A 227,095-nucleotide genomic window follows, 5' to 3' on the forward strand; every position below is an offset into this window, starting at 1 on the left:
GACGGGGCGGCCGCTGCTGGACGCCGTTCTGAAGGCGTTGCTGACCTAGACCGCGCCGCGCCGGACTGGCAGGGTCCGGCCGATGTCCGACGCCCCGCTTTTCCCGCCGACCGCCCCGCCCGCGCGCCCCGTTTCGCCGGGCCTCTATCTGGTGGCGACGCCGATCGGCAATCTGCGCGATATGACGCTGCGGGCGCTGGACGTGCTGGCGGCGGCCGATCTGGTTCTGGCCGAGGACACGCGGGTGACGGCCAAGCTGCTGACCGCCTATGGGTTGAAGGCGAAGCTGGAGCGCTGCGACGACCACGCCTCGGCCCGCGCGGCCGAGATCGCCGTCGAGCGGTTGAAGGCGGGCGAGGTGGTGGCCCTGGTGTCGGACGCCGGCACGCCCCTGGTGTCCGACCCCGGTTATGTGGTGGCGCGCGCGGCGGTGGCGGAGGGCCTGCCGGTCCATCCCGTGCCGGGGCCGTCCAGCCTGCTGGCGGCGCTGTGCATCGCCGGGCTTCCCGCCGACCGGATCCTATTCGCGGGCTTCCTGCCGCCCAAGTCGGGCGCGCGCCGCACGGCGCTGGAGGAGCTGCGGACGGGGCGTCAGACGCTGGTCTTCTTTGAAAGCGGGCCGCGCTTGCGCGACAGCCTGACCGATATGGCGCAGGTGCTGGGGCCGCGCCCCGCCGCCGTCGCCCGCGAACTGACCAAGCTTTATGAGGAATGCGTGCGCGGCGATCTGGCCGAACTGGCCGCCGATCCGCGTCTGGACGCGCCCAAGGGCGAGATCGTGGTGGTGGTCGGCCCCGGCGAGGTTGAGGTCGCCAGCGCCGCCGACGCCGACGCGGCCCTGGCCGAGGCCCTGACGCGCCTGCCGCCCGGCGAAGCGGCGGCCGAGGTGTCCAAGGCGCTGAACTTGCCGCGCAAGCCGCTCTACAAGCGGGCGCTGGAGCTGAAGGCGCGGTGAGCCCGGCCCCGCCCTCTCGCCTGTCGCGCCCGCAGCCGCCGCCCAAGCGGGCCAAGACGGGCTGGCGCAGGGCGCTCGGCGGGCGGTCGCATCGTCAGGGCCATGACGCCGAATGGATCGCCGCCCTGTGGCTGATGCTCAAGGGCTATCAGGTGCTGGCCTTTCGCCTGAAGGGGCGAGGCGGGGAGATCGACATCCTCGCCCGGCGCGGGCGGGTTCTGGCCGCCGTCGAGGTCAAGCGCCGCGCCACGCTGGAGGCGGCGACGCTGGCCCTGGGGCCGGATCAACACCAGCGCCTGATCCGCGCGGCCGAGGCGGCGGCGCGCGGGCGACCGGCCCTCGCGGGGCTGGACTTAAGAATCGACATGGTGACGCTGGCTCCGGGACGCTTTCCGCGTCATCTTCGCGGCGTGATCTCCGGGGGAGCGGATCGGCTGTGACGCGCGAGGAAGCAGAGGCGGTGCTGGCGCAGGCCGGCCAGGGGCCGGACGAGGCCTTTCCCCTGCTGGATTGCGCCATCGCCTGCGCCATCCACGACTATCCGTTCCGCGACGCCGACGGCGTGCGCATCCTGGCCGACCACGCCGCCCAGCGGCTCAAGGAGCGGGCGGCCAATGAAAGCCCCGACGACGCCCTGACCGAGGCCCTGGCGGGCGACCTGCGGCTGAACGGCGACCTGCTGAACTACGACCATCCGGCCAATACCGACGTCATCGACGTGGCCGAGCGGCGCCGCGGCCTGTCGGCGGTGCTGGTGATCTTCTATCTGGACGCCGCGCGGCGAGCCGGATTGAGCGCGGCGCCGGTGGACTTTCCCGGCCACGTCCTGTTGCGGGTGGAGACGCCCGAGGGGCCGGTGGCGCTGGATCCGTTCAGCCAGGGACGACTGGTGCTGCCGTCGGAGCTGACGCGTCGCGCCCTTCTGGCGGGGCTGACGCCGCATGTGGCCGACCGGCTGGACCTGCTGATGGCGCCGGTCAGCGAGCGCCACACCCTGATCCGCCTGCAAAACATCCTGTTCACCCGCGCGCTTCAGGCCCGCGACTACGAAGGGGCCGAGCGCTCGGCCCTGCGCCGCGCCCTGCTCGATCCCGAGGATCACCGCCCCTGGCTGGACGTCGCCGCCGCGCGCGAGAAGCAGGGCGCCCTGACCGGCGCCATGCAGGCCCTGTCGCGCGCCCGCACCCTGGGTGAGCCGCTCGCCGCCTGTGACGCGCGGCTGGACCGGATGCGGTTGCAGCTGAACTGAAGCGCGGCCTTGCAGCCGAGCTGTCGCGGCCTCAAGTAACGCTCAGCGGCGTCCTTGTTCGGGCGCTCATTTAGCGAGCGCCCGCGGCGCGAACGTTAGGCCACTAAAAATCAGCTCAAGCAGCGAGCGCCCGCGGCGCGAGCGATAGCGCCCCACCAAAAAGGACACCCCATGCTTAAGGTCGCCATCCAGATGGATCCGCTCGAGGCGGTCAACGTCGAGTCGGACACCACCTTCCTGATGGCCCTGACCGGGCAGGCGCGCGGCCACAAGCTGTGGGTCTACGATTTCCGCACCCTGGCGCTTGAGGACGGCCGCCTGTTCTGCCGCGCCCGTCCGGTGACGGTGCAGCGCAAGCAGGGCGATCACGCGGATTTCGGCCCCGAGCAGCGGCTGGATCTGGCTGAGGATGTGGATGTCATCCTGATGCGCCAGGACCCGCCGTTCGACATGGCCTATGTCACCGCCACCTATCTGCTGGAGCGGGTGCATCCCAAGACCTTGGTGGTCAATGACCCGGCCGAGGTGCGCTCGGCGCCCGAGAAGCTGATCGCCACCCTCTTCCCCGGCCTGCAGCCGCCGACGCTGGTGTCGTCCGACCCGGAAGCCTTGGTCGACTTCCACCGCCGGCATGGCGACGTGGTGCTGAAGCCTCTGCATGGCGCGGCCGGTTCGGGCGTGGTGCGGCTGAAGGCGGACGATCCGAACCTGGAGGCCCTGATCGAGATTCACGCGACAGGGTCGCGCGATCCGCTGGTGATCCAGAAATTCATCCCGGCCGTCGCGGCGGGCGACAAGCGCATCATCCTGATCGACGGCGAGCCGGTCGGCGCCATCAACCGCATTCCGGCCAAGGATCAGGTGCGCTCCAACCTGCGCGTCGGCGGCACGGCGGCGCCGGTCGAGCTGACGCCGCGCGATCTGGAGATCTGCGCCGCCATTGGCCCGTACCTGAAGGAGCGCGGCCTGATCTTCGTCGGCATCGACGTGATCGGCGACTATCTGACCGAGATCAATGTGACCTCGCCCACCGGCGCCCAGCAGCTGCTCAACTTCGCCGGGATCGACGCCACCGAGCGCATGTGGGCGGTCATCGAGCAGCGGAAGGCGGCGGCGGCCTGACGCCGCGCTGCCGGGGAGGGGAGACCATGACTGCAATCATCAAGACCGGCGCGCTGGTCGCTCTCGCGCTGGCCTGGGCCAGTGCGGCGGCGGCTCAGGAGGCGTCGCCAGACGCCGCGCCGAAACGTCCGTCGCTGGAGGTGCTGGAGCGGATCATCGAGACCCGCACGCCGCAGACGCGGATCGAGACGCCGGACCATGAGCGCATCACCGCCCGGCGTATCGACATCGTCGACGCCGACGGGACGATCCGCATGACCCTGTCGGGGGCGACTCCGCCGCCGATCATCGACGGCGTACAGTACAAGCGCGCCTTCAACGTCGCGGGTCTGATCCTTTACGACGACAAGGGCAGCGAGCGCGGCGGCTTCGGCACCGCCGATATCGAGGGCGGCATGGCCGTTCTGGCGCTGGATCATCCGGCGATGGATGCGGTCGGCTGGCGGGTGTCGCCGGACGGCTCGATCAGCTTCGTCTTCAACCAGGCGCCGCCGCTGGTCCGCGAGCCCGGGCTGGACGGGGCGCTGGTTCCCGGCGTTGAGACGCCGACGCGGATGCGTCTGTCGCTGGCCGCCGACGGCGCACCTGCGGTGGAGCTGTCGGACCGGAACGATCAGCCGCGCCTGCGCCTGACGGTGACCGAAGAAGGCTTCGGCGCCATCCAGTTCCTGAACGCCCAGGGCCAGGTCATCCATACCCTGGCGCCCGAGGCCGACCTGCAGCCCTGACCGAACGGCGCTCTTGCAGTTATCTTGAGTTCGTGATTTGTTCTCTTCGCTGGAGGAGGGAACACGATGGTCGCTCGGGTGGTGACGGTGGCGTTCGACGGCGTCGATGCGCGCCGGGTCGACGTCGAGGTGCAGCAGGTCGGCTCGCCCGCCGGAGCCTTCGCCATCGTCGGCCTGCCGGACAAGGCCGTGGCCGAAAGCCGCGAACGGGTGCGCGGCGCTTTCGCCGGCATCGGCCTGGCTCTGCCCGCCAAGAAGGTGATCGCCAATCTGGCTCCTGCCGACCTGCCCAAGGAGGGCAGCCATTTCGACCTGCCCATCGCCCTGGCCGTTCTGGCCTCGATGGGGGTGATCGGGCCGGACGCGCTGGACGGCTGGGCGGCGGTCGGCGAACTAGGGCTGGACGGCCAGATCGCAGGCGTGGGCGGAACCCTGCCTGCCGCGATGGCGGTCAACGCCATGGGGCTGGGCCTGATCTGTCCCGAGACGAACGGGCCCGAGGCGGCCTGGGCGGGGGACGTGCGGCTGCTGGCGCCGCGCTCCCTGATCGGCCTGATCAATCATTTTCGCGGGACCCAGGTGCTGCGCCCGCCCCAGCCGGGACCGGTGGTGGAGGGAGGCGCCGTTCCCGACCTGCGCGAGGTCAAGGGACAGGAGGGCGCCAAGCGGGCGCTGGAGATCGCCGCCGCCGGCGGCCACAATCTGCTGTTCGTCGGCCCGCCGGGCTCGGGCAAGTCGATGATGGCGGCGCGCCTGCCGGGCCTGTTGCCGCCGCTGACGCCGCTGGAGCGGCTGGAGACCTCGATGGTCTGGTCGGTGGCGGGGCTGATCGAGCGCGGCGCCCTGACGCGCGAACGACCTTTCCGCGCGCCGCATCACTCGGCCTCAATGGCCGCCCTGACGGGGGGAGGCCATAAGGCCAAGCCCGGCGAGGCGTCGCTGGCGCACAACGGCGTGCTGTTTCTCGATGAGCTGCCGGAATATTCAGCCCAGGCGCTGGACAGCCTGCGCCAGCCGCTGGAGACCGGCGAGATCGTGGTGGCGCGGGCCAACGCCCATGTGCGCTATCCGGCGCGCTTCCAGCTGGTGGCGGCGATGAACCCTTGCCGCTGCGGCGTGGGCGGGCCGGGCCGGGGCGCTTGCGGCAAGGCTCCGCGCTGTCAGAAGGACTATCAGAACCGCATCTCGGGCCCGATGTTCGACCGCATCGACCTGACGGTCGAGACGCCGCCGGTCACGGCCGCCGACATGATCTTGCCGCCTCCGGCCGAGGGCACGGCCGAAGCTGCCGCCCGGGTCTTCGCCGCCATGCAGATGCAGGAGGCCCGTCAGGCCGAGGCCGGGCTGACGGGGATGCAGGCCCTCAACGCCCGGGCTTCGGGCGAGGCGCTGGAGCGCTTCGCCGCCCCGGATCAGGCCGGTCGCGCCCTGCTGATGAAGGCGGGCGAGGCGGGCGGGCTGACGGCGCGAGGCTGGACCCGCACCCTGCGTCTGGCCCGCACCATCGCCGATCTGGACGGCGCGGACGGGGTGCTGCGTCGCCATGTCGCCGAGGCCTTGATGTACCGACGCAGCACCGCGGGGGCCCATGAGGACTTTGATCGCCAGGTCAGCCGACGCGCGTTGTTTCCCGTGAAAGAAGACGAGACCGGGGTTCGGCCATTCGTCTGGAGTTAACTCCCTGAGGCCTAGCGTGGCCTTATGGGACAGACCCGCTGCAAACCGTCGAACGACACGCTGTTTTCCGCCATGTCCGGCGGACCAGACCCGTCGAACGAGGCGCCAGCAGACGGCGCCTCGCCGGAACAGCAGTTCTTGCGGCTGATGAGCCATGAAATGCGCACGCCTCTGAACGGCGTGATCGGCATGCTCGGCCTGTTGTCGCGCACCCGGCTGGACGGGGCGCAGCGCGCCTATGCCGAGGCGGCGCAGAAGTCGGCCGAACATCTGCTGGGGCTGGTCAACGACCTGCTGGACTACGCCCGACTGGAGGCCGAGGCGCTGGAGTTCGATCCGGCGCCGGTTGACCTGGAAGGCCTGGTTCGCGGCGTCGCCGAGCTGTTGAGCCCGCGCGCCCACGACAAGGGGCTGGAGATCGCCTGGTCGGTGGCCGCCGCCGCCCCCGACATCGTCGCCGACGAGGGCCGGTTGCGCCAGATCCTGTTCAACCTGGCCGGAAACGCCGTGAAGTTCACCGACCGCGGCGGGGTGCGCCTGGCGGTCGAGGCGGTCGGCGAACCGGACGGCGCGCTGGCGCGGCTGGTCTTCATCGTCGACGATACGGGGCCGGGCGTGCCTGAAGCGGCGCGCAGCCGCATCTTCGACGAGTTCGGCCACGCCGACGCCTCCGACGCCGCGCGCTTCGACGGCGCGGGTCTGGGCCTGGCGGTGGTGCGGCGACTGGCTCGCGCCATGGACGGAACCGTCGTGGTCGAGGACCGGCCGGAAGGCGCCGGCGCCCGATTCCGTTTCGAAGCCGCCTTCCCGGTCGCGCCCGACGCCCCGGCGCGCGCGCGGCCGCTGGCCAGGCTGGCGGTGGCGATCCGCACGCCCGATCCCTTCGTGCGACGCGCGGCGGCCGACCAGATCGAGGCCTCCGGCGGCCGGGTGGCGCGTCAGGCGGGGGTGACCCTGGTTGATCATGCCGGCGCCGACGACGGTGCGCTGGCGGCCAAGCCGGTTCAGGGCCAATCCATCATTCTGCTGCGCCCGAACGAGCGGGATCTGATCAGCCGCTACCGAGCAGCGGGCTTCTGCGGCTACCTGATCAAACCCTTGCGCCGGGCTTCGCTGTCGGAGCAGGTGCTGGGGGCGGTGGCGCCGCGCCGCGGCGTCGCGGCGCCGCCCGTTCGATCCGGCGACGACGACCGGGTCGCCCATGTCGCCTTCAAGGGCGTGCGGGTTCTGCTGGTCGAAGACAATCCGGTCGGCGCCCTTCTGGCCATGACCCTGCTGCGCCGCGAGGGCTGCGTGGTCCAGACCGCCGCCGACGGTCAGGAGGCGCTGGATGCGATGAAGGCGGCGCGTTTCGACCTGGTCTTCATGGACATGCGCATGCCGCGCCTGGATGGACCGGCCGCTGCGCGGGCCCTGCGCGCGCGGGGAGATCAGACGCCGATCGTCGCCCTGACCGCCAACGCCTTCACCGAGGACCGCGCCGCCTGTATGGAAGCGGGCATGGACGACCACCTGTCCAAGCCGCTGGAAGCCGACGCCCTGCGCCTCGCCTTGGCCCGCTGGACGAACGTCGCCAACCGCGCCAAGGTCGCGGCTTCCTGATCTGCCAGTAGTTCGTCGTCCGTATCGCCCGGCGGCGCCCGCCGGAGCCACGTATGATTGATTCCAAGACGCCCAACGCGCCTGCCGGACGCTTCGGGGGGCTGGCCGTCTATGGCGAGCGGCGGCCGATGGCCATGCTGCTGCTGGGGTTTGCGGCGGGCCTGCCGAACCTGCTGATCTACGACACCCTGTCGGCCTGGCTGCGCGACGCGGGCGTGACGCTGGAGATGATCGGCTTCTTCGCGCTGGCCACCCTGACCTATGCGTTGAAGTTCGTCTGGGCGCCGCTGCTGGACCGCACCAACATTCCGGGCCTGACGCGCTGGCTGGGGCATCGCCGCTCGTGGATGCTCGCGACCCAGGTGGTGATCATCGCCGGCCTGTGGCTGATCTCGGGCTCTAATCCGCAGACGTCCTTGGGCGCCGTGGCGGCCTTCGCCGTGATGGTGGGCTTCTTCGGCGCGACGCAGGACATCGCCATCGACGCCTGGCGCATCGAGGCGGTGGACGACAGCCGTCAGGGCGCGATGGCGGCGGCCTACCAGCTCGGCTATCGCGTCGCTCAGATCGTCGCCGGTTTCGTGCCTCTGGCGCTGGCGCAGTTCTACAACTGGAACCTGTCCTACGCGATCATGGCCGCCCTGATGGGCGTCGGGGTGATGGGCGTTCTGCTGGCGCCGCGTGAGAAGCAGCACGTCGTGCGCGCCATTCCCGTCTCCGACATCCCGTCGCGCCCCGTGGCCGAGAAGATCGAATGGGTCGTGCGCATCGGCCTGATTTTCGTCGCGGCGGTTTTGATCGGCACAGGGCTGACCGACAAGATCGACGCCTTCGCCTGGGCCTTCGGCGCGGTCCTGCCTGAAGCGGTTCTCGGCGCCTTGAGCGCCGGCTTGGCTGAAAGCGGGGGCGGCGGCGTATTGATCCAGTTTGCCTGGATCGTGCTGGGCTTCGGTCTGCTGTTTTTCGCCTGCGCGCCCGTGCCAGGCTGGCGCACCCGTCCCGGCGCCTATCTGGCCGGTTCGTTCGGTGCGCCGTTGAAGGATTTCTTTGTCCGCTTCGGCAAGCTGGCCGGGCCGATCCTGGCGCTGATCTGCCTCTATCGCCTGGCGGATTTCGTGCTGAACATCATGAACCCCTTCTATATCGACCTGGGGTTCAGCCTGATCGAGATCGGCGAGGTGCGAAAGCTGTTCGGCGTCGTCGCCATGTCTTTGGGCGTCTTCATCGGCGGCTGGTCCGTCGCCCGCTTCGGCTTGATCCGGACCATGGTGGTCGGGGCCTTCATGAGCCCGGTGTCGAACCTGGTCTTCGCCTGGCTGGCGACCCAGGGGCATGATCTGACCGCCCTGTTCGTCTCCATCGGCGTGGATAACCTCGCCACCGGCTACGCCGGGACGGCGCTGATCGCCTATATGTCCAGCCTGACGTCGATCGGCTTCACCGCGACCCAGTACGCCCTGTTCAGCTCGCTGTACGCCCTGCCGGGCAAGCTGATCGCGTCCCAGTCCGGCAAGATCGTCGAGGCCTCGGCGCGGGCGGCCGACGCCGGGGGGCCGTTGGGGGCGCTGAAGGGCCTGTTTCACGCCCTACCGCCGGAATCTCTGGTCGCAGGCGCGGCCAAGAGCGGGGTGTCCCCGGCTGGCCTGGGGGCGGGCTACGTCACCTTCTTCCTGTATTCGACGGTCATCGGCGTGTTCGCCATTTTGCTGGCCTTCTACGTCGCGCCGCGTCATGCGCGCCTGATCGCCGAGCAGAAGAAGGCGGCCGCCCCGGAACAAGCGCCCGGCGCCTGAAACGCAAAGAGGCGGCCCGAAGGCCGCCTCTGAACGGTGTCGCGATGGCGAGGGGGTCAGTCCTCGATCTCCACCCCTTCGGCGTAGGCGGCGAAGGTGGCGGCGGTCATGATCTCGCCGACCGAGGCGCCCAGGGGCACGATCTGCACTGACTTCTCCAGACCCACCAGCAGCGGGCCGATCACCGTGGCGCCGCCCAGGGCCTGAACCAGGCGGGTCGAGATGGCGGCCGAGTGGATAGCCGGCATGACCAGGACGTTGGCGTCGCCGGTCAGGCGCATGAAGGGATAGTTGGCCCGCGCCTCGGAGTTCAGCGCCAGGGCCGGCGGCATTTCGCCTTCATATTCGAAATCGACATCCATCCCGTCCAGGATGCGGATCGCCTCGCGCACCTTCTCGCCGCGGTTGCCCGGGGGGTCGCCGAAGGTCGAATAGCTGAGGAAGGCGACGCGCGGCTTGCGGCCCAGGGTCTTGACCGTGGCGGCGGCCTTGACCGCGATCTCGGCCAGTTCGGCGGCGTCGGGCAGTTCGTGGATCGAGGTGTCGGCCACGAACAGGGTGCGCCCCTTGGCCAGCAGGATCGACAGGCCGATCATCCGGTCCTTGACGTCCAGGACGCGGCGGACCTCTTTCAGGGCCATGTTGAAGTTGCGGGTCACGCCGGTGACCATGCAGTCCGCCTCGCCGCGCGCGACCATGGCGGCGGCGAAATAGTTGCGGTCCTGATTGATCATGCGCTGGACGTCGCGGCGCAGATAGCCGCGGCGTTGCAGGCGGGCGTAGAGCCAGTCGACGTAGTCGGTGTTCCGCTCGGAAATCCGGGCGTTCATGATCTCAATGCCCAACTCATCGAAGCTCAGACCGGCCTCGGCGGCGTTCTGACGGATCAGCTCCTCGCGGCCGACCAGGATGGGCGTGCCCAGTTCGGCCTGTTTGAAGGCCCAGGCGGCGCGGATGACGGACTGCTCCTCGCCCTCGGCGAAGACGACGCGCTGCTTCGGACCCGAGCGCACGCTGGCCTGGATCTTCTGCATCAGGGCGGCGGACGGATCGACCCGCTGGCGCAGGCTGATGCGATAGGCGTCCATGTCCTCGATCGGCTTGCGCGCCACGCCGGTGTCCATCGCCGTCTGGGCGATGAAGGGCGGGATGTACCAGATCAGGCGCGGATCGAACGGCGTCGGGATGATGTATTCCGGACCGAACTTCAGCTTGCGGCCGCGATAGGCGGCGGCGACCTCGTCCGGCACGTCTTCGCGCGCCAGCGCCGCCAGGGCGTGGGCGCAGGCGATCTTCATCTCGTGGTTGATCTGCCGCGCGCGCACGTCCAGCGCGCCCCGGAACAGATAGGGGAAGGCCAGGACGTTGTTGATCTGGTTGACGTAGTCCGAACGGCCCGTCGCCATGATGGCGTCCGAACGCACGGACTTGACGTCTTCGGGCGTGATTTCGGGGTCGGGGTTGGCCATGGCGAAGATGATCGGATTGGGCGCCATGGAGGCGACCATCTCCTTGGTGATCGCGCCCTTGGCCGACAGGCCCAGCACCACGTCGGCGCCGACCATGGCCTCGGCCAGGGTGCGGTGCGGCGTGTCGGTGGCGTGCGCCGCCTGCCATTGGGAGACGTTGTCCCGGCCCTTGTAGATCACGCCCTGACGATCGCAGATGACGGTGTTCTCAGCCTTGACCCCGGCGGCCTTCATCAGGGCGATGGAGGACAGGCCCGCTGCGCCGGCGCCGGACAGGACGACTTTCACGTCTTCCAGCTTCTTGCCGACGATGTGGCAGGCGTTGATCAGGCCGGCGGTCGAGATGATGGCGGTGCCGTGCTGGTCGTCGTGGAAGACGGGGATGTCCAGCAGGTCCTGCAGCTGGGCTTCGATCTCAAAGCACTCGGGGGACTTGATGTCCTCCAGGTTGATGCCGCCCCAGGTGTCGCCGATGTTCTTGACCACGGTGACGAACTCGTCCGGGTCGGTGGTCTTCACCTCGACGTCGAAGCTGTCGACGTCGGCGAAGCGCTTGAACAGGACCGACTTGCCTTCCATCACCGGCTTGGAGGCCATGTGGCCCAGGTTGCCCAGGCCCAGGATGGCGGTGCCGTTCGAGATGACCGCGACCAGATTGCCCTTGGCGGTATAGTCGTAGGCCTTGTCCGCATCGGCGGCGATGGCTAGGACCGGCACGGCCACGCCCGGCGAATAGGCCAGCGACAGGTCGCGCTGGGTCGCCATCGGCTTGGTCGGGGCCATGGAGATCTTGCCCGGGATCGGATCGCTGTGGAACTCCAGAGCGTCGTCGTCTGAGAAGGTCTGTTTGTCGGTCAATTCGGGCATTTTAATCTCGGCAAGGGCAGGCGCGTCTCGTTCCTAGAGGGTGGGGCCGTCGCCGACAACCGCTGACGCTGGGTCAAGACGCAATGGTCAGGCTTCGGGCAGGAAACCGGCGCCTTCGACCTGGACCGGACCGGTCATGAAGACGTGGTTCGTAGCCTGGTCCCATTCGATGGTCAGCTGGCCGCCATCGACCGTCACCACGGCCTTTCGCCCGGTCAGGCCGCGCCGCGCGGCGGCCACCAGGGCGGCGCAGGCGCCGGTGCCGCAGGCCAGGGTCAGGCCCGCCCCGCGCTCCCAGACCCGCAACCGAATGTGATCGGGCGACAGCACATGGGCGAAGCCGACATTGACCCCCTCAGGGAACAGCGGGTGGCGCTCGACCAGCGAGCCCGAGCCGCGCACGAAGGCGTCGTCCTGGCGATCGGTGAAGAAGACGACGTGGGGATTGCCCATCGAAACGGCGCCGGGGGTGTGCAGTACGGGCGCGTCGATCGGTCCGAGCTGAAGCTCGATGCCGCGCGTGTCCATCTCTTCGGACAGGGGCACCTGATCCCACTCCAGACGCGGCGCGCCCATATCCACCGTGACTTGATGCTGGGCCGCGGTCGTCGACCCTGCGGGATCTCCCGACCCGACGCGGCTTTTTTCTTGGGCCGTGATCGTCAGCCCTGCGGGACTTCCCGACCCGACGCGGCCTGATGGGAAAGAAGCGCGGCGCGCGGTGGTCGGGCCGCTCAGGGTGTCGATGACCACCTCTTCCTTGTCGGTCGCCTCCAGCATCAGCCAGCCGACGCAGCGCAGGGCGTTGCCGCAGGTCGGGACCATCGAGCCGTCGGCGTTCCATACCCGCATGAAGACGTCGGCTGTCTCGGACGGTTCGACGCCGATCAGCTGGTCGAAGCCGCCCAGACCCGCCGCCGGGGCGGCCAGGGCGCGCACCTGGTCCGCCGTCGGGTGGAAGGGTTGCTCGAAGGCCTGGACGACGATGAAGGCGTTTCCGGCGCCGTTCATGCGGATGTAGGGGCGGGCGGGTTCACTCATGATGCTCTTCATATAGGATTTTGCGCCGGTTCATGTATCGCTGGCGACGATGACTTCCGATCAGAGCCAAACCGCCAGACCCGACGGCCTGAGACTGAGGGCGCGCCTGCGTTACCTCTATCACGGCGCCCAGCCGGCGGCGGTGAAGTTCCGCCTTATGGTCATTCTGGTCGATCTGATCATCATCGGCTTCTTTCTGGCGGCGCCGATCCTGAAGGAGGCGGGCTGGGTCTTCTATGTCGCCGACTATTTCATCGCCGCCATCCTGGGGCTGGACCTGGCGGCGCGGGCCTATGCCTATTCCGATGTCCGCGACTGGTTGAAGAAGCCGATCGTCTGGGTCGATCTGTTCGTCCTGGCGACCCTGCTGTTTCCGGCCTGGCTGGCCAACTTCGGCTTCCTGCGGCTGCTGCGGTTCTGGAGTCTGCTGAACAGCGACCTGTTCTGGCGCACCATCGGCCGCCGGTTCGACGACACCCGGGTCGAGGAGATCACCCGCGCCCTGGCCGCCCTGATCACCTTCGTCTTCGTGACGACCGGCTTCGTCTACGCCTATTTCCGGGGCAAGGCCGAGCATATCAACGGCTATCTGGACGCGCTCTACTTCACCGTCGCCACCCTGACGACGACGGGGTTTGGCGACATCACCCTGCCGGGCAACTGGGGCCGGGTCATCTCCATCGTCGTCATGCTGGTGGGCATCACCCTGTTCATCCGCCTGGCCCAGACCCTGATCCGGCCGCACAAGGTGAAGTTTCCCTGTCCCACCTGCGGCCTGCAGAAGCATGATCCGGACGCCGTCCACTGCAAGGCCTGCGGCCAGATCCTGTGCATCCCCGACGACGGCGACTGAGCGCGATCCGGCGGCCGAAGATTACGCGCCGGTAATATGACTGACGCTTGCCCCTCGCCGTCGGCGTCGCCAAGGTGCCCGGCGAAACATTCGTCCGTTGGGGGACACCCATGATCATCCGCACCCTGGCGTCTGTCGCCGTCCTTTCCCTTGCCGCCGGAGCCGCACCTGTCGCCATGGCCCAAGCTTCCGTTTCCACCAGCGTCGCCTCTACCGCGCCTGGCTTCGCGACCAGCGACGCGACCGACCCCTATCTGTGGCTGGAGGAGGTCGAGGGCGAGCGCGCCATGGACTGGGTCAAGGCGCACAACGAGACCTCCCTGGGCGTGCTGCAGGGCGACCCGCGCTATGACGCTCTGCATCAGCAGGCGCTGGAGCTGGTGCAGTCGCGCGACCGGATCCCCTCGCCGGGCTTTACCCACGACGGCCATATCGACAACTTCTGGCAGGACGCCGAACACGTGCGCGGGATCTGGCGCCGCACGACGCTGGACAGCTATCGCACGGACGCGCCGCAGTGGGAGACGATCCTGGACTTCGACGCCCTGTCGGCGGCCGAGGGCGCCAACTGGGTCTATAAGGGCGCGACCTGCCTGTCGCCTGAAGAGCGCTACTGCCTGATCTCCCTGTCGAACGGCGGCAAGGATGCGGTCACCCTGCGCGAGTTCGACAGCGTGACGCGCACCTTCGTGGAGGGCGGCTTCAGCCTGCCGGAATCCAAGGGCGGCGCCAGCTGGATCGACAAGGACACCCTGCTGATCTCGCGCGACTTCGGCGAGGGCTCGCTGACGGACTCCGGCTATCCGCGCACCGTACGTCTGATGAAGCGCGGTCAGACGATCGATCAGGCGGTTGAGGTCTTCGCCGGCCAGAAGACCGACGTCTCGGTGTCCGGCTACACTCTGCGCGACGCCGACGGCGTGGTGCAGGCGGTGCTGCTGAACCGGGGGATCAACTTCTATGAGAGCGAGACCTGGCGCCTGAACGCCGACGGCTCGACGACGAAGCTGGAGTTGCCGCTCAAGTCCAACATCAACGCCCTGGTCGCCGGACAGCTGGTGGCGACGACGGATCAGGACTGGACCGCGCCGTCGGGCCAGCAGTTCAAGACCGGCGACGTCATCGCCTGGGACCTGCAGGCGTGGCTGGCCGATCCGAAGGCCCCCGCCCGTCTGGTGCTGCGTCCCGGCGAGCGCGAAGCGGTCGAGGGGATCAACGCCACCCGCAACAAGCTGGTCGTGGCCCTTTATGAGAACGTGCGCGGCTCGGTCTATGTCTACGATCCGGCCGACTGGAGCCGCACGCGCCTGGACCTGCCGCAGAACGTCTCGGTCGGGGTCGGCTCGGCCTCGGAGCAGGACGACAAGATCTTCGTCAGCGTCACCGGCTATCTGAACCCGTCCAGCCTCTATCTGGCCGACGCGGCGACCGGGGCCGTCGACCTCACCAAGGCCCTGCCGGACAAGTTCGACGCCAGCGGCATGCGCGTGGATCAGTTCGAGGCCCGTTCGACCGACGGGACGATGATCCCCTATTTCGTCGTCCATAAGGACGCGATGGCGCTGGACGGGTCGAACCCGACGCTGCTGTACGGCTACGGCGGCTTCCAGTCGTCGCTGCTGCCCGGCTATTCGCCGACGGTGGGCAAGCTGTGGCTGGAGCGGGGCGGCGTCTACGTCATCGCCAATACGCGCGGCGGCGGCGAGTTCGGCCCCAAATGGCACCAGGCGGCCCAGCAAGAAAATCGCCAGCGCGCGCATGAGGACTTCCAGGCGGTGGCTCAGGACCTGATCACGCGCGGGATCACCAGCCAGCCGCACCTGGGCGTCATGGGCGGCTCGCAGGGCGGGCTGTTCATGGGCGCCATGCTGACCCAGCGCCCAGACCTGATCAATGCGGCGGTCATCCAGGTGCCTCTGTTCGACATGCTGCGCTTCCACAAGCTGTTGGCCGGCGCCAGCTGGATCGGCGAATACGGCGACCCGGACATCCCCGAGCAGCGCGCCTGGATCGAGCAGTATTCGCCCTATCAGAAGCTGGCGGCGGGTCAGCCCTATCCGGAAGTCTTCATCCACACCTCGACCAAGGACGACCGCGTCCACCCCGGCCACGCCCGCAAGGCGGCGGCGCGGATGGAGGCGCTGGGCTATCCGGTGCTCTTCTATGAAAACACCGACGGCGGCCACGCGGCCGGCGCCAACCTGCGCGAGACGGCTCGCCGCATCGCGCTGGAATACACCTATCTGACCCGGCGGCTGATGGATCAGCCGGCGCAGCGATAAGACCATGCCCGCTCACCCTCGCGGAGGCGGGGGCCCAGGCTTGAGCCCCGCGCTCGGCCTGGGCGCGGGCGAGAACTCTGAAGGCGGCTGATTGAGCCAAAGCACTGGGTCCCCGCCTCCGCGGGGATGAACGGAGAAGATTGTGAAAACCCTGTTCCTGTCCGTCGCCTTGCCGGCCTTGATGTTGGCCGCCGCCCCCGCCCTGGCCGAGGGCGCGCCTATCGACCCCACGGCCGCCTCGGCCGCGACCCCGCCGCCCCACTTCCCGCGCGATTTGTCGCCCGAGGGGGTCAAGGCCGCCGACGACCACCTGGCGCTGGAAGAGGTGGACGGCGCCGAGGCCCGCGCCTTCGTCGCCGCCTCAAACGAAAAGGCCCTGGCCGCCCTGACCGGCGACCGCCGCTATGAGCCGTTCCGCCAGCAGGCCGAAGCCATCCTGACGGCCACCGACCGCATCCCCGGCGTCAGCTTCCTCGGCGAGGGCCTCGGCAACTTCTGGCAGGACGCCGCCAATCCGAAGGGCGTCTGGCGCCGCACGACGCTGGCGTCCTATCGCACCGCCCAGCCGCAGTGGGAGACCCTGCTGGACATCGACGCCTTGGCCAAGGCGGAAGGCAAGGACTGGGTGTTCAAGGGCGCCAACTGCCTGGCGCCGGACGATACGCGCTGCCTGGTCAATCTGTCGAACGGCGGCATGGACGCCGTGACGGTGCGTGAGTTCGACCTGACCACCAAGACCTTCGTGGACGGCGGTTTCGTCATCCCCGAAGGCAAGCACCGCATCTCCTGGCTGGACCGCGACACCCTGCTGATCGCCACCGACTTCGGCCCCGGCAGCCTGACGGAGTCGGGCTATCCCTTCATCATCAAGTCGCTGAAGCGCGGTCATCCGCTGGAACACGCGACCGAGGTCTATCGCGGCCAGCAGGGCGACGGCGGCTATGGCGTCAGCCCGCGCGTCTTCCGCGACAAGGCGGGCGCCGTCGAGGCGGTGCTGTTCAGCCGTCCGCTGGACACCTTCCGTTCGGAAACCTGGATGCTGGGCTCGGACGGCAAGCCGCACCAACTCGGTCTGCCCGAGCGCGTCGGCGTTCAGGGGATGCTGGACGGCAAGCTGGTCTTCTCGCCGGAGCAGGCCTGGAGCTTCGACGGCCACGATTACGCCTCCGGCTCGCTTCTGGCGCTGCCGCTGGGCGTGCTGGGCCAGCCGCGTCAGGACGTGCGCATCGACGCCAAGGCCGCGACCATCTTCGCGCCCGGCCCGCGCCAGTCGCTGCAGAACGTCAGCGTGTTCGAGAACAGCCTCGTCGCCGTGATCGCCGACAACGTCGTCGGCACGCTGAAGCGTTTCACCCCGACCGCCGACGGCTGGACCGCGACCGACATCGCCGTTCCCGCCAACAGCGCCGTGGGCCTGGGCGACAGCTCCAAGGCCAAGGGCGAGGTCTTCGTCTCGACGCAAGGCTTCCTGACGCCGCCGACGCTGAGTCTGGCCGATGTCTCGACCGGCGCCTTGACCGAGCTGAAATCGGCCCCGGCCAAGTTCGACGCCTCGACCCATGTGGTCGAGCAGTATGAGGCGACCTCGACCGACGGGACCAAGATTCCCTACTTCGTCACCCGGCCGAAGAACCTGGCGATGGACGGGACCGGTCCGACCATCCTGTTCGGCTACGGCGGCTTCCAGGCCAGCTTCCCGCCCGCCTACAAGCCCGAGATGGGCAAGCTGTGGCTGGAGAACGGCGGCGTCTTCGTTCAGGCCAACATCCGCGGCGGCGGCGAGTTCGGGCCTGCCTGGCACCAGGCCGCCCTGCGCGAAAATCGTCAGCGCGCCTTCGACGACTTCGCCGCTGTCGCGCGCGATCTGGAGCAGCGCAAGATCACCAGCCCGCGCCACCTGGGCATCTACGGCCGCTCGAACGGCGGGGTGCTGACCAGCGTGTCCATCACCCAGCACCCGCAACTGTTCAACGCGGCGGTGATCGAGAGCCCGCTGATCGACATGCTGCGCTATCAGGAGCTGCCGGCGGGCGCGTCGTGGATGGGCGAGTATGGCGATCCGCGCATTCCGGGCGACGCCGAATTCATCGCCCGCTATTCGGCCTATCAGCAGCTGCGGCCCGAGGTGAAATACCCGCGCGTCTACATCACCACGAACACGCGCGACGACCGGGTCCACCCCGGCCACGCCCGCAAGTTCGCGGCGCGTCTGGGCGATCAGGGCCACGACCATCTCTATTTCGAGGACACGGCGGGCGGCCACTCCAACGACGCCGATCCGGTCGCCAACGCCCGCCGCTGGGCGCGCCACTATGTCTATCTGGCCCAGCAGCTGATGGATTAAAGGGCGTTTTTTAGTGCGCTAACGGCCTTCGGCCTGCTTGAGCGCGCAAGCGGGCTGAAGACGTATGACGTCGCTCACGCATTTATGAGCGGCGGTATCGGGCCGAAGGGATAGGATCGCCGCCATGATGGCACGGGGCCTGTTCAGGTACGGGATGACGGCGGCGGTCGCAGGCGCAAGTCTGCTAACCGTCGCCGCCGCGCCGTCGCGCGAGCGCGATGCGCCGATTCAGCCGGTGGTGGTTGAGCTGTTCACCGCCCAGGGTTGCGCCGGTTGCCCGGACGCCAATCGCACAGTCGAGACGGTGGCGGGCGATCCGGGCGTGATCGTCCTGACCTACGGCGTGGATTACTGGGACTATCTGGGCTGGTCCGACACCTTCGCCCGTCCCGAGTTCGCGCAGCGCCAGCGCGCCTATCGCCAGGCGCTGAAGCTGCGAAACGTCTCGACACCGCAGGTGGTGATCGACGGGCGCCGGCATGTCTCGGGCGCCCGCTCGCCGGAGCTGAAGGCCGCCGTCGAGGCCGAGGCCCGCGACCGCGGCTGGCCGCCCGAGATCGAGTTCCGCGAGACCGGCGACCGCGTCGGCGTCGGCTCTGGCCGGGCGCCGCAGGGCGGGGCCGAGGTCGTCGCCGTGGTCTATCGGCCGGGGCAGCAGACGGTCGAGGTCAAGGGCGGCGACAACCGGGGTCGCGCGGTCACCCACGTCAATGTCGTGCGCGAGGTGCGGCTCCTGGGCGACTGGAACGGGCGGCCGGTGCTGTTTCCTCTCCCCGCCGAGACGGAAGCCGATGAAGGGGTAGTGGTGCTGCTTCAGGCCAAGGACGACCGCCGCATCCTGTCCTCGGCTGCCCGGCCGGAACCGGCGCGCGATTGAACCGCTGACGGAAAGGGTCTAAAGGCCCGCCGCTCTTGATGGGCACGCCTCCTCGCGCGACCCGGAGAACATTTGCATGGTCGGGGACACGCCCCGCGGCGACGCCGCGCCAATCGCCAACGCCTCGTCCGCTGCAAACGCCCAGCCTCCTCCCCCGGGGGGAACGCCGGGACATGGCGCAAAGAGCGGCCGTCGCGCCCTGCTGCTAGGCGCCATCGGCGTTGTGTTCGGCGACATCGGCACCAGCCCCATCTACGCCCTGCGCGAAGCCATCGGCCACGCTCAGAAGGGCGTCGACGGCGAGCTCGCCGTCATCGGCGTGGTGTCGCTGGCCTTCTGGGCGCTGATGATCATCGTCACGTTTAAATACGTCATGTTCCTGATGCGGGCCGACAACAAGGGCGAGGGCGGCACCCTGTCCCTGATGGCCCTGGCCCAGCACGCCATCGGTCGACGCAGCGCCTGGCTGTTCATTCTGGGCGTTTGCGGCGCGGCCCTGTTCTACAGCGACGGCGTCATCACCCCTGCCATCTCCGTGCTGTCGGCCATCGAGGGGCTGCAGGAGGCGCCGGGCCTGAACGGCCGCCTCGATCCCTTCATCGTGCCGTTGGCGGCGGGCATTCTGGTGGCGCTGTTCATGGTGCAGTCGCGCGGCACGGCCGGACTGGCCAAGTTCTTCGGCCCCATCACCCTGGTGTGGTTTCTGTCGCTGGGCCTGATGGGCGTGGCCCATATCTTCGACGACCTGTCGATCCTGAAGGCCCTGTCGCCCTATTACGGCATCAAGCTGCTGGTCGCCGACGGCTTCCTCGGTTTCGTCATCCTCGGCAGCGTCTTCCTGGCCGTCACCGGCGCCGAGGCGCTGTATGCCGACATGGGCCATTTCGGCAAGTCGCCGATCCGCCAGGGCTGGCTGTTCATCGTCCTGCCGTGCCTGACGCTGAACTATCTGGGGCAGGGCGCCTTCCTGCTGTCGCACCCCGGCGCGGCGAACAACCCCTTCTGGAACATGGTGCCGCAGCTGGTCTACTGGCCCATGCTGTTGCTTGCGACGGCGGCTACGGTGATCGCCAGCCAGGCGGTCATCACCGGCGCCTTCTCGGTGACGCAGCAGGCGGTCCAGCTGGGCCTGCTGCCGCGCCTGGACATCCGCAACACCTCCGAAACCCAGGCCGGCCAGATCTATGTGCCGGCGATCAACAGCCTGCTGATGGTCGGCGTGCTGTTCGTGCTGGTGACCTTCCAGTCGTCGCACAATCTGACGGCGGCCTATGGGGTGGCGGTGACCGGAACGATGATGGTCAACACCCTGATGTCCTTCACCGTCGTGCGGCATAAGTGGAAATGGCCGATGTGGGCCGTGCTGCTGACCCTGATCCCGTTCGGCTTCATCGACGCGGTCTTCCTGACGTCGAACCTGCTGAAGATCCCGGCCGGGGCGTGGATGCCGCTGGTGCTGGGCGGCGGACTGGTGGTGCTGATGTGGACCTGGGTGCGCGGCAGTCAGATCCTGACCAACAAGACCCGAAAGGACAGCCTGCCGCTGACCGACCTGATCGAGATGCTGCGCGCGCGCCCGCCGCACCGCGCGCCGGGGACGGCGATCTTCCTGACCTCGGACGCCGAGGTCGCGCCGGTGGCCCTGATGCACAACCTCAAGCACAACAAGGTGCTGCATGAGAAGAACATCATCCTGACGGTGCATACCTCGGACCGGCCGCGCGTGCCGGACCTGCAAAGGGTGGCGGTTGAGCCGATCAGTGACGATTTCAAGCGCCTGACGCTGACCTTCGGCTATATGGAGACGCCGAACGTGCCGCGCGCGCTCGGACTGTGCCGCAAACAGGGGCTGAAGTTCGACATCATGTCGACCAGCTTCTTCCTGGGGCGCCGCTCTGTGGTTCCATCCGCCCGCCAGGGCATGCCCATGTGGCAGGACAAGCTGTTTATCTTCCTGATGCGTAACGCCGCCAACCCGACCGACTTCTTCCGCATTCCGCCCGGCCGCGTGGTCGAGCTCGGCACCCAGGTGTCGGTGTGAGCGGGGACGCGCCCAAGGGGCGCAGCTCCGCCGCGCGCGGCCGTCGCATCGCCGAAAAGGCGCGCGGCCCGCGTCGTGAGCCTGCGCCGCAGCAGGTCGCGGCCGATCCGCACGCCGATATCGGGGTCGAGGCGCGACTGGTCGCGGGCCTGCTGCTGAACGCGGCGCTGGAGAAGCGCACGGGGCTGGACGAGGCTCTGTCGCAGTCGCCAGCGCGCGATCTGCCGCCGCAGGACCGCGCCTTCGCCCGCGCCGTGGCGATGGCGGCCCTGCGCCGTCTGGGCGAGATCGACCAGATCCTTGAGCGCCGCCTGCAGAAGGCGCCGCCGCTGGCGGTCATGACCATCCTGCGCATCGCCCTGGCCCAGACCCTGGTGCTGGAGACGCCCGCCTTCGCCGCCGTGTCGACGGCGGTGAAGCTGGCCGAACGCGATCCCAAGACGCGGCCCTACAAGAACCTGGTCAACGCCGTGCTGCGCGGCGTCGGTCGCGACGGGCCGGGCCTGACGACGGCGGAGGCCAACCTGCCCGATTGGCTGGCGCAGCGCTGGAAGGCGACCTATGGCGAGGCGGCCCTGATCGGCCTGGCCCTGGCCACGCGCGAGGAGCCTGCGACCGACCTGACGGCCAAGCCGGGCGTCGATCCGGGCGAACTGGCGGCTTCGGTAGAGGGCGAGGCCCTGCCCGGCGGCACGGTCCGCACCGGCAAGCGCGGCGACGTCGCCTCCTGGCCCGGCTTCGAGGCCGGCGACTGGTGGGTGCAGGATGCGGCCGCCGCCGTCCCGGCGCGCCTGCTGGCGGTCAAGGCGGGCGAGACGGCGCTGGACCTGTGCGCCGCGCCGGGCGGCAAGACGCTGCAACTGGCCGCGGCCGGGGCGCAGGTCGTGGCGCTGGACCGTTCCGAGGCGCGGCTGAAGCGCCTGCGCCAGAATTTCGAGCGCATGAACCTCACGGCCGAGGTCGTCGCCGTCCCGGCCGAGGACTGGGAGGACGACCGCGTCTTCGACGCCGTCCTGCTGGACGCCCCCTGTACGGCGACCGGCACCTATCGCCGTAACCCCGAGGTCCTGCGCGCCACCCGCCCCGCCGACGTGGCCAAGCTGGCCGATGTGCAGCACCGCCTCCTGGACGTTGCCGCCGCGAAGGTGAAGCCGGGCGGCCGCCTGGTCTATTGCGTCTGTTCGCTGGAGCGCGAAGAGGGCGAGACCCAGATCATCGCCTTCCTGCGCCGCAACCCGGCCTTCCGCACCGTCGCCGCCGTGCCCGCCGAGGTGGGCGCTCCGGACGAGGCCTTGACCCCTGAAGGCTGGCTGCGCCTGCTGCCGTCGCAATGGGCCGAGAAGGGCGGGCTGGACGGCTTCTTCGCGGCCAAGCTGGAGCGCATCGCCGACTGACGGCGCCTAGTCGGCGTCGTCCTCGATGGCGTGGATCTGATCGTCGTCCAGCCCCAGGTGGTGGCCGATCTCGTGGATCAGGACGTGGGCGATGATCTCGGCCAGGCCGACGTCGCCGCGTTCGCACCACTCATCCAGGATCGGGCGGCGATACAGGAAGACGCGCGACGGCTCCGGCGCCGGCCCCATGCTGTCCCGCTCGCCGATATGGACGCCGGAATACAGGCCGGTCAGCTCGAACGGGTCCTCGATCTCAAGGTCGCGCAGGGTCTCCTCGTCGGCGAAGTCGTCGATGCGGATGACCACGTCCCCGGCCGCCTGACGGAACAGGTCGGGCAGGGCGGCGAAGGCCTCTTCGGCCAGGCGGGCGAAGTCGTCGAGGGAGGGGGCGGTCTGATCGGTCCAGGTCTGGCTCATGCTGAAGGATATCGCCCGGCGCGGCCGGTCCCGCAATCGGCGGCGACGCCGCATCGCAAATCGCGCAATCAGGTTATGGTAAACGCGAATCGGTCGGCGCGCTGACGCTCGGCGGCCGCAGCGACGCATCATCCGGGGACCTATGGCCGAGGCCGACATCGCTTATGCAGCCACCGCAGGGGCGGCCGGTCTGGCGCTGGCGATCAGCGCCTGGACCTGGCGGCTGCGTGCGCGGCTGGGCGCGCGGGAGGTCGAAATCGAGCGCTGGCTGGGCGGGGCCCAGGCCTCGGCCGCGGCCAGCGAGGGGGCGCTGACCGCGTTCGACGACGTGCGGGTGGCCCTGAACCCGCAGGGCGAGGCCCAGGCCGTGTTCGGCTCGGCCGAGGCCCTGTCGGCGCTGGCGTCCGGGCTTGAGGGACTGGCGGCGGCGCAAGCCGTGGTCGATGTCCTGACCGGGCTGCACACCGGGCGCATGGAGGCCCTGGTTCAGGCGGGGGAGGCGTTCGAGACGCTGATGGAGACGCCTGAAGGCGCCTGGGCGGTCGAGGGACGGCCGCACGGGGGATCGGCCTGGCTGCGGTTGTCGCGCCTGACCGGGGTCGGCGGCGAGGGTGCGCTGGACGGCGGCGCGGGCGCAGGGGTTCTGGCCGAACAGTCTCCGGCGCCGACCTGGGTCGTGGACGGGGCGGGGCGGCTGGTCTGGGCCAACAGCGCCTGGCTGGCCGAGACGGGGGCGGAGACCCTGGCCGAAGCGCGCGAACGGGGACTCAGTTTCGACCGGGGCGCCGACGGGGTGGTGGCCGAGGCCCTGCGTCTGAATGCGCGTCAGGACGGCTTCCGCTGGACCACGGCCGGCGGACGGCGCCGGGCGTGGAAGATCCTGGCCGAACCGCTGGCGGGCGGGCGCGGCGCGGTCATCGCCTTCGCCATAGAGATGACCGAGGCCGAAGAGACGCGCGACACCCTGCGTCGTCACGTCGAGGCCCACGACGAGACGCTGAACCACCTGGCCGACGCCGTGGCCATCTTCGGCCCGTCCAAGCGGCTGGCCTTCCACAACACCGCCTTCCAGTCGCTGTTCGGGGTCGATCCGGCCTGGCTTGACGAGCGCCCGACCCACGCCGAGCTGCTGGACCGGTTGCGCCAGAAGCGGCTGCTGCCCGAGGTCGTCGACTATGCCCGCTGGAAGGCGGATGAACTGGACTTCTACGGCGCCGCTCAGGCCTCGCCGGACGACAGCTGGTCCCTGCCGGACGGGCGGACGCTGCGGGTGGTGCGCCAGCCGCACCCGCTGGGCGGCATCCTGCTGATCTTCTCGGACATCACCGGCGAGCTGCAGCTGCGCAGCCGCTACAACGCCCAGATCCAGGTCCAGCGCGCGACGCTGGACAAGCTGAACGACGCCGTGGCCGTGTTCGGTTCGGACGGGCGGCTGCGGCTGCACAACGAAGCGTTCGAGACCTTCTGGGGGGTGGCGGGCGAACGGCTGAACGAAGCGGGCGACTTCGACGCCGTGGCCGCCCTGTGCCGCCCGGTCCTGCCCGACGCGGCCCTGTGGCTGGGCCTGAAGGCGCGGGTGGCCGACCCGGACCCCGAAAGCCGGGTGCCGATCGCCGGCGAGGGGCGCACCGAGGACGGCCGTAGCGCCGCCTGGCAGACCCGGCCCCTGCCGGACGGCGCGACGCTGGTCGCCTTCTCGGACGTGACGGCCCGGCGCGGGTTGGAGCAGGCGCTGGCGGCCAAGGAAGCCGCCTTGGCCGAGAGCCAGGCGCTGAAACGCGAGTTCGTGGGCAGCGTCTCCTATGAGCTGCGCACCCCGCTGACGACCATCGTCGGCTATTCCGAACTGCTGGAGGCGATGGGCGACCTGCCCGAGCGCAGCCGCCAGCACGCCGGGGCCATCCGCGTGGCGGCCAGCCATCTGGCCCGCTCCATCGACGACGTGCTGGACATGGCCCAGATCGATGCCGGCGAGATGGAGCTGACGCTGGGCGACGTGCGCGTCTGCGACCTGCTGGAAGAGGCGGCCGAGCGCATCCGGCCCAAGGTCGAGGGGCGCGGGGCGACGCTGAACCTGAGTTGCCCGGCGGGGCTGCCGCCGTTCCGCGCCGACGCCCGCCGCATCGCCCAGGCGGTCGACCAGTTGCTGGAGCACGCCTGCCGCGCCGTGTCTGAAGGCGGCGCCGTCAGCCTGAGCGCCGCAGCGGGGCCGAACGAGGTGCGCATCCGCGTCGAGGACACCGGCCGGGGCATCCCCTATCACCTGCAGGCCCACGTCTTCGACCGCTTCGTGCGGCGCGAGCGGGGCGGGCCGGGCGTGGCCCTGGCTCTGGTCAAGGCCCTGGTCGAGCTGCATGGCGGCTGGGCCGAGGTCCAGTCCGAACCGGGCAAGGGCGCGGCCTTCATCCTGCACCTGCCGATCGAGGCTGAGGCGCCGACGGCGGCGCCGGAGCTGCTGCTGGGCTGATATGGCCGTCCAGCCGTGCTAGAGGGCGTGTCCAAGCCTTCCAGGACGCTTTCATGGCCGATACGCCCCGCCCCCTGCTCAAGACCGCCATCATCTATGATTTCGACGGGACGCTGGCCCGCGGGAACATGCAGGAGGTCAGCTTCATCCCCTCGATCGGGATGACGCCGGCCCAGTTCTGGAACGAGACCGTCCGTCCCCGGACCATCGCCGCCGATGGCGACGGCATCCTGATGTATATGCAGATGATGCTGCAGACGGCGCGCGAACAGGGCACGCCGGTGACGCGCCAGGCCCTGCGAGACCATGGCCGGGACGTGGCGCTGTTTGAAGGGCTGCGCGACCGCAGCTGGTTCGACCGGATGAACGCCTTCGGCGCCCAATATGGTCTGGAGATCGAGCACTACATCATCTCGGCGGGCCTGACCGAGATGATCGAGGGCTGTCCCATCGCCGAGGCCTTTACCCACGTCTTCGCTTCGAAATACGCCTATGACGCGGACGATGTGGCGGTGTGGCCCGCCGTGGGCGTCAACTACACGACTAAGACCCAGTATCTGTTCCGCATCAACAAGGGGGTGCACAACCACTGGGAGGATGAGCGCATCAACCGCTTCATCCCGGATGAGGAGCGGCCCATCCCGTTCGACCGGATGATCTTCCTGGGCGACGGCGACACCGATGTGCCGACCATGAAGATGATGCACACCAAGGGCGGCTTCTCCATCGCCGTCTACGACCCCGACAGCACGCCGCGCGACCACGACAAGATCCATCGTCTGATCTCGGAGGATCGGGTCAACTTCGTCGCGGCGGGGGACTATCGCGAAGGCTCGCCCGTCGACCTGATCGTCAAGGGCCTGATCGGCCGCATGGCGGTCAACTACGGCCGGATGCCGGCGGACTGAGACGCCGGTCGGCGTCCAGCTGAACCACCAGATCGGCGCGCACCCCGCCAGTCAGCATGTGGCGGGTGATGCGTTCGAAATGCTGGATGAAGAAGGCCAGTTCGGCGCGTCTGGTGAAGGGTAGGTCGGCGGGGGGCAGGCCCATCAGACCCGCCTCCTGTTCGCAGCGCCAGTCCAGCACCGCGTCGAACGAAGGCGCCTTCAGGAACAGCATGGCGTCGAAGCGGGCGAAGGTCTCAGCGTAGGGGCTGGTCAGGGCGGCGTTGACGTCGCGCCGCCATCGGCCCTGGACATCCTGCTCGGCCTCCAGGGCGTTGACCGGAAGGGTCAGATCCGCTTCGGTCTGCGGCGTAGCCCCCAGACACCAGCCATCGATCAGCACCGCCGACGGACGGCCCGTAAACACAGGCCACGAGGCTTTCGGCGCCCGGTCGTCCGTTAGCTTGTCGAAGGCGGGCAGGGGCGTTCGGCTGTCCGGCCCGGCGGCGCGCAGGGCGGCGACCGTGGCCTCCAGCAGGGCCAGATCGTGCGTTCCGGGGGGACCGCGCACGGCGAAAAGAGGATGGACCTGGCGGGCGAGGGTCCGGCGCTCGGCCCTGGTCAGATAGACGTCGTCCAGCGACAGATGCGCCGCGCTGAACCGTTCAGCGGCAGCGCGCGCCAGTGTGGTTTTGCCCGAGCCCTGCGCCCCGGCGATGCCGATCAGGGGGATGTGGTCCGGCCGCGCATGGGCCGCGACCAGAGACCCGACCGCGTCCAGCAGCCGGGCGTCGATCATGTCAGTGCTGGCTTTGCGGCAGGCGGACGATCAGGCCGTCCAGATCGTCGGTGACGCGGATCTGGCAGGACAGGCGGCTGTTCGGTTCGACGTTCTCGGCGAAGTCCAGCATGGACTCCTCCATAGCCGAGGGGCGGCCCGTCTCGGCGGCGAAATCCGGGTCGACATAGACGTGGCAGGTGGCGCAGGCGCAGGCGCCGCCGCAGTCGGCGTCGATGCCCGGCACATTGTTGCGGATCGCGCCCTCCATCACGGACAGGCCCTTCTTGACCTCGACCGTGTGCTCGGTCCCGTCGTGCTCGATGTAGGTGATCTTGGGCATGGAAGCGGTCTTAACTCCGGATGCGGGGTTGGCAAGCCTTGCTACGCGGCGGCCAAGGAAAACCCCCGGAACCAGGCGGCGCCGGGGGCTTTTCTTTTCGTTCGGACCGCCTGGATCAGGCGGCGGTCTTCTTGCGCGACGGCGAGACCATCAGCTTCTTGGTCTCGGCGATCGCCTTGGCCGGGTTCAGCCCCTTGGGGCAGACCTGGGCGCAGTTCATGATCGTGTGGCAGCGATACAGCTTGAAGGGGTCCTCGAGGTCGTCGAGGCGCTTCTGGGTGGCGTCGTCGCGGCTGTCGGCGATCCAGCGATAGGACTGCAGCAGGGCCGCCGGGCCGAGGTACTCTTCCTGGTTCCACCAGTAGCTCGGGCACGAGGTCGAGCAGCAGGCGCACAGGATGCACTCGTAAAGGCCGTCCAGCTTTTCGCGGTCTTCCGGCGTCTGCAGGCGCTCCTTCTCCGGGTCCGGCAGGTCGGACTGGAGGTAGGGCTGGATGGAGTCGTACTGGGCGTAGAACAGCGACAGGTCGGTCACCAGGTCCTTCACCACCGGCTGGTGGGGCAGGGGGGCGATGGTGATGTTGTGCGACGAGCACTCGGCCCAGCCCTTGGTGCAGGCCAGGGCGTTGCGGCCGTCGACGTTCATCGAGCACGAGCCGCAGATGCCTTCACGGCACGACCGGCGGAACGACAGGGTGGGGTCGATCTCGTTCTTGATGTGGATCAGGGCGTCCAGAAGCATCGGGCCGTGATCGTCGGCCGAGACCTCATAGACGTCCCAGCGCGGATCGGCGTCCGTTTCCGGGTCGTAGCGATAGACCTTGTAGGTCTTGACGTTCTGGGCGCCGGCCGGAGCCTTGTGGACCTTGCCGGTCGTGGGCTTGGAGCCCCGCGGGAGGTTGAGCTGAACCATCTGCAATCCTCCTTAGTACACCCGAGCCCGGGGCTCGATGTAAGAGACCTCGTCGGTCATCGTGTATTTGTGCACCGGGCGATAATCGATCTGGACGCCCTCGCCCGGACGCTTCCACGCCAGGGTGTGCTTCATCCAGTTCTCGTCGTCGCGCTCGGGGAAATCCTCGCGGGCGTGGGCGCCGCGCGATTCCGTGCGGTTCAGCGCGCCTTCGATGGTCACCAGGGCCTGCGAGATCAGGTTGTCGTATTCCAGCGTCTCGACCAGGTCGGTGTTCCAGATCAGACCGCGATCGGTGGTCTTGATGTCGGCGCCGGCGGCCTCGATCGAGCGCAGCTTCTGCACGCCTTCTTCCAGGGTCTTGCCGGTGCGGAACACCGCCGCGTCGGCCTGCATGGCGCGCTGCATGTCCAGACGCAGGTGCGACGTCGGGGTCGAGCCCGAGGCGTTGCGGAAGCGGTCCAGGCGCGCGATGTGCTGGTCGGTCTGGGCCTTGGAGGCCGAGGGCACGGCCGAGTTCTTGTCCACGACCTCGCCGCAGCGCAGGCCGACGGCGCGGCCGAACACCACCAGGTCGGTCAGGGAGTTGGAGCCCAGGCGGTTGGCGCCGTGCACCGAGACGCAGCCCGCCTCGCCCACGGCCATCAGGCCCGGCACCACGCTGTCGGGGTTGCCGTCGCGCAGCGTCAGCACCTCGCCGTGATAGTTCGTCGGGATGCCGCCCATGTTGTAGTGGACGGTCGGGATGACCGGGATCGGCTCCTTGGTCACATCGACGCCGGCGAAGATCTTGGCCGATTCCGAGATGCCCGGCAGGCGCGCGTGCAGCACGGCCGGATCAAGGTGGTCCAGGTGCAGGAAGATGTGGTCCTTGTTCGGACCCACGCCGCGGCCTTCGCGGATTTCGATGGTCATGGAGCGGCTGACCATGTCGCGCGGGGCCAGGTCCTTCACGGTCGGCGCATAGCGCTCCATGAAGCGTTCGCCTTCGGAGTTGGTCAGGTAACCGCCTTCACCACGCGCGCCTTCGGTGATCAGGCAGCCGGCGCCGTAGATGCCGGTCGGGTGGAACTGCACGAACTCCATGTCCTGCAGCGGCAGGCCGGCGCGCAGCACCATGGCGTTGCCGTCGCCGGTGCAGGTGTGGGCCGAGGTGGCCGAGAAATAGGCGCGGCCGTAGCCGCCGGTCGCCAGCACCACCATCTTGGCGCGGAACTGGTGCAGCTGGCCGGTGTCGAGCTGAAGCGCGGTGACGCCAGTGCAGGCGCCGTCCTGCATGATCAGGTCCAGGGCGAAGTATTCGACGAAGAACTTCACCTCCCGACGCACCGACTGGCCGTACAGGGTGTGCAGGATGGCGTGGCCGGTGCGGTCGGCGGCGGCGCAGGTGCGCTGCACCGGGCCTTCGCCGAAGTTGCGGGTCATGCCGCCGAAGGCGCGCTGGTAGATCTTGCCTTCGTCGGTGCGGCTGAAGGGCACGCCCCAGTGTTCCAGCTCATAGACGGCCTGGGGCGCGTTGCGCACCAGGTATTCGATGGCGTCCTGGTCGCCCAGCCAGTCCGACCCCTTGACGGTGTCGTACATGTGCCACTGCCAGGAATCCTCGCCCATGTTGCCCAGCGAGGCGGAGATGCCGCCTTGCGCCGCGACGGTGTGGCTCCGTGTGGGGAAAACCTTGGTGACGCAGGCGACCTTCAGGCCCTGCTGGGCGGCGCCGAGGGCGGCGCGCAGGCCCGAGCCGCCGGCGCCGACGACGACGACGTCGTATTCGTGATCAATAAGCTCGTAAGCAGCCATGGCGGATCAGACTCCGGCCGGCAGCGGGGCCGAGCCCAGCGCCAGACGCACGATGAAGAAGATGCTGGCGGCCGCCAGCACGAGGAAGACCAGGTTCGAGACCAGGATCAGGCCGGAACGCGAACCGGCGGGGACGTAGTCCTCGATGATCACCTTCCAGGCCAGGCTGGCGAACAGGCAGAAGACCACCGCCGTCACGGCCGCGAGCCCGGCGTTCAGCGTGCTGCCGAACCAGGCGACGACCGCGCCGTAATCGGCGCCCGCCAGGGTGAGGCCCGAAGACAGGACCCAAAGGCCCAGCGGCATCAGGGCCAGCAGCGCCAGCTTTTCGACTTTCCATTCCGAGGCGCCGTGACGCTCGGAGATTTTCACATTGTTCTTGAACTTGGGCGCGGCGCTCACAGCGAAACCTTTCCAGCAGCGAACAGCACGACCCAGAACAGGACGGCCAGGACGATCGGGCCCCAGACGGCGATCTGGGCCAGCAGGTTGGCCGACTTGAGGGTCAGGCCGCGACCCGCATCGTTGATCAGGTGGCGTGCGCCGTTCAGCAGGAAGGAGAACAGCACCCAGGTCAGGCCGAACCAGATGAACAGGCCGAACGGCGAGCGCGAGAAGGCGGCGACCGAGGCGAAGGCGTCCGGGCCGGAAGCCGTGGCGGCGACCCAGCCCAGCAGCAGGATCGCGCCCACGCTGGCCGCGCCGATGGTGACGCGGAACAGGATCGACGCGACCATGGTCATGTGCCAGCGCCAGATATCGGTGAAGGGCGACATCGGAGCGACGTGCCCGTTGGGGTGACGGACGTAGCGGCCCGTCCGGTCGCCAGTTTCGCCCGCAGCCGTGGGAGTGTTCGACATGCGAATGATTCTCAAAAAACCCGAGGAATTTCAGGCCGGATTGCAGTGCAACAGGCTTTAGTGACGCGGACGGGGCGGTGTCAACGAAGCGAACCGATTCCCGTCAAGTTCTACCTGCGAGCGGCGATCAAAAGGCTGCGATATGCGACAGCGCCCTCGCGCGCGCGGCGGCCGCGCAAGGAACCGCCCCGGGCCGCCCCCAGACCGGATCGGGCCATAAGGGATCGTCGCGCCGGCGTCCGACCACGTGAATGTGAAGTTGGGCGGTGACATTGCCGAGCGCCGCCACGTTCAGCTTGTCGACCGGCTGTTCGCGCAGGGCGCCCAGTTCGCGCACCAGAGAGCCGGCCCGCACGATCTCTTCGGTCAGCACGGCGCGCTGTTCGGGCGACAGGTCCTCCAGTTCGACTGCGCCGGGCAGGCGCGGCAGCAGGATCAGCCACGCAAAGCGCGCGTCGTCCTGAAGCCGGACCTGACACAGCGGCCAGTCGGCGGCGAATACGGAAGCCGCCTCGAAAGCGGGATCGGCGCGGAAGTCTGAAGGCGAGGGCATGGCGGACCGTGACAGCCGTCAGGCAGGGGCGCAATGATCAAAGCGGTGGAGGCGGACGCTTGCCGCGACCGGCTGACAGGTCTAGACCGCCGGTCCATCGACTAGCATTTCGCACTCGCAATATCGACTGGAGAGACCTGAATGGCTCGCGCGAAGATCGCCCTTATCGGCGCCGGCATGATCGGCGGAACCCTGGCCCACGTGGCCGCGCGCGAGGCGCTGGGCGACGTCATCCTGTTCGACATCGCCGAAGGCACCCCCCAGGGCAAGGCTCTGGACATCGCCGAAGCCTCGGCCGTCTTCGGTCAGGACGTGGCCCTGAAGGGCGCCAACGACTACGCCGACATCGCCGGCGCCGACGTCTGCATCGTCACCGCCGGCGTGCCGCGCAAGCCGGGCATGAGCCGCGACGACCTGATCGGCATCAATCTGAAAGTGATGAAGGCCGTCGGCGAGGGAATCAAGCAGCACGCCCCCAACACCTTCGTCATCTGCATCACCAACCCGCTCGACGCCATGGTCTGGGCCCTGCAGAAGTTCTCAGGCCTGCCCAAGGAGAAGGTCATCGGCATGGCCGGCGTGCTGGACTCGGCCCGCTTCGCCTATTTCCTGGCTGAAAAGACGGGCGTGTCGGTGCAGGACATCCACGCCTGGACCCTGGGCGGTCACGGCGACGACATGGTGCCGATGGTGCGCCACTCGACCGTGGGCGGCCTGCCGCTGCCGGACGCCGTCGCCGCAGGCTTCCTGAGCCAGGCTGATCTGGACGCCATCGTCGAGCGCACCCGCAAGGGCGGCGGCGAGATCGTCGCCCTGCTGAAGACCGGCTCGGCCTTCTACGCCCCGGCTGAATCCGCCATCGCCATGGCCAAGTCCTACCTGCTGGACCAGAAGCGCGTCCTGCCGTGCGCCGTGTGGCTGTCGGGCGAATACGGCCTGTCGGACCTCTACGTCGGCGTTCCGGCGATGATCGGCGCGAACGGCGTCGAGAAGATCGTCGAGTTCACCACCAACGACGACGAAAAGGCGATGTTCGCCAAGTCAGTCGCGTCGGTCCAGGGCCTGATCCAGGCCTGTAAGGATATCGAGCCTTCCTTGGCTTGAGGGCGCTAACGCGAGCCGCGCGGCTCGCTGCTTGAGCGCTTAGGCGTCTAAATTGGAAAGGGCCGCATTTTCGAGTGCGGCCCTTTTTCGTGCGTGACCCCTAGAAACCGCTCATCCCGGCGGACGCCGGGATCCAGTACGAACCCCAAGCACCGCATTTAGTGAACCTCTCAGCCAATCTCGCATTGGCGGCCAAAGCACTGGATCCCGGCGTCCGCCGGGATGAGCGGAAGGGGGGCTCAGGCCGCCTCAGCCTCTTCGCGCTGTTCCAGCCAGTCCTCGCTCTGCATCTCGTTGAAGCGCGAGACGGTGCGTTCGAACTCGAAGGCGCCGACGCCTTCGACATAGAGGGCCTCCGGCGCGGCCTGGGCCAGAACCACAAGCCGGGTCTTGGCCTCGTAAAGCGCGTCCACCAGCGTTACCAGACGGCGCGCCTCGTGGTGGTTGGCCGGGCTGAGCAGGGGCACGTCAGCCAGGAACAGGGTGTGGAAGCGCCGGGCGACGGCCAGATAGTCCTGCGGCCCCAGCGGTCGGCCGCATAGCTCGTCAAAGGTCGCGCGCGCCATGGCGCCGACCGTGCGCTCCAGCTTCACCTCGCGGCCCAGCACCGGCAGGGCGATGGGCTCCTCCGTCTCGCCGCCCTTCAGGTCCGACCACAGGGTCTCGAAGCCCTGCCGGGCCTCGGCGTCCAGCGGCGAGAACCAGACCTTGGCCCCGGCCATGCGGTCCAGGCGGAAGTCGCGGGCGCCGGCCGTCTCGACCACGTCGCAGCGCTGGCGGAGGATGTCGATGAAGGGCAGGAAGAGCTGGCGGTTGATGCCGTTCTTGTAGAGGTCTTCGGGCGCGCGGTTCGAGGTGACGGCCAGCACCACCTTCTTCTCGAACAGGGCCTCGAACAGACGGCCCAGGATCATGGCGTCGGCGATGTCCGTGACCTGAAGTTCGTCGAAGCACAGCAGCCGCGCCTCCGAGGCGATCAGGGCGGCGATCGGCGGAATGGGGTCGTCGCCTCGGCTGGTCCCGAAGACCTCCTTGCGGCTGCGCGCCGTGCCGTCGCGCCACTGTTTCACTAGGTCGTGGATGCGCGCCATGAAGGCGTGGAAGTGGGCCCGCACCTTCTTCTGCTCGGGCGTCGAGGAATAGAAGAGGTCCATCAGCATGGACTTGCCGCGTCCGGGCGGGCCCCAGATGTAGATGCCGCGCACGGTCGGCTGGGCGCCGAACAGGCCCTTCTTCGACAGGTCGGTCTCCAGCCGTTCAAGCGCGCCGATCAGGGCGGCCTGGGCCGGCTCGGGCGTGATCACGCCTTCTTCCACGCGGATGTCGTAGGCGTTGCGGATGCGGGAGGTCATGCCCAGCAGATAGCCCCCCGACAGGGCCGGGGAAAGGCGGTCGCCGTTTCCGGCGTCGATTTGGAGGATTCCGGTTGCTTCACGGCTGCGAAGGACCCAAATGCAGAAGCGTTTCTCCCAAACGCCCCCGTACAAAGGATGATTTCATCATGGGCTATCGCGTCGCCGTCGTAGGCGCCACCGGCAATGTCGGCCGGGAAATTCTGGCCATTCTCGAAGAAGTGAACTTTCCCGTCGAGAAAATGCACGCGATCGCCTCCCGAAAATCCAAGGGCGTCGAGGTCTCCTTCGGCGATCGCACCATCAAGTGCGAGGACATCGAACAGTTCGACTTCTCCAGCGTTGACCTGGTGCTGATGAGCGCCGGCGGCGCGGTGTCGCGCGAGTGGTCCGAGAAGATCGGCAAGGCCGGCCCCATCGTCATCGACAACTCCTCGGCCTTCCGACAGGACCCGGACGTGCCGCTGATCGTGCCCGAGGTGAACCCCGACGCGGTCAAGCTGGCGCGCAAGAAGAACATCGTCGCCAACCCCAACTGCTCGACCGCCCAACTGGTGGTGGCGCTGAAGCCGCTGCATGACGCGGCCAAGATCAAGCGCGTCGTCGTCTCGACCTACCAGTCCGTGTCGGGCGCCGGGAAGGAAGGCATGGACGAGCTGTGGAACCAGACCAAGGCCATCTACGGCCTGGGCGACGCCACGCCCAAGAAGTTCCCCAAGCAGATCGCCTTCAACGTCATCCCCTACATCGGTTCGTTCCGCGACGACGGCTATACCGACGAAGAGGCCAAGATGTGGGAGGAGACGCACAAGATGCTCGATCCCTCGATCAAGCTGACCGTCACCTGCGTGCGCGTGCCGGTCTTCGTCGGCCACTCCGAAGCGGTGACGGTCGAGTTCGACCGTCCGATCGCGCCGGACGAAGCGCGCGAAATCCTGCGCGAGGCGCCGGGCGTTCAGGTCATCGATAAGCAGGAACACGACGGCTACATCACCCCGGTCGACGCGGCGGGCGAGCACGCGGTCTATGTGTCGCGCATCCGCAAGGACCCGACCGTCGAGCACGGCCTGTCGTTCTGGGTGGTGTCCGACAACCTGCGCAAGGGCGCGGCTCTGAACGCCGTGCAGATCGCCCAGCTGCTGGACGAGACCGGCGTCATCACGCCCAAGAGCGGCTACCGCACTCTGACGGTCTAAGAAGCCCTAAGGCCTCGCGCGCGGCGCGAGGCTGCCTGAGGGCGGTTTGAGCACTCCATGACCCCGCCGCGTCGGCGATGCGGCGGGGATCGAAAGGTTTCCAGCGTGAGCGCGTCGTCTGCTCCTCCTGCGTCCGAAGCCCGCGCCGCCCTGGGGGCGGGGGTGCTCTGCTACTTGCTGTGGGGTTTCATTCCCCTGGTGTTCCAGCAGATGGCGCATCAGGGCGCCGACGCCTGGGAGATCATGGGCCACCGGGCCGTCTGGGCCGTGCTCTGGTCCCTGGCCCTGGTCCTGCTGTCGCGCCAGTGGACGCAGGTCGTCGCCGTCTTTCGCCAGCCCAAGGTGCTGGGCTGGCTGGCGCTGTCGGCGGTGCTGATCGCGACCAATTGGACCACCTACGTCATGGCGGTGAACAACGGGCGCACGCTGGACGCCTCGCTCGGCTACTACCTCAACCCCTTGCTGAACATGGCGGCGGGGGCCTGGCTGTTCCGTGAACGGATCGATCGCTTCGGCGCGGCCGCCATCGTGCTGGCGGCGCTCGGAGTGATCCTGCAGGCGGTGGCGCTGGGTCATGCGCCCTGGGTGTCCCTGCTGCTGGCCTTCAGCTTTGCGGGGTACGGCATCATCCGCAAGCGGGTCTCGGTCGACGCCCAGACCGGCCTGTTCATGGAGTGCCTTCTGCTGGCCCTGCCGGGTCTGGCCTGGGTGGTCTTCATCGAAACCACTGGCCAGGGGCATTTCACCGCCTCGCCCGCCGCGACGCTGTGGCTGCTGATCGCCGGACCGGCGACTGTCATTCCGCTGGCCCTGTTCGCCTGGGCGGCGCGGCGGATGCCTCTGTCCAGCATGGGTTTCCTGCAGTTCCTTGCGCCGACCATCGTCTTCGTCATCGGCGCCCTGCAGGGCGAGGCCCTGGGCGCCCTGCGCATCGCCTCCTTCGCCTTTATCTGGGGCGGCGCCGCCGTCTTCGCCCTCGGCGCCGTGCTGAAGGTGCGCCGCGCCTCGGCCACCGCAGAGACGATCGTGGCGCCCGAGCCGGGGCTTCTGGACGATCCGGCCGAGGACCGCATGGACGCCATCGGCGAGAATCCGCCGCCTGCGCGTTGAGGTCTGGCGTCGTCCCGTCCTAAAGAGAGGGGGATGATGATCCGCTCCCGCCTGCTTTCCGCCCTCGCCGTATCCGTGCTGATCGCCGGGGGGACCTCCGCCTGCGCTCAAAGCAGCGGCGCCCTTGGCGGAGGCGGCGACGTCATCCGCACCGCCCGCGCGGGGGTCGCTCGCGAGGCCGCAACCTCCGCCGCCGCCGGCGCCCCCGCGGCCGTCGCCGCGCCGCCGACTACGGCCGAGACCTTCGACGCCGTCAGCGACGCCCTGGACGCGGCGGCCGCCGCCTGGACCTCGGGCGAGGTTGACGCGGTCATGGCCACCTATGTCCACGACGAGCCGCTGCTGGTGTTTCTGGGCGACACGCCGCTGAAGGGACCCGACAGCGTGCGCGCGGCCCTGGACGCCCGGGCCGCCGAGCCCGGCGGGCTGGGCGCCTTGTCCTATGAGTGGTTCGAGACCCTGCAGTTCGACGTCAATACGGCGGTGGTTTCAGGTCGGGCCGTGATGACGCGCGACGGCAAGACCCATCGCGGCCTGTTCACCCGCATCCTGCGCCGTACGGTCGACGGCTGGCTGATTGTGCACGACCAGCTGGCCTGGGGGCCGGCGGCCTAAAGGGCGCCGTAGAGCGCCTCGATCAGCCTCAGCGCGCGCGGGTCGCCGATCAGGTGCGGCGACTGACGCGTCATGACATAGGCGGCCGACACCCCTGCCGCCTGATCCGCAAACGCCATCGACCCGCCCCAGCCGCAGTGGCCGACCGCTTCGGGGTTGGGGCCGAAGATGTTCAGGCCCTGATTGCGGGTGAAGCCCGCCGCCCAGCTCATGTCGAAGGGCAGCACCTTGTCGGGCCCGTGGATGCGCTCGCGCGTGGCCTGGGCCAGGGTCTCTTCCGACAGCACCGCCAGATGGTCGAGCGCGCCGCCGGTGGCGACGATGGACATCATGCGCGCCAGATCGCGCGCCGTGGCGTGCAGGTTAGCGGAGGGAATCTCCGCCGTCCGCCACTCGGTCGAGCCGCGTCCGCCGGGGGCCGAGCCGCGATCCAGGAAGGCGGCCTTCTTGATGGCGTCGATGGGGCCGAGGTCCGGCGCGGCGGCGGGCTTGCGCAGCTGGGCGACGCGGCCGTGCTCGGCCTCGGGCAGGCCGATCCACAGGTCCAGATCGAACGGCTGGGCGAAGTCTTCGCGCAGGGCGGTCCCCATCGTCCGGCCGTCGACGATGCGGAACAGCTCGCCCGCCAGATAGCCGATGGTGATCGGGTGATAGCCGGACGCCGTGCCCGGCGCCCACAGCGGCGCCTGGGCCGCCAGCTTGTCCAGCACGGCCTGACGGTCGAACCAGATGGCCGGTTCGACCCCGTCGGAAAAGCCCGGCAGGCCGGACTGATGGCTCATCAGTTGGCCGACGGTCAGCTGGTCCTTGCCGGCCGCCCCGAAGGCCGGCCAGTGGTCGGCGACCCGGTCTTCGTAGGACAACAGCCCCTTGTCGACGCAGCGCGCGATCATCAGCGCCATCACCGCCTTGCCGGTCGAGAAGACCGGGACCAGCGTGTCCTCGGCGAAGGGCTTGGTCCCCGCCAGATCAGCCGACCCGGCCCACAGGTCGACCGCGACCTCGCCGTCGATGGTCACGCTGAAGCGCGCGGCCAGTTCGTTCAGCCCCTCGGGGGCGTCGGTGAAGTTGGCGGCGAAGGCGTCCTTCACTGCATTGAAGCGCGGCGGGCAGACGCCGTGGAGGTCGGGAAGGCTGGTCATGTGCGCGGTTTAGCGCTTTGGCGGCTGCGGGTCACTTCCGAGACGAAGCCGAGGCGTTGCGGGCGCCCTCGAACTCGTCACCCGGCTTCCACGCGGGCCAGTCGCGCGAGTTGGCCAGATCGCGGCCGACTTCGTACAGCAGCTGAACATCGGCGGCGGCGGCGTCCATCTTCCAGTCCGGTGTCCATTCATCCGTCGGCTGATGATAGCGGTTGGCGACGTAATCGCGGCTCGCTTCATTATGCCCGGTGAAGCCGGCGGCGGCGAACAGGGCGGGCACGCCCTTGCGCGCCAGCGGGAAGTGATCCGAGCGATAGAAGGCCCCCGCCTGCGGCGCAGGATCGGGGATCAGGCGGCGACCCTCGCGCGCGGCCAGCACCGCCAGACGGTCGTCGAGGTCGTTTTTGCCCGCGCCGATGACGACGATGTTCGGGTCGATCTCGGTCCCCGGCAGCAGGCTGTCCATGTTGATGTTGGCGACCGTGGTCTCCAGCGGCCACACCGGGTTGGCGGCGTAGTATTCGGCGCCCAGCAGGCCGGTCTCCTCGGCCGCCCAGCCGACGAAGACGGTCGAGCGTTCGGGGCGCGGCCCCTCGGCGAACAGGCGGGCGATCTCCATCACGGCGGCGACGCCGGTCGCGTTGTCGACAGCGCCGTTATAGATGTCGTCGCCGTTCTTGGGCGTGGCGCGGCCATAGGCGTCCCAGTGGGCGCCGAACATCACCGTCTCGTCCGGGTATGTCGTGCCGGGCAGGCGGCCGATGACGTTGCGCGTCTCGACCCGGTCGGCCTTCTGACCGAAGTCGATGGACATGGTCACGCCGTCCAGCGCCACGGGCTGGAAGCCGGGCGTGCGCGCCTGATCCTTCAGGGCGGCGAAGTCCAGCCCGGCGTCCTTGAACAGCTGTTCGGCGACGGCGCCCTGAATCCAGCCTTGCGCCGCCACGCGCTCCTTGTCGGGATCGGCGCGGACGATGTCGAACTTGGGCGCAGTCGAGGAGTTCTCCAGCGTCGACCAGGGATAGCCCGCGCCCGGCGTGTCGTGGATGACCAGGACGCCCGCCGCCCCGTGCGCCGCCGCCACCTGGAACTTGTAGGACCAGCGGCCGTAGAAGGTCATGGCCTGACCGTCGAACTTGCCCGCGACCGGATGGCCTTCGGGCGCGCCGAAGTCGGGGTCGTTGACCAGAACCAGCATGATCTTGCCGGTCAGATCGACGCCCTTGTAGTCGTCCCAGCCGCGCTCGGGCGCATCGACGCCATAGCCGACGAAGACCACGGGCGCGTCGGTCAGGGTGATGTGGTCGACCGGCCGGTCCGAGGAGACGATGACGTCCTTGGCCCGCTGCAATTCGGTCGTGCGACCGTTGGCGGAGACGCTGATGGCGGCGGGGCCGTCCTGGCTGGTGCGGCTGACCTGGGCGACCTGCACCCACGAGCCGTTCGGGCCGCCGGGCTCGAGACCGAGCGCCTGGAACTGCTGGCTCAGCCATTCGATGGTGCGATCCTCGCCGGGGGTGACCGGGGCGCGGCCCTCGAACGCGTCGGAGGCCAGCACGCGGGTCGCTTCGTTCAGCCGGGCCGGGTCGATGCGGCCGGGCTGGGCGCCGGCTTGAGCCAGCGCAGAGGTCGAACACATCAGGGCGGCGATCAGGCCGATGGCGGCGGAGCGGGCGAGGGTCATGGGCGGGCTCGACATCTGGGAGGGTCGCGCCACGCTGCCCCCTGAGGGCGCCGCTGTCGACCCCCGAAGGGCTTCAGCGCGCGTCCAGCCACGCGCGCACGCCGTCGGCCGCGACCACGCCCGAGGCGAAGGACGCCTGCAGCAGATAGCCGCCGGTCGGCGCCTCCCAGTCCAGCATTTCCCCCGCCAGGAAGACGCCGGGCCGCGCCTTCAGCATGAGCCGGTCGTCCACGGCGTCCAGGGCCACGCCGCCGGCTGAGGAGATGGCGCGGGTCAATCCCTGAACCCCTTTCAGAGTGAGGGAGAGGCCCTTGATCCGGGCGGCCAGTTCGGACGATTCTACGGGCATGGGGCCGCGCTCGCGCAGCAGGGCGACGGCCGTTGCATCCAGCCTTGCCGCCTTGCGCAGCCAGTTCGACAGACTGTCCTTGCCGCGCGGTTTCGACAGGCGCTGGGTCAGGGCTTCGACACTCAGATCGGGCCGTAGATCGAGCATCAGCACGGTCGATCCGTCGCGTTCCACCGCCTCGCGCAGACCGGCGGACAGGGCGTAGACGCCGCCGCCCTCGATGCCATAGGCGGCGATCATGGCCTCGCCGCGCACGGTCCGGCCTTCGTACGTCAAGGCGACGCCTTTGAGCGGCGTTCCGGCGAAACGCTGGCGGAACAGCGCCGACCACGCGATGTCGAAGCCGACATTGGCGGGCCGGAAGGGGCGTACCTCGGCGCCCGCCTGTTCCAGCGCGGGAACCCATGCCGCGTCCGACCCCAGCTTGGCCCAGCTGGCGCCGCCCAGCGCCAGGATCACGGCGTCCGCGCGTTCGATCCTCTCGCCCTCGGGCGTGTCAAAGGTCAGGGCGTCGCCCTGCCAGCCGGTCCAGCGCGAGCGGGTGCGGATCTCGACGCCGAGCTCCTCCAGCCGCGTCAGCCAGGCGCGCAGCAGGGGGGACGCCTTCATCGCCTTGGGAAACACCCGGCCGGACGACCCGACGAATGTCGGCTGGCCCAGTCCTTCGACCCATTCGATCAGGTCGGCGGGCGCAAAGGCGTCCAGCCAGTCCTTGATGCGGGCCTGCGCGGCGGCGTCGTAGCGGTTCAGGAAGGGCGCGAGCGGCTCCGAATGGGTCAGGTTCAACCCGCCACGCCCGGCCATCAGGAATTTGCGCGCGACCGAGGGCATGCGCTCATGCACGACCACGCGCAGGCCGGTCTGGGCCAGGCGTTCGGCGGCCATCAGCCCGGCGGGACCGGCGCCGATCACGGCGACTGTGGGAGGGGAGGGCGTCATCGCCGCCTTCCTAGCGGGAATGGGCGCCGGGGCCTATGTTGATGGTCATGAGCGTCGCCTTTACCCGAGAAGAAGATCTGGAAGCCACGGCGGCGGACCTGCCGGACCGGCCGATCTCGCCCCACCCGAACCTCGTCACGCCGCAAGGGCTGGCTCAGATAGAGGCCGAGCTGGCGGCTGCGCGGGCGGCCTATACGGCGGCGCAGGCGGCGGGCTCCATCGAGGCCGACCGCACCGCCATGGCGCGCGCGACGCGCGACCTGCGCTACTGGTCGGCGCGACGCTCGACGGCCCAGCTGGTCGAGGCGCCGCCGGACGGCCAGGTCCGCTTCGGCGACACGGTGACGATCGAGCGCGAGGACGGCCGCACCCAGACCTGGCGCATCGTCGGCGAGGACGAGGCCGATCCGGCCAAGGGCAGTGTCAGCCACGTCTCGCCCCTGGCCCGCGCCCTGATGGGCAAGCGCGAGGGGGAGGAGGCGACGGTCGCGGGCCAGTCGGTCGAGATCGTCGCCATCCAGGAAGGTTGAGGCTGAAGGCGGCTTAGTAGCCGCCCGCGCCCTTCTCCTTGGCCACCGGCTGGAAGTCGCGCACGAAGCGCTCCAGCAGGCGGACGCTATAGCCCGCCGAACCGGCCGGCTTGACGTCGTTGGCGGCGCCGAAGGCCATGTTGGCGATGTCCAGGTGGGCCCACGGCGTCTCGGGTCGGGCGAAATAGCCGATGAAGTGAGCGCCGGTGCCTGCGCCCGCGCCGCCGTCGCCCGAATTCTTGATGTCGGCGATGGCCGAAGAGGTGGCGCGAACATAGGAGGGGTGCAGCGGCAGGCGCCACAGGGTCTCGCCGGTGGCGTCGCCGGCCGTCTTCAGCTGATCGGCCAGCGCGTCGTGACGGCTGAACAGGCCGGCGTAGTCATTGCCCAGGGCGCCGCCGACCGAGCCGGTCAGGGTGGCCACGTCGACGATGGCGGCGGGGTTCAAGGTGGTGTCGGCCCAGACCACGGCGTCGGCCAGCACCAGGCGGCCTTCCGCGTCGGTCGAGATGATCTCGATGGTCTTGCCGTTCATGGCCGTCAGGACGTCGGCGGGGCGGATGCCGCCGCCGTCAGGCATGTTTTCGGCCAGGGCCGCGACGGCGACCACGTCCACCGGCGCGCCAGCCTTGGCCAGGGCCAGGACGGCGCCGACCACGCTGGCGGCGCCGGACATGTCCATCTTCATATTGCCCATGCCCGAACCGGGCTTCAGCGACAGGCCGCCGGAATCGAAGGTGATGCCCTTGCCCAGCAGGGCGATCGGCCCGTCGGCCGAGGCCTGGCCGCGATAACGCACGGCCAGCAGGCGCGGCGGGCGGCTGGAGCCCTGGCCGACGCCCAGCAGGGCGCCCATGCCCAGCTGTTGCATGGCGGGCACGTCCAGTTCGGTGATCTCGACGCCCGGCACGCCGGCGAAGGCGGCGCGGGCGCGGGCGACGAAGCTTTCCGGGTAGACGATATTGGCCGGCTCGTTCGACACGTCGCGGGTCCAGGCCATGGCTTCGACCAGGGCGGCCCCGCGGCGATAGGCGCTTTCAGCGGCCCCCGCGTCGTCGGCGACGAGCGTCAGTGGGCCGGGCGCCGGGCGGTCGCGGCCGGTGGTGACGTAGAGGTCCGAGCGATAGTGGCCGATGCCCAGGCCGGTGGCCAGCTCAGACGCCATGTCGGCGGACAGGCCGGAGGTCAGGGCCGTCAGGGCGCCCGGCTGGCTGTTCAGGGCGCGGCCGGCGATGATGCCGGCGGTCTGAACATCGGCGGCGCTGGGCGTCTGACCCAGGCCGACCACCAGGATACGGTCCCAGCCGCCCACGCCGTGCAGGTTGAGGGTCTGGCGCGCCTTGTAGTCGAAGCGGGCGGACTGGATCGCCGAGGCGATCGCCTGGCGCGTCCCGGCGTCCAGAGCGGCGCCGCGCGTGGCGAGATCTGCTTCTGAACCCAGCGGCAGCACCAGGGCGCCGGACGGCGCAGCGGCGGCGGCGAAGGTCACGGCGCGCGCCTGGGCCGGGGCGGCGCGGGCGGGCCAGTCCGAACGCTCGGCGGCGGGCGCCGCCCGGCGGCCTTGCGCCTCGGCCGGAACGGCGACGCTCAGGCCGGCGGCGGCGATCAGCGCGGCTGCGGCGAAGGATGAAATACGGGTGGTGCGGCGCATCGAACAGGCCCCCTCTGCGATGGTGAGGGCGCCTTTATGGGCGGGGGCGCTGTGCCGGGGCAACCGCTCCGCTGACGGAAGGCCTCCGGGCGCGACGCCTTGTCGCGCCCGGGGCGGCGATGGCCCTCAGCAGGCTGCCCGGCGCGGGGGTGTCGGGCAGGGTTTCGCCGCCCTGCGACCATCGCCCGTCGGAGCGGCGGAGCGCGGGTGAGAAGGGAGGCGGGGAGCGAACAGGCCGCCGAGCCAGCCCCACGCGGGTTCCTTATGAGTGCGATGAGTGTCTTCCATGCTCTTGATCCTTTGTCTGGACCTGAAAATGGCGCATGGTGCGCGATGAGACAAACGAGATGACCGCGTTCATTGATAAGGTTGGCTTATGTCTGATCCTCTAGCGCGGATCCCGGTCGACGCCCTGCGCGTGTTCGAGGCGGCCGCGCGCCTGCTCAGTTTCACCCGAGCGGCGGAAGCCCTGGGCATGACCCAGGCGGCGGTCAGTTGGCGCATCCGCGATCTGGAGGAAAAGCTGGAGCGCCCTCTGTTCACGCGCGGAGCGCGACAGGTAGGGCTGACCCTTGAGGGCGAGCGTCTGTCCACGGCGGCGACCGAAGCCATGACCCTGCTGCGGCGCGCTGTGGCCGAGGTGGTTGAGGCCGACCAGGGCGTGCTGGCGATCACCACCTTGCAGACGCTGGCGACCCAATGGCTGGCGCCGCGGCTGGGAGCGTTCCAGTTGGCCAACCCCGACCTGGCCGTGCGGGTCGACACCAGCGCAGCCCTGTCGAGTCTGGGAGCGGACGGGCTGGACGTGGGGCTGCGGTTCGGCGCGGGCCGGTGGCCGGGGGTGGAGAGCCGTTTTCTGATGCCTGCGATCTTCACCCCTGTGTGCAGTCCAGCGATGCGCGATCGTCTGGATTTGCAAACGCCGGCCGATTTGAAGCGGGCGCGTCTGGTGGGCCATCCGGGCGAATGGGCCGCGTGGTTCGCCGCCGCCGGCGTGGCGCCCGCCGATGCGGCGGCGCCGCCCCGGCTGACCGCCGACAACCAGGCGCTGGAGGTGGCGGCGGCCCTGGGCGATCAGGGCGTGGCCCTGGGCTCGCCCATCCTCTACGGTCGCGAGCTGGAGCGGGGCCTGCTGGTGCGGCCGTTTGCAGCGACGGTGGCCCTGGCCGAGGGCTATTGGCTCTGCTACCCGCCCGGCCGCCGCCTGGCTCCCAAGATCGCCCGCTTCCGCGACTGGGTGCTGGACACGGCGCGCGCCGATCCGGCGGTGGTCGAAGGCGCGCGGCTGGCCGGGCGCCAGGTGGGCGAGGCGGGCAACTAGCGCGCGGGTTCTCCCTCCATGGGAGGGTGGTCGACGCGAAGCGGAGATCGGGTGGGGAGGGCCGGGCGATCCTGGCCTCGGCGCCTGCATCGCCTTGCCGCCCCCACCCGGCTTCGACCTGTCGGCTTCAGCCACCCTCCCCATGAAGGGGAGGGAGAAGCCTTGCGCAAAAAGAAAGGGCGGGACCTTTCGATCCCGCCCTTCGATCAGCTGAGGCTGTTAGGCTTCCTTAGAAGTCCATGCCGCCCATGCCGCCCATGCCGCCCATGTCGGGGGCGCCGCCGGCGCCGCCCTTCTTGGGCGCGTCAGCGATGGCGGCTTCGGTCGTGATCATGATGCCCGCGACCGAGCCGGCCGAGGCCAGAGCCGAGCGGACGACCTTGGCCGGGTCGATGACGCCCATTTCCACCAGGTCGCCGTACTCTTCGGTCTGGGCGTTGAAGCCGAACTCGGGCTTGTCCGACTCCAGCACCTTGCCGACCACGATCGAGCCTTCGACGCCCGAGTTTTCCGAGATCTGACGGATCGGAGCCTGCAGGGCGCGGCGGACGATGTTGACGCCGGCGTTCTGATCGGCGTTGTCGCCCTTCAGCACGTCCAGCACCTTGGAGGCCTTCAGCAGGGCCACGCCGCCGCCCGGGACGATGCCTTCATCGGCAGCGGCGCGGGTCGCGTTCAGGGCGTCGTCGACGCGGTCCTTCTTTTCCTTCACTTCGACTTCGGTCGAGCCGCCGACGCGCAGGACGGCGACGCCGCCGGCCAGCTTGGCCAGACGCTCTTGCAGCTTTTCCTTGTCGTAGTCCGAGGTGGTGTCCTCGATCTGACGCTTGATCTGGCCCACGCGGGCCTCGATGCCGTCCTTCTCGCCCGAACCTTCGACGATGGTGGTGTCGTCCTTGGTGATCTGGACCTTCTTGGCCTTGCCCAGCATGTCGAGCGTGACGGTCTCAAGCTTGATGCCGAGGTCTTCCGAGATGACCTGGCCGCCCGTCAGGATGGCGATGTCTTCCAGCATGGCCTTGCGGCGGTCGCCGAAGCCCGGAGCCTTGACGGCGGCGACGCGCAGGCCGCCGCGCAGCTTGTTGACCACCAGGGTGGCCAGGGCTTCGCCTTCGATGTCTTCGGCGATGATCAGCAGGGGACGGCCCGACTGAACCACGGCTTCCAGCACCGGCAGCATCGGCTGCAGCGAGGTCAGCTTCTTCTCGTGGAGCAGGATGAGCGGCTCTTCGAGGGAGACCTCCATCTTGTCCGGGTTGGTGATGAAGTAGGGCGACAGGTAACCGCGGTCGAACTGCATGCCCTCGACGATGTCGACGGTGGTTTCGGCGGTCTTGGCTTCTTCGACGGTGATGACGCCTTCGTTGCCGACCTTGGCCATGGCCTGAGCGATCAGGTCGCCGATTTCAGCGTCGCCGTTGGCCGAGATGGTGCCGACCTGGGCGATTTCCGAGTTGTTGGAGACCGGCTTGGAGTTCGACTTGATCTCTTCCAGCACCGCTTCGACAGCCTTGTCGATGCCGCGCTTCAGGTCCATCGGGTTCATGCCGGCGGCCACGGCCTTCAGGCCTTCCTGGACGATGGCCTGGGCCAGAACGGTGGCGGTGGTGGTGCCGTCGCCCGCCTTGTCGTTCGCCTTGGAGGCGACTTCGCGGATCATCTGGGCGCCCATGTTCTCGAAGGCGTCTTCCAGCTCGATTTCCTTGGCCACCGAGACGCCGTCCTTGGTCGAGCGCGGGGCGCCGAAGGACTTCTGGATCACGACGTTGCGGCCCTTCGGACCCAGGGTCACCTTGACGGCGTCAGCCAGGACGTTGACGCCCTTCAGCATCTTGTCGCGGGCGTCGGTGTTGAACTTTACGATTTTAGCGGCCATGCGGGCTGCTCCTATCTAGATGTTTTTACGTTAGAATTCCGGAAACCAGGACGCGTCTTACGACAGCACGCCCAGGACGTCGGATTCCTTCATGATGATCAGGTCGTCGCCGTCGATCTTGACCTCGGTGCCCGACCACTTGCCGAACAGGATGCGGTCGCCGGCCTTCAGTTCCAGGGCGACGTGCTTGCCGTCTTCGTCGCGGACGCCAGGGCCCACGGCGACGACTTCGCCTTCCTGGGGCTTTTCCTTGGCCGTGTCGGGGATGATGATCCCGCCCTTGGTCTTGGATTCTTCTTCAACGCGCTTGACCAGCACGCGGTCGCCGAGCGGACGAAACGCCATCTGAGTAACTCCCGTTAGGATGTAGGTTCCAGCCCTCGGAGCCCGCGACTTTGGCAGTCGCCCTCCCCGAGTGCTAACGACCGGGGAGTTAGGCAGGGGGGCGGGGGGCGTCAAGGGCGGGCGCGGGCGAAATTGGGCGCCTGGATGAAGCGAAAATGAACAGACGCCCCTGGGGTCGTTCAGACAGGCTTCGCTAAAAGGGGGACAACGGATCAACCGGCTTTCGAAAGGAGCCCGCCATGAAGTCCCTGTTCAAGATCGGCGCCGGCGCTATCGCCCCTGCTCTGGTTGTGACGATGCTGGCCACGACCCCGGCCGCAGCTCAGAACTATCGCGACCGCGATCGCGACAACACCGGCCGTGACGCCGTGCTTGGCGCCGTCGTCGGCGGCGTCGCCGGCGCGCTGATCGGTCAAGGCGACGGACGCTATGTCGCGGGGGGCGCGCTAGCCGGCGCGGCCCTGGGCGCGGCTTCTTCCTCGTCGAGCAACGACAACTGCGACTACTACCGCGGCGGCCGCTGCTATCGGAACCAGGGCCACTGGGAACGCGATCACGGCATCAATAGCCGCGACGGCTATTACAACGGCCGCAATGATCGGAACAACGGCCGCTACTATCGCGACGGCCGCTACTGGAAGAACCACGGCGAGTGGCGCAGCCATCAGAACCGCCGCGACCGCGACTATCGCTACGATCGCCGTTGGTAATCGAACGGCGAACTAAGGAAAGGCCCGGTCTCGCGACCGGGCCTTTTTCGCGAGTATAGTCAGTTCGATAGCCTTCGAGGGGCGAACGTCACGCCGTCAGCCGCCGCAGCAGATCGGCCGTCGACGGGTCCAGCTCAGGCGACGGTTCGCCCTTGGCCGCGTCTTTCAGCAGAGCCTTGGCCAGAACCTTGCCCAGCTCCACGCCCCATTGATCGAAGCTGTTGATGTCCCAGATCACGCCCTCGACGAAGGTCTTGTGCTCATAGAGGGCGATCAGGGCGCCCAGGGTCTGCGGCGTCAGCCGTTTCATCAGCACTGTGGTCGAAGGACGGTCGCCGGAGAAGGTCTTGTGCGGCACCAGCCGGCCCGCCTCCGCTTCGGACGCGCCAGAGGCCATCAGCTCTGCGTGGGCCTGGGCCTCGTTCTTGCCGACCATCAGCGCCTGGGCCTGAGCCAGGGCATTGGCCCAAAGATAGGTCGAGGGCGTCTTATCGCAGGTGCGGCCGACTATGATGAAATCGACCGGAACAACCTGCGACCCCTGGTGCAGTTGCTGGAAGAAGGCGTGCTGGCCGTTGGCGCCCGGTTCGCCGAAGACCACCGGACAGGTCTGTCGACCGACAGGCGAGCCGTCTTGGCGCACCTGCTTGCCGTTCGATTCCATTTCCAGCTGCTGGAGGAAGGCGGGCAGGCGGCGCAGGGCATGGGCGTAGGGCGCGACGCTGCGCGCGCCGCGAAGCAGTCCGTCGACGTTGTAAATCTCCGCCAGCGCCAGCAGCACCGGCGCATTCTTCTCCAGCGGGGCTTCGAGGAAGTGGCGGTCCATGTCGGCGGCGCCGTCGAGAAACGCCTGAAACGGCTCCCATCCCAGGGCGATGACACAGGACAGGCTGACCGCAGACCACAGGGAATAGCGCCCGCCGACCCAGTCCCTGAAGGCGAAGGTGCGGCCGCAGCCGAAGGCCTGCGCCTTTTCCGGCGCGGCGGTGACGCCGATGAAGTGTTTGGCCAGGCCCTCCGCCGGCAGGGCGTCGGCCAGCCAGGCCTTGGCGGCCTGCGCGTTCAGCAGGGTCTCCTGGGTGGTGAAGCTCTTGGAGACGACGATGGCCAGGGTCGTTTCCGGATCGAGCCCGGCCAGGGCCTCGGCCATGTCCCGCGGGTCGATGTTGGCGACGAAGCGGAGGTCGACGTCCGGGTCGAGCGGACGCAGGGCGTCCCAGATCAGGCGCGGACCCAGGTCTGAGCCGCCGATGCCGATATGAAGCACCGTCTCGAACCGGCGCCCTGTGGCGCCTGTCTCATTTCCATACCGCAAAGCTTGGGCGTAGGCCTTCATCTCGGCGCGCACCGCCTCGACCTCAGCCGACACCGGCTCGCCCAAGGCGCGGAACTGTGCGCCGTCCGGTGCGCGCAGGGCTGGGTGCAGGACGGCGCGGCCTTCGGTCAGGTTCACGGCCTCGCCCGCGAACAGAGCGGCGCGGCGGCCCTCGACGTCGCAGGCCCGCGCCAGCGCCAGGGCGGCCTCGAACCCGGCCCGTGACCAGCTCTGCTTGGACAGGTCCAGATGCAGCCCCGCCGCGTCCAGCGTCATCCGCGACAGCCGGTCGGGGTCGGCGGTGAACTGATCCTGGATGCGGGAGAGCGCATCTCGGCGAGCGGCGGCCTCCAGTTCAGTCCAGGCGACATGCGGCATCTTGGTCTCCCATAAGGGGGCCGTGTTCGGAGGCGATCCGCTCTGGCCCGGGGTTTGCAGGCTCTGGTTTACGGCTCAGGCCGAGAAGAGTTCAATCCAAGATCGGGTCAAGCGGGATTTCCAGCGGAAAGCCGATTGTCCCCCGCTCCTTTGTGAAAGGCACGCCATGTCCTGCGCCATCGCCCTCGCCGTCGCCCTGATGCTGGCCGATCCCGCCGTCGCCGCAGCCGCCGCCCTGCCGCCCGTCGCCCCGTCGGCCCCGGTGTCGGTGGCGCAGGAGCCTCTGTTCGCCGATCTGGTCGCGCGTTCAGGCGCGCTGAAGTCGATCGTCGACGGCTGGATGGCCTCGGGCGAGGCGGATCGCTCGGGTTTCTTCACCGGCGCGGCCTGGGCGACGTTCAAGGGGCAGGCGACGGAACTGGCCCAGCGCGACATGCAGGGCCATCTGATCCTGAAGGAACGCGGCACCGACAACGACCTGAAATGCATCCTGCGCGGCATCTCGGAGGACATTCCGCTGAAGGTCGCCGCGCTGGAAGACGCCGCCGACGCCCCGGCCCGCAAGCTGGCGCTCGACGAGCTGTCCTATCTGCTGAACGACAACGTCGAGGTCATCACCTCGCCGCCTCAGCCGGCGGCGTAGCCGCCAACTGAGGCTTGATGCTTGGGCCTATCGCGCTTCGCGCTACTTGAGGCCCATTTTGTAGCCTATCGCGCTTTTGCGCTGCTTGAGGCCTGGTTGGGGGTGGCGATCAGCCCTCGACCGTTTCCGGGTATTTGATGGCGCAACCGTAGGGCGCGGCGTAGGCGGTCTGGACCGGGCGCCCGGCCTTGGCGTCGACCAGGGCGGCGCGGACGAAGTTGTTGGCGCCGTTCAGGTCCTCGACCTTGTTGGTCGGCCGGTCGTCTATGCCGCCGACGTAGATCAGCCGCCCTTCCGGATCGATGATGCGCATGTCGGGCGTGGTCTTGGCGTCATAGCGCTTGCCGACCTCGCCGGTCGGATCCAGCAAAAGGTGGGTGAAGGCGGCCTTGTGCTTGGCCTTCCAGGCTTGCGCCTCCTCGCCTTCCACGAAACCCTGCGTGCCCGGCGCCGAGGAGATGATGGTCAGCCAGACCACGCCGTCGGCGGTCGCCTCGCGCTGCAGGGCCTGCATGGCGCCGGTGTAGTGCTTCTTCACGAAGGGACAGCCTTCGTTGGTCCATTCCAGCACGACCGTCTTGCCGCGGAAATCGGCCAGAGAGCGCTGCTGCCCCTCGGCGTCGACGATGGTGAAGGCGGGAGCCATTTCGCCGGGACCCGGCGCCTCGGTCGCTTCGGGCGCGACGGCGGCGTTTTCGGAACGCTCGGGCGTTGCCGCCGGCTGTTGTTGGCAGGCGGCGAGAAGCAGAACAGAGGCGGAAGCGGCGGTCAGCAGACGGAACATGGCGGTCTCCCCAGAGATGAAATCAGTCGATGGCGTCCTTCAGCGCGTCGATGACGACGCCTTCGGTCAAGAGTTGCGGCAGGATGCGCGGCTCAGGCCGGCCCGGCGCATAGACCAGATACAGCGGCACGCCCGAGCGGCCGTGGCGCTGCAGTTCGGCGGTGATGGCGTCGTCGCGCCGCGTCCAGTCGCCGACCAGATAGAGGGCGTTGGCCTGATCCAGCGCCTGCGATGTGCGCGCCGAGGACAGCGCCGTGCTTTCGTTCACCTTGCAGGTCACGCACCAGTCGGCGGTGAAGTTGACCAGAACCGGCCGCCCCTCGGCGAGCGCGGCCTTCACCGCCTGCTCGGACCAGGGTTGAGACGATAGACGGGAAGAGGGGGCGCCGCTCTCAGACGAAGCGGCGGGGGCCTTGCCCGCCAGCACGCCCAGGCCCAGCGCCGCGATCAGGGCCAGCAGGGCGCCGACGCCGGCCGCCCGGCCCTTGCCCGATGCGGCCTGCGCCCGACCATAGAGCCACAGCGCCAGCGCCAGCATCAGGCCCGCCCCGAACAACAGGGCCAGCGCGTCGGCGGTCTGGCGGCCGTAGACCCAGGCCAGCCACAGGGCGGCGCCGTACATGGGGAAGGCCAGCAGGTTGCGCAGGGTCTCCATCCACGGTCCCGGCTTGGGCAGGCGCGCCAGCAGGCGCGGATTGAGGCTGATCAGCACATAGGGCAGGGCCAGTCCCAGCCCCAGCATCAGGAAGACCGCCAGCGCCATCGGCCAGGGCATGAACAGGGCCGCGCCCAGCGCGAAGGCCATGAAGGGGGCGGTGCAGGGGGCGGCGACGACCACGGCCAGCACGCCGGTGAAGAAGGCGCCCGCGACGCCGGGCAGGCGCGACAGCGGGCCGTGCCCCGCGCCCTGCAAACCGGCGCCGATGTGGAAGACGCCCGACAGGTTCAGCGCCACCGCCAGCATCAGCAGGGCCAGCGCCGCCACCACGCCCGGCGACTGCAGTTGAAAGCCCCAGCCCAGCGCCTGACCGCCCGCCCGCAGGGCCAGCAGGGCGCCCGCCAGCACCAGGAAGGTCGCCAGCACCCCGGCCAGGAAGGCCAGGCCGTCGCGGCGCGCCTCGGCCGGCTGATGCGCGGCGCGGCTCAGCGAGGCCGCCTTCATCGCCAGGATCGGGAAGACGCAGGGCATCAGATTCAGGATCAGCCCGCCCAGCAGGGCGAACAGGGCCGCCTTGGCGAAGTCGGGCAGGGCGGTGGCGGCGGGGGCTGTCTGCGCGCCCTCGCCGTCGCCGATCGCGCCGTCGCCCGTGACGCCGGTCAGGGCGGCGCCCGGCTCGGCCGTGATCTCCCAGGCGCCCAGATCGGTGGACAGAACGCCGCTGATCGGCCCTTTCAACCCATTGGACGTCAGGCCGCGTCCGGCGGCGACGGTCACAGTCAGGCCCTGCGGCCCGCGCTCACCCGACTGGGCGGCGGCGTGGTCGATCACTCCGCCCTCGAAGGGATGGAAATAGGCCCATCGGGGCGCCGCGCCCGCCAGCGGGCCGCCGCTGGCCGTCAGGACCAGTCGTCCGTCAGCCAGAGCGACGCGCGCCTCGATCCCGGCCGGGCGGGGAGCGGCGGCGACGACGTCCTGGATCGCCTGGCCGAAGCGGGGGTCCAGCGGCGCCGCGCCCTGGCGCACCGGCAGGTCCAGCGCCAGGTCGAGGTCTTCGGGCACGCACATTTCGTCGCTGCAGACGTAGAAGTGGGCGGTGACGCCCAAGGGGAGGCTGCGGCCGGGCGGGGCGTCGGCCGGAATCTCGATCGGGACGGGCAGGAGGACGGCGCCGGAATAGCCGTAGTTCATCAGGCTCTGCAGCCGCTGACGCTCGGGCAGGGGCCACAGGATGTCGCCCGGCGCGACGCCCGCAGGCAAGGACCAAGTCAGGGTCGTTGGGCCGCCGGAATCTCCCTGATTGCGCCAATAGGTATGCCAGCCGGGCTTGATCTCCTGGCGGATGGCGACGACGGCGGTCGAGCCGGGGGCGGCCCAGGCGCTCATCGGGACCAGTTCCGCCTCGATCCGTTCTGTGCGCTGCGGGCCCGGCGCAGCGGAAGCCCTGGCGACCGGCGCGGCGCCGGCCGCCAGGGCGTCGCGCAGGGCGGCCTCGGACGCCGGCGTGCTCGCCGCCGCAGGAACGGCGAGAGCAAGCCAGGTCAGGAGTAGAAACAGAATGCGCAAGGGCGAGGCCGGGAACAGAAGAGAACCGAAGGCGTCGAGCTTAGACTCTCAAGCCCCGCCTAGCCACGGCCCGCGACGGCGGGCCGCAGCCGACCGTCCGTGCCTCAGCGCGGGCCGACGACTTCGATCAGCACCTCGGTGCGGCGGCGCAAGGGGTCGTTGACCCCGCCGACCAGAGCCCCGTCGGCCCCGGCAGCCTCGATATCGAAGGCGGGGGCGGGCAGACCTGCGCCGGCCAGCGCTTCGGCGACCGTGCGCGCGCGCCGCTCGGAAATGGTCTGGTTGGCGGCGGCGGTTCCGCTGCGCGCGTCGGCCAGGCCGGTCACCTTGACGTGCTTGATCTGGCAGCCCTGCAGCTGGGTGGCGGTCATGCCGATGGCCATGCGGGCGGCGTCGGTCAGGGTGGCGCGGTCGGGGACGAAATAGACTTCGAAGCGCTTGTCGGCGCAGGCCGACGGGTCGCTGACCAGATCGCTGCGCTGCTTATAGCCGCTGGTGGCGGCGCAACCGGCTGCGGACAGGCCGAGGGCCAACAGAACGACCGTGGAAACAAGCTTCATGTCATCCCCCTTGCGCGTGTCCTGCGGCGCGCGCTCCTTCATCAAAAAGGGCGACCCACGGCGCGCGGATCGCCCTTTCAGACTGTCCCGAAAACGTTTCGGGCGCCAGAGGCTAGACGGCGGTATCAGTAACGGCGCTGACCGTTCTCCCAGTAGCACTCGCTCTGACGGTTATCGTAGCAGTAGTAGTAGCGGCCTTGGTTGTCGCGGTAGCGTTGCTGGTTGTTGCGGTCCTGGTTGGAGCCGCGGATTGCGCCCGCAGCGCCGCCCGCCAGCGCGCCGATGGCCGCGCCCGTCGCCGCGTTGCCGCCGCCGACGTTGTTGCCGATGATGGCGCCGGCTACAGCACCCAGTCCGGCGCCGACCGCGCCTTGGCGCACGGCTTCGTCCGAGCCGTAGCCGCCGCCGTAATACGGATCGCTGGCGCAGGCGGTCACCAGAAGTCCGGCGCCGGCAATGGCGATGATCGCCTTGTTCATGGTTCTGTCCTTCATCCCTTAGGGGCACCCCTGAAGCTTCGATAACGCAGGGCGAACGAGGCGGTTCCGAGGCGAAACGCTGCAAGCTTCACTTAAGAATCTTCTGCCGGTGCGCCGAGGGGAACCGGGCCTGCACGCAGACGTTCGCCGCCTATGAACACTGAAGCTGAGAACGCCGCTGCGCGAGAGCCGAACGCCGGGAGCGACGCGCCGGCGTCGCCGGACCAGGCGGGGGCGCGCGCCCTCACTGAGGAAGCTCGGCTGGAGCGGATCATCATTCTGGTCAATCCGCTGTCGGGCGGAGTGGGTCCGCAGGCGGCCGAGGAGGCTGGCGCCATCCTGGCCGATTATCCCCTGGAGGCCGCGGTGGTGGTGCTGGAAGGCCCGCGGATACCCGATCAGATAGCCGAGGCGCTGGAGGCCCGGCCCGACGTGCTGTTCATTCTGGCGGGCGACGGGACCGCGCGCTCGGTCGCGGCGCGCGCCGGCGCTCAGGGACCGCTGATCGCGCCCCTGCCGGGCGGTACGATGAACATGCTGCCCAAGGCCCTGTACGGGACAGGGGACTGGAAGAAGGCCCTTCGCCTGGCGCTGGAGGAAGGGACGCCCCTGCCTGTGGCGGGCGGCGAGGTCGAGGGCGAGGCCTTCTACTGCGCGGCGATCCTGGGCTCGCCCGCTCTGTGGGCCCCCGCGCGCGAAGCGATCCGCGAGGGCAAGCTGAAGATGGCTTGGGCCTATGGACGGCGGGCGCTGAAGAAGGCCTTCTCCGGTCGGGTCCGCTATGCGCTGGACGGCGGCCCGAAAGAGAAGGCCGAAGCCCTGGTGCTGATCAGCCCCCTCATTTCCAAGGCGATGCAGAAGAACGACGGCCTGGAGGCGGCGGCCATGAACACGTCGGATGCGGCTCAGGCCTTCCGTCTGGCCGCGCATGCCCTGTTCGACGACTGGCGGCAGGACCCCAATGTCACCACGCGCCCAGCGCGCCGGATCGCGGTCGACGCCCGCTCACGCGTTCCGGCGGTGATCGACGGAGAGCCGATGCTGCTGGGCCGCGAGACGGCGGTGCGTTTCGTGCCGCGCGCCTTCATGGCCTTGGCGCCCAAGCCTGCCGCCGGCGAGGACAGCGTCTAGTGGGGCTGGTTCTGCAGTTTTCGGATGTTCATTTCGGGTGCGAGCATAAACATGCGGTGGCCGCAGCGGCGGATTACGCGCGCGCCGCGTCGGCCGATCTGATCCTGATCACGGGCGACATCACGCAAAAGGGCTATCCGGCGGAGTTCGGGGCGGCTGGGGAATGGATCCGCGCCCTGCCCGAGCCGGTCTTCGTCACTGTCGGCAACCACGACGTGCCCTATTGGGACGTGATGGCGCGGCTGTTCTGGCCCTGGCGCGCGTTTGAGCAGGCGACGGGCCACCCGGCGCACGACCATGAGTTTCGCTCAGACTCGTTGATGGTGCGCGGCGTGACCACGGCCCGCGGCTGGCAGGCCCGGCTGAACTGGTCCAAGGGCGTGATCGACCTGGACCAGACGCGCCGCGCGGCGGACGCCCTGCGCCAGGCGCCGAAAGGCGCGCTGCGCGTGCTGGCCTGTCACCACCCGCTGATCGAGATGATCGGGGCGCCGATGACGGGCGAGGTGAAGCGCGGCGACCGGGCCGCGCGCATCTTCGCCGACGCCGGGGTCGACCTGATCGTGACCGGTCATGTGCATGTGCCGTTCGCCCTGCCGGTCGACGTGGGCGACAACTGCTCCTACGCGGTCGGTTGCGGGACCTTGTCGCATCGCGAGCGCGGAGCGCCGCCGAGCTTCAATCGCATCGAATGGGATGCGACGACCGTGACGGTTTCGGCCGTGGCCTGGGACGGGCATCGGTTCGCCGATCATCAGACCTGGCGCCTGCCGCGCCGCCGGGCCTGACGGCCAGACATGAAAAAGGGCCGCGACGCCATGGTCGCGGCCCTGATTTTCACGAACAGCCAGCGCGCTAGATGCGTGGCCCGCCGCGGCCCCTGATGCCGCCCACCACGAGCGAGACGACGAACAGGATCACCGCGATGATGGCGATGAATTTGGCGATCTCGAACGACATGCCCGAGATGCCGCCGAAGCCGAGAACGGCTGCGACCAAGGCGATGATAAAGAAAATAATAGCCCAGCGAAGCATAGGCGGTACCCTCCGTAAGGTGTTGACGGGAGCGAGCTTTCGACCCCTCCCGTCGACAGCACCGCTTGCCTGAAACAACGCGCCGGAGACTTGGCCGTTCCTATCTCCGCCGGCGGACTTTACTTTTTTCGGTGAAAGCCGCCGCCACCATCGTCGCCAGCGCCGGATTGCGCAGGAAGATGAAGCCCCCGGCCAGCGCCGCCGCCGCGCCCAGGATCGGACGTTGCTGGAACAGGTGCAGGGCGCGCGCGCCCAAGCCTTCCGGTTCCTCGTCTTCCTCCTCGTCGTCGTCGCCGCGCGCGCGTCGTACGAAGACCAGGGCGACGACGGTCGCGATCAGCGCGAACAGCAGCGCCGTCAGGGCGGCCGCTATCACCGGCGTCACGACCAGAAGCAGCAGGTAATAGACCGTGGCCCCCAGGGCGACCATGGCGACGAAGGCCGCGCCGGCGGCGACGAAGGTCGCCACCGCGCGGTTGATGAGCCCCCGACCGATCATCAGCGGCGACGCCCGGCCAGCAGCAGGCCCAGAACGACGCCGACGCCGAGCGCGATGGCGGTCGACTGGATCGGGCGCTCCTGCACCCGCTCGACCACATAGCGTTGGGCCTCGTCGAACTTCTCGGCGGCGTCATCGTAGTACTCGCGACCGCGCACCTTGGCGTCGTCGTAGTAGCCGCGCGCCTTTTCACGCAGTTCCTCGCCCTGCTCGCGCAGGCGGGTTTCAGCCTCGGAGGCCTTTTCCTTCAGACGCTGGGTTTCCTCGCGGGCGCCGGCCTTGAGGTCCTCCTTCAGGGTCTTGAGGTCGTTCTTGATGTCTTCACGAGCCTTGGACGTGGCCATGATGCGCGCTCCGCTCCTTGTGTAAGCTTGACGATTAAATAGAGAAGCCCTGCCCGGAACGCCACACCGACGATCAAGGTTCCTGCAGTGCGGCGCGCCCGTCCCATCTGGCGCGCGGCGCGCCACGCTTCTAGAACAGCGCCATGACCCAATGGTTGTTCCCGCCCGCCCCGACGCCGTCCCTGCCGATTGAGGGCGATGCGCGTCGCCTGCCCGTGCGGCGCATCCTGTGCGTCGGCCAGAACTACGCGGCTCATGCCCGCGAGATGGGCGCCGATCCGGACAAGCCCGCGCCCTTCTTCTTCGCCAAGCCCAGCGACGCCCTGGTTTCGGACGGCGCCGATCCGACCTATCCGCCGGCGACGCAGAACCTGCATTACGAAGTCGAGCTGGTCGTGGCCTTGGGCGAGGATGCCCGTCCGGTCGGCTGGGCCGTGGGCGTCGATCTGACGCGGCGCGACCTTCAGGCCGAGGCCAAGGCCAAGGGCCGCCCGTGGGAGGCGGGCAAGGCGTTTGACCAGTCCGCCCCGTGCGGCGCGCTGAGCCTGACGCCGCCCGCGCCGGATGCGGCCATCGACCTGAAGGTCAACGGCGCGGTGCGTCAGTCCAGCCGCCTGTCCGACATGATCTGGGATGTGGACGGCGTTCTGTCCAAGGCGGCCGAACTGTGGGCGCTCCGGCCCGGCGACCTGATCTTTACCGGCACGCCTGAAGGGGTCGGCCCGCTGAATCCCGGCGATCAAGTTGAGGCGGTCATCGCCGGCCTGCCGCCGCTCAGCTTCACGGTGCGATCATGATCCTGCACGGCTACTGGCGCTCGGGCACCAGCTATCGCACCCGCATCGCCCTCAATCTGAAAGGGCTGGAGTATCAGCAGGAGGCGCTGGACCTGCGCACCGGCGCGCAGAAATCCGACGCCTATCTCAGGCTCAATCCGCAAGGCCTGGTCCCGGCGCTGGAGACGGACGACGGCCTGGTGCTGACCCAGAGCCCGGCCATTCTGGAGTGGCTGGAGGAAACCCATCCCGAGCCGCCGCTGCTGCCGTCGGACGCGGCGGGCCGGGCGCAGGTGCGGGCGATGGCGGCGGTGATCGGCTGCGACATCCATCCGCTGAACAATTTGCGGGTGCTGAAGGCGGTGCGAGGCCTGAACCCCGATCAGATGGGCGCCGATCAGGCGGGCGTGGACGCCTGGGCCGGCCGGTGGATCATCGACGGCTTCACCGCCCTGGAGACCCTGGTCGCACGCCACAGCGAGGGCTGGTGCTTCGGCGCGGTGCCGACGCTGGCGGACTGCTATCTGATTCCGCAGCTCTATTCCGCCCGACGGTTCCACGTTGATCTGGCCGCCTTTCCCCGTCTGCTGGAGATTGAATCGCGGGCCGAAGCTCACCCCGCCTTCATCGCCGCCCTGCCGGAAAACCAGCCGGACGCGGATTAAGCGTCTTCGTTCACCAACGGCGTTGATTTCGGTCAATCTCCCTTAAGCTTTGGCGGCGAAAGTGACGGCGTGAGATTCGCCGTTCCGCCCTCTCCGGCCGACAAACTCGCCATCGCCCTGGTGGTTGAGCCTGATCGGTCCCGCCCGCTGCCGCCCGGCCAGCGGGAAGAGGCGACGCGCCACCTGCTCCATACCGCCGGAGATTCCGGCATCGGCCTGGTCGCCACTCGGCCCGAGGGCGATGTCGAGCGCATGCTGGGCCAAGCCTGGCCCTTCCCCTCACCGTTCCGCGTCACCGTGCGCACCGTGCCCCTGGCCGACGGTCTGGACCGGGTCGAGGCGCGCGCCCGACGCTCGCTGGAGCGCATGGGCCTGCCGCGCGGCGACGCCGTCCTGGTGCAGAACGCCGCCGATCTGGCGGGCGCCGAGGGCCGCGCCCTGTGGGATCGCCTGCAGGCGCTGAAGGATCGCGGCGTCTTCCGCAAGGTCGGCTTCATCGCCACGGTCGAGGATGGCCCGGCCCTGCTGGCCCGCCGCTTCCAGCCCGACGTGGTGCAACTGACCTGCAACATCCTGGATCAGCGCGCGGCGCGTTCCGGCGTCATCGCCGATCTGGCCTCTCAGGGCATCGAGGTGCATCTGGCCTCGGTCTTCGCCCAGGGGCTGCTGTTCGCCAACCGCGAGAGCCTGCCGCCGGAACTGGCCGACCACGGCATGGCCCTGTCGCGCACCCGTCGCCGTCTGGCCGAGGCGCGGGTCGATCCGATGCAGGCGGCGCTGGCCTACGCCCTGACCCTGCCGGGCGTGGCGTCGGTCATCGCCAGCGTGGCCTCGTCGGCTGAACTGCGCGCCATCATCGCCGCCTCCCACGCTCCGCGTCCCGACATCGACTGGGACGCCCTGGCGCTGGATGAGGCGCCCGCCGCCCTGGCCTCGCGCCCGCGTCTGCGGCTGGTGAGCGCGGCCTGATCCACAGAGCTGTCCACAGGCGGCCCTTCGTCTGGGCATGAGGGACGCCGCCCGCGCTTGAGGCCGCCGTCCCGATCCGCCACCCTGCGGCCCAGATGAACGCGCCGCTTTCCCATCCCCCCAAGACCTTGGCCAAAACCGACCTCAAGCCCGACGCTGGCACGACGCCGGTCATGGCCCAGTATCTGTCGGTCAAGGCCACCCAGCCCGAAGCCATGCTGTTCTTCCGCATGGGCGACTTCTACGAGCTGTTCTTCGAGGACGCGCAGAAGGCGGCCGCCGCGCTGGGCATCGCCCTGACCAAACGCGGCAAGCATCAGGGCGAGGACATCCCCATGGCGGGGGTGCCGGTCCACGCCATGGATGGCTATCTGGCGCGGCTGATCCGCCAGGGCTTCAAGGTCGCCGTCTGCGAACAGCTGGAAGACCCGGCCGAGGCCAAGAAGCGCGGCTCCAAGGCCGTGGTCCACCGCGATATCGTGCGGGTGGTGACGCCCGGCACCTTGACCGAGGACACGCTGCTGGACGCGCGCGGGGCCAACCGGCTGGCGGCCGTGGCGATCCGCAAGGGCAGGGCCGCCGTGGCGGTGGTCGAACTGTCGGCGGGCGTCGTGGATTCGGTCGCCTGCGACCTGTCCGACCTGGGCGCAGCGCTGGCGGCGTTCCGCCCGTCGGAGGTGCTGGTCCCCGACCGCCTGTTCTCGGACGAGACGATGAAGGGGGCGTTGGACGGCTCCGGCGGGGTGGTTCAGGCCATGCCTCAGGCCCTGGCCGAGCCGGTCGGGGCCAGGGACCGGGTGCAGCGGCTCTACGGCGTCTCGGCGCTGGACGGCTTCGGCGCCTTTGAAGAGGCGGAAGTTTCGGCGCTGGGCCTGATCGCCGCCTATCTGGAGACGACGCAGGCGGGGAAGATCCCCGCCCTGACCCCGCCGCGCCGCTCGGGCGAGACCGGCTTCCTGGCCATCGATCCGGCGACCCGCCTCAGCCTCGAGATCGACCGCACCCAGCGCGGCGAGCGCGACGGCTCCCTGCTGCACGCCATCGACCGCACCGTGACCTCGGGCGGGGCGCGGGCGCTGGCCGAGCGCATCTCGCGGCCCCTGCGCGATCCGGCGGCGATCAACGCCGGATTGGACGCGGTCGAGTGGCTGCTGGAGCGGCGCGACCTGCGACGGAACCTGCGCGACTCCTTGCGCGCCTCGGCCGATGTGGCGCGGGCGACCTCGCGGCTGGCGCTGGGGCGCGGCGGGCCGCGCGATCTGGCGGCGATCCGTTCGGGGTTGAAGACGGCTGAAGGACTCAGCGCCCTGTTCGCCGCCTCGGCCAATGATCCGCTGGCCGGGCCGCCGGCGCGGGTGACGGCCTGCCTCGACCGGCTGGCGCTTGAGGGCGACCTGTCGCACCTGCTGGCCGAACTGACCGACGGCCTGATGGACGAGCCCCCCCACCTGGCGCGCGACGGCGGCTATGTGAACCCCGGCCACCGGCCCGAACTGGACGCCGCCCGCACCCTGCGCGACGACAGCCGCAAGATCATCGCTGAACTGGAAGCCAAGGCGGTCGCCGACAGCGGCGTCGCCTTCAAGGTCCGCCACAACGCGGTCCTCGGCTACTTCCTTGAAGCCAGCGCCAAGGCGGCCGAACCCTTGTTGCGCGCGGGACCGGACAGCCCCTTCATCCACCGCCAGACTCTGGCCAATCAGGTGCGGTTCACCACCGTCGAACTGTCTGAGCTGGACGCCAAGATCAGCCAGGCCGGGCACCGCGCCCTGGCCATCGAGGCCGAGACCTTCGAGGGCTGGCGGCGTGAAGTGGCGCGGCTGGCCGGACCGCTGCAGGGGGTGGCCGAGGCCCTGGCCGAACTGGACGCCCACGCCGCCCTGGCCGAATGGGCCGAAGAAGTCGGGGCCGTACGCCCCAGCGTCGATGACAGCCTGTGTTTCGCCGTCGAGGCGGGCCGCCACCCGGTGGTCGAGGCGGCGGTGAAGGCGCAGGGCCTGCCCTATACCCCCAACAACTGCGCGCTGGCGGGCGACGGCGTCGGGGCCTCGCGCCTGTCCATCGTCACCGGCCCGAACATGGCGGGCAAGTCGACCTTCCTGCGCCAGAACGCGCTTCTGGTGGTGCTGGCCCAGGCCGGCGCCTTCGTGCCGGCGCGGTCGATGAAGCTGGGCGTGGTCGACCGTCTGTTCAGCCGCGTCGGCGCGGGCGACGATCTGGCGCGCGGGCGCTCCACCTTCATGATGGAGATGGTCGAGACGGCCGCCATCCTGACCCAGGCGACGGGGCGCAGCTTCGTCGTGCTGGACGAGATCGGGCGCGGCACCGCTACCTACGACGGCCTGGCCATCGCCTGGGCCACGGCCGAGGCCCTGCATGAGACCAACCGCGCCCGGACCCTGTTCGCCACCCACTATCACGAGCTGGCCCAGCTCGAGGAAAGGCTCGACCACGTCTGCAACCTGTCGATGAAGGCCAGGGAGTGGAACGGCGAACTGGTCTTCCTGCACGAGGCGGCGCCCGGCGCGGCGGACCGCTCCTACGGCGTGCAGGTGGCGCGTCTGGCCGGGGTGCCGACGGCGGTGGTCGGCCGCGCCCGCGAGGTGCTGGAGCGGCTGGAGAATGAGAAGGCGGCGACCGCCCGTCTGGACGACCTGCCGCTGTTCGCGGCCGCCGAGCCGCCTCCGCCGCCGATGACGTCCATGCTGGACGAGGCCGTCGCCGCCATCGACCCCGACGAGCTGACCCCGCGCGAGGCGCTGGAGGCGCTCTATCGGTTGAAGGGCTTGGCGAAGGGCTGAATCCTGGCGTCCGCCGGGATGAGCGGTAGATAGGGAGCATGCTATGGTCGTCGCCGTGACCGCACCGCCTCCGCTCCCGTCCGCCGTTCTCGAAGCCGCTTCCGCGCCGGACCCGCGCGCCGCCGTCACCGCGCTCTTGCGTGAAAGTTTCGACGCCGACCGCGTCCGCGCCGCGCGCCGGGCCGAGAGCGCCACCGACGGCGCCGAAGCGGCGCGCCTCTACGCCGAGGCCGCTGACGCCCTGCTGGCCACCCTGTGGCGCTTTACGACCGAACAGGTCCATCCGGCGCCGGACGAGCGGCTGAGCCTGCTGGCGGTCGGCGGCTATGGGCGCGGGGTGCTGGCGCCCTTTTCGGACCTCGACCTGCTGTTCCTGCGGCCCGGCCAGGCGATCAGCCCGCGCGCCCAGGCGGTGGTCGAGTTCGTCCACTACGTCCTGTGGGACCTGGGACTGAAGGTCGGTTCGGCCTTTCGCTCCATTGGCGAGACCCTGGCGCTGGCGCGCGACGACATGACGGTGCGCACCACCCTGCTGGAGGCGCGGGTGCTGGCGGGGGATGCCGGCCTGGGCGAGAGCCTTCTCAAGCGGTTCCGCAGCGAGGTCGCCCGCGCTGATCCGCGCCCCTTCATCGCCGCGAAGATGTCCGAGCGCGACGTGCGCCTGCAGAAGACCGGCGCCGTCCGCTACCGCGTCGAGCCGAACGTCAAGGACGGCAAGGGCGGGCTGCGCGACCTCAACACCCTGTTCTGGATCGCCCGGTCGCTGGCCCCGGACAGCGAGCGGGGGCAGGCGGCGCTGGAGGGCCTGCTGACCGCGCGGGAGCTGCGCAGCTTCCGCGAGGCGATCGGCTTCCTGTGGCGGGTGCGCATCCTGCTGCACCTGGTCGCCGGGAGGCCGGAGGAGAAGCTGACCTTCGACGTCCAGCCCGAGATCGCCCGACGCATGGGCTGGCGCGGGCGCGGCGACGAACTGGCGGTCGAGCGCTTCATGCGCCGTTATTTCCAGGTCGCGCGCGAGGTCGGCGCCCTGACCCGCGCCGTCTCGGCCCAGCTGGAGGCGCGCCAGCAGAAGAAGGCCGAAGGTCTGGCGCGCGGCCTGTCGCGCCTGATCCGGCGCCGACGGGTCAAGCTGGCCTTCGACGGGCTGGCGGTGGAGGAGGGGCGGCTGACCGTGACGGGCGCCAATGTCTTCGCCCGCGATCCGGCGCGGCTGCTGCTGCTGTTTGTCGAGGCGGACCGGCTGGATCTGGACCTGCACCCCGACGCCTTCGCCGCCGTGATCCGCTCGCTGACGCTGGTGACGCCCGCCCTGCGCCGCGACCCGCGCGCGGCCGAGGCCTTCCTGACGGTGCTGGCGCATGGCCAGCGCCCTTACCGCGTCCTGTCGATCATGAACGAGACGGGCCTGCTGGGCCGCTTCCTGCCCGAGTGGGGGCGGATCGTCGGCCAGACCCAGTTCAACATGTATCACGCCTATACGGTGGACGAGCACACCCTGCAGGCGGTCGGCGTCATCAACGACATCGGCCGCGGCAAGCTGAAGGCGGACCACCCGGCCTCGACCGTCATCGTCCCTCGCATCGCCGACATCGAGGCCCTGATGCTGGCCATGCTGTTGCACGATGTGGGCAAGGGCGGCGACCGGGGCCAGTTGGAGGACGGGGCCATCGCCGCGCGCCGGGCCTGCGAGCGGCTGGGCGTCGATCCGCGGCGGATCGAGCTGGTCGTCTGGCTGGTGCGCCATCACCTGCTGATGAGCGACTACGCCCAGAAGCGCGACGTGTCCGATCCCTCGACCGTGCGCGCCTTCGCCGAGGCGGTGGGCGATCCGGAGCGGCTGCGGATGCTGATGGTGCTGACGGTGGCCGACATCCGCGCCGTCGGGCCGGGCGTCTGGAACGGCTGGAAGGGGCAGTTGATGCGCGCCCTGTTCGAGGCGACCGAGGCCCTGTTCCGCGGGGACGCCGTGACGCGCGAAGACCCTCTGGCCGATCATCCGGCCCTGGTCGAGCGGGCGCGGCGCGAAGGCGCGGCGGTCGAGGCCCTGCCCGCCGAGGGGCCGCTGGCGTCTACCGCCCGCGTGGCTGTGGCGGCGCGCGACCGGCCCGGCCTGTTCGCCGATCTGGCGGCCACGCTGTCGATGGCGGGCGCCGACGTGGTGGGCGCGCGGCTGGCCACGGCCGACGACGGCATGGCGCTGGACGTGTTCGAGATTCAGGACGGGGCGGGCGAACCCTATGGCGGGCGCGAGCCGCGACGGTTGGCCATTCTGGTCAAGGCGATGGAGCGGGCGGTGCTGAAGGGCGCGCGGACCTCGGCCATGCAGGCGCCGCGGGTCAGCGCCCGCCGCGCCGTGTTCGAGGTACGCCCCGTGGTGCGGATCGACGCCGATACGGGCACCAGCGCCGTGGTGATCGAGGTCTCGGGCGCCGACCGCCCCGGCCTGCTGGCCGATCTGGCGCGGACGATTTCGGCGCATGGCTATTCGACCCGATCGGCCCACGTCGCCAGCTTCGGCGAACGGGCGGTGGACGGCTTCTACATCACCGACGCCGACGGCCGGAAACCCAAGGACAAGGCGAAGCTGGAGGCGCTGAGAACCGACCTGCTGGAGGTGCTGGACCGCGCGCCTCAGGGGCCGGCGGGACGGCGCATAGTCCCCGTGCGCGCCAGCATGCGCGACGTCTCGGATCTGGAGGGCGCCATGGGCCGCAAGCCCGTATCCAGCGGCCCGCAGGCGCGCTAAGGCGTTTGGGGACCGAGCGCAGGAACAGCCGTGAACGACAAGATTGACCCCATCGAACCGGCCGCGCCTATCTCAGCAGCGAACGCCACGGTCGAGCCGGTGGTCCAGCCGCCCGCCTCCGCCGCGACGGCCCAGCCCAAGGGCGGGGTGGCGCGATCCTCGGCCATTTTCAGCGCCATGACCCTGCTCAGTCGTCTGGCCGGGTTCGCGCGCGATCTGGTCATCACGGCGGCGCTGGGCGCTTCGGCGGGACCGGCGGCCGACGCCTATTACACGGCGCTGAACTTCCCCAATCTTTTCCGGCGCATCTTCGCAGAAGGCGCCTTCGCCGCCGCCTTCGTGCCCGCCTACGCCAAGACGCTGAAGAGCGAAGGGGAGGCGGCGGCCGACAAGGTCGCGACCGACGCCCTGGCCGCCGTAGCCGCCGTCACGGTGGCCCTGACCGTGGTCGCCCAGTTGGCCATGCCGTGGCTGATGACCGTCATCAACATCGGCTTCCTGGATGATCCGGCGCGCTTCAAACTGGCGGTGATCCTGACCCAGATCACGATGCCCTATCTGCCCTGCATGGCCATCGCCGCCCTGCTCAGCGGGGTGCTGAACGCGCGCGGCCGCTTCATCGTCTCGGGCGCCTATCCGATCCTGCTGAACCTGATCATGCTGGCCGCCGTCATCCCGGTGAAGGGCGATCAGATCGAGGCCGCCTACGCCGCCTCGTGGGCCGTGCTGGTCGCGGGCGTGGCGCAGGCGGGCCTGTGCTGGTGGGCGGCGCGCAAGGCGGGGGCGAACATCCGCCTCAGCCTGCCGAAGATGACCCCGGCGGTGAAGGCCATCATCATCACCGCCATCCCGGCCGCCATCGGCAACAGCGCGACCCAGATCAACGTCTTCATCTCCGGCAACCTGTCCAGCTTCGTCGACGGCGGCCGCACCTGGCTGGCGACGGCGGACCGGCTGTATCAGCTGCCCCTGGGTCTGGTCGGGGTGGCCATCGGCATCGCTCTTCTGCCCAAGCTGTCGTCGGCGGTGGCGTCCAAGGATCATGCCCAGCAGCAGGCTTCGATGGACGAGGCGCTGATCCTGTCGATGGCCCTGACCCTGCCGGCGGCGGCGGCCCTGATGGCCATGCCCTATTTCCTGATCGACGCCCTGTTCACGCGCGGCGCCTTCCTGCAGGTCGACGCCGTCAACACCGCCCAGGCCCTGCTGCATTTCGGCTGGGGCGTGCCCGCTTTCGTGCTGATCCGCATTCTGGCCCCCGCCTTCTTCGCGCGCGGCGACACGCGCCGGCCCATGGTTTTCGCCCTGATCTCGGTGGCGGTGAACGCGGTGCTGGCCATCGGCCTGTTCAATCTGGGCATGGGGGTGTCAGGCATCGCGGCGGCGGTCAGCGCCTCGGCCTGGACCAATGTGCTGCTTCTGGGCGCGACCCTGTGGCGGCGCGAGCATTATCGACCCAGCCCGCGCGCCCTCTGGCGGCTGGGCCGCATCGCCCTGGCCAGCGCAGGGCTGGCGGCGGTGGTCGGGGCGGCGTCCTGGGCGCGGCCCATGCTGCAGACGCCCGTTCAGGACCTGCTGGCGATGGCGGGTTCGAGCCACGGCGCCAAGGAGATCACCCTGCTGCTGGTCGTGGCCGCGGGCGGCGTGGCCTATGTCGCTCTGGCCTTCCTGACGCGCGCCGTCACCGTGGCCGAGGTCAAGGGACTGGTGCGGCGGGCGCGGTGAGCTTGCCCTTCGCGACCCGAACCGATAAGCGCGAGGGTATGGCGCTTTCGGGACGATTTCTCGCTCACGGACGATGGCGCGGCTGATCCGCCGCCCCGGGCTTCCGCACGCCCGCCTTTCGCACGCGAAACCGTGCGCCGACATTCGCCTTTCGACTTCCGAGATCCGCTATCATGACTGACCAGACCCCGGCCCAATACACCGGCCCGCGCCGCATCCTGTCCGGCATCCAGGCCTCCGGCGCCCTGCACCTGGGCAACTATCTGGGCGCGCTGAAGCGCTTCACCGAACTGCAGGACACGGGCGCGCCCCTGTTCGTCTTCGTCGCCGACATGCACGCCATCACCGTCTGGCAGGAGCCCGAGAAGCTGGCCGCCCAGACGCGCGAGATCGCGGCGGCCTACCTGGCCTCGGGCCTGGACCCGGCCAAGGCCGTCATCTTCCCGCAATCGGCGGTGCCGGCTCATGCCGAACTGGCCTGGATCTTCAACTGCGTCGGCCGCCTCGGCTGGCTGGACCGGATGACCCAGTTCAAGGAGAAGTCGGGCAAGCACAAGGAACGCTCCAGCGTCGGCCTCTACACCTATCCGGTGCTGCAGGCGGCGGACATCCTGCTCTACAAGGCGACCGAGGTGCCGGTCGGCGAGGACCAGAAGCAGCATCTGGAGCTGACCCGCGACATCGCTCAGAAGTTCAACAACGACTTCAACGCGCCCGGCTACTTCCCCTTGCCCGAGCCGCTGATCCAGGGCCCGGCGACGCGGGTGATGTCCCTGCGCGACGGCGCGGCCAAGATGTCCAAGTCCGATCCGTCGGACCTGTCGCGCATCAACCTGACCGACGACGCCGACGCCATCGCCAACAAGATCCGCAAGGCCAAGACCGACATGGAGCCGCTGCCGGAAACGGTCGAGGGTCTGGAAGGCCGGCCCGAGGCCAAGAACCTGGTGGCCATCTACGCCGCCCTGGCCGACACCACGCGCGAAGCCGTTCTGGCGGAGTTCGCGGGGCAGGGCTTCGGCGCCTTCAAGCCGAAGCTGGCCGAGCTGGCCGTGTCGTCGATGGCCAATGTCACCGCCGAGATGCGCCGCCTGATGAACGACCCGGCCGAGATCGACCGCGCCCTGGCCGCCGGCGCCGAAAAGGCGCGCGAGATCGCCGAGCCGACCATCGCCGAGGTCAAGAAGATCGTCGGCTTCTGGCAGGGCTGAGGCTTTTGGGCTGAGCCTTGTGGGCTGAGCGGCGGGTTTCGGACGCGGCGTTGCGAGTCTCGCTTCCGTCGCCGCGTCTTCGCGCCTAGAGCGTCGAGGCATGAGCCATCCTCTTGATCGGGCGGTGTTCAACGCCCTGACCACGCGCCTGTCGCCTTTCGCCACGCCGGATTCCGGAGCGGCCGCTGTGCGCATCGACCCTGAGGTCGGGGTGTTCCTGGCGGCGGCCGACGCGACGCCGGACAGCCCACGGGCGCTGACCGAGCTGAACCGGCGCCATCCCGGCGGAGGCCTGGTCGAGCGCGAGGACGGGCCGATGGTCGATGTCCTGCCCGACGGCGCCGTGATCGCCGCGCGGGTCGGCCTGGTGCAGATGACGGCCACGGCGCTGACGCCGGCGGGTTCGGCGGGGGCGGCGCTGGACGGCGTCATCGAGGAGCTGGACGAGGCTGACGCGCCGGCCATGCTGGCGCTGGCGACTCTGACGCGCCCCGGTCCTTTCCGCTCGAAGACGCGCAGGCTGGGCCCGTTCGTGGGCGTCAAGCGCGAGGGCCAACTGGTCGCCATGGCGGGGCGGCGGCTGCGCGTGGACGGTTTCACCGAGCTGAGCGGGGTCTGCACCCACCCGGACCATCGCGGCCAAGGCTATGCGGCGGCTCTGTCGCGCGCGGTGGTCGGCGAGATCCTGGCCTCGGGCGAGGCGGCCTTCCTGCACGCCTTCGCCGAGCATGAGGCGACCATCGCCTTCTATCGCGGTCTGGGATTTCAGGCTCGGGCGCGCATGACCTATACCCAATTGGCCGAGGCTTAGGAGGAGCGGACATGAGCGTGCATCGGGCGACGGTCGAATGGCGCCGAGGCGATCAGCCGTTCAGCGACAACCAATACGGGCGCGGCCATGACTGGCGCTTCGACGGCGGGGCCGTGGTGCGCGGTTCGTCCGCGCCTTCGGCCATGTGGCCGCCGCCCCTGTCGGACGAGACGGCGGTCGATCCCGAGGAAGCTTTGGTCGCCGCCCTGTCCAGCTGCCACATGCTGTTCTTCCTGGCCTACGCCCGCAAGGACGGCTTCATCGTCGATTCCTACCGCGACGACGCCGAGGGAACGCTGGGCAAGGACGAGCGCGGCAAGGTGTCGATCACCGAGGTGGCGCTGCGCCCCGCTGTAACCTGGTCAGGCGACAAGACGCCGGACGCGGCGGCCATCGCCGACCTGCACCATCGCGCCCACGACAGCTGCTACATCGCCAACTCGATCCGCGCTGAGGTCAGGATCGAGCCTCGCTGACCTAAGCTGCGGTCTGCTGCAGGAAGGCTCCGAAACGGCGCAGGGCGTCCTCGGTCAGGTCGGGGTGGTGGCGCATCGGCCCGTTATTGGTCGGTTCGTCAAAGGCGTGGGTGCCGTCGGCGACCCAGCTTTCGACCTCGGCCCCGCCCGCGCGGATCATGGCGTTGACCCGTTCGGCGTTGCGCACCGTGGTCAGGTGATCGCGTCCCGCCGTCAGCGCCAGGACGCGCGGATGATGGCGCCACGGCTTCATGCGGTTGAAGGCCCACGGACCGATATAGGCATAGGCCAGAAACACAGCCTTGATGCTTGGCAGGTCGACGGAGCCCGGGTCGGCGACGCCCATGCGGCGCGGCGCGGGCGTCTCGCTCATCATCTCCATGATGGCCCATCCGCCGTGGCTCCAGCCCGCCAGCGCCAGTTGGGAAGCGTCCACGTCCGGCCGCTGCGACAGGCCGTGGATGGCGGCCAGGACATCGCCGGCCCGCTCATAGCCCCGGAACATCACGCCGGTGCAGACCGTGGTCAGCGTCAACGTCCGGCCCCAACCGCGCGGACCATAGGAATCGACGATGGCGGCGCGCCAACCGGCCGCTTTCGCCGCCTCGGCATAGCGCGGCAGATGGCTGCGCAGACCGCCGCAACCGTGGAACAGCAGCACGGTCGGGCGCGGGCGGTCGTCGTCAGGCCCGACAATCTGCACATGCGGCTGCAACCGAGCCCAGCGGGCGGCGATGGTGTCCATCCCTGCAATCTAGGGCGCCGTTCTTTTCAGGGAAGGGGTCTTGCGCGTCGCTCATTCAGATATATCTGTTTGCCAGTTCGATATATCTAATCGCGAGAAAAGAAGAGATGAGAGGATCCAAGGGGATCGGAAGGCGCGGCCACGGCATGGGCCATGGCGGGCAGCACGGACCTGATCGCGGCTTGGGTTGCGGCGGCTACGGCCGGACGATGCGCCCTGAAGTCCGGCGTACGGGCGAGAGCCGGATGCGCGGCGAGGGTCACGGACGACGCGGCGGCGGCCGCATGTTCGAACACGGCGCCCTGCGTTGGGTGCTGCTGTCGCTGATCGCGGACAAGCCCAGCCACGGTTATGAACTGATCAAGGCCATCGAGGCGAGAGTGGGCGGCGCCTATGCCCCCAGCCCCGGCGTCATCTATCCCAGTCTCGCGCTGCTGGAAGACATGGGCGCCGTGAACGCCGTCGCCGACGGCGGCAAGAAGCGCTATGCCGTCACCGACGAAGGCCGTCGCCTGCTGGTTGAAAACGCCGAGGCCCTGGCCCACGCCGAGCGCAAGATGAAGGCCTTGGGCGGCCGCGCCGACCGGCCGGCGCGCATCGCCCAGGCCATCGAGGCATTCCGCGCGGCGACGCATGATCGCCTGACCCAGGAGCCGCCGCTCAGCGAAGCCCAGGTCGAGGCTCTTGCTGATATGATCGAAGCCGCAGCCGAAAAGGTGAGACAGGCATGAGCAACGCTCTGTTGAGACAACCGCGCCGCGTGCGGCATGAGCTGAAATTCCGCCACGCCCGCGTCGAGGCGGTGGAGCAGCTGACCCCGGTCCTGAAGCGCGTCGTGTTGACGGGCGACGAGCTGGAGGGCTTCTTCAGCCCCGGCTTCGACGACCATGTGAAGATCTTCCCCGTGCCGCGCGGCGAGCCGCTGGTGCTGCCGACGCTGGGGCCCGACGGGCCGGTGTTCCCGGACCCCCGGCCGGTGGCGCGCGACTACACCCCGCGCCTGTTCGACGCCGCCAATCGTCGGCTGACCATCGACTTCGCTGTCGGCCACGGCGGTCCGGCCACCGCCTGGGCCGAGGACGCGCAGCCCGGAGACGAACTGGGTCTGGGCGGCCCGCGCGGGTCCTTCCTGATCCCGACCAGCTTCGCCGAGCACCTGCTGGTCGGCGACGAGACCGCCATCCCCGCCATCGCCCGCCGTTTGGAGGAACTGCCGAAAGGCGCGCGCGCGATAGCCTGTATCGAGGTCAACGATGCCGCCGGCGAACTGGACCTGCCCAGTCCGGCGGACGTCGAGATCGTCTGGGTGCACCGCAAGGGCGGACCGCGTGGGCGGGCGGAAGCCCTGACGGCTGCGGCGATCGCGGCGGCGCAGCGGATCGACCCGGCCGACGCCTATGTCTGGGTCGCCTGCGAATCCTCGGTGGCCCGCGCGATGCGCGCGGCGTTGCTGGCCGCCCGGCCGTTCAACACGAAATGGATGAAGGTCGCCGGCTACTGGCGCCTGGGCGGCGTCGGCTCGAACGATGTGATCGAGGACTGAGGCCCGACCCAGTCCCGATCAAAGATAAAGGGCGCTGCCGATGACCGGCAGCGCCCTTTTCGTTTGCGCTCACGCAGTGAGCCGCCGCGCGGCTTGCGTTAGCGCAACAAAGCAGCGCTCAAGCAGCGAGCGACCGCGTCGCGAGCGATAGCGCCCTTAAAGACCTAGTGCCGGAACACGCGCACGCCGGTGAAGGCCATGGCGATGCCGCGTTCGTCGGCAGCGGCGATGACTTCCTCGTCGCGGATCGAGCCGCCCGGCTGAATCACCGCCGTGGCCCCGGCCGCGACGGCTTCCAGCAGGCCGTCGGCGAAGGGGAAGAAGGCTTCCGAAGCGCAGGCCGAACCCTCGGCCAGCGAGTGGGCCAGGCCCTTGGCCTCGCCCGCTTCCTTGGCGCGGATGGCGGCGATGCGGGCGCTGTCGCGGCGGTTCATCTGGCCGGCGCCGATGCCCGCCGTCTGGCCGTCCTTGGCGTAGACGATGGCGTTGGACTTGACGTGCTTGGCCACGGTGAAGGCGAACAGCATGTCCTGGATCTCGGTCGGCGTCGGCTGGCGGCGCGTGACGATCTTCAGGTCTTCCGGCTTGATCAGCGAGCGGTCGCGCGACTGCACCAGGAAGCCGCCCGCGACCGAGCGGAACACCTCGCCCGCGCCGTGCGGATCGGGCAGGCCGTCGGTGATCAGCAGGCGCAGGTTCTTCTTGGCGGCGAAGACGGCCTTGGCCTCTTCGTCGGCGCCGGGGGCGATGACCACCTCGGTGAAGATGCCGGTGATGGCGCGGGCGTCCTCGCCGGTCAACGGGCGGTTGACGGCGATGACGCCGCCGAAGGCCGACACCGCGTCGCATTCCAGCGCGCGGGCGTAAGCTTCGGACAAGGTGTGGCCGACGGCCACGCCGCAGGGGTTGGCGTGCTTGACGATGACGCAGGCCGGGGCCTCGAACTCGGCGACCAGCTCATAGGCGGCGTCGGCGTCGGCGATGTTGTTGTAGCCCAGCTCCTTGCCCTGGACCTGTTCAGCGTAGGCCACGCCCGGACGACGCTCGCCGGTGCGGTAGAAGGCGCCGGTCTGGTGCGGGTTCTCGCCATAGCGCAGGGTCTGCGCCAGCGAACCGGCGATCGACTTGCGCGCCGGGGCGGCGTCGTTCAGCTGGCCGGCGAACCAGCCGGACACGGCGGCGTCATAGGCGGCGGTGCGGGCGAAGGCGCGGGCGGCCAGCTGCTTGCGCAGCGCCAGGGTGGTCGAACCGTCGGCCTTCAGGGCGTCGACGATCAGGTTGATGCTCTCGGCGTCGACGGCGACGGCGACGTGGCCGTGGTTCTTGCTGCCCGAACGGATCATGGCCGGGCCGCCGATGTCGATGTTCTCGATGGCCGCCTCGAATCCGCCGCCGTCCTCGACGGTCTTCTCGAACGGATAGAGGTCGATCCAGACGATATCGATGGCGCCGATATTGTGCTCGGTCATGGCGGCGGCGTGGGCCGGGGCGTTGCGCACGCCCAGCAGGCCGCCGTGCACGACGGGGTGCAGGGTCTTGACCCGGCCGTCCATCATTTCCGGGAAGCCGGTCAGGTCGGCGACGTCCTTGACCGGCAGGCCGAAGCCCGCGATCGCCGCCTTGGTGCCGCCGGTCGAGACCAGTTCGACGCCGAGGCCCGCCAGGGTGCGCGCGGCGTCTTCCAGCCCCGCCTTGTCCGACAGGGAGATCAGGGCGCGGACGGGCTTGATCGCGTCGGGGGCGGGCGGAAAGTCGGGAGCGGCGGGCATGGGCGGCGTCCGTTTACAGCTGGGGCGGGGAGATGGCGGGGCCTCTAGCACCAACGGGACGCGGCGTCAGCCCTTCGACCTACACACGCCGTCATCCTCGGGCTTGACCCGAGGATCGAGTTGTCTGTCACTCGACGGTACATGAGCCAGCGCCGCCCCTGCATCGCGACCTATATTCTGGCCAGCCGCCCGCTCGGCGTCCTTTACGTCGGCATGACGTCGAACCTGTACGAGCGTACTCGTCAGCATCGTGAGGACCGCATCGAAGGCTTCGCTGAGCGCTACGGTTGCAAGACGCTGGTCTGGTACGAAATGCACGGCTTCGTCACAGAGGCGATCCGGCGAGAGAAGGCGCTCAAGCGCTGGAACAGAACATGGAAGCTGGAACTGGTCGAGAAGACCAACCCGGGGTGGCGGGACCTTTATCCCAGCCTGTTCGGACAGGCGCCTGATCCTCGGGTCAAGCCCGAGGATGACGGAGAAGGGGAGGGAAGCGTCAGCGCCTTCCTCCGCCGCCTCGACGGCCCTTAGTCCGGATCGCCGCTCGCGCCGGCGGGGCTCAGCTTCCAGCGGACCTTGGTCTCGGCGTCGGTGCGGGCCGAGCCGCGCACGACGATCTGCAAGGAGCGGCGGGTCAGGCCGTCATCGATGTGGACGGCGGGCTCGATGGCCACGTCGGGGCCGTCGCTGCGGAACCACCAGCCGCGACCGGACGGGCCGCGCAGCAGGATGGAGCGGCGGTCGCGGGCCAGCGAGGCCTGCACGCCCGGCTCCAGCTGGAAGCGCAGGGCGTAGGGCGCGGCGATGGCGCGGGCCGCCTCGGGGCGGTCTGCAGGCGGATGCAGCCGCTCCTCGGCGCGCAGTTCGTCCAGCCGCTGGTCGATATACAGGCGGCGCTGGTGCATCAGGCCGTACAGCGGCATCCAGCCGTCGTGCTCGACCTCCAGCCAGACGGCGCCGTCGCCCTCCTGGTGCTGGCGGGTGACATGCAGGGCCGGGCCGACGAGGCGCGGGCCCAGAAGCTCGCCCTTCCAGCCCCCCAAGGGCTCGCTCATTGGTTGTTCGCCCAGCGTCAGGGTCGAAGCGCCGTGCGCAAGGCGCAGGGCCTGGCGGTCCATGGCGCGCGGCGTCCAGCCGGCCGAGGTGAACAGGCGGTCGCGGCCGCAAACGACTTCGAGCGCAGCGGGCTGGCTGCAGGCGGCCGCCGACCAGGCGTTGAGGGCCGGCGCCTCGACATCGACCATGACCGTCAGCAGCGGACTGGAAACGCGCAGCAGGCCGCCCACGGCGCCGCTGGGCGGGGCGGCGGGGGCGTCGTCATGGGCGCGGGCGGCGGCGATGCGCTCCGCCGTCGAAGGGCCGCCGCCCTGGAACACGGCCAGACGCCGGTCGGGCAAGGTCTGAAGGCGCAGGGCCAGGGTCAGGCGTGAGATGGCCTCGGCGACCGCCTCGGGCGTCACTTCCGACAGCTGGGCCAAGGCGTCGTCCAGCGTCAGCAGGTCGAGCAGCAGCTCCAGCCCCTTTTCCGGCGCGCGCGAGGCGTGGGCGCCGTCGGGCGCGACCGTGGCGGCCAGGGCGGAGGGCAGGCGTTTCAGGGCCTTGTTGCGGATGGCGGCGCCGGTTTTTCCGGTCAGGGCGCAGCCGGCGATGGCGGCGGCGGTCAGGCGCTCGGCCCGGCCCATGACGCCGCCGGGCGGGCGCAGCAGCTGCCGCGCCTGACGGGCCAGGATGTCCGTCAGCCGCAGTCGTTCGATCTCGGTCGCGGCGCCCGCCAGACGCCGTCCAGCGCAAGCCAGATGATAGACCCGGCGGGCCAGGATGTCGGGGTCCCAGGAGAACGGCGACCAGCGGCTGAAGACGTCCTGCCAGGCCAGGGTCAGGGACAGGGTCTCGCGCACGCCGCGCTCGCCCTGGGCCATCATGGCGGGCAGCCAGTTGAAACTGTGCAGTTCGACGGCGAAGGCGCGGCTGGGGGTGGGGCTGTTCCACAGCTCGACCGGCGCGCCAGCGTCGAGGCTGAGACCGGCCAGCGTCAGCTTGCCTGACAGAAGCGGGCGCGGGGCCTCTTCCGAGAGGGGACGGAAATCGCGCGGACTGACGGCGAACCCGTCGGCGGTGGGGCCGCCCAGGGTCAGGCCGTAGCCGGGCAGTCCGTACAGCTCGATCCAGGCCTGTCGCGCCGCCAGCGCCTTGGCGACCGAGGCCCACAGGCGCGGGTCCGGGCGCGCGCCCGAGGCCGGGCGCATGGGGGTGCGCATCGGCGCGCCCTTCAGGCCGGGAATGTGACCCTCGGCCAGGGGGACGTCGCTGTCGCGCGGGGCGAAGGGGCCGAGAGGGCTCACGCGGCGGCGGCCTTCAGGGCCTGAATGTTGGCGGCATAGGCGTCCGGCCCGCCCTTGAAGACGAAGGAGCCGGCGACCAGGGCGTCGGCCCCGGCGGCGACGCAGGCCCCGGCGTTGGCGGCGACGACGCCGCCGTCGACCTGCAGGTGCGCCTTCGATCCGGCGCGGTCGAGGATGGCGCGGGCGCGCTCAATCTTCCGCAATGAAGACTCGATGAACTTCTGCCCGCCGAAGCCCGGATTGACCGACATGATCAGCACCAGATCGACCAGGTCGACGGTCTCCTCCAGCACGCTCAGCGGCGTGGCGGGGTTGAACACCAGGCCCGCCTTGGCGCCCAACTGGCGGATCTGGCCCAAGGTGCGGTGGACGTGCGGCCCGCTTTCGGGGTGGACGCTCATGAGGTCGGCGCCCGCCGCACGGTAGGCCTCCAGCCAGTTATCGACCGGCGCGACCATCAGGTGGACGTCGAACGGCAGGGTCGTGTGCGGCCGCAGGGCCTTCACCACGTCCGGGCCGATGGTCAGGTTGGGCACGAAATGGCCGTCCATCACGTCGACGTGGATCCAGTCGGCCCCGGCCGCCTCGAGGGCGCGGATCTCCTCGCCCAGCTTGGAGAAGTCGCTGGCCAGGATGGAGGGGCAGATCAGCGGGGCGGTCGCGGTCATCTGGGTCATGATGCTGCGACTTACGTCCCCGCGAGGCGAGGGGCAAGCCGGGCCGCTGACGCAGGCCGTGCTTTCGCGAGCGAAGGCGGCCGGCCGGCGGTCAGCGCTGCGCCGGGCCGCAGACGGCGCGGAAGCCGGCGGCGGCGAAGCGCACCATATAGTCGCAGGCGCTGTCCAGATCCCCCGACCGGCACAGGCCGCCGGACAGCCGATCCAGACGCCCGGTCTCGCCGAGCGTCAGGGTCAGGGCGCCGGACAGGTTGTGGTAGGCCCAGTACAGGTCGGCCTCGTCCGCCTCGGGCAGGATGCGCTTGACCAGTTCCAGCAGGCGGCGGATCGCCGGGTCGAAATAGCGGGCCATGGTCTCGCCGCCGAAGGCCGGGTTGGCGTTGGTCTGGGCCACCAGGGCGGCGTAATGCTTCCAGCCAGGCCCGCCCTTCAGCGACCACTGGAACGGGGGGCGCAGGAAGGCCTCCAGCAGCCCCTCCAGCGTCATGGCGTCGCCCGCCGCCTCGGCGTAGCGGTCGACGGCGGCGACCCGCTCATTATTCCACACCTCAGCGCGGCGGTTGAAGACGGCGTCGAACAGCTCCTTCTTGGCCCCGAAATAATAATGGACCAGGGCGGTATCCACGCCGGCTTCGCGCGCCACCTCGCGGATGGTGACGCCATAGAAGCCATGCTTCGAAAACAGGTCCTCGGCCGCATTCATGATGGCGTCGCGGGTCTCGCCGACGGCGGACGCCTTGGATTTCTTGGGCCGACCGCGCCGCGCCGGGGCGGCGGGCGAGGGGGGAATCTGGGGCGGCGGCAGGTCGCTCTTCGTCATGGACGGAAGCTAGTCGCGCTTTGGGGGTTAGTGCAACGGCGCCACAGGGAGGGCCTTTCCGTGACGCAAATCAGGCTTGGCCGTTTGACAGCCGGCCGAAACCCGGTCACCTATGCTGAAAATCATTGAACGCTGAATAAAAGCGTCGATCGGGCCGGAAACAAGATTGGGATTGAAATGAACAGACTCGTGAAAACCGCCCTGCTGGCGGGCGCCGCTTTTGGCGTAATGGCTTCCGCCGCTCAGGCGCAACAGGCTCCTGCCATGGAGGCGCAAGCCTCGACTGTCGACGACATCATCGTCAGCGCGCGCCGTCGTGATGAAGCGCTGAAGGACGTGCCGGTGTCGGTGTCGGCCATGAGCGCCGAACGCCTGGAGCAGACCGGCGCTTCGGACATCACCGCCCTGCAGCAGCAGACGCCCAACGCGACCGTCCAGGTGGCGCGCGGATCCAACTCGACCCTGATCTCCTTCATTCGCGGCATCGGCCAGCAGGACCCGCTGTGGGGCTTCGAGCCCGGCGTGGGCCTGTATGTCGACGACGTCTATGTGGCGCGTCCGCAGGGCGCCGTGCTGGACATCTTCGACATCGAGCGCATCGAGGTCCTGCGCGGGCCGCAGGGGTCGCTGTACGGCCGCAACACGGTCGGCGGCGCCATCAAATACGTCACGTCCCGTCTGGACCCTGACGCGCCGGAGCTGACGCTGCGCGGCGCCTACGGCAGCTACAACCAGATCGATCTGCTGGCCCAGGGCTCGATGCCGGTGACCGACAAGCTGCGCATTGGCGGCGCCGTCGCCAGCTACAACCGCGACGGCTACGGCGAGAACCTGAACACGGGCGCCGAGCACTACGACAAGGATGTCCTGGCCGGCCGCGTCAGCGTCGAGTTCCAGCCCACCGACAACACCTTCTTCCGCCTGGCCTATGACCGCGTTGAGGACCGCTCGAACCCGCGTCACGGTCACCGCGAACAGGCCGGGGTCGGCCCCGGCGCCGGCGTTCCGGGCAGCGTCTATGACACCTACGCCGGCCTGGGCGACCGCAACAAGGTCACCACCGAAGGCGTCTCGCTGACCGCGCAGGTCGACCTCAACGACGTCTGGACGGTCAAGTCGATCACCGCCTACCGCTCGGGCGACACCGACACCCTGATCGACTTCGACAACACGCCGGCGCCGACGCTGGACGTGCCGGCCATCTACGGCGACCACCAGTTCACCCAGGAATTCCAGGCGCTGTTCAGCACCGACCGGATTCAGGGCGTGGCGGGCATCTTCTACCTGGACGGCACCGCCTCGGGCGCCTTCGACACCATCGCTCAGAACTTCGGCATCGTCATCGGCACGGCCGGTTACGTGAAGACGACCAGCATCGCGCTGTTCACCGACATCAACCTGGACCTGACCGATCGTCTGCACCTGGGCCTGGGCGCCCGCTATACCGTCGACGACAAGACCGGCCACGTCTTCCGCGCCAACTATCTGGGCGCGACCCGCAGCCCGCTGCTGGGCGGCACGGCGCGCGCCCCGATCCTGCTGCGCACCGATTACACGCGCTCGAACAGCTTCGACCAGTTCACGCCCAAGGCCTCGCTGTCGTACGACTTCTCGGACCGCATCACCGGCTACGCCTCCTACTCCAAGGGCTATAAGTCGGGGGGCTTCGACATGCGCGGCGACGCGATCCTGACGCCGAACACGGTCAACGGCTATCAGCCGGAAACGGTCGACTCGTATGAAATCGGCCTGAAGGGTTCGGCCTTCGACCGTCGCCTGAGCTTCGCCTCGGCGCTGTTCTACAACGAGTACCAGGACCAGCAGGTCACCACCCAGGTTCCGGCCGTGGGCGGCATCGCCAGCTTCGTCGACAACGTCGGCTCGTCCAAGTTCTACGGGGCTGAAGTCGAAGGCTCGCTGATCCTGACCGACAGCCTGACGGCCAACTTCGCGGTCGGTTACCTGGACTCCAAGTTCGAGCAGTTCCTGCGCTACAACCTGACCACCCAGCAGTACGAGGACATCTCCGACCTGGTCGTGCTGCAGAATGCGCCCAAGTGGACGGGCTACTTCGGCCTGACGTGGCTCGGCGAAGTGGCCGGCGGCTCGCTGGCGGTGACGCCTTCGGTCAGCTACCGCGACGACTACAGCCAGTTCGAGTTCCCCAACCCGGTGCTGGACCAGGAGGCCTTCGCCCTGGTGGACCTGTCGGTCGTGTGGACGGATCCCAGCAACAAGTGGACCGTCGGCCTGTACGGCAAGAACCTGACCGATGAGGAATACCGCGTCGGCGCCTACAACTTCGCGGGCGCGGCCTACAACGACTCCCTGATCGGCTACTACGGTCCGCCGCGCACTGTTACGGCGTCGCTGCAGTACAAGTTCTGATCGGGACCTTTCTCCTGAACGCCTGATCATTTGATCGCGGGCGGCGGTTCGTCGGAGCCGCCGCCCTTCTTTTTTTCATGGCGCGGAGCGGCCAGGCCGTTACCGTCGCTGGACAGAAACCAGTCGGGGAACGTCCATGAGTGAGATCGGGGCCGCCAAGGCCGAAGCAGCGGCGGTCGACGCCCGCGCCGCTTCGCCGGGCTATCGCTACTATGTGCTGGGGATCCTGATCCTCATCTATATGCTGAACTTCCTGGACCGGCAGATCATCGGCATCCTGGCCGCGCCGCTGAAGGCGGAGTTCAACCTCAGCGACACTCAGTTCGGCCTGTTGGGCGGCCTGGCTTTCGCCCTGCTGTACTCGACCCTGGCCATCCCCATCGCCTGGCTGGCGGACCGCTTCAGCCGCGTCTGGATCATGACCGGCGCCCTGACCATCTGGTCGGGCTTCACTGCCCTGTGCGGCGTGGCGGGCGGGTTCGGTTCGCTGTTCCTGTGCCGGATGGGCGTGGGCATCGGCGAGGCGGGCGGGGTGGCCCCAGCCTATTCGCTGATCTCCGACTATTTCCCCAAGTCGCAGCGGGCGCGGGCCTTGGCGGCCTACGCCTTCGGCATTCCGCTGGGCATGGCGGCGGGCACGCTCGTGGGCGGCCTGCTGGCGGCGACCTACGGCTGGCGCACCGCCTTCATCGTGGTGGGCGTTCTGGGCGTGCTGGTGGCGCCGGTGCTGCGCCTGACGGTCAAGGACCCCAAGCGCGGCGGCCTGGATATGGAGCCGTCGGCGCCTGTCGCGGCGCCGGTCGAGGCGCCCAAGGCGCCGCCCTTCATGCAGGTGGTGCGCACCCTGGCGCCCAAGCCCAGCTTCTGGCTGCTGTCGTTCGGGGCGGCCGCGTCTTCGGTGTGCGGCTACGGCGTCGCCGCCTGGCTGCCCAGCTTCTTCATGCGCAGCTTCGGCCTGAGCCTGTCTCAGACCGCCTGGTACTATTCAGCCATTGTCCTGGTCGGCGGGGTGGCGGGCATCTGGCTGGGCGGGTCGATGGCCGACCGCCTGGGCAAGAAGTCCAAGTCGGCCTATCCGCTGACGCCGGCGATCGCCTTCCTGATCTCGGTGCCTTGTTTCATCCTGGCGATGAACTCGGGCGCGGTGGTGGGCGCCGTCATGCCGGGCTCGGACCCCAACGGCTTCGCCTCCCTGGCCCTGGCCTTCGCGATCTTCCTGATCCCCACGGGGCTGAACCTGGTGTGGCTGGGGCCGATCACGGCGGCGGTGCAGCATCTGGGCGGGCCGACCATGCGGACCACGGCCTCAGCCCTGTTCCTGCTGATCAACAACCTGCTGGGGATCGCCGTCGGCATCTATTATTTCGGCTGGATGAGCGACCTGCTGCGCCCGGCCTTCGGCGAGGAGAGCCTGCGTTGGGCGATCTACACGGGCATGGGCTTCTATCTGCTGTCCTCGGCCCTGTTCATCTGCGCCTCTCGGACGCTGAAGAAGGACTGGGTCGACTGACGACCTGAAAAACAGTCTGGGCGGCGGCGCGCGCAGGTCCGCCGCCCGGCATTAGAAAATCCTTGTGAGGCCATAAACAGACAGGCGGTTGCGCTGGCGAAGGCGCGACGCCTATAAGCGCGGCCAAAGTTTCCACAAACCTCCCTAAAACGGCGCGGATCAGACATGAACATTCACGAGTATCAGGCCAAGCAGGTCCTCAAGGGCTACGGCGCCCCGGTTGCGGACGGCGTCGCCATCACCTCGGCCGACCAGGCCGAAGCCGCCGCCAAGCAACTGCCTGGCCCGCTCTACGTCGTGAAGTCGCAGATCCACGCCGGCGGCCGCGGCAAGGGCAAGTTCAAGGAACTGGGCGCCGACGCCAAGGGCGGCGTGCGTCTGGCCTTCTCGATCGAGGAAGCCGTCGCCCACGCCAAGGAAATGCTGGGCAACACCCTGGTGACCGCCCAGACGGGCGAGGCCGGCAAGCAGGTCAACCGCCTGTACATCGAAGACGGCGCCGACATCGCCCGTGAGCTGTACTGCTCGCTGCTGGTCGACCGCTCGGTCGGTCAGACCGCCTTCGTCGTCTCGACCGAAGGCGGCATGGACATCGAAGCCGTGGCCGAGGCCACCCCTGAGAAGATCCACACCATCGCCATCAACCCGGAAGCCGGCGTCACCGCCGAGAACATCGCCGCGATCAACGCCGCGCTGGAGCTGACGGGCGACGCCGCCGAAGACGGCAAGTCGCTGTTCCCGATCCTGTACAAGGCCTTCGTCGAGAAGGACATGGACATGCTCGAGATCAACCCGCTGATCGTCATGGAGAACGGCCGCCTGCGCGTCCTGGACGCCAAGGTCTCGTTCGACGGCAACGCCCTGTACCGTCACGAAGACATCCGCGCCCTGCGCGACGAGACCGAAGAAGACGCCAAGGAAATCGAGGCCTCCAAGTGGGACCTCGCCTATGTGGCTCTGGACGGCAACATCGGCTGCATGGTCAACGGCGCCGGCCTGGCCATGGCGACGATGGACATCATCAAGCTGTACGGCAAGGAACCCGCCAACTTCTGCGACGTCGGCGGCGGCGCCTCGAAGGAGAAGGTCGCGGCGGCCTTCAAGATCATCACCGCCGACCCCAAGGTCGAAGGCATCCTGGTCAACATCTTCGGCGGCATCATGAAGTGCGACGTCATCGCTGAAGGCGTCGTCGCCGCAGTGAAGGAAGTGGGCCTGAAGGTGCCGCTGGTCGTGCGTCTGGAAGGCACGAATGTCGAGCTGGGCAAGAAGATCCTGAACGAGTCGGGTCTGGCCATCACGGCCGCCGATGACCTGGACGACGCCGCCCAGAAGATCGTCGCGGCGATCGCCTAAGGCTCGGCCTTAACGACGACCGCCTCGCAGACACACAGATTTCAGAGCACAGACAAATGTCCATCCTCGTTAACAAGAACACCAAGATCCTGGTCCAGGGCCTGACCGGCAAGACCGGCAGCTTCCACACCGAACAGGCCTTGGCCTACTACGGCACGCAAATGGTCGGCGGCATCCACCCGGCCAAGGGCGGCCAGACCTGGACCGGTTCGCACGGCGAAAGCCTGCCGATCTTCGCCTCGGTCGCCGAAGGCAAGGAGCGCACCGGCGCCGACGCCTCGGTGATCTACGTCCCGCCGGCAGGCGCGGCCGACGCGATCATCGAAGCCATTGAAGCCGAGATCCCCTTCATCACCTGCATCACCGAAGGCATTCCGGTGCAGGACATGGTGCGCGTCAAGGCGCGCCTGGATCGCTCCAACTCGCGCCTGCTGGGCCCGAACTGCCCCGGCGTCCTGACGCCTGAAGAGTGCAAGATCGGCATCATGCCGGGCTCGATCTTCAAGAAGGGCAACGTCGGCATCGTCTCGCGCTCGGGCACGCTGACCTATGAAGCGGTGTTCCAGACCACCAACGAAGGCCTGGGCCAGACCACGGCCGTCGGCATCGGCGGCGACCCGGTCAAGGGCACCGAGTTCATCGACATCCTGGAAATGTTCCTGGCTGACGATGCGACCGAGTCCATCATCATGATCGGTGAAATCGGCGGCTCGGCCGAAGAAGACGCCGCCCAGTTCCTGATCGACGAAGCCAAGAAGGGCCGCAAGAAGCCGATGGCCGGCTTCATCGCGGGCCGCACCGCGCCGAAGGGCCGCACCATGGGCCACGCCGGCGCTGTCGTCTCGGGCGGCAAGGGCGATGCGGAATCCAAGATCGCCGCGATGGAGGCTGCGGGCATCCGCGTCTCGCCGTCGCCGGCGCGTCTGGGCACCACTCTGGTGGAAGTGCTGAAGGGCTAAAGCCCTTCCGCAGCGCACGCTGCGCGTGCGGGCGCTATCGCTCGCCGCGCGGCGGCTCGCTGCTTCAGCGCCTTTTTGAGGGGCGCGACGCTATGTTCGCGACGCGGTCGCTCGCTGCTTGAGCGCCGGATTCACTTGAGGGTGGGTTTGGCGCTGAGCGGCGGCGGATTGGACTAAAGTCTAGCCGATCCCCGTTTCGGGGACGTTTTTCGCGCCGTGTGACCTTTTGTAACGCCTCCGGAATCATCCGGAGGCGTTTTTTCTTGCAGATTCGACCAAATTCCACCCGCTCCGCCTCCCTTCGGTCATGACCGGTAAGGAAACAGGGCCTATATGAACGGCGCTGCTCTCCGCGCGGCTGTGCGCGGGCGGTTGTAAAGGGACGATTGAAAGAAAAATGGCGGACGATGCGGGTCGGCTGAACCAGGTCTTTGCCGAGACCTCCTTCCTCTATGGCGCGAACGCGGCCTTCATTGAGGACCTGCACGAAAAATGGGCCTCGGACCCCGGCTCGGTGTCGGGGGAGTGGCGCGCCTTCTTCGATCAGCTGAAGGATAACGCCGAGCTGGTGAAGCAGTCGGCCGCCGCCGGCTCCTGGGGCCGTTCGGGCGCGACCGAGCCGACCGAAGAGACCGCCGTGTTCGACGGCCGCTGGCCCGCGCCCAAGGTCGATCCCAAGGCCGCCGGCAAGCCCGGCGCCCGCCCGGCTGCTCCGGCCGAGGCCGGGGTGTCGGCCGCTGACGTTCGCGCCGCCGCCCATGACTCCATCCGCGCCCTGATGCTGATCCGCTCGTACCGTGTGAACGGACACCTGCAGGCCAACCTGGATCCGCTGGGAATCGAGCCGCCGGTTCAGAACCCCGAGCTGACGCCCGAATTCTATGGCTTCACCGAAGCCGACATGGACCGTCCGATCTTCCTCGACGGCGTGCTGGGTCTGGAGACCGGCTCGCTGCGCCAGGTGATCGAGCTGCTGCGCCGCACCTATTGCGGCAGTATCGGCGTGCAGTTCATGCACATCGCCGAGCCGGAAGAAAAAGCCTGGCTGCAACAGCGCATCGAGGGCCCGGACAAGTTCGAGCAGAACGCCTTCACCAAGGAAGGCAAGCTGGCCATCTTCAAGAAGCTGGCCGAGGCCGAGGGCTTCGAGCGCTTCCTGCACAAGCGCTTCCCCGGCACCAAGCGCTTCGGCCTGGACGGCGGCGAGGCCATGGTTCCGGCGCTGGAGCAGGTGATCAAGCGCGGCGGCGCCCTGGGCGTTGACGAAATCGTTCTGGGCATGGCCCACCGCGGCCGCCTGAACGTCCTGGCCGCCGTCATGGGCAAGCCCTACAAGGCCATCTTCCACGAGTTCCAGGGCGGCTCGTCCGTCCCCTCGGACATCGAAGGCTCGGGCGACGTCAAATACCACATGGGCGCCTCGTCGGACCGTGAGTTCGACGGCCACAGCGTCCACCTGTCGCTGACCGCCAACCCCTCGCACCTGGAAATCGTGAACCCGGTCGTCCTGGGCAAGTCGCGCGCCAAGCAGGCGTTCGACATCCGCGAAGCCGAGGTCAACGCCGGCAAGCCGGACGTCGAATGGGTGCTGGACCGCTCCAAGGTCGCGCCGCTGCTGATCCACGGCGACGCCGCCTTCGCCGGTCAGGGCGTGGTGGCTGAGTGCTTCGCCCTGATGGGGCTGAAGGGCTACCGCACCGGCGGCACGCTGCACTTCGTCATCAACAACCAGATCGGCTTCACCACGGCGCCGCGCAACTCGCGCTCGTCGCCCTATCCGTCGGATGTCGCCCTGATGGTTCAGGCGCCGATCTTCCACGTCAACGGCGATGACCCCGAAGCGGTCGTCTTCGCCGCCAAGGTGGCCACGGAATACCGCCAGAAGTTCCACAAGGACGTGGTGGTGGACATGTTCTGCTACCGCCGCTTCGGCCACAACGAAGGCGACGACCCGACCTTCACCCAGCCGCTGATGTACGCCAAGATCAAGAACCAGCCCTCGACGCTGGAGATCTACGCCAAGCGTCTGGTCGGCGAGGGCGTCATCACCCAGGCCGAGGTCGACGCCGAGATCGCTCGCTTCGAGGCCTACCTCGACGCCGAGTTCGAAGCCGGCAAGACGTTCGAAGCCAAGAAGGCCGACTGGCTGGACGGCGAGTGGAAGGGCCTGGGCGCCGAGAAGACCGATGACGCCGCGCAGCGCGGCGACACCGCCGTCGTGACCGCCAAGCTCAAGGACTTCGGCCATCGCCTGACGACGATCCCGAACAGCGTCGACGTGCACAAGACGCTGAAGCGCGTCATCGACGCCCGTCGCGACGCCGTGTCGAGCGGCGAGAACATCGACTGGGCCACGGCCGAAAGCCTGGCCTTCGCCAGCCTGCTGGACGAAGGCTACAACATCCGCCTGTCGGGCCAGGACTCGGTCCGCGGCACCTTCTCGCAGCGTCACTCGGGCATCACCGACCAGACGACCGAGCAGCGCTACTTCCCGCTGAACAACCTGCGCGACGGCCAGGCCCATTTTGAGGTCATCGACTCGGCCCTGTCGGAAGAGGCGGTGCTGGGCTTCGAGTACGGCTATTCGCTGGCCGATCCGAACACCCTGACCATGTGGGAAGGCCAGTTCGGCGACTTCGTGAACGGCGCCCAGGTGGTGATCGACCAGTTCATCTCGTCGGGCGAGCGCAAGTGGCTGCGCATGAGCGGTCTCGTGATGCTTCTGCCGCACGGCTATGAAGGTCAGGGCCCCGAGCACTCCTCGGCGCGCCTGGAGCGCTTCCTGCAGCAGTGCGCCGAGAACAACATGCAGGTCGCCAACTGCACGACGCCGGCCAACTACTTCCACATCCTGCGCCGCCAGCTGCACCGCTCGTACCGCAAGCCGTTGATCCTGATGACGCCCAAGTCGCTGCTGCGTCACAAGAAGGCGGTCTCGACCCTGGCCGACATGGCCGAGGGCAGCTCCTTCCACCGCGTGCTGCGCGACGACGCCCAGCTGCGTCCGGACGTGGCGGGCGTGACGCTGAAGGCCGACAAGGACATCCGCAAGGTCATCGTCTGCTCGGGCAAGGTCTATTACGACCTGCTGGACGCGCGCGAGAAGGCGGGCGTCAACGACATCTACATCCTGCGTCTGGAACAGTTCTATCCGTGGCCGATCAAGTCGATCTCGGCGGAACTGGCGCGCTTCCCCAACGCCGATCTGGTCTGGTGCCAGGAAGAGCCCAAGAACATGGGCGGCTGGACCTTCGTCGATCCGTGGATCGAGCTGACGCTCGAGAAGATGGACGTGAAGGCCAAGCGCGCGCGCTACGTCGGTCGTCCGGCTTCGGCCTCGACCGCTGCGGGCCTGATGAGCCGACACCTGAAGGAACTCGAGACCTTCCTCGCCGAGGCCATGGCCTGACCGCCGCGCCTGACCTAAGAAACAAGTAAAGTTCAGACACGAAAAGACACTGAAGATGGCCGATATCCTCACCCCCGCCCTCGGTGAATCCGTCGCCGAAGCCTCCATCGCCAAGTGGACCAAGAAGGTCGGCGACGCCGTCAAGAAGGACGAAGTCCTGGTCGAGCTGGAAACCGACAAGGTCTCGCTGGAAGTCGTCGCCCCCGCCGACGGCGTGCTGTCGGCGATCAACGCTGATGAAGGCGACACCGTCGTTCCCGGCACGGTGCTGGGCGCTGTGACCGAAGGCGGCGCAGCCGCTGCCTCGGCTCCGGCTCCGGCGGCTGCTGCGGCGCCCGCCGCCGCCCCGGCCGCCTCGGGCGGCGCCGGGGTCGACATCGCCGTGCCGACCATGGGCGAAAGCGTCGCCGAAGGCTCGATCGGAACCTGGCTGAAGAAGTCGGGCGACACCGTCGCCAAGGACGAGCTGCTGGTCGAGATCGAGACCGACAAGGTGGCCGTGGAAGTCTCGGCCCCGGCCGCCGGCGTCCTGACCATCACGGCCGCTGACGGCGCCACCGTGACCCCCGGCCAGGTGATCGGCTCCGTCGCCGCCTCGGGCGCCGCTGCTGCGGCCGCCCCGGCTGCGGCTGCTGCTCCGGCCAACACGGGTTCGGCGCAGGCTCCGGCTTCTGCTCACCTGTCGCCCGCCGTTCAGCGCGTCGTGTCCGAGAACAACCTGAACCCGGCCTCGCTGTCGGCTTCGGGTCCGAAGGGCAACATCACCAAGGCCGACGCCATCGCCGCCATCGGGGCCGCCGCTCCGGCTGCGCCCAAGGCTGCTGCTCCGGCCGCCCCGCGCGCCGACCAGCCGCGCGAAGAGCGGGTGAAGATGACGCGCCTGCGTCAGACCATCGCCCGTCGCCTGAAGGAATCCCAGAACACGGCCGCCCAGCTGACCACCTTCAACGAGGTGGACATGACCAACGTCATGGCCCTGCGCGCCCAGTACAAGGAAGTCTTCGAGAAGCGCCACGGCGTGAAGCTGGGCTTCATGTCCTTCTTCACCAAGGCGGTCGTTGCGGCCCTGCACGAAATCCCGGCGGTTAACGCCGAGATCGACGGCACGGACATCATCTACAAGAACCACTACGACATCGGCGTGGCGGTCGGCACCGACAAGGGTCTGGTGGTTCCGGTGCTTCGCGACGCGGATACGCTGTCGCTGGCAGGCATTGAAAAGGGCATCGGCGCCCTGGGCCGGGCCGCCCGCGACGGCGCCCTGACCATGGATCAGATGCAGGGCGGCACCTTCACCATCACCAACGGCGGCACCTACGGCTCGCTGATGTCGACGCCGATCCTGAACACGCCGCAGTCGGGCATCCTGGGCATGCACAACATCGTGCAGCGCCCAATGGCCATCAACGGCGAGGTCAAGATCCGTCCGATGATGTACCTGGCCCTCAGCTACGATCACCGCATCGTCGACGGCAAGGAAGCCGTGACCTTCCTGGTCCGCATCAAGGAACTGCTGGAAGACCCGGCGCGCGCCCTGCTGGACCTGTAATCTGAAGGATGAGAGCCGGGCGATGGTGGAAATCGTGATCGCCCGTTTTTCCACTCAGGCAGAAGCGGAACTGACCGCATCGTTTCTGAGAAGGCACGGCGTGAGAGCGCGCGTGCCTTCTTTTGCTTTTGCCGAAAGTGTGGGCTCGCCGGCGGGCGCCGGCATTGGCGAACTGCCTGTTATTGTAAAAGCAGATCAGGCGAAAAAAGCATGGAAATTGCTGAAGCGGGTGCGCGCAGGCGAGTTTGTTGGCGAAGTAGACTCAGATAATCCTCGCCGACGGCTAGGCGCGCAGTTGTCCGAGGTGCTCCTTCCCGTGCCTGGTTACACAGCGCCTTCACGATGGGTGGCGCGGGCGCCCTTGCTGGCCATAGCTGTCTTGTTCATTCTCTCGCTGTTCGGCGCCACCGTGTTCCGCCTGCTGCGGGTAAGCTTAGGATGACGAGCTAATCCTCGCTAGGAGGCAAGCGGTTCATGAGCCTGGTTGAGATCGCCCGTTATCAAGACGTCTACGAGGCCGATCTGGCGGCCGCCTTCCTGGCGTCGCACGACATCGAGGTGTCGGTGACGGAGCGGTTCCAGACCACGGTCGACCCCCTGATGCAGCGCGCCCTGGGCATCCGTCTGATGGGGCGGACGGATCAGGCGGCGCAGGCGCGCGACCTTCTGGCGCGCGCCGGGGCCGGTGAGTTCGCGACCGATGAGGGGGATGATCTGGACGGGCCGGATTCGACGGTTCGCGCGGCGTCGCGAGGACTGGCTCTGTTCGCCTTCGCGGCGGGTGCGGGTTTTGTCGGCACAAGCATGCCGCGTCGCTTCGGCGCCTTGCAATGGGCGGGTCTGGCGATCCTGGGCGCGGTCGTGCTGCTGTCCCTGATCCTGTGGCTGGTCGGGGTGTTTAGCGCCTAGAGGCCGACGTCCCAGACGCCCGCATCGCGCATGCGACATTCGCGCGCTTCGGCGGCGCGACCGCCCATGTCGTGGGCCATGCCGCGAATGGCGTCGGACACTGTGGTCTTGTGCAGGCCGGGCGTCACGGCATGAACGAAGGCGCAGCCCGCCAGACGCAGCAGCTTGAAGCCAAAGCGGCTCGAGGCGGCCATATGCTCGAAATAGGTCTCGTCGACCTCACGCGGGTGGTCGCGGAACAGACGATTGAAAGCGTTCGACATGCACCCAGCCTTAGCGTGTTCGCGCCGATCCCTCTACCCGGCCGCCGCATTCTGGCCTAAACCCGCGCGAGGAATAGAGGGCGCTTCGTCACGCCGCTTCAACCCCGCGTGAGAGGGAAGGGCGGGCGAATATTCCTTCTGAGACTCAAGAGGACGACACATGGCTGACGGCAACACCGCTTCCGCACAGAAATCTTCGGGCCAGACGTTCCGCTGGGATGATCCTTTCGATCTGACCGGGCGGCTGACCGATGAGGAGCGGATGGTGCAGGACGCCGCCCGGTCCTATGCGCGCGAGGCCCTGCTGCCGCGCGTGGTCGCCGCTTTCCGCGACGAGACGTTTGATCGCGCCATCATGACCGAGATGGGCGAGATGGGCTTTCTGGGCGCCATGCTGCCGGAGCAGTACGGCGGCTCCGAAGCGTCGCATGTCGCCTATGGCCTGATCGCGCGCGAGATCGAGGCGATCGACAGCGGTTATCGCTCGGCCATGAGCGTGCAGTCGTCCCTGGCCATGTACCCGATCTACGCCTTCGGCTCTGACGCGCAGAAGGCCAAGTTCCTGCCCAAGATGGCGGCGGGCGAACTGATCGGCTGCTTCGGCCTGACCGAGGCCGACGGCGGGTCGGATCCGGCCTCGATGAAGACCACGGCGGTCGCGGTCGACGGCGGCTATCGCCTGAACGGCGGCAAATACTGGATCACCAACTCGCCCATCGCCGACCTGGCCATCGTCTGGGCCAAGCTGGACGGCAAGATCCGCGGCTTCATCGTCGAGCGCGACTTCGACGGCTTCACCACGGGCAAGATCGGCGACAAGCTGTCCCTGCGCGCCTCGGTGACGGGAGACATCGGCCTGAACGACGTCTTCGTGCCGGAGGCCAATCTTCTGCCGGGCGTCCAGGGCCTGCGAGGGCCGTTCTCGTGCCTGAACAAGGCGCGTTACGGCATCGCCTGGGGGGCCATGGGCGCCGCCGAGTTCTGCTTCCACGCCAGCCGCGACTATGTCGCCGAGCGCACCCTGTTCGGCCGCCCGCTGTCGGCGCGCCAGCTGGTGCAGAAGAAGCTGGCCGACATGCAGACCGAGATCTTCCTCGGCTTCGAGGGCGCCTACGCCCTGGGCCGCCTGCTGGACACCCGCGCCTGGGTCCCCGAGGCCATCAGCCTGATGAAGCGCAACAACTGCGGCAAGGCGCTGGACGTCGCCCGCGTCGCTCGCGACATGCACGGCGGGGCCGGCATCACCGGCGAACTGCACGTCATGCGCCACGCCATGAACCTGGAAACGGTCAATACCTACGAAGGCGCGCACGACGTCCACGCCCTGATTCTGGGCCGCGCCATCACCGGCGAGGCCGCCTTCTGATCCAAGCGTTGCAGAAAACGCGCGGCGGGCCGATCCTTTGCCGTCGTCGCGCGTTTGTCTCGCCTGCGGGGCGGCGGCGGCCGCCTGTCCGTCGGTCCAATGCGGTCGGCGCGTGAAGGAAATCAGAATGACCAAACACAGCCTGCTGGCCGGCGCCGCCCTCGCGATCTTCAGCTTTGGCGGCATGGCGCAGGCGGCGCCCGCGATGGTCGCCGGCGCGGCGGTGCAGTCTCCCGTCGCCGCCATGCCCTATGACGCCCGGCGCGGCGTCTTCACCTTCGCCGCCGGGCTGGAGGAAAGCCTGCCCGCCGTGGTGCAGGTGACGACCCTGGGCCAGTCTCGCGGTCCCAGCTCGGCGGGCAATCCCAAGCCCTCGCAGGGCGGATCGGGCGTCATCATCGATGCGCGCGAAGGCATCATCGTCACCAACCACCACGTCATCGAGAACGGCCAGAAATTCACGGTCGACCTGATCGACGGCCGCCTGTTCGACGCCACCCTGATCGGCGCGGACAAGGCTACCGACATCGCCGTGCTGAAAATCGACGCCACAGGCCTGTCGCAGGTGACGACGGTGGATTCCGACACCCTGCGCAGCGGCGACCTGGCGTTCGCCGTCGGTTATCCGCTGGGGCTGGACCAGACCCTGACGATGGGCGTCATCTCGGGCCTGAACCGCTCAGGCATGGGCGACGCCATCGAAGACTATATCCAGACCGATGCGGCGGTGAACTCGGGCAACTCGGGCGGCCCGCTGCTGGACAGCCGGGGACGGCTGATCGGCATCAACACCGCCATCCTGTCGGGCGGCTTCGGCGGCGGCAACGACGGCATCGCCTTCGCCGTGCCGACGCGCATCATGATGTTCGTGGTCGACCAACTGCGCGCCTCGGGCGAGGTCAAGCGCGGCCGCGTCGGCCTGGGTCTGGGCTCGTTGACGGCCGAGCGGGCGCGCGAGATCGGGCTGAACATCGTGCGCGGGGCTGTGGTCTATGACGTCGAACCAGGCTCCTCGGGCGAGAAGGCGGGGCTGAAGCCGGGCGACGTGCTGACCCGCATCCAGGGCCGTCCCGTGGCCAACGCCGGCTCGGTTCAGGCCACCGTCGGCATCGCCCAGGCCGGAACCCAGATGCCCGTCGTCTATCTGCGCGACGGCCGCGAGGCCTCGGCTCAGCTGACAGTCGAGCCCTCGGACCCGGCGGGGGTGCGTCTGGGCGCGCAGGCCGCCATCGCCCGCGGCTTGACCCTCCGGAATGCGGTGTCGGGTCCCGGCGTCCAAATCGCCGTGGTCGAGGCTGGCTCATCGGCGGCGGCTGCTGGCTTTCAAGCCGGGGACGTGGTGGTTCAGGCTGGCGGCGTCGAGATCTCGGACATGAAGGACTTGGCGCAGCGCCTCCAGGCGGCAGGCGAGGCGGCCGTGCCGCTGATCATCCTGCGCGATCAGGAGCGGGTCGAGATCGACCTGCCCGCCTGATCAAGCGGCTCCATTACGGCGTCAAACTCGCCCACGCGGCCCAGCGTTGCGCGGGCGAAGTCTTGTGCAGCTGTGGGCGGCGCATAGCGAAACGCCCGCGCTGCTGGAGGGGGCAGGGCGGGCGTCGCTTGGAGGAAACATCGACCCGCCGAGGCCCTTTACACGGAAAAATCCGGGGGGCTGGGGGGGCTGTTCAGGATCCGGGACTTTTCCGGGCTCCGACGGGCCGATGCTGCTTTTGTGAGCGCCCTTCCGGGCGGACGAAGGACCGAATGGGGGCGTTTTCGTGTCGTTTCGGATCCTGCTGATCGGTGAAGCTTAGACCTTGGACAGGATCAGCGAGGCGTTGGTGCCGCCGAAGCCGAAGCTGTTGGACATGACGTGCTTCAGTTCGCCGTCGTGGCGCTGGCGCAGGATCGGCATGCCCTCGAACTCAGGATCCAGGTTCTCGATGTGGGCGCTCTCGGCGGCGAAGCCGTGCTTCATCATCAGCAGGCAGTAGATGGCCTCCTGCGCGCCCGCCGCGCCCAGCGAGTGGCCCGTCAGCGACTTGGTCGAGGAGATCATCGGCAGGTCGTTGCCGAAGACGTTGCGCACGGCGCCCATCTCCTTGCTGTCGCCGACCGGCGTCGAGGTGCCGTGCGGGTTCAGGTAGTCGATCTTCGGATTGCCGGCCATGTCCAGCGCGATCTTCATGCAGCGCTCGGCGCCTTCGCCCGACGGGGCCACCATGTCGTAGCCGTCCGAGTTGGCGCCGTAGCCGGTGACTTCGGCGTAGATGGTCGCGCCGCGCGCCACGGCGCGTTCGTACTCTTCCAGCACCACGATGCCTGCGCCGCCGGCGATGACGAAGCCGTCGCGGGCCGTGTCATAGGCGCGGCTGGCCTTGGCGGGCGTGTCGTTGAAGTTGGAGGACATGGCGCCCATGGCGTCGAACATGTTCGACATGGACCAGTCGATGTCTTCGCAGCCGCCGGCGAAGACCACGTCCTGCTTGCCCCAGGCGATCTGCTCGGCGGCCGCGCCGATGCAGTGGGCGCTGGTCGCGCAGGCCGAGCTGATCGAATAGTTGATGCCCTTCAGCTCGAACCAGGTGGCCAGAACGGCCGAGGGGCCGGACGCCATCGCCTTGGGCACGGCGAAGGGGCCGACGCGCTTGGGCGAGCCTTTTTCTACGGTGGTCTGGGCCGCCTGCAGGATGACCTGGGTCGAGGGGCCGCCCTCGCCGACGATCAGGCCGATGCGATCGTCCTTGACCTCGTCGGCGCTCAGGCCGCTGTCCTTCAGGGCCTCCTCGAAGGCGATGTGCGCCCAGGCCGTGCCGTTGGCCAGGAAGCGCGCGGCGCGGCGGTCGACCAGCGGCGCCCAGTCCTCGGCCGTATGACCCAGGGCCGGCGGCGCCCAGACCTGGGAGCGGAAGCCGTATTTGGCGTGGTCGGGGGCGAGCTGGACGCCCGACTTGGCGTTGCGCAGCGAGGCCGCGACCTCGTCCTGGCCGGTGCCGATGGAAGAGACGATGCCCAGTCCGGTGACGACGACACGCCGCATGGTGTTTCCAATCCTACAAAGTCTGCGGATGCCGCGTAGGCCGCGGCTGTCCATCAAGTGGGGTCAGGCGGCGCTCGGTTCCACCGTAGCCGCGCCGCCGAACAGGCCGACGCGCATATCGGCGCAAGTATAGATGACCTCGCCGTCCGCTTCGAGCACGCCGTCCGCGATGCCCATGACCAGCTTGCGGTTGATGACGCGCTTGAGGTGGACCTTGTAAACCACCTTCTTGACGTCCGGGGTCACCTGGCCGGTAAATTTGACCTCGCCGACGCCCAGCGCCCGACCTTTGCCGGGGCCGCCGATCCAGCCGAGGTAGAAGCCGACCAGCTGCCACATGGCGTCCAGGCCGAGGCACCCCGGCATGACCGGATCGCCGATGAAGTGGCACTGGAAGAACCAGAGGTCCGGGTTGATGTCGAGTTCGGCCTCGACATAGCCCTTGCCGTAGTCGCCGCCGTCGGCGCTGATGGTCTTGATGCGGTCGAACATCAGCATGGGCGGCGCGGGCAGCTGGGCGTTGCCCGGGCCGAACAGTTCGCCCCGGCCCGAGGCCAGCAGGCCTTCGTGATCGAACGACGACGGATATTGCGACGACTGGCTCAAGGGTGATCAGCTCCGAAAGGTGTTGCTGGCGGGTTACACGACCCAGAGGCCGCGCTCAACCATGCCGTCACTATATGAGATCAGGAGGCGCGGCCGGTTCCGGCGGGACGGGCGGCGTTGCATAGGGCGCGTTCCTGGGCGCCGAAGACGGCCCGTTGCTGCACCCAGCCGCGCAGCTTGCGCGCTCTTACGCGGCACCAGCCGTCCTCGCACTCGTCCAGCGACACCAGGGCGCGCGGCGACAGCAGGGCGCGGACCGAAGCGGTTTCGGAACGGCCAGAGCGGATGGGCACAGGCTCGTCCGAACGGTTGAACACGCTGCGACGGCCCGAGGCGACGGTGCGGTGGATCCAGGCCACGGCGCCGTCCGGATCGCAGATTTTTCGCCACTCGCGCGTCTCGGCGATCACCTGCACCGGCAGGCCGGCGGCGCGGTATTCCCACAGAATGCGGTAATCGAGGCCCGGTCCTTGACGCGCCCGCACCTGCGAGGATTTCAGCGTCACCCAGCGCGGCACTTCCAGCCCTGTCGGGGTCGGGCGGCCGTCCGGCATGGTGGCGCCCGCCGACAGCAGGACGCCGGTCATCAGGACAGCGGCGAGGGCCGCGACGCGAGGCGCCCTTTTGAACCTGACCGCAGCTTTGCTAGACACCGAATATCGACCCGTTCCGAACGGGCGCCGCCCGTGGAAAACCCAGGTCTCCTATGTCCGCTCGCAAGCTTAAGGTCGTATTAACCAGACGCCTGCCTGACGCCGTCGAAACACGGATGCGCGAACTTTTCGACGCTGAGCTGAACCTGACCGACCGACCGATGTCGCGCGACGAACTGGCCGCCGTTCTTCAGCGGGCCGAGGTCCTGGTCCCGACCATCACCGATCGACTGGACGCCGAGCTGATCGCCGGGGCGGGCGAGCAGCTGAAGATGATCGCCAACTTCGGCGCGGGCGTGGACCACATTGACATCGACGCCGCTGTGGGGCGCGGGATCATCGTCACCAATACGCCGGGGGTCCTGACCGAGGACACCGCCGACCTGGGTATGAGCCTGATCCTGGCGGTCAGCCGCCGCATCGTCGAGGGCGCCGCCGTCGTCGAGGCCGGGCGCTTCGAGGGCTGGAGCCCGACCTGGATGTGCGGCCGCAAACTGTGGGGCAAGCGTCTGGGCATCGTCGGCATGGGCCGCATCGGCCAGGCCCTGGCCCGCCGCGCCAAGGCCTTCGGCATGCAGGTCCACTATCACAACCGCAAGCCGGTCCCCGAAATGATCGCCGAGGAGCTGGGCGCGACCTGGTGGGACGATCTGGACCAGATGCTGGCGCGGATGGACGTCATCTCGCTGAACTGCCCTGCGACGAAGGAGACGCATCATCTGCTGTCGGCCGAGCGCCTGGCCCGTCTTCAACCGCACGCCATCGTGGTCAATACGGCGCGCGGCGAACTGATCGACGAGGCGGCCCTGGTCGAGGCGCTGGACCGCCGCGCCCTGTTCGGCGTCGGTCTGGACGTGTTCGAGCACGAGCCGAAGGTCCATCCCGGTCTGATCGGCCGCCCGAACGTGGTGCTGCTGCCTCACCTGGGCTCGGCCACCATCGAGGCGCGCCAGGACATGGGCGACCGGGTCATCGCCAACATCATGACCTATCAGAACGGCCACCGCTCGCCGGACCGCGTCATCCCGGCGATGCTTTAAGCGTGAGCTGACGCGCACACCGGGCAGGCGGGGTCGGCGGCGATCTTCGCCACCCGGCTGGTTCCGGCCAGACCGTCGTAGAGCATCAGACGGCCGGTCAGCGGTTCGCCCGCGCCGGTGATCAGCTTGATCGCCTCCAGCGCCGCCATGGCGCCGATGACGCCGGCCAGGGCGCCGACCACGCCGACGCGGGCGCAGGTCTCGGCGTCGGGCGGAACCTCGGGCACCAGGCACTGATAGCAGGGACGCCCCTCGAACACCGACACCTGCCCCGACCAGCGGCCCAGGGCGCCAGACACCAGCGGCTTGCCCGCCGCCACGCAGGCGGCGTTGACGGCCAGACGCGTCTCGAAGTCGTCGGTGCCGTCCAGCGCCAGGTCGAAGTCCTGCATCAGGGCCGCTGCGCTGTCCGGCGTGATGCGCTGGTTGAACGACTGGACCGTGACGTGCGGGTTCAAGGCGTTGAGGCGTTCGGCGCCCGCCTCGACCTTGGCGCGGTCGGGGTCGTCGGCCGTGAAGGCGATCTGGCGCTGCAGGTTCGACAGGGCCACCGTGTCGTCGTCGATCAGCCCCAGCGTCCCCACCCCTGCGGCGGCCAGATAGAGGGCGGCCGGATTGCCCACTCCGCCCATGCCGACGATCAGCACGCGGGCGCGCTTCAGCGCCTGCTGGCCGGGGCCGCCGATCTCGGACAGCACCAGCTGGCGGGCGTAACGCTCGACCTCTCCGTCGGAAAAGCGAACCGGGGCGGCGGGGGCGGAAGGCTGGGTCACGCCGGACTGTCTAGCGCAGTCCGGCCGATGCGTCAGGCGGGAACCGCAAGGGCCTGGGAGGCGCTGACCAGCAAGGCCTCGGCCTGGGCTGCGCTCAGTTGGTCCAGCGAGGGCCGGCTCATGTGCGGCCAGACGGGCCGAGGCATCTCGACCAGCGTCATCGGCCACTCCTCGAACAGGCGGGCGGCGGCGTCCTGATCCGACAGCAGGCGGATGTTCTCATGGCGAGGGTCGGCGCGCAGCCGGTCCATCAGCCGATCCACATCGGCGCGGCGTCCTTCGATAGCCTGAAGAAAGCGGCCGTCGTGGCGCATCAGCACCCCTGTGATGCGGTCTCTGCGATTGTTTCTGATCGAGGCGCCCAGGATTTCGGCGAGAACCAGCAGACTCGTCGCGGCCTCGCCGACGGCGTCGCTGACGTAGATGGCGCGGTGCAAAGGCAAGAAGAACTCGAAAGAAAACGCGTACGGGGAGCGGCTCCTGTCATGCAAGCGCGCCAGAGGCAAGCTAAGCCATGAACGCCCGAACGATCCCTGCGGCGCAGGACCGTCTTGCGGCGGCGCCGGTTCCTCGCCATCTGACCCGCCATGAACACCACCGCTTCCAACTTTCCAGACTGGCACGGCACCACCATCCTGGCGGTGCGCAAGAACGGCCGCACCGTCATCGCCGGCGACGGCCAGGTCTCGATGGGGCCGACCATCGTCAAGGGCGCCGCGCGCAAGGTGCGCACCCTGGCGAACGGCAAGGTGCTGGCGGGCTTCGCCGGCGCCACGGCCGACGCCCTGACCCTGATCGAGCGGCTGGAGGCCAAGCTGGAGCAGTATCCCGACCAGTTGGCCCGCGCCTGCGTCGAACTGGCCAAGGACTGGCGCACAGACCGTTACCTGCGCCGGCTGGAGGCCATGCTGCTGGTCGCCGACAAGGACACCATTCTGACGGTCACCGGCGTCGGCGACGTGCTGGAGCCGGAACACGGCGTGGCCGCTGTCGGCTCTGGGGGCAACTACGCCCTGGCCGCCGCCCGCGCCCTGATCGACGAGAACACCGAGCTGGACGCAGAACAGATCGCCCGCAAGGCCATGAAGATCGCCGCCGACATCTGCGTCTACACCAACGGCAATCTCACGGTGGAAAGCCTGTAATGACCGATCTGTCTCCTCGTGAAATCGTCTCCGAGCTGGACCGCTTCATCGTCGGACAGGACGACGCCAAGCGCGCCGTGGCCGTGGCCCTGCGCAACCGCTGGCGGCGCAAGCGTGTGCCCGACGACCTGCGCGACGAGGTCACGCCCAAGAATATCCTGATGATCGGCCCGACGGGGGTCGGCAAGACCGAGATCGCCCGGCGTCTGGCCAAGCTGGCCGGATCGCCCTTCCTCAAGGTCGAGGCGACCAAGTTCACCGAGGTCGGCTACGTCGGCCGCGATGTCGATCAGATCATGCGCGATCTGGTCGAAAGCGCGTTGGTCATGGTGCGCGACAAGCGCCGCTCGGGCGTCAAGGCCAGGGCCGAGGGGCTGGCTGAGGAACGCATCCTCGACGCCCTGGTCGGGCCTGGTTCGCAGCCCGCCACGCGCGAGGCTTTCCGCAAGAAGCTGCGCGCCGGCGAACTGGACGACAAGGAGGTCGAGATCGCCCTGGCCGACACCGCCTCGCCGCTGCAGGGGCTGGACATGCCGGGCGGCGGCAACGTCGGCCTGCTGAACCTGTCGGAAATGCTGGGCAAGATGGGCGGCGGCCGCACCAAAACCGTCAAGTTGACCGTCGCCGAGGCGATGGCGCCGCTGACCACGGAAGAGAGCGACAAGCTGCTGGATCAGGAAAGCCTGACCAAGGAGGCCCTGCTGCTGGCCGAGAACGAAGGCATCGTCTTCCTGGACGAGATCGACAAGGTCGCCGCGCGTCAGGATCGCGGCGGCGGCGCCGACGTCTCGCGCGAAGGGGTGCAGCGCGACCTGCTGCCCCTGATCGAGGGCACGACCGTCTCGACCAAATATGGGCCGGTGAAGACCGACCATGTGCTGTTCATCGCCTCGGGCGCCTTCCACGTCGCCAAGCCGTCGGACCTGCTGCCCGAGCTGCAGGGCCGTCTGCCGATCCGGGTCGAGCTGAAGGCCCTGACCCGCGACGACTTCAAGCGCATCCTGACGGAGCCGGAGGCCAATCTGATCCGTCAGAACCAGGCCCTGCTGGCGACCGAAGGGGTCGAGCTGGTCTTTACCGATGACGCCGTGGAGGCCATGGCCGACGCTGCGGTGGCCGCCAACTCCACCGTCGAGAACATCGGCGCGCGCCGTCTTCAGACGGTGATGGAGCGGGTGCTGGAAGAGACCAGCTTCAAGGCCTCGGACCTGTCCGGCCAGACCCTGACCTTCGACGGGGACAAGGTGCGCGAAAAGGTCGGCGACCTGGCCAAGAACGTCGACCTGAGCCGGTTCATCCTGTGATCTAGAATGCCGTCATGGCGGTGCGGAGTCAGCCCCGCATCGCCTCCACGGCGTCCACCAACCGCTCCAGTTCCCCCGGGCTCGACAGCCGGTGGTCGCCGCCTTCGATCAGGTCGAGTCGCAGGTCGCCGCCGGTCAGGCGTTCGGCCAGCTCGACCTGATGGCGCCACGGCACCACGTCGTCGGCGCGGCCCTGCAGCACATGAACCGGGGCCCTGATCTCGATCCGGCCGTCCAGCAGCAGCCAGTCGCGGGCCTCCTCGAACATCCGCCGGGTCAGGACGTAGGAGCCGAGCCCTTCCTCGGTGATGACCGTCTCGCCGTCGCGCAGGATGGCCTGGCGTTCATGGTCGGCCAGCCCCGGCCACATCAGCTTTTCGGTGAAGTCCTGCGCTGGATTGACCAGCACCACGCCCTTGATCCGTTCCGGCCGCGCCAGCGTCGCCAGCAGCGCCACCCAGCCGCCCATGGACGAGCCCACCGGGATCACCGGCCCCTCAAGGCTGTCCAACAGGGCGACGGCGTCCTCGCGCCAGCGGCCGATGGTGGCCTGTTTCCAGTCGCCGGAAGACACGCCGTGGGCGAAGTGATCGTAGCGGACATAGCTCCACCCGCGCTCGCGGGCGGCGGCGTCCAGCGCCAGCGCCTTGGTCCCTTCCATGTCCGAACGGAAGCCGCCGATCCAGATGACCGTCGGGCCGTCGCCCTCGACCGCCTTATAGGCCAGAATCTCGCCGTCGGGGCGGATCAGGGTCTGGACGTCGGACATGAAAACTCCTCGGACTGTCATTCCTCGCTGAATGGCTTTAGCAGAGACGGCGATTGTTCACAGAGGCCGCGAGGCGCCCGCTTGTCTGCTCCTAAAGCCCTGTTCGTCAGCTCCAACCGCATCGGCGACTGCGTCATCTCCTCGGGCGTGATCCGCGAGATCTCGCGCCAGCTGCCGGGCGTTCAGATCACCGTCGCCTGCGGCCGCCCGCCCGCGCCCTTCTTCCGTTCGGCGCCGAACGTCGAGCGGGTCATCATCCTCGACAAGAAGAAGGCCGCCGGTCACTGGGTCGATCTGTGGAAGCAGGTGCGCGGGACCCAGTGGGACATCGTCGTGGACATCCGCGGCTCGGCGCTGGCCTATCTGATCCCGGCCAAGCGGCGCATCGTCTACAACCGCCGCTGGGAGACCGGCCTGCGCAAGGTCGAGATGGTGTCGCGCCTGATGGGCTCGGAGACGCCGCTGGACCCGGAAATCTTCCTCGATGACCAGGCGCGCGCCGAGGCGGCGGCCGTCATCGACCCCCAACTGGCCGCCGGGCCGGGCGAGGGGCCGATCATCGCTCTGGCGCCCATCGCGCACCAGCCCGGCAAGTCGTGGCCCGCTGATCGCTGGGGCGCGCTGGTCGAGAAGCTGAAGGCCGAGCCGCGCTTTGACGGTTGGCGCTTCATGCCGGTCGGCGGCCCCGGCGACCGGCCGCCCGCGACCCCTGCCCTGGAGGCGGCGGGACCGCGCGGCATCGACTGCGTGGGCAAGGGCGACATCCTCTGCTCGGCCGCCGCCATCGACCGGGCGACGCTGTTCGTCGGCAATGACAGCGGCCTGATGCACGTCTCGGCAGCGTTGGGGCGGCCGACGCTGGGCCTGTTCGGTCCGACCGAGTGGTGGCTCTATGGGCCGTGGGGGCCGAAGACGCGCACTGTCGCCTCGAACGAGACGCGCGGCCAGTTCGCCCCGATCGAGGCCCTGAGCGTCGATCATGTGTTCGACGGGGTGCTGGCGCTGCACGACGCCTATGTCGCAAACGGGTTTAGCCCCGAGAAGCCTTGAAATCCGGGCCTTCTGTCGCCATATTCGCGCCGCTCGAAGGGAATGGCGCCTGGCGTCGTCCGCCTTCGTCCGCTCATTTCGCCTATCTTCTGATCACATAAGGAAACGACGCCCATTCGCCGTCCCATGCAAGCGCCGCCCGTAAAGGACGGGCCGCCCATCAACCAGGATATCCGCGCCGCCCGCGTTCTGCTCATCGACCAGAATGGGGAAAAACAGGGCGTCATGCCGCTGTCCGCCGCGCTGGAGGCCGCCGAAGAGGCGGGCCTGGACCTGGTTCAGATCGTCGCCAACGCCGAAACGCCGGTGTGCAAGATTCTGGACTACGGCAAGCATCGTTTCCAGGAACAGAAAAAGAAGGCTGAGGCGCGCAAGCGTCAGAAGGTCGTCGAGCTGAAGGAAATCAAGCTCCGCCCGAACATCGACAGCCACGACTACGATGTGAAGGCCAAGGCCATGCATCGCTTCTTCGACGACGGCGACAAGGTCAAGGTGACCATCCGCTTCCGCGGCCGCGAAATGGCCCACCCGGAACTCGGCATGAAGCTGATGCACAAGGTCCAGGCCGATTTCGAGGAAGAGGCCAAGGTGGAGTTCGCGCCTAAGATGGAAGGCCGCCAGATGATCATGATCCTGGCGCCGCGCTGATCTCGCATCGCTGACTTCGCGTTTCAGAAACCCCGACCGAAAGGTCGGGGTTTTTTGATGCCTTGCGTACTTGGCGAACGCTGTCAGGTTAGGAGCGGTTCAAGGGCGCCGAGGGGAGGGGCGGGATGGGAGGCTTGAGGGCAGGGGCGATCGTGCTGGCCTTGGTTCTGGCCATGTCGATGTTGGTGGAGCGTGTCGCGGCCGAAGCTCCCGCGCTTGACGCCTATGGCGCCGCACCGGCTGTTGACCATGTGGAGCTTTCGCCCAGCGGCGACCTGATCGCCCGGGTCATGGTGGTCGGCGAGAAGCGCGCCCTGGCGGTCAGCCGCCTATCCACCGGCGAAAGCGTCTTCGCCGCCTCGATCGGAGAGGCCAAGGTCCGGGACCTGCGCTGGATCGGGGAAGAGCGGATTCTGATCATCACCTCGCAGACCCACAGCCTGCCGCTTCTTGGGGTGCCGCGCTCAGAACTGTTCTTTGGCATGATGCTGGAGTTGAAGGCCAAGGACATCGTCCAGGTGCTCCGCGCGACCCCGGATGTTCTGGCGGCCCTCTATGGCGGCGCGGCCGTTCGCCGGACGTCGCAGGGCGACGCTGTCTTTGCGCGAGGCGTCAATGTCCTCACAGGCCAGATCGACCTTCACAAAATCAATCTGAGCAGCGGTCACGGCCGGTCGGTTTCTTCCATGGACCGCGATACGGAAGATTATGTCCTGAACGCCGAGGGCGAGGTGATCGCCGAGTCCCGCTATGTAGAACGCCAAGGCCGTTGGTCGCTGCATCTGCGTGAAGGATGGCGCCTGCGGCAGGCGTGGGCGGTCGATGCGGCGCTGGATACGCCGAATCTGGTCGGCATGGGGCGCAGCGCCAATACGGTCGTCGTCAGCGCCAGGCGGCCCGACCTTTCCGACACCGCCGAATCCGAGACCGGCCATGTGCTGTTCGAGGTCGATGTAGCGAGCGGCGACTGGGGCCGTCTTCCGTTTGAGCGGCATCCGACCCGGCTGATCCACCATCCCCGCACCGGTCTGTTGATCGGCGGGAGTTACCAGGATGAAGACGGCGTCGGCTACGAATTCCTGGACGCTGCGGCGGGGCGTCGGTGGCAGGCGATTGCGCGGGCTTTCCCCGGCAAGGCTCCGCAACTCATGTCCTGGACCGATGCGCTGAATCAGGTCGTGGTCTTCATCGATACGGGCGAGTCAGGGGTCTATCAGCTCGTCGACTTTGATGCGGGCGAGGCCAACATCGTGGCCGAGGCCTATCCGACCATCCTGGCCGAGCAGGTCGGGGCTGTGCGGCCGATCAGCTATACAGCGGCGGACGGGATGGAGATTCCCGGCTATCTGACCCTGCCGCCGGGCGTGGACACGCCGGCGAACCTGCCCCTGATCGTTCTGGCGCACGGGGGGCCGGCGGCGCGCGACGTCGCCGGGTTCGACTACTGGGCCCAGGCTCTCGCATCCAGAGGCTATGCTGTTCTGCAGCCCAACTTCCGGGGCTCTTCGGGATATGGGCGCGCCTTCATGGAGGCGGGTTACGGCGAATGGGGGCGCAAGATGCAGACGGACCTGTCGGACGGCGTGCGCTGGCTGGCGGCGGAGGGCGTCATAGATCCTGCGCGAGTCTGTATCGTCGGCGGCAGCTATGGCGGCTATGCGGCGATGGCGGGACTGACGATTGATAAGGAGCCGTATCGCTGTGCGGTGTCCGTCAACGGCGTTTCCGACCTGAGGCGAATGGTCAACCGCGTGGCGAACCGTCAGGAGCGGAACAGCCACGCCGTGCGCTACTGGAACCGCTTCATGGGCGCCGAAAAGCTGAATGATCGGGCGCTGGACGCCCTGTCTCCCGCCATGCTGGCGGATCAGGTCGAAGGCCCGCTGTTGCTGATCCACGGCAAGCAGGACACGGTGGTCAATATCGAGCAGAGCCGCGTCATGGCCGACGCCATGCGCCGCGCGGGCAAGCGGGTGGAGCTGGTCGAGCTGGAAAGCGAGGATCACTGGCTTTCCCGGCCGGAGACGCGCCAGAGGATGCTGCGCGAGACCGTGCGGTTTCTCACAGCCCACAACCCGGTTGATTGATGCAGGGCGGCGCCAGAGGGCGCTCCGAGAATGTCCGGCGTCAGCTGCGGATGAAACTCGGGCGCCGTTCTAGCGGCGGTTGGATTCCGACCGCGCCGAAAATGGTCTAAGGCGGGACCATGTCCGTTTCCCTGTCTCCCAAGGCGCAGGCGCCGACCCTGGCGGTTCTGTTCGCGGTGGTCTTCATCAATCTGGTCGGGTTCGGGTTGGTGGTGCCGCTGCTGCCGTTCTTCGCGCAGAGCCTGCAGGCCGAGCCTTGGCAGATCACCCTGATGTTTTCGGCCTACTCCCTGGGCCAGTTCTTCGCCGAGCCCTTCTGGGGGCGGCTGTCGGACCGCATCGGACGCAAACCGGTGCTGCTGGTCACCCTGGCCGCCAACGCCCTGGGCTATCTGTTGCTGGCGTTTGCGCCGACCATCTGGGCGGCGATCCTGGTGCGGCTGTTCACTGGACTAGGCGCGGGCAATATCTCGACAGTCCAGGGTTATATCGCCGACGTCACCCCGCCGGAGCGCCGGGCCGGCCGCATGGGGATGATCGGCGCCGCCTTTGGTCTGGGCTTCATCGTCGGGCCGGGCCTGGGCGGGCTGCTGGTCCAGCCGCAGATGGGACATGTCGGCTATCAACTGCCGATCTTCGCCGCCTCGGGCGCAGCCGTGCTGGCGGCGCTGGGCGTGATGTTCTTCCTGCGCGAGAGCCGCTCGCGGGCGGATCCGGCGGCGCCGCGTCCGGCCTTCCTGTCGGGCGTCAGCTTCGCCCGCAGCGACGAGGTGATCTCGCGCGTGCTGATGGTCAGTCTGATCTATCTGGCGGGCTTCTCGGCGATGGAGGCGGCCTTCGGCCTGTGGGCGGAGCAGCGCTATGCCTGGACGGCGCGCGAGGTGGGCCTCAGCTTCATGATCGTGGGTCTGATCTCGGCGGTGAACCAGGGACTGGTTGCCGGGCGGTTGGCGCGGCGCTTCGGCGAGGCGCGGGTGCTGGCGGCGGGGATGCTGTTGTTCGGCCTGTCCCTGATCCTTCAGGTCGCGGCTCCCCCTGCCTGGTTCCCTGCAGGGCGGATCGACCTGGGTCTGTTCGCCATCCCCGTCTCGGCCGGCTGGATCATTCCCATCGTCATGGGGATCGGCGCCTGCGGCATGTCGCTGGCCATGCCCAACATCTCGGCGCTGATCAGCCGCTCGTCGCCGCCGGACCGGCAAGGCGCCATGTTGGGGCTGAACATGGCGGCGGGCTCGATGGCCCGGATCGTCGGACCCATCGTCGCCGGGATCCTGTATTCAGCGGTCGGGCCGGACTGGCCCTTCCTGGTCGGCGCCGTTCTGACCCTTCCGGCGGCGGCCATGGCGCTCAACGCCGGGCGCGCGGTGCGTCGCCGCACGGCTCAGGCGTGATCAGTCCGGCGCGGACTCTTCTTGCCTCGCGCCGCCGTTTGGCGTAGAAGCCGCGCCTTCGCGTACCGGATCGCCGGGCGAACAGGCATGCCTGGGCGGTCTTAAATCAGGTTAGCGCTGATCGGGCTCAAGCAGCTCGAAGAGCGGTAGCCCTCTAAAAGACAGAGAGTGAAAATGCCGAAGCTGAAGACGAAGTCGGGCGCCAAGAAGCGCTTCAAATTCACCGCGACGGGCAAGGTCAAAGCTGGCGTGGCCGGCAAGCGCCACCGCCTGATCAGCCACAACTCGAAGTACATCCGCCAGAATCGCGGCACTTCGGTCATGGCCGACGCCGACGCCAAGAAGATCAAGTCCTACATGCCGTACGCCTGATCGGCGCGCGCAGACACGATCTCTCAACCGCATAGAATTTGAACTAAGTCCCTCAATCAGCACGGCCCCGCGGGCCGAGCATAGGGACTTCCCGAAGGGAAATTTACAATGGCTCGCGTCACCCGGGGCGTCACCGCCCACGCCAAGCACAAGAAGGTCCTGAAGCAGGCCAAGGGCTTCTACGGCCGCCGCAAGAACACCATCCGCGCCGCCAAGGCCGCGGTGGATCGCGCCGGTCAGTACGCCTACCGCGACCGTCGCAACAAGAAGCGCTCGTTCCGCGCCCTGTGGATCCAGCGCATCAACGCCGCGGCCCGCACCGAAGGCTTCACCTACTCGCAATTCATGCACGGCCTGAACAAGGCGGGCATCGAGCTGGACCGCAAGGTTCTGGCCGCCATCGCCGCCGATGAAGCCGGCTTCAAGGGCATCGCCGACAAGGTTCGCGCGGCCCTCGCTTAAGCCTTTCTCCCACACGGGATGAAGCAAAAGCCCTCCGGTTCGCGCCGGGGGGCTTTTTGCTTTCGATCCTAACGGCTAGACGACCTGCATGACCGATCTCGCTCAACTGGAACTGGACCTCATCAACGCCATCGGCTCGGCCGAGAGCGTGGCGGGTCTGGAGGACATCCGCGTCGCCGCCCTCGGCAAGTCCGGCTCGATCTCGGGCCTGCTGAAAGGCATGGGGGCGCTGAGCCCGGATGAGCGCCGCGAGCGCGGCCCCGTCATCAACGGCCTGCGCGACCGGGTGTCGTCGGCCCTGACGGCCCGCAAGGCCGAGCTGGAGGCCGCCGAACTGGACGCCCGCCTGCTGGCCGAACGCGTCGACCTGACCCTGCCCAGCCGTCCGCGGCGCAAGGGCGGGGTGCATCCGACCATGCAGGTCATGGACGAGATGGTCGCCGTTTTCGCCGACATGGGCTTCTCGGTCGCCGAGGGGCCGGACATCGAGGACGACTTCCACAACTTCACGGCCCTGAACTTCCCGCCCAAGCATCCGGCGCGGGAGATGCACGACACCTTCTTCCTGAAGCCTGACCCGGAAACGGGCGAGCGCAAGGTGCTGCGCACCCACACCAGCCCGGTGCAGGTCCGCACCATGATGTCGCAGACGCCGCCGATCCGCATCATCGCGCCGGGCCGCACCTTCCGTAAGGATTCGGACGCGACCCACACGCCGATGTTCCACCAGATCGAGGGTCTGGTGATCGATCGCGACATCCACATGGGCCACCTGAAGACGACGCTGGAGACCTTCATCGCCCGCTTCTTCGAGCTGGACGACGTGCACGCCCGCTTCCGCCCGCACCACTTCCCCTTCACCGAGCCGTCGGCCGAGATGGACATCCGCTGCGACCGTTCCGGCGGCAAGCTGACCCTGAACGAGGGCGAGGACTGGCTGGAGATTCTGGGCTGCGGGATGGTGCACCCGAACGTGCTGCGCAACTGCGGCATCGACCCGGATGAGTATCAGGGCTTCGCCTTCGGCATGGGCGTCGACCGCCTGGCCATGCTGAAATACGGGGTGCCGGATCTGCGCCCCATGTTCGAGGCCGACACGCGCTGGCTGGCGCACTACGGCTTCTCCGCCTTCGCCGCGCCGAACCCGGCGTCGGGCCTCAGCTGAACTGGAACACGCCAATGACCGACCAGACCACGATGTCGCCCGAAGAAAAGCTGGGCCGCGAGATCGTCGCCCGCACCGAGTTTGAGAAGGAAGCCGTCTGGCTGCCGTCTCTGGCCGTGCATCACATGAACGCCGGACAGGTCTTCATCGACGGCAAGACCTTCACTGAATGCCTGATCGAAGGCCCGGCGGTCATGGCGATCATGAACGGCACCAGCTTTGACGGCTGCAATATGGGCGTGGCCGAAGACCCGCGCACCCTGCTGCTGGACCCACGCGGCGAGATGATCGCCGGGGCGATCGGTATGTCCAACTGCCGTTTCGTGCGCTGCCGCTTCGTGCAGGTGGCCTTTACCGGGGCCAAGGAGGCGCTGGACGACATGGAGCAGGGCCTGTTGAGCGCGCGCGCCGAGGCGAGAACTCAGGCGCAAACGAAGGGATGAGGTCTGCAGGCGCCGGGAGCGGCGCCGCCGGCTTCCCTTCTGGTTTTTGAAAGATCACTCCAATGACTGACACCACCATCACCCTCGAAGCGCTCGGCCCCGGCCCCACCTATGTCGGCAAGAACGTGTGGCTGCCCCAGCTGTTCATGGAGACGGCGCGCGCCGGCCTGCCCGTCATCGAGAACCGCCGCTTCGAGAACTGTCTGATGGAAGGGCCGGCTGTCCTGCTGCCGCTGGAAGGCTGCAACTTCGATGGCTGCAACATGGGCGACGCCAAGGGCGATCCGCGCAACCTGATGCTGACGCCGCTGGGGCCGCAGCGCGTCACCGGGCCGATCCCGTTCAAGAACTGCCAGTTCATCAACTGCAACTTCCTGGGCGTCGGCTTCACCGGCCCGTCGGAGTTCATTGACAACATGGTGGCGGTTCTCTCCCAGCCGGGACCGGCGCAATGAAGTTCACGCTTTCCTGGCTGAAGGCCCACCTCGACACGGAGGCCGAGGTCGATCAGGTCGCTGAGGCCATGACCATGGCCGGGCTGGAAGTCGAGGACGTCCACGACCCCATCGCCGCCGTGGCACCTTTCACGGTCGCCAAGATCGTGTCGGCCGAACGTCACCCCAACGCCGACCGCCTGCAGGTCTGCCAGGTCGAGACCGTGGACGGGCTGAAAGAGATCGTCTGCGGCGCTCCGAACGCGCGCGCAGGGCTGACGACCATCTACGCTCCCATCGGCGCCTATGTGCCGGGCCTTGGCGTGACCCTGATCGAGAAGCCGGTGCGCGGCGTGGTGTCCAACGGCATGCTGTGCTCGGGCGCCGAGCTGGAGCTGCCCGACGACAGCGACGGCATCCTGGAGCTGTCCGACGAACTGCAGGTCGGGACCCCGGCGGCGGGCGTCTTCGGCGCCGAGCCGGTCGTCGACTTCGAGGTGACGCCGAACCGTCCCGACTGGCTGGGCGTGGCCGGCATCGCCCGCGACCTGGCCGCCGCCGGGCTCGGCAAGCTGACGACGCCGGAGATCGTGCCGGTCGCCGGGGCTTTCGACAGCCCCGTCTCGGTGACGCTGGAGGCGCCCGAACTGTGCCCGGTCTTCGCCGGTCGCGTGATCCGCGGCGTCCGCAACGGCCCGTCGCCGGAGTGGCTGCAGCAGCGGCTGACGGCCATCGGCCTGCGTCCGATCAATCGCCTCGTCGACATCACCAACCTGATTTCCTACGACCGCGCGCGGCCGCTGCACGTCTATGACCTGGCCAGCCTGTCGGGCGACGGGATCGTCGTGCGCGCCGGTCGCGGCGAGGCCGATCAGATCGAGGCGCTGGACGGCAAGACCTATGCGCCGGGCGCTGCCGACTGCGTTATCGCCGACGCCGGGGGCCAGCGCGCCATCGGCCTGGGCGGCGTCATGGGCGGCGTCTCCACCGGCTGTTCGGACGAGACGGTCGACGTCTTCGTCGAAAGCGCCTGGTTCGATCCCATCGCCACGGCCCAGACGGGTCGCTCGCTGGGGATCAACTCGGACGCGCAGTATCGCTTTGCGCGCGGCGTGGACACGGCCTCGGTCGTGCCGGGGCTGGAGCTGGCGACGCAGCTGATCCTCGACCTGTGCGGCGGCGAGCCGTCGACGGTCACGGCAGCGGGCGCCGCGCCGGCCGCACCCGCCGCCTTCGCCTTCGACCCGGCCTATGTGAAGCGACTGTCGGGCATGGAGCTGAGCGACGACCGGATCTTCGAGATCCTGTTCGCCCTGGGCTTCACCGTCATGCGCGGCTCGCCCTGGTCGGTGACGCCGCCGTCCTGGCGCCGCGACATCGAAGGCCCGGCCGATCTGGTCGAGGAGGTCGCCCGCATTGAGGGCTACGCCGCGCTGCCGGATGCGCCCCTGCCGCCCATCGCACCGGCGCCAGGCGGGGTGCTCAGCCCGCGTCAGGCGCGCGCGCGCACGGCCCGTCGCGCCCTGGCGGCCCTGGGCTATGCCGAGGCCGTCACCTGGTCCTTCACCAAGCAGTCGATCGCGGTCCTGTTCGGCGGCGGGGACGAGCGTCTGGTGCTGGAGAACCCCATCGCGGCCGATCTGGACTGCATGCGGCCCTCGGCCCTGCCGAACCTGATCCAGGCGGCGGCGCGCAACGCCGCGCGCGGCCACGCCGACGTCGCCCTGTTCGAGATCGGCCCCATCTATCTGGACGACCAGCCGACCGGCCAGCGCACCGTCATCGCCGGCCTTATCGCGCCGCACGCCGACCGTCACTGGGGCGGGACGGGGGAGGACCCCCTGTTCGCGCTGAAGGGCGACCTGCTGGCCGTGCTGGAAGAGATCGGCGCCCCGGTCGCCTCCCTGCAACTGGCCCAGGGCTCGAACCGCGACTGGTGGCACCCCGGCCGTTCGGCCCGGCTGCAACTGGGCCCCAAGAACGTCATCGTCGAGTTCGGCGCCCTGCACCCGCGCGTGCTGAAGGCGCTGGACGCCGACGGACCCATGCTGGCATTCGAGATCGTGCTGGATTCCGTGCCCGAACCGCGCGGCAAGTCGGGCAAGGCGCGCGGCGCGGCGGACCTGCCGAACCTGATGCCCCTGACCCGCGACTTCGCCTTCCTGATGGACGAGGCCAAGGCCGTGGGCGACCTGACCCGCGCCGTAGCGGGCGCCGACAAGGCGCTGATCGTCGACGTCCGGGTCTTCGACGTCTATCGCGGCCAGGGCGTGCCGGAAGGCCAGAAGTCGGTCGCCATTGAGGTCGAAATCCAGCCTCGCGCCGCCACCCTGGCCGAGGCCGAGATCGAGGCCCTGATGGCTAAGGTCAAGGCGGCGGCCGCCAAGGCCGGCGGAACGCTGCGGGCCTGAATGCAGATGAATCCGGCGGGCTGGAGCCCGGGCCGCCGGAACTTCTGCGGCCAAGCAATCTTCGGTTAACCTTAAAGCCCCAAGGCTGCCTTAAAAGGCACGGACGGTAGGCCAAGCCCGCGACGACGGGCGGACCGTCCTTAGCCGGGAGCCTCGACCATGCACCGCCGCCAACTGATCCGCACCAGCCTCGGCCTCGCCGCCGCCGGCGCCCTGCCCGCCGGCCTCGGCGCCTGCGCCAGCCGCCCGCCGGCCGATCCCAACTATCCGATCGCCTCGGACCAGAACGCTCAGGCGTATACCTTTGACGAACTGGTCGCCGCCGGTTCGCGCGAGCTGGGCATCGCCGCCGAGGCCATGGGCGGCGCCATCGAGCGCATCTTCGCCGAACAGGGCGACCGCCCGACCGCCTATATCGCGGGCGAGGAAGGGGCGGGCGCTGTCGTGGCCGGCCTGCGCTATGGCCGCGGGGCCCTGCACATGAAGGATCTGTCGGCGTCGCAGGAAGTGTACTGGCAGGGCGCCTCGATCGGCTGGGACTGGGGCGGCAACGCCAGCCGGGTCTTCACCCTGGTCTACGGCCTCTATCACCCCGACATGCTCTATCGCCGCTATCCGGGCGTCGAGGGCTCAGCCTATCTGGTGGCCGGCCTGGGCGTGAACTATCAGCGCGCCGACGGCATCGTCCTAGCCCCGATCCGCACCGGCGTCGGCGTGCGCCTGGGCGCCAATGTCGGCACCATGAGCTACAGCCGCCAGCGCAACATTCTGCCTTTCTAAGTCCGCTATGCTCGGGTCGCGGACCCTCGCGGCTTGAGCGAAAAGAAGGCGCGTCGATTTCGGTCGGCGCGCCTTTCGCATGTCAGGGGGCCTTCTCGGCGAGGATCGCCTCAAGCCCCTCGCGGTAGGACGGGTATCGCGGACGCCAGCCCAGTTCGGCCTTGGCGCGGGCGTTGGAGACGCGCTTGGAGTCCAGGTAGAAGCGGCGCATGGCCTCGCTGACTTCGGGATCGGTCCAGTCGACTTCGGGCGGGCGCGGCAGGCCCAGGCGTTCGGCGGCCCAGGCGGTGACGACGTCGGCGGAGGTCGGCTCGTCGTCGGTCAGGTTGTAGACGCCGCCCGGCCGGGGCCGGGCCATCGAGGCGAACAGGCCGGAGACGATGTCGTCGACATGGATGCGGTTGAACACCTGGCCGGGCTTCTTCACCAGGCGGGCGTTTCCGGCGCGCAGACGATCGATGACGCTGCGGCCAGGGCCGTAGAAGCCGGGGAGGCGGAAGACCTGCAGCGTCAGCCCCATGCCCTGGGCGCCGTCCAGCCAGTCACGCTCGACCCGCGCGCGTCGTGCGCCCGCCAGGGTGGCGGCGTTCAGCGGATCGCCTTCGAAGACCCAGCCGCCTGCCCGGTCGCCATAGACGGCGGTGGAGGAGGCATAGCCGATCCAGTCGGGCCAGGCGTCAGCGGCCAGAGGCGTCAGGGCGCGCAGGGCCGGGCAGCCGTGGACGTCCGGCGGCGTCGTGATCAGCACGGCCTGCGCGGCGGCCAGGGCCTCGCCCAGAGCCTTGGCGTCAGTCGGATCGACCGGCGCGATTCCCTTCGCCGCCAGCAGCCGGCGGGTTTCGGGATCGCGCGAGGTGGCGGAGGCGCGGCCGCCGCGGCGCAGGGCCTCGCGCGCCGCCGCCTGTCCCAGATAGCCGCCGCCGAACACCAGGAGAGACGGGGCGTCGGCGGACGTGGTCATCGGGCTTTGGTCTCTCAGGCGGACAGGACGCGGGCAGGCGAGGCGGCGGAGCCTTCAGTCTCGGCGCGAAGGGCGTCGGCGCGGCCGGCGTTCCAGGCGGTGACGCAGGGGATCTTGCTCCGGTCGGCCCGGTCGGCGTAGCGGCGGGCGACCTCAGTCACGTCGGCCATCAGCCCCTCGGCCAGGGTGATGGGCTTCAGCCCGAGCTCGCGGAATTGATCATTGGCGACGACCAGTTCGTTCTCGTCGGCCTCCTGGCGCGGATTGGCGACGTTGTGGACTTCAGCGCCGGTCATGTCCGCCACCATCTGCGCCAGGTCGCGGACACGGCGGCTCTCGGTCATCTGGTTGAGGATCTTGACCCGTTCGCCGCGCTGGGGCGGGTTCTTCAGGGCCAGTTCGACGCAGCGCACCGTGTCCTGGATGTGGATGAAGGCCCGCGTCTGGCCGCCCGAGCCGTGCACGGTCAGCGGATAGCCGACAGCCGCCTGCATCAGGAAGCGGTTCAGCACCGTGCCGTAGTCGCCGTCGTAGTCGAAGCGGTTGATCAGGCGCTCGTCCTGCTTCGTTTCCTCGGTCTGGGCCCCCCAGACGATGCCCTGGTGCAGGTCGGTGATCCGCAGGGCGTCGTTCTTGGCGTAGAACTGGAACAGCAGGGCGTCCTGCGTCTTGGTCATGTGGTAGATGCTGCCGGGGTTCGGCGGGAACAGGATTTCCTGCTCGGTGGGGCCGTGGTCGGTGTCGACCGTCACCTTCAGATAGCCCTCGGGGATGCGCAGGCCCGCCGTGGTGTAGCCATAGACCCCCATGGTCCCCAGGTGGGCCAGGTGCACGTCCCGCCCGCTCTCGACGATGGCGGCCAGCAGATGGTTGGTGGCGTTCAGATTGTTGTCGACGGTGTAGAGCTTGTGCCGCGCCGACTTCATCGAATAGGGCGCGGCGCGCTGTTCGGCGAAATGGACAACGCTGTCGGGCGCCCAGTCCTTGATCAGAGCGACCAGACGGTCGAACTCCTTGCCGACCGTCAGATTGACGAAGTCGATGGTGCGGCCTGACACCTGTTTCCACGCGGCGATGCGCTCGCCCATGGTGCGGATCGGGGTCAGCGAGCGGATCTCCAGCTCGTTGTCGATGTTGCGGCGGCTGAGGTTGTCGACGATCAACACCTCCCAGCCGCGCGCCGACAGATGCAGAGCCGTGGGCCAGCCGCAGAAGCCGTCGCCGCCGAGGATGATTACGCGCATTCGTCGAACCCCAGTCTGTCCTGTCTTCACCAGTCCTGCCTAGCCCATGGCGCAAGGCGGCGAAAGCGGGATGAATGCGCGTGGCGGCCGACGGCGACAGCTGAGGGCTAGGAGGCGCGCTTGACGATGGCGGTCAGGGAGGCGCTCCGCGAGGCGGTCTGGGCCGTTGTCGCGATGCGGGTCCCTATCTGGCCTCGGGCGTCCGCCAGGGCCTCGCGAACGCACAGGTGACGCACGCGATAGTGGCTGATGACCAAGTGGGCGTCGTCGCACACACGTCGCGCCGCCAGATTCAGGCGGCGGTCGAGAACGCGGGCCTGTTCGGGCCGGCTCAGGTCCAGATCGGCGTAGGATACGATGACGATGTCGTCAGCCGCGCTTTGTGGCTGGTGCTGGGCCTGACTGGGGGTTTGCGCACCGAGGGTCGCGGCGCTCGCGATCATCACGGCGGCGCTGAGGATCATAGTATGCATGTCGCATCTCCTGATCGCCCGCTCGCCGTGCGTTCTCCTTCCGCCAGGGTCGGCGCCCGACTGGACGCGGATGATACGCCCCGTGGGCCACCCGCGCTCGATCAGAAATCGGCCGTTCCACCGGCTCCGTTACACAAAAACGTGCAGCGGCCCCCCAAGAGGCGGCCAGTTCAGAGCAGGCTTTCGATCGCGGCGCGGGCGGCGTCGCCCAGGTCGGGGCGTTTCAGGGCCAGGGCGACGTTGGCGCGCAGCAGGCCGATCTTGTCGCCGCAGTCGTGGGTCACGCCCTCATACTCATAGGCGGTGAAGGTCTGCGACTGCATCAGCCGCGCCATGGCGTCCGTCAGCTGGATCTCGCCACCGGCGCCGCGCTCCTGCGTCTCCAGCAGGTCGAAGATCTCCGGCTGCAGGATGTAGCGGCCCGAGATAGACATGTTCGAGGGCGCCGTGCCCTGGGCTGGCTTTTCGACCATGCCCTTCATGCCGTAGCGGCGACCGTCGTTGGTCGAGGGATCGATGATGCCGTATTTGTGGGTGTCGGCCTCAGGCACGGCCTCGACGCCGATGACGTTGCCGCCGACCTCGGCGTAGACCTTGGCCAGCTGCTTCAGGGCGCCGGGCTGCGAATCCACGATGACGTCGGGCAGGATGACGGCGAAGGGCTCGGGGCCGATGATGTCGCGGGCGCACCAGACGGCGTGGCCCAAACCCTTGGGCTGCATCTGGCGGGTGAAGCTCATTTCGCCGGCCTGGGCCAGTTCGGCGTTCATGGCCGCCAGGATCTCGGTCTTGCCCTTGGCCGCCAGCTGAGCCTCGAGCTCGATCTGGTGGTCGAAATAGTCCTCGATCGCTTGTTTGGCGCGGCCGGTGACGAAGACGATATGCTCGATCCCCGCCTCGCGCGCCTCTTCCACGATGTAGGAGAGGATCGGCCGGTCGACGACGTTCAGCAGCTCCTTCGGCGTGGTCTTGGTGCCGGGCAGAACCCGCGTGCCGAGACCGGCCACGGGCAGGACCGCCTTGCGAAGGCGGGCGGGGGAGGTCGTCATGGATGGTCCTGATCAGCCTTGGGGCGCCTGTCATAGGCGCAATTTGTGAAGCTTCCAAACGCCCCCGGACCGATCGGGTTCGCCTATTCCACCGTCACCGACTTGGCCAGGTTGCGCGGCTGGTCGACGTCGGTGCCCTTCTGAACGGCGGTGTAGTAGGCGAGCAGCTGCATCGGCACGGCGTAGACCAGAGGCGCGATCAGGGCCGGGCAGTCGGGGGCGTGGACGCGGCGGACGCCCGCCCCGTGCAGGGCCGGCGCCGTCTCGGGCGTGATCATGATGACCGGCCCGCCGCGCGCGGCGACTTCCTGCAGGTTGGAGGCGGTCTTCTCGAACAGGTCGTCCAGCGGGGCCAGGGCGACGGTCGGGGTGGCCTCGTCGATCAGGGCGATGGGGCCGTGTTTCAGTTCGCCCGCGGCATAGCCCTCGGCGTGGATATAGCTGATCTCCTTCAGCTTGAGCGCGCCTTCCATGGCCAACGGGAACATCGGGCCGCGGCCCAGGAACAGCACGTCGCGCGCCTTAGCCAGGTCGAGCGTCAGGGCGTGGATGCCCGCGTCCATCTGCAGGGCCTCGGCGATCAGGCGCGGGGCCTCGAACAGGGCCTTGACCAGTTCAGCTTCCTGAACGGCGTCGATCCGGCCGCGCGCGACGCCCGCCGCCACGGCCAGCGACAGCAGGGCGGCGACCTGGGCGGTGAAAGCCTTGGTCGAGGCGACGCCGATCTCGGGGCCGGCATGGGTGGGCCACAGGATCTCTGCCTCGCGCGCCATCGAGGAGGTGTGGACGTTGACGACGGCGGCGGTCTTCAGCCCCTGCGCCTTGCACCATTTCAGGCCGGCCAGGGTGTCGGCGGTCTCGCCCGACTGGCTGACGGCGACGGCCAGCGTGCCGGGCGACAGGGCCGGGTCGCGGTAGCGGAACTCTGAGGCGATCTCGACGTCGCAGGGCAGGCCGGCGTATTTCTCAAAGGCGTATCTGCCGATCTGGGCGGCGTAGAAGGCCGTGCCGCAGGCGACGATCTGGATGCGGCTCAGAGCGGCGAAGTCCACGGCTTGAACCTTGGCCTTGCCGGAGACCAGGTCCAGGTATTCCGACAGGGTGTGCTGGACGCTGTCGGGCTGTTCGTGGATCTCCTTTTCCATGAAGTGGCGGTACTCGCCCTTCTCGACCAGGGCCGAGGAGGCCGAGACCTGGACCACGGCGCGGTCGGCCGGGCGGCCCGAGGCGTCGAACATGCGCGCGCCGGTGCGGGTCACGGCGACGAAATCGCCTTCCTCCAGATAGGAGATTTTCTGGGTGAAGGGGCCGACGGCCAGGGCGTCCGAGCCCAGGTACATCTCGCCCTCGCCCCAGCCGACGACCAGGGGACTGCCCCGGCGCGCGCCCAGGATCAGCTCATCCTCGCCCTCGATCAGCACGGCCAGGGCATAGGCGCCGGTCAGACGATCCAGCGTCGCCTTGAAGGCGTCCAGCGGCGCCATGCCGGCGGCCAGCTTGTGGTCCAGCAGATGGGCGACGACCTCGGTGTCGGTCTGGCTTTCGAAGACGCGGCCCTCAGCCTCCATCTCCGCCTTCAGCTCGGCGAAGTTCTCGATGATGCCGTTGTGGACCAGGCAGACGCGCCCGGCCTTGTGCGGGTGGGCGTTGGTCGTCGTCGGCGCGCCATGGGTGGCCCAGCGGGTGTGGCCGATGCCGACGGTTCCGGCGACCGGCTCGGCGGCCAGCACGGCCTCCAATTCGCGGATCTTGCCCTTGGCGCGGCGGCGTTCGATGCGGCCCTCTGACTGGACGGCGATCCCAGCCGAGTCGTAGCCGCGGTACTCAAGCCGCTTCAAGCTGTCGATCAGGCGAGAGACGACGGGGCCGGTTCCGGTGACGCCGATGATGCCGCACATGATGTCTGCTCCGAACGGGACGCAGCCGCCGCTTTTGCGCCGGGCCGCGAAATTGAGGTAAGCGAGAGGGTTCAGCCTCCGCCCTGGATCTCAGCTCTAGGAAATCGCGGGGGCGGCGACATCAAAAAATGGGTTTCGGAAGGTTTCTTTGCAAACTCCGGGGCCGCCAGCGAAGGACGGCCTTTTGGGCGAGAGAAAATACTTCGGCACCGATGGCATTCGCGGCCGGGCCAACACCCATCCGATGACGGCCGAGGTGGCCCTGCGCGTCGGCCTGGCCGCCGGGCGGCTGTTCCGCACCGACGACGACCGGCGCCATCTGGTGGTGATCGGCAAGGATACCCGTCTGTCCGGCTATATGATCGAGCCGGCGCTGGTGGCGGGGCTGGCCTCGGTGGGCATGGACGTGCGGACGTTCGGCCCCCTGCCGACGCCGGGCGTGGCGATGATGACCCGCTCGATGCGCGCCGATCTGGGCATCATGATCTCGGCCTCGCATAACGACTACGCCGACAACGGCATCAAGCTGTTCGGACCGGACGGCTACAAGCTGTCGGACGAGATCGAGTTGAAGATCGAAGCCATGATGGACGAGGCCCTGGACCAGGATCTGGCGCCCTCGAACAAGCTGGGCCGGGTCAAGCGCATCGACGACGCCCCGCCGCGCTATATCGAGATCGCCAAACAGGCCTTCCCCAAGCGGCTGAGCCTGAAGGGCCTGCGTATCGCCATCGACTGCGCCAACGGCGCCGGCTACCGCGTGGCGCCGACGACCCTCTATGAACTGGGCGCCGAGGTCTTTCCTGTCGGCGTCGAGCCGAACGGCCTGAACATCAACGCCGAGTGCGGCTCGACCCATCCGGCCACGGTGTCGGAGGCGGTGAAGACCTATCGTTGCGACATCGGCATCGCGCTGGATGGCGACGCCGACCGGGTCATCATCTGCGATGAAAAGGGCCATGTGGTCGACGGCGACCAGATCATGGCCCTGATCGGTCTGGACTGGGCCAAGCGCGGGCGGCTGAACGGCAAGGGCGTGGTCGCCACCGTCATGTCCAACCTGGGGCTGGAGCGCCGCCTGAAGGCCGAGGGCCTGACGCTGGAGCGCACCAAGGTCGGCGATCGCTACGTCATGGAGCGGATGCGCGAGGGCGGCTTCAACATCGGCGGCGAACAGTCGGGCCACATCATCCTGAAGGACCACGCCACGACCGGCGACGGCCTGATGGCGGCGCTCCAGGTGCTGGCGGTGCTGGTCGAGGCGGGCGCGCCGATGAGCGAGCTGGCGCGCCAGTTCGAGCCGGTGCCGCAACTGCTGAAGAACGTCCGCTACACCGCCGGAAAGCCGCTGGAAGACGCCAAGGTCAAGGCGGCGATGGCCGAGGCCGAAGCCGCTCTGAACGGCGCAGGCCGCCTGCTGGTCCGACCCTCGGGCACGGAGAAGCTGATCCGCGTCATGGCCGAGGGCGACGACGAGGCTCTGGTCAAGCGTGTGGTCCACGACGTCGCCGAGGCGGTGAAGGCGGCGGGCTGAACGCCCGCCGCTCGCGCCGTCAAATGGCGGACAGGGCCTGATCCAGGTCGGCCCACAGGTCTTCGACGTTCTCGATGCCGACCGACAGGCGCACCAGATTGTCGCCGATGCCGCTGCGCGCCTTGGCCTCCGGCGTATAGTCGGAGTGGGTCATGCTGGACGGGTGCGAGGCCAGGCTCTCGGCGCCGCCCAGGCTGACGGCCAGTTTGAACAGGCGAAGCGCGTTCAGCATACGGAAGGCCTCGGCCTCGCCGCCCGGGAGTTCGAGCGAAAAGGTCGAGCCGGAACCCTTGCACTGGGCCTCGAAGATCGTCCGCTGCTCGGGCGAGGCGTCGGGGCCGCCGGCGGTCAGGACGGCGCTGACGCGCGGGTCGGCGCGCAGGCGCTCGGCCAGGACGAGCGCGTTCTCCTGCGCCCGCTCCATGCGGATGTGCAGGGTCTCCAGACTGCGCAGCAGCAGCCAGGCGGTGTGCGGGTCGGCGGTCGTGCCGCAGATGGTCCGCATTTCGCCGACGCGCGCCATGATCTCGGCCCCGCCCAGGCAGCCGCCGGCGATCAGGTCCGAATGGCCGCCGACGTATTTGGTCAGGGAATAGAGGACGAGGTCGGCGCCCAGCTCCAGCGGGCTCTGCCACAGAGGGCCGAGGAAGGTGTTGTCGACGGCGATGACCGGCGGCTCGGCCTGGTCCAGCGCCCTGGCGCCCGAGACGGCGCGGGCGATGTCGACCAGCTGGTTGGTCGGATTGGCGGGGGTCTCCAGATAGACGGCGGCCAGGCGTCCGCCGGTCGTCTTGGCCTGCGCGGCCGCCGCGAGCATGGCCGCGTCCAGGGCGTCGGCGCCCTCGGCGGCGGGGACGCTGATCGCCTTGACGCCGTAGCGGGGCAGGATCCGGTCGAACAGGTATTCGGTGCCGCCATAGGCCGGGGCCGTATAGAGGATGACGTCGCCGGGCCGCACCAGGGCCAGCATGGCGGTCGAAATGGCGGCCATGCCGCTGGAGAAGACCAGGGCTTTGTCGGCCTTGTCCCAGACCGCGAGGCGGTCTTCGAGAATTTCGAGGTTCGGGTTGTTGATGCGCGAATAGATCAGGCCCAGCGCCTCGTCCGGGTCGCGCTGGCGCAGGCCATAAGCGACTTCGAAGAAGCGTTTGCCGTCCTCGGCCGACTTGAAGACGAAGGTCGACGCCTGGAACAGCGGCGCCTTGATCGCGCCCTCCGACAGGGCCGGATCATAGCCATAGCCCATCATCAGGGTTTCAGGCGCAAGGGTGCGGTCGCCGAGGACGCGCTGACGGTGGCGGTTCATTTTTATGTTTCCTCTCCAGACTCGGTGATAGCCGACCGCTGAAAGGGCCGCCAGCGGCTAGCTTGTTGAGCCGAGGCGTCGAGGCTAGAAAATTCGACCGCGGGCGAGGGGCGTCAGGACGCGAGTTTGCGAGCCAGCGCCTCGATCCGCTGGCGAATGTCCGGTACGGCGATCGTCTCCCAGAAGGCGGCGCGGGCGGGAGGGCCGAGGACAAAGAGGGCGGCGTCGACGGTCCCGTCGGCGTGTATGACGCGTCCGTCGGCGTCCAGGTCGAGGCCGAGGTCGACCGCGTCGATACGGGCGCGGCCTTCAGCGATCAGGGCGGCGGTCAGGGGCGCGCGCGCCGCGTCGTGGCCGGGCCCGGTGCAGTCGATCAACCAGCCGGCGGAGAGGGCTTGCATCAACCCATTCCGTGTACGGACGGTCAGGGCCGCGCTGTTGTCGCCCCCAACGACGGCGTGAGCGCGACCAGCGAGAATGGTCAGGCGTCCGCCCGTTCTCAACGCCTCCAGTTCGGCGGCGACCTCCGGGGCGATGCGGTGGCGATGCACGTCCCACCAGGGCCGCAGATGGCGCAGGAAGCGGGCGCGCTGGGCGGTCGTGGCGGCGCGCCACAGTTCGAGGGTGATCGGGCGATAGCCCTCCATGACGCGGCGCCAGCCGTGCTCGGGGGCGAGGCGTCGGGCGGTCGCCAGGCGTCGGGACAGGGCGCCGGTCAGCGCGTCGGACGGCAAGTCGAGGGGAATGTCGTGGCGGGCGCCGTGGGCCAGGGGTAGAAGCCCGCGTCGCGACACCACCGTCGCCTGTCCGCGCCAGCCCTGGGCCTGAAGCGCCAGGACGACATCGACCATGGTCAGCCCTGAGCCGAGGATCAGCACCGCGTCGTCCGCAGCGATGTGGCCCAGAGCGCCGGGCCGCCAGGGATCGGCGATGCGGCGCGGGCTGTCGCCGGCGACGGCGGGGCGCGGGGGTGGATTGCCCGTGGCCAGCACCACGGCGCGGCCGGGGATGCGCGAGCCGTCGCTGAGGATGACGGTCTCGCCCTCGATGCGGACAGCCTTGCCCGTCACGCGGCGGATGAGGCCGGGATGGGCGGCCTCGGTCTGCGCAAGCCGGTCCTGCACATAGCGGCCGTAGAGGCGGCGCGGCGCAAAGCCGTTGGGATCGGCGAAATCGGGGGCGTGGACCGCCAGCCAGTCGGTGAAGTCAGTCGGCCGGTCGGGGCGGGCGCTCATCCGTTCGGAGCGGACGTTGAGGCGGTGCGCGTCCAGCACAGCCGAATAGGCGACGCCGAGGCCGACCTGTTCGCCGCGCTCGATCAGCACCGAGGCCTGACCCTGTTCGGCCAGGCGCGCGGCCAGCATGGCGCCGGAGAACCCGCCGCCAACGATGACTACGGGGAGGGAGGCGGCGTCGTTCATGGAACGACAATTGTCCACGACGCCGCCGCGGGTCAAACCGGAATCAGATTTCCTGGTTAAAGGCGCCGATTTCCGGGTGGGCGGCCAGGCGCGGCTTCACCTCCTTGCGGAACAGGTCGCGCATGTCGTCGGCCGAGCGCATGCTCTCGACCACCACCACCAGCTCCGGCTTGTTGGACGAGGCGCGAACCAGCACCCAGGAGCCGTCCTCGAGGTGGACGCGCACGCCGTTGACGGTGATGGCCTCGACGATCTTGCGGCCGAGAATCTCGCCGCCGGAGGCCGCCAGATCCTCGTACTCCTTCACGATCCTGGCCAGGACGTCGTACTTCAGCTCGTCGTCGCAGTGCGGCGACATGGTCAGGCTGGTCCAGGCGTCAGGCAGGGCGGTCTTCAGTTCGCTGAGGCTCTTGCCGGGGTTGCGATCCAGCATGGCCAGCACGGCGCCCGCCGCCACCAGACCGTCGTCATAGCCGTGGCCCAGGTCGCCCGACAGGAAGAAGTGGCCCGACTTCTCGAACCCGGCCAGGGCGTTCAGTTCGGCGGTCTTGCGCTTGATGTAGGAGTGGCCGGTCTTCCAGTAGACGGTCGTCGCGCCGTTGGCCTTCAGCACCTCGTCGGTCTTGTACAGGCCGGTCGATTTCACATCGACGACGAAGGTGGCGTTCGGATGGATGGCCGACAGGTCGCGGGCCAGCATCAGGCCGATCTTGTCGGCGAAGATCTCCTCGCCCGTGTCGTCGACCACGCCGCAGCGGTCGCCGTCGCCATCGAAGCCGAGCGCCAGGTCGGCGCCGGTCTCCTTCACCTTGGCCGCCATCTGCACCAGCATAGCGTGATCTTCCGGGTTCGGATTGTATTTGGGGAAGGTGTAGTCGAGGTCGGTGTCCATCTCGATCACCTCGGCGCCCATCAGGCGCAGCACTTCGGGGGCGAAGGCGCCGGCCGTGCCGTTGCCGCAGGCGGCCACGACCTTCAGCGGGCGGGACAGTTTCACCTTGGACGCCACGTCCTTGATGTAGGTCTCGCGGAAGCCCTCGACGCGCTCCAGCCGGCCGCCGGCGCGGGCGACGCCCTGACCGTTCAGGACGATCTCCTTCAGGCGGCCCATTTCGTCGGGGCCGAAGGTCAGGGGGGCCTGGGCGCCCATCTTCACGCCAGTCCAGCCGTTCTCATTGTGGCTGGCGGTGACCATGGCGACGCAGGGGCAGTCCAGCGCGAACTGGGCGTAGTAGGCCATCGGCGACAGGGCCAGGCCGATGTCCAGCACCTCCATGCCGCCTTCCAGCAGGCCCAGGATCAGCGCCTGCTTGACCGACAGGGAATAGCCGCGGAAGTCGTGGCCGACGGCGATTCTGGGCGTCTGGCCGATCTCGTGGACATAGGTGGCCAGGCCGAGGCCCAAGGCCTGAATGCCCAGCAGGTTGATCTCTTTTTCCAGAATCCAGCGGGCGTCGTATTCGCGAAAGCCGGTCGGCTTGACCAGAGGCAGGGTTTCATACTCCGCAGTGTTGGGGCGGATGTCCTGACGGGGCTTTTGCATGGTTTTTCCTGGATAGGCCGCTGAGAGGCGCGGGGGCGCAAATCTGTCTGGCCCTATAGCCTCGCCCCGCACGAGAGGCCACAACGCGCGATCATTGTTATGGCTGCCGTGTCTATCCTGATGCGGCGAAACCTTGACCGCCCCCGCGTCGGGGGCCTAGCGAGAAACTCAGTTACGGATGCTCCCGGAGACCTTCATGACCCGCCTGATCCTGCTGCGCCACGGCCAGAGCCAATGGAATCTGGAGAACCGCTTCACCGGCTGGGTCGACGTCGACCTGACGGCCGAGGGCGAGGCCCAGGCTCGGCGCGGCGGCGAGCTGATCGCGCAGGCGGGGTTCAAGCCTGCCGTCATGTTCACCTCGGTGCTGAAGCGGGCCAAGCGCACCGGCGCCCTGGCTCTGGACTCGGCGGGCCTCAAGGACGTGCCGGTGATCGATGACTGGCGTCTGAACGAGCGCCACTACGGCGGGCTGACGGGGCTGGACAAGGCCGAGACGGCGGCCAAGCACGGCGAGGACCAGGTCAAGGTCTGGCGCCGCAGCTATGATGTGCCGCCGCCGCCGCTGGCGCCGGGCGGCGAGTTCGATTTCGACGCCGACCCCCGCTATGTCGGCAAGGAAATCCCGGACACCGAGAGCCTGAAGACGACGCTGGACCGGGTGCAGCCCTATTGGGACGCCGAGATCGCCCCGCGCCTGAAGGCGGGCGAGGACGTGCTGATCGCCGCCCACGGCAACTCCCTGCGCGCCATCGTCAAACTGCTGTTCGCGGTGCCGGACGACAGGATCGTCGACGTCGAGATCCCGACAGGCAACCCGCTCGAGATCGACCTGGACGCGGACCTGAAGCCGGTCGCCGCCCGCTATCTGGACGAGGGGCGGGCGCAGGCCCTGCCGCCAATCACGAGAGCGGGCGCGTGAGCGGGGCGGCCGACGACGCCGTCTTCATGCGGCGGGCCATCGACCTGGCCCTGAGCCGCATGGGCGAGACCTGGCCCAATCCGGCCGTCGGCTGCGTCCTGGTCAAGGACGGCGTCGTGCTGGCCGAGGCGGCGACCGCGCCGGGCGGACGCCCCCACGCCGAGGAACAGGCTGTGCCCGAGGCGGGCGAGGCCGTGAAGGGCGCGACCGCCTATGTGACGCTGGAGCCCTGCGGCGCCCGCTCGTCGGGCCGCAAGTCTTGCGCCCACTTCCTAGCCGAGGCCGGGGTCGAGCGGGTGGTGATCGCGGCCCTGGACCCGTCGCCCTTCGCTTCGGGGCGGGGGACGGAACGGCTGCGTCAGGCGGGCCTGGCCGTCGAGACGGGTCTGCTGGCCGAGGAGGCCGCTGTGCTGTGCGAAGGCTTCCTGCACAGGCTGGAGACCGGTCGCCCGATGGTGCGGATCAGCGAGGACGGCGCGGGCTTCGACGGCCGGTTCGCCGCCGCGCCGCGCGCCGATCTGACGACCGAGCTGAACCGGCTGGGCGAGGCAGGCTATACGCGCCTATGGACGCAGGCCGGCGAGCTGGCCGAGGCCTTGCGCGAGCAGGGGCTGCTGGCGGAGTAGCGAGGAATGCAGAAACATCCGTTTCTGCAAAGCTTCCTTAATCGGCCTTAGCCATAGTCGGGTTCATGAGCGACGCTGTCGAACCCGTCCGCAGGAAGCTGACTCAGGAAGAGGTCGACGCCGTGTGCGTGAAGCACGACCGGCTGTGGCAGGCGCGGCCGGGCGGGGCGCGGGCGGTGTTCGCCTGGATGGACCTCTCGGGCGTGTCTTTACGCGGCCGCAATCTGGCCGACGCCGACTTCACCGCCGCCTGTTTGATCGGCTGCGACCTGACCGGCGCCAAGCTGGACAACGCCAACTTTTTCGGCGCGGACATGCAGGACGTGACCCTGATCGACGCCAGCCTGCGTCGGGCGGATCTGCGCGGCGCCTGTCTGCGCGGCGCGGACCTGTCGGGCGCCGATCTGTTCGAGGCGGACCTGCGCGAAGGGACCATCGCGGCCAAGGACGCCAAGCTGGGTTTCCGCGTGGTCGAGGCGAAGAAGCGGGCGGACACCGAGGCGCAGGGCGCGGTGCTGGCCGGCGCCAATCTGCAGCGTTCGCGCATGACGGGCGTCATCGCCGTGGCCGCCGACTTCACCGACGCCATCATGAAGGACTGCAAGCTGGTCCGGGCCAACCTGAAACAGGCCAGCTTTCGCGGCGCCGACCTGGCCGGGGCGGACCTGTCGGGGGCCGATCTGTCGGGCGCGGACCTCACCGACGCCATTCTGGTGGGGGTCAAGGCGGCCATGTGGCGGACCGACGGGGCCAATATGGACGGCGCGCTGGTCGATAACCGCCCGGCGGGCGAACCGGTCAGCCAGATGCCCGCCGCCGAGATGCTGCGCGAGCACGCCCAATGGTGCGAGACGGGCGGGGCCGAGGGCCAGCCCTCGGTCTTCGACGGCGTCGATCTGCGGCCGCTGGAGTCCATTCGCGGGCTGAACCTGACGGCGCTGTCGGCCAAGGGGGCGGTCTTCTACGGCCTGGACATGGAGGGGGTGCAGCTTCAGGGAGCGCAGCTGGAAGGCGCGGACCTGCGCTCAGCCAATCTGCGCCGGGCGGACCTGCGCGGGGCGCGACTGACGCGGGCGCGACTGAACGGGGCGGACCTGCGCGAGGCGCAGTTGGGACCGTTGATGCTGACGGCGGATCGGCTGCTGCCGGCCGACCTGAGCGGGGCGGCCCTGCGCGGCGCTGACCTGACGGGGGCCGACCTGCGACGGGCCGTGCTGGTCGAGGCGGACCTGAGCCGGGCCATTCTGCACGGCGCCCAGACCAAACAGGCGGACTTCACCGACGCTCAGACCGGCGGCGCGCGGGGGCTGGACATGACGGATCTGAGCGCTGGCTGATTGGGGCGGCCGCCCACGAAAAAGGGGCGACGCGAACGCCGCCCCTTAGACCGGTTAGTCTGGTGAGACGGCTCAGGCCGCCTTCTTGGCCTTGGGTTCGGCCTTGCCTTCGATCAAAGCCGAGCCGGTGGCGATCTCGATGCTGCGAGGCTTGAGGGCCTCGGGCAGTTCGCGCTTCAGCTCGATGGTCAGAAGGCCATGGGCCAGGGCCGCGCCCTTGACCACCACATAGTCGGCCAGCTGGAAGCGGCGCTCGAAGTCGCGCTCCGCCAGGCCGCGATGCAGGAAGGTGCGCGCGGAAGCGCCGTCGTCGTTGGCGGCCTTCTTGCCGGTGACGGTGAGCAGGTTTTCCTTGGCCTCGATATTCAGCTCGTCGGCGGAGAAGCCGGCGACGGCGATCTCGATGCGATAGGCGTCCTCGCCCGTCGTTTCGATATTGTAGGGAGGCCAGCCGTTTTCCGAACCGGAGCGCGCAGCGCTTTCCAACTGACGGACCAGACGGTCGAAACCGACGGCGGAACGGTACAGCGGCGAGAAATCATAGGTACGCATAGGTCATCCTTCTGACATTCAGCAAGGTTGAGCCGCCCGGCGATTTGGCCCCGGACGACGGAGGGTTTCAGCCCCAGCGGTCCGCATTCGGCCCCGTCAGGTCTGGAGAGCCCGGGATCGGCGCTCTCGGATGAAGAGGTAGGAGGCCGTTTTTCGGGCGCAAGGGGCCGCGCGAAATCGCCGCTCCGCCCCATCGACGCCTTGCAGAGGCCGCGAAGCGCCGTAAGGATTTTACCTTCATCAGTCGGAAGCGACCGGAGCCCTCATGCGAACCCTCGCCTTCATCGCCCTTGCCGGGGCCGTCCTCGGCTCCCCCGTCCCCGCCCTGGCGCAAGCCGCGCCGTCCGACGCCGCGCCCCTGCCGCGACGCGAGGGCCTGTCGATGGAGATGCCGACCCTCAGCGAGGACGCCGCGCTTCAGGCGGCCGTGGCCTCGACCAGCCGCCCTGAAGCCGACCGGGCGCGCGACGGCGAGCGCCATCCGTTCGAGACACTGACCTTCTGGGGGTTGCAGCCGGGCCTGACCGTCGTGGAGATCGAACCGGGCCGCGCCGGGTGGTGGCGCAACATCCTGGAGCCCTATGCGGCGGCGACCGGCGGGCGCTATGTCCCGGTCAACCGTCCGACCGAGGGTATGGGCGTCGCGGACGGCTCGGCGGACATGGTCGTGGTGGCCCGCGCCTTCCACAACTGGTCGCGCGATGGCCGGGTCGAGCCCTATCTGGCGGCCTTCTTCCAGGCGCTGAAGCCGGGCGGCGTGCTGGCTGTCGAGCAGCATCGCGCGGCCGAAGGGCTGAACGTGACGGAGACGGCGCCGAACGGCTACGTCCCCGAGAGCTGGGTCATCCACGCCGCGCGCCGCGCCGGCTTCGAGCTGGAGGCGCGTAGCGAGCTGAACGCCAATCCCAAGGACGACAGGGATCACCCGTTTGGCGTGTGGAGCCTGAAGCCGACCCGCACGTCCGAGCGCGACGGCCGCGCCCTGACGCCCGACGAACGCACGGCGCTGGACGCCATCGGCGAGAGCGATCGCATGACGCTGCGCTTCCGCAAGCCCTATGCGGCCGACTGAAGCGCCTTATGACAAAGCTGTGCGTGATTTTGACCCTGGCGCAGAAGCGCCTTAAGCCCCAAGCGAAGACATCCGGCGGCGAGAGGAAGCGCGCATGACAGACCGATCGACGCGGCGATCCGTCCTGGCCGGCGCCAGCGCCCTGGCTCTGGTCGCGCCCCTGTTCGGCCTGGCCGCTTGCGGCCGTAAAGAAGAGGCGCCGACGCCCGCCGAGCCCGAGGCGCCCAAGGGGCCGCCGGAAGGCTCGCTGGAATGGGCGGTCGCCGGGTCTTGGCGCACCGCCGACGACAAGGCGCGCGACGCCTGGCGCCATCCCGTCGAAACGCTGCGGTTCTTCGGCCTGCAGCCGAAGATGACGGTCGTCGACTTCTGGCCGGGCAGCGGCTGGTACGCCGAAATCCTGGCCCCCTATCTGAACCGGGGCGGTGGAACGCTTTACTTGGCGGGCTTCGTCGAGGGGCCGAACGCCGACCCGGCGCAGGTCGCCATCAATAACGCCCTGAAGGCCCGCATCCTGGGATCCAAGAAGCTGTACGGGCCGGTGCAGTTCACCGCCTTCGGCCCCGGCTCCGAGCCGGTAGCGCCGGCGGGATCCGCGGACTTGGTGCTGTTCATGCGCTTCATCCACGCCTGGATGGCGGCGGGGATCGCTGAAAAGGCCTTCGCCGACGCATTCGCCGCCCTGCGCCCGGGCGGGATCCTGGGCGTGGAGCAGCACCGGCTCCAGCCGGACGAGGACCAGGACCCGGCCGCCGCCAACGGCTATGTGCAGGAAGCTTTCGTGCGCCAACTCGCCGAGGAGGCGGGATTCGTCTTCGTCGAGGCGTCCGAGATCAACGCCAACCCGGCCGACACGAAGGACCATCCGTTCGGCGTTGAGACCCTGGCGCCGCGCCGCCTGACGGCTCCGCTGGGCCAGCCCGCCGACCCTGAGTTCGACCGGACCAAATACGACGCCATCGGCGAAAGCGACCGTATGACCCTGAAGTTCAGGAAGCCCGAGTGAGCCGCCCCGCCGCCTTCGCCGCCCACGCGCCCCTGATGGGGGTTCCCGGCGCCGCCTGTCCTCCCGGGGGAGAGGGCGACTGGTTCCGAGGCGCAGGCGGATTGCGCCTGCGCGCCGCCTTCTGGACGCCGTCGAGCCTGCAGGCCAAGACGCCGCGCGGGACAGTGGTGTTGAGCCCCGGCCGGACCGAGCCGATCGAGAAATATTTCGAGCTGATCGGCAACTTCCTGGCGCGCGGCTTCTGCGTGCTGGCGCACGACTGGCGCGGGCAGGGGCTGTCGGCGCGGCTGTTGCCGGACCGGCTGCGCGGGCACGCCCGGGCGGTCGAGGAGTTCCTGGACGACTACGCCCGCCTGCTGGACGCCTATGAGGCGCGCGCGCCCAAGCCGTGGATCATGGTGGGCCATTCGATGGGCGGGTGTCTGAACCTGCTGACGCTCGAGACGGGCGAGAGCCGGTTCGGCGGCGCTCTGCTGTCCAGCCCCATGCTGCGGATCAAGACCGGCAAGCGCTCGATGTGGACGGTCAAGCTGGCGGTGCGCTGGGCGCTGCGCAACGGCAAGGCGGGCGACTACGTCTTGGACGACCCTGACGACCCCTTCGACCATACGTTTGATAACGACGCCCTGACCTCGGACCGGGCGCGCTATGATCTGTGGCGACAGCAGCTTTACGCCTGTCCGCACCTGGCGCTGGGCGGCCCGACCTGGGGCTGGCTGGCCTTCGCTCTGGATGCTGGCGAGCGAGCGCTGAAGCCGCGCGCGTTGAAGAGCGTGAAGATCCCGGTGTGCGTGGTTCAGGCGTCCGAGGACGACAAGGTCTGGAAGCAGACCAATCGCTGGGCGGCCCGGCGGCTGGGACGCGGACGTTACGTCGAGGTTCCCACGGCCAAGCATGAGGTGATCATGGAGGTCGACGACCTGCGCGGGGTCTTCCTGCACGAGTTCGACGCCCTGGCCGACTACGTGGCGCCGGGGCCTGAGGACGCTCCGGCCTCTCCGGCCGCGCGGACGGTCGAACCCGCCTGATCGGTCAGGCGGCGGCCAGCAGGGGCAGGGCCTGATCCGTCAGGCGCGCATCGCCGACCGCCAGCACGCGACCGTCCGATTCATGCGGGGAATGGCCGCGCCAGTCGGTGAACCGGCCGCCCGCCGCCTCGACCAGCGGCTTGAGCGCCGACCAGTCCCAGACTCGAAGCTCGCTTTCCGCCACCAGGTCGATGCTCCCCGCCGCGACCATGGCGTAGGCGTAGCCGTCGCAACCCAGCCGTGCCAGGCGAGACGCGGCGCGGAGCCGGTCCCAGGCGGCGCGGTCGGCTCCGGTGAAGATTTCGGGGTCGGTGGTGGCGATCAGCGCCTGGTCCAGGCGCTCGCAGGCCCGGGTCTTGAGCAGGGTCTCGTCCTGGCCCTTCAGCAGGCGCGCCCCGGACAGGCCGCCCAGAAAGATCTCGCCGAGATAGGGCTGGCCGACGGCGCCGATGGTCGCGGCTCCGTCGCGGCGCAGGGCGATCAGGGTGGTCCACAGCGGCAGGCCGGCGATGAAGGCGCGGGTGCCATCGATGGGGTCCAGCACCCAGACGTGTTCGGCGTCGGGCCGATCCTCGCCGTACTCCTCGCCAATCACGCCATGATCGGGATAGCGGGCGCCGATCAGGCGACGGATGGCGGCCTCGGCGGCGCGGTCGGCCTCGGTGACCGGGTCGAAGGCGCCAGGCCCGCCCTTGTCGTCCTGAGTGAAGACGCCTCGGAAGAAGGGCAAGGCGACGCGCGCGGCTTCATGCGACAGCTCGACGGCGAAGGATTCCAGCTCGGTCATGCGACCCGGATACACGCTCCGTCGGCGCGGCGCGACCTTCAGGCGGCGAGCGTCGGTTGCTGGGCGGGAGCCGAGAGCGAGACGGGCTCGACGGTCAGACCGTCGTAGAAATAGGTGACTGGCGTCTCCAGCGCCTCGGCCAGGTCCCACAGCCGGGCGGCGGACAGGCGGTTGGCGCCGCATTCATATTTCTGAATCTGCTGGAAGCGGACGCCCACCCGATCGCCCAGCTGTTGTTGCGTGAGCCCGAGCAGTCGGCGGCGGCGGCGCAGGCGACGGCCCAGGTGCAGATCGATCTCGGCGGCCATGACCTTCTCCTTGGTTGACGTTGTGCCGCTTCGGCACGTGACAGGAGACGTCTCGCAAGAGCCGTGCCGACTTCCCCTCTGCGGGGAAGATGCAGGGCCGCAAGCAACCGTGAGGCGCGATGCGCATTAACGGCCAAGGCAGACAGCCTTTTCAGGAAGGAAAAGACATGGGTGGATTTGGATTCATCGCCTGGATCATCATCGGCATCATCGCTGGATGGCTGGCGGAGAAGATCATGAAGCGGGAACACGGCCTGGTGACCAATCTGATCGTGGGCGTGGTCGGCGCCCTGATCGGCGGGTTCCTTGCGAACAATCTGCTGGGCGTGGACGCGGCCGGCAACTGGATCGTCGGCATCATCGTCGCCACCATCGGCGCCGTGGTGCTGCTGTTCCTGCTTGGATTGGTGAAGCGTCGCGCCTAAGCGCCAGCGGCCATGTCGCAAACTTAAGGGGCGGCCCATCGGGCCGCCCCTTTTGTCATTAACCGCGGAGTGTTAGTGCGGTTCGTCGCCGTTCGGTTCGTCGCTGGGCTCATCGGCCGGCGGCGCGTCAGCCGGCGGCGCATCGGCTGCAGCGTCGGGGGTCGGCTCGGCCGCATCCGAAGCGATCGGCGTAGCCGACTGAACGTCCGAGGCGGTGGCTTCGACGACGATGTCGGCGCCGTCCTGACGAATGCCGGCCAGCGGCACCGGGCGAACCTGACCGTCGGCGGTGCGAACCGTCAGTTCCTGGCCATTGGCGCCGTTCTGGACGCCGACCAGCTTGCCGATTTCCGAGCCATCGGCGCTCTTGACGGTCGAGCCCGGCGTGAGGGTCAGGCTCTGGGGTTGAGCGGCGGCCGCCTCAGCAGGGGCCGGCTCGGGCGTCTGCGGCGTCGTGGCGTCCTGGGCGAAGGCAGGGGCGGCGATGAACAGGGCGCCGGCGATGCCGGTCAGCAGGGCGGTCTTGCGGATCATGAGAAACTCCTGGAAGGGCGAGCTCGGCGCTCGTGAAAAAATGAAACCCGCGTGATCGATGATGGTTTCGCTTGCCCTGAAATGACCTTCTACTGGCCGCAAACGGCCGATTCTTGCTCTTTGGAGGCTGGTTGCCCAAGTCCGCCGCAAAACATGACCCCTGGCGGATCACGCGCCGTCTCGCGGGGCTGGTCTATGAGCTGACCCCGCAGATGTTCGCGGCCGCCGCCTTTTCTCTGGGGGCGGTGATGTTGCTGTCGGCGGTGACCCCGGCGTTCAACGACCGGCTCAGCGCGTTGGGGCGCTTCTATCCGCCGCTATTGATCGATCTGTCGCACTTCGCCGCCAGCGTGACCGGCTTCGTCCTGCTGCTCCTCTCGGCGGGGCTGTGGCGGCGACGGCGCGGCGCCTATTACGCGGCGCTGGCCGTGCTGACGGCGGGGGCGGTCTTCTCCCTGCTGAAGGGCCTGGACTGGGTTCAGGCGATCGAACTGACCGTGGCGGCGGCCCTGTTGGCGCCATGCCGGGCAGCCTTCAATCGCCGGTCGCGTCTGGGCGAGCCGCTGCGGCCGGGGTGGCTGCTGATGCTGGCGGCGGCGGTGGCGGCCATGCTGTGGCTGGGCTTCTTCGCCTATCGCGACACGGCCTATACGGACGAGCTCTGGTGGACCTTCCTGGTCGATAAACAGGCGTCGGGCTTCCTGCGCGCCGGGGCGGTTTTGGCGCTGCTGACCCTGGCCGTGGCCATACGTTCGCTGACGACGGCGCCGGGCGCCCGCACCCACGGCCCGGCCGCGCCCGAAGAGATCGAACGTGCCCGACAGACGCTGGCGAGCGCCGAACTTGCGCCGCCCGAGGCCGAACTGGCCTTGTTAGGCGACAAGGCCCTGCTGTTCAGCCCGTCCGGCCGCAGCTTCATCGCCTACAGCGTGCGGGGACGGCGCTGGATCGCCATGGGCGAGCCGGCGGGGCTGAGGTCTGAGCGGCTCGAACTGCTGTGGGCCTTCGCCCTGCTGGCCGACAGTTACGGCGGGGCCGCGGTCTTCTATTCGGTCGGCGAGGGACTGCTGGCGGACCTGGCCACCCTTGGGCTGGCGGTCCGCAAGGTCGGGGAGGCCGCCGTGATCGACACCGCCCGCTTCACGACCGAGGGCAAGGGCAAGCAGAACCTGCGCACCGCCATCAATCGCGCCGCACGCGAGGGGGCCGCTTTCGAAGTGGCGCCGCCGGGCGCGGCGCGCGAGCTGGAGGCCGAACTGCGCGCCGTGTCGGACGCGTGGCTGAGGCACCACAACGGCTCGGAGAAGGCTTTTTCGCTCGGCCGGTTCGATATCGACTACCTGGACCGCCAGCCCCTGGCCCTGGTGCGCGAGAACGGCCGCATCGTCGCCTTCGCCAATCTTCTGGTCGGGGCGGGCGGGCGCGAAGCGATGATCGACCTGATGCGCTACGACCCCCAGGGGCCGAACGGAGTGATGGACTATCTGTTCACCCGCATCGCGCAGTGGGCGCGCGATCAGGGACTGGCGCGGCTGGATCTGGGCATGGCCCCGCTGTCAGGCCTTGAGGATCGGCGGACGGCGCCGGTCTTCGCTCGCGTCGGCGCCCTGGTGTTTGAAGAGGGCGGCGCCGTCTACGGCTTTCAGGGCCTGCGCGCCTACAAGGCCAAGTTCGGCCCCGACTGGCGATCCAAGTTCATCGCCGCCCCGCCCAGCACGCCCCTGCCTCTTGCCCTGCTGGACGTGGCCCTGCTGACTAGCGGCGGCTGGCTGGGGCTGCTGGGGTTGAAGAAGTAGCCGCGGCGCACAAAAAAGGCGGCTCTTGCGAGCCGCCTTCATCGTTTCAGCGTCCCGTGGCCGATCAGTCGGCGCGGACGCGCTTCTTGCGGAAGGAGGGGTTCAGGACCTCTTTGCGCAGGCGGATCGACTTGGGCGTGACCTCGACCAGTTCGTCTTCCTCGATATAGGCGATGGCCTGCTCCAGGCTCATCTTGCGCGCCGGGGTCAGGCGCACGGCCTCGTCCTTGCCCGAGGCGCGGACGTTGGTCAGCTGCTTGCCCTTGATGGGGTTGACGTCCAGGTCGTCCGAACGGCTGTTCTCGCCGATGATCATGCCCTGATAGGTCTTTTCGCCGGCGCCGACGAACATGACGCCGCGGTCTTCCAGGTTCCACAGGGCGAAGGCCGCCGTGTCGCCGTCCGAGTTCGACACCAGCACGCCCTTCAGACGGCCCTCGATGGCGCCCTTGTGGCCCTCATAGTGGGAGAAGACGCGGTTCAGCACGCCCGAGCCGCGCGTGTCGGTCAGGAACTCGCCCTGATAGCCGATCAGCGAGCGCGACGGGCACTTCAGCTGGATGCGGGTCTTGCCGGCGCCCGAGGGACCCATGTCGGTCAGCTCGGCCTTGCGGGCCGACAGCTTCTCGATGACCACGCCCGAGAACTCGTCGTCGACGTCGATGACCACGTCTTCGATCGGCTCCATGCGCTCGCCGTTTTCGCCGGTCTGATAGACCACGCGCGGACGGCTGATCGACAGTTCGAAGCCTTCGCGACGCATGTTCTCGATCAGAACGCCCAGCTGCAGTTCGCCGCGACCGGCGACTTCATAGGCGTCGGAGTCCGGCGTCTGGGTGATGCGGATGGCGACGTTCGCTTCGGCTTCCTTCAGCAGGCGGTCGCGGATGACGCGCGACTGCACCTTGTCGCCTTCACGACCGGCCAGGGGGCTGTCGTTCACGCCCACGGTCATGGAGATGGTCGGCGGGTCGATCGGCAGGGCGTCGAGGGCCTCGGTCACTTCCAGGGCGCACAGGGTGTCGGCCACGGTGGCCTTGGACATGCCGGCGATGGCGACGATGTCGCCCGCCTCGACGCCCTCGTCGATCGGCTGGCGCTTCAGGCCGCGGAAGGCCAGCACCTTGGTGATGCGGCCCTGTTCGATGGTCTTGCCGTCACGCGACAGAGCCTTGATGGCCATGCCCGGAACCGCCTTGCCCGAGTGGATGCGGCCGGTCAGCAGGCGGCCGAGGAAGGGGTCGCTTTCGATCAGGACGTTCAGGATCTGGAACGGCTCGTTGACGCGCGCCTGGGCGGCCGGGGCCGGGACGTGGTCGACGATCAGGTCGTACAGCGGGTGCAGGTTGTCGTTCGGCTGGGCCAGGTCCAGCGTCGCCCAGCCCGAACGGCCCGAGGCGTAGATGACCGGGAAGTCCAGCTGCTCGTCCGTGGCGCCGAGGGCGGCGAACAGGTCGAAGGTTTCGTTCAGCACCCGGTCCGGGTCGGCGTGGGCGCGGTCGACCTTGTTGATGCACAGGATCGGACGCAGGCCCATCTTCAGCGCCTTGGTCAGCACGAACTTGGTCTGGGGCATGACGCCCTCTTCGGCGTCGACCAGCAGGACGCAGCCGTCCACCATGCCCAGGATGCGCTCGACCTCGCCGCCGAAGTCGGCGTGGCCCGGCGTGTCGATGATGTTGATGCGCGTCTCGCCCGCCTTGCCGTTCCACTGGATCGACGTGCATTTGGCCAGGATGGTGATGCCGCGCTCGCGCTCCTGATCGCCGGAGTCCATGACGCGCTCGGTCGTGGCCTCATTGGCGCGGAACAGGCCGGACTGGGCCAGCAGGGCGTCCACCATGGTCGTCTTGCCGTGGTCGACGTGGGCGATGATAGCGACGTTACGAAGGTTCATATCGGGCTCGGGCGGACTGTGTTCGGTCACGGATGGGCCGCGCCGCTGCAAGAAGATTGCAGAAAAGGGAAGGGTTCGGCGCGCCTCTTACAGGGATGCGGGCCAAAACGCCAGTCCGGTGCGCGCTCAGTCGATCAACCCAGCGGGATGAGAGCGATCACCCCCAGCGCCAGCAGGCCGATCAGCAGGGCCGACAGGGCGGCGACGGCGGCCACGCGCGGCCCGGCGCGCAGCACGGCGCGCGGATCGACCATCAGCCCCAGCGCGGCCATGGCGATCAGCGTCAGGGCTGACACCGACACCTGCAGCGGCGGCAGGACCGTCTCGGGCAGCCAGCCCGGCGAGCGGGCGGCCATCAGGGCCAGAAAGACCAGGATGAACCAGGGCGCCATCTGATGCAGCTTGGGCCCGCGCCCGCCTGCGGCTTGCTTCGACCGCATCAGGCCCAGGACCAGACAGACCGGTCCCAGCATCAGCACGCGCACCAGCTTGACCACGGCGCCGGTCTGGATGGCGGCCAGTCCGGCGGGCGCGGCGGCGGCCAGCACCTGGGGCACGGCGTAGACGGTCAGGCCCGCCAGGACCCCGACCCGCGTAGCGTCGTAGCCCATCAGCGCCCCGACGGCGGGGACCAGAAGCACTACGGCGATGCCCAGAACGGCGGTGAAGCCGATGGCGGCAGCCACGTCCTGCCCCTCGGCCTCGATGACGGGGGCGACGGCGGCGATGGCGGAGTTGCCGCAGATGGCGTTGCCGCAGGCGACCAGCAGGGCCATCGCGTGCGGCAGGCCGAACGCCCGGCCCAGGGCGTAGCCGCCGAGGATGGCCAGGGCGACAACGCCGACGATCGCCAGCAGCAGCCACGGCCCCAGCGCCGCCACAGCCGCGCCTGAGACGGTGGCGCCCAACAGGGCCACGGCGACCTCCAGCAAGGTCTTGGCGCTGAACTTCACCCCCGGCGACCACAGCGCCGACGGCGTCCAGACCAGACGCAGGGCCGCCCCGATCAGGATGGCCAGCACCAGCCCTTCGATCCACGCCTGCCCGAACAGCCGCGCTTCGATGAGTTGCAGGCCGAAGGCGAGGGCGCCGATGCCAGCGGACAGGGCGACGCCGGGCAGGAGCGCCAGCGGGCCGGTCAGGCGGCGAGGGGCGGCGGCGGGAGCAAGCGCGACGGTCATGACCGCCTTATCTGCTCAGCCCTCTGATCGATCCAACGCGTAGTTGTGGACTTAACGATCGATATAATCGATCAATCGTGCATGACGCTGGAACAACTTCGCATCTTCGTCGCCGTGGCCGATCGCCTGCACATGACCCGGGCGGCCGAGGCGCTGCATCTGACCCAGTCGGCGGTCAGCGCGGCGGTTCAGGCGTTGGAGACGCGGCATGGCGCGCGGCTGTTCGACCGGGTCGGGCGGGGGCTGGTTCTGAACGCGACGGGGACAGCCTTTCTGCCGGAAGCCAAGGCGGTGCTGGCGAGAGCCGAGGCGGCCGAGCGGCTGCTGGACGAATTGGCGGGGTTGAAGCGCGGCTCGGTGCGGCTGTTCGCCAGCCAGACCATCGCCGCCTATTGGCTGCCGCCGCGCATGGCCGCCTTCGCCCGCAGCCATCCGGGCATCGACCTGCATCTGGCGATCGGCAACACCCACCAGGTGGTCGAGGCCGTGCTGGCGGGCGAGGCGGAGCTGGGCCTGATCGAGGGCGCCGAGGATGCGCCGCGTCTGGAGCGGACCCGGATCGGCGCCGACCGGCTGATCGTGGTGGCGGCGCCGGATCATCCGTTGGCCGAACAGGAGGGGGTGTTGGGAGCGGCGGACCTGCGGGCGCTGGACTGGGCCTTGCGCGAGCCCGGTTCGGGCACCCGCAGCGAGTTCGAGGCCGCTCTGCCGCGCGGAATGAGAGCGTCGGACCTGAAGACGGCGCTGGTGCTGCCCTCCAATGAGGCGATCCTGACGGCGGTGGCGGCCAGCGGCGGCGCCGGCGGCGGGCTGGTGACCGCCATCTCGGAACTGGCCGCCCAGCCCCTGATCGAGGCGGGGCGGCTCGTCCGTCTGCCGCTCGACCTGCCTGAGCGGCCCTTCTATCGGCTGCGGCACCGCGAACGCGGCGCCAGTCGGGCGGCGGAGGCGTTCGCCGCCGCCCTATAGGCCGTCGTTAGACCTGGGCGGCGCGGCGGCGCACCCAGGCGTACAGGGCGTAGGTCAGGCCCACGAAGGCGATCAGCCCCGCGATCATGGCGGGCCAGGCGCTGTCGGCCGGCAGCAGGGCGAAGGGCGCCTCGTTCCTGGAGCTGACGATGATGGCGGCGGTGAGGACGCCGAACAGGCTCTCGCCGACGATCAGGCCCGAGGCCAGCAGCACGCCCATGCGGCGCGCCACGTCGGCGTAGCGGGTCGACTTGACCGCCCGGTCGTACAGCCAGCCGCAGACGGCGCCGACCACCAGCATGGTGGTGACGGCGGCCGGCAGATAGACGCCGATGCCGGCGGCCAGCGGCGGCAGCTTGATCCGGTCGTTCGTCGTGCGGCGCAGGATGACGTCGAGGATGATGACCCCGACGCCGACCACGGCGCCGATGCCGATCAGGTCCCAGCGCAGGTCGCCCGAGATGACGCCCTTGGCCAGGGCCGAGATCAGGGTGGCCTGGGGCGCGGCCAGGGTCTGGGAGCCCTGAACGATGGCGGGCGGGCCGCCCTCGAAGCCGAAGGCCTGGTTCATCATGTCCAGCACGAAGGGGATGACCAGGGCGCCGGCGACGACCCCGACCAGCAGGGCGGTCTGCTGACGCCAGGGCGTGGCCTCGACCAACTGGCCGGTCTTCAGGTCCTGCAGGTTGTCGTTGGCGATGACCGCCACGGCGAAGACCACGGCGGTGACGATCAGGGCGAAGGCGACGACCGACGGATCGGCCGGCACGCCCGCGATCGCCAGCACGCCCAGCATCAGCAGGGAGGCGATGATGATGGCCAGGATGCCGACGCCCGACACCGGGCTGTTGGACGAGCCGATCAGACCGGCCATGTAGCCGCAGATGGCGGCGACGGCGAAGCCGATGACCACAACATAGACCAGGCCGCCGACGACCAGCAGGGGCGCCGAACCGGCCAGGGCCGTGCCCTGGGCCACGACCGCCAGCAGGACGGCGATGCCGACCAGGGCGGCGACCGACAGCAGGCCAACGATCTTGATGGGAATGTCCTGCTCGGTCAGTTCCAGCGCCTCGCCGTGGGCGCGGCGCGACTGGGCCGTCAGCGCCGAGGCCAGGCCCGCGACCAAAGGCTTGGCCAGCTTGGCCAGGGTCCACAGGGCGGCCACGCCGATGACGCCGGCGCCGATGAAGCGGACCTCCTGCGCCCAGACGGTCATGGCCAGGCCTTCGGCTCCGGCGTCGGCCGGGACCGAGGCGGCGACCGACGGCAGGCCGTGGGCGGCGGCCCAGGCCGCGAACTCGGGCGAGGTCAGGATGGGCACGAAGATCAGCCAGGCCAGAACCAGGCCGAACAGCTGGGTCAGGCCGACGGCCAGGCCGATCAGATGGCCGGCGCCCAACAGGGCGAACTGCATGGAGAAGCCCACGCCGGTGGCACCGCCGCCCAGCGCGGCCGGAAGGCGCAGGAAGGCGGCGGTTTCGGCGGCGAAGACGCGCGCGGCGGCCAGGAAGCCGAAGAAGGCCGAGGCGATCGCCCCGCCGATGACCACGAACAGGCCGGAGCGGTTCTCGCGCACGGCCTCCTGGGTCTGCTCCGCGCCGGGCGAGCCGACCTTGAGCACCTCTGCGGCGGCGACGCCTTCGGGGTAGGGCAGGCCGCCCTGCACCACCAGGGTGCGCCGCAAGGGAATGGAGAAGGTCACCCCCAGCACGCCGCCGAGGATGCAGATCATCACCGACTCCCAGAAGGGGAAGTTCATCCACCAGCCGATCATGACCAGGCCGGGCAGGACGAAGATGATCGAACTCATGGCGCCGCCGACCGAGGCGACGGTCTGGACGGTCATGTTCTCCCAGATGGTCGAGCCCCGGAACGCCCGCAGCAGGGCCATGGAAATGACCGCCGCCGGAATGGCCGAGGCGAAGGTCAGGCCGACCTTCAGCCCCAGATAGGTGTTGGCCGCCGTGAAGACCGCCGCCAGCAGACAGCCCAGGATCAGGGCGCGGATGGTCAGTTCGATTCGTTTGCCGGTTCCGGCGGGCGTGTCCGTCATGCGGGGCTCTTCTTCCGTTGTTGCGCGGAGGTAAGCCCGAAAGCCGCCTCGTGACAACGGGGAGCCGCGCATCGCGACTGCGCGGCGATGACGGGATGACACCTCGGAACGAATGCGGCACAACCCCGCCATGTTCGACCCTCGCCCGACCGACGCCGCCTTTCCGACCCTGGACGAGGCGCGGCGCCTGCTGGAGCGGGTCTGGGGCCATGCGGATTTTCGCGGCCTGCAGGCCAGCGTGATCCAGGAGGTCCTGGCCGGGCGGGATGTCATGGCGGTGCTGCCGACCGGCGGCGGCAAGAGCGTCTGTTATCAGGTGCCCGCCATCCTGAGGCCCGGGGTCGGACTGGTGGTGTCGCCGCTGATCGCCCTGATGACCGATCAGGTCGAGGCGCTGAAACAGCAGGGGGTGGCCGCCGCGCGTCTGGATTCCGGCCTGACGATGGATGAGCGTTCGGCCGTGTGGCGGGCGGCCCGGGCGGGCGAGCTGGACCTGCTCTACGTCTCGCCTGAAGGGCTGGCGTCCGGCGCCATGCTGGACCGGCTGGCCGAGCTGCCGATCAGCCTGATCGCCATCGACGAGGCCCACTGCGTGTCCCAGTGGGGCCACGACTTCCGGCCCGATTACCGCACCCTGGGCCGACTGGCCGAGATCTTCCCCGGCGTGCCGCGCATCGCGGTGACGGCGACGGCCGACGCCCGCACGCGCGACGACATCCTGGCCTCGCTGCGGCTGGGCGAGGCGCGGGTCTTCGTCGACAGCTTCGCCCGGCCCAATCTGCAGCTGTCGGCCGAGCGCAAGGTCAACGGCTCGCGCGCCCGCACTGACGCCGCCGTCATCGAACTGGTGCGCGAACGGCGCGGCAAGTCGGGCGTGGTCTATTGCGGCAGCCGCGACGGCTGCGAGCGGGTGGCCGACGCCCTGAGGGACGCCGGAAGCAACGCCATCGCCTATCACGCCGGTTTCGACGCGCGCGAGCGCGACCGGCGGCTGGAGCGCTTCCTGGCCGAGGACGGCGCCGTCATGGTCGCCACCATCGCCTTCGGCATGGGGGTGGACAAGCCGGACGTGCGCTTCGTCATTCACGCCGATCCGCCCGGTTCTCTGGAGGCCTATTGGCAGGAGATCGGCCGCGCGGGGCGCGACGGCGAACCGGCCGAGGGCATCACGCTTTACGGCCCGTCCGACATCGCCTGGTCCCTGCGTCGCCTTGAGGGGCGCTCGATGGCCGAGGAGGTCAAACAGGTCCAGACCCGCAAGGTGCGCCAGCTGTTCGCCATGCTGGACGGCGCCACCTGTCGGCCCCAGGCCGTGCGGCGCTATTTCGGCGAGCAGGACGCCCAGCCGTGCGGCGTCTGCGACATCTGCGGCGACCCGCCCGCCACCTTCGACGCCGTGGTTCCCGCTCAGAAGGCGCTAGCGGCCGTCCAGCGGCTGGGCGAACGCTTCGGTCGGACGCGCGTCATCGATCACCTGCTGGGCAAGACCAAGGAGGTTCAGCCGTGGGAGGCCGGGCTGTCGACCTGGGGCATCGGCGCCGACCTGTCGCTGGCCGCATGGCGCGACGTGATCGACCATCTGCTGTTCGAAGGCCTGCTGGTCGAGGACCCCAACGACGGCAAGCCGATCATCCGCCTTGGCGAGGCGGGGGCCGTTCGGGCCGTCTATCGCGGCGAGCGGCCGGTGCGGGTGCGTCAGGCGCCGATCCGGGCCGTGGCGCTGGACAAGCCGCGCCGCAACGCCGGGCGCAATCTGGCGGTCGAGGGGCTGGACGCCGATGTGCGCGCCCGTTTCGAGGCCCTGCGCGCCTGGCGCCGCGACCGCGCCATCGAGCAGCGCGTGCCGCCCTACGTCATCTTCCAGGACAAGACCCTGGTCGAGATCGCCCTGCAGGAGCCGCGCGGTCTGGACCAACTGGGGGGCATCGCCGGCGTCGGCGCGGGCAAGCTGGAGCGCTATGGGCCGGCGGTGCTGGAGGTTCTGGAGGCGGTGGCGTGAAGCCTTCTTCGGATCAGCGCAGGAAGCGGTCGACGGCCTGCTGGAACTGACGCGGCCGGTCGATCATGACCATGTGCTCGGCGCCCTCGATCCGCTCGAAGGTCGCGGGGCGGGGCAGGGAGCGGTAGCCGTCGCGGAACAGGCCGTCGACGTGGCTGCGCGGGCTGTCGGCGTCTGGGCTCCAGCCATAGACGACGGTCACCGGGGCCTGGATCAGCGGCAGGCGCGAGCGCAGATCCACCGTCATCACCTCATACAGGCCCTGGGCCAGGACACGCCGGTCGCCCCCCTGCCAGCCCAGGCCGTTGAACAGGCTGTCGGCGGCGCCGCCGAGCTCCAGCCCCATCGAGGCGGCCTGGGTGCGCAGGACCTGGTCGCCCAGCAGCATCAGGCCCTGATAGGCCAGCCGCGCCAGGGGCTCGACATCGCCCACCGTCGAGCCGGGGCTGATCAGGGACGGAAAGAAGGGCGAGGCGTCCACCACCATGACGCGGCCGACCCGCTCGGCGCCCTCCGCCGCAATGCGCAAGGCGACCTGGCCGCCCATCGAATGGCCGATCAGGGCAGGGCGGTTCAGCCCCGTCTCGTCGATGTAGCGCAGGATCTCCGCCGCCGCCGGACCGCCCAGCCGGCCTTCGGCGTTGCCGGCCGCCGCCAGCGGGCCAAAGCCGCGCACGGTGACCAGGTGCACGCGGTAGCGATCCTGCAGCGCGTCGGCGGTCCGGCTCCAGACCGCCGAGGTCGACGCCAGGCCGGGGATCAGCACCACGTCCGGCCCCTGGCCACGCGTTTCAACGACGATGCGGGAGGACTGGAAGGCCGCCGGGGCGACGCTGGCTGCCGGAGCGGTCGGAGCAGCCGGGGCGGTTGCGGCTCGCGCCGTCGCGCCCGCCGCGACGGCCGTCAGGCTCAGGAAAAGGGCGATTGGGACAGCGGGGAACCGGCTCATGGCGTCACCCTGCCGTCAGATAGCGGCGAAACCTCGGCGAGCGCCTCGTGCGACGACGGATTGAATTTTTCTCCGATCAGGAGTGAAATCAGCAAATCAGGGGAGGTTCTGATGAAGACATCCATCATCGCCGCGTTCTCGGTTCTGGGTCTGGCCGCATCGCCCGCCTTGGCCGAAAACTGGAACGTCATTTCACGCAGTTCGGCCACCGTATTCATGGTGGACGTGGACTCCATCGCTCAGGCGGACGGGGTGACCAGCGCCCGCCTAGCCCGGGTGCCGGCCAAGGGCGAGTCGACCGATCTGTCGTACAGCGCGGGGACCGTCGCCTTCCGCTGCGCCGCCAATCAGTCGAAGGCGGGCGAAGAGATCTACTACGGCCCGGACGGGGCCGAGCAGGAGCGGATCGACGACGGCTACGATTTCGAGCCGATCGCGCGCAATTCGCTCGACTCCTACGTCAAGGAGCTCGTCTGCGAAGACAAGCGTGCAGCGGCGAGCTTCCCGACGATCCGCGCCTTCATCGAGGCCGGACGGCCGGAATCGCGCTGACCTTGAGACTGGCCGGGTTGTCCGCCTGATCGCTTGGAGTTAAGGCCGCCGGGGCGTCGATGTGACGCCGCGTAACAGTATCGAGCCGTCTCTTGCAGCCTTCATCACCGGCGCTTGCCGACCCCGCGTCGGCGGACCGTCTGCGTCAACTGGTCCAGGACCACGCCGAGGCTCTGGTCGGAGCCTTCTACCAAACCTTGTTGGCCGATGACGAGGCGCGGGTCTTCCTGCATCATTCGGTGGTGCAGGAGCGGCTGAGCCCGTCTTTGCGCCGATGGCTGGTGGACCTTTTCGCGCCGGGCGCCGACATGGCCGAAGCGGCCTTCGTCGCGCGACAGCTGAAGATCGGCGAGGTTCACGCCCGCATCAAGATTCCGATGCATCTGGTTATGGCGGGCGCAGCGGTGCTGAAGCAGCGGCTGGCCGACGTGCTGGCGGCCGATCCGGCGGCATTCGACCTGTTGCGTCTAACCGGGGGCCGGATCGACTACGCCTTGCGCCTGATGAGCCAGTCCTATGAAAAGGGGGCCAGCAACCGCGCGCGCTTGGACGAGGCCTATCGTCTCTTCTCCTTGGACCAGGACATCCATTTCGAGCGCGAGAGCCAGCGCGCCGGTCTGATGGAATGGAGCCAGAAGACCCTGTTCCGCATCCTGGCGTCCGGCGGGGTGGAAGGGGCCGGCGCGCTCAGCGCTTCGCCGTTCGGCCTGTGGATCCGTCACCGGGCCGAGTTCCTGTTCGATGGCTCGTCGCATCTGGCGCGTCTGAACGCAGCGATGGAGCGTATCGACGCTGAACTGCTGCCGCGCTTCACGCCAGGCGCAGCGGCGTCGGATCTGGCCGGGCCGCTGGAGGCGCTGGAGGCGGCGGTGGACGAGGTGGCCTTCCTGCTGGGCGAGATGTTCCAGGGGCTGGCGGGCATGGAGGGCGGTCGCGACCCGCTGACCCGCGCGCTGAACCGGCGTTTCCTGTCGTCGATCCTGAGCCGCGAGATCGGCTTCGCCAACGCCAACCACACCCCGTTGTCGGTGCTGCTGCTCGACGTGGACCATTTCAAGCGGATCAACGACACGCACGGCCACCCCATCGGCGATGAGGTGCTGCGTCAGGTGGCCGAGGCGGTGACGGAGAATGTGCGCCCCAGCGATTTCGTCTTCCGCTATGGCGGCGAGGAGTTTCTGGTCGTCCTGGTTGAAACCAACCTGCGTCAGGCCACGACCATCGCCGAACGGATGCGACACGCCCTGGCGGCGAAGGCCATGACCGCCTCGGGGCTGGAGCCCTTCCACGTGACCGTGTCCATCGGCGCCGCCGAACATCGCGGCCATCCGGATGAGAACTATCTGGTCAAGGCGGCCGACGACGCCCTTTACCGCGCCAAGCAGAACGGCCGGAACCGCGTCGAGTATGACGGCGCCGTCGCCTGACGGCGCCTGAGCGCCGGAGTGCCCGAGCGGGGCGTGTCGGCGTACCACGGCGTCCGTCTCGCTTGCATCGTTCCGATGCTGATCTGGCCCGGCGCCGCCGTGCAGCGAGCGGGACTGGTCGTCCTGCTCGCCCACACGGTTGTGATGATGACGTTCTAGGCGTCAGGCGTCGACGGCGGCGTCCAGGGCGTTTTCCTGGATGAACTCGCGGCGGGGCTCGACCACGTCGCCCATCAGTTTGGCGAACAGGTCGTCGGCGTCGTCGCCGTGCTCGACCTTGACCTGAAGCAGGGTGCGGGCGTTGGCGTCCAGCGTCGTTTCCCACAGCTGTTCCGGGTTCATCTCGCCCAGACCCTTGTAGCGCTGGATGGCGATGCCCTTCTTGCCCGCGTCCAGCACGGCCGCCAGCAGGTCCAGCGGCCCGCGGATGGTCGTGGTCTTGTCCTTGCGGCGATAGACGGCCGGGGTGGCGAACAGGCCGTCGAATGCGGCGGCGCGCTCGGCCAGACGGCGGGCGTCCAGCGAACGGCCCAACACCTCGTCCAGCACGATGGTCTCGTTGACGGCGCGGCGCACGCGCGTGAAGGCCACGCCGCCCTGGGCGGCCAGTTCGCCGCTCCACGGACCGTCGCCCTCTTCAGCGTAGAGGTTCAGCCGCTCGGCCGCGCGCACAGCGCGGTCGGACAGTTCGCCGGCGTGTTCGTCGAACAGGCCGGCCAGGGCGCCCTGTTCGATGGAGAAGGCCGGGGCGCGGGTGGCCAGACGGTCGACCAGGGCCTTGAAGGCCTTGGCCTCGCGGACCAGCTCCTGCAGGTCCATGCTGGCGCGCACCTCGCCCGAGGCCAGCTCCAGCGTCGCCTCGGCGCTGCCTTCCTCGATCAGATAGGCGTCCATCTCGGCCTGATCCTTGATGTAGCGGTGCTGCTTGCCCTTGGAGACCTTATAGAGCGGCGGCTGGGCGATGTAGACGTGGCCGCGCTCGATCAGCTCCGGCATCTGACGATAGAAGAAGGTCAGCAGCAGGGTGCGGATGTGGGCGCCGTCGACGTCGGCATCGGCCATCAGAATGATCTTGTGATAGCGCAGCTTGTCGGCGTCGAAATCGTCGCGGCCGATGCCCGTGCCCAGCGCGAGGATCAGGGTGCCGATGGTGTCGGACGACAGCATCCGGTCGAAGCGGGCGCGCTCGACGTTCAGGATCTTGCCGCGCAGGGGCAGGACGGCCTGGTTCTCGCGGTTGCGCGCCTGCTTGGCCGAGCCGCCGGCCGAGTCGCCCTCGACGATGAACAGTTCGGACTTGGCCGGATCGCGTTCCTGGCAGTCGGCCAGCTTGCCGGGCAGGGAGGAGATCTCCAGCGCCGACTTGCGGCGGGTCAGGTCGCGCGCCTTGCGGGCGGCTTCACGCGCCGAGGCGGCCTCGATGATCTTGGAGACGACCAGCTTGGCCTCGACCGGGTGTTCCTCGAACCAGGTCGACAGGCCCTCGGAGCACAGGCTTTCAACCGCCGGGCGCACTTCGGAGGAGACCAGCTTGTCTTTGGTCTGGGAGCTGAACTTGGGGTCGGGCACCTTGACCGACAGGACGCAGGTCAGGCCCTCGCGCGCATCCTCGCCCGAGACGGAGACCTTCTCCTTCTTGGCCAGCCCCGAGCTTTCGATATAGGCGCCCATGACGCGGGTCAGGCTGGCGCGGAAGGCCGACAGGTGGGTGCCGCCGTCGCGCTGGTTGATGTTGTTGGTGAAGCACAACATCGTCTCGTGGTAGCTATCGTTCCACCACAGGGCCAGGTCCAGCTCGATGCCGTCCTTCTGGCCGCGGATGACGATGACGTCCTTCAGGATCGGCGTCTTGGACTTGTCGAGGTGGCGCACGAAGGCTTCGACGCCGCCTTCATAGTGCAGCAGGATCTCGACCGGCTCGGGCCCGCGATTGTCGCTCAGCTTGATGACCACGCCCGAGTTCAGGAAGGCCATTTCGCGCAGGCGGTGTTCCAGCGTCTTCAGGTCGAAGTCGATGTGGCTGAAGGTGTCGATCGACGGGTAGAAGGTAACCTCGGTGCCGGTCAGCAGGCGGCCCTTGTCCTCGCGCATCGGGGCGTCGCCGATGACGGCCAGAGACCGCACGGTGTCGCCGCGCTCGAAGCGCACGCTGTGCTTCTTGCCCTCGCGATAGATGACCAGCTCCAGCCAGTCCGACAGGGCGTTGACCACCGAGACGCCCACGCCGTGCAGGCCGCCCGACACCTTGTAGGAGTTCTGGTCGAACTTACCGCCCGCGTGCAGCTGGGTCATGATGACCTCGGCGGCAGAAATGCCTTCCTCGGCGTGCGTCGCTACCGGAATGCCGCGCCCGTTGTCGGTCACGGTGACCGAGCCGTCCTCGTTCAGGGTGACGGTGACCAGATCGGCGTGCCCGGCCAGAGCCTCGTCGATGGCGTTGTCCACCACCTCATAGACCATGTGGTGCAGGCCCGAGCCGTCGTCCGTATCGCCGATATACATGCCGGGGCGCTTGCGCACCGCGTCCAGGCCTTTGAGAACCTTGATGGAATCGGCGCCATACTCGGGCGAGGGAGCAGTCTGTTCGGTCATGAAAACGTCGGCTCAGGGTCCGCAGGCGGACAGGGAAGAGGCGACACGCAGGCCGCCCGTCTCAGGCGTGCAAATCAGCACGTCCCGAAGTCTCAGATATATAGGAAATTGGACGCAAAAAGCGAGCCTTTAAGCCCTATCCGGACAGCCCGCCGCCCTCGACCGCCACGAACTGCGCGCGGCCCTCCAAAGCCCCGAACAGCGGCCGCTCCGTCCCGGTCATGAAGGCCTGAAGCTTCAGCGCTTCGATCTCGTCGAACAGGGCGGCGCGGCGGGCTTCGTCCAGATGGGCGGGGGCTTCGTCCAGCAGGAGGATCGGTTGGGCGGGCTGATCCGCCAGGCGCGTCACCTGGGCCAGTATGAGGTTGAGGACGAGCGCCTTCTGCTCGCCCGAGGAGCCTTCGGCGGCGGGCCGGTTCTTCTCGCGATGCAGGGCGGTGAGGTCCGAGCGGTGCGGGCCGAACAGGCTGCGTCCGGCCGCCGCGTCGCGCGACCGAGCGCGCATCAGGCCTTCGCCCAGCGCCTCGATGATGTCGGCCTCGTCCGCGCCCGCCGCCGCCATCTCTTCGGCCGGACCTGCCAGCCCCAGGTCGGCCTGAGGAAACGGGCGGTCGGCGCGGGCGTCGATCCCGGCCTGAAGCTCTTGCAGGGCAGAGGCGCGCGCCACGGCGGCGCGGGCGCCGCTCTCGGCCAGCCGGGCCTCCAGCGCGTCCAGCCACAGGGGATCGGCCGGGCGGGTCTCGTCGGTCAGCAGGCGAAGCCGCTCGCGCAGGGCCTTTTCATAGGTGGAGACGACGGCGGCGTGGTCAGGGTGGGCGGCGAAGACCAGCCGGTCGAAGAAACGCAGCCGCTCGGCCCGCGCGTCCGAGAACAGCCGGTCCTGCTCGGGCGTGGCCCAGACGGGGCGAAGGTGATCCAGCAGCCGCCCCGGCGGGGCCGTCTCGCCGTCGATGCGCACGATGCGCCGCGCCGACGGTCCCATGGTCTGAACGCCGGTGCCCAGGCGCACCTCGTCGCCATCAGCGCCCTTAAGCGTCGCCGCCACGGCCCAGGGCCGCCCGATCGCCTCGCCCGGCTCGCGCCGCCCCATCTCCGCCGCCGTCGCCCCGCGCAGCCCCTTGCCGGGGGTCAGCAGGCTGATGGCTTCCAGTAGATTGGTCTTGCCCGCCCCGTTCGGCCCGTGCAGCACAACCGTCCCGCCGGAGACCGGCAGGGTCGCGCCCGCGTAAGAGCGGAAGTCGGTGAGGGCGAGGGAGGTGATCAAGCCTTGGTCCTAGCCTCAGCAGGCGTCGCTCGCCAGTGGGAGATCAATCTACCTTGCTGTGCTGGATCCGCCATTCTTCCAGAAGCGTCCTAACCTCGTCCGCGCTCTTTTCGAGATAGGCAGGAATGTTCCCGTCAGCACGGCCGGAAGATGCAATCAGTGCAGTCGCACGTTGCGCGGGCGACTGCACTGAGGCCTTCAGCGTGAATGATACAAAACTCGTGCTCTTCATCTTGAAGATGAAAAAACACTCGACGTCATTCCACGGCACGACCGGTTTCAGCCGCAACCCATGAACCTGGAAACCCTCACGGGTGAGAATCAACTGCGTCGGCCTGACCAGAGAACAAAGCTCCGCAAGTCCAGGCGCGCCGAAGAAAATCAGACTGAACCAGCCGACCAGGATGTTAAACTCGTCCGAACCCCGATCAAAAGACTCCGGGCTCGCGATCATCCAAAGGCCGACAGCCACGAAAATAGCCGATGCCAAAATGATGAGCGCGGACTTACGACGCGGCCGCCTTAGGACGAGCCGATCGGACAAGCCCTACACCCGCAGCGGCATCAGCACGTACTGGACGCCCACATCCGCCGGGTCGAGCACCAGGGTCGGGCTGGCGGGGTCGGCGAACTTGAAGTGGGCCGTCTCGCCGGTGATCTGGCCGGCGACGTCCAGCAGGTAGCGGGCGTTGAAGCCGATCTCGAACGGTTCGTCGGAATAGCCGATCTCGACTTCTTCCTCGGCCTGGCCGGCCTCCATGTTGCGGACGGTCAGTTTCACCCGGTCGTTGTCGAAGGCCAGCTTCACCGAGCGGCTCTTCTCGGCCGAGATGGTGGCGACGCGGTCCACGGCCTTGGCGAACAGGCTGTTGTCGATGTCGGCCTGTTTGTCGTTGCCCTTGGGAATGACGCGCAGATAGTCAGGGAAGGCGCCGTCGATGACCTTGGAGGTCAGGCTGGCCTCGCCGAACTCGAAACGGATCTTCTGGGCCGAGACCTGGACCTCGACCGGGCCGGCGCCGTCGTCCAGCAGGCGGCGGACCTGATCCACCGTCTTGCGCGGCACGATGACGCCGGGGCCGCCCGCCGCGCCTTCCGGCGCCGGGGTCTCGGCCAGGGCCAGACGGTGGCCGTCGGTGGCCACGGCGCGCAGCAGCGGAATGCCGCCGTCGGCCACGGTGTGCAGATAAAGGCCGTTCAGATAGTAGCGCGTCTCTTCGGTCGAGACGGCGAAGCGCGTCTTGTCGATCAGGCGCGCCAGGTCTTCCTTGGGCAGGGTGTAGCGCGCGCCCGAAGCCTCGGTCGACATGACCGGGAAGTCGCCCGCCGGCAGCACCGGCAGGTTGAAGCGCGAACGGCCCGCCGCCACCACCAGACGCGGATCGTCGCCCGAATAGGTCAGCGACACCTCGGCCCCGTCCGGCAGCTTGCGCACGATTTCATACAGGGTGTGGGCCGGGGCTGTGATCTGGCCCTCGACGTTCACCTGGGCCTCGGCCTCGTCGACCATTTCCATGTCCAGGTCGGTGGCGGCGAACGACAGGCGGTCGCGCCCGGCGCTCAGCAGCACGTTGGACAGGATCGGAATGGTGTTGCGACGCTCGACCACGCTCTGGACGTGCCCCAGGGCCCGAAGAAGCGCGGAACGTTCGATGGTCAGCTGCATATGGTCTCGCCCGGTCGCGACCCCGCCGAAGCAGCGTCGCCGTAAATATGGGCAGGAACACTAGCGCATTGAGCGAAAGGGGCAACGGGCAGAGGCGTCTGTACGCCGTCTGCCCCCGATTTCCACAGGCCGGGATGAGCGGGAGAGGGGGATCAGCCGCGCAGTTTACGCGTCAGCGCCTCGACGTCGCGGGCGATCTGGTCGTCCTTGGGCATCAGTTCTTCGATCTTGCGGACCCCGTGCAGGACGGTGGTGTGGTCGCGCCCGCCGAAGCGGCGGCCGATGTCGGGATAGGAGCGCGTCGTGTGCTGCTTGCACAGATACATGGCGACCTGTCGCGGGCGGGCGATGGCGCGGGTGCGACGCTCGCTCAGCAGGTCGGCCTGCTTCAGGTTGAAGTGCTCGGCGACGGTTTTCTGAATTTCATCGACGGTGATGCGGCGCTCGGGACCGGTGCGCAGGGCGGAGCCGAGGAGGGTCTGAACCTCTTCGACGCTCAGGGCCGACAGGCGGCTTCCGGCGACGGCGGCCAGGGTGTTCACGGCCCCTTCCAGTTCGCGCATCGAACCGGGGGTGCGGTCCACCAGGTGCTCCAGCACCTCGGAACGAGCCTCGCCGGCGACGACGCCAAGCTTGGCCAGCGCGTTCAGACGCGATTGAGCGACGGCGACCTTGAGGTCGCGGTCCGCCGCCTCGACCGGGCAGGTCAGGCCGGCGGCCAGGTGGCTGCGCAGGCGCGGCTCGACGTCGGTCAGGGCCACCGGCGCGCGGTCGGCCGACAGGACGATGCGTTTGCCGTCCTCGATCAGGGCCGTCAGCGTGTTCAGCAGCTCTTCCTGGGTGCTGGTCTTGCCGCCGACGAATTGGACGTCGTCCAGCAGCAGCATGTCGGCCGAGCGCAGGCTTTCCTTGAAGGCGGCGGTCGAGCGGTCCTGCATGGCGCGCACGAAGGTCGACAGGAAGCGCTCGGCGGTCAGATAGACCACCTTGGCGTCCGGGCGCAGGCGCTGCGCCTCCCAGGCGATGGCGTTCAGCAGGTGGGTCTTGCCGTAGCCGTAGGGGCCGCAGAAGAAGACGGGGTTGAAATGGCCGTCGGCCCAGGACGCCACCTGCTTGGCGATGGCCAGGGCGAAGGCGTTGCCGTGGCCCTCGACGAAGCTGTCGAAGGTCAGGCGCTCTTGCAGCCCGGCGGCGCGCACGGCGCGGGCGCCGTCGGTCGCGGGGGCGAATGCGGGGGCGGCGGGGGCGGGGGCGGGCGCGGAACTGATCGAGGACAGGCGCGGGGCTTCACGCGAGGCCGAGGCCGGGGGCACCGAGCCCATCTCGGCGCGGCAGCGGACCTCCAGACGGCGCGACAGGCCGTCCAGGCCCAGCCACAGCTCGTTCATCCGGCGCAGGGCGTTCTTGCGCACCCAGTCGCGCGCATAGGCCGTCGGGGTCACCAGGATCAGATTGCCCTGAGAGTCCACGCGCACCGCCGACGGCGCAATATAGCTGCTGAAGGGTCCGTCTCCGATCTCAGCCTTCAGGCGGTCAGCCGCCTCAGTCCAAATCCGGTTGGGATCCGTCATACCCGCCATCGCCACGCCCCCGATCATGAAGAACACCCGCCACAAGAGTTATCACCGACGAACGCCCTTCGAGACGAGGTCCGGGGACGACTTCTCTCGTCTCGCGAAGCCGGGCTTCGCAAGCGGGGTCGTACTCACAGACAGACATCTCGCACCGAGGGAAATCATTGATTTCCCTCGCCTTCATCCAGACAGGATGGAAGTGCGTTACCCACTCAACTTACCCCCGGAACGGCGGAGATCAACGCTGATTCGAGTCGAGATTCGCACTTAAATTGATTGACTCCAGCAAACCTCGGCAGGGCTTAGGAAAATGGCGATTTCGCCACAATCGATAACCGGAATCGGTAAGCTTAACTTAGACGCAGACAGCAAGACGGCGAGGGAGCTTGCGCTTCCTCGCCGTTGAATTCGTTGCATTCTTTTACGAAACGCCTGTTAAAGGCCTTCCGTAGCCGTCACATTGCGCTGTTTGACGAAGCCGTGAAGACCCGTCCGAGCGCCGTGCGAAATCAGGCGGCCGACAGCTTCTTCAGCTGGGCGGCCAGACGGCTGACCTTGCGCGAGCCGGTGTTCTTGTGAACCACGCCCTTGGATACGGCGCGCATCAGTTCCGACTGGGCGGTGATGAACGCAGCCTTGGCGGTTTCCACGTCGCCGCCCGTGACGGCTTCCTGGAACTTGCGCAGGTAGGTACGGACGCGGGTGCGGCGGGCCTTGTTCACTTCGGTCCGCGCTTCGATCTTGCGGATCGCCTTGCGGGCGCCTGCATTGTTGGCCATCGGGTAAAAACCTTCGAACGAAAACGCCGTAAACCACACGTCCACGGCGAGAAAATCTCAAGAGCGGGCGGCTATAGCGGAAAGCCCCCGAACGGTCAACGCGATCCGGCGGGAATTGAGTCGGGGCCGGGGTTTGCGCCTCGTTTCATCCGGCCCCGACATGGATTCAGCGGCCGGTGAAGGCGGGCTTCCGCTTCTCGACGAAGGCGGCCATGCCCTCCTTCTGATCGTCGAAGGCGAACAGGGAGTGGAACAGGCGACGCTCGAACACCACCCCTTGCGCCAGGGTCATCTCGAAGGCGGCGTTGACCAGCTCCTTGTTGGCCATGACCGCCAGGATGGACTGACCGGCGATCTTGGCGGCGGCGGCGCGCGCCTCGTCCAGCAGGGTGTCGGACGCCACGACGCGCGACACCAGACCCGAGCGTTCGGCCTCGGCGGCGTCCATCATCCGGCCGGTCAGGCACATGTCCATGGCCTTGGCCTTGCCCACGGCGCGGGTCAGGCGCTGAGAGCCGCCGATGCCGGGCGCCACGCCCAGGTTGATCTCGGGCTGGCCGAACTTGGCCGTCTCCGAGGCGATGATGAAGTCGCACAGCATGGCCAGCTCGCAGCCGCCGCCCAGGGCATAGCCCGACACCGCCGCGATGATCGGCTTGCGGAAGTTCGCCACCCGGTCGTGCGCGCGAGCGAAGAAGTTGCCGCGATACATGTCGGCATAGGCCTGGTCCGCCATCTCCTTGATGTCGGCGCCGGCCGCGAAGGCCTTGGCCGAGCCGGTCAGGACGATGCAGCGCACGCTGTCGTCGTCGGCCACGCTTTCAAGAAAGTCGCCCAGTTCGCCGGTGAGGGTGGTGTTCAGCGCGTTCAGCGCCTCGGGCCGGTTCAGGGTAACGACCGCATAGCCGTCGGCGTGGCGTTCGATCAGCAGGGTGGAATAGGCGTCGGCCATGATGGGCGCTCCTCTCAAGCTCGTTCGGGACTGGTCTAGCGCCTCGGGCGGCTCACAGGAACACCCCTCACCGCTTCTGACAGACCGGGCAGAAGAAGGTCGAGCGGCCGCCCTGCACGATGCGCTTCACCACGCCGCGACAGCCTTCGGTGCGGCACGGCTCATGCTCGCGGCCATAGACGTCGAAGCGATGCTGGAAATAGCCTTGGCCGCCCTCGACGTTGGCGAAGTCCTTCAGGGTCGAGCCGCCCGCCGCGATGGCGTCATGCAGGACGTTGCGGACCTCAATCGCCAGCCGCTCCAGCCGGGGGCGGCTGACCTTGCCCGCCGCCGTCAGGGGCGAGATGCGAGCGCGGTACAGCGCCTCGCACACATAGATGTTGCCCAGACCCGCCACTATGGTCTGGTCCAGCAGGCTGACCTTGATGTTCTGCGCCTTGCCCGCGAAGGCCTCGGCCAGATGGGCGCCGGAGAAGGCGTTGCCCAGCGGCTCTGGCCCCAGTTTGGCGAACCAGGCGTGGCCCTCGACCGCCTCGGTGGGGATCAGGCCCATGAAGCCGAACCGCCGTGCATCGGCATAGCCCAGCCGCGTCAGCACGCCGCCGCGATCAGCCGTCAGGCTCATATGCTCATGCTTGCCGACGACGGGCGCGTCCGTCTCGAACACGCCGGGGGCGACACCCGCCAGGGTGAAGCGGCCGGTCATCCCTAAGTGGGTGATCCAGGTCTCGCCGGTCGACAGGGGAAACAGCAGATATTTCGCCCGCCGGTCCAGCCGCAGCACCGTCGCCCCATCCAGCCGCTCGACGAAGCGCTCGGGAAAGGGAAAGCGCAGGTCCGGCCGGTTCTGACGCGGCGCGGTCAGACGCGCGCCCTCCAGCACGGGCTGAAGGCCGCGACGGACGGTTTCGACTTCGGGTAATTCGGGCATGGACGACAGCTTAGGCGCGGGCGGCTTCTCGGGCGAGGGGAGAAGGGATTATAGGCGGGGGATGACCATGCTTCTCTACGGCCGTCCGCCCGCCGTGTTCGATCCGCCCGCGACGGCGACCCAGACCTCGCCCCTGATCCCCGGCTCGAGCGCGCTGGAGACGGTCGCGCCCGGATCGGCCGACGGGGTGATGCTCTACGCCCCGCCCGGCGCGGTGGAGCGGCGCTATACGCTGGCCCTGGCGTTGAAGGCGCTGAAGCCCGGCGGGCGGCTGGACGTCATGGCGCCCAAGGACAAGGGCGGCTCGCGCCTGGGCAAGGAGCTGAAGGGCTTCGGTCTGGAGGTCGCCGAGACGGCCAAGGCCCACCATCGCCGCTGCATCGTCATCCGCCCCGAGGCGGTCGAGGGACTGGACGCCGCCATCGAGGCGGGCGCGCCGCGCGTGGTTCCCGGGCTGGAGGCCTGGTCGCAGCCGGGCGTCTTCGCCTGGGACCGGATCGATCCGGGCACGGCGCTGCTGGCCGAAGTCCTGCCGCCTTTGAAGGGGGCGGGCGCTGATCTGGGCTGTGGATTCGGAGCGCTGTCGACGGTGGTGCTGCGCGCGCCCGCCGTGACGGCGTTGAGGCTGGTCGACATCGACCGGCGCGCGGTCGAGGCGGCGAAGCGCAACGTCGACGACGCGCGGGCCAGCTTCGACTGGGCCGATGTGCGGACGCTGGACGGGGCGGGCGACCTGGACTTCATCGTCAGCAATCCGCCCTTCCACGACGGCGGCGCCGAGGACCGGCGGCTGGGCCAGGCCTTCATCCGCAAGGCGGCCGAGATGCTGGGGAAGGGCGGAACCGCCTGGATCGTCGCCAACCGCCACCTGCCCTATGAGGCCGAACTGGACGCCGCCTTCAAGCGGGTGCGGATGGTCGTCGATCAGGGCGGCTACAAGATTTTCGAGGCGGTGAAATAGTGGCGGGCAAGATTCCGACGTCCCGCGTGGACAAGCTGCTGGGCTCGATGGGCTATGGCTCGCGGGCTGAGATGGCGCGGCTGGGCAAGGCGGGCGGCATCGTTCTGGACGGCGCCGATCTGACCGACGTGTCTACGCGCATTCCGGTGACGCCCGACCTGCCGCGCCGCATGGAGATCGACGGCGAGCCGCTGGACCCCGTTGCCGGTCTGGTGATCCTGCTGAACAAGCCGCTGGGCATGACCTGTTCGCACAAGGAGGACGGGGCGCTGGTCTATGACGTCCTGCCCGACCGCTGGCGGCGGCGCGACCCGGCGATCTCGACCATCGGGCGGCTGGACAAGCAGACCTCGGGCCTGCTGCTGCTGACCGACGACGGCGACCTGCTGCACCGGGTGATCAGCCCCAAGCGCCAAGTGGCCAAGGTCTATCGCGCGACGCTGGCGCGGCCGCTGAACGGGACGGAGGCGGCGCTGTTCGCCTCGGGCGAACTGGTGCTGGAGGGCGAGGACAAACCGCTGGCCCCCGCGGTGCTTGAGGTGGTGTCGCCGACCGAAGCCCTGCTGACGGTGACGGAGGGGCGCTATCATCAGGTGCGTCGCATGTTCGCGGCGGCGGGCAACCACGTCGAGGCCCTGCATCGTGAGCGGTTGGGCGGGCTGACGCTGGGCGACGACCTGGCGCCGGGCGAATGGCGTCTACTGAGCGAGGGCGAGATCGCGTCGATCTTCGCCTGAACCTTTTTTCGTCATCCTCCGACGACCCCCGGTCTGCGCCGCTTGCGCGGCTTGCCGGAGGATGACGAAAGAAAAGGCGGGCCAGGGTGCGCTTGACCTGCCGTCAGCAGTCGCGCACCTCCCTGTCATGACTCTGACCAAGATCTGCGGCCTGACGACGCCGGATACGCTGGATGCGGCGCTGGACGCCGGGGCGGCGTTCGTCGGGGCTGTGGTGTTCCCCAAGAGCCCGCGCCACATTCCGCCGCTGCACGCCGCCAGCCTGTTCGACCGGGCACGCGGGAAGGCCGAGATCGTCGCCGTTCTGGTTGATCCCGACGACGCCCTGCTGACCGAGGTCGCCCTGATCCTGCGGCCCGACCTGATCCAACTGCACGGCCATGAGACGCCGCAACGCGCGGCGGAGGCGCGGCGACTGACCGGGGCGGGGATCATCAAGGCCCTGCCGATCCGGGACGAGGCGGACTTCGCGAGCGTCGCCGACTGGACCGGCGTCGCCGATCATCTGCTGTTCGACGCCAGGCCGCCGAAAGGCGCCGACCTGCCCGGCGGGGTGGGCGCCTCGTTCGACTGGACGCTGATGCAGAACCGGACGCTTCCGGCAAGCTGGTTCCTCGCGGGCGGGCTGGACCCGAAAAATGTTGCCGAGGCGGTGCGGATTTCCGGGGCGACGATGGTTGATGTCTCCTCTGGCGTTGAAAGCGCGCCGGGTGTTAAGGACCGGGCCCTGATCAAAGCTTTTCTGGACGCCGCATCGCGGTCCTGATTTCGTCGCCTTCCTCCCTGAAGACTTTCGTTGTGCCCCAGACCGTGCCCCAGACTGTGAACGCCTTATCGAACTCCTACGCTTGGCCTGACGCCGAGGGCCGCTTCGGCCCCTATGGCGGCCGTTTCGTGCCCGAGACCCTGATGCCGCTGATCCACGAGCTGGACGCGGCCTATAAGGCGGCCAAGGCGGACCCCAGCTTCCAGGCCGAACTGGACGGCTATCTGGAGCACTACGTCGGCCGCGCCAGCCCGCTCTATTTCGCCGAGCGGCTGACCGAGCATTTTGGCGGGGCCAAGATCTGGCTGAAGCGCGAGGACCTGAACCACACGGGCGCGCACAAGATCAACAACTGCATGGGCCAGATCCTGCTGGCCCGCCGCATGGGCAAGACGCGCATCATCGCCGAGACCGGCGCCGGTCAGCACGGGGTCGCCTCGGCCACGGTCTGCGCCCGCTTCGGCCTGCCCTGCACCGTCTACATGGGCGCCGTCGACGTGGCCCGGCAGCAGCCGAACGTCTTCCGCATGAAGCTGCTGGGCGCCGAGGTCTCGGCGGTGACGGCCGGGGCGGCGACGCTGAAGGACGCCATGAACGAGGCGATGCGCGACTGGGTCACCAATGTCGCCGACACCTATTACATCATCGGCACGGCGGCGGGCCCGGCCCCCTATCCGGCCATGGTGCGCGACTTCCAGTCGGTGATCGGCAAGGAGATCAAGGCCCAGGCTCAGCGCCAGATCGGCCGCCTGCCCGACGCCGTCATGGCTTGCATCGGCGGCGGATCGAACGCCATCGGCGCCATGCACCCCTTCATCGAGGACGAGGGCGTGCGCCTGATCGGGGTCGAGGCGGCGGGCCACGGCCTGGACACCCCCGACCATGCCGCCAGCCTGAAGGGCGGGCGCTCGGGCGTGCTGCACGGCAACCGCACCTATCTGCTGCAGGACGCCGACGGCCAGATTCTGGAAGGTCACTCCATCTCCGCCGGGCTCGACTATCCGGGTGTGGGGCCGGAACACGCCTGGCTGCACGACCTGGGCCGCGGCGAATATCTGTCGACCACCGACGATGAAGCGCTGGAAGCGTTCCAGACCCTGTGCAAACTGGAAGGCATCATTCCGGCGCTGGAGTCGTCGCACGCCCTGGCGCGCGCCGGCGACGTGGCCAGGGAACTCGGCAAGGGCGGCGATCTGGTCATCGTCCTGTCCGGCCGGGGCGACAAGGACATTAACACCGTAGCCCAACATCTGGGCGTGGAGTTGTAACGATGAAGACCCTGCTGATCGCCGCCGTTCTGGCGGCCGCCTCACCGAGCCTGACCCTGGCGCAGACCACCGCTGCGCCCGCCCCGCAGGCGCCAGCGCAGACGGCGCCGACCGTCCCGCCCGGCCCCGCGGCGACGGGAATGCCGGTCCTGCCTCCGGCGACCGAAGCGGCCGACTGCGGCGGCCTGCTGCGCAGCCCGGCCTTTTGCGTGACGGCGCAGCTCGACCAGATCGGCGCCCTGGCCGACGCCTATACGGAACATCTGGGCACGCTGAACTGGCTGGCGGCGGACGGCGACGACAACCGCATCATCTTCGTGCGCCGTCGCGACGGCGGCGGCTGCGACGGCCTGCAGATGGTCGCCTTCTATGACGAGAGCAAACCGGCCGAGGCGACGGCTCCGGGCTATCTGGGCTTCGCGGTCATTCCGGGCGACGTGTGCTCCTCGGGCCCGGCCTCGCCCGTCGCGGGAACCCTGCCGCAATGACGACGGCGCGTATCGACGCCCGCTTCGCCAAGCTGAAGGCTGAGAACCGGGCCGGCTTCGTTCCCTATGTCATGACCGGCGATCCCAGTCGTGACGAGGCGCTGGAGATTCTCAAGGGGCTGCCGGCCGCCGGCGCCGACCTGATCGAACTGGGCCTGGCCTTCTCGGACCCGATGGCCGAGGGGCCGCCGATCCAGCGCGCCGCCCTGCGCGGGTTGAAGGCGGGGATGACCCTGCGCGGCACGCTCGATCTGGTCGCCGATTTCCGCAAGACCGATCAGGACACGCCGCTGATCCTGATGGGCTATCTGAACCCGGTGGAATCCTACGGCTATGAGGCCTTCGCCCGCGACGCGGCCGAGGCCGGGGTGGACGGCATCATCGTCGTCGACTGCCCGCCGGAAGAGGCTGGGCCGCTGTCCGCCGCTCTGGACGCGGCCGAAGTGTCGCTAATCCGGCTGGCCACGCCGACCTCCGACGACGACCGCCTCAAGGTCATCGCCGAGGGCACGTCCGGCTTCGTCTATTACGTCTCGGTCGCCGGGGTGACCGGGGTGAAGGAGGCCGTGGCCGCCGAGGTGGCGCCCGCCGTCGAGCGCGTGCGCCGCGCCTCCGGCCTGCCTGTCGCCGTCGGCTTCGGCGTCCGCACGCCCGAACGCGCCGCCGAGATCGCCCGCGTCGCCGACGCCGTCGTCGCCGGTTCGGTCTTCGTGAACGAAGTCGCCGCCGCCCTTGAGGCGAACGAGCCGGCTGTCCCACGCGTTCTGGCCAAGGTGAAGGCGCTGTCCGATGCGGTGAAAGCCGCGCGAGCGAGTGCGCCCCAGAATAGTGATTTCCTCGCGGAAACCGTCTAAAGGCCCGCCCATGGTCGATAAACATCCTGAGAACAAGGCTCGCGGCGGTTGGCTGTCGCGTTTCGCGCCCGGCGTGCGCAAGATCGTCAGCCCGCGCGACACCCCGGACAATCTGTGGGTTAAGGACCCCGACACGGGCGAGATGCTGTTCCGCTCGGACCTGGAGGCGGCCCTGTGGGTCACGCCGTCGGGCCGTCACATGCGGATCAACGCGCCGACCCGCCTGAAGGCCACCTTCGATGACGGCCTGTATGAGAGCATCGACACGCCCGACGTGCCGGAAGATCCGCTCAAGTTCTCGGACGGAAAGCCCTATCGTGACCGCCTGTCGGCGGCGCGTAAGGCGGCGGGCCGTAAGGACACCATGGCCATCGGCTACGGCCGCATCGGCGGCGCGCCCGCCGTGGTCATCGTCCAGGACTTCACCTTCATGGGCGGGTCGCTGGGCATGGCGGCGGGCGAAGCCTTCATCGCCGCCGCGCGCGAGGCGGTGAAGCGCAATGTTCCCTTCGTCTGCTACACCGCCGCCGGGGGAGCGCGGATGCAGGAAGGCGCCCTCAGCCTGATGCAGATGGCGCGCACCACCCTGGCCGTTCAGGAAGTGAAGGCGGCCAAGCTGCCCTACGTCGTGGTGCTGACCGATCCGACTACGGGCGGGGTCACCGCCTCCTACGCCATGCTGGGCGACGTCCACCTGGCCGAGCCGGGCGCCCTGATCGGCTTCGCCGGTCCGCGCGTGATCGAGACCACCATCCGCGAGAAACTGCCGCCGGGCTTCCAGCGCGCCGAATACCTCAAGGACAAGGGCATGGTGGACAAGGTGGTGTCGCGCGGCGATCTGCCGACGACGCTGGGCCTGATCCTGTCCATGCTGATGAGCGGAACCGCCCAGAAGCAGAAGGCGGCGTAAGCCAGTCCTGATGGACCCGATCTCGGAACGCCTGCGCGCCCGGCATCCCCAGCGCATCGACCTGTCGCTGGACCGGATGCGGGCGTTGTGCGCCGCGCTTGGCAATCCGCAGGACAAGCTGCCGCCGGTGGTCCATGTCGCGGGCACCAACGGCAAGGGCTCGACGGTCGCCCTGATCCGCGCCATTGCTGAGGCGGCGGGCCTGCGCGTCCACGCCTACACCTCGCCGCATCTGGTGCGCTTCAACGAACGCATCCGGCTGGCCGGCAAGCTGATCGAGGACGAGGCCCTGAACGCCATCCTCGACCGGGTCGAGGCGGCGATGGCCGACACGGGCGGCCAGGCCACGGTGTTCGAAAGCACCACGGCGGCGGGCTTCCTGGCGATGAGCGAGACGCCCGCCGACCTGGCCATCGTCGAGGTCGGCCTGGGCGGATCGCTGGACGCCACCAACGTCATCGCCCGACCCCTGCTCAGCGTCATCACCCCGGTCGACCTGGACCACGCCGAGTTCCTCGGGACTAAGATCGAAGCGGTCGCCGCCGAGAAGGCCGGCATCCTCAAGGCGGGCGCCCGCGGCGTCGTGGCGCGCCAGTCCGAGGCGGCCATGGCGGTGATCGCGCGGCGCGCGGCCGAGGTCGGCTCGCCCCTGACCGTCATGGGCGTCGACTTCGACGCCTGGGCCGAACGCGACGGCCTGGCCTATCAGGATCAGGAGCGCTTCCTGGACCTGCCCGCGCCCGCCCTGGCCGGCGCGCACCAGTTCGACAACGCCGGCGTGGCCGTCGCCGCGGCGCTGGAGCTGGACCTGCCCGCGAGCGCCATCGCCGAGGGGCTGAAGGCCGTGCGCTGGCCCGCGCGAATGCAGCGGCTCACCAACGGCCCCTATGCCGACAAGGCCCAGAAGGCGGACGCCGAACTGTGGCTCGACGGCGGGCACAATCCCCACGCCGCCCGCGCCCTGGCCCGCGCCCTGTCCGACCGCCAGGCGCGCGCCCAGCGTCCCGTCGCCCTGATCGTCGGCATCCTGGCCAACAAGGACGCCGGCGGCTTCTTCGAGGCGCTGAAGGGGATCGACGCCCAGGTCTTCACCGTCGCCTTCGACGGAGCGGCCGCCGATCCGGAAGCCCTGGCTGCGGTGGCGCAGGGACGCGGCTTCGGCGCCATGGCGGCGGGATCGGTGGAGGCGGCGCTGGACCGCGCCCTGACCCTGGGCGCCGGACGCGTGGTCATCTGCGGCTCCCTCTATCTGGCGGGCGAGGTGTTGGGCGCTAGTCGCGAGACCTGGCCGGTTTAGGCGCTAGGTCTCGAGTACGCCCAGGGTCCATACAAGAAAGACCCCGTACCATGCGGCCAGCGCCGCAAACGCCAGCCAAGAGGTGTTGAATTTGAGCGCGTCGACCAGCGCAATTCCCATGACGGGAAAACGCGCCCACATCATGATGCGATAACGTCGCGCCGTGACCGGATCGATCTTCTGCTGCTTTCTAGATCGGTCGAACATGACGGCAGGTTAGCTCCATCCGGCTGAAGCGGTCCATCGTTCGGACATGGAAAAGGCGGCGCCTCTTTCGAAACGCCGCCCCCACCCGACTTCGCCCTGCGGGCTCAGCCACTCTCCCCATGAAGGGGAGGGAGAATGTCGTGTCAGTCCGCCTTCACGCCGGCTTCAGCCAGCCATTCGACGATCTTGCCCTTGGGCATGGCGCCGACCTTCATCGACGTCATCTGGCCGTCCTTGAACAGCATCAGGGTCGGGATGCCCTTCACGCCCATCTTGGACGGGACCATGGGGCTGTCGTCGATGTTGACCTTGGCGATAGTCACCTTGCCGGCCAGCTCATCCGAGATCTGCTCCAGCGCCGGGCCGATCTGCTTGCAGGGGCCGCACCACTCGGCCCAGAAGTCCACCAGGACGGGGGTCGAGGCTTTCAGGACGTCGGCGTCGAAGCTGTCGTCTGTGACTTTCACAGTCGCCATTTTAGTCTCCTTAAGGGCGCTATCGCTCGCCGCGCGGCGGCTTGCTGCTTAAGCGCATTTAGTAGTCGCGCGCCGACGGTGGCGTCAGCGTTCAGGCACAGATGTGGGTGCGAATCCCCGACAAATCAACGCGCATTTTCGAGAGTGGCGTCCATCAGCCCCTGAGGCACCGCCATCAGCTTGGGCCCGTCGGTCCACACCAGGGCCGCCTCAACCGCGCGCTCTGGATAGAGGCGGCGCAGGACGGCGGCGTAGATCGCCATCTGCAACACATAGGCCGGGTCGGCGTCCTCGACCTGATCGGGCGCCGGGCGGTTGGACTTGAAATCGACCACCAGCACCCGCTCGGGCGTGACCACCAGCCGGTCGATGCGGCCTGAGATTGAGACCCCGCTGGGCAGGTCGGGCGCGGTCCCCGTCAGGGCGACCTCGGCGCGGCTGCCGGGACCGAAGACGGGGGCGAACCGGGCGTCGTCCAGCACGCCGAAGGCGGCGGCGATCATCTCGGCGCGTTGCTCTTCGGTCAGGTCGCGTTCGCGCGCCAGCATCCGGCGGGCGGCGTCGGGACGGTCGGATGCGGGTAGGTCGGGCAGACGCTCCAGCAGGCGGTGGATCAGGTCGCCGCGCCGGAAGCGGCCCAGCCCGGCGCCCGGCCCCTCGCCGCGCGCCAGGGGCGACGGCGCGGGGATGCGCTTCTGCTCCTGCATCTGCGAGGGCGAGGCGAAGCGGGCGGCGGCGTCGCGCGGCGGGTTGGTCCGCGCCCAGGCGGGGGCCTCCGCGTGCAATTCGGCGGCGGCGACGGCGGCGGGCAGGCTGTCGGGATCGGCGCCGTAACGGCGGACGCCGCCGTCCAGTTCGCGCACCTGATCGCCCAGCCGGTCGAAGGTCTCTTCGATCACCGACCACCAGTCCCCGGCTTCGGGCGCGCGCTTGGAGCCGCGCCCCATGACGATCACCCGATCGCGCGCGCGGGTCAGGGCGACGTAGAGCAGGCGCAGGGTTTCATCGCCGACCCGCGCCTCGCGCGCCGCGCGGGCGTCGGCCGAGGCGGGGCAATCTTCCTTGGATGAACCGGGGCACATCAGCCAGGCCTCGGCGCCGTCCTCCAGCGGGACCGGCATCAGGGACGGCCCTTGCGCCTTCGCCTTCATCGTCGTGTCGGGCAGGATGACGACCGGCGCCTCCAGCCCCTTGGCGCCGTGGACAGTCATGACGCGGACCTCTCCGCGGGGCCCTTCCAGTTCGCGCTTCACCTCGACGTCGGCGGCTTCCAGCAGGGCGAGACAGGTCTCCAGATCGGTCCCGCCGCGACCCTCGGCGGCCAGCACCTGATTGAGGGTCTCGTCGATGGCTTCCTCGGCCTCGCGGCCCAGACGGGTCAGGATGCGGGCGCGGCCCGAAGCCCCCGTCGCGTCCACCCGGTTCAGCAGGGTCGAGAAGAAGCCGAAGGGGTCGAGGTCGCGGGCGTCCCGCGCCGCGCGCAGCAGGTCCAGCGCATGGCCCCACTCGGGCCGCTCGACCGCCCGGCGCTTCAGTTCGCGCCACAGGCCCTTGCGGTCCTCGAGCCCGGCGAGCTCGAACAGGCTGTCCTCGTCCACGTCGCAGAAGGGACCGCGCAGCACCTCGGCCACGGTCAAGTCGTCGCCGGGGAAGAGGGCGAAGCGGGCCAGGGCCTTCAGGTCGTCGAAGACGATGTGCTGCGACAGCTTCAGCCGGTCGGCGCCCGCCACCGGCGCGCCCGCCGCCTTCAGTCCACGGATGATCTCCTCAAAGGTGGCGTCGCGGCGGCGGACCAGGATCAGGAAGTCGCCGTAGCCGCAAGGGCGCGGCGTCCCGCCCTTGTCGAAGACGACGGCGCCGCTCTCGACCTGGCGCTTGATTTCGTTCGCCAGGGTCTGGGCCATGCGCTTGCGGGCGCTGGCGGCGCCTTCCTGATCGACGGGGTCGGTCCAGGCGTCGCGCTCGGGCGGGGCCTCGTCGACGAACAGAGGCCACAGTTCGACGGCGCCGGGCTGGCCTTTGCGGGCGGCGGTGTGATGGGGAATCTCGCCGGTCTCGCCGACCAGGGCGCGGGCGCGTTCGGGCGTGCCGAACACTTCATCCACGAACGTCAGCACCGCCTCGGTCGAGCGGTAGGAGGTCTCCAGCGGCACGCCTTCGAAGGCGCCGCCCGCTCCGGTGATCAGGCTGTCGTAGACCTGCGATTCCTGCCGCAGCCGCTCGGGCCGGGCGCCCTGGAAGGAGTAGATCGACTGCTTCTCGTCGCCGACGGCGAAGACGGTGCGGTCCGTATCGGGGACGGTGAAAAACTCGCCGGTCAGGGCGCGCATGATGGCCCACTGTTCGGGGGCGGTGTCCTGGGCCTCGTCGATCAGGACGTGGTCGACGCCGCCGTCCAGCTTGTACAGCACCCAGGCGGCGGTCGAGCGGACGGTCAGCAGTTCGACCGTGCGGGCCACCAGGTCCGAGAAGTCGAGCGCGCCGTGCGCCGTCTTGGCCGCCTCGTAAAGGGCGGCGTGGGCGTTGGCGAGGGTCAGCAGCTTGATGGTGTCGTCGGCGACCTTGGCGGCGCGCAGCTGGTCGCGCGCGGCCAGGAATTTGTCCTGCAGGTCGGCCAGCCAGCCTGCGGCGTCGGGCGGCGCCTGCTTGGTCGCCATCGATTTGCGGGGCGAGCCGGAGCCGGTCAGGAAGACGACGCCCAGGCCGTGGAAACTCCAGTCGTGGTCGAGGGCGTGGATCAGTTCGGCGGCGCGGTCCTTGTCGGTCTTGGAGCCGGTCGCCATCAGCTCGGCCATGCGGCGGACCTCGCCCCGGTCCAGCCAGCGCAGGAAGTCGGCCTCGATGTCCTCGGGCGCCTTTTGCGGATCGGCGCCGGTCAGGACGTAGGGGCCGGGAGCGCGGCCGTCGGCGACGCGGGTGACATAGTCGGTCAGTTCGGCGCGCTTGTTCTCGATCAGGGCCAGCAGGTCCTGGAAGCGACCCCAGTCCAGTTCGACCGCGAAATGGCTGTAGGCCGCGCCGACCGGCCCTTCGGCGTCGGCGAGGGCGGCGCGGGCCAGGTCTTCTCGCGCGGCGTGGGAAAGGGCGATCGCCGCCTCGTTCTCCAGCACGGTGAAGCGCGGCGACACGCCCGCCTCGATGGGGAAGCGGCGCAGCAGTTTTTCGCAGAAGGCGTGGATGGTCTGGATCTTCAGCCCGCCGGGCGTCTCCAGGGCGCGGGCGAACAGGCGGCGCGCCTCGGACAGGCGGGCGGGGTTGAGGGCGGCGGCGTCGCTGTCGTCCAGTCTGGCCAGTTCGGCCGACAGTTCGCCGTCGTCCATGACGGCCCATTTGCCCAGCGTCTCGAACAGGCGGGCCTGCATTTCGGCAGCGGCGGCCTTGGTGTAGGTCACGCACAGGATGGCCGAGGGCGCGGCGCCGCCCAGCAGCAGGCGCGCCACCCGGCTGACCAGGGTGGTGGTCTTGCCCGATCCGGCGTTGGCGGTGACGAAAACCGAGCGGGCCGGATCGGCGGCGCGGGTCTGGGGGTTGAGGGCGTCTTCGGGCCGGATGTGGAGGTTCATTCCGCCTCTCCTTCCTCGGCGCCGCCGATGACGTGCCACTCCCAGACGCGGGCCAGCAGGTTGTAGGGGCTGTAGCTGCCCATCAGATGAGGCGCGGCCCATGAGAGATAGGGCGTCTCCGGCCTGTCGAAGTCAGCGACGCGGGCCATCAGACCTTGCAGCGCGGCGTCGGACAGGATCTGCGCTTCCGGCCCTGCGGCGCGCACGGCGACCTCGCCCGCCTTCTTGCGGCCGACGACGCGGACATAGGTCAGCTCCTCCGGCGGGACGGGGCCGTTGGTGTCCCTGAAGCCGCCGGCGGCGAGGATGGCGCCAGTCAGGGTCAGTTGGGGGGCGAAGCCCGCCTTGATCTGCTTGGCCGACGGAACCTGGCCGGTCTTGAAGTCCATCACGGCGGCGCTGAGGGCGCCGACCTCGATGCGGTCGGCGTAGGCCTTGACGGTGAAGGGCCCGCCCGGCGCGTCGAAGGCCAGGGCGCCCTGCTGCTCGATCAGCAGATCGACGCCGCGCGCGCGGCGGTTGGTCTCGAACCCGGCCAGCCAGCGGGCGGCGTTCCTCGCCAGCGGCGCCTCGCGGGCCATGGCGGCGTCCTCGAAGCCGTGGGCGCCCAGCTCCTCCAGCAGCAAGCGCTCGATCACCGCGTCCAGGTCGTCGGGCAGCAGGTCGGGCCAGTCCTCGGTCAGGCGCTCGATGGCCTTGTGCACGGCGTTGCCGCGCGCCAGGGCCTCGGCCGAGGCGCCGGGGCGCTCCATCGGTTCGAGGTTCAGGATGCGGCGGGCGTAGAGGGCGTAGGGGTCGCGGACCCAACGCTCGACCCCGGTGACATAGAGGCTGCGCGGGCGGCGCTCGACCGGGGGCGTGGGCGCGGGGCGCGGAGCCAGCCGGGCCGGACCGGGCGGCGGGGCGTCGAGGGCCTCGGTCCAGTCGGCGACGCCGTCGGGCGCGGCGAGCCTGACCGGGGTGTCGGGCGCGTCGGCCCCGCGCGTCAGCATCTCCAGCCGCCACAGCCAGCGCGAGCGCACGGCGGGCTGGCCGCCGCGCCGCTCGCAGTGGACCAGGATCGCCTCGTCGGCGCAGGCGGCCTGAACAAAGTCCTGCGCCGTCTGGCCCAGACGCCGTTCGGGCGCGGGCAGGGGCAGGGCGGCACGCATGGGCCGCGACAGGAAGGGATCGACCGGGGCGGCGTTGGGCCAGACGCCTTCCTCCAGCCCGGCCAGGATCATGCGGTCGGCCCGCGCCAGCCGCGCCTCGATGGCGCCGAGGATGCGCAAGGACGGATGGGTGGCGCCGCCGATGCGCACCGTCGTCTCGGCCAGCAAGGCTCCGATCAGATCGGCGAACTCGACAGGCGTGGTGTCGCCCAGCGGACCGCCGCCTTCGATCAGGGCCGACAGCAGGGCGGCCGCCACCTCGCCGTCCGGCCCGGCCCAGGCGTTCTGACCGGCCAGGGCCTCGATCAGGGCGGTCAGGGTTCGCGCGGCCTGGTCCGGCGGACAGGGGCGGGCGGTCGCCAGCGCCTCCAGCCGGTCGGCGAGGGCCTGCGCGCCCTTCAGCCGGGCCAGCTTCCAGTCGGCCAGGGGCAGGCCGCCGCGCCGGGGCTCGGCCGCCTTAAGCAGGCGTTCTTGAAGTTGGGACCAGCGCCGCGGGCGCGGGCCGCGCAGGGCGTGCTCCTCCAGCGCCTCGGCGGCGTCGTGCAGCGAGGTCTCGCCCAGATCGAGGCGGACCAGCGGATGTTTCAGCAGGGCCAGCAGGGTCTGCGGCTTCAGCGGCTCGGCCAGGAAGCGGGCGCCGAGATCGACCAGCACACCCGCCGTCATTCGCGAAAGCGGCTGGCCGGTCGAGGAGTCGGCGACAATGCCCCAGCGCGCCAGCCGCGCCTCGACCCGGCGCGACAGTTGCAGGTCGGGCGTCACCAGGGCGCAGGTGATCGGGCGGCCGTCGGGCGTGCGGTGCTCCAGGCTCTCGCGCATCATCAGGGCGACGGCGGTCGCGGCCTCCTCCTCGGCGCGGACGGACAGGACGGTCAGGCCCGACAGGCCCTCGGCGATGGGGTCGGCGGCGCGGCCCGCCTCGGCCGAGCGGGCGCGCAGGCGCTTGATCTCGGCGCGCCAGTCGTCGGTGGCCTCGGCAGGACGCAGGGCTTCGTTGATCAGGCGCTGGCGGGCCAGACCACGCGCCTGGACGGCGGGGTCGAGCGCAGGCTGGAACCACGGCTGGACGGCCTCGCGCGCGACTTCGGCGCGGGCCAGCAAGGCCTTCAATGCGGCCTGCGGGTGCTGGTCGTCGATGCGGTCCCAGGCGTCGGCGGCCAGGTCGAGGTCGAGGCCGGGCAGGACGACCACGCCTTGGGGCGCCTTGGCGACGGCCTTCAGCACGTCGGCGGCGGCGGGGACGGTGCCGGTGGAGCCGGCGGCGATGACGGGGGCCTGCGGCGGGCGGGCGTCCCACGCCTCGGCCAGACGACGCAGCAGGGTGGCGCGCCGCCACGCCGGATCGACTAGGCCGAGCGCCTCCAGTCGCTTGGGCCAGGCCTCGACCGCAAGGCCGAGGAAGCGGGCGCTCTCGCGCCAGTGCTCGGCCAGATCCTGTTCCGCCAGGGTAGCGACGCGCGACAGGTCGGAGACCTCTTCCAGCTGGCAGGAATCGAGGAAGGCGCCGAGCGCATCGGCCATTTCGAGGGCGCGCAGGGGTTTCATCCCCGGCTGGAAGTCTTCGGCGATCATGCGCGCCATCTCGAAGCGGCGCGTCAGAGGAACGATGGCGGGCGGCAGGTCCAGACCCAGTTCGCCGGGGGCGAAGGGGGGCTCGTCCTCTTCCAGATCGCCCAGCGGTCGCACCTGCGGCAGCAGGACGGGGCGGTCGCCCGCCAGCTTGCCGAGCGCGAAGGAGAAGGCGCGGGCGGCGCGGCGATTGGGCAGCAGGATGGTGGCGTCGGTTAGGGTCTCGGGCGGGGCGTCGCCCAGCCAGTCGAGCACCCCCGCCGCGACGTCCTCGAGGAAGGGCCGCCAGGCGGGCACGGCGCGCCAGCGCGGCCCGCTGCCCGAGAAAGGATCGAAGCGCCCCCCCGTCATGGTCAGATCTCCGCCTTGAGCCGCGCCTCGGCCTCGTCGCGCGCCTGCGGGTCGCCGACGTGCATCCAGTCGCCGTCGAGCACGCAGCCGAACAGGCGACCCTCGGCGGCCGAGGCGCGCCACAGGGGGCTGAGCGAGAAGGGGCCCTCGGGGCCCTGGTCGGCGTAATCGGGCCGGGTGATGTGGACGCCCATATAGGCGTAAGGGGCGCTGGCGGCCTCGCCCCGGAAGGTCAGACGACCGTCGTCGGACATGAAGAAGTCGCCGCCGCCCTCGAAGCCGATCGAGCCTTCGCGGCGGGCCAGCAGCAGGGCGGCGTCCATGCGCTCCGGGTCCCACAGGCGGATGAGATCGCCGAGCGCCCCTCCCGGTGTTTTGGCCCGGTCGATCCAGACGCTGTCGATGTTGGCGACGAAGACGGGAGCGTCGCCCAGCAGGGGCCGGGCCTTCTTCAGGCCGCCGCCGGTCTCCAGCAGTTCGGCGCGTTCGTCGGAAATGCGGATCGTCGGGCGGGCGCGGGCGGCCAGGTGGCTTTCCAGCCGGTCGGCGAACCAGTGGACGTTGACCACGGCATCGGTCACGCCCGCCTGAGCCAGTCGATCGAGTACATGGTCGATCAGGGCCTTGCCGCCGACCTCGACCAGGGCCTTGGGCCGGTCGTCGGTCAGGGGCCGCATCCGCGTGCCGAGTCCGGCGGCGAGAACCATGGCAGTGGCGGGGGTCTTCATCGACGCACATCCTCCGGCACGTGGCGGTCCATCCAAGCGGCGACGGCGTCGAGGCCGGGCGCCTTCAGATTGGCGTTCAGGTGCGCCCACATGCGGGGCATGAAGGCAGCGTAGCGCGGCTTGCCGTCGCGGGCGATCAGGCGGGCGAAGATGCCGAGGATGCGCGCTTCGTTCAGGGCGGCCAGACCGGCGTAGGCGGCCGTGAAGGCCTCGCGGTCTGCCTCGGGACGCAGGGCGAAATAGTGGTCGAGCGCCAGGGCCTCCAGCTCGGGCGCCACATCGCGGCGGGCGTCCTGCAGCAGGGAATGGAGGTCCCACGACGGATGGGCCTTCACCGCGTCCTGGAAGTCGATCATCCCGACCGAGGCGGCGCCGGTCTTGCCGCCCAGGCGGATCAGGTTCTCGGCGTGATAATCGCGGTGGGCCATGACGGTCGCGCCCGCCTCCCCCGCCGCCGTGGTCGGGGCCCAGGCGGCGCGCCATTCGGCGATGGCGGCGTCGTCAAAGGCCAACGATGGGATCAGTTTCGGCAGCCATTCGACGAACAGGTCGGCGCCGCCCTGCAGCGCCGTCTGGTCGTAGGTCAGCAGGGGCCAGTCGCCGGCAGGGCCGGCCAGGACCTCCGGCGTCGGGGCGGCGTGCAGGACGGCCAGGGCCTCGACGGCGGCGCGATAGAGGGGGGCCGGATCGGCGCCGGCCTCGATGACGCGGGCGAACAGGGCGTCGCCGAAGTCCTCGATCACGGCCAGGCCGTTGGGGGCGTCGACGGCGACGATCTCGGGCGCCGCCAGGCCGAGCGACTTCAGATGGGCGGCGACGGCGGCGAAGGCCTCGATGCGGCCGGCCGACAGGCGGGCGACGGCGTTCCAGCCGTGGGCGTGGCGTTCTCGCGGCGTCCAGGCCGGATCGCAGGGCAGGCTCTCGGCGGCCGGGGCCTGATCCATCAGCATCAGGGTCGCGCCCGAGGCCGTGGTCAGCCGTTCATAGCGCCGCGTCGAGGCGTCGCCGGGCAGGGGCGCGCGAACGGCCCCGGCCAGCCCGGCCGAGCGCAGGAAGTCGAGACGGAGGGCTTCGCGGTCAGACATGGAGTTCCTTCAGTTTGGCTTCCCACGCGCCTGCGCCAGAAACGGTCGCAAGTCGGCCCTCGCCGTCCTCGGCGATGGTGACCGTCAACCGGTCCGGACCGAGCATCCGGCCGGGATCATCGCCCAGACGTTCGGGCCATTCGATCATGGCGCAGCCCTCGTCCAGCGCCTCGTCCAGCCCGACCTCGAAGGCCTCCTCGGGCCGGGTCAGGCGATAGAGGTCGAAGTGGGCGATGGGCGGATCGCTCTCGTAAAACTGGACCAGGGTGAAGGTGGGCGACGGCACGTCTTCGTCCGGCCGGGTCAGGGCGCGGATCAGGCCGCGCGCCAGGGTCGACTTGCCCATGCCCAGCGGGCCGTAGAGCAGGACGGCTTCGCCCGGCTCCAGCAGGGGGGCTATCGCCTGGCCGAAGCGTGTCGTGGCCTCGGCGTCGGGAAGGGAAAAGATCATCAGGCGAAGGTCGCGTCAGGATCGGCGGCCAGGGTCCGCTCGACGAAGGTTTTCAGTTTCAGGGTGGCGGCCTGGGCGTCGATGTCCAGCGCCAGCGGCGGGATGGGGCGGCCGACAATCAGGTCGAAGGCGCGGCCCTTCTTGTTCAGCAGTTCGTGGAAGAGGGTGATGTCGCGCAACTCCTGGGACACCTTGTCGAACAGGTGGAACAAGCGGCTGGTCGGTCCGGCGACATGGATCGGGATCACCGGCGCCTCGTATTTGCGGGCCAGGGAGGCGGCGGTGGCGGCCCAGTCGGGGTCGGTCAACAGGCCGTTCGGGCCGACGCGGGCCAGACGTCCGGCCGGGAACATGACGACGCAACGCTCGGCCTCGAACGCCTCCTTGGCGGCCTGGAGGGTGGCGCGGGTCTTCTCGCGCGTGCGCTTGGCCGTAACCCATTCGACCGGGACGACGGTCTCCGATAGACCCGGCGAGACGCGCAGGGCGTCGGCGTTGGCGAAATAGATCAGGTCGTTGCGCACCGTGCGCAGGGCGTCGTGCACAGCCAGACCGTCGGCGATGCCGGTCGGGTGGTTGCACACCACCAGGCAGCGGCCCGAGGCGGGCAGGCGGTCCAGATGCGCCGTCCTCACCGTCAGCTCCAGCAGGTCGGAGACGTAGTCCAGCGCCTGGCGCCCGGCCATCGGGCCGATAGCGTCGGCCATGCGGCGCGCCTTGGCGTAGTCGAGCAGACCGTAGAGGCCAGGGCGGACCAGCGGCCAGGCGGCCGATCCCGTCAGCCGGGGCGCGCGCTCGGCGATCAGGACGTCGACAATGTGCGGAGCCGAACTCATCGCCTGCTTGTCGCCGAGGCGGCGGCGGCGGGCAAGCGCCATCCCGCTTGGCGCGGGCGGCATGGCCGCCTATGCAGGAAGCCTGACCATTCATGGGGGAGTGTCGCGTAATGGCCCGATCACGTTGGATGACGGCTGCGGCTGTCCAGATGCTGTTGCTGGCGGGCGGTCTGGCGGCGACGCCAGCTCTGGCGCAGGAAGCGGCCGCGGCGGCAGCGTCTGCTCAAGCCGAAGCGTCTGACCGTCTGCGTCTGAAGGATCTGGCGACGATGGAGCGCGTCGGCGACCCGCGCGTCTCGCCGGACGGACGCCGCGTCATCTATGCCGTCACGACGACGGACTGGGCCGGCAACAAGACCCAGACCAGCCTGTGGGTGGTCGATGTCGACGGCGCTGCGCCCGCGCGGCGTCTGCCGATCTCTGACGGCGGCGTGTCGGGCGCGCGCTGGGCGCCGGACGGGCAGGCGATCTATTTCATGTCCGCGCGCGGCGGATCGAACCAGGTGTGGCGCGCGGACCGCGACGGCATGGCGGCGGCCCAGGTCACGACCCTGCCGGTATCCGTGTCGGGGTTCCGCTTCACGCCGGACGGCAAGGCGCTGGTGCTGGGCGTGTCGGTCTATACGGATTGCGAGACGCTGGACTGCACCAGGGACCGACTGGCTGCGCGGGCCAAGTCGACGCAGCAGGTCTATGAGCGGATGCCTCTGCGGGTTTTCGACCGTTGGGCCGACGGGCGTCAGAGCCATCTCTTCCTGCAGCCGCTGAACGGCTCGGGCTTCGCTGAGGGCCAGCCGCGCGACCTGACCGCCGGGCTGGATGCGGATGTGGGCGTCGGCGAGAGCAGCCTGACCATCGCGCGCGACGGGCGCACCTTCATCTATGCGGCGCGCAAGCAGGCGGACCGCGCGCCCTTCACCAACGACAGCGACCTGTATCGGCTGAGCCTGGATGACGGCGCGCCGGTCAATCTGACCGAAGGGCATTCAGGGCCGGACGGGGCGCCCGCCCTGTCGCCGGACGGACGGCGTCTGGCCTGGCTGGCGGCTCCGCGTGAGAATGTCGGCGGCGATCAGCCGGTGGTGATGGTGGCCGATGCGAACGGCGCGAACGCTCGCGCCCTGACGAACTGGGATCGCGGCCCCAGCGGCCTGACCTGGCGTTCGGACGGCCGGGCGCTTTATGTCACCGCCGCCGATGAGGGCCAGAACCGCCTGTTCGAGGTCGACGCCCGCACCGGCGCGGTGAAGGCCCTGACCGACATCGGCTCGGTCGGCGATTTCGACGAGGTCGGCGGCGTTCTGACCTACGCCCATGAGAGCTTCACCGCCCCGACCCAGGTCTTCATCGCTCGGAGCGGCCAGCCCGCGCGCCAGGCGACGCAGCACAACGCCGAGCTGCTCGCCCGCATCGACCTGCCCCGTCCCGAGGAGATTCGCTTCCCCGGCTGGAACGACGAGACGACGCACGGATGGGTGTTCAAGCCCGCAGGCTTCGTCGAGGGGCGCCAATATCCGGCCGTCTTTCTGATCCACGGCGGGCCCAAGTCGCCCTGGACCGAAAGCTGGTCCTACCGCTGGAATCCGCAGGTCTATACGGCGGCGGGCTATGCGGTGGTGATGGTGAACTTCCACGGCTCGCCGGGCTATGGCCAGGCCTTCACCGACGCCATCAACGACCACTGGGGCGACCGTCCGCTGGAAGACCTGCAAAAGGGCTGGCAGGCGGCGCTGGCGGCCAATCCGTGGATCGACGGCGAACGGGCCTGCGCGCTGGGCGCCTCCTACGGCGGCTATATGGTCAATATGATCGCGGGCCAGTGGAACGAGCCGTGGCGCTGCCTGGTCAACCACGCCGGGGTCTTCGACGTGCCCCAGCTGATGAACGCCATGGACATCTCGACCTTCATCCATGAGTTCGGCGGCCCGACCTGGGACCGCAAGGCGATCTATGACGCCCACAACCCCGAGACCTATGCGGGCCACTGGAAGAAGCCGATGCTGGTGCTGCACGGGTCCAGGGACTTCCGCGTGCCGATGGAGCAGGGGCTGGCGACCTTCTCGGCCCTGCAACGGCTGAACATCCCTAGCCGCTTCGTCCATGTGCCGGACGAGAACCACTGGGTGCTGAAGCCGCAGACCTGGGTCGAGTGGCAGCAGGAGATCCTGGACTGGACGGCCGACTGGACGAAGGAAGCGCAGTAAACAATGGCATGAACAGGAGACTTTGCGGGCGGCGCTGGGCGGTGTTACGCCTTCGGCCAGACATCCCATCCGCACGAGGAGCGCCTGAATGCGCCGCCTGCCCCATCTCCTGTCCGGCCTCAGCGCCGCCGCCCTGCTGACCGCCACGGCCCTGCCGGCCCTGGCCGAGGGGGCGCCCGCCGCTCCGGCCGCGGCGACGGCCCAGGCCACTAGCGCCTTCACTTATCAGGACATGATCTCGGCCAACCGGCTGGGCGATCCTCAGGTGTCGCCGGACGGCGAGTGGGTGGTCTATGCCCTGACCCAGACCGACGTGGCGGCCAACAAGCGCTCGAGCGCCCTCTACATCCTGGGCCTGAAGGGCGAGGCTGAGCCGCAGAAGCTGGCTATTTCCGAAGGCGGCGCCAACACCGCCCGCTGGGGCGCCGACGGCAAGCTGTATTTCCTGTCCAGCCGTTCGGGCTCGAGCCAGGTGTGGGTCTCGGCCGACAAGGGCGCGACGGCGACCCAGGTCACCAACCTGCCGACCGACGTCAACGCCTATCGCATCAATGGTGCGGGCGACGCCGTGGCCGTGTCCCTGGCCGTCTATCCCGACGCGGCCGACCTGACCGCCTCGGTGGCGCGCGGCAAGACCGAGGCCGAACGCAAGTCGACCGGCCAGGTCTATGACCGCATGTTCGTGCGCCACTGGGATACCTGGAACGACCACACCCAAAACCACCTCTTCGTCCAGACCATCGACGCGGACGGCAAGGCGGGCGGCGAGCCGGTCTGGGTCACGAAAGGCTTCGACGGCGACACCCCGTCCAAACCGTTCGGCGACGAGAGCGAGTTCACCTTCGCGCCCGATGGGCAGTCCCTGGTCTTCTCGGCGCGCAAGGCCGGGAACAGCGAGCCGTGGAGCACGAACTTCGATCTCTACAGCGTCGCCGTCTCTGCGCCCGGCCAACTGACCAATCTGACCGAGGCCAACCCGGCCTGGGACACCGGCCCGGTCTTCTCGCCGGACGGCCAGACGCTGGCCTACCGCGCGATGGCCCGTCCGGGCTTCGAGGCAGATAAGTTTTCGATCTTCCTGCGCGACGTGGCCACCGGCCAGACGCGCCAGATCGCGGCCAACTGGGACCGTTCGGCTGACACCCTGCAGTGGTCCAAGGACGGAAAGACGCTCTATACGACAGCGGGCGATGTCGGTCAGACCAAGCTGTTCGCTATCGATACGCGCAACGGGGTGGTCATGCCGTTGACGGGCGAAGGCCACGTCGGCGCCTTCGGTCAGACGCCCTCGGGCTTCGTCTTCGCGATGGACAGCCTGACCTCGCCTAGCGACCTCTACTTCAAGACCTGGCGCGGCCGCGAAATGCCGCGCCGCCTGACCAATGTGAACCCGCAGCTGGCGAACAAGGTCTTCGGCGAGGCCGAGCAGTTCAGCTTCCCCGGCTGGAACAATGAGACGGTCCACGGCTACGTCATCAAGCCGGCTAACTATGTCGAGGGTCAGAAGTATCCGGTCGCCTTCCTGATCCACGGCGGGCCGCAGGGCTCGTTCGGCAACAGCTGGTCCTATCGATGGAACCCCGGCACCTATGCCGGCGCCGGCTATGCGGTGGTGATGATCGATTTCCACGGCTCGACCGGCTACGGCCAGGATTTCACCGACTCGATCAGCCAGCACTGGGGCGACCGTCCGCTGGAAGACCTGCAGAAGGGCTGGGCCTTCGCGCAGTCGAAGTATGATTTCCTGGACGGCCAGAACGCCTGCGCCCTGGGCGCTTCCTATGGCGGCTATATGATCAACTGGATCGCCGGAAACTGGCCCGGCGAGTTCAAATGCCTCGTCAACCACGACGGCGTCTTCGACACCTTCGGCATGGGCTACGGCACCGAGGAGCTGTGGTTCACCGAGTGGGAATACGGCGGCACGCCGTGGGAAAATCCGGAGGGCTATCAGAAGTTCAACCCGGCCAACCACGTGCAGAATTGGCGCGACCCGATGCTGGTGGTTCAGGGCGACCTCGACTTCCGCATCCCGACCTCGCAGAGCCTGTCGACCTTCACTGCCCTGCAGCGGCGAGGGATCGAGAGCCGCCTGGTCTTCTTCCCGGACGAGAACCACTGGGTGTTGAAGCCCGCCAACAGCCTGCAGTGGCACAACGAAGTGTTCGGCTGGCTGGACAAGCACCTGACCAAGTAAGGCTGGGTCTGACTTGGGGGCGCGGTTCGACAGGGCCGCGCCCTTCTGCTTTCCGGGGAGGGGACATGACGCGACGAGGGCTTCTGGCGCCATTGCTGGCGACCGTGGCGACCGCCGCCTGCGCGCCTCTGATCGGGGAAGGCGCGAAGACGCCTGTGCCGTTGGGGCCGCCTGGTTGGCGCACGGCGCGCGCGGCCTATGGCGCCGATCCGCGCCAGACGGTGCGACTATATCGACCGGTGCAGGCGGTCGGCTTGCCCATTCTGATCCTGTTGCCGGACGGCGCGCCCCAGCCGGCGGATGAACGGGCGGCGCGTGATCTGGCGCAGCAGGGCTTCGTCGTTCTGCTGGCCGACCGTCGGACGGCGCCCGGCGGTTCCTATCCAGCCTTCATCGCCGACGCTGCCGCCGCTGTCGCCTGGGCGACGAAATGGGCTGAAGACGTCGGCGGCGATGCCGGGCGCATCGGCGTCCTTGGGCAGGGCGATGGCGGCCGCGCGGCCCTGATGGTGGCGCTGGATCGACGCTATCTGGCGGCGGCCGGGGCGCCTGGCGCCGTGCGGGCGGCGGCGGCTCTGGGCGACTCTCCGCGGCCGGACGCGACCTTCACTGACCCCTCGGCCTATGGCGGGGCCAAGGACGCGGCGTCGATATGGCGCGGGGCGGCGGGCGACCTGGCGGGCGCGGTCGGCTTCCTGCGTGCGGCGCTGAAGTAGCGCCTCAGTCGGCCGCTTCGACGCGCGTCTTGAGATTGGCCAACTGAGCCGACAGCACGCCGTCGACCGGGGCGGCCCAGGCGTCCAGCCCGCCGCTCGCATAGCCGCCGACCACATAGCTCCAGGTCAGGGTCGCGCCCGCGCCTTGCGGCGTCAGCGTGAATGACAGGCCGCCCGCAGCGCCCTGGCCCTGCAGGGGGCCGAGGCCGCCTCGCAGCACCAGTTTCGATCCCGGCTCGACCAGAGCCGTCTCCATGTGACGCGAGATGCGTCCGTCGGCCGCTCGTTCGCACCAGCAGCCCCCCGGCGCGAGATCCAGCGAGAGAGCGGAGTCGTTGAACCAGCGATGGTCGCGGCTCCACCAGGCGTCCGGCGCGACCAGGATGGCCCAGACGCGGGCGGGCGGTGCGTCGAGACTGAGCGTCCCGCCGACCTCGAAGCCGTGCGGCGCGGCCGACTTCACCTCGGCGGAGACAGGTCCGGCGGCCAGCAAGGCGGCGGCGAAGTCGATCAGAAACGGGTGTTGAACCATGGGATTCCTCCAGCCGGACGACAAAGCGCGCGCCGGGGCGTCCGGTCAACTGTCGCGGCGCGGTGTTTCCTCCGTCTCGCCAAGGTCACGGTTTTCCGCTAGAGGAAGCCATGACAGACAAGATGACCCCCCAGGCGGCGCTGGACCGCCTCGAAACCCTCTACAATCAATCCGTCACGAGCTTGCGTCAGGCCGTGAAGACCTTCCTGGCCACCGGCGAGCGCGCCGAACCTGAGGCTCGGGCGGCGGGCCTGTTCGCCTATCCGCGTCTGACCGTGACCTGGCATGGCGAGCGTCCGCAACACCTCGAGACGCGCGCCTATGGCCGGCTGTCGTGGCCCGGCGTCTATTCCACGACCATCACCCGCCCCGATCTGTTCCGCGATTATCTGCTGGAGCAGCTGACCCTGCTGGCGAACGAGTACGGCGCCGTGTTCACGGTCGAGCCGTCGGAACAGGAAATTCCCTTCCCCTACGTGCTGGACGGCTCGGACGTGGTGCTGGACCGCACCATGACGGCGGCCATCGCCCGCTGGTTCCCGACAACGGAGCTGGCCCATATCGGCGACGAGATCTCGGACGGCCTGTGGGAGCCCGGCGAGGAGCATCCGCTGGCCCAGTTCGACGGCCTGCGCACCGACTTCTCCCTGGCGCGGCTGCGGCACTACACCGGCACGCCGGTCGAGGACGTGCAGAGCTTCATCCTCTTCACCAACTACAACCGCTACGTCGACGAGTTCGTGCGCTGGGCCACGGCCCAGATCGCCGATCCCGACAGCCCCTATGAGAGCCTGTCCTGCGCCGGGGGCGTGGCGGTGACGCGCGCCACCGACGACCCGGAGGCGGCCATCATGGACGCCGCCTGGCGCAAGCATCAGATGCCCGCCTATCACCTGACCCGGCCGGATGGGCAGGGCATCACCCTGGTCAACATCGGCGTCGGCCCGTCCAACGCCAAGACCATCTGCGACCACCTGGCGGTGCTGCGGCCCCACGCCTGGATGATGATCGGCCACTGCGGCGGCCTGCGCGGCAGCCAGACCATCGGCGACTATGTGCTGGCCCACGCTTACCTGCGCGACGACCACGTGCTGGACGCGGTCCTGCCCGCCGACATTCCGATCCCCAACATCGCCGAGGTGCAGCGCGCGCTTTACGATGCGACCAAGCTGGTCTCGGGCGCGCCGGGCGAAGAGGTCAAGAAGCGGCTGCGCACCGGCACCGTCGTCACCACCGACGACCGCAACTGGGAGCTGCGCTATTCCAAGTCGGCCCTGCGCTTCAACCAGAGCCGCGCCGTCGCCATCGACATGGAAAGCGCCACCATCGCCGCGCAGGGGTATCGTTTCCGCGTGCCCTACGGGACGCTGCTGTGCGTCTCGGACAAGCCGCTGCACGGCGAGATCAAGCTGCCCGGCCAGGCCAACCGCTTCTACGAAGGCTCGATCTCCGAACACCTGCAGATCGGCATTCAGGCGGTGGAGTTGCTGCGCGCGGAGGGCACGCGGCTGCACTCACGCAAGCTGCGCGCCTTCGACGAGCCGCCCTTCCGGTAAGAAGGCGCTATCGCTCGCCTCGCGGCGGCTCCCTGCTTGAGCGCGCGCTGACGGCTCCCCCTCCGCCCGGAAGGGGGAGCATCGCGCCTGCGTCCAAGAAAGAACTTTACAACATAAAGTTCTTGGCTCATGGTCTGCACCACAGGCAGGGAGAGACGCCATGACCCGCGACCAGGTTCAATCCGTTCAAGACGACATCGCCTATATGAAAGCCCTCGCTCAGGAGGGGCGGCAGGCCCCCCTGTTGGGCGGACGTATACTCGTCACCGCTGGACTGGTGTTCGGCGTGGCGGCGATCATCCACTACGCCATCGACAGCGGTCTGATAGACATGGCGCCGGTCGCCTATCTGATCCTGTGGGGATCGGCCATGCTGATCTTCTTCGGCGCCCTGATCTTCGAGATCCGGCGTGCTGAGGGAAGGCCGGGCGCGCAGTCGGCGGGCAACAGCGCCGCCAGCGCCGGCTGGATGGGCGCGGGCCTGGGCATCTTCGTCATGTCCCTGGCGATGGGGGTGATCGGCTGGAAGACACAAAGCGACACGGTCGCCATGATCTTTCCGTCGCTGATTTTCGCCCTTTACGGCTCGGGTTGGGCTGTGTCGGCGACCATGAGCGGGCAGAAGTGGCAGTGGTATCTCGCGGTCGGATGCTGGATCGCCACGCCATTGATCGCTTTTCTGATCGGCAGCCCGGCGATGTGGCTGGGCTATGCGGCGGGGCTGTTTCTGTTCGCCCTCGTTCCCGGCCTGATGCTGATGCGCCAGGAACCGACGGAGGTGGTCTGACATGACCGCTTCTGAGCCAACGACGGATGCGGCCGACGATTTCGATATCGGCCGCATCGACGAGGTGATCCACGGGCGGGTGCGCCTGGGGATCATGGCTTATCTGGCCGGGGTCGAGAGCGCTGAGTTCGGCGAACTGAAGGCCCGGCTGCAGACCACGGACGGCAATCTTTCGGTGCATTTACGCAAGCTGGAGGAGGCGGGGTTCGTCGTCGTGTCCAAGAGCTTCCAGGGCCGCAAGCCACTGACCCGGGCCAGCATGACAACGACGGGCCGCGACGCCTTCCTGGCCTATCTGGACGCCATGTCCGCTCTGGTGGCGGGCCGCTAGGCGCTGGCGCCGGACGCTGAACCGGCTATGGAGGGCGACGAATGAGCGAGCGTCCTTCAACATCTCACGCGGTCGAGCCGGATCCCTTCTCGGCGCTGATCGTGGAGTCGTGCGGCTGGGTCGGGCCGGTAGAGGTCGCGGCGGGGCTTAACCGCCGCGAGGGGGCGCTGGGACTGATCGCCGGGGCCGACGATCCGGCGGCGCACGGTGGGCGGATGTCGTATGTCGCCTGCGAGCCCGACCTGGTCGTGACCCGCCGGGTGGACGATGCGGCGCCGTTCGAGGCTCTGCGGAACCCGGCCTTTGCGGGCGGCGGGGTCGTCGGCTTGATGAGTTATGATGCGGGGGCCCGCCCGGCGACGGGCGAGCGGGGCGGGGACTGGCCCGATCTGATGCTGGCCCGCTATCCGGCCCTTCTGGCCTTCGATCACCAGACGAAAGAGGTGCGCGCCGTGGGGCGGGGCCGCACCGAGGCGCAGGCGCGCGAGCAGGCGCATCGGGCGGCGGCCTGGCTGGCTCTGGCGCGGGCGCCGACGACGCCGTCAGCGCCGGCTTCGGCCTTCGAGGGCGAGACGGCGGGAGACGTTTATGAGGCCGCTGTCGCTGATGTGGTGGCGCGCATCGCGGCGGGCGAACTTTTCCAGGCTAACATCGCCCGCGCCTGGTCGGGCAGGCTGGCGGCAGGACGGGATCCGTTCGATGTCTTCCTGCGCTTATCGGTGGCGCGCGGGGCGGCATACGGCGGCTTCTGGCGGCTGGGCGATCGGGCGATCGTGTCTAATTCGCCGGAGCTGTTCCTGACCTTCGATGAGGAAAGCGGGCGGATCGAGGCGCGGCCGATAAAGGGGACGCGCCCGCGCGATTCCGATCCGGCGCGCGACGCCGCTCTGGCGGCCGAGTTGGCGGCCAGCTCCAAGGACCGGGCCGAAAATCTGATGATCGTCGATCTGATGCGCAACGACCTGGCGCGGGCGGCGCTGTCGGGGTCGGTCCAGGTCGAGGGGTTGTTCAAGCTGGAACGCCACCCGACGGTGCATCATCTGGTCTCGACCGTCAGCGCCGAGGCGGCCGCCGGATTCGGCCCGGCCGAGGTGCTGGAGGCGACCTTCCCGCCCGGGTCGATCACCGGGGCGCCCAAGCATCAGGCGATGAAGGTGATCGCGGCGCATGAACGGCCGCGCGGGCCGTGGTGCGGCTCTCTGTTCGGCTGGGGGCTGGCCGGCGATCGCAATCTGACGGCGTCGGTGCTGATCCGCACGGCGGCCTTCGAACAGGACGACACGGGCTGGCGCTGGCGCGCTCAGGCCGGTGCCGGCATCGTCGCCGACAGCGATCCGCACGCCGAGCGGCTGGAGACCGGGGCCAAGATCCAGGCGCTGCGCGAAGCCCTGGCGGGCTAGATCAACAGTCGCTGCAGACGACGCGATCAACCGTGCGCGGCCGCAAGAAGTAACGGCGCGACAGGGTGACTGGCCTGGGCAGCACGGCTGCAAACGGCGAGCGGTAGATGTACTGGGTCTCGCCCATGATGACCGTCTGCTCTCTTTCGGCCACGTCGGGGGGCAGGTCGGTGACGAGATTGCCCTTTTGCAGGGGGGGCAGCGACTTTCCGTTGCCGTGGCTCCATTCGACCGTGGCCACGCCGCGTGCGTCGATGGCGATGCTGGTGGTGCGAATAGACAGATCAGCGACAGGGAAGGGGCGCATGATCAGACCGCCGACGGCGTAGATGGCGTTGATGCCGGCGCGATTCGTCCGTTCGCTCTGGGCGATCAGGTCGGACACGACCGAGGCGGCATGGCTGGCGCGGCGTTGGGCCATGAAGCCCTGGCTAAACTCGACCAGGCCGAAATAGAGCAGGATCATCACCGGCGCGATCAAGGCGAACTCGACCGCCGTGGCGCCGTCCCGGTTGCCGGGGAGACGGCGCATAGCGCGGAAATGCAGCCGCCGGCTCATTGATAGGGCTCGTTACGGAAGGCCAAGGTGGTGGTCAGCATCACCCGCCCGTCCTTCGTGCGCGACACCGCCTGGGCGATCATCGGAGTGATGATCGGCTGCTCGTACCAAATGCGGACCAGCACACGCTCCCCGGGGCCGCCGGGCTCAAACTTCAGGCCGCTAGGGTCGAAAAGGTCGCCTCCGGTCGGATCCGGCGGCGCCTTCGTCGGGTCGGTCAGGGCGAAGTCGTCGAGGACGCGTACATCGACGAAGGCGCGGCGGCTGCAGTCGCTGGAAAACAGGCTCATCTCCGCGCAAAATTTGGCCTTGAACTGCTCCGGCGTCAGTTCCTGCGTCTGGGCCTGCCCCGTTCGCACCTGCCGGGCGGCGTCAGAGGCGGCGGTCTCGACCAGGGCGTCGACCAGCAGCATCAGGCCGATTTCCAATATGCCGAACAGCAGCAGGAAGAATGGAAGGGCGACCAGGCCGAACTCAATGGCGTTCGAGCCTTCGCGTCGTTTCCGGTCGTGAGGACGCCGCGCCAAGGCTCGGCCTTCTTAAGAGCCGCGGCCGGCGGGCGCCGGGGCACAGGTCGCGCCGCAGGTCACTTCGGTCGTCTCGCGTCCGCGCCAGACCCGCACCGTGCCGGCGCTGTTGGGCGCGACCACGATCTGGCGCTGGAACAAGGGGCGCCCCAGGGCGTCCACGGCGATGACCTCGGTCACGCCATAGGCCTTGCCGGTGATGAACAGGGTGCGCGCGTCGGTGACGGCGACGTCGGCGATGTCTTTATTAGCCACAATGACTGACCCGGCGGCGGCACCCAGCTGGACGCGCGTTGCCTGATGGATCGGCACTTCCAGTTGACGGTTCTGCGCCGTCGTCGCCGTGGCCCCCAGAACGATCGGCAGGCCGACCAGCAGCAGGCGGATCAGGCTTACGCACCTGGACTTGGCCGATGCCGTCATGGCGGGACCTCCGGATTCGAAAGGAACGGGCGCGCGCGACGCCGCGCATGAACTGTCGCGCCCAAAGGTCAAGATTTCCTGAAATTCCTGTTCGCCGATCCTGTGATGCGAACATAGTAAACATGCAAGTAACCATCATATTTTTATTACGCGTGGTTGGCTTTTACTCGCCCTTAATCCGCAACGCGGCATGGTCAGCGTGCAAACGGGGGTCAAGCGGGCAAAACCGGTGACCCTGGATGGTGGAACTGTTGCTCGCTTAGAACAAAGGAAGACAAAACATGCGTAACTTCATCAATCGCTTCGCTAAAGACGAATCCGGCGCCACGGCCATCGAATACGGCCTGATCGCCGCCCTGATCGCTGTCGCGATCATCGGGGCTGTCACCCTGCTGGGCGGTAACCTCGAAACGACGTTTAGAAATCTTGCCGGAAACCTTGGCGGCGAAGTTGGTAACCCGGCGTCTTGATCTTAATGGTCGCTTGGGATCTTTGATCTTAATGCCGAGGGCCGGAGCACTATGCTCCGGCCCTTATGTTGTGCGAATGGTGGTGAAGAAACTGGAGCTTAAGACATGTGGCGCATAACGACTTATGTCTAATTTTTTGCCCCTTTTTCTGGCGATTTTGCCGATCTTTGCGGTCATTGCTGCGGTGCATGACCTGACGACGATGAAGATCCCAAACTGGATCTCGATCGCCCTCGTCGTCGGCTTCTTTCCGGCGGCGCTGGCGCTGGGACTGCCGCTGAGTGTCGTGGGCGTTTCCGCCGGGATGGCGCTGGCGGCGCTGTTCATTGGCGCAGGGATGTTCGCGCTGAACTGGATCGGCGGCGGCGACGCCAAGCTGCTGGCGGCGGCGACCCTGTGGATGGGGTTGTCGGGCACGCTGCACTTTTTGCTCTTCACGGGCCTGGCGGGCGGAGCCTTCTGTATATTGTTGCTGACGGCGCGCAGTCGTCTGCCGATCCTGGCCCAGGCGGGACCGGGCTGGATGATGCGGCTGATGCAACCCAAGGGCGACATTCCCTACGGCGTCGCCATCGCCATTGGCGCTCTGCTCGCCTATCCCGAAAGTCCGCTGATGGCCGCCTTCATCGCCGGCTGATCCGCGTTCACTAAGGGCTGTCCCGCTTAGGGACGCGTTAACCTCGATCCGTCATCATTGTTAACGGCAGGGGGCGGCCCGCGCGCTATCGCGTCGTCGCGTCTGCCGGAGACCGTCGATGAAGCCCGCCAAGATCGCCGTCATCTGCATCGCCGCCCTGGCCGCCGTCGGCCTTGCGCTGGTGGTCCGCGCCATGGGCTCTCCGGGACGCGAACCGGTCAGCACGGCCTCGGCCGCCGTCGAGGCCCGTCCGATGGCGAAGGTCCTGGTCGCCGCACGAGACCTGGAGCCGGGCCGACGCCTGGTCGACGCCGACCTGAGTTGGAAGGACTGGCCGGTCGAGGAGCTAAATCCCCTTTTCATCACCGACGGCTCGACGCCTCTGCCCGCCAGGCCCGAAGGCGCCGCGACTGAAAGCGCCGCCGCCAAGGGTAAGGGCGAACCCAGTCGCGAACAGGCCCGCGCGCAGGCGGTCGAGCGCGCCATGAAGGCTGCCGCAGAACTGAACGGTCCTGGCGCCAAGGCCGACTATATCGGCGCTGTGGTGCGCGAACCCATTCTGGCGGGCGAGCCCATCGTTGCGCGCAAGATCGTTCGCGCGGGGGATAGCGGCTACATGGCCGCCTACCTGGAGCCCGGCACGCGCGCCATGGCCATCCGCGTCAATGTCGAGACGGCCGCCGGGGGCTTCATCCTGCCAGGCGACCGGGTGGACGTGCTGATGACGCGCGAAATCAAGAACAATGATGGCGGCTCGGGACCGCGTTTCGCCACCGCCACCATCATGCGCAATATGAAGGTCCTGGCGATTGATCAGAGCACCCGCGCCGCCGAAGACGAAAAGGCCGTGGTCGGCGCCACCGCCACCCTGGCCGTCAGCGAACGCGACGCCGAACTGCTGGCCCTGGCGCGGTCCGAGGGCGACCTGTCGCTGGTGCTGCGCTCCTATGCCGACACGGCGGGGCCGTCAGGCCATGTTCCCGGCGCAGTGAGGCGCGGCGGCGAGCGGGCCGGCGCGGTGGTGAAGGTCTATCGCGGCGGCGACGCTCAGGAAGTGGCGACGCCATGAGGATTTCGCGCATGAATCGTTTCGCTGTCGCGGCCAGCGTGGCTGTTCTGGCCCTTGGCGGGGCCGGCGCGCCTATCGACCAGGCGGGCGCGCAGACGACGCGCGCCGCCATCACGGCGGGCTCGGCGCCGCAACTCGTCAACTTGCCGCGCGGAACTTCCTTTGCGGTCGACCTGCCGTCTGACGCCCGCGACGTCATCATCTCCAATCCGCGCGTAGCCGAGGCCATGCTGCACTCGCCGCGCCGTATCACCATGATCGGCCTGGAGGGGGGCGAGACCGACGCCGTGTTCCTGGACGGCGCAGGGCGCACCATTCTGGCGCTGCGCGTGCGGGTGGATGCGGGCGTCAGCGCCCTGCAGGACACGCTGAACCGCATCGCGCCTGGCTCGGATCTGCGGGCCGAAGCGGTCAACGACAGCATCATCCTGACGGGGTTGGCCGCCAGCCCGGCCGACGCGGACCGCGCCGCCCAGGTGGCGCGCGCTTTCGTCAGCGCGCCCGAAAAGGTCATGAACATGATCTCGGTCGCGGGTTCGGACCAGGTGACGCTGAAGGTTCGCGTGGTCGAGGTGCAGCGCAACGTCATCAAACAGTTGGGCTTTGACACCCAGGCGGTGATCGGCCGCGTCGGCGACACCCAGTGGCTGCTGGGCAATAACGCAACCTGGGGCGTCAACGGCTCGCTGCTGGGCGGGCTTGCGGGCGGGATCGCGCGCGATACGACCAAGAATTTCCAGATGGAGGCCCCCTGCATCGGCCCGGGCTGGCCCGAAGGCGCCATGTGCCCGCATACCGTGACCGGCGCTCCGGGCGATCCCTCCAACTGGGACACCGCCCAGCCTGGCACGGGGCCCGGCTCTGACGGTCTGAACAAGGGCTCGGCGACTCTGAAGGCGTTCGAGCGCGTCGGTCTGGTCCGCACCCTGGCGGAGCCCAATCTCACTTCGGTCAACGGCGAAGCCGCGAGCTTCCTGGCGGGCGGCGAGTTTCCCGTTCCTACCGGCCGCGACCGCGACGGGCAGATCACCGTGCAGTACAAGCCTTACGGCGTGGCGCTGGGCTTCCGCCCGGTGGTGCTGTCCGAAGGGCGCATCAGCCTGCAGGTCAAGGTCGAGGTGTCGGAACTGACGCCCAGCGGCGGCCTGACCATCGGCGCCGGAACGCCGTCGTCGATCACCCTGCCGGGCCTGACCGTGCGGCGCAGCGAGAACACCATCGAACTGCCTTCGGGCGGGTCGATGATGATCGCAGGCCTGTTGCAGGAGAGCACGCGTCAGGCGGTGGATTCCTTGCCGGGTATGACCAACATCCCGGTGCTGGGGCAGCTGTTCCGCTCCCGCGACTATCTGATGGGCGAGACCGAACTGGTGGTCATCGTGGAGCCCTATGTCGTCACGCCGACGGCGCCGGGGCGGATGCAGACGCCGGCCGACGGCCTGCGCATCGCCCATGACGCCCAGACCATCTTCTTCGGCCAGCTGAACCAGGTCTACGGCTCGCCCGCGCCGACCGCCCAGGCGGGCGCCGGATGGCGCGGCCCCGTCGGCTATGTGATCGAGTGAACGCCATGACCCGACTTTCCTCGCGATATCTTCCCCTGATTGCTCTGACCGCAGGCGGGCTGGCGCTGTCAGCCTGTGTCGGCGGTCCGGCGAGCCTGGGCGGCGAGCCGCCGCTGACGCCGACGTCGCGCTATTCCCTCCAGGTCGAGCCGGGACTGGAGCGTATCGCCCTGGCGGTGCACGAGACGGGCGTGTCGGCCAATCAGCGCGCGGCCCTGGGCGATCTGCTCAACCGCTTCGCCATGGAAGGGGCTCCGGTCCTGGTCATCGAGGCTCCGTCCGGCGGCGACCCCGTGGCGGCCGAGGCGGCCTGGGCCGTTCGGGCGATCCTGCAGCAGGCGGGGGTGCCTGAGAACCGCATCCAGGTCGCGGCCTATGTCGCGCCTGATCCGCGCGCGCCCGTGCTGGTCGGTTTCGAGACCGTTCGTGCGGTGGTGCCTCAGTGCGGGACCCAGTGGGGCAGTCTGGGGCGCAGCGGCGACAATCAGTCCGCCTCCAACTTCGGCTGCGCCGTCACCGCCAACCTGGCCGCCCAGATCGCCGATCCGCGCGACATCGTGGCGCCGCGCGGCATGACGCCGTCCGAGGCCGGGCGACGCGCGGTGGTGTTCGACGCCTATCGTGAGGGAACCGCGACCTCGGCCGCGCGCGAGCCCTTGCTGTCGCAAATGCGCATCTCACAGGCCATTCAATGAGCAAGCTGGCCGATACCTCTTCCAGCGGGTTCGACGCCCTGGACGGCTTTGATCTGGACGACGAGTTTCTGGACCTTGACGACGGTCGGCCCGGCCCGGCGCCGACGCCCCCTCCCGCCGCCGCGCCGATGTCCGCCCCTGCTGAAGCCGCGTTCGTGGAGGCGGCGCCGCCCGCCGTTGCGACGCCTTCGGCCCTCAGCCCGGTGAGCGGGGCGGTGGAAGTCGCCATTCCGCGCATCGCGGTTCATATCTTCGCCGAGCGGCAGGACACCGCCGCCGCCGGCGAGCGCGCCGGTCAGGACCGCCGCATGGCCCGCGCGGCCACCCAGATTCGTCTGGGCGGGGTGCAGGCGGCCATCGAGGCCTATCAGAGCGAGCCGACGCCGCCCCTGGTGATTGTCGAAAGCCTGAAGGACCCGCAGAGCCTGCTGGCCGAGATCGACCAGCTGGCCCAGGTCTGCGATTCCGGCACCAAGGTCGTCATCATCGGCGCCGCCAACGACATCCTGCTGTATCGCGAGCTGATGCGGCGCGGCGTCAGCGAGTATCTGGTGGCGCCGATCCAGCCGTTGCAGCTGATCGCGGCGATCGGCGGCCTGTTCGCCGATCCGGCCCAGCCCTTCGTCGGCCGCACCATCGCCTTCGTCGGCGCGCGCGGCGGGGCCGGGGCCTCGGCCGTGGCGCACAACACCGCCTATGCGATGAGCGAGCGGATCGGCGTCAACACCGTCATCGTCGACTATGACCTGCCGTTCGGCACGGCGGGGCTGGACTTCAACCAGGATCCGCTGGGCGGGGTCGCCGACGCGCTGAAACAGCCCGAGCGTCTGGACGCAACCCTGCTCGACCGGATGACCGTGCGCTGCACCGACAAGCTGAGCCTGTTTGCGGCGCCCGCCACTCTGGACGCCGACTGGGACTTCGGCCCCGAGGTCTTCGAGGAAGTGACGGGGCGTATCCGCGCCACGGCTCCCTTCGTCGTTCTGGACCTGCCGCACCTGTGGTCGGGCTGGATGCGCCAGGCGCTGATTTCAGCGGACGAGGTGGTGGTGGTGGCGACGCCGGACCTGGCCTCGCTGCGCAACGCCAAGAACATGATCGACCTGATCAAACAGGGGCGGCCCAACGATGCGCCGCCGCGTCTGGTGTTGAACCAGGTTGGCGTGCCGGGACGGCCCGAGATCCCGGTCAAGGATTTCGGCGCGGCGCTGGGAGTGCATCCCAGCCTGACCATCCCCTTCGACGCCAAGGTGTTCGGCACGGCGGCCAATAACGGCCAGATGATCATCGACTCGGCGGCCAAGACCAGGCCGGCCGAAGCCTTCGAAACCCTGGCTCAGATCGTGACTCATCGCGAGCTGCCGGCCGCGGGAAGCCAGTCGCGGGGCAAGGCTGCGGCGGGCGGTTCGTCGCTATTCGCCGGTCTGTTCAGCCGGAAGCGGGCCTAGGTGTTCGGCAAGCGGACAGCTTCGGCGGCTGCCCAGGCGGCCCCGCGCCCGGCGGTCGCGCCGGAACCCGGCCTTGCGCAGGCTGCCGCTCGCCGTCCGGCGCTGGAGCCGGTGGACGCCTTTTCGCCAGAGGAACTGGATCCTCTGACGCCGATGACGCCCAAGCGCCCCGACCCGTTCGAGCATGCGCTGGGACATTCTGATCAGCCGACGCGTCCGGATGCAGGCGGCGCCGGGCCGCGCGCCACCGCTGGTCTGGCTCAACTGAAGAACGCCCAGGCGGTCGCCGAGATCGTCCGCGAGCAGAGCGACTATTATCACGCGACGAAGACGACCATCTTCACCGCCCTGATGAACACCATCGACCTGGCCCAGCTGGCGCAGCTGGATCAGAAGGCGGCGTCCGAGGAAATCCGCGACATCGTCGCCGAGCTGGTGGCGATCAAGAACGTCTCCATGTCGGTGGCCGAGCAGGAGCATCTGGTCCAGGACATCCTGAACGATGTGCTCGGCTACGGCCCGCTGGAACCGCTGCTGTCGCGCGACGACATCGCCGACATCATGGTCAATGGCGCAGGGCGCGTCTTCATCGAGGTCGGCGGCAAGGTGCAGCTGACCAACGTCCGTTTCCGCGACAACACCCAGCTGATGAACATCTGTCAGCGGATCGTGTCCCAGGTCGGCCGCCGCGTCGACGAAGCCAGCCCGATCTGCGACGCCCGCCTGCCCGACGGCAGCCGCGTCAACGTCATCGCCCCGCCGCTGGCCATCGACGGCCCGACGCTGACGATCCGGAAGTTCAAGAAGGACAAGCTGACGATGCGCAACCTGGTGGAGTTCGCCTCCATCAGTCCCGAAGGGGCCCGCGTCCTGGGCGTCATCGGCGCGGCGCGATGCAACCTGGTCATCTCAGGCGGCACCGGCTCGGGCAAGACGACGCTGCTGAATACCCTGACGGCCTTCATCGACCCGACCGAGCGCGTCATCACCTGCGAGGACGCCGCCGAACTGCAGCTGCAGCAGCCGCACGTGGTCAGGCTGGAAACCCGCCCGCCGAACCTGGAGGGCCAGGGCCAGATCACCATGCGCGACCTGGTCAAGAACTGCCTGCGGATGCGCCCCGAACGCATCATCGTGGGCGAGGTGCGCGGGCCCGAGGCCTTCGACCTGCTGCAGGCCATGAACACCGGCCACGACGGCTCGATGGGCACGCTGCACGCCAACAGTCCGCGCGAGGCGATCAGCCGTCTGGAATCCATGATCACGATGGGCGGCTACGGCCTGCCGTCCAAGACGATCCGCGAGATGATCGTCGGCTCGATCGACGTCATCGTTCAGGCCGCGCGTCTGCGCGACGGCAGCCGCCGCATCACCCACATCACCGAGGTGGTGGGGTTGGAAGGCGACGTCATCGTCACCCAGGACCTGTTCGTCTACGACATCACCGGCGAGGACGCGCACGGGAAGATCACCGGGCGCCACCGCTCGACCGGCATCGCCCGCCCGCGCTTCTGGGACCGCGCCCGTTATTATGGTCTTGAGCGCGAACTGGCCGAGGCCCTGGACGCGGCGGAGTAGGGCGGATGCTGCTTCCTGTGCTTGCGGCGGTTCTGGCCTTCATCACCATCGGCGGCGTCGGCTGGGTGCTGGTCGGCGGCGACGACTCCTCGGGTCAGGCGGTCAAGCGCGCCAAGGGGCTTGCCGTCAGCCGCACCGAGTCGGTGGCGGCGGCCAAGCGGGCGGCGGCGGCTAATACGCCCGAGGCCCGGCGCAAACAGATCATGGTCCAGTTGCGCGAGGTCGATCGCCGCGAGCGCAAGGCGCGCATGACCACCAGCGCCAAGCTGAAGCAGGCGGGGCTGGAGCTGACGGTGAGGACCTTCGTCATCATCAGCGTGGTGATGGGGCTGATCGGCGCTCTTTTGGCTTTTGTCCTGGGGGGCAACATCCTGATCGTCGTGGGTGTCGGGATCACCATGGGGCTGGGTCTGCCGCGCTGGGTTGTGAACATGAAGGCCAAGGCGCGGATGAAGCAGTTCTCCCTGGCTTTTCCGGATGCGGTCGACGTGCTGGTGCGGGGCATCAAGACCGGTCTGCCCGTTCATGACTGCTTCAAGGTCATCGCTCGTGAAAGCCCTGAACCTCTGGCGGGGGAGTTCCGCCTGCTGGTCGAGGGGATAGGCGTGGGGCTGACGCTCGCCGACGCCCTGGACAAGATGTACATGCGGATGCCGACGCCGGAGCTGAAGTTTTTCGCTATCGTCATCGCCATTCAGCAGAAGTCCGGCGGCAACCTGGCCGAGGCGCTGAGCAACCTGACCTCCGTGCTGCGCGCCCGGCGGATGATGGGCGAGAAGATCAAGGCCATGTCGTCCGAAGCGGTGGCCTCGGCAGCCATCATCGGTGCGCTGCCGCCGGCGGTGATGATCATGGTGACCCTGACCAGCCCCAGCTACATGATGCTGCTGTTCACCGACGTGCGCGGCCACGTGATGCTGCTCGGCGCAGTGTTGTGGATGGCCACCGGCGTCTTCGTGATGAAGCGCATGATCAACTTCAAGTTCTGAGGAAGGGGCCGCTCCGTGAACGCCTTCATGCGCCTCATCACCGACCCGCAGAACCTGCTGAGCATCGGCGTCGGCGTGGCCGTTTTCGCCAGCGTCCTGACGCTGCTGTCGTCCTTCGTCGGCGGCGGACCGCGGCTGGACAAGCGGATGAAGGCGGTGGCCGAGCGCCGCGAGGAGCTGCGCCGTCGCTCGCGTCAGGCCCTGCGCGGCGGCGGGGGCGAGACCGGCGGCGGCCTGCGCCGCACCGACGACAGCTTCCGCAGCCGGGTGGTGGCGCGGCTCAACCTGGTCAAGCTGCTGGAAGACCCCAAGGTCGCCGAGAAAATGACCCAGGCCGGCTTTCGCGGGCCAAGGCCGCTGAACACCTTCTACTTCTTCCGGTTCGCCCTGCCGTTCATCCTGATGGCGCTGACGGCCTTCTATCTGTTCTTGGTCATCAAACCGGACCTGCCGGGATTCACCCTGTTTTCCTTTGTGATCCTGGCGGCGGGCGTCGGCTTCTATGCGCCGAACATCTATCTGAAGAACCTGATCGACAAGCGGCGCCAGTCAATCGTCGCGGCCTTCCCGGACTCGCTCGACCTGCTGCTGATCTGCGTGGAATCCGGCATGTCCATCGAGGCGGCGATCCAGAAGGTCAGCCAGGAAGTCGGCGGCCAGTCGATCGAACTGGCCGAAGAGCTGTCCCTGCTGTCGGCCGAACTAAGCTATCTGCCGGAGCGGCGTCTGGCCTATGAGGGCATGGCCAAACGGACCCAGCATCCGGGCATTCGCGCCGTGGCGACGGCCATGACCCAGGCCGAGACCTATGGCACGCCTCTGGGCAGCGCCCTGCGGGTGATGGCCAAGGAAAACCGCGACCTGCGTCTGGCCGCAGCCGAGAAGAAGGCGGCGGCCCTGCCGGCTCAGCTGACCGTGCCGATGATCCTGTTCTTCCTGCCGGTGCTGTTCGTCGTCATCCTGGGACCGGCCATCATCAACATCACCGATACGATCAAGGGCGGCTGACGACCAACCGGCGCGTTCAGCCCTGCTCGGCGATCTGCTTCAGGTTCTCGCTGATGGTCTCATAGGCCGGACGGATGCGGCCGCGATGCTTGTCGTGGAACAGTTCAGCCCGCAACCCGGTGAAGACCGTGCCGTGCGAGACGATGCAGGCGCCCCGATCCAGCTCCTCGATCTCATAGTAGCGCAGGGTGCGGAACAGAAAGCCGCGACGCTCGGCCCAGACCAGCTGGGCGTTGGGCTCCCACTCGCCCAGTTGAGCCTGCACTTGTCGCTCGCCCAGGTCCGGCAGGCGCTCGATCAGGCTGATCGGCGCGCCGTAGCCCAGGGCGCCCTGGACCGCGACCTCATGCGGATTCCAGCGCTCCCAGCTCCCGAAGTCCGTCAGCACGTCCCAGAGGCGCTCTGCGGTGGCGCGCACGCCGATGCGGTGTTCGATGCGGATCGTTTCCATGGGCTCCCTGTGACATGGCTTTTTCGGTTTAGGAAGATAGGGCGCACTGAGCGTCTGCACGACGCCGTCACTGGCGTTTGTTCTTGGAGCGCCTGCCACGCCGCGTTAAGGCCCTGAACGAAGCAAGGAGCCGTCATGATCACTCGCATCCAGCCCGACAGCCGCATGAGCCAGGCCGTGATCCACGGCGACACCATCTACCTGGCTGGCCAGGTGGGCGAACCCGGCGAGGACGTCGCCGCCCAGACGCGCACCGCGCTGGCCGAGGTCGACGCTCTTCTGGCCGAGTGCGGCAGCGACAAGTCCAAGATTCTGTCGGCCCAGGTCTGGCTGGCCGACATCGCCGATTTCGAGGCGATGAACAGCGTGTGGGACGCCTGGGTCGACCCAGCCAACCCGCCCGCCCGCGCCACCTGCGAGGCGAAGCTGGCCACGCCTGACTACCGCGTTGAAGTCATCGTCGTGGCGGCGCGCTGACATGGCCCGCGTCATCTCGAACGAGAGCGAGCTGGAGCGCTTCAAGGCGACCCGCGTCACCGCCCTCTACCGTCTCGACCTGATCGACAAGGGGGCGCAGCTGACCTATGAGGACGGCACGCCGGTCGATATGGCCTCCGAGGCGCAGCGGCTGAAGGATCAGGTCGCCGACATGGATCGCCGCATCGCTCGGCTGGAAGCGGCCGGCGAGTCCTAGGCCCTTCGCCGCTCGACAGCGCCCTAGCTCGGTTTGGCGTACTGGCCCGCGCTCATGACTTCGAGGCCGACGAAGCCCTGGTCGCCTTCGACCCAGGCGTCATGGCCAGGCGGGATGGCGTAGGACATGCCGGGGCTAAGGGTCTTTTGCGTGCCGTCGTCCATCCTGACCGTCAGCCGGCCGGACACCACGTGCCCGACATGCGACAGTTGGCAGCTGTCGGTCTTGGCGATGGGCTTGATGCATTCAGACCATTTCCAGCCGGGCTCGAAATTGAACCGCCCGAGCGTGTAGTCGGACAGCCGCACCAGTTCGACGCGGGTCTTGTCGGGGGTGCGCAGCTCGTCGGGGGTGTCGTGAGACTTGGTTTCGAACTTGGTGATGCCGCTTTGGGCCATGGCGTCCTCCTGACGCTCCGCAGGGGACGGGCCCCTGGCTCCCACCTAACGGCCGGCGCTTCCGCCCTGTTCCTCCCTAGGGGGCGAGCCGAGCAAACACGGTCGTGATGACCGCCTGATAGGCGTCGGTCAGGGCGCGCAACTCGGCCTCGGGCACGCGCTCGTCGATCTGGTGCATGGTCTGGCCGACCAGACCCAGCTCCAACACCGGGCACAGAGCGCGGATGAAGCGAGCGTCGGAGGTGCCGCCGGTGGTCGAGGCCTCGGGGCGGCGGCCCAGGGTGTTCTCCACCGCGTCCTGCACGGCGGTGACGAAAGCGCCCGGCTCCGTCAGGAAGGCCTCGCCCGAGCACATGTGCTCCAGCTCGATCTGCAGCCCGGTCTCGGCCTGCAGGGCGCCCGCCTCGCGGTTCAACCAGTCGATCAGGCCGTCGCCGGTGTGGGTCGGGTTGAAGCGGATATTCAGTCGCGCCTTGGCCTCGGCCGGGATGATGTTGGTGGCCGGATTGCCGACGTCGATGGTGGTGATTTCAAGGTTCGAGGGCGGGAACCCCACGCTCATGCAGTCCCGCTCCGCGAGCGGGACGCTAGCGTCCAAGGATGGATAGCCGTCGTCGAGGACATGAGCGTCCAGACGGGCCAGCAGCCGGGCGATGACCGGGGCGGGGTTGGCGGCGCGATCGGGATAGGCGACGTGGCCCTGTTTGCCATGGACGGTGATCCAGGTGTTCAGCGAGCCGCGTCGCCCGACCTTGATCATGTCTCCCAGGTGGTGAGCCGAGGAGGGTTCTCCGACTACGCAGGCGTCGATGACCTCGCCTTCGGCGGCCAGGGTCTGGACCACCCGTTTGGTGCCGTGCAAGGCCGGACCTTCCTCGTCGCCGGTGATCAGGAAGGACAGGGATCCTTCGACCTCGCCCTCCGCCAAAACGCGCGAGACCGCGGCGACCCAGGCGGCGATGCCGCCCTTCATGTCCACGGCCCCCCGGCCATAGAGGACGCCGTCGCGCGTCTCGCTCTCGAACGGGCCGGCGCTCCAGGCTTTCAGGTCGCCGATCGGCACCACGTCGGTGTGGCCGGCGAAGCAGAGGTTAGGCGAGGCCGTTCCGCGCCGGGCGTAGAGGTTCTCGATCCGGGCGTCATGGCCGACCCCGGTCGGCCCCTCGAACACCATGCGGCGGCACGCGAAGCCAAGGGCGGTCAGGGCGCGCTCCAGCACGTCCATCGCCCCTTCGTCGGCCGGGGTGACGGAAGGAATGCGGATCAGGTCGCGGGTCAGTTCGACAGGATCGATGATGGAATGTGATGCGGCGCTCATGAGGCAAATGCTTTAGGCATATCCCGCATCCGCGAGAAGGCCCGAAACCGTGCCCAAGATCGACATTGACGCCGCCCCGACCGGCCATGGGACCGGCTACCCCGAGGAATTCGCCGCTCCATGCAAGCCGCGGCGCCGCTGGCGGCTGGGCGATGCGGTCGGTCTGGATCAATTCGGCGTCAATCTGCTGCGCCTGCCCGCCGGGGCCTGGTCCAGCCAGCGCCACTGGCACGCGGCCGAGGACGAGTTCGTCTGGGTGCTGGACGGCGAGGTGGTGCTGGTCGAGGACGACGGCGAAACCCTTCTGCACGCCGGCGACTGCGCGGGCTTCAAGGCGGGCGTTCCGAACGGTCACAAGATCGAGAACCGCAGCGATCGCGAGGCGGTGCTGCTGGAGGTCGGCACGCGCAGCCCCGACACGGACGCCTGCGACTATCCCGATATCGACATGATCCTCCCCCAGGGCGCCGACCGATACTTCCATCGCGACGGAACCCCCTATCCGAAGACGCCCAGACGAACGTGACGACCGAAAGCATCGATACCGCCCCCACGGTTCCTCCCCAGCCGCCGCTGCCGCCCGGACCGCCTCCCGGATCCCCCCCTGACCACGGCCCGTCCAGCCCCTGGGGCATCGGCGACTTCCGCCTGCTGTGGCTGGGACGGCTGGTGGCGGTGCTGGGCATCCAGATCCAGTCGTCAGCCCTGCTGTGGCAGGTTTATGAGATCGCCCGGCGCGATCATCCGATCGAACAGGCCAGCCTTTATCTAGGGCTGGTGGGTCTGTGCCAATTCCTGCCGCTGCTGGCCTTCACCCTGCCCGCTGGGGCCATGGCGGACCGGCGCGACCGCAAGCACACCGTGACCCTGTCGATCATCGTCGAGGGGATGTGCGCGGGCGCCTTCCTGATGATGGCGCTGCACGGGGCGCCGCCGCTGTGGGGTCTGCTGGCGGTGGCCGCCGTCTTCGGCGCGGCGCGCGCCTTCCTGGCTCCGGCCAGCCAGGCCTTCCTGCCGATGGTGGTGGGACGCAAGGCCCTGCCGCCCGCCATCGCCGCGCAGTCTATCGCCTTCCAGACCGGCGCCATTGCGGGGCCGGCCCTGGGCGGGGTCATTGTCGGCGTGAACGTGCCGCTGGCTTACGCCTCGGCGATGGCGCTGTTTCTGGTCGCGGTCGCCTGCTTTCTGCTGATCCGCACCAAGGGCAAGCCGCAGGTCGATCCGTCCAAGCTGGGTCCGGTGCAGCAAGTCCGCGAAGGCCTGGCCTATGTGTGGAAGACCAAGATCGTGCTGGGCGCCATTTCCCTGGATCTGGTCGTCGTGCTGCTGGCGGGTGTGGCCCTCCTGACGCCGATCTTCGCGCGCGACATCCTGCATGTCGGGGCCATCGGTTTCGGCCTGCTGCGGGCGTCGTTCGGGGTGGGGGCGCTGATCATGGCCCTGTATCTCAGCCGCTTCCCTATCGTGCGTCACGGCGGGCGCTGGATGTTCGGGGCGGTGGCTGTGTTCGGCGTCTGCACCCTGATCTTCGGCCTGTCTACGAGCGTCTGGCTGTCGGGGGCGGTGTTGTTCCTGGGCGGGGCGGCGGACATGATCAGCGTCAACATCCGCCAGACCCTGATCCAGCTGGCCACGCCCGATCACATGCGCGGGCGGGTGTCATCGGTGTCAATGCTGTTCATCGGCGCCTCGAACGAACTGGGTGAGGCCTATTCCGGCGTGGCGGTGCGCCTGCTCGGCCCGATCGGCGCGGCGGTGTTCGGCGGCGCGGGCGCCCTGGCCGCGACAGGGGTATGGGCCAAGGTCTTCCCGGACCTGCGCAAGGCGAGCAAGCTGACCTAGATCACTTGAAGAAAGGCCCCGCAATCTGCTGATCGCGGGGCCCGTCTCGGTTGGCTCACCCCCAGGGGCGGAAGTGTTTCGACAGCTTGAGCCCCTGGCTCTGATAGTGGCTGCCGCCTTCGCCATAGAGGCGCGACGGCCGCTCGGTCAGCGGTTCATAGACCAGGCGGGCGACGATCTGGCCGTGTTCCAGCAGGAAGGGGGTGTCGTGGGTGCGGACCTCCAGCACGCCCTTGGAGCCCGCGCCATGCGCCTCGTCCGTGCCGAAGCCGGGGTCGAAGAAGCCGGCGTAGTGAACGCGGAACTCGCCGACCGAGGGGTCGATCGGGGTCATTTCGGCGGCCTGATCGACGGGGATCTCCACATCGTCGGACGAGGCCAGGATGTAGAACTCGCCCGGATCCAGCAGCAGTTCGCCGCGACGCAGCGTCAGCGGCTCCCAGAAGTCGCGCGGGTCGTGGCCGTCGATGTGGTCCATGTTGACCACGCCCGCGTGACGGCGGCCGCGATAGCCGACGACGCCATTGTCGCCCGCGCGCAGGTCGACGCCGACGCTGCGGGTCTCCAGCTTGGGCGGCTCGCCCGCCTTGAGGCGCAGCTGGTTCAGGCGGGTGCCTGGCTTGACCAGGATGGAGAAGGTCTGGGGCGCGATCTCGAGATACAGCGGGCCGTCGTAACCCTCGTCCACGTCGTCGAAGCTGCCGCCCTGATCGGTCAAAAGGCGCACGAAGACATCGACGCGGCCGGTCGAGCTTTTGGGATTGGCGCGAGCGTTCAGGCCGCGCGGCAGGTGCAGACGCTCCTGCAGGCGGGCGATGTAGACGCAGCCCTTCTCCATCACATAGCCGCTGCCCGGCAGGTCGATGGCGTGCATGGCGACGTCGGCGATGCGCTCCTCGACCTTGCGCTGACCCGGCAGGAAGGAGGCGCGCACGCGCCAGGCCTTATCCGACAGGCGCAGGTCCAGGCTGGCGGGCTGCACCTGATCGACGTCGAACGGGGTTTCGGAGGCGATGGCGCCGATCGCGATCAGGGTCTCAATACCCTGGAAGGGAAGGATGCCGGGCTGGTCGGGAATCTGAAAGCTGGTCATGCCGTCCTGTTCTCACACGGATTTTCTCGTCTGTGTAGCTTGTCGGCGACGACAGACGCTTGAACCCCGCGTACGGCGGGCTGCATATAGCGCATGCACTCCGCTCCTGCCTACTCCGCCGAGACCGAAGGCGTCGTCGTTCGCGTCCGCCCCTCCTATCTGGCGGGCCAGTCGGACCCGGCCGAGGGGCGCTGGGTCTGGGCCTATCAGGTCGAGATCGTCAATCTGAGCGGCGGCCCGGTGCAACTGGTGGCCCGGCGCTGGACGATCACCGACGCGTTCGGCCGGGTCGAGGAAGTGCGCGGTCCCGGCGTGGTCGGCGAGCAGCCGGTGATCGAGCCGGGCGACAGCTACGCCTACGCTTCGGGCTGTCCGCTGACGACGCCCTCGGGCTCGATGGTCGGCGCTTACTTCATGCAGGACGCCGAGGGGCGGATGTTTGAAGCCGCCATCCCGGCCTTCAGCCTGGACGTGCCGGATGCGCGAAGGGTGCTGAACTAAGAGCGAGCGGCGGGGCGGGGGGCGCCTAAATCGGCCTTCAAGCAGCGCTAGGCGCGGTAGGGCCAAACAAAAAACCCCTCGCCAGAGGCGAGGGGGATGGGACTGCGTCAACCCGGATAACCGCAGTCCCGCCCCGGAACCCGCAAGAAACCGGCGGGGCGGACGGCGGCCCCACTAGGGGGCGTTCGTGTCGGCCCTAGGGCCGAAAGGCGACGACGCGGCGGCGCTGCTTTAAGCCTGCTATCGCTCGCGACGCGGTCGCTCACCACTTGAGCAGAAGCAGCCGCCGAACGGCGAGCGGCACCAGGCTTAGATATACCTACGCAGGCTGCGGGCCAGGTCGGAGGAGGCGTCCTTGCCGGCGCTCTTGCGAACCTGGGGCTGGTAGGCGACGCGGGCGTGCTCGACGCAGTAGACGCCTTCCGAGGCGCGACGGCCGCAGAAGCTGAAGTCGCTGGTCGAAGGATCGCCGATCGGCCATTTGCACATGTGGGCGCCCAGGGTCAGCACCGTGGCGGTGCCGGGCAGTTCCGGCGCGGCCGCAGGGGTCGGCGTCTGCGACGCGGCGGCGACCGGGCGCGGGGCGACGGCCTCGATGCGGCGCGGAGCGGACGGCGCCTGCACCGGAGCAGCCGGGGCGGCGGCGCGCGGACGGGCGGGGCGGAAGGTGGTGCGCGCGGGCTGCGACGGAGCGGCCCGGCCCGACAGGCCCAGGCGGTGCACCTTGCCGATCACGGCGTTGCGGGTCACGCCGCCGCCCAGGGCCTTGGCGATCTGGCTCGCTGACTGACCTTCCAGCCACAGCTTCTTCAGCGCGCCGACGCGGTCTTCGGTCCAACCTGGGTTCATGTCGTCCTCCTGCGGAGACGTCAGATTCAATATCTTGTGTCGGAGTCCGAATTTCGGCCCCTCATCACGCCTCTAATCGTAAATCACCTCTTAAAAGACGCAATATGTGGGAATTCACCTGTCCACAGAAACTACATGTAGTATGGTTAATGTCCCGATTTGAATCAGTTTCTTGGCCTTAATCCACAGGGCGGGCGTCTTGCGAAACCGGCTTGGCTGTCGCATCTGAGGCGGCATGACGCACCTGACCGCCGGTTCCGAAGCCCCTTCCGCCCCCCATGGCCTGCCCCAGCCCCGTCGCTATGACGGGATCAACTGGGTGGGCCTGCGCACCCTGTATCTGAAAGAGGTCCGCCGCTTCTGGAAGGTGGGCGCTCAGACCGTCGCTGCGCCGGTCGTGACGACGTTGCTCTACATGATGGTTTTCGTAGTGGCGCTGAAGGGCGCGCGGCCGCCGCTGCACGGCACGCCCTTTGCCGAGTTCGTGGCGCCGGGCCTGATCATGATGGCCATCCTTCAGAACGCCTTCGCCAACGCGTCTTCCAGCCTGATCCAGGCCAAGATCATGGGCACGGCGACCGATTTCCTGACCCCGCCGCTCAGCCCGCTTGAGCTGACCATCGGCTTCACCCTGGGCGCGGCGACGCGCGGGGTGGCGGTCGGCCTCGTGACGGCCATCTGCGTCATGCCCTTCGCCAAGCTGGGCCTGGCCAACATCGCCCTGATCATCTGGTTCGGCCTGATCGCCTCCCTGCTGATGGGCATGATGGGGGTTCTGGCCGGCCTGTGGTCCGAGAAGTTCGACCATCTGTCGGCGGTGCAGAACTTCGTGGTCATGCCGATGACCTTCCTGTCGGGCACCTTCTATTTGATCGACAGCCTGCCTGAACCCTTCGCCAGCATCAGCAAGTTCAATCCCTTCTTCTATCTGATCGACGGATTCCGGGCGGGCTTCATCGGCCATGCCGAGGGAAGCCTGGTGGTCGGAGTGGTCATGAGCGCCGTGCTCACCGTCATCATGGGTGCGGCGTGCTGGCTGGTGTTCCGTTCGGGCTGGCGGCTGAAGAGCTGACGGCTTAATCAGAGGTCGAGCGCGAGGCGAGGGGCCTTCGCGAATGGGGCCTCGCCATGTCGTTTCATCTTCGCCTGAAAGCCGCAGTCAGCGGCGCCGTTCTGGCCGCCGTCTGCCTGACAGCGGCGCCGACGCTCGCCCAGAACCGCGCCGCCGATCTGCGCGAGCAGGTCGGCGCCTACGCCCAGCCGTCCAACGCCGAACGACTGCAGGTGCTATTGCGCCAGCTTCGGGCCGAGGGCTTCGCGCCCACCGTCGAGACCTTCGACGGCGGGGGCCGTGGCGAGCCGATGCAGGGCTCCAACGTCGTCGTCACCATCGGCGAGGGCGCGAAGGAAATCCTGCTCATCGCCCACTATGACGCGGTGAAGTTGCGGGACGGCGCGATGGCGGACGGTCTGGTCGACAACGCCGGCTCGGTCGTCGCCCTGATCGAGGCGGCCAAGATCCTGCGCGAGGCGCCGCTGTCGCACCGCATCCGCATCATCTTCTTCGACCAGGAGGAACTGGGCCTGATCGGCGCGCGGAAGTGGATCGAGGCGCACGGTTTGGCCAACGTCGCCGCCGTGGTGAACTCCGACGTCGCGGCTTATGGCGACACCATGATGTACGGCCAGAACAACGGCCCGCAATCGGCCTTCGTCACCCGCGCGGTGCAGGAGCTGTGCGCCGAACAGGCCCTGCAGTGCGTCGGCTTCCCCATCTATCCGCCGTCGGACGACCGGGCCTTCTCGGCGGCGGGCGCGCCTGTGGTCTCGCTGGGCTTCCAGGACGAGGTCGGCGCCCACCAGATGTGGCTGGCCTTCAACGGCGGAAAGGCGAACGGTCTGGCCGAAGGCTTCACGCCTCAGGTTTTCCGGCTGATCCACTCCAAGGACGACGCCATCGAGGCGGTCGAGGGCGAGACGATCGATCTGGCGGGCCGGACCTACGCCGCCCTGATCCGCAAACTGGATGCGCAACTGCGCTGATTTCGCAACGCGGGCGGTGTTGACTATGCGGAAATAGCGCCCGACAAGTTCCTCGCCCTTTTCCAAAAGCGGTCCCGTCGCTGACGCGTCGGGGCCGTCTCACTTTATGGAGTCTGCCCAGTGTCCGGTCATCTGATGGGTGTCTACAATCGCGCGCCGCTGGAAGTGGAGCGCGGCCAGGGCGTCCGCCTGTGGTCCGCGGACGGGACCGAGTACCTGGACTGCGTTTCGGGCATTTCGACCAACGCGCTGGGCCACGCCAACCCCAAGCTGGTCGCCGCGCTGAAAGCCCAGGCCGACAAGCTGTGGCACGTCTCCAACATCTTCAAGATTCCGGGCCAGGACGCCCTGGCCGACGACCTGTGCGCCAAGTCCTTCGCCGACGTCGTCTTCTTCACCAACTCGGGCACCGAGGCGGTCGAGTGCGCGCTGAAGACGGCGCGCAAGTTCCACGTCGCCAACGGCCAACCTGAGCGGATCGACATCTACGGCTTCGACGGCTCCTTCCACGGGCGCACCTACGGCGCCATCAACGCCGCCGCCAACCCCAGCTACACCGAGGGCTTCGGGCCCAAGATGGAAGGCTTCCATCAGCTGGTGTGGGGCGACAAGGAGGCCCTGACGGCTGCCTTCGAGAACCCGAACACCGCCGCCATCATTCTGGAGCCGGTGCAGGGCGAGGGCGGCTGCCGCGCCACGCCGGACGCGGATCTGCGCTGGATGCGCGAGATGGCCGACCAGTACGGCGTGCTGATCATCTTCGACGAGGTCCAGTGCGGCATGGGCCGGACCGGCAAGCTGTGGGCCCACGAATGGGCCGGCATGACCCCGGACATCATGGCGGTCGCCAAGGCTCTGGGCGGCGGCTTCCCCATCGGCGCCTGCCTGTCCACGGCGGAGGCGGCCAAGGGAATGACGGTCGGCGCGCACGGCTCGACCTTCGGCGGCAACCCGCTGGCGATGGCGGTCGGCAAGGCGGCCTTTGACGAGGTGTCGTCGGACGCCATCCTGAACAACGTCAACGAGGTCGCCGGCTATCTGAAGCAGCAGTTGCACGGGCTGGCCGAACGCTTCCCTGACGTAATCGTCGAGGTGCGCGGCAAGGGTCTGCTGCTGGGCGTCAAGCTGGTCCCGAACAACCGCGAGTTCATGGGCTGGGCGCGCGATGAAGCCAAGCTGCTGGTCGCCGGCGGCGGCGACAACCTGGTCCGTATCCTGCCGCCGCTGAACATCACCCTCGACGAGGCCCGCGAGGCGGTCGAGAAGTTCGAAACGGCCTGCGAGTTCGCCCGCGCCAAGATGGCCGGCTGACGCTGGTTCTTCCTCCCGCCACAGGGAGGACGGCTGAGCCTTACGGCTAGGCCGGGTGGGGCGCTCTCTTCTACTCCAAGGTTTTGCAAGGGCCGTCCCCACCCGGTCCCTGTGCGACCACCCTCCCGTGAAGGGGAGGGAGAAGGCTTGGTCATGGTTCGTCACTTCCTCGACATCCACCGCCTGGACGCGGCGACCCTGCGCGCCATTCTGGACGACGCCCATGCCCGAAAACGCGCCCGCAAGGGCTGGCCCCAGGGTCGGCCCGACGCCGACGCGCCCGGCAAGGACCGCGTTCTGGCCATGGTCTTCGAGAAGAACTCGACCCGCACCCGCTTCAGCTTCGATGCGGCCATCCGCCAGCTGGGCGGCGACTCCATCATCGCCACGGCCTCGGACATGCAACTGGGCCGGGGCGAGCCGGTCGAGGACACGGCCCGGGTCCTGTCGCGCATGGTCGACGCCGTGATGATCCGCGCCAATGACCACGAGGATGTCGAGCGCTTCGCCCGCGTCTCCAGCGTGCCGGTGGTCAACGGCCTGACCGACCGCAGCCACCCGTGCCAGATCCTGGCCGACCTGATGACCATCGAGGAGCATCGCGGCTCGATCGAGGGCAAGACGATCGCCTGGATCGGCGACGGCAACAACGTCTGCCACAGCTTCATGCATGCGGCCCCCAAGTTCGGATTCCACCTGAACGTCGCCTGCCCGGCGGAATACCACCCGGATCTCCGGGATCTCGAAAAGGGCGGCGCCCACGTCACTCTGACGAGCGATCCGCGCGAGGCGGTCAAAGGCGCCGACGTCGTCGTCACCGACACCTGGGTGTCGATGGGGGATCAGGACTATGAGGCCCGGTTGGCGGCCTTCGAGCCCTACGGCGTCGACGAGACCCTGATGGCCGAAGCGGCCGACGACGCCGTCTTCCTGCACTGCCTGCCGGCGCACCGGGGCGAAGAGGTTACGGACGCCGTCATCGACGGCCCGCAGTCGTTGATCTGGGATGAAGCCGAGAACCGCCTCCATGCGCAGAAGGCGGTCCTGGCCTGGTGTTTCGAGGCTTTTTAAGAAGCCCTAACGCGCTTCGCGCTGCTTGAGGGCGGGCGAAGGCTCTAGCTCAGGTTGACGTCGGCCACGTCGCCGGCGTCCGGCAGGGTCTTGGTCAGATTCGCCTTGGCGATTTCGAAGGCGAACTTCACCAGGCCGCCGTCGCTGACCCAGACGCGGCCGTCGTCGGCGTCGAAGCGCAGAAGAGTCAGGCGTGGGTCGTCCTTGCCTTCAGGATACCAGGCCGCCAGGATCGGGTTCCAATAGCGTTCGATGACCTCCCGGTCGTGCCCATGCACCGACAGGGCGCCGTGGATGCAGGCCCAGACCTTCTGGTCTTTCGAGCCATAGCTGAACATGGCCGTTTGCCCCGGCGCCGCCGCATCGCGGGCCAGGTCCGTGTCGTCGCGGGTGAAGAACCAGATCGTCCCCGTTTCGGCTTCGCGGAAGGCGGTCATCGGCTGGCTATGATAGCCGGGCCGCTCCAGCCCGAGCATGCCGGTGTTGCTGGACTTCAGGCTTTTCCAGAAAGCCTCTTCGGCCTGCGCCGGCGTCAATTCCTTGTCGGTCACACGGGTCTCCTGGTGTCCATGGGGAGACAGGAAAACCGCCCGCAGCCCAGAGCGTTCCCGCTAGAAAGCCGGCGCCGCTGGCAGGGGTCGACCGCTCAGCTCCGCCATCAGGTGGATCAACAGGTAGAAGGCCAAGGCGGCGGCGAGCAACATGATGAACCGCCACGGCATCATGCGCGGGCCGCGCGTGATGTCTGTCGGTCGCGCTCCGCGCCATCCGGCGAAGACGACCAACGCCAAGGAGGCGATGAGCAGGATCAGGGTGAGCGTGGCGTCCATGACCGCGGCAGTTGGGGCGCCTAAGGCTGGGATGCAAGCGTCCCGCCGCCCCCGATCGCCAGCTTGGCCGTAATTCTTGATGCGTGGTTAATCTAAACGCGGCATTAACCATGCCGGGCGCATCAGCGCCGTGTCGGCTGCCGTGGGCGGTTCGTGGCGAGGCGCCACATCTTGCGGTTAACGACACGTTTACACGCTCTATCTGGAAGGATACCGTTCGCGTCATGGGTCGGGAGGCGAATCAGTGACCGCAGCGGCGCCGTGGAGCGTGAAGGGCATCGATCCCAAGGCGCGCGAGATCGCCAAGGATCTGGCGCGTCGCTCGGGCATGACCCTGGGCGAGTGGCTGAACTCCATGATCATGGATGAGCCTGAAGAGGACGACAGCGTCGCCACCCTGCCGCGCCGGTCGCCCATTCCTGATCCCTATGATCGCCGCAGCCGTTCGCGCCGCCTGGACGACGTCTATGGCGAGGATGCGCACCGGCATGAAGGCCTGGGCAGAATGGGCGCCTCGCTTGAGGTGATCGCTGAGCGTCTGGAGGCGGCTGAGCGCCGCTCGACCCTGGCCATTCAGGGCATCGATCAGGCCGTCGTCGGTCTGGTGCGTCGGATGGAGGCGCAGGACGAGGCCGAGGCGGCCAAGGCGCGCCGCATCGACGACATCGCCGAGGAACTGCGCGAGGGCCACCGTCGCCTGCGTCGTCTGGAGCAAGACGCCGGAGCCGAGGCGCGCGATGGGCTGGACAAGCTGGATGCGGCCCTGACCGCCGTCTCCACCCGCCTTTATGAAATGGACGAGCGCCAGCGGGCGGGCGTCAGCGAACTGCGCGATCGGATCGAAGCGGTCGAAAAGGCGGCTGGGCCGGGCGCCGGAACAACTCTGCTGTCGCAAGTGGGCGTGCGTCTGGACGACGCACAGTCGCAGACCTCCGAAGCGCTCAAGGGATTGGAGCGGTCGTTCGCGGCGCTCGACCTGCGGATGCGCGACGCCGAGCGCCGCATCGAGCCGGACCACGCGCGCGAAGCCTCGCGCTTTGAAAAGCTGGCGGAGGCTCTCACCCGGCAGGTGGAATCCAGCCGCGTCGAGATGATGCGACGCCTGGATGTGGCCGAAACCGAAGGCCGCGTCGAGCGGATCGAGCGCGCGTTGGCCGCGATCGGCGAGCAGGCCCGCGCCGCCGAGCAGCGCTCGGTCGCCGCGGTCGAGGGTATGGGCCACGAGATCATGCGCATCGCCCGCAACCTGAATGGCCGGGTGGAGAAGGTCGAGGCGGCGGGCGCAGGGGCGTCGGACGCGCGCGTCGCCGCGCTTGAACAGAAGCTGGAGCGCGACCTGGCTCGCCACGCCCAGGCGGTGGACCAGCGCCTGACTCAGGCCGACGACCAGCACGCCCTGGCGCTGGAACGTCTCGGCGGGGAGATCGCCCGTATTTCCGACCGGCTCGGCGAGCGGATCGCCCAGTCCGAGCGTCGCTCTGCCCAAGCTCTGGACGACATCGGCCGCCGCCTGGCCGAAAGCACCGACAAGATGCACCAGCGCCACGAGCGCGCCTCGGGCGACCTGGCCGAGCGGATGCGTCAGAGCGAGGAGCGCACGGCGCGCCTGCTGGCCGAGGCGCGCGACAGCATCGAGCAGCGCGCCGGCCGCGCCGAGCGCCGCGACGTTCCGCTGGAGAGTCCTGAGCCCGCGCCGTGGACCCCCGCTGAAAGTCCCAGCGGCGATTGGCGCGCGGCGGCTTTCGCCGATCCGGTCGAGCCCTGGTCGCAAGACCCGCTGGCGGGCGCCGTTCAGGCTGAGCCTTTCCCGACGGAGCCGGAGCGCCATTCAGACGACGGCGTTTTCGTCGACCCGTTCGAGGCCGACTTCCTTGAGCCCGCGCGAGCCGCGACGCCGTTTGGCCGCGCGCCGGTCGAGCCATCGGCTGAATCGCCGGCAAGCCATGCGCCGGACGCTTTCGGCGGCGCCGACATCAGCGACATCCTGGCGGCGTTCGAGACCCCGGGGGCCGACGTCTTCGCCCGCCCCGAGTCTGTTGCAGCGACGGCAGATCACCGCCCGCTGATGCTGGACGGCGACGATGACGGCTTTGCGGCGGAACTGGAGTTCGTCGACCCGGCGCCGCGCGAGTCGGTCGCCGAGGAGCCGACGACGACCCGCGACGTGCTGGACGCGGCGCGCGCCGCCATGGCGCCGGACACCGCCGATGATGGCGCCCGCGCCGGCTTCGGTCTCAAAAAACGCGGCGGCAAGTCCAAGCTGCAGGAGCGTCTGGACAAGCAGGCGGGCCGTCAGGGCTCAACCATGCGCAAGGCCATGGGCGCCTCAGCCGTGGCGGCCCTGGTGGTCGGCGGCGGCTACGCCAGCCTACAGGTGGCCGAGGGCGCAGGCCTGCGCTTCCCGGGCGTAAGCGTGTCGGGCGTTGCGCTGGGCCCTGCGGACGCAGAAGCGGCGCTGGATACGCCCATCGCCGCCCTGGCGCTGGACGCCACGCCGACCGAGGCGGTGCCTTCGCCCGAGGCGGCGGCGACGGAGGGTGCGTCCCTGTTCGCGCGCGCCAGCCTGATGCTGAACAATGGCGACGAGGCCGGCGTCGAGCCGCTGACCCGCGCGGCCAATCTGGGCTATGCGCCGGCGCAGCTGCGACTTGCCATGCTCTATCAGGACGGTCAGGCGGGACTGGCGGTTGACGACGTCGAGGCGCGCGCCTGGGCCCGCCGCGCGGCCGAGGGCGGCGACGCCAAGGCCATGCATCACTACGCCATGCAACTGTATGACGGGATCGGCGGCGCCAAGAGCGGGCCTGACGCGTTGACCTGGCTGAAGAAGGCGGCCGAGGCCGGCCGCGTCGACAGCCAGTATAACGTCGCCAAGATGCTGGAGCAGGGTGACGAGGGCGTCGCCGCCAATCGCACCGAAGCCTTCAAATGGTACATGATCGCGGCACGGCGCGGCGATCAGCAGGCCCTGGCCTCGGTGCAGCGCCTGACACCCGCCCTGTCGGCTGTCGAACGCCGCAAGGCGCGTGAGGCCGCCGACGCCTTCACCGCCCCGCCGCTTGCGTAAATACGGCGCGCAAACAGGGCAGGCCGGGGGTGGCGGTTCGCCGCAGGGGTCGCTAAGACCGAAGGTCTAGTCGCCTTTCCGGCGCCGATTGCCTGTCCTTCCAGCCGAAGGCGCGTGCCGTGGATATTTACCTGCCGATCGCCGAAGTCTCGGTGAACTGGCCGCTCCTGGTCATGCTGGGAGCGCTGGTCGGATTCGTGTCCGGCCTGTTCGGCATTGGCGGCGGCTTCCTGATGGCGCCGGTGCTGGTGTTTCTGGGCATTCCGCCAACGGTGGCGGTGGCCAGCCAGGCCAGCCACGTCGTCGCCTCCTCGACCTCGGGCGTGATCCGTTATTCCGGCATGGGCGCGGTCGATTACCGTATCGGCGGCATCATGGCCGTGGGCGGCGCCTTGGGCGCGCTCGTGGGCGTCGAACTGTTCCGCTACCTGCGCCTGCTGGGTCAGGCCGATCTGGTGGTGTCGCTGTCCTATCTGCTGTTCCTCGGCTCCATCGGCTGCATGATGCTGTACGAGAGCCTGACGCAGATCCTTCATCGCGTCCGGGGCGAGACCCCGCCGCGCAAGGAGCGTCGTCGCCCGATGTGGCTGTACGGCCTGCCGTTCAGGATGCGTTTCCCCCGCTCGGGCCTCTATATCAGCGCCATTCCCCCGTTCGGACTAGGCGTGTTCGCGGGCATACTGTCGGCGATCATGGGGGTGGGCGGCGGCTTCATCCTGGTGCCGGCCATGCTCTATGTGCTGCGCATGAGGGCCAGCGTGGTGGTCGGCACCAGCCTGTTCCAGATCATCATCACCACCGCCATCACCACCGTGCTTCAGGCCGGGCGCAACCAGACGGTGGACATCGTCCTGTCGACCATCCTGCTGCTGGGCGGGGTGGTGGGGGCTCAGTACGGCGCCCGGCTGTCGGGCCGGTTCCGCGCCGAGGAGATGCGGGCGGCCCTGGGTCTGATCGTGCTGCTGGTCGGCATCCAGATGGGGCTGGAGCTGTTCGTTCGGCCCAGCGACCTGTTCCTGCTGGCGCCCGGGGTGGCGGACTGATGTTCCAGGTCCTACCGCCAGAGCCGCCGCCCCAGGCCGCGGCGCCCGAGATCATCATCGAACGCTCGGCCGCCACGACCGAGGAAGTGCGGGTCGCCGCCGCCCTGACCGACGCGCGGGTGGATGTGGACTCAGGCTTCAAGGGGGCCTCGATCGTCCTGTACGGCGCCGTGTTCAACCCCAGCGCCAGGCCCGCTGACGTAGTGGTGGTGGTGCGCGGGCCGGACGCTCCGGTCCGTCTGGTCAAGAAGACGCGCAACATGGGGGTCTGGCTGAACAGCCGCCCGGTGTTGTTCGAGGGCGCGCCCGGTTTCTACATGACCGCCTCGACGCGGCCCCTGAGCGACATCGCCGACTTCGGTCAACTGCGTCGGCTGGGCGTGGGCGTTGATCACCTGCGCATCGACGCGCCAGAGGAGGCGCGCACCGTCACCCGCTACGGCGTGCGCGACGTGGTCGTCAGCCGCCTGGGCGAGGATTATCTCGACTGGCGCCGGGCCGTCATCCGGCTGAAGGAGGCGGCGGCCCTCTACGACACCGATCCCAAGGGGGTGGAGTTCGTCGACCGGGGCCTGTTCCGCGCCGAGGTCAAACTGCCCGCCGTGGCGCCGACGGGCAAATACTACGCGGAGGTCTGGCTGTTTCAGGAGGGGGCCCCGGTGTCGGTGTCAAACCTGACCCTGACCGTCGAGAAGGTGGGGCTGGAGCGCGACATCTATGAGTTCGCCCATCGCCGCCCGTGGAGCTATGGCGTGCTGTGCGTGCTGCTGGCGGCGATGACCGGCTATGCGGCGTCACGGGTGTTCCGGAGCCGGTAAACACTTCCGTTCATCCCGGCGGAGGTGGAGCTGCGCTCAAGCAGCGAGCGACCGCGTCGGGAGCGTAGGGCAAAGAAGAAAGGGCGGCCCGAAGGCCGCCCTTTCCGTTTCAGTCTGAAGTCTCGCCTCAGGCCGCCTTCGTCTGCGGCGCGAAGCGGCCGTAGAAGGTTTCGTCCTTGGCGGCCATGTCGCGCAGAAGCGCCGGGACCTTGAAGCGGTCGCCGTATTTGGCGGCCAGGTCGTCGGCCTTGGCCACGAAGGCCTTCAGGCCGGTCTGGTCCATGAAGGTGATGGGGCCGCCGGTCCAGGGGGCGAAGCCCCAGCCCAGGATGGCGCCCAGGTCGCCTTCGCGCGGGTCGTCGATGACGCCCTCTTCCCAGCAACGGGCCACTTCCACCGCCTGGCGATACAGCAGGCGGGTCTTCAGTTCGTCGATGGCGGCCAGCGCCTCGGCACTTTCGCCGAGTTCCGCGCCCTTGGTGGTCGGGGCCAGGTCGTAGAGGCCCGGCCAGATGACCTTGGGCTTCTGGTCATAGTCGTAGAAGCCCTTGCCGTTCTTGCGGCCGAAACGGCCCTGCTCGACCATCGTCGCCACGATCTGCTCGCCCTCGTTGGGGACGTATTTGTCGCCGAGATCCTCGCGGGTCTGCTTGGCGATCTTGTACGACAGGTCCAGGGCCACGTCGTCGTGCATCTCCAGCGGGCCGCGCGGCATGCCGGTCATACGGCCGACGTTGTCGATCAGCACGGGCGAATAGCCCTCTTCCAGCATGGCCATGCCTTCCATCAGGAAGGTGGAGAAGCAGCGCGAGGTGTAGAAACCGCGGCTGTCATTCACGACGATCGGCGTCTTCCTGATCTTCAGGACATAGTCCAGCGCCTTGGCCAGGGCCGCGTCGCCGGTCTTCTCGCCCATGATGATCTCGACCAGCATCATCTTGTCGACGGGCGAGAAGAAGTGGATGCCGATGAAGTCCTCGGGCCGCACGCTGGCCTCGGCCAGACCCGAGATGGGCAGGGTCGAGGTGTTGGAGCCGAACACGGCGCCCTCCGCCAGTTGGGCCTCGGCGCGCTTGGTGACGTCCGCCTTGATCTCGCGGTTCTCGAACACGGCCTCGATGACCAGATCCGAGCCCTTGATCAGGTCATAGTCCGTCGTCGCCGTGACCAGGGCCAGGGTGGCGTCATACTTCTCCTGCGTCATCTGACCGCGCGACAGGCGCTTCTTCAGCAGTTCCTCGACGTGGGCTTTGCCCTTGTCGGCGGCTTCCTGCGTCTGGTCGATCAGCACGGTCTCGATGCCGGCCATGACCTGAACATAGGCGATCCCCGCGCCCATCATGCCGGCGCCGAGGACGCTGACCTTCTTGGGGTCGGACTTGGGCACGCCCGCCGGGCGCACGGCCCCCTTGTCCAGTTCCTGTTTCGACAGGAACAGGCTGCGGATCATGGCCTGGGCCTGCGGCGTCATCAGGGTCTTGATGAAGTAGCGCGTCTCGATGCGCAGGCCGGCCTCGATGGGGACCTGCACGCCTTCATAGACGGCCTTCATCATGTTCAGCACGGCCGGATAGTTGCCGTAGGACTGCTTGCGCAGGATGGCGTTGCCCATGATGAAGATCTGGGCGCCCGCCGGGTGATAGGGGCCGCCGCCGGGGATCTTGAACTTGGGATCGTCCCACGGCTGGACGGCCTTGCCGCCGTTCTTGATCCAGGCTTTTGCGGCTTCCACCGACTGGCCCTTCTCGACGACCTCATGGACGACGCCGGCGCCCTTGGCGTCGTTCGGGCGCCAGGACTTGCCCTCGGCCATCTGCATCAGGGCGTTCTGCACCCCGATCAGGCGCGTCAGGCGCTGGGTGCCGCCACCGCCGGGGAACAGGCCGACCTTGATTTCGGGCAGGCCCAGCTGGATCTTCGGGTCGTTCTCGACCACGCGATAGTGGCAGGCCAGGGTGAACTCCAGCCCGCCGCCCAGCGCCAGGCCGTTGATGGCCGCCGCCACCGGCTTGCCGGAGGTCTCCAGCGCGCGGAAGGCGCCGTTCAGCGCCCAGCCGGTGTCGAACGCCTTCTGCAGGTCGCCGCCGCCGGCCAGCATCCCGGCGGCCATGTCGCCCAGGTCCGCCCCGGCGCAGAAGCCGGTCGTCTTGCCCGAGGTGAGGACCACGCCCTTGATGGCGTCGTCGGTCTTGATCGTCTCGACCAGCGCCGGGATCTCGGCGATCACGGCCGAGGTCAGGGTGTTCATCGAACGGCCCGGCACGTCGAAGGTGACGAGCGCGACGCCGTCGGCGTCGATGTCGATCTTGAAGTTTTCCATGGTCATATGCTCCCGGATCAGACGCGTTCGATGACGGTGGCGGTGCCCATGCCGCCGCCGATGCACAGGGTGGCCAGGGCCGTCGACTTGTCCGAGCGCTCCAGCTCGTCCAGCACCGTGCCCAGGATCATGGCGCCGGTGGCGCCCAGCGGGTGGCCCATGGCGATGGCGCCGCCGCAGACGTTGATCTTGTCATGCGGGATGTCGAGCGCCTGCATGTAGCGCAGAACCACGGCCGCGAAGGCCTCGTTCAGTTCATACAGGTCGATGTCGCCCGGCTGCATGCCCAGCTTGCCCAGCAGCTTGCGGGTCACGGGCTCGGGGCCCGTCAGCATGATCGACGGCTCCGAGCCGATCGAGGCGCCGCCCAGAATCTTGGCGCGCGGCTTCAGGCCCAGGGCCTCGCCCATCTCCTTGGTGCCGATCAGCACGCCCGCGGCGCCGTCGACGATGCCGGACGAGTTGCCGGGGGTGTGGACGTGGTTGACGCTGGCGACCTCGGGGTAGCGCTGGCCGATCACGGCGTCGAAGCCCATGCCGCCCATCATGACGAAGGAGGGGTTCAGCCCGCCCAGGATCTGCATGTCCGTGTTCGGACGAATGGTCTCGTCGTGGTCCAGTTGGGTCAGGCCGAGCTGGTTCTTGGCCGCGATCACCGACTTGTCGAAGCGGCGCTCGGCCCAGGACCGGGCGGCGCGCTTGTGGCTTTCGACCGAATAAGCGTCGACGTCGTCGCGGCTGAAGCCGTATTTGGTGGCGATCATGTCGGCCGAGACGCCCTGGGGCACGAAATAGGTCGGGAAGGCGGAGGACGGATCGGTCGGCCAGGCGCCGCCGTCCGAGCCCATCGGCACCCGGCTCATGGCTTCCACGCCGCCGCCGACGGCCATGCCCGCCTCGCCTGACTTCACCTTGGCGGCGGCCACGTTCACGGCCTCCAGGCCCGAGGCGCAGAAGCGGTTGATCTGGAAGCCTGCGGTCGCCTGGTCCCAACCCGCCGCCAGGACGGCGGTGCGGGCGATGTCGGCGCCCTGCTCGCCGACCGGCGAGACGCAGCCCAGGATCACGTCGTCGACCTTGGCGGTGTCCAGGCCGTTCCGGTCGCGCAGCGCCTCCAGCACCTGGCTGGCCAGGCTCAGCGCGGTGATCTCGTGCAGGCTGCCGTCCTTCTTGCCCTTGCCGCGCGGGGTGCGCACGGCGTCGTAGATATAGGCGTCGGCCATGGAGCGTCTCTCTTTTTCGGCGTCCCTATGCTCGGCGCGCGCGCCTCGCGGCTTGAGGGACAGGTGGCGTCTCAGGTCCCGCGCGGCGAGCGGAGGGGTCCGTTCGTCGCGTGTGGCGTGGAAACTCGGTCCGTTAGAAAGCCGACGTTTACGTCAACGTCAAGTAACAAGGCGCGTGAGGTCGCCTGACGTGAAAAGGGCGGGCCGTTTGCGTGGCCCGCCCCATCATCTCTGCTTCAGCGGCGCGCTAGCCGCACCAGCTTGCCGTTTTCTTCATCGGTGACGACCCAGACGGCGCCGTCGGGGCCGACCGCCACGTCGCGGATGCGTTCGCCCAGACCGGTCAGCAGCCGCTCCTCGCCGGCCACGCGGCCGTCCTGCAGCACCAGGCGGACCAGATGCTTGCCCCCAAGGCCGCCGATCAGGGCGTTGCCCTTCCAACCCGGGAACATGGCGCCCTCGTAGAAGACCATGCCGCCCGGGGCGATCACCGGGTCCCAGTAGTAGACGGGCTGGACGGTGCCTTCCTTCGTGGTCGTCGCGCCAGGGATGGCGTCGCCGCTATACTCGATGCCGTAGGCCGCGCCGGGCCAGCCGAAGTTGGCGCCGGCCTTCTCCAGATTCAGCTCGTCGCCGCCGCGCGTGCCGTGCTCGATGCTCCAGACCGCGCCGGTCTCCGGCTGGACGGCGATGCCCTGTGGATTGCGGTGGCCGTAGGACCAGATCTCGGGCAGGGCGTCGTCGCGGCCGACGAAGGGATTGTCCGGCGGGACCGAGCCGTCGGCGTTGATGCGGATGACCTTGCCGTGGTGCGAGGCCAGGCTCTGGGCGGTCGGCCGCATCGGCTTGTCCGAGCGCTCGCCGATGGTGATGTACAGCTTGCCGTCCGGGCCGAAGACGAGGGAGGAGCCGAAATGCTTGTCCCCGTCATAGGTGTCCTTGACCTGGAAGACGACCTGCACGTTCTCGACGCGGCTCAGGTCGTCTGAAAGGCGGCCGCGCGCCACGGCCGTTCCGTTGCCGCCATCCCGCGGCTGGGCGTAGGACCAGTAGATGGTCCGGTCCTGGGCGAAGCCTGGGCTCAGGATGACGTCCAGCAGGCCGCCCTGGCCGCGCGCCGCCACGGCGGGCAGGCCGCTGATCGGGGCGCCGATCTGGCCCTGGGCGCTGACGACGCGCATGCGGCCGGGCTTTTCCGTCACTAGCCACTGGCCGTCCGGCAGCAGGGCCAGGCCCCAGGGATGCTCCAAGCCTTCCGCCACGACAGCGTGCTGCATGGCGACCGAGGTGCTGACCGACGGGGCGCGGGTCTGGCCTTCGACGGCCGGCGTCTGATCAGGATTGTTGGGGGCTCGGGTTTCGACCGGGGCGCCCTTCGCGGCAGCTTGGTCGGTCGACTGTCCGTTGGCTCCGCAGGCAGCGAGAGCCAAAGCGGCGGCGGAAACGGCGAAGAGGGCGGGACGCATGGCGGCTCCTGAACAGCGTGGCTTTGGACGTGAAGATGCAGGCTTGAATCGCGTTAGGCGAGCCGAAAGACGGCCGCGACCGATGATCCCGCGTGAAAACCCTATCGAACCGGCTTGAACCCGACGAAAGGCGGCGATATACGCAGCCCTCTCGCGCTCAGAGGTCGTTTCGGCCCGGCGCGACGCTCCGTATGGGGTTGGGTAGCTCAGATGGTTAGAGCGGTGGATTCATAACCCACAGGTCGGCGGTTCGATCCCGCCTCCAACCACCACGGAACTTCCTAAAATCAAAGAGTTAGTCCGATCCCTAAAAAGGGGAGGGCGCGTTGAAATGAGAACATAAGGGGGTCGGAACGGCCGCTCCGGTAGTGACGTCCCGGAATAGTCCCGGAGGATGTTCTTGTTCCGTTTTCCTCTGACTTGCCATGGTCAGGCCGACACACGACCATTTGTGTCGTAACTGTCCCTATCCTGCACCGCCAATGGGGTGCGCCGTGGCCATCGAGACCGTTCACATCGTGCAGGCCTACGTCCAGGGCCGAGGGAAGAACCTGAAGGCCGACCAACCGATGGGCTGTAAGACTGCCGAGGAAGCCCGGCGCAAGGCCGAGCGCCTGGCCCGTCTTCGGTTGGGCGTCGTGGCCTACTCGGCATCGGCAGACACCGAGATGGGCGACTACGACGAGAACCCGACGATCCTGTTCAAGGCCGGTCAACTGCCGCCGCCGTGGTCGGAAGAATAATCCGAGGAATATTTTTCAGCCTGGGATTAGTCAGGACTAGCGGGCCGAACCCCACCAGGAAAACCCGTCGGACCTAACTCCTGCATCTTCCGTCCCTATCAAAACTTAATGTTATTTATTGAGCCAAACAAAAATTGTCGTTATCCAAAATTTCTAAGGGCTTAGGGGACATGCATCATGAAGACGTTTTGGGCGACCGCGATTGTCGGAGCAACGCTGGCCTTCAGCCATGCCGCCCTGGCCGACACCTATAGCCTTACACCCGTTCCTTCGCAGTACTGGTCGATCGGCTGGGAAGGCGTCAGCCCCATGTGTTCTGATCTTGACGTCCTGCGCGCCCAGTTCAGCCAGACTATCGTCACTACAGTCGATGGTGGCCCGCGCACTCTGACATTCGATTACCTATCCTCATACGCAGACCTAGATAAGCTAGTTATCTACGCATCTTTCGCCGAGGCCCCCGACATGGGGGACCGTGACATTACCTCGATGACGGTAGGCGGCCGATCATTTCTCACCTGTGATGGCAACACCTTCCCCTTGCCCGGCTATATCGCCCCCACCCCTGCTCCAGTCCCAACGCTCTCCGAATGGGCGATGATTATGCTCGGCGTGGTGTTGGCTGGGGGCGCAGCGCTCACCATTCACCGGCGGCGCGCCCACTCCTGAAACGAAAACGCCCCGCCACCCGGTGAAGGGCGACGGGGCGTGGCGGAGCCTGAGGGCTCGACGCTGGGAACATAAGTGACGGTGCATAAAAAGCACTCCTTATGCGAGCCCTACATCTTGGGACAATGCTGATTTGTTCCTCGTCCAGCACCACATATAGCGCATGCAGACGATCTAGGGCGTCGACTCCAGTGACGGCTTGACGAATTCATAGCCGTGGCGCTCGCGCCTTCTTTCTAGTTGCTCCAGCCTCACTAGCGCCCTTTACGCGCCGGGCGATGAAGCGATCCGGGCTGAAAGACGCCAAGGGCCTGCGGGGCATCCACGACCTACGCCACCACAGCGGCATGCAGATCCTGCGGGAGACCTGCAACCTTCGTCTGGCGCAGCGCCTCCTGGGCCATGCCGACATCAAGTCGACGATGGTGTACGCCCATGCGATCGAGGACGACGTGAAAGCCGGGCTTGCGGCGCTCTCCCGGAATAGTCCCGGAGCCACCAAGGGGGACGGGAAAAAGGGCCAGCCGAAACAAACGTCAAAGGGGTCGCGCGCGGCGGCTTCATAACCACAGGTCGGCGGTTCGATCCCGCCTCCCACCACCACGGATTTCACCTTAAAAGCTAGAAGCGTGGGGCCTCACCCGCGAGGAATGCGCGTTGCGCCGCCGGTGATCTTGCAGACGTAATCGGTCTGCGGCCGTCCAGTCTGGCGGCCGGTGGGCGAGATGATGCCCCCGCGATCGCGGCATTCGGAATCCAGCTTGTCCATTTCCTGCTGATAGGTGGGCAATGAACGGCCAGAGGCGCAAGCGGCGAGGGTCAGTGGGGCGACGAGGGCAGCGGCGAACAAGAGGGGGGCGCGCATGGTGGTCTCCTTCATCAGGTGAACGTGCGGCGAGGCCGGATGATCCTCCCGAACGCGCCCGCAGGCAAGGGTCAGGCCGCGAGGACGCCCAGATGCTCCAGCAGAATCTTCAGGCCCAGCGCGATGACGGCCACGCCGCCCACCAGCTCTACGATCTTGCCAAGCCGCACGCCCGCCGCCTTGCCGACCAGCAGCCCCAGCGTGGCCAAAGCAAAAGTGGTGAAGCCGATGCAGCCGGCGATCAGCCAGATGTTGGCGTCCAGCAACGCCAGGCCGACTCCGACGGCGCCCGCGTCGATCGAGGTCCCGACAGCAGTGGCGATCAGGGCCAGGAGCCCGCGCGACGCAGCCTTGCCGGCGGCGTTGTCGGCCTCGAGCTCTTGTTCGTCGCGCTTTAACGCCTCCCAGATCATCTTGGCGCCGACGGCGCCGAGCAGACCAAAGGCGATCCAGTGGTCGATCTGCTCGACCATGTCGGCGGCGGCGACCCCGAGGGCGAAGCCGATCAGGGGAGTGATGGCTTCGATCACGCCGAACACCAGACCTGATCTCAGGGCCTGGGGCACCGTCGGGCGGTGCTGGGCGCCGCGGCCGATGGCGGCGGCGAAGGCGTCGGCGGACATGCTGACGGACAATATGGCGATGGCGGCGGGGGACATCATGGGGATAGCGAACTCAGCCGGACGCAGGACAGCACGCCCCACGCGCGGGCCGGCCCCACGGGTGCAGCATGCTGGTCTCGCTAGGCGGAGGTTGATCCGCTGATCGCGCCATGCCCTTGCAGGCAAGTATGTTGACGCGACCCCGACTGGGATATGTCGGAAGCTACTCCCCAACGGCCGCCCCTCTAGCGCCTCGTTCCGCCCGTATCAAGCCGGCCATAGCCAAAAGGCGACAAGACGCCCCATCCGTGCTAGACGCCGCCGCCTCAACTCTTCGCCGCAGGACTTCCGCCCTTGAGCATCACGCTCGACCTTTCGCGCGCCAGCGCTTCAGCCAAGACGCCCGTCAACCTCAGCGGTCTGACGCGCGACGAACTGCGCCAGGCGCTGATCGACGCCGGGATCTGCCCGCCGGAGAAGGCCCGGATGCGCGCCTCCCAGGTGTGGCGCTGGATCCACCACTACGGCGTGACCGACTTCGCCCTGATGAGCGATGTGGCCAAGGACACCCGCGCGGCGCTGGCCGAGGCCTTCACCCTGGCCCGTCCCGAGATCGTCGAGCGCCAGGTGTCCAAGGACGGCACGCGCAAATGGCTGATCCGCATGGCGCCGGGGATCGAGGTCGAGACCGTCTACATCCCGGACGTGGGCCGGGCCGGCGCCCTGTGCGTCTCGTCCCAGGTCGGCTGCACCCTGAACTGCACCTTCTGCCACACCGGCACGCAGAAACTGGTGCGCAACCTGACGACGGCCGAGATTGTGGCCCAGGTCCAGGTGGCGCGCGACGATCTGGACGAGTGGCCCTCGCCCAAGGAAGACCGTCGCCTGTCCAACATCGTCTTCATGGGCATGGGCGAGCCGCTCTACAATCTGGACCACGTCGCCAACGCCATCGACATCATCTCCGACAATGAGGGCATCGCCCTGTCGCGGCGTCGGATTACCGTGTCGACGTCGGGCGTCGTGCCGCAGCTGAACGCCCTGGGCGAGCGCACGGCGGCCATGCTGGCCATCAGCCTGCACGCCACCAACGATCCCTTGCGCGACCAGCTGGTGCCGCTGAACAAGAAGTATCCGCTGGACCAGCTGATGGCCGCCATTCGCGCCTATCCGGGCCTGTCCAACGCGCGCCGCGTGACGTTCGAATACGTCATGCTGAAGGGCGTCAACGACAGCCCGGCCGAGGCGCGCGCCTTGATCAAGCTGATCGAGGGCATTCCGTCCAAGGTGAACCTGATCCCGTTCAACCCCTGGCCGGGCACCGACTATCAGTGCTCGGACTGGAAGACGATCGAGACCTTCGCCGCCATCCTGAACAAGGCCGGCTACGCCTCGCCGATCCGCACGCCGCGCGGCCGCGACATCCTGGCGGCCTGCGGCCAGCTGAAGTCCGAGAGCGAGAAGCTGCGTGCCTCGGCGCGTCTGAAGGCAGAGCGCGAAGCGGTCGACGCCGCCTGAGGCCGCTGGCCGTCCTGGTGGACGCTTTGTCCGCCGACTGTGGCGCGGGCGCCCTAGCGGAGGGCTCAAGCTTTCGGGCAAGAATGTTTTGGTTTCGTTCCCCATCGGATTGGGAGGCTAGGGTTCGTCGTCATGGAGACCTCGTCGTTGCCGGGCGTGCTGTCGACGCCTGAACTCCAGGCCTTTGCGACGGGCTTTCCCATCCTGATGCTGCATCTGGCGGTGACCTTCGGCCTCTTGGCGGCGGGGGCGGCGGTCTACGCCCTGCTCACGCCATGGCGCGAGATCGCGCTGATCCGCCAGGGCAACCCGGCCGCCGCCGTGGCCTTTGCCGGGGTGCTGGTCGGTCTGGCGATTCCGCTGGCGGTGTCCCTGTCGATCTCCACCTCGATCCGCGACATCGCCATCTGGGGCGTCGCGACGGTGGTGCTGCAACTGCTCGCCTTCCGCGTCGTGGACTTCCTGCTGAACGGCCTGCCGCAACGGATAGAGAAGGGCGAGGTGTCCGCCTCTGTGGTCCTGGCCGGGGCCAAGCTGTCGACCGCCCTGATCCTGGCGGCCGCACTGACCGGCTGAGGGGGCGGCCGTGCGCTTCCCCCATCTACCCGACTGGACCATCTATGCCGCCGTCATCGGCGTGATCCTGGTTGCTTCCTTGAACCGGGGCGAGCGCGCCGACGCGCCGCACGATGATCATGAGGACGAGGCGTCCGGCCCCTTGCTGGGGCCGATCACCCCCTTCGATCCGTCCGTCACTGTCGATACGTCCAACGAGCACGAACCGGTGTCGGGCACGGCCTTTTCCATCGCTGGCGACGGCCGTTGGATCACCGCCCGACATGTGGTCGAGGGTTGCCGCAAGCCGGCGCTGATGATCGACAAGACCCGCGCCCTCGCCGCCGACGTGCGGTTGGCGGCGCGGGCGGATGTGGCGGTGCTGTTGACTGATGGCGGACCGCCCGCCCTGCCGATCGCGGCCGAGGCACCGCTGTATAAGGGGCAGCGCGCCTTCCATCCCGGCTTCCCGCAGGGGCAGGCGGGCGAGGTCGCCTCGCGCCTGATCGGTCGCGAAACGCTGAAGATCCGCGGCCACCGCTCCTATGACGAGCCGGTGCTGGCCTGGGCCGAAGCCGGGCGCACGCGCGGGCTGAAGGGCACGTTGTCAGGCCTGTCGGGCGCGCCGGTGCTGGACCGACGCGGCCGGGTTTTGGGCGTGACAATCGCCGAGTCGCCCCGACGCGGCCGCATCTACACTACGGCGCCCGACACCTTCGTGCCCGCCGTCGGGACGCAACAGCGCGCCGACGAGGCGGCCCTAGGCCAGGCGGTTACCACCCAAAACTACGGCGCCGTCTCCGACCGCCTGCGCCGTGACCTGCGCGTCGCACAGGTGGTTTGCCTGACGACGTGAACGGAGCCTAGCGCGGCGCGCCGTGATCCTTGACCCATCTCGCCTTGGCGGCGTCGATGTCGATGCGGGGAAGTTGGGCTAAGGGTTCCGCGAACTGTCTCAGCAGGATCGCGGCATTGGCGTCGCCGCCTTCTGCGGCCAACTCGACATAGGCTGCGCCCTTGACCAGGTCGCTGGCGCCGCCCTGACCGACCAGTATCATCATGCCCAGAGCACGCAGGGCGTGGGCCGAGCCGTTCTGCGCCGCCCGCGCATACCAGAGGCGGGCCTCGGCGGGGTCGGGCGATACGCCCTGTCCCACGGCCAGCATGACCGCCAATGAGATCATGCCGCTTTCGAAATTCTGTTCCGCGGCCTGACGAACGTAGCGGTACGCTGACGCGAGCTCGGATGGCTCCCCGCCGTCTAGCAGCAGCATGCCGAGGTTCCATTGGGCGCGCGGATCGCCGCTGTCCGCAGCAAGGGCCAGGTGGGTGCGAGCGGCGTCGACGTCGACCGGGACGCCCCAGCCGTTCTGATAAGCGCGTCCCAGCAGGAACTGCGCGTCGACATTGCCGGGGTCCGCCTCGACGGCGGTCTGCATCAGCCGGGTCCCCTTTTTCAGATCCTGTTGGACGCCCGCGCCGAAGAGGTAGGCCCGGCCGAGCGGGTAGGCGGCGGCCGGCAGGTACTTCGCGTTCAGGCCGTTGAGCCAGGTTATGGCTTCCGCATCGTCGGCAGGATCGTTGTTCATCAATCGCCGCAGGCCGATGTTCAGTCGTGCATTCTCCGACCCGTCCCGCAGAGCCTGCGCCCAGAGGCGTTCTGACCGTTCGGGGTCGCCTCCGGTGATTTCCAGTGCGGAAGCCAGGGAAGCAGCCGCCTCGGCATCGCCAGCGGCTACCAGAGGCTCCAGTGCGGCGATGGCTGCCGTGGGATCGGTCCGGAGCAACGCCAGGGCGTCGTCCAGAGGGTCCGCCGCGGGCGAGACCGCCTGTACGGGCGAACTGGCCAGCCCGATTGTTCCGACCGCCAGCAGGGCGACGTATCCTGTCTTCAGCATAGTGCGGTTCTCCGATTTCCAGCTTGGCCGGAAATCGGAGCCCGCGGCAAGCAACCTTATTTCAGCGTCGCGCTGTTCAGGTTGAGCTCGGTCAGGGGGATGACCTCGACATTGGGATACTTCGCCCGCAGATCATCGATGAATTTGGAAGCGTCGCCGACGATGACCAGGCTGGCCCGGTCGGTCGGCAGATGCTGGGCGAAGGCGGTCTCGACCTGTTCGGCCGTCACCGCGCGGACGCGCCCGGCGTAGTCGGCCAAGTCGCTCATCGGCAGATCATAGAGGGCCAGGTTGGCGACCAGGCCGCCCAGGCCGTCCACTGTTTCCAGCGAACGCCCGAAGCCGCCGATCAACGTGGCGCGGCGGGGCGAAAGCTCGGTCTCGGTCGCCGTGGTGGTCCCTAGCTTGCCGATCTCTTCAAGGATCAGATCGGCCACCTCGGTCGCCGTCTCGTTCTTGGTCTGGGTCGAGGCCGAAAACACGCCGGTCTGCTGCTGGGCGCCGACCGACGAGCGGGCGCCGTAGCTGAGGCCGCGCTTGATGCGGATCTCCTGGTTCAGACGTGACGAGAAGCCGCCGCCCAGCAGGGTGTTGCCCAGCGTCAGCGGGAAGTAGTCGGCGTCGGTGCGACTGATCCCGCGAATGGCGGCGACCACGGCGGCCTGGCCTGCGCCGGGCTGGTCGATCACGACGACGCGCGGGGCCAGCGCCTGGCCAGCCTTGTCGATCGCGGCCGGAGCGGGGCCGGCGTCGCGCCAGTCGCCGAAGGCTTCAGCGGCCAGGGCGCGCGCCTCGGCGGGGGTCACGTCGCCCGAGAAGACGAGGGTCGCCTGCGAGGGCCGGAACCGGGCGGCGTGGAAGGCCGCGACGTCGTCGCGCGTCAGGGCGGGGATGCTGGTCACCGTGCCCGAGCCCGGCGCGCCGTAAGGGGCCGCGCCGTACATCACCCTGCCGACCGACTGGGAGGCGATGGAGCCGGGCTGGCTCAAGGCCACGCGCAGACCGTCCAGGGTCTGGGACTGCTGACGCTCCAGCTCCTCCTGGGCGAAGGCCGGGTTGCGCACCAGATCGGCCATCAGGGTCAGGGTGCGGCCGAACACGTCCTTGGGCGCGTTGGCGTAGACATTGGTGAAGTCGGGGCCCGCGCCCGTGCCGATACTGGCGCCCAGCTGTTCGATCGCAGTGGCGATCTCCGGCGCCGACTGCGTCGTCGTGCCCTTGGTCAGCAGGTTGGCGGTCATGGAGGCGACGCCGGCCTTGTCGGCAGGGTCATGGGCCGAGCCGGCGTTGAAGTTCAGCCGGGCCGAAACCAGCGGCAGACCCTTGGTCGGAGCGACCAGAACGCGCATGCCGTTGTCGAGGCGGAAATCGGCGATGGCCGGGGTGGCGGGCGACACCTCAGGCCCCGGTTGAGGCAGGCGGGCGCGCTCGGCTTCCGGCAGCAGGACGGCGACCGGACCGGCCGGCGCCAGAGACGCCACGGTGACGGGCGCGTCGACGTCCTTCTTCTGCTCGCTGGGCGGGTTGGCGTCGCCGGCGGGCAGATAGTTGATGGTGATCTGGCGCTGCGGCGTCAGATAGCGGCGGGCCACCCGCTGGATGTCGGCGACGGTGACGGCCTGGATCTCGGCGATCTCGCGGTCGGCGGCGGTCGCGTCGCCGGTCATGATCAGCGCCATGCCCAGGGTGGTGGCGCGGTCATCGATGCTTTCACGCCCGCGCAGGGCGTTGGCGACCAGCTCGTTCTTGGCCTCGGCCAGTTCGGCGGCGGTGACGGGCTCGTCGCGCAGACGCGCGATCTCGGCTTCGAGCGCCGCCTGACCGGTTTCGACGTTCTGGCCGTCGGCCATGATGGCGTAGGCGGCCAGATTGCCCGCCTGCTGGGCGAAGTCGGGGTTGGAGCCCGCCTGGGCGGCGATCTGCTTGTCATAAACCAGCGAGCGGTACAGGCGGCTGCTTTCGCCGGTCGACAGGATGCCGTCCAGCACCGTCAGAGCCGGGCGGTCGGCGTCCTTATAGGCCACGGTGTTCCAGGCCAGGGCCACGGCGGGCAGGGGCACGTTCGGCGCGTAGAAGGTGGCGGTGCGCGGGCCGGTCGGCTCGGGCTCCTTGACGTCATTGGCGGGCATGGGCGTCGAGGGCCGCTTCAGCGGGGCGAAATACTCATCGATCCAGCCGTCCAGCTGCGCCTGATCAAAGTTGCCGGCCACGATCAGCATGGCGTTGTCCGGCCGGTAGTAGGTGGCGTGGAAGCGCAGCACGTCGTCCAGCGTCGCCGCATCCAGCTCCTCGATCGAGCCGATGCCGGGGCGACGATAGGGGTGGTCCTGATAGATGGTCTGGGGCGCGAACAGGCCGAACAGGCGTCCATAGGGGCTGGCCAGGATGCGCTGGCGGTATTCCTCCTTCACCACGTCGCGCTCGGACTCGAAGGTCGGCTGATCGACGACCAGGGAGCCCATGCGGTCGGCCTCGGCGAAGAGGATGCGCTGCAGGTGGTTGGCGGGAACGACCTCATAATAGGCGGTGACGTCGTCGGCGGTGAAGGCGTTGTTCATGCCGCCGACGTCCTCGGTCAGACGGTCGAACGTCTCGGACGGCATGTTCTTCGTCGCCTTGAACAGCAGGTGTTCGAACAGGTGGGCGAAGCCCGAGCGGCCCGCCGGATCGTCCTTCGACCCCACGCGATACCAGACCTGGACCGTGACGTTCGAGGTCGAGGCGTCGCGCGCCGTATAGACCTCCATGCCGTTGGCCAGCACCCGCTTGTGGAAGCCCAGCGGCGGAACCTGGACGCCGCCTTGAACGGCGGACGTGCTCGCCGGCGGCGCCTTGGCCCAGGCCGGAGCGGCGGCGGGCAGGCCAAGCAGCAGCGCCGAGGCGCAGGCGGTCAGGATCAGACGATTCTTCATGAGGACGGCTTTCCAACGCCCGCAGTCGAAGAAACGGGCGAGGAAAACCTAACAGGACGAAGCGCCGCTGCGCACCTTACGGAGCTGTAATGAAGCAGGCTTGGCCACAGACCCGCCTCGGGGATGAAAAAGATGTAACTCGGTTATGCGCGGAGCCGCTGATATCGGCGAATCCGGACGTTGAGGGACGTCTGTGCGAGGACGCCCATTATGACGAAATACAAGTTCGCGCCCGTGCTGGGCGTGGTTCTGGCCCTGCCTGCGGCGAGCGTTCTGGCGCAAACGCCGGCGTCGGGGACGCCGCAGGCCCAGCGTCCTGTCGCTCAGACGCCGCCTCAGAAAACCGAGAAGGACGACCAGCCTGCGGCCGTGGGCGACGTCGTCGTCAGCGCTCGCGCCAATGACGTGCGCACCTCGATCGATTCCATCAGCTACAGCCTCGCGGATGATCTTCAGGCGGCGACCGGGACGCTGGCCGAAGCCCTGCGCAACGTACCCTCCGTCGACGTCGACCCCCAGGGCAACGTCTCCCTGCGCGGCGACGGCAACGTCACCATCCTGGTTGACGGCCGCCCCTCGGCCATCCTGTCGGGGCCGAACCGCGCCGATGCGGTGCTGCAACTGCCCGCCGACCGCTACGCCCGTATCGAGGTGATGACCAATCCGTCCGCCGCCTACAGCCCCGAGGGCTCGGGCGGGGTCATCAATCTGATCACCAAGCCGGTTCCCGCGGCGGTCGCCGCCGCTGCGGCCGCAGGAACGCCGGGCGCGGCTGTCACGACCGGCTCTCTGCGCGCCAATGTGGGCGATCATGGACGCTGGAATGTCGGCGCCAGCGGCTCGCGCCAGCAAGGCAAGCTGACCCTGACCGGCGATCTCAGCTATCGCCACGACGAGCAGAGCCTGAGCTTCGGGCGCCTGCGCGAACAGTTGAACGCCGCCGGCGCGACCACCGGCGCCACGACGACGGTTCAGGACATTGAATCGACCCAGGACGGTTTCTTCGGCCGCGTCGCCGCAGAATACCGGCTGACGGAAAAAACCATGCTGACCGGCGAGGCGCGCGCAAATCGCTTCGATATCGACAGCGATTTGCACGGCCTGTTCGAGACTCGCGACGCCTCGGGCGCCCTGACGCGCGCCTATACCCGCGACGGCGCAGGCGGCTTCGCCATGAAGGGCTGGGGGTTGACCGGGCGGGTGCTGCATCAGTTCGATGCGTCCGGGCACGAATGGTCGAACGAGCTGCGCTATGATCGCAACGACCAGGAGAACGACTCCCTGGGCGCCAACGTCTTCCGCATCCCGACGGAGCCGACGGTGTATGAGGCCCAGCGCGGCCTGAACGCCCAGGAGATGATCGGCTTCACCAGCGCCTACACCCGGCCGATGGGCGAGGGCGCCAAGCTGCGCGCGGGCTATGAGCTGAACCTCACTCGGCCAGATCAGGACAATGCGGTGCGGCGCGGTCCGTCCGAGAACGCCCTGGCGCCTGTGCCCTCGCTCAGCAACCAGTTCGAGGCCGAGCAGACGGTCCACGCCCTTTACGCCACCTATGAGCGTCCCTTTGGCGAGAAGCTGTCCGGCCAGTTCGGCCTGCGCCTGGAGCAGGCGGACATCGAGGTCGAGGACGTCACCAACGCCGTGCGCGCGTCTCAGGACTATTTCCGCGCCTATCCGACCTTCCACCTGCAGTATCAGCTGACCGAGACCCAGACCCTGCGCGGCAGCTATTCGCGGCGCATCCAGCGGCCGCAGCCGTCGCAGCTGAATCCGTTTGTGGTCTATGGGGACCCGCTGAACCTTCGCTCCGGCAACCCGGACCTGGAGCCGCAAGAGACGGACAGCTTCGAGGCCATGTGGCAGATGCGCCGAGGCCAGAGCTTCTATCAGGCCACCGCCTATTTCCGCGACACGAACAAGGCCTTCACCGACGTGGCGACCGACGTCGGCGGCGGCGTCCTGCTGACCCGGCCCGAGAATCTGGGCGCCCGCCGCGATCTGGGGATCGAGCTGACCGCCAGCGGCCGCCTGCACCCGACCCTGCGTTACAACGCCAGCGTCAACGCCTTCCGTCAGGAGATCGACGCGGCGGGGATTCCCGGCGGGCGCGACCGCGAAGGCGAGATGGTAAGCGGCCGCCTCAGCCTGAACTGGCAGGCGACGCCCAAGGATTTCGTCCAGCTGATGGGCTTCTGGCAGGGCGATCAACTGCTGGCTCAGGGCAAGCGCGAGAGCGGCGGCATGCTGAACTTCGGTTATCGCCGCAAGCTGAACGACACCCTGTCGCTGCAGTTCACCGCCCGCGATCTGCTCAACTCCTTCGGCGGCGCCACCACCTATGACACGCCCCAGTTCCGCGAGCGCCTCGACCAGGATCTGAACCTGCGGGCCTTCTACCTGGGCCTGAGCTGGTCCTTCGGCGGGCCGCGCCGCCAGCCCGAGCAGTTCGACTTCTCGACCGGGCCGAGCGGCGGCTGACCGACGGGGCCTGATCGCTCAGGCCCGCGTCTCCCACGCGGTCCAGACCGCGATCGCGACGAGACCCAGCGCCATGGCCGCGCGCAGAGCCGGCCCCTGTGCGCGGGTCAGCAGGGCGCCGCCCGCGCGCGCCGCCGTCAGCACGATGGTCGTGTGGACGATGACGCTGACCACGACGTGGAGCGAGCCCAGCGTCAGGGCCTGGGTCAGGGTCGAGCCCAGGGCGGGGCGAATGAAGCCGGGCAGCAGCACCACATAGAGCAGGGCCGCCTTGGGGTTCAGCAGATTGCCGATCAGACCGCGCCGGAACAGGGCGCGCCGGCGTGTCTGTACGGGAGCGTCGCTGGCGCTCCCGCCGCCGCTGCGCCAGGCGTCCCAGGCCAGAAAAAGCAGGAAGCCCACGCCCGCCCAGCGGATGACCTGATAGAGCGCCGGCCACCGCAGCACCGCCTCGGTCAGTCCGAAGGCGGCGGCCACCATCCATAGCGTCAGCCCCAGGGTGATCCCGACCACAGCCGCCAGCCCCGCCGCACGCCCTTGCGACAGAGAG

General features: G+C 68.7%; 206 protein-coding genes, 1 tRNA gene, 1 pseudogene and 1 riboswitch (2 of these 209 cut by a window edge). Of the genes and pseudogenes, 120 read left to right on the plus strand and 88 right to left on the minus strand.

The genetic code is table 11. The annotated features are described in order from the left end of the window. From hemW to H9656_RS12665, 9 genes are all read left to right on the plus strand, one after another. Nucleotides 1-49, plus strand: partial view of a radical SAM family heme chaperone HemW gene (hemW, locus tag H9656_RS12625; protein ID WP_225212508.1) — the 3' end only. Its footprint begins 1,151 nt before the window's first position; only the last 49 of its 1,200 coding nucleotides appear in the window; the start codon falls outside the window, past its left edge; the stop codon is at nt 47-49. Nucleotides 50-82: 33 nt separating this feature from the next. Beyond that, complete coding sequence (gene rsmI, locus H9656_RS12630) at nt 83-955, plus strand: 16S rRNA (cytidine(1402)-2'-O)-methyltransferase (protein ID WP_191744614.1); 873 nt, start codon at nt 83-85, stop codon at nt 953-955. A gap of 20 nt (nt 956-975) precedes the next feature. After that, on the plus strand, nt 976-1,395 hold the full coding sequence (locus H9656_RS12635; protein ID WP_191744831.1) for a YraN family protein: 420 nt from the start codon (nt 976-978) through the stop codon (nt 1,393-1,395). Further along, nucleotides 1,392-2,204 (plus strand): SirB1 family protein, encoded by an 813-nt coding sequence (locus tag H9656_RS12640; RefSeq protein WP_191744615.1) that lies wholly within the window; start codon nt 1,392-1,394, stop codon nt 2,202-2,204. Before H9656_RS12635 ends, H9656_RS12640 begins: the two co-directional genes overlap by 4 nt. Nucleotides 2,205-2,375: 171 nt before the next feature. Then, on the plus strand, nt 2,376-3,326 hold the full coding sequence (gshB, locus tag H9656_RS12645) for a glutathione synthase (protein ID WP_191744616.1): 951 nt from the start codon (nt 2,376-2,378) through the stop codon (nt 3,324-3,326). 26 nt (nt 3,327-3,352) lie between these two features. Next, a complete protein-coding gene (locus tag H9656_RS12650) occupies nt 3,353-4,054 on the plus strand; it encodes a hypothetical protein (protein WP_191744617.1) in 702 nt (233 codons plus the stop codon). Between the two features lie 66 nt (nt 4,055-4,120). After that, a complete protein-coding gene (locus H9656_RS12655) occupies nt 4,121-5,731 on the plus strand; it encodes a YifB family Mg chelatase-like AAA ATPase (protein ID WP_191744618.1) in 1,611 nt (536 codons plus the stop codon). A gap of 24 nt (nt 5,732-5,755) precedes the next feature. After that, a complete protein-coding gene (locus H9656_RS12660) occupies nt 5,756-7,333 on the plus strand; it encodes a response regulator (protein ID WP_318240642.1) in 1,578 nt (525 codons plus the stop codon). Between the two features lie 53 nt (nt 7,334-7,386). Further along, nucleotides 7,387-9,126, plus strand: a complete 1,740-nt coding sequence (locus tag H9656_RS12665) for an AmpG family muropeptide MFS transporter (RefSeq protein WP_191744619.1) — start codon at nt 7,387-7,389, stop codon at nt 9,124-9,126. Nucleotides 9,127-9,182: 56 nt separating this feature from the next. Here H9656_RS12665 and H9656_RS12670 read toward each other — a convergent pair whose 3' ends face one another. Next, a complete protein-coding gene (locus H9656_RS12670; RefSeq protein WP_191744620.1) occupies nt 9,183-11,462 on the minus strand; it encodes an NADP-dependent malic enzyme in 2,280 nt (759 codons plus the stop codon). Between the two features lie 87 nt (nt 11,463-11,549). Next, on the minus strand, nt 11,550-12,503 hold the full coding sequence (gene dapF / locus H9656_RS12675) for a diaminopimelate epimerase (RefSeq protein WP_225212509.1): 954 nt from the start codon (nt 12,501-12,503) through the stop codon (nt 11,550-11,552). 49 nt (nt 12,504-12,552) lie between these two features. On the opposite strand from dapF, the gene H9656_RS12680 reads away from it, so the two are divergent. The 6 genes from H9656_RS12680 (at nt 12,553) to H9656_RS12705 (ending at nt 22,294) form a co-directional block, all read left to right on the plus strand. Then, entirely contained in the window at nt 12,553-13,356 is an 804-nt protein-coding gene (locus H9656_RS12680; RefSeq protein WP_134581991.1) for a potassium channel family protein, read from the plus strand. A 110-nt stretch (nt 13,357-13,466) separates the two neighbouring features. After that, nucleotides 13,467-15,638, plus strand: coding sequence for a prolyl oligopeptidase family serine peptidase (locus tag H9656_RS12685; RefSeq protein WP_191744622.1), 2,172 nt, complete (start codon nt 13,467-13,469; stop codon nt 15,636-15,638). 139 nt (nt 15,639-15,777) lie between these two features. Next, a complete protein-coding gene (locus tag H9656_RS12690) occupies nt 15,778-17,982 on the plus strand; it encodes a prolyl oligopeptidase family serine peptidase (RefSeq protein WP_191744833.1) in 2,205 nt (734 codons plus the stop codon). A 124-nt stretch (nt 17,983-18,106) separates the two neighbouring features. Beyond that, a complete protein-coding gene (locus H9656_RS12695; RefSeq protein ID WP_191744623.1) occupies nt 18,107-18,859 on the plus strand; it encodes a DUF1223 domain-containing protein in 753 nt (250 codons plus the stop codon). Between the two features lie 76 nt (nt 18,860-18,935). Further along, complete coding sequence (locus H9656_RS12700) at nt 18,936-20,900, plus strand: potassium transporter Kup (protein ID WP_191744624.1); 1,965 nt, start codon at nt 18,936-18,938, stop codon at nt 20,898-20,900. After that, a complete protein-coding gene (locus H9656_RS12705) occupies nt 20,897-22,294 on the plus strand; it encodes an RsmB/NOP family class I SAM-dependent RNA methyltransferase (RefSeq protein WP_191744625.1) in 1,398 nt (465 codons plus the stop codon). Before H9656_RS12700 ends, H9656_RS12705 begins: the two co-directional genes overlap by 4 nt. 6 nt (nt 22,295-22,300) lie before the next feature. Here H9656_RS12705 and H9656_RS12710 read toward each other — a convergent pair whose 3' ends face one another. After that, nucleotides 22,301-22,711 carry a metallopeptidase family protein gene (locus tag H9656_RS12710; RefSeq protein WP_191744626.1) on the minus strand — a complete coding sequence of 137 codons (411 nt, stop codon included), beginning with the start codon at nt 22,709-22,711 and terminating at the stop codon, nt 22,301-22,303. 142 nt (nt 22,712-22,853) lie between these two features. On the opposite strand from H9656_RS12710, the gene H9656_RS12715 reads away from it, so the two are divergent. Continuing rightward, a complete protein-coding gene (locus tag H9656_RS12715; protein WP_191744627.1) occupies nt 22,854-25,178 on the plus strand; it encodes a PAS domain-containing sensor histidine kinase in 2,325 nt (774 codons plus the stop codon). A 53-nt stretch (nt 25,179-25,231) separates the two neighbouring features. Further along, complete coding sequence (locus tag H9656_RS12720; RefSeq protein ID WP_191744628.1) at nt 25,232-26,086, plus strand: HAD family hydrolase; 855 nt, start codon at nt 25,232-25,234, stop codon at nt 26,084-26,086. Here the strand turns inward: H9656_RS12720 and H9656_RS12725 are convergent. The 7 genes from H9656_RS12725 to H9656_RS12755 all read right to left on the minus strand — a co-directional run bounded on the left by H9656_RS12725 (nt 26,058) and on the right by H9656_RS12755 (nt 31,309). After that, a complete protein-coding gene (locus H9656_RS12725) occupies nt 26,058-26,864 on the minus strand; it encodes a kinase (RefSeq protein WP_191744629.1) in 807 nt (268 codons plus the stop codon). The genes H9656_RS12720 and H9656_RS12725 overlap by 29 nt on opposite strands. A 1-nt stretch (nt 26,865) precedes the next feature. Then, nucleotides 26,866-27,186 (minus strand): 2Fe-2S iron-sulfur cluster-binding protein, encoded by a 321-nt coding sequence (locus H9656_RS12730; protein WP_024354432.1) that lies wholly within the window; start codon nt 27,184-27,186, stop codon nt 26,866-26,868. 115 nt (nt 27,187-27,301) lie between these two features. Then, a complete protein-coding gene (locus tag H9656_RS12735; RefSeq protein ID WP_191744630.1) occupies nt 27,302-28,099 on the minus strand; it encodes a succinate dehydrogenase iron-sulfur subunit in 798 nt (265 codons plus the stop codon). A gap of 12 nt (nt 28,100-28,111) precedes the next feature. Continuing rightward, nucleotides 28,112-29,896: a succinate dehydrogenase flavoprotein subunit gene (gene sdhA, locus H9656_RS12740; RefSeq protein WP_191744631.1), complete on the minus strand. Its 1,785-nt coding sequence runs from the start codon at nt 29,894-29,896 to the stop codon at nt 28,112-28,114. A 6-nt stretch (nt 29,897-29,902) separates the two neighbouring features. Next, on the minus strand, nt 29,903-30,298 hold the full coding sequence (locus H9656_RS12745; protein ID WP_191744632.1) for a succinate dehydrogenase, hydrophobic membrane anchor protein: 396 nt from the start codon (nt 30,296-30,298) through the stop codon (nt 29,903-29,905). Then, a complete protein-coding gene (gene sdhC / locus H9656_RS12750) occupies nt 30,295-30,672 on the minus strand; it encodes a succinate dehydrogenase, cytochrome b556 subunit (RefSeq protein ID WP_191744834.1) in 378 nt (125 codons plus the stop codon). The genes H9656_RS12745 and sdhC overlap by 4 nt, the downstream gene beginning before the upstream one ends. A gap of 211 nt (nt 30,673-30,883) precedes the next feature. After that, nucleotides 30,884-31,309: an HIT domain-containing protein gene (locus H9656_RS12755; RefSeq protein ID WP_191744633.1), complete on the minus strand. Its 426-nt coding sequence runs from the start codon at nt 31,307-31,309 to the stop codon at nt 30,884-30,886. Nucleotides 31,310-31,450: 141 nt separating this feature from the next. Between H9656_RS12755 and mdh the strand changes: the two genes are divergently transcribed. Further along, nucleotides 31,451-32,413, plus strand: a complete 963-nt coding sequence (gene mdh, locus H9656_RS12760) for a malate dehydrogenase (RefSeq protein ID WP_191744634.1) — start codon at nt 31,451-31,453, stop codon at nt 32,411-32,413. Nucleotides 32,414-32,652: 239 nt separating this feature from the next. On the opposite strand, the gene zapE is transcribed toward mdh, so the two are convergent. Then, complete coding sequence (zapE, locus tag H9656_RS12765; RefSeq protein ID WP_191744635.1) at nt 32,653-33,765, minus strand: cell division protein ZapE; 1,113 nt, start codon at nt 33,763-33,765, stop codon at nt 32,653-32,655. A gap of 149 nt (nt 33,766-33,914) precedes the next feature. Here zapE and H9656_RS12770 point away from each other — a divergent pair, with 149 nt between their 5' ends. The 3 genes from H9656_RS12770 (at nt 33,915) to H9656_RS12780 (ending at nt 36,686) form a co-directional block, all read left to right on the plus strand. Continuing rightward, nucleotides 33,915-34,961 (plus strand): aspartate-semialdehyde dehydrogenase, encoded by a 1,047-nt coding sequence (locus H9656_RS12770; protein WP_191744636.1) that lies wholly within the window; start codon nt 33,915-33,917, stop codon nt 34,959-34,961. 105 nt (nt 34,962-35,066) lie between these two features. Then, a complete protein-coding gene (rarD, locus tag H9656_RS12775; protein ID WP_191744637.1) occupies nt 35,067-36,071 on the plus strand; it encodes an EamA family transporter RarD in 1,005 nt (334 codons plus the stop codon). 33 nt (nt 36,072-36,104) lie between these two features. Beyond that, nucleotides 36,105-36,686, plus strand: coding sequence for a YybH family protein (locus tag H9656_RS12780; protein WP_191744638.1), 582 nt, complete (start codon nt 36,105-36,107; stop codon nt 36,684-36,686). Here the strand turns inward: H9656_RS12780 and H9656_RS12785 are convergent. The 3 genes from H9656_RS12785 to H9656_RS12795 form a co-directional block, all read right to left on the minus strand. Continuing rightward, on the minus strand, nt 36,683-37,828 hold the full coding sequence (locus tag H9656_RS12785; RefSeq protein WP_191744639.1) for a serine hydrolase domain-containing protein: 1,146 nt from the start codon (nt 37,826-37,828) through the stop codon (nt 36,683-36,685). The genes H9656_RS12780 and H9656_RS12785 overlap by 4 nt on opposite strands. A gap of 31 nt (nt 37,829-37,859) precedes the next feature. Then, complete coding sequence (locus H9656_RS12790) at nt 37,860-39,512, minus strand: M28 family metallopeptidase (protein WP_191744640.1); 1,653 nt, start codon at nt 39,510-39,512, stop codon at nt 37,860-37,862. Nucleotides 39,513-39,585: 73 nt separating this feature from the next. After that, a complete protein-coding gene (locus tag H9656_RS12795) occupies nt 39,586-40,800 on the minus strand; it encodes a TIGR03862 family flavoprotein (RefSeq protein WP_191744641.1) in 1,215 nt (404 codons plus the stop codon). A 47-nt stretch (nt 40,801-40,847) separates the two neighbouring features. Between H9656_RS12795 and greA the strand changes: the two genes are divergently transcribed. Next, on the plus strand, nt 40,848-41,330 hold the full coding sequence (greA, locus tag H9656_RS12800) for a transcription elongation factor GreA (protein WP_191744642.1): 483 nt from the start codon (nt 40,848-40,850) through the stop codon (nt 41,328-41,330). 13 nt (nt 41,331-41,343) lie between these two features. Here greA and H9656_RS12805 read toward each other — a convergent pair whose 3' ends face one another. Then, the gene (locus H9656_RS12805; RefSeq protein WP_191744643.1) at nt 41,344-42,981 is read right to left on the minus strand and encodes a leucyl aminopeptidase family protein; all 1,638 of its coding nucleotides are present in this window, start codon (nt 42,979-42,981) and stop codon (nt 41,344-41,346) included. Between the two features lie 376 nt (nt 42,982-43,357). Between H9656_RS12805 and H9656_RS12810 the strand changes: the two genes are divergently transcribed. Beyond that, nucleotides 43,358-44,302, plus strand: a complete 945-nt coding sequence (locus H9656_RS12810; RefSeq protein ID WP_191744644.1) for a LysR substrate-binding domain-containing protein — start codon at nt 43,358-43,360, stop codon at nt 44,300-44,302. Between the two features lie 229 nt (nt 44,303-44,531). Here H9656_RS12810 and groL read toward each other — a convergent pair whose 3' ends face one another. Together groL and groES are read right to left on the minus strand one after the other, a co-directional pair. Further along, complete coding sequence (gene groL / locus H9656_RS12815) at nt 44,532-46,178, minus strand: chaperonin GroEL (RefSeq protein WP_191744645.1); 1,647 nt, start codon at nt 46,176-46,178, stop codon at nt 44,532-44,534. Nucleotides 46,179-46,235: 57 nt separating this feature from the next. After that, nucleotides 46,236-46,523 (minus strand): co-chaperone GroES, encoded by a 288-nt coding sequence (gene groES, locus H9656_RS12820; RefSeq protein WP_114817120.1) that lies wholly within the window; start codon nt 46,521-46,523, stop codon nt 46,236-46,238. A 239-nt stretch (nt 46,524-46,762) separates the two neighbouring features. Between groES and H9656_RS12825 the strand changes: the two genes are divergently transcribed. Beyond that, nucleotides 46,763-47,233 carry a hypothetical protein gene (locus H9656_RS12825; RefSeq protein WP_191744646.1) on the plus strand — a complete coding sequence of 157 codons (471 nt, stop codon included), beginning with the start codon at nt 46,763-46,765 and terminating at the stop codon, nt 47,231-47,233. An 88-nt stretch (nt 47,234-47,321) separates the two neighbouring features. Here H9656_RS12825 and pgi read toward each other — a convergent pair whose 3' ends face one another. After that, on the minus strand, nt 47,322-48,926 hold the full coding sequence (gene pgi / locus H9656_RS12830) for a glucose-6-phosphate isomerase (RefSeq protein WP_191744647.1): 1,605 nt from the start codon (nt 48,924-48,926) through the stop codon (nt 47,322-47,324). 166 nt (nt 48,927-49,092) lie between these two features. Here pgi and H9656_RS12835 point away from each other — a divergent pair, with 166 nt between their 5' ends. Further along, a complete protein-coding gene (locus H9656_RS12835) occupies nt 49,093-49,569 on the plus strand; it encodes a hypothetical protein (RefSeq protein WP_191744648.1) in 477 nt (158 codons plus the stop codon). Between the two features lie 109 nt (nt 49,570-49,678). On the opposite strand, the gene H9656_RS12840 is transcribed toward H9656_RS12835, so the two are convergent. From H9656_RS12840 to H9656_RS12855, 4 genes are all read right to left on the minus strand, one after another. Beyond that, nucleotides 49,679-50,353, minus strand: a complete 675-nt coding sequence (locus tag H9656_RS12840; RefSeq protein WP_191744649.1) for a thioredoxin family protein — start codon at nt 50,351-50,353, stop codon at nt 49,679-49,681. Between the two features lie 22 nt (nt 50,354-50,375). Continuing rightward, a complete protein-coding gene (locus tag H9656_RS12845) occupies nt 50,376-52,577 on the minus strand; it encodes a protein-disulfide reductase DsbD family protein (RefSeq protein WP_191744650.1) in 2,202 nt (733 codons plus the stop codon). A 104-nt stretch (nt 52,578-52,681) separates the two neighbouring features. Beyond that, entirely contained in the window at nt 52,682-53,137 is a 456-nt protein-coding gene (locus H9656_RS12850; protein ID WP_225212511.1) for an OmpA family protein, read from the minus strand. A 125-nt stretch (nt 53,138-53,262) separates the two neighbouring features. Beyond that, entirely contained in the window at nt 53,263-53,616 is a 354-nt protein-coding gene (locus H9656_RS12855; protein ID WP_191744651.1) for a YMGG-like glycine zipper-containing protein, read from the minus strand. A 153-nt stretch (nt 53,617-53,769) separates the two neighbouring features. On the opposite strand from H9656_RS12855, the gene H9656_RS12860 reads away from it, so the two are divergent. Beyond that, complete coding sequence (locus H9656_RS12860; RefSeq protein WP_191744652.1) at nt 53,770-54,747, plus strand: diacylglycerol/lipid kinase family protein; 978 nt, start codon at nt 53,770-53,772, stop codon at nt 54,745-54,747. Next, complete coding sequence (locus tag H9656_RS12865; RefSeq protein WP_191744653.1) at nt 54,747-55,535, plus strand: metallophosphoesterase family protein; 789 nt, start codon at nt 54,747-54,749, stop codon at nt 55,533-55,535. Before H9656_RS12860 ends, H9656_RS12865 begins: the two co-directional genes overlap by 1 nt. Nucleotides 55,536-55,602: 67 nt before the next feature. On the opposite strand, the gene H9656_RS12870 is transcribed toward H9656_RS12865, so the two are convergent. The 3 genes from H9656_RS12870 to H9656_RS12880 all read right to left on the minus strand — a co-directional run bounded on the left by H9656_RS12870 (nt 55,603) and on the right by H9656_RS12880 (nt 56,625). After that, nucleotides 55,603-55,782 (minus strand): DUF1328 domain-containing protein, encoded by a 180-nt coding sequence (locus H9656_RS12870; protein WP_025976523.1) that lies wholly within the window; start codon nt 55,780-55,782, stop codon nt 55,603-55,605. Nucleotides 55,783-55,882: 100 nt separating this feature from the next. Continuing rightward, nucleotides 55,883-56,281 (minus strand): hypothetical protein, encoded by a 399-nt coding sequence (locus H9656_RS12875; RefSeq protein ID WP_191744654.1) that lies wholly within the window; start codon nt 56,279-56,281, stop codon nt 55,883-55,885. Further along, a complete protein-coding gene (locus H9656_RS12880) occupies nt 56,281-56,625 on the minus strand; it encodes a glycine zipper domain-containing protein (protein WP_191744655.1) in 345 nt (114 codons plus the stop codon). The genes H9656_RS12875 and H9656_RS12880 overlap by 1 nt, the downstream gene beginning before the upstream one ends. A gap of 143 nt (nt 56,626-56,768) precedes the next feature. Between H9656_RS12880 and H9656_RS12885 the strand changes: the two genes are divergently transcribed. The 9 genes from H9656_RS12885 (at nt 56,769) to H9656_RS12925 (ending at nt 68,805) form a co-directional block, all read left to right on the plus strand. Beyond that, on the plus strand, nt 56,769-57,422 hold the full coding sequence (locus H9656_RS12885; protein ID WP_191744656.1) for a fumarylacetoacetate hydrolase family protein: 654 nt from the start codon (nt 56,769-56,771) through the stop codon (nt 57,420-57,422). Then, a complete protein-coding gene (gene maiA / locus H9656_RS12890) occupies nt 57,419-58,066 on the plus strand; it encodes a maleylacetoacetate isomerase (protein WP_191744657.1) in 648 nt (215 codons plus the stop codon). The genes H9656_RS12885 and maiA overlap by 4 nt, the downstream gene beginning before the upstream one ends. A 69-nt stretch (nt 58,067-58,135) precedes the next feature. After that, the gene (locus H9656_RS12895; RefSeq protein ID WP_191744658.1) at nt 58,136-59,035 is read left to right on the plus strand and encodes an aldo/keto reductase; all 900 of its coding nucleotides are present in this window, start codon (nt 58,136-58,138) and stop codon (nt 59,033-59,035) included. A gap of 173 nt (nt 59,036-59,208) precedes the next feature. Beyond that, the gene (gene mutS, locus H9656_RS12900) at nt 59,209-61,836 is read left to right on the plus strand and encodes a DNA mismatch repair protein MutS (RefSeq protein WP_404821571.1); all 2,628 of its coding nucleotides are present in this window, start codon (nt 59,209-59,211) and stop codon (nt 61,834-61,836) included. Between the two features lie 43 nt (nt 61,837-61,879). Further along, the gene (glnD, locus tag H9656_RS12905; RefSeq protein WP_225212512.1) at nt 61,880-64,582 is read left to right on the plus strand and encodes a [protein-PII] uridylyltransferase; all 2,703 of its coding nucleotides are present in this window, start codon (nt 61,880-61,882) and stop codon (nt 64,580-64,582) included. A gap of 30 nt (nt 64,583-64,612) precedes the next feature. After that, complete coding sequence (gene murJ / locus H9656_RS12910; protein ID WP_191744660.1) at nt 64,613-66,307, plus strand: murein biosynthesis integral membrane protein MurJ; 1,695 nt, start codon at nt 64,613-64,615, stop codon at nt 66,305-66,307. A gap of 173 nt (nt 66,308-66,480) precedes the next feature. Then, on the plus strand, nt 66,481-67,518 hold the full coding sequence (trpS, locus tag H9656_RS12915) for a tryptophan--tRNA ligase (RefSeq protein WP_191744661.1): 1,038 nt from the start codon (nt 66,481-66,483) through the stop codon (nt 67,516-67,518). A gap of 100 nt (nt 67,519-67,618) precedes the next feature. Next, nucleotides 67,619-68,329 carry a GNAT family N-acetyltransferase gene (locus tag H9656_RS12920; RefSeq protein ID WP_191744662.1) on the plus strand — a complete coding sequence of 237 codons (711 nt, stop codon included), beginning with the start codon at nt 67,619-67,621 and terminating at the stop codon, nt 68,327-68,329. Nucleotides 68,330-68,340: 11 nt separating this feature from the next. Beyond that, entirely contained in the window at nt 68,341-68,805 is a 465-nt protein-coding gene (locus H9656_RS12925; RefSeq protein ID WP_191744663.1) for an OsmC family protein, read from the plus strand. Between the two features lies 1 nt (nt 68,806). Here the strand turns inward: H9656_RS12925 and H9656_RS12930 are convergent, their stop codons facing one another. Beyond that, nucleotides 68,807-69,550 carry a dienelactone hydrolase family protein gene (locus H9656_RS12930; protein ID WP_191744664.1) on the minus strand — a complete coding sequence of 248 codons (744 nt, stop codon included), beginning with the start codon at nt 69,548-69,550 and terminating at the stop codon, nt 68,807-68,809. 209 nt (nt 69,551-69,759) lie between these two features. Between H9656_RS12930 and H9656_RS12935 the strand changes: the two genes are divergently transcribed. Together H9656_RS12935 and H9656_RS12940 are read left to right on the plus strand one after the other, a co-directional pair. Beyond that, complete coding sequence (locus tag H9656_RS12935) at nt 69,760-70,281, plus strand: PadR family transcriptional regulator (RefSeq protein WP_191744665.1); 522 nt, start codon at nt 69,760-69,762, stop codon at nt 70,279-70,281. Beyond that, a complete protein-coding gene (locus H9656_RS12940; RefSeq protein WP_191744666.1) occupies nt 70,278-71,093 on the plus strand; it encodes a siderophore-interacting protein in 816 nt (271 codons plus the stop codon). Before H9656_RS12935 ends, H9656_RS12940 begins: the two co-directional genes overlap by 4 nt. Before the next feature lie 164 nt (nt 71,094-71,257). Here H9656_RS12940 and purH read toward each other — a convergent pair whose 3' ends face one another. Beyond that, nucleotides 71,258-72,862 carry a bifunctional phosphoribosylaminoimidazolecarboxamide formyltransferase/IMP cyclohydrolase gene (gene purH / locus H9656_RS12945; protein ID WP_191744667.1) on the minus strand — a complete coding sequence of 535 codons (1,605 nt, stop codon included), beginning with the start codon at nt 72,860-72,862 and terminating at the stop codon, nt 71,258-71,260. A gap of 141 nt (nt 72,863-73,003) precedes the next feature. Here purH and H9656_RS12950 point away from each other — a divergent pair, with 141 nt between their 5' ends. Further along, nucleotides 73,004-73,393 (plus strand): GIY-YIG nuclease family protein, encoded by a 390-nt coding sequence (locus H9656_RS12950; RefSeq protein ID WP_191744668.1) that lies wholly within the window; start codon nt 73,004-73,006, stop codon nt 73,391-73,393. On the opposite strand, the gene H9656_RS12955 is transcribed toward H9656_RS12950, so the two are convergent. The 3 genes from H9656_RS12955 to H9656_RS12965 form a co-directional block, all read right to left on the minus strand. Beyond that, nucleotides 73,390-75,204 carry a heparinase II/III family protein gene (locus H9656_RS12955; protein ID WP_191744669.1) on the minus strand — a complete coding sequence of 605 codons (1,815 nt, stop codon included), beginning with the start codon at nt 75,202-75,204 and terminating at the stop codon, nt 73,390-73,392. The two genes, H9656_RS12950 and H9656_RS12955, sit on opposite strands and share 4 nt — an antisense overlap. After that, nucleotides 75,201-75,881, minus strand: coding sequence for a ribulose-phosphate 3-epimerase (gene rpe, locus H9656_RS12960; RefSeq protein WP_191744670.1), 681 nt, complete (start codon nt 75,879-75,881; stop codon nt 75,201-75,203). Before rpe ends, H9656_RS12955 begins: the two co-directional genes overlap by 4 nt. A 91-nt stretch (nt 75,882-75,972) precedes the next feature. Continuing rightward, nucleotides 75,973-76,701 carry a TetR/AcrR family transcriptional regulator gene (locus tag H9656_RS12965; RefSeq protein ID WP_191744671.1) on the minus strand — a complete coding sequence of 243 codons (729 nt, stop codon included), beginning with the start codon at nt 76,699-76,701 and terminating at the stop codon, nt 75,973-75,975. Nucleotides 76,702-76,878: 177 nt separating this feature from the next. Between H9656_RS12965 and H9656_RS12970 the strand changes: the two genes are divergently transcribed. The 8 genes from H9656_RS12970 to H9656_RS13005 all read left to right on the plus strand — a co-directional run bounded on the left by H9656_RS12970 (nt 76,879) and on the right by H9656_RS13005 (nt 88,781). Then, a complete protein-coding gene (locus H9656_RS12970; protein WP_191744672.1) occupies nt 76,879-79,089 on the plus strand; it encodes a TonB-dependent receptor in 2,211 nt (736 codons plus the stop codon). Between the two features lie 136 nt (nt 79,090-79,225). Continuing rightward, nucleotides 79,226-80,599 carry a spinster family MFS transporter gene (locus H9656_RS12975; RefSeq protein ID WP_191744673.1) on the plus strand — a complete coding sequence of 458 codons (1,374 nt, stop codon included), beginning with the start codon at nt 79,226-79,228 and terminating at the stop codon, nt 80,597-80,599. A gap of 165 nt (nt 80,600-80,764) precedes the next feature. Then, nucleotides 80,765-81,955 carry an ADP-forming succinate--CoA ligase subunit beta gene (gene sucC / locus H9656_RS12980; protein ID WP_191744674.1) on the plus strand — a complete coding sequence of 397 codons (1,191 nt, stop codon included), beginning with the start codon at nt 80,765-80,767 and terminating at the stop codon, nt 81,953-81,955. 56 nt (nt 81,956-82,011) lie between these two features. Continuing rightward, a complete protein-coding gene (gene sucD / locus H9656_RS12985; RefSeq protein WP_191744675.1) occupies nt 82,012-82,914 on the plus strand; it encodes a succinate--CoA ligase subunit alpha in 903 nt (300 codons plus the stop codon). A 397-nt stretch (nt 82,915-83,311) separates the two neighbouring features. Beyond that, a complete protein-coding gene (locus H9656_RS12990) occupies nt 83,312-86,323 on the plus strand; it encodes a 2-oxoglutarate dehydrogenase E1 component (RefSeq protein ID WP_191744676.1) in 3,012 nt (1,003 codons plus the stop codon). Between the two features lie 55 nt (nt 86,324-86,378). Continuing rightward, entirely contained in the window at nt 86,379-87,872 is a 1,494-nt protein-coding gene (odhB, locus tag H9656_RS12995) for a 2-oxoglutarate dehydrogenase complex dihydrolipoyllysine-residue succinyltransferase (protein ID WP_191744677.1), read from the plus strand. A 22-nt stretch (nt 87,873-87,894) separates the two neighbouring features. After that, on the plus strand, nt 87,895-88,314 hold the full coding sequence (locus H9656_RS13000; RefSeq protein ID WP_191744678.1) for a hypothetical protein: 420 nt from the start codon (nt 87,895-87,897) through the stop codon (nt 88,312-88,314). Nucleotides 88,315-88,346: 32 nt separating this feature from the next. After that, complete coding sequence (locus H9656_RS13005) at nt 88,347-88,781, plus strand: hypothetical protein (protein ID WP_191744679.1); 435 nt, start codon at nt 88,347-88,349, stop codon at nt 88,779-88,781. Here H9656_RS13005 and H9656_RS13010 read toward each other — a convergent pair. Further along, complete coding sequence (locus H9656_RS13010; protein ID WP_191744680.1) at nt 88,778-89,044, minus strand: DUF6356 family protein; 267 nt, start codon at nt 89,042-89,044, stop codon at nt 88,778-88,780. The genes H9656_RS13005 and H9656_RS13010 overlap by 4 nt on opposite strands. A 160-nt stretch (nt 89,045-89,204) precedes the next feature. Between H9656_RS13010 and H9656_RS13015 the strand changes: the two genes are divergently transcribed. After that, nucleotides 89,205-90,410, plus strand: a complete 1,206-nt coding sequence (locus H9656_RS13015) for an acyl-CoA dehydrogenase (protein WP_191744681.1) — start codon at nt 89,205-89,207, stop codon at nt 90,408-90,410. 127 nt (nt 90,411-90,537) lie between these two features. Beyond that, a complete protein-coding gene (locus tag H9656_RS13020; protein WP_191744682.1) occupies nt 90,538-91,884 on the plus strand; it encodes a S1C family serine protease in 1,347 nt (448 codons plus the stop codon). Between the two features lie 318 nt (nt 91,885-92,202). Here the strand turns inward: H9656_RS13020 and fabB are convergent, their stop codons facing one another. The 3 genes from fabB to H9656_RS13035 all read right to left on the minus strand — a co-directional run bounded on the left by fabB (nt 92,203) and on the right by H9656_RS13035 (nt 94,625). Beyond that, nucleotides 92,203-93,432: a beta-ketoacyl-ACP synthase I gene (fabB, locus tag H9656_RS13025; protein WP_191744683.1), complete on the minus strand. Its 1,230-nt coding sequence runs from the start codon at nt 93,430-93,432 to the stop codon at nt 92,203-92,205. Between the two features lie 63 nt (nt 93,433-93,495). Continuing rightward, complete coding sequence (gene fabA / locus H9656_RS13030) at nt 93,496-94,038, minus strand: 3-hydroxyacyl-[acyl-carrier-protein] dehydratase FabA (RefSeq protein ID WP_191744684.1); 543 nt, start codon at nt 94,036-94,038, stop codon at nt 93,496-93,498. 80 nt (nt 94,039-94,118) lie between these two features. Further along, nucleotides 94,119-94,625, minus strand: a complete 507-nt coding sequence (locus H9656_RS13035) for an SH3 domain-containing protein (protein WP_191744685.1) — start codon at nt 94,623-94,625, stop codon at nt 94,119-94,121. Between the two features lie 119 nt (nt 94,626-94,744). On the opposite strand from H9656_RS13035, the gene H9656_RS13040 reads away from it, so the two are divergent. Continuing rightward, a complete protein-coding gene (locus H9656_RS13040) occupies nt 94,745-95,731 on the plus strand; it encodes a 2-hydroxyacid dehydrogenase (RefSeq protein WP_191744686.1) in 987 nt (328 codons plus the stop codon). Here H9656_RS13040 and H9656_RS13045 read toward each other — a convergent pair. Continuing rightward, a complete protein-coding gene (locus H9656_RS13045; protein WP_191744687.1) occupies nt 95,728-96,504 on the minus strand; it encodes a HesA/MoeB/ThiF family protein in 777 nt (258 codons plus the stop codon). The two genes, H9656_RS13040 and H9656_RS13045, sit on opposite strands and share 4 nt — an antisense overlap. A 32-nt stretch (nt 96,505-96,536) precedes the next feature. Further along, entirely contained in the window at nt 96,537-96,947 is a 411-nt protein-coding gene (locus tag H9656_RS13050; RefSeq protein ID WP_191744688.1) for a BLUF domain-containing protein, read from the minus strand. A gap of 144 nt (nt 96,948-97,091) precedes the next feature. On the opposite strand from H9656_RS13050, the gene hslV reads away from it, so the two are divergent. Both hslV and hslU read left to right on the plus strand, forming a co-directional pair. Further along, the gene (hslV, locus tag H9656_RS13055) at nt 97,092-97,649 is read left to right on the plus strand and encodes an ATP-dependent protease subunit HslV (protein WP_191744689.1); all 558 of its coding nucleotides are present in this window, start codon (nt 97,092-97,094) and stop codon (nt 97,647-97,649) included. Next, nucleotides 97,649-98,953, plus strand: a complete 1,305-nt coding sequence (gene hslU, locus H9656_RS13060) for an ATP-dependent protease ATPase subunit HslU (RefSeq protein ID WP_191744690.1) — start codon at nt 97,649-97,651, stop codon at nt 98,951-98,953. The genes hslV and hslU overlap by 1 nt, the downstream gene beginning before the upstream one ends. A gap of 28 nt (nt 98,954-98,981) precedes the next feature. Here the strand turns inward: hslU and H9656_RS13065 are convergent, their stop codons facing one another. Next, on the minus strand, nt 98,982-99,722 hold the full coding sequence (locus H9656_RS13065) for an alpha/beta fold hydrolase (RefSeq protein WP_191744691.1): 741 nt from the start codon (nt 99,720-99,722) through the stop codon (nt 98,982-98,984). Between the two features lie 81 nt (nt 99,723-99,803). On the opposite strand from H9656_RS13065, the gene H9656_RS13070 reads away from it, so the two are divergent. From H9656_RS13070 to H9656_RS13120, 11 genes are all read left to right on the plus strand, one after another. After that, entirely contained in the window at nt 99,804-100,772 is a 969-nt protein-coding gene (locus tag H9656_RS13070; RefSeq protein WP_191744692.1) for a glycosyltransferase family 9 protein, read from the plus strand. A gap of 126 nt (nt 100,773-100,898) precedes the next feature. After that, a complete protein-coding gene (infC, locus tag H9656_RS13075) occupies nt 100,899-101,420 on the plus strand; it encodes a translation initiation factor IF-3 (protein WP_024355064.1) in 522 nt (173 codons plus the stop codon). Between the two features lie 125 nt (nt 101,421-101,545). Then, entirely contained in the window at nt 101,546-103,507 is a 1,962-nt protein-coding gene (locus H9656_RS13080) for an alpha/beta hydrolase family protein (protein WP_225212513.1), read from the plus strand. A gap of 119 nt (nt 103,508-103,626) precedes the next feature. Beyond that, complete coding sequence (locus H9656_RS13085) at nt 103,627-104,898, plus strand: MFS transporter (RefSeq protein WP_191744693.1); 1,272 nt, start codon at nt 103,627-103,629, stop codon at nt 104,896-104,898. Between the two features lie 174 nt (nt 104,899-105,072). Continuing rightward, complete coding sequence (gene rpmI / locus H9656_RS13090; RefSeq protein WP_003166435.1) at nt 105,073-105,270, plus strand: 50S ribosomal protein L35; 198 nt, start codon at nt 105,073-105,075, stop codon at nt 105,268-105,270. Nucleotides 105,271-105,378: 108 nt separating this feature from the next. Then, a complete protein-coding gene (gene rplT / locus H9656_RS13095; RefSeq protein WP_191744694.1) occupies nt 105,379-105,732 on the plus strand; it encodes a 50S ribosomal protein L20 in 354 nt (117 codons plus the stop codon). A gap of 88 nt (nt 105,733-105,820) precedes the next feature. Further along, complete coding sequence (gene pheS / locus H9656_RS13100) at nt 105,821-106,897, plus strand: phenylalanine--tRNA ligase subunit alpha (protein ID WP_003168751.1); 1,077 nt, start codon at nt 105,821-105,823, stop codon at nt 106,895-106,897. Between the two features lie 14 nt (nt 106,898-106,911). Next, nucleotides 106,912-107,340: a hypothetical protein gene (locus H9656_RS13105; protein WP_024355060.1), complete on the plus strand. Its 429-nt coding sequence runs from the start codon at nt 106,912-106,914 to the stop codon at nt 107,338-107,340. Between the two features lie 62 nt (nt 107,341-107,402). Continuing rightward, a complete protein-coding gene (locus H9656_RS13110; RefSeq protein WP_024355059.1) occupies nt 107,403-107,795 on the plus strand; it encodes a pentapeptide repeat-containing protein in 393 nt (130 codons plus the stop codon). Next, nucleotides 107,792-110,185, plus strand: coding sequence for a phenylalanine--tRNA ligase subunit beta (gene pheT, locus H9656_RS13115; protein WP_191744695.1), 2,394 nt, complete (start codon nt 107,792-107,794; stop codon nt 110,183-110,185). Before H9656_RS13110 ends, pheT begins: the two co-directional genes overlap by 4 nt. Before the next feature lie 159 nt (nt 110,186-110,344). Further along, nucleotides 110,345-110,965, plus strand: a complete 621-nt coding sequence (locus tag H9656_RS13120) for a DUF1134 domain-containing protein (protein WP_191744696.1) — start codon at nt 110,345-110,347, stop codon at nt 110,963-110,965. 82 nt (nt 110,966-111,047) lie between these two features. Here H9656_RS13120 and H9656_RS13125 read toward each other — a convergent pair whose 3' ends face one another. From H9656_RS13125 to glmS, 5 genes are all read right to left on the minus strand, one after another. Further along, nucleotides 111,048-111,926 (minus strand): Rossmann-fold NAD(P)-binding domain-containing protein, encoded by an 879-nt coding sequence (locus tag H9656_RS13125; protein WP_191744697.1) that lies wholly within the window; start codon nt 111,924-111,926, stop codon nt 111,048-111,050. 14 nt (nt 111,927-111,940) lie between these two features. Then, a complete protein-coding gene (locus H9656_RS13130; protein WP_191744698.1) occupies nt 111,941-113,170 on the minus strand; it encodes an NAD-dependent epimerase/dehydratase family protein in 1,230 nt (409 codons plus the stop codon). 107 nt (nt 113,171-113,277) lie between these two features. Next, nucleotides 113,278-113,643: a UrcA family protein gene (locus H9656_RS13135; RefSeq protein ID WP_191744699.1), complete on the minus strand. Its 366-nt coding sequence runs from the start codon at nt 113,641-113,643 to the stop codon at nt 113,278-113,280. 170 nt (nt 113,644-113,813) lie between these two features. After that, nucleotides 113,814-114,692, minus strand: coding sequence for a UTP--glucose-1-phosphate uridylyltransferase GalU (gene galU, locus H9656_RS13140; RefSeq protein ID WP_191744700.1), 879 nt, complete (start codon nt 114,690-114,692; stop codon nt 113,814-113,816). Nucleotides 114,693-114,775: 83 nt separating this feature from the next. Then, nucleotides 114,776-116,590 (minus strand): glutamine--fructose-6-phosphate transaminase (isomerizing), encoded by a 1,815-nt coding sequence (glmS, locus tag H9656_RS13145; RefSeq protein ID WP_191744701.1) that lies wholly within the window; start codon nt 116,588-116,590, stop codon nt 114,776-114,778. A gap of 184 nt (nt 116,591-116,774) precedes the next feature. On the opposite strand from glmS, the gene glmM reads away from it, so the two are divergent. After that, nucleotides 116,775-118,124, plus strand: a complete 1,350-nt coding sequence (glmM, locus tag H9656_RS13150) for a phosphoglucosamine mutase (RefSeq protein ID WP_191744702.1) — start codon at nt 116,775-116,777, stop codon at nt 118,122-118,124. A 19-nt stretch (nt 118,125-118,143) separates the two neighbouring features. On the opposite strand, the gene H9656_RS13155 is transcribed toward glmM, so the two are convergent. The 3 genes from H9656_RS13155 to H9656_RS13165 all read right to left on the minus strand — a co-directional run bounded on the left by H9656_RS13155 (nt 118,144) and on the right by H9656_RS13165 (nt 122,394). Then, a complete protein-coding gene (locus H9656_RS13155; RefSeq protein ID WP_191744703.1) occupies nt 118,144-119,430 on the minus strand; it encodes a cystathionine gamma-synthase family protein in 1,287 nt (428 codons plus the stop codon). A gap of 113 nt (nt 119,431-119,543) precedes the next feature. Next, the gene (locus H9656_RS13160) at nt 119,544-120,851 is read right to left on the minus strand and encodes an FAD/NAD(P)-binding protein (protein WP_191744704.1); all 1,308 of its coding nucleotides are present in this window, start codon (nt 120,849-120,851) and stop codon (nt 119,544-119,546) included. 43 nt (nt 120,852-120,894) lie between these two features. Continuing rightward, a complete protein-coding gene (locus H9656_RS13165; protein ID WP_191744705.1) occupies nt 120,895-122,394 on the minus strand; it encodes a phosphomannomutase/phosphoglucomutase in 1,500 nt (499 codons plus the stop codon). 196 nt (nt 122,395-122,590) lie between these two features. Between H9656_RS13165 and gpmA the strand changes: the two genes are divergently transcribed. The 3 genes from gpmA (at nt 122,591) to H9656_RS13180 (ending at nt 125,279) form a co-directional block, all read left to right on the plus strand. Beyond that, nucleotides 122,591-123,316 (plus strand): 2,3-diphosphoglycerate-dependent phosphoglycerate mutase, encoded by a 726-nt coding sequence (gpmA, locus tag H9656_RS13170; protein WP_191744706.1) that lies wholly within the window; start codon nt 122,591-122,593, stop codon nt 123,314-123,316. Next, nucleotides 123,313-123,942: a bifunctional diaminohydroxyphosphoribosylaminopyrimidine deaminase/5-amino-6-(5-phosphoribosylamino)uracil reductase RibD gene (gene ribD, locus H9656_RS13175; RefSeq protein ID WP_191744707.1), complete on the plus strand. Its 630-nt coding sequence runs from the start codon at nt 123,313-123,315 to the stop codon at nt 123,940-123,942. Before gpmA ends, ribD begins: the two co-directional genes overlap by 4 nt. Nucleotides 123,943-124,007: 65 nt before the next feature. Next, entirely contained in the window at nt 124,008-125,279 is a 1,272-nt protein-coding gene (locus tag H9656_RS13180) for a pentapeptide repeat-containing protein (protein ID WP_191744708.1), read from the plus strand. A 72-nt stretch (nt 125,280-125,351) separates the two neighbouring features. Here H9656_RS13180 and H9656_RS13185 read toward each other — a convergent pair whose 3' ends face one another. After that, the gene (locus H9656_RS13185; RefSeq protein WP_191744709.1) at nt 125,352-125,831 is read right to left on the minus strand and encodes an Hsp20 family protein; all 480 of its coding nucleotides are present in this window, start codon (nt 125,829-125,831) and stop codon (nt 125,352-125,354) included. Nucleotides 125,832-126,096: 265 nt separating this feature from the next. On the opposite strand from H9656_RS13185, the gene H9656_RS13190 reads away from it, so the two are divergent. The 3 genes from H9656_RS13190 to H9656_RS13200 all read left to right on the plus strand — a co-directional run bounded on the left by H9656_RS13190 (nt 126,097) and on the right by H9656_RS13200 (nt 128,937). Further along, a complete protein-coding gene (locus H9656_RS13190; protein ID WP_191744710.1) occupies nt 126,097-126,903 on the plus strand; it encodes a class I SAM-dependent methyltransferase in 807 nt (268 codons plus the stop codon). Nucleotides 126,904-126,997: 94 nt separating this feature from the next. Next, nucleotides 126,998-127,909 (plus strand): class I SAM-dependent methyltransferase, encoded by a 912-nt coding sequence (locus H9656_RS13195; RefSeq protein WP_191744711.1) that lies wholly within the window; start codon nt 126,998-127,000, stop codon nt 127,907-127,909. Next, nucleotides 127,906-128,937, plus strand: coding sequence for an alpha/beta fold hydrolase (locus tag H9656_RS13200; protein WP_191744712.1), 1,032 nt, complete (start codon nt 127,906-127,908; stop codon nt 128,935-128,937). The genes H9656_RS13195 and H9656_RS13200 overlap by 4 nt, the downstream gene beginning before the upstream one ends. Before the next feature lie 4 nt (nt 128,938-128,941). Here the strand turns inward: H9656_RS13200 and hisN are convergent, their stop codons facing one another. After that, nucleotides 128,942-129,724, minus strand: a complete 783-nt coding sequence (hisN, locus tag H9656_RS13205; RefSeq protein WP_191744713.1) for a histidinol-phosphatase — start codon at nt 129,722-129,724, stop codon at nt 128,942-128,944. Nucleotides 129,725-129,816: 92 nt separating this feature from the next. After that, nucleotides 129,817-130,032, minus strand: a pseudogene (locus H9656_RS13210) (helix-turn-helix domain-containing protein); the annotation flags it as partial. 167 nt (nt 130,033-130,199) lie between these two features. Here H9656_RS13210 and H9656_RS13215 point away from each other — a divergent pair. Further along, nucleotides 130,200-130,457 (plus strand): GlsB/YeaQ/YmgE family stress response membrane protein, encoded by a 258-nt coding sequence (locus tag H9656_RS13215; protein ID WP_191744715.1) that lies wholly within the window; start codon nt 130,200-130,202, stop codon nt 130,455-130,457. A gap of 72 nt (nt 130,458-130,529) precedes the next feature. Here the strand turns inward: H9656_RS13215 and H9656_RS13220 are convergent, their stop codons facing one another. Continuing rightward, the gene (locus H9656_RS13220; RefSeq protein ID WP_191744716.1) at nt 130,530-130,991 is read right to left on the minus strand and encodes a superoxide dismutase; all 462 of its coding nucleotides are present in this window, start codon (nt 130,989-130,991) and stop codon (nt 130,530-130,532) included. A 131-nt stretch (nt 130,992-131,122) separates the two neighbouring features. Between H9656_RS13220 and H9656_RS13225 the strand changes: the two genes are divergently transcribed. After that, the gene (locus tag H9656_RS13225; protein ID WP_191744717.1) at nt 131,123-132,787 is read left to right on the plus strand and encodes a phosphatidylglycerol lysyltransferase domain-containing protein; all 1,665 of its coding nucleotides are present in this window, start codon (nt 131,123-131,125) and stop codon (nt 132,785-132,787) included. A 64-nt stretch (nt 132,788-132,851) separates the two neighbouring features. Here H9656_RS13225 and typA read toward each other — a convergent pair whose 3' ends face one another. Continuing rightward, entirely contained in the window at nt 132,852-134,684 is a 1,833-nt protein-coding gene (gene typA, locus H9656_RS13230; protein WP_191744718.1) for a translational GTPase TypA, read from the minus strand. 134 nt (nt 134,685-134,818) lie between these two features. Then, nucleotides 134,819-135,865: a YeiH family protein gene (locus H9656_RS13235; RefSeq protein WP_191744719.1), complete on the minus strand. Its 1,047-nt coding sequence runs from the start codon at nt 135,863-135,865 to the stop codon at nt 134,819-134,821. Nucleotides 135,866-135,946: 81 nt separating this feature from the next. Between H9656_RS13235 and H9656_RS13240 the strand changes: the two genes are divergently transcribed. Beyond that, on the plus strand, nt 135,947-136,834 hold the full coding sequence (locus tag H9656_RS13240; protein WP_191744720.1) for a LysR substrate-binding domain-containing protein: 888 nt from the start codon (nt 135,947-135,949) through the stop codon (nt 136,832-136,834). Between the two features lie 7 nt (nt 136,835-136,841). Here the strand turns inward: H9656_RS13240 and H9656_RS13245 are convergent, their stop codons facing one another. After that, nucleotides 136,842-138,890 carry an OPT family oligopeptide transporter gene (locus tag H9656_RS13245; protein ID WP_191744721.1) on the minus strand — a complete coding sequence of 683 codons (2,049 nt, stop codon included), beginning with the start codon at nt 138,888-138,890 and terminating at the stop codon, nt 136,842-136,844. A 130-nt stretch (nt 138,891-139,020) separates the two neighbouring features. Between H9656_RS13245 and recQ the strand changes: the two genes are divergently transcribed. Continuing rightward, a complete protein-coding gene (gene recQ / locus H9656_RS13250) occupies nt 139,021-140,889 on the plus strand; it encodes a DNA helicase RecQ (protein ID WP_191744838.1) in 1,869 nt (622 codons plus the stop codon). 13 nt (nt 140,890-140,902) lie between these two features. On the opposite strand, the gene H9656_RS13255 is transcribed toward recQ, so the two are convergent. Next, nucleotides 140,903-141,838, minus strand: a complete 936-nt coding sequence (locus tag H9656_RS13255) for an alpha/beta fold hydrolase (protein ID WP_191744722.1) — start codon at nt 141,836-141,838, stop codon at nt 140,903-140,905. Nucleotides 141,839-141,949: 111 nt separating this feature from the next. Between H9656_RS13255 and H9656_RS13260 the strand changes: the two genes are divergently transcribed. Further along, nucleotides 141,950-142,390: a hypothetical protein gene (locus H9656_RS13260; RefSeq protein WP_225212514.1), complete on the plus strand. Its 441-nt coding sequence runs from the start codon at nt 141,950-141,952 to the stop codon at nt 142,388-142,390. 92 nt (nt 142,391-142,482) lie between these two features. Further along, nucleotides 142,483-143,817 carry a diguanylate cyclase gene (locus H9656_RS13265; protein WP_191744723.1) on the plus strand — a complete coding sequence of 445 codons (1,335 nt, stop codon included), beginning with the start codon at nt 142,483-142,485 and terminating at the stop codon, nt 143,815-143,817. A 162-nt stretch (nt 143,818-143,979) separates the two neighbouring features. Here H9656_RS13265 and gyrB read toward each other — a convergent pair whose 3' ends face one another. The 8 genes from gyrB to mutM all read right to left on the minus strand — a co-directional run bounded on the left by gyrB (nt 143,980) and on the right by mutM (nt 153,575). Further along, nucleotides 143,980-146,409, minus strand: coding sequence for a DNA topoisomerase (ATP-hydrolyzing) subunit B (gene gyrB, locus H9656_RS13270; protein ID WP_191744724.1), 2,430 nt, complete (start codon nt 146,407-146,409; stop codon nt 143,980-143,982). A gap of 136 nt (nt 146,410-146,545) precedes the next feature. After that, nucleotides 146,546-147,673 (minus strand): DNA replication/repair protein RecF, encoded by a 1,128-nt coding sequence (gene recF / locus H9656_RS13275; RefSeq protein WP_191744725.1) that lies wholly within the window; start codon nt 147,671-147,673, stop codon nt 146,546-146,548. A 43-nt stretch (nt 147,674-147,716) separates the two neighbouring features. After that, nucleotides 147,717-148,217 (minus strand): STM3941 family protein, encoded by a 501-nt coding sequence (locus tag H9656_RS13280; protein WP_191744726.1) that lies wholly within the window; start codon nt 148,215-148,217, stop codon nt 147,717-147,719. Between the two features lie 3 nt (nt 148,218-148,220). Next, nucleotides 148,221-149,339, minus strand: coding sequence for a DNA polymerase III subunit beta (dnaN, locus tag H9656_RS13285; RefSeq protein WP_003166402.1), 1,119 nt, complete (start codon nt 149,337-149,339; stop codon nt 148,221-148,223). Nucleotides 149,340-149,491: 152 nt separating this feature from the next. Continuing rightward, entirely contained in the window at nt 149,492-150,919 is a 1,428-nt protein-coding gene (gene dnaA / locus H9656_RS13290; protein WP_225212515.1) for a chromosomal replication initiator protein DnaA, read from the minus strand. Nucleotides 150,920-151,422: 503 nt separating this feature from the next. Beyond that, complete coding sequence (gene rpsT, locus H9656_RS13295; protein WP_024355020.1) at nt 151,423-151,692, minus strand: 30S ribosomal protein S20; 270 nt, start codon at nt 151,690-151,692, stop codon at nt 151,423-151,425. Nucleotides 151,693-151,858: 166 nt separating this feature from the next. Then, nucleotides 151,859-152,644 carry an enoyl-CoA hydratase gene (locus tag H9656_RS13300; protein ID WP_191744728.1) on the minus strand — a complete coding sequence of 262 codons (786 nt, stop codon included), beginning with the start codon at nt 152,642-152,644 and terminating at the stop codon, nt 151,859-151,861. A gap of 67 nt (nt 152,645-152,711) precedes the next feature. Next, nucleotides 152,712-153,575 carry a bifunctional DNA-formamidopyrimidine glycosylase/DNA-(apurinic or apyrimidinic site) lyase gene (mutM, locus tag H9656_RS13305; protein WP_191744729.1) on the minus strand — a complete coding sequence of 288 codons (864 nt, stop codon included), beginning with the start codon at nt 153,573-153,575 and terminating at the stop codon, nt 152,712-152,714. A 61-nt stretch (nt 153,576-153,636) separates the two neighbouring features. Between mutM and H9656_RS13310 the strand changes: the two genes are divergently transcribed. The 8 genes from H9656_RS13310 (at nt 153,637) to H9656_RS13345 (ending at nt 160,856) form a co-directional block, all read left to right on the plus strand. After that, nucleotides 153,637-154,536 carry a class I SAM-dependent methyltransferase gene (locus tag H9656_RS13310; protein WP_191744730.1) on the plus strand — a complete coding sequence of 300 codons (900 nt, stop codon included), beginning with the start codon at nt 153,637-153,639 and terminating at the stop codon, nt 154,534-154,536. Next, the gene (locus H9656_RS13315; protein ID WP_318240644.1) at nt 154,536-155,273 is read left to right on the plus strand and encodes a pseudouridine synthase; all 738 of its coding nucleotides are present in this window, start codon (nt 154,536-154,538) and stop codon (nt 155,271-155,273) included. Before H9656_RS13310 ends, H9656_RS13315 begins: the two co-directional genes overlap by 1 nt. 127 nt (nt 155,274-155,400) lie before the next feature. Next, entirely contained in the window at nt 155,401-156,039 is a 639-nt protein-coding gene (locus tag H9656_RS13320) for a phosphoribosylanthranilate isomerase (RefSeq protein WP_191744731.1), read from the plus strand. A gap of 56 nt (nt 156,040-156,095) precedes the next feature. Beyond that, nucleotides 156,096-157,307, plus strand: a complete 1,212-nt coding sequence (gene trpB, locus H9656_RS13325) for a tryptophan synthase subunit beta (protein WP_191744841.1) — start codon at nt 156,096-156,098, stop codon at nt 157,305-157,307. Nucleotides 157,308-157,309: 2 nt separating this feature from the next. Beyond that, a complete protein-coding gene (locus H9656_RS13330) occupies nt 157,310-157,795 on the plus strand; it encodes a hypothetical protein (protein WP_191744732.1) in 486 nt (161 codons plus the stop codon). After that, entirely contained in the window at nt 157,792-158,649 is an 858-nt protein-coding gene (gene trpA, locus H9656_RS13335; protein ID WP_191744733.1) for a tryptophan synthase subunit alpha, read from the plus strand. The genes H9656_RS13330 and trpA overlap by 4 nt, the downstream gene beginning before the upstream one ends. Nucleotides 158,650-158,659: 10 nt before the next feature. Beyond that, a complete protein-coding gene (locus tag H9656_RS13340) occupies nt 158,660-159,559 on the plus strand; it encodes an acetyl-CoA carboxylase carboxyltransferase subunit beta (protein WP_191744734.1) in 900 nt (299 codons plus the stop codon). A gap of 10 nt (nt 159,560-159,569) precedes the next feature. Then, nucleotides 159,570-160,856 carry a bifunctional folylpolyglutamate synthase/dihydrofolate synthase gene (locus tag H9656_RS13345; protein ID WP_191744735.1) on the plus strand — a complete coding sequence of 429 codons (1,287 nt, stop codon included), beginning with the start codon at nt 159,570-159,572 and terminating at the stop codon, nt 160,854-160,856. 3 nt (nt 160,857-160,859) lie between these two features. On the opposite strand, the gene H9656_RS13350 is transcribed toward H9656_RS13345, so the two are convergent. The 8 genes from H9656_RS13350 to H9656_RS13385 all read right to left on the minus strand — a co-directional run bounded on the left by H9656_RS13350 (nt 160,860) and on the right by H9656_RS13385 (nt 171,315). Next, nucleotides 160,860-161,063, minus strand: coding sequence for a hypothetical protein (locus H9656_RS13350; protein ID WP_191744736.1), 204 nt, complete (start codon nt 161,061-161,063; stop codon nt 160,860-160,862). 143 nt (nt 161,064-161,206) lie between these two features. Next, nucleotides 161,207-161,539 carry a thioredoxin gene (gene trxA, locus H9656_RS13355; RefSeq protein WP_121481637.1) on the minus strand — a complete coding sequence of 111 codons (333 nt, stop codon included), beginning with the start codon at nt 161,537-161,539 and terminating at the stop codon, nt 161,207-161,209. Between the two features lie 125 nt (nt 161,540-161,664). Further along, on the minus strand, nt 161,665-165,102 hold the full coding sequence (addA, locus tag H9656_RS13360) for a double-strand break repair helicase AddA (RefSeq protein ID WP_191744737.1): 3,438 nt from the start codon (nt 165,100-165,102) through the stop codon (nt 161,665-161,667). Then, nucleotides 165,099-168,173: a double-strand break repair protein AddB gene (addB, locus tag H9656_RS13365; RefSeq protein WP_191744738.1), complete on the minus strand. Its 3,075-nt coding sequence runs from the start codon at nt 168,171-168,173 to the stop codon at nt 165,099-165,101. Before addB ends, addA begins: the two co-directional genes overlap by 4 nt. A gap of 2 nt (nt 168,174-168,175) precedes the next feature. Then, nucleotides 168,176-168,901: an N-acetylmuramate alpha-1-phosphate uridylyltransferase MurU gene (gene murU / locus H9656_RS13370; protein ID WP_404821569.1), complete on the minus strand. Its 726-nt coding sequence runs from the start codon at nt 168,899-168,901 to the stop codon at nt 168,176-168,178. After that, complete coding sequence (gene amgK / locus H9656_RS13375; RefSeq protein WP_191744739.1) at nt 168,898-169,986, minus strand: N-acetylmuramate/N-acetylglucosamine kinase AmgK; 1,089 nt, start codon at nt 169,984-169,986, stop codon at nt 168,898-168,900. Before amgK ends, murU begins: the two co-directional genes overlap by 4 nt. Next, a complete protein-coding gene (tsaE, locus tag H9656_RS13380) occupies nt 169,979-170,440 on the minus strand; it encodes a tRNA (adenosine(37)-N6)-threonylcarbamoyltransferase complex ATPase subunit type 1 TsaE (protein WP_404821572.1) in 462 nt (153 codons plus the stop codon). The genes amgK and tsaE overlap by 8 nt, the downstream gene beginning before the upstream one ends. Then, complete coding sequence (locus H9656_RS13385) at nt 170,437-171,315, minus strand: GNAT family N-acetyltransferase (protein WP_191744741.1); 879 nt, start codon at nt 171,313-171,315, stop codon at nt 170,437-170,439. The genes tsaE and H9656_RS13385 overlap by 4 nt, the downstream gene beginning before the upstream one ends. Nucleotides 171,316-171,383: 68 nt before the next feature. Here H9656_RS13385 and H9656_RS13390 point away from each other — a divergent pair, with 68 nt between their 5' ends. From H9656_RS13390 to H9656_RS13400, 3 genes are all read left to right on the plus strand, one after another. Next, complete coding sequence (locus H9656_RS13390) at nt 171,384-173,477, plus strand: dipeptidyl-peptidase 5 (protein ID WP_191744742.1); 2,094 nt, start codon at nt 171,384-171,386, stop codon at nt 173,475-173,477. An 88-nt stretch (nt 173,478-173,565) separates the two neighbouring features. After that, entirely contained in the window at nt 173,566-175,674 is a 2,109-nt protein-coding gene (locus tag H9656_RS13395; RefSeq protein ID WP_191744743.1) for a S9 family peptidase, read from the plus strand. 65 nt (nt 175,675-175,739) lie between these two features. Further along, the gene (locus H9656_RS13400) at nt 175,740-176,390 is read left to right on the plus strand and encodes an alpha/beta hydrolase fold domain-containing protein (protein WP_191744744.1); all 651 of its coding nucleotides are present in this window, start codon (nt 175,740-175,742) and stop codon (nt 176,388-176,390) included. Nucleotides 176,391-176,394: 4 nt separating this feature from the next. Here the strand turns inward: H9656_RS13400 and H9656_RS13405 are convergent, their stop codons facing one another. After that, on the minus strand, nt 176,395-176,922 hold the full coding sequence (locus H9656_RS13405) for an SRPBCC family protein (protein ID WP_191744745.1): 528 nt from the start codon (nt 176,920-176,922) through the stop codon (nt 176,395-176,397). 110 nt (nt 176,923-177,032) lie between these two features. Here H9656_RS13405 and H9656_RS13410 point away from each other — a divergent pair, with 110 nt between their 5' ends. The 4 genes from H9656_RS13410 to H9656_RS13425 all read left to right on the plus strand — a co-directional run bounded on the left by H9656_RS13410 (nt 177,033) and on the right by H9656_RS13425 (nt 180,996). After that, a complete protein-coding gene (locus H9656_RS13410) occupies nt 177,033-178,478 on the plus strand; it encodes an AMP nucleosidase (protein ID WP_191744746.1) in 1,446 nt (481 codons plus the stop codon). A gap of 160 nt (nt 178,479-178,638) precedes the next feature. Next, complete coding sequence (locus tag H9656_RS13415) at nt 178,639-179,265, plus strand: hypothetical protein (RefSeq protein WP_191744747.1); 627 nt, start codon at nt 178,639-178,641, stop codon at nt 179,263-179,265. 1 nt (nt 179,266) lies between these two features. Continuing rightward, nucleotides 179,267-179,596 (plus strand): winged helix-turn-helix domain-containing protein, encoded by a 330-nt coding sequence (locus tag H9656_RS13420; RefSeq protein ID WP_191744748.1) that lies wholly within the window; start codon nt 179,267-179,269, stop codon nt 179,594-179,596. A gap of 41 nt (nt 179,597-179,637) precedes the next feature. Beyond that, complete coding sequence (locus tag H9656_RS13425) at nt 179,638-180,996, plus strand: anthranilate synthase component I family protein (protein WP_225212516.1); 1,359 nt, start codon at nt 179,638-179,640, stop codon at nt 180,994-180,996. A gap of 1 nt (nt 180,997) precedes the next feature. Here H9656_RS13425 and H9656_RS13430 read toward each other — a convergent pair whose 3' ends face one another. The 3 genes from H9656_RS13430 to H9656_RS13440 are packed head-to-tail and all read right to left on the minus strand — an operon-like array spanning nt 180,998 to nt 182,505. Beyond that, complete coding sequence (locus tag H9656_RS13430) at nt 180,998-181,555, minus strand: TadE/TadG family type IV pilus assembly protein (RefSeq protein ID WP_191744749.1); 558 nt, start codon at nt 181,553-181,555, stop codon at nt 180,998-181,000. Next, a complete protein-coding gene (locus H9656_RS13435; protein ID WP_191744750.1) occupies nt 181,552-182,082 on the minus strand; it encodes a TadE/TadG family type IV pilus assembly protein in 531 nt (176 codons plus the stop codon). The genes H9656_RS13430 and H9656_RS13435 overlap by 4 nt, the downstream gene beginning before the upstream one ends. Nucleotides 182,083-182,094: 12 nt before the next feature. Then, the gene (locus tag H9656_RS13440; protein WP_191744751.1) at nt 182,095-182,505 is read right to left on the minus strand and encodes a pilus assembly protein N-terminal domain-containing protein; all 411 of its coding nucleotides are present in this window, start codon (nt 182,503-182,505) and stop codon (nt 182,095-182,097) included. Nucleotides 182,506-182,786: 281 nt separating this feature from the next. Between H9656_RS13440 and H9656_RS13445 the strand changes: the two genes are divergently transcribed. From H9656_RS13445 to H9656_RS13485, 9 genes are all read left to right on the plus strand, one after another. Continuing rightward, nucleotides 182,787-182,975, plus strand: a complete 189-nt coding sequence (locus H9656_RS13445; RefSeq protein WP_191744752.1) for a Flp family type IVb pilin — start codon at nt 182,787-182,789, stop codon at nt 182,973-182,975. Between the two features lie 124 nt (nt 182,976-183,099). Beyond that, complete coding sequence (locus H9656_RS13450) at nt 183,100-183,612, plus strand: A24 family peptidase (protein ID WP_191744753.1); 513 nt, start codon at nt 183,100-183,102, stop codon at nt 183,610-183,612. A gap of 118 nt (nt 183,613-183,730) precedes the next feature. Beyond that, nucleotides 183,731-184,681 carry a Flp pilus assembly protein CpaB gene (gene cpaB / locus H9656_RS13455; protein ID WP_191744754.1) on the plus strand — a complete coding sequence of 317 codons (951 nt, stop codon included), beginning with the start codon at nt 183,731-183,733 and terminating at the stop codon, nt 184,679-184,681. 11 nt (nt 184,682-184,692) lie between these two features. Then, on the plus strand, nt 184,693-186,246 hold the full coding sequence (locus H9656_RS13460) for a type II and III secretion system protein family protein (RefSeq protein WP_225212517.1): 1,554 nt from the start codon (nt 184,693-184,695) through the stop codon (nt 186,244-186,246). A gap of 5 nt (nt 186,247-186,251) precedes the next feature. After that, nucleotides 186,252-186,941, plus strand: coding sequence for a CpaD family pilus assembly protein (locus H9656_RS13465; protein ID WP_191744756.1), 690 nt, complete (start codon nt 186,252-186,254; stop codon nt 186,939-186,941). Then, on the plus strand, nt 186,938-188,389 hold the full coding sequence (locus H9656_RS13470) for an AAA family ATPase (RefSeq protein WP_191744757.1): 1,452 nt from the start codon (nt 186,938-186,940) through the stop codon (nt 188,387-188,389). The genes H9656_RS13465 and H9656_RS13470 overlap by 4 nt, the downstream gene beginning before the upstream one ends. Next, nucleotides 188,390-189,967 (plus strand): CpaF family protein, encoded by a 1,578-nt coding sequence (locus H9656_RS13475; RefSeq protein ID WP_191744758.1) that lies wholly within the window; start codon nt 188,390-188,392, stop codon nt 189,965-189,967. 5 nt (nt 189,968-189,972) lie between these two features. Continuing rightward, nucleotides 189,973-190,956: a type II secretion system F family protein gene (locus H9656_RS13480; RefSeq protein WP_191744759.1), complete on the plus strand. Its 984-nt coding sequence runs from the start codon at nt 189,973-189,975 to the stop codon at nt 190,954-190,956. 27 nt (nt 190,957-190,983) lie between these two features. Next, nucleotides 190,984-191,964 carry a type II secretion system F family protein gene (locus tag H9656_RS13485; protein WP_225212518.1) on the plus strand — a complete coding sequence of 327 codons (981 nt, stop codon included), beginning with the start codon at nt 190,984-190,986 and terminating at the stop codon, nt 191,962-191,964. A gap of 16 nt (nt 191,965-191,980) precedes the next feature. Here H9656_RS13485 and H9656_RS13490 read toward each other — a convergent pair whose 3' ends face one another. Further along, nucleotides 191,981-192,415: an SRPBCC domain-containing protein gene (locus H9656_RS13490; RefSeq protein WP_191744761.1), complete on the minus strand. Its 435-nt coding sequence runs from the start codon at nt 192,413-192,415 to the stop codon at nt 191,981-191,983. Between the two features lie 135 nt (nt 192,416-192,550). On the opposite strand from H9656_RS13490, the gene H9656_RS13495 reads away from it, so the two are divergent. Together H9656_RS13495 and H9656_RS13500 are read left to right on the plus strand one after the other, a co-directional pair. Next, nucleotides 192,551-192,892 (plus strand): RidA family protein, encoded by a 342-nt coding sequence (locus H9656_RS13495; RefSeq protein ID WP_191744762.1) that lies wholly within the window; start codon nt 192,551-192,553, stop codon nt 192,890-192,892. A 1-nt stretch (nt 192,893) separates the two neighbouring features. After that, on the plus strand, nt 192,894-193,109 hold the full coding sequence (locus H9656_RS13500) for a hypothetical protein (protein ID WP_191744763.1): 216 nt from the start codon (nt 192,894-192,896) through the stop codon (nt 193,107-193,109). Nucleotides 193,110-193,132: 23 nt separating this feature from the next. Here H9656_RS13500 and H9656_RS13505 read toward each other — a convergent pair whose 3' ends face one another. After that, a complete protein-coding gene (locus tag H9656_RS13505) occupies nt 193,133-193,507 on the minus strand; it encodes a cupin domain-containing protein (RefSeq protein ID WP_191744764.1) in 375 nt (124 codons plus the stop codon). Nucleotides 193,508-193,583: 76 nt separating this feature from the next. Continuing rightward, nucleotides 193,584-194,825: a succinyl-diaminopimelate desuccinylase gene (dapE, locus tag H9656_RS13510; protein ID WP_191744765.1), complete on the minus strand. Its 1,242-nt coding sequence runs from the start codon at nt 194,823-194,825 to the stop codon at nt 193,584-193,586. A 49-nt stretch (nt 194,826-194,874) separates the two neighbouring features. Here dapE and H9656_RS13515 point away from each other — a divergent pair, with 49 nt between their 5' ends. Both H9656_RS13515 and H9656_RS13520 read left to right on the plus strand, forming a co-directional pair. Further along, nucleotides 194,875-195,351, plus strand: a complete 477-nt coding sequence (locus tag H9656_RS13515; RefSeq protein ID WP_191744766.1) for a cupin domain-containing protein — start codon at nt 194,875-194,877, stop codon at nt 195,349-195,351. Nucleotides 195,352-195,398: 47 nt separating this feature from the next. Further along, entirely contained in the window at nt 195,399-196,667 is a 1,269-nt protein-coding gene (locus H9656_RS13520; protein ID WP_225212556.1) for an MFS transporter, read from the plus strand. Nucleotides 196,668-196,722: 55 nt separating this feature from the next. Here the strand turns inward: H9656_RS13520 and H9656_RS13525 are convergent, their stop codons facing one another. Next, nucleotides 196,723-197,760 carry a 2'-deoxycytidine 5'-triphosphate deaminase gene (locus tag H9656_RS13525; RefSeq protein WP_191744767.1) on the minus strand — a complete coding sequence of 346 codons (1,038 nt, stop codon included), beginning with the start codon at nt 197,758-197,760 and terminating at the stop codon, nt 196,723-196,725. Nucleotides 197,761-197,853: 93 nt separating this feature from the next. On the opposite strand from H9656_RS13525, the gene apaG reads away from it, so the two are divergent. Beyond that, on the plus strand, nt 197,854-198,261 hold the full coding sequence (gene apaG / locus H9656_RS13530; RefSeq protein WP_191744768.1) for a Co2+/Mg2+ efflux protein ApaG: 408 nt from the start codon (nt 197,854-197,856) through the stop codon (nt 198,259-198,261). 309 nt (nt 198,262-198,570) lie between these two features. Here apaG and gcrA read toward each other — a convergent pair whose 3' ends face one another. Next, on the minus strand, nt 198,571-199,110 hold the full coding sequence (gene gcrA, locus H9656_RS13535; RefSeq protein WP_191744769.1) for a cell cycle sigma 70 cofactor GcrA: 540 nt from the start codon (nt 199,108-199,110) through the stop codon (nt 198,571-198,573). Between the two features lie 235 nt (nt 199,111-199,345). Between gcrA and H9656_RS13540 the strand changes: the two genes are divergently transcribed. From H9656_RS13540 to argF, 4 genes are all read left to right on the plus strand, one after another. Further along, nucleotides 199,346-200,182 (plus strand): ABC transporter permease, encoded by an 837-nt coding sequence (locus tag H9656_RS13540; protein ID WP_191744770.1) that lies wholly within the window; start codon nt 199,346-199,348, stop codon nt 200,180-200,182. A gap of 56 nt (nt 200,183-200,238) precedes the next feature. Then, nucleotides 200,239-201,153, plus strand: coding sequence for a M20/M25/M40 family metallo-hydrolase (locus H9656_RS13545; RefSeq protein WP_191744771.1), 915 nt, complete (start codon nt 200,239-200,241; stop codon nt 201,151-201,153). A gap of 135 nt (nt 201,154-201,288) precedes the next feature. Next, entirely contained in the window at nt 201,289-202,464 is a 1,176-nt protein-coding gene (locus tag H9656_RS13550; RefSeq protein WP_191744845.1) for an aspartate aminotransferase family protein, read from the plus strand. 153 nt (nt 202,465-202,617) lie between these two features. Then, entirely contained in the window at nt 202,618-203,535 is a 918-nt protein-coding gene (gene argF, locus H9656_RS13555) for an ornithine carbamoyltransferase (RefSeq protein ID WP_191744772.1), read from the plus strand. Between the two features lie 44 nt (nt 203,536-203,579). Here argF and H9656_RS13560 read toward each other — a convergent pair whose 3' ends face one another. Further along, nucleotides 203,580-204,086 (minus strand): pyridoxamine 5'-phosphate oxidase family protein, encoded by a 507-nt coding sequence (locus H9656_RS13560; RefSeq protein WP_191744773.1) that lies wholly within the window; start codon nt 204,084-204,086, stop codon nt 203,580-203,582. A 60-nt stretch (nt 204,087-204,146) separates the two neighbouring features. Next, entirely contained in the window at nt 204,147-204,365 is a 219-nt protein-coding gene (locus tag H9656_RS13565) for a hypothetical protein (protein WP_191744774.1), read from the minus strand. A 244-nt stretch (nt 204,366-204,609) separates the two neighbouring features. On the opposite strand from H9656_RS13565, the gene H9656_RS13570 reads away from it, so the two are divergent. The 3 genes from H9656_RS13570 to H9656_RS13580 all read left to right on the plus strand — a co-directional run bounded on the left by H9656_RS13570 (nt 204,610) and on the right by H9656_RS13580 (nt 209,293). Then, complete coding sequence (locus H9656_RS13570; protein ID WP_318240645.1) at nt 204,610-207,432, plus strand: hypothetical protein; 2,823 nt, start codon at nt 204,610-204,612, stop codon at nt 207,430-207,432. Between the two features lie 119 nt (nt 207,433-207,551). Further along, nucleotides 207,552-208,475, plus strand: a complete 924-nt coding sequence (locus tag H9656_RS13575) for a sulfite exporter TauE/SafE family protein (protein WP_191744775.1) — start codon at nt 207,552-207,554, stop codon at nt 208,473-208,475. Then, entirely contained in the window at nt 208,475-209,293 is an 819-nt protein-coding gene (locus H9656_RS13580) for a TIGR02186 family protein (RefSeq protein ID WP_191744776.1), read from the plus strand. Before H9656_RS13575 ends, H9656_RS13580 begins: the two co-directional genes overlap by 1 nt. 127 nt (nt 209,294-209,420) lie before the next feature. Here the strand turns inward: H9656_RS13580 and H9656_RS13585 are convergent, their stop codons facing one another. The 3 genes from H9656_RS13585 to H9656_RS13595 form a co-directional block, all read right to left on the minus strand. Continuing rightward, nucleotides 209,421-211,613: a 3-hydroxyacyl-CoA dehydrogenase NAD-binding domain-containing protein gene (locus H9656_RS13585; RefSeq protein WP_191744847.1), complete on the minus strand. Its 2,193-nt coding sequence runs from the start codon at nt 211,611-211,613 to the stop codon at nt 209,421-209,423. Between the two features lie 17 nt (nt 211,614-211,630). Beyond that, nucleotides 211,631-212,836 carry an acetyl-CoA C-acetyltransferase gene (locus H9656_RS13590; RefSeq protein ID WP_191744777.1) on the minus strand — a complete coding sequence of 402 codons (1,206 nt, stop codon included), beginning with the start codon at nt 212,834-212,836 and terminating at the stop codon, nt 211,631-211,633. 236 nt (nt 212,837-213,072) lie between these two features. Next, nucleotides 213,073-214,302, minus strand: coding sequence for a PQQ-dependent sugar dehydrogenase (locus tag H9656_RS13595; RefSeq protein ID WP_191744778.1), 1,230 nt, complete (start codon nt 214,300-214,302; stop codon nt 213,073-213,075). Between the two features lie 195 nt (nt 214,303-214,497). On the opposite strand from H9656_RS13595, the gene H9656_RS13600 reads away from it, so the two are divergent. The 4 genes from H9656_RS13600 to H9656_RS13615 all read left to right on the plus strand — a co-directional run bounded on the left by H9656_RS13600 (nt 214,498) and on the right by H9656_RS13615 (nt 216,280). Then, a tRNA-Met gene (locus H9656_RS13600) sits at nt 214,498-214,574 on the plus strand. Nucleotides 214,575-214,796: 222 nt separating this feature from the next. Continuing rightward, the gene (locus H9656_RS13605; protein ID WP_191744779.1) at nt 214,797-215,045 is read left to right on the plus strand and encodes a hypothetical protein; all 249 of its coding nucleotides are present in this window, start codon (nt 214,797-214,799) and stop codon (nt 215,043-215,045) included. A gap of 177 nt (nt 215,046-215,222) precedes the next feature. Then, nucleotides 215,223-215,714, plus strand: a complete 492-nt coding sequence (locus H9656_RS13610) for an IPTL-CTERM sorting domain-containing protein (RefSeq protein WP_191744780.1) — start codon at nt 215,223-215,225, stop codon at nt 215,712-215,714. Between the two features lie 278 nt (nt 215,715-215,992). After that, nucleotides 215,993-216,280 carry a site-specific integrase gene (locus tag H9656_RS13615; protein ID WP_191744781.1) on the plus strand — a complete coding sequence of 96 codons (288 nt, stop codon included), beginning with the start codon at nt 215,993-215,995 and terminating at the stop codon, nt 216,278-216,280. A gap of 71 nt (nt 216,281-216,351) precedes the next feature. On the opposite strand, the gene H9656_RS13620 is transcribed toward H9656_RS13615, so the two are convergent. After that, nucleotides 216,352-216,579: a hypothetical protein gene (locus H9656_RS13620; RefSeq protein WP_191744782.1), complete on the minus strand. Its 228-nt coding sequence runs from the start codon at nt 216,577-216,579 to the stop codon at nt 216,352-216,354. Nucleotides 216,580-216,650: 71 nt separating this feature from the next. After that, entirely contained in the window at nt 216,651-217,241 is a 591-nt protein-coding gene (locus H9656_RS13625) for a manganese efflux pump MntP (RefSeq protein ID WP_225212520.1), read from the minus strand. A 6-nt stretch (nt 217,242-217,247) separates the two neighbouring features. After that, nucleotides 217,248-217,430: riboswitch (yybP-ykoY riboswitch) on the minus strand. A 105-nt stretch (nt 217,431-217,535) separates the two neighbouring features. On the opposite strand from H9656_RS13625, the gene rlmN reads away from it, so the two are divergent. From rlmN to H9656_RS13640, 3 genes are all read left to right on the plus strand, one after another. Next, nucleotides 217,536-218,699 (plus strand): 23S rRNA (adenine(2503)-C(2))-methyltransferase RlmN, encoded by a 1,164-nt coding sequence (gene rlmN / locus H9656_RS13630; RefSeq protein WP_191744783.1) that lies wholly within the window; start codon nt 217,536-217,538, stop codon nt 218,697-218,699. A gap of 132 nt (nt 218,700-218,831) precedes the next feature. Beyond that, entirely contained in the window at nt 218,832-219,275 is a 444-nt protein-coding gene (locus tag H9656_RS13635) for a DUF350 domain-containing protein (RefSeq protein WP_191744784.1), read from the plus strand. A 10-nt stretch (nt 219,276-219,285) separates the two neighbouring features. Beyond that, nucleotides 219,286-220,110 carry a S1 family peptidase gene (locus tag H9656_RS13640; RefSeq protein ID WP_191744785.1) on the plus strand — a complete coding sequence of 275 codons (825 nt, stop codon included), beginning with the start codon at nt 219,286-219,288 and terminating at the stop codon, nt 220,108-220,110. 7 nt (nt 220,111-220,117) lie between these two features. On the opposite strand, the gene H9656_RS13645 is transcribed toward H9656_RS13640, so the two are convergent. Beyond that, entirely contained in the window at nt 220,118-221,152 is a 1,035-nt protein-coding gene (locus H9656_RS13645; RefSeq protein ID WP_191744786.1) for a tetratricopeptide repeat protein, read from the minus strand. Nucleotides 221,153-221,208: 56 nt separating this feature from the next. Then, a complete protein-coding gene (locus H9656_RS13650) occupies nt 221,209-224,064 on the minus strand; it encodes a M16 family metallopeptidase (protein WP_191744787.1) in 2,856 nt (951 codons plus the stop codon). 210 nt (nt 224,065-224,274) lie between these two features. Between H9656_RS13650 and H9656_RS13655 the strand changes: the two genes are divergently transcribed. Next, nucleotides 224,275-226,545: a TonB-dependent receptor domain-containing protein gene (locus tag H9656_RS13655; protein WP_191744788.1), complete on the plus strand. Its 2,271-nt coding sequence runs from the start codon at nt 224,275-224,277 to the stop codon at nt 226,543-226,545. Nucleotides 226,546-226,563: 18 nt separating this feature from the next. On the opposite strand, the gene H9656_RS13660 is transcribed toward H9656_RS13655, so the two are convergent. After that, nucleotides 226,564-227,095, minus strand: the 3' portion of a protein-coding gene (locus H9656_RS13660) for a LysE family translocator (protein ID WP_191744789.1). Its footprint extends 113 nt past the window's final position; the window shows 532 of its 645 coding nt (coding positions 114-645); its start codon lies beyond the right edge, outside the window; the stop codon is at nt 226,564-226,566.

Source organism: Brevundimonas guildfordensis (assembly GCF_014836405.1).
GTDB lineage: Bacteria > Pseudomonadota > Alphaproteobacteria > Caulobacterales > Caulobacteraceae > Brevundimonas > Brevundimonas guildfordensis.

Excerpts from the sequence above, each read along its gene's own strand:
- rsmI (WP_191744614.1), top strand. The coding sequence starts at position 83 with ATGTCCGACGCCCCGCTTTTCCCGCCGACCGCCCCGCCCGCGCGCCCC.
- gshB (WP_191744616.1), top strand. The coding sequence starts at position 2,376 with ATGCTTAAGGTCGCCATCCAGATGGATCCGCTCGAGGCGGTCAACGTC.
- H9656_RS12650 (WP_191744617.1), top strand. The coding sequence starts at position 3,353 with ATGACTGCAATCATCAAGACCGGCGCGCTGGTCGCTCTCGCGCTGGCC.
- H9656_RS12655 (WP_191744618.1), top strand. The coding sequence starts at position 4,121 with ATGGTCGCTCGGGTGGTGACGGTGGCGTTCGACGGCGTCGATGCGCGC.
- H9656_RS12660 (WP_318240642.1), top strand. The coding sequence starts at position 5,756 with ATGGGACAGACCCGCTGCAAACCGTCGAACGACACGCTGTTTTCCGCC.
- H9656_RS12665 (WP_191744619.1), top strand. The coding sequence starts at position 7,387 with ATGATTGATTCCAAGACGCCCAACGCGCCTGCCGGACGCTTCGGGGGG.
- H9656_RS12670 (WP_191744620.1), bottom strand. The coding sequence starts at position 11,462 with ATGCCCGAATTGACCGACAAACAGACCTTCTCAGACGACGACGCTCTG.
- dapF (WP_225212509.1), bottom strand. The coding sequence starts at position 12,503 with ATGAGTGAACCCGCCCGCCCCTACATCCGCATGAACGGCGCCGGAAAC.
- H9656_RS12680 (WP_134581991.1), top strand. The coding sequence starts at position 12,553 with ATGACTTCCGATCAGAGCCAAACCGCCAGACCCGACGGCCTGAGACTG.
- H9656_RS12685 (WP_191744622.1), top strand. The coding sequence starts at position 13,467 with ATGATCATCCGCACCCTGGCGTCTGTCGCCGTCCTTTCCCTTGCCGCC.
- H9656_RS12695 (WP_191744623.1), top strand. The coding sequence starts at position 18,107 with ATGATGGCACGGGGCCTGTTCAGGTACGGGATGACGGCGGCGGTCGCA.
- H9656_RS12700 (WP_191744624.1), top strand. The coding sequence starts at position 18,936 with ATGGTCGGGGACACGCCCCGCGGCGACGCCGCGCCAATCGCCAACGCC.
- H9656_RS12710 (WP_191744626.1), bottom strand. The coding sequence starts at position 22,711 with ATGAGCCAGACCTGGACCGATCAGACCGCCCCCTCCCTCGACGACTTC.
- H9656_RS12715 (WP_191744627.1), top strand. The coding sequence starts at position 22,854 with ATGGCCGAGGCCGACATCGCTTATGCAGCCACCGCAGGGGCGGCCGGT.
- H9656_RS12720 (WP_191744628.1), top strand. The coding sequence starts at position 25,232 with ATGGCCGATACGCCCCGCCCCCTGCTCAAGACCGCCATCATCTATGAT.
- H9656_RS12725 (WP_191744629.1), bottom strand. The coding sequence starts at position 26,864 with ATGATCGACGCCCGGCTGCTGGACGCGGTCGGGTCTCTGGTCGCGGCC.
- H9656_RS12730 (WP_024354432.1), bottom strand. The coding sequence starts at position 27,186 with ATGCCCAAGATCACCTACATCGAGCACGACGGGACCGAGCACACGGTC.
- H9656_RS12735 (WP_191744630.1), bottom strand. The coding sequence starts at position 28,099 with ATGGTTCAGCTCAACCTCCCGCGGGGCTCCAAGCCCACGACCGGCAAG.
- sdhA (WP_191744631.1), bottom strand. The coding sequence starts at position 29,896 with ATGGCTGCTTACGAGCTTATTGATCACGAATACGACGTCGTCGTCGTC.
- sdhC (WP_191744834.1), bottom strand. The coding sequence starts at position 30,672 with ATGTCGCCCTTCACCGATATCTGGCGCTGGCACATGACCATGGTCGCG.
- H9656_RS12755 (WP_191744633.1), bottom strand. The coding sequence starts at position 31,309 with ATGCCCTCGCCTTCAGACTTCCGCGCCGATCCCGCTTTCGAGGCGGCT.
- mdh (WP_191744634.1), top strand. The coding sequence starts at position 31,451 with ATGGCTCGCGCGAAGATCGCCCTTATCGGCGCCGGCATGATCGGCGGA.
- zapE (WP_191744635.1), bottom strand. The coding sequence starts at position 33,765 with ATGACCTCCCGCATCCGCAACGCCTACGACATCCGCGTGGAAGAAGGC.
- H9656_RS12770 (WP_191744636.1), top strand. The coding sequence starts at position 33,915 with ATGGGCTATCGCGTCGCCGTCGTAGGCGCCACCGGCAATGTCGGCCGG.
- H9656_RS12780 (WP_191744638.1), top strand. The coding sequence starts at position 36,105 with ATGATGATCCGCTCCCGCCTGCTTTCCGCCCTCGCCGTATCCGTGCTG.
- H9656_RS12785 (WP_191744639.1), bottom strand. The coding sequence starts at position 37,828 with ATGACCAGCCTTCCCGACCTCCACGGCGTCTGCCCGCCGCGCTTCAAT.
- H9656_RS12790 (WP_191744640.1), bottom strand. The coding sequence starts at position 39,512 with ATGACCCTCGCCCGCTCCGCCGCCATCGGCCTGATCGCCGCCCTGATG.
- H9656_RS12795 (WP_191744641.1), bottom strand. The coding sequence starts at position 40,800 with ATGACGCCCTCCCCTCCCACAGTCGCCGTGATCGGCGCCGGTCCCGCC.
- greA (WP_191744642.1), top strand. The coding sequence starts at position 40,848 with ATGAGCGTCGCCTTTACCCGAGAAGAAGATCTGGAAGCCACGGCGGCG.
- H9656_RS12805 (WP_191744643.1), bottom strand. The coding sequence starts at position 42,981 with ATGCGCCGCACCACCCGTATTTCATCCTTCGCCGCAGCCGCGCTGATC.
- H9656_RS12810 (WP_191744644.1), top strand. The coding sequence starts at position 43,358 with ATGTCTGATCCTCTAGCGCGGATCCCGGTCGACGCCCTGCGCGTGTTC.
- groL (WP_191744645.1), bottom strand. The coding sequence starts at position 46,178 with ATGGCCGCTAAAATCGTAAAGTTCAACACCGACGCCCGCGACAAGATG.
- groES (WP_114817120.1), bottom strand. The coding sequence starts at position 46,523 with ATGGCGTTTCGTCCGCTCGGCGACCGCGTGCTGGTCAAGCGCGTTGAA.
- H9656_RS12825 (WP_191744646.1), top strand. The coding sequence starts at position 46,763 with ATGAAGTCCCTGTTCAAGATCGGCGCCGGCGCTATCGCCCCTGCTCTG.
- pgi (WP_191744647.1), bottom strand. The coding sequence starts at position 48,926 with ATGCCGCATGTCGCCTGGACTGAACTGGAGGCCGCCGCTCGCCGAGAT.
- H9656_RS12835 (WP_191744648.1), top strand. The coding sequence starts at position 49,093 with ATGTCCTGCGCCATCGCCCTCGCCGTCGCCCTGATGCTGGCCGATCCC.
- H9656_RS12840 (WP_191744649.1), bottom strand. The coding sequence starts at position 50,353 with ATGTTCCGTCTGCTGACCGCCGCTTCCGCCTCTGTTCTGCTTCTCGCC.
- H9656_RS12850 (WP_225212511.1), bottom strand. The coding sequence starts at position 53,137 with ATGAAGCTTGTTTCCACGGTCGTTCTGTTGGCCCTCGGCCTGTCCGCA.
- H9656_RS12855 (WP_191744651.1), bottom strand. The coding sequence starts at position 53,616 with ATGAACAAGGCGATCATCGCCATTGCCGGCGCCGGACTTCTGGTGACC.
- H9656_RS12860 (WP_191744652.1), top strand. The coding sequence starts at position 53,770 with ATGAACACTGAAGCTGAGAACGCCGCTGCGCGAGAGCCGAACGCCGGG.
- H9656_RS12870 (WP_025976523.1), bottom strand. The coding sequence starts at position 55,782 with ATGCTTCGCTGGGCTATTATTTTCTTTATCATCGCCTTGGTCGCAGCC.
- H9656_RS12875 (WP_191744654.1), bottom strand. The coding sequence starts at position 56,281 with ATGATCGGTCGGGGGCTCATCAACCGCGCGGTGGCGACCTTCGTCGCC.
- H9656_RS12880 (WP_191744655.1), bottom strand. The coding sequence starts at position 56,625 with ATGGCCACGTCCAAGGCTCGTGAAGACATCAAGAACGACCTCAAGACC.
- H9656_RS12885 (WP_191744656.1), top strand. The coding sequence starts at position 56,769 with ATGACCCAATGGTTGTTCCCGCCCGCCCCGACGCCGTCCCTGCCGATT.
- maiA (WP_191744657.1), top strand. The coding sequence starts at position 57,419 with ATGATCCTGCACGGCTACTGGCGCTCGGGCACCAGCTATCGCACCCGC.
- mutS (WP_404821571.1), top strand. The coding sequence starts at position 59,209 with ATGGCCCAGTATCTGTCGGTCAAGGCCACCCAGCCCGAAGCCATGCTG.
- glnD (WP_225212512.1), top strand. The coding sequence starts at position 61,880 with ATGGTCGTCGCCGTGACCGCACCGCCTCCGCTCCCGTCCGCCGTTCTC.
- trpS (WP_191744661.1), top strand. The coding sequence starts at position 66,481 with ATGACTGACCAGACCCCGGCCCAATACACCGGCCCGCGCCGCATCCTG.
- H9656_RS12920 (WP_191744662.1), top strand. The coding sequence starts at position 67,619 with ATGAGCCATCCTCTTGATCGGGCGGTGTTCAACGCCCTGACCACGCGC.
- H9656_RS12925 (WP_191744663.1), top strand. The coding sequence starts at position 68,341 with ATGAGCGTGCATCGGGCGACGGTCGAATGGCGCCGAGGCGATCAGCCG.
- H9656_RS12930 (WP_191744664.1), bottom strand. The coding sequence starts at position 69,550 with ATGGACACCATCGCCGCCCGCTGGGCTCGGTTGCAGCCGCATGTGCAG.
- H9656_RS12935 (WP_191744665.1), top strand. The coding sequence starts at position 69,760 with ATGCGCCCTGAAGTCCGGCGTACGGGCGAGAGCCGGATGCGCGGCGAG.
- H9656_RS12940 (WP_191744666.1), top strand. The coding sequence starts at position 70,278 with ATGAGCAACGCTCTGTTGAGACAACCGCGCCGCGTGCGGCATGAGCTG.
- purH (WP_191744667.1), bottom strand. The coding sequence starts at position 72,862 with ATGCCCGCCGCTCCCGACTTTCCGCCCGCCCCCGACGCGATCAAGCCC.
- H9656_RS12950 (WP_191744668.1), top strand. The coding sequence starts at position 73,004 with ATGAGCCAGCGCCGCCCCTGCATCGCGACCTATATTCTGGCCAGCCGC.
- rpe (WP_191744670.1), bottom strand. The coding sequence starts at position 75,881 with ATGACCCAGATGACCGCGACCGCCCCGCTGATCTGCCCCTCCATCCTG.
- H9656_RS12965 (WP_191744671.1), bottom strand. The coding sequence starts at position 76,701 with ATGACGAAGAGCGACCTGCCGCCGCCCCAGATTCCCCCCTCGCCCGCC.
- H9656_RS12970 (WP_191744672.1), top strand. The coding sequence starts at position 76,879 with ATGAACAGACTCGTGAAAACCGCCCTGCTGGCGGGCGCCGCTTTTGGC.
- H9656_RS12975 (WP_191744673.1), top strand. The coding sequence starts at position 79,226 with ATGAGTGAGATCGGGGCCGCCAAGGCCGAAGCAGCGGCGGTCGACGCC.
- sucC (WP_191744674.1), top strand. The coding sequence starts at position 80,765 with ATGAACATTCACGAGTATCAGGCCAAGCAGGTCCTCAAGGGCTACGGC.
- sucD (WP_191744675.1), top strand. The coding sequence starts at position 82,012 with ATGTCCATCCTCGTTAACAAGAACACCAAGATCCTGGTCCAGGGCCTG.
- H9656_RS12990 (WP_191744676.1), top strand. The coding sequence starts at position 83,312 with ATGGCGGACGATGCGGGTCGGCTGAACCAGGTCTTTGCCGAGACCTCC.
- odhB (WP_191744677.1), top strand. The coding sequence starts at position 86,379 with ATGGCCGATATCCTCACCCCCGCCCTCGGTGAATCCGTCGCCGAAGCC.
- H9656_RS13000 (WP_191744678.1), top strand. The coding sequence starts at position 87,895 with ATGGTGGAAATCGTGATCGCCCGTTTTTCCACTCAGGCAGAAGCGGAA.
- H9656_RS13005 (WP_191744679.1), top strand. The coding sequence starts at position 88,347 with ATGAGCCTGGTTGAGATCGCCCGTTATCAAGACGTCTACGAGGCCGAT.
- H9656_RS13010 (WP_191744680.1), bottom strand. The coding sequence starts at position 89,044 with ATGTCGAACGCTTTCAATCGTCTGTTCCGCGACCACCCGCGTGAGGTC.
- H9656_RS13015 (WP_191744681.1), top strand. The coding sequence starts at position 89,205 with ATGGCTGACGGCAACACCGCTTCCGCACAGAAATCTTCGGGCCAGACG.
- H9656_RS13020 (WP_191744682.1), top strand. The coding sequence starts at position 90,538 with ATGACCAAACACAGCCTGCTGGCCGGCGCCGCCCTCGCGATCTTCAGC.
- fabB (WP_191744683.1), bottom strand. The coding sequence starts at position 93,432 with ATGCGGCGTGTCGTCGTCACCGGACTGGGCATCGTCTCTTCCATCGGC.
- H9656_RS13035 (WP_191744685.1), bottom strand. The coding sequence starts at position 94,625 with ATGACCGGCGTCCTGCTGTCGGCGGGCGCCACCATGCCGGACGGCCGC.
- H9656_RS13040 (WP_191744686.1), top strand. The coding sequence starts at position 94,745 with ATGTCCGCTCGCAAGCTTAAGGTCGTATTAACCAGACGCCTGCCTGAC.
- hslV (WP_191744689.1), top strand. The coding sequence starts at position 97,092 with ATGAACACCACCGCTTCCAACTTTCCAGACTGGCACGGCACCACCATC.
- hslU (WP_191744690.1), top strand. The coding sequence starts at position 97,649 with ATGACCGATCTGTCTCCTCGTGAAATCGTCTCCGAGCTGGACCGCTTC.
- H9656_RS13065 (WP_191744691.1), bottom strand. The coding sequence starts at position 99,722 with ATGTCCGACGTCCAGACCCTGATCCGCCCCGACGGCGAGATTCTGGCC.
- infC (WP_024355064.1), top strand. The coding sequence starts at position 100,899 with ATGCAAGCGCCGCCCGTAAAGGACGGGCCGCCCATCAACCAGGATATC.
- H9656_RS13080 (WP_225212513.1), top strand. The coding sequence starts at position 101,546 with ATGGGAGGCTTGAGGGCAGGGGCGATCGTGCTGGCCTTGGTTCTGGCC.
- H9656_RS13085 (WP_191744693.1), top strand. The coding sequence starts at position 103,627 with ATGTCCGTTTCCCTGTCTCCCAAGGCGCAGGCGCCGACCCTGGCGGTT.
- rpmI (WP_003166435.1), top strand. The coding sequence starts at position 105,073 with ATGCCGAAGCTGAAGACGAAGTCGGGCGCCAAGAAGCGCTTCAAATTC.
- rplT (WP_191744694.1), top strand. The coding sequence starts at position 105,379 with ATGGCTCGCGTCACCCGGGGCGTCACCGCCCACGCCAAGCACAAGAAG.
- pheS (WP_003168751.1), top strand. The coding sequence starts at position 105,821 with ATGACCGATCTCGCTCAACTGGAACTGGACCTCATCAACGCCATCGGC.
- H9656_RS13105 (WP_024355060.1), top strand. The coding sequence starts at position 106,912 with ATGACCGACCAGACCACGATGTCGCCCGAAGAAAAGCTGGGCCGCGAG.
- H9656_RS13110 (WP_024355059.1), top strand. The coding sequence starts at position 107,403 with ATGACTGACACCACCATCACCCTCGAAGCGCTCGGCCCCGGCCCCACC.
- pheT (WP_191744695.1), top strand. The coding sequence starts at position 107,792 with ATGAAGTTCACGCTTTCCTGGCTGAAGGCCCACCTCGACACGGAGGCC.
- H9656_RS13120 (WP_191744696.1), top strand. The coding sequence starts at position 110,345 with ATGCACCGCCGCCAACTGATCCGCACCAGCCTCGGCCTCGCCGCCGCC.
- H9656_RS13125 (WP_191744697.1), bottom strand. The coding sequence starts at position 111,926 with ATGACCACGTCCGCCGACGCCCCGTCTCTCCTGGTGTTCGGCGGCGGC.
- H9656_RS13130 (WP_191744698.1), bottom strand. The coding sequence starts at position 113,170 with ATGCGCGTAATCATCCTCGGCGGCGACGGCTTCTGCGGCTGGCCCACG.
- H9656_RS13135 (WP_191744699.1), bottom strand. The coding sequence starts at position 113,643 with ATGCATACTATGATCCTCAGCGCCGCCGTGATGATCGCGAGCGCCGCG.
- galU (WP_191744700.1), bottom strand. The coding sequence starts at position 114,692 with ATGACGACCTCCCCCGCCCGCCTTCGCAAGGCGGTCCTGCCCGTGGCC.
- glmS (WP_191744701.1), bottom strand. The coding sequence starts at position 116,590 with ATGTGCGGCATCATCGGCGTCACCGGAACCGGCCCCGTCGTCTCTCGC.
- H9656_RS13155 (WP_191744703.1), bottom strand. The coding sequence starts at position 119,430 with ATGAACCGCCACCGTCAGCGCGTCCTCGGCGACCGCACCCTTGCGCCT.
- H9656_RS13160 (WP_191744704.1), bottom strand. The coding sequence starts at position 120,851 with ATGAACGACGCCGCCTCCCTCCCCGTAGTCATCGTTGGCGGCGGGTTC.
- H9656_RS13165 (WP_191744705.1), bottom strand. The coding sequence starts at position 122,394 with ATGCAAAAGCCCCGTCAGGACATCCGCCCCAACACTGCGGAGTATGAA.
- gpmA (WP_191744706.1), top strand. The coding sequence starts at position 122,591 with ATGACCCGCCTGATCCTGCTGCGCCACGGCCAGAGCCAATGGAATCTG.
- H9656_RS13180 (WP_191744708.1), top strand. The coding sequence starts at position 124,008 with ATGAGCGACGCTGTCGAACCCGTCCGCAGGAAGCTGACTCAGGAAGAG.
- H9656_RS13185 (WP_191744709.1), bottom strand. The coding sequence starts at position 125,831 with ATGCGTACCTATGATTTCTCGCCGCTGTACCGTTCCGCCGTCGGTTTC.
- H9656_RS13190 (WP_191744710.1), top strand. The coding sequence starts at position 126,097 with ATGCGAACCCTCGCCTTCATCGCCCTTGCCGGGGCCGTCCTCGGCTCC.
- H9656_RS13195 (WP_191744711.1), top strand. The coding sequence starts at position 126,998 with ATGACAGACCGATCGACGCGGCGATCCGTCCTGGCCGGCGCCAGCGCC.
- hisN (WP_191744713.1), bottom strand. The coding sequence starts at position 129,724 with ATGACCGAGCTGGAATCCTTCGCCGTCGAGCTGTCGCATGAAGCCGCG.
- H9656_RS13215 (WP_191744715.1), top strand. The coding sequence starts at position 130,200 with ATGGGTGGATTTGGATTCATCGCCTGGATCATCATCGGCATCATCGCT.
- H9656_RS13220 (WP_191744716.1), bottom strand. The coding sequence starts at position 130,991 with ATGATCCGCAAGACCGCCCTGCTGACCGGCATCGCCGGCGCCCTGTTC.
- typA (WP_191744718.1), bottom strand. The coding sequence starts at position 134,684 with ATGAACCTTCGTAACGTCGCTATCATCGCCCACGTCGACCACGGCAAG.
- H9656_RS13235 (WP_191744719.1), bottom strand. The coding sequence starts at position 135,865 with ATGACCGTCGCGCTTGCTCCCGCCGCCGCCCCTCGCCGCCTGACCGGC.
- H9656_RS13240 (WP_191744720.1), top strand. The coding sequence starts at position 135,947 with ATGACGCTGGAACAACTTCGCATCTTCGTCGCCGTGGCCGATCGCCTG.
- H9656_RS13245 (WP_191744721.1), bottom strand. The coding sequence starts at position 138,890 with ATGACGGACACGCCCGCCGGAACCGGCAAACGAATCGAACTGACCATC.
- recQ (WP_191744838.1), top strand. The coding sequence starts at position 139,021 with ATGTTCGACCCTCGCCCGACCGACGCCGCCTTTCCGACCCTGGACGAG.
- H9656_RS13255 (WP_191744722.1), bottom strand. The coding sequence starts at position 141,838 with ATGAGCCGGTTCCCCGCTGTCCCAATCGCCCTTTTCCTGAGCCTGACG.
- H9656_RS13260 (WP_225212514.1), top strand. The coding sequence starts at position 141,950 with ATGAAGACATCCATCATCGCCGCGTTCTCGGTTCTGGGTCTGGCCGCA.
- gyrB (WP_191744724.1), bottom strand. The coding sequence starts at position 146,409 with ATGACCGAACAGACTGCTCCCTCGCCCGAGTATGGCGCCGATTCCATC.
- dnaN (WP_003166402.1), bottom strand. The coding sequence starts at position 149,339 with ATGCAGCTGACCATCGAACGTTCCGCGCTTCTTCGGGCCCTGGGGCAC.
- dnaA (WP_225212515.1), bottom strand. The coding sequence starts at position 150,919 with ATGGCGGGTATGACGGATCCCAACCGGATTTGGACTGAGGCGGCTGAC.
- rpsT (WP_024355020.1), bottom strand. The coding sequence starts at position 151,692 with ATGGCCAACAATGCAGGCGCCCGCAAGGCGATCCGCAAGATCGAAGCG.
- H9656_RS13300 (WP_191744728.1), bottom strand. The coding sequence starts at position 152,644 with ATGGCCGACGCCTATTCCACCCTGCTGATCGAACGCCACGCCGACGGC.
- mutM (WP_191744729.1), bottom strand. The coding sequence starts at position 153,575 with ATGCCCGAATTACCCGAAGTCGAAACCGTCCGTCGCGGCCTTCAGCCC.
- H9656_RS13310 (WP_191744730.1), top strand. The coding sequence starts at position 153,637 with ATGACCATGCTTCTCTACGGCCGTCCGCCCGCCGTGTTCGATCCGCCC.
- H9656_RS13320 (WP_191744731.1), top strand. The coding sequence starts at position 155,401 with ATGACTCTGACCAAGATCTGCGGCCTGACGACGCCGGATACGCTGGAT.
- H9656_RS13330 (WP_191744732.1), top strand. The coding sequence starts at position 157,310 with ATGAAGACCCTGCTGATCGCCGCCGTTCTGGCGGCCGCCTCACCGAGC.
- trpA (WP_191744733.1), top strand. The coding sequence starts at position 157,792 with ATGACGACGGCGCGTATCGACGCCCGCTTCGCCAAGCTGAAGGCTGAG.
- H9656_RS13340 (WP_191744734.1), top strand. The coding sequence starts at position 158,660 with ATGGTCGATAAACATCCTGAGAACAAGGCTCGCGGCGGTTGGCTGTCG.
- H9656_RS13345 (WP_191744735.1), top strand. The coding sequence starts at position 159,570 with ATGGACCCGATCTCGGAACGCCTGCGCGCCCGGCATCCCCAGCGCATC.
- H9656_RS13350 (WP_191744736.1), bottom strand. The coding sequence starts at position 161,063 with ATGTTCGACCGATCTAGAAAGCAGCAGAAGATCGATCCGGTCACGGCG.
- trxA (WP_121481637.1), bottom strand. The coding sequence starts at position 161,539 with ATGGCGACTGTGAAAGTCACAGACGACAGCTTCGACGCCGACGTCCTG.
- addA (WP_191744737.1), bottom strand. The coding sequence starts at position 165,102 with ATGAACCTCCACATCCGGCCCGAAGACGCCCTCAACCCCCAGACCCGC.
- addB (WP_191744738.1), bottom strand. The coding sequence starts at position 168,173 with ATGACGGGGGGGCGCTTCGATCCTTTCTCGGGCAGCGGGCCGCGCTGG.
- murU (WP_404821569.1), bottom strand. The coding sequence starts at position 168,901 with ATGAAGACCCCCGCCACTGCCATGGTTCTCGCCGCCGGACTCGGCACG.
- amgK (WP_191744739.1), bottom strand. The coding sequence starts at position 169,986 with ATGTCTGACCGCGAAGCCCTCCGTCTCGACTTCCTGCGCTCGGCCGGG.
- H9656_RS13385 (WP_191744741.1), bottom strand. The coding sequence starts at position 171,315 with ATGGCGCTTGCCCGCCGCCGCCGCCTCGGCGACAAGCAGGCGATGAGT.
- H9656_RS13390 (WP_191744742.1), top strand. The coding sequence starts at position 171,384 with ATGGCCCGATCACGTTGGATGACGGCTGCGGCTGTCCAGATGCTGTTG.
- H9656_RS13395 (WP_191744743.1), top strand. The coding sequence starts at position 173,566 with ATGCGCCGCCTGCCCCATCTCCTGTCCGGCCTCAGCGCCGCCGCCCTG.
- H9656_RS13400 (WP_191744744.1), top strand. The coding sequence starts at position 175,740 with ATGACGCGACGAGGGCTTCTGGCGCCATTGCTGGCGACCGTGGCGACC.
- H9656_RS13405 (WP_191744745.1), bottom strand. The coding sequence starts at position 176,922 with ATGGTTCAACACCCGTTTCTGATCGACTTCGCCGCCGCCTTGCTGGCC.
- H9656_RS13410 (WP_191744746.1), top strand. The coding sequence starts at position 177,033 with ATGACAGACAAGATGACCCCCCAGGCGGCGCTGGACCGCCTCGAAACC.
- H9656_RS13415 (WP_191744747.1), top strand. The coding sequence starts at position 178,639 with ATGACCCGCGACCAGGTTCAATCCGTTCAAGACGACATCGCCTATATG.
- H9656_RS13420 (WP_191744748.1), top strand. The coding sequence starts at position 179,267 with ATGACCGCTTCTGAGCCAACGACGGATGCGGCCGACGATTTCGATATC.
- H9656_RS13425 (WP_225212516.1), top strand. The coding sequence starts at position 179,638 with ATGAGCGAGCGTCCTTCAACATCTCACGCGGTCGAGCCGGATCCCTTC.
- H9656_RS13430 (WP_191744749.1), bottom strand. The coding sequence starts at position 181,555 with ATGAGCCGGCGGCTGCATTTCCGCGCTATGCGCCGTCTCCCCGGCAAC.
- H9656_RS13440 (WP_191744751.1), bottom strand. The coding sequence starts at position 182,505 with ATGACGGCATCGGCCAAGTCCAGGTGCGTAAGCCTGATCCGCCTGCTG.
- H9656_RS13445 (WP_191744752.1), top strand. The coding sequence starts at position 182,787 with ATGCGTAACTTCATCAATCGCTTCGCTAAAGACGAATCCGGCGCCACG.
- H9656_RS13450 (WP_191744753.1), top strand. The coding sequence starts at position 183,100 with ATGTCTAATTTTTTGCCCCTTTTTCTGGCGATTTTGCCGATCTTTGCG.
- cpaB (WP_191744754.1), top strand. The coding sequence starts at position 183,731 with ATGAAGCCCGCCAAGATCGCCGTCATCTGCATCGCCGCCCTGGCCGCC.
- H9656_RS13460 (WP_225212517.1), top strand. The coding sequence starts at position 184,693 with ATGAATCGTTTCGCTGTCGCGGCCAGCGTGGCTGTTCTGGCCCTTGGC.
- H9656_RS13465 (WP_191744756.1), top strand. The coding sequence starts at position 186,252 with ATGACCCGACTTTCCTCGCGATATCTTCCCCTGATTGCTCTGACCGCA.
- H9656_RS13470 (WP_191744757.1), top strand. The coding sequence starts at position 186,938 with ATGAGCAAGCTGGCCGATACCTCTTCCAGCGGGTTCGACGCCCTGGAC.
- H9656_RS13480 (WP_191744759.1), top strand. The coding sequence starts at position 189,973 with ATGCTGCTTCCTGTGCTTGCGGCGGTTCTGGCCTTCATCACCATCGGC.
- H9656_RS13485 (WP_225212518.1), top strand. The coding sequence starts at position 190,984 with ATGCGCCTCATCACCGACCCGCAGAACCTGCTGAGCATCGGCGTCGGC.
- H9656_RS13490 (WP_191744761.1), bottom strand. The coding sequence starts at position 192,415 with ATGGAAACGATCCGCATCGAACACCGCATCGGCGTGCGCGCCACCGCA.
- H9656_RS13495 (WP_191744762.1), top strand. The coding sequence starts at position 192,551 with ATGATCACTCGCATCCAGCCCGACAGCCGCATGAGCCAGGCCGTGATC.
- H9656_RS13500 (WP_191744763.1), top strand. The coding sequence starts at position 192,894 with ATGGCCCGCGTCATCTCGAACGAGAGCGAGCTGGAGCGCTTCAAGGCG.
- H9656_RS13505 (WP_191744764.1), bottom strand. The coding sequence starts at position 193,507 with ATGGCCCAAAGCGGCATCACCAAGTTCGAAACCAAGTCTCACGACACC.
- dapE (WP_191744765.1), bottom strand. The coding sequence starts at position 194,825 with ATGAGCGCCGCATCACATTCCATCATCGATCCTGTCGAACTGACCCGC.
- H9656_RS13525 (WP_191744767.1), bottom strand. The coding sequence starts at position 197,760 with ATGACCAGCTTTCAGATTCCCGACCAGCCCGGCATCCTTCCCTTCCAG.
- apaG (WP_191744768.1), top strand. The coding sequence starts at position 197,854 with ATGCACTCCGCTCCTGCCTACTCCGCCGAGACCGAAGGCGTCGTCGTT.
- gcrA (WP_191744769.1), bottom strand. The coding sequence starts at position 199,110 with ATGAACCCAGGTTGGACCGAAGACCGCGTCGGCGCGCTGAAGAAGCTG.
- H9656_RS13540 (WP_191744770.1), top strand. The coding sequence starts at position 199,346 with ATGACGCACCTGACCGCCGGTTCCGAAGCCCCTTCCGCCCCCCATGGC.
- H9656_RS13545 (WP_191744771.1), top strand. The coding sequence starts at position 200,239 with ATGTCGTTTCATCTTCGCCTGAAAGCCGCAGTCAGCGGCGCCGTTCTG.
- H9656_RS13550 (WP_191744845.1), top strand. The coding sequence starts at position 201,289 with ATGGGTGTCTACAATCGCGCGCCGCTGGAAGTGGAGCGCGGCCAGGGC.
- argF (WP_191744772.1), top strand. The coding sequence starts at position 202,618 with ATGGTTCGTCACTTCCTCGACATCCACCGCCTGGACGCGGCGACCCTG.
- H9656_RS13565 (WP_191744774.1), bottom strand. The coding sequence starts at position 204,365 with ATGGACGCCACGCTCACCCTGATCCTGCTCATCGCCTCCTTGGCGTTG.
- H9656_RS13580 (WP_191744776.1), top strand. The coding sequence starts at position 208,475 with ATGTTCCAGGTCCTACCGCCAGAGCCGCCGCCCCAGGCCGCGGCGCCC.
- H9656_RS13585 (WP_191744847.1), bottom strand. The coding sequence starts at position 211,613 with ATGGAAAACTTCAAGATCGACATCGACGCCGACGGCGTCGCGCTCGTC.
- H9656_RS13590 (WP_191744777.1), bottom strand. The coding sequence starts at position 212,836 with ATGGCCGACGCCTATATCTACGACGCCGTGCGCACCCCGCGCGGCAAG.
- H9656_RS13595 (WP_191744778.1), bottom strand. The coding sequence starts at position 214,302 with ATGCGTCCCGCCCTCTTCGCCGTTTCCGCCGCCGCTTTGGCTCTCGCT.
- H9656_RS13610 (WP_191744780.1), top strand. The coding sequence starts at position 215,223 with ATGAAGACGTTTTGGGCGACCGCGATTGTCGGAGCAACGCTGGCCTTC.
- H9656_RS13615 (WP_191744781.1), top strand. The coding sequence starts at position 215,993 with ATGAAGCGATCCGGGCTGAAAGACGCCAAGGGCCTGCGGGGCATCCAC.
- H9656_RS13620 (WP_191744782.1), bottom strand. The coding sequence starts at position 216,579 with ATGCGCGCCCCCCTCTTGTTCGCCGCTGCCCTCGTCGCCCCACTGACC.
- H9656_RS13625 (WP_225212520.1), bottom strand. The coding sequence starts at position 217,241 with ATGATGTCCCCCGCCGCCATCGCCATATTGTCCGTCAGCATGTCCGCC.
- H9656_RS13635 (WP_191744784.1), top strand. The coding sequence starts at position 218,832 with ATGGAGACCTCGTCGTTGCCGGGCGTGCTGTCGACGCCTGAACTCCAG.
- H9656_RS13645 (WP_191744786.1), bottom strand. The coding sequence starts at position 221,152 with ATGCTGAAGACAGGATACGTCGCCCTGCTGGCGGTCGGAACAATCGGG.
- H9656_RS13650 (WP_191744787.1), bottom strand. The coding sequence starts at position 224,064 with ATGAAGAATCGTCTGATCCTGACCGCCTGCGCCTCGGCGCTGCTGCTT.
- H9656_RS13655 (WP_191744788.1), top strand. The coding sequence starts at position 224,275 with ATGACGAAATACAAGTTCGCGCCCGTGCTGGGCGTGGTTCTGGCCCTG.